This is a genomic window from Roseateles sp. P5_E4 (assembly GCF_054049255.1).
Genome location: NZ_JBFUMS010000004.1, coordinates 1 through 223,480 on the forward strand (window position 1 = coordinate 1; position 223,480 = coordinate 223,480).

Here is a 223,480-nt window from a genome sequence, read left to right on the forward strand (position 1 = left end):
ATGGCGTGCGGCGTCTGCAGGGCCTCCAGCTTGGCGTCAAAGCCGGTGAACTGCAGGATCCAGCCCGAGGCGCCCGTGCCCAGCGCGATGCCGACCTTGGAGATCCACGACTGGCAGGCCGAGAACGAGCCCTCGCGGCGCTGGCCGGTCTGCATCTCGTCGTAGTCCACCACGTCGCCCAGCGTGGCGTTGTACAGCGTCCAGAACCCTGCACCTGTGAAAGCCACGAAGCCRCAGGCCARCAGCTGCAGATARGGCCGYGCCGGGTCGTACAGCCACCAGTCGCCGATGAAGGCGCAAATGGCCAGGAACAGCACYGCCGCCAGGCCGACCCGCTTGCCSTGGCGRCGCGCGATCCACGCGAAGAAGGGGATGCCCGCGAAGCCGAAGGCCATGCCCGACARRCCCATGGCCGTGTTCCACTTCGCGCCCTCYACGACGTTGCCGCCGCAGACGTARTAGACCGTCGCGTAGTAGCCGAGCGTGCCCACCATGGCCGTGCCGGTGCCRTAGGCCAGCATCATGCCCAGCACATGGCGGAAGGGCCTGCAGCGCAGCGTGCGCCACAGCGTGTCGGCAAACGGGATGTGGGTCTGYGTGCGCGACACCAGCTTCTCGTAGTAGCGCTCGCGCACCAGCAGGAAGATGGCRATGGAAGCAGCCACCATGATGGCGCCRAGGATGGCGCAATAGGTCTGCGCGCCGCGCAGGATGTCGGGCTTGCCGTTGGCCTGGTTGAAGAGGGCCAGCGTCGTGAACTGSGCGGCGAAGAACATCGCCAGCTCSGGCCCCTTCTGGATGGCGTTGCGGATCGCCATCACCATCGTGCGCTCGTGGTAGTCCGGCGTCATCTCCGCACCCAGGCTGCTCCAGGGCATGTTGAAGCAGCTCATGATGGGCACGTAGATCACCGTGCTGACCAGCATGAAGACGAAGTACTCGGATTGGGTCCAGCCCTTGCCGACGGCGAACATCAGCGGCAGGCCGATGCCGGCCAGCACGCCGCCCACCAGGATGAAGGGACGGCGGCGCCCGTAGCGCGTGCGCGTGTTGTCCGACAGCCAGCCGAAGACGGCGTCCGAGCCGGCGTCGACGAAGATCTTGATCATCTGCACCGTCGAGATCAGGCCGGGGGCCACGCCGAGGAAGATGTTAAAGACCTGGTAGGCCAGCGACGGGTAGAGCCAGTGGCCCCACATGTCCAGGATGGAGCCCAGGCCAAAGCCGATCTTCTGCCGCATGGGCAGGCGGTCGGCAGGCGGTACGGCTTGCGCCACGTTCAGAGTCAGGGTTTGCGGATTCATTTCAGTGTCCAGAATTTGCGGACCGAGCGCCGGGCCGCTCCCAAGCCGGCCCGCGTTTGGCGATGTGCTCGCGGCTCAACGCCGCGAGCATCGCCGTCCCCGCGGGGGACCGGCCAAGGTACGCCTTGGACGAGGGGCTCCATCTCACAGGATTTTTCTCATCTTGATGACGTCGGCGTAATAGCGCGCCGACAGCTTGGGCGTGCGGACCTGCGTCTTGAAGTCGCAATGCACGATGCCGAAACGGCGCTGGTAGCCGTCTTCCCACTCGTAGTTGTCGATGAAGGACCACAGGAAGTAGCCCTTCAGCGGCACGCCGGCGGCGATGACGCGGTGAGCCTCGCGCAAGTGGCTGCGCAGGTAGTCGCGACGGTGCAGGTCCAGCACCTCGCCGTTGACCACCGGCTCCTCGTCATAGCCGCAGCCGTTCTCGGTGATGTACAGCGCCTGATGGCCATACACCTCATGGCTGAAGCGCGTGCCCCAGTAGATGGACTGCGGCACGAGGCGCAGCCAGGGGCTGTCGGCGCGCGGGTAGTTGACGGGGTGGGGCAGGGCCTCGTAGGCGGCGCCGTTCTTGCCAGCGCGCACATAGGTGCCGCTGTAGATGTTCAGGCCCAGGAAGTCGGTCGGCAGGCTGATGAGGTCGAAGTCGCCGGGCCGCACGTCGGGCGCATCGGCACCGACGTGCGCCAGGAAGTTCGCGGTGTATTTGCCGGCATGGATGGCGCCCAGTACCTGGGCGTTCCGATCGACGAACCAGGCCTTGGCCGCGGCGATGTCGGCCGGTGTTTCCGTCACGGGCACGGACACCCCGCAGTTGTCGGTCAGGCCGACGACGGCGCCCGCACCACCGAACTTGCGCACCGCGCGCACGCCATGGCCATGGCACAGCAGCGCGTGGTGATAAGTCTGGTTGACGACCTTGGCGCTTTCCTTGCGGCCCGGCGCCTTGCCACCCGTGCCGTAGCCCAGCAGCGTGAAGCAGACGATCTCGTTCAACGTGATCCAGTGCTTCACCTCACCGGCGAAGGCCTTGACGACGGTGTCTGCATATTTCGCAAAGGCGTCGACGGTCACGCGCGACGTCCAGCCGCCGCGGTCTTCCAATGCCTGGGGCAGGTCCCAGTGGAAGAGCGTCACCCACGGCTCGATGCCGTGCTTCTTCATGCTGGCGAAGAGGCGGTGATAGAAGTCCAGTCCCTTCTGGTTGAGTGCCCCGTCGCCGTTCGGGTAGATGCGTGGCCAGGCGATGGACAGGCGGTAGGTCTTGAACCCTAGCGAGGCCATCAGCGCGAAATCCTCGTCGAAGCGGTGGTAGTGGTCGCAGGCCACGTCGGGCGTGTCGCCGTTGTGGACCTTACCGGGGATTCGGCTGAAGCGGTCCCAGACGGATTCGCCCTTGCCGTCCTCGAAGGCCGCACCCTCGAGCTGCGCGGAGGCCGCGGCGACGCCGAAGACGAAGTCGGCGGGGAAGGGGCTCTCGTATGTCAGCGCTGTCGTCGCGGGCGCAGAACGGCGCGGCGGCGTGGCGGCGAGCGAGGCCGTGGTCAATGCCGGCAGCGCGGCGGCGGCGAAGAGTTGGCGGCGGCGCAGGGGGCGAAAGGATGTCATCTGAAGGGTCCTCGGTAGGCCGCTCGGAGGGTGAAAGCCCGCTGCGGCGCGAGGGAATATAGGACCTCCTTCATTTCAGAGGATTCGGCGTTCGCGCATCACGTCGGCGTAGTAGCGCGCGGACAGCTTGGGCGTGCGCACCTGCGTCTCGTAATCGCAGTGCACGATGCCGAAGCGGCGCTGATAGCCGTCTTCCCACTCATAGTTGTCGATGAAGGACCACAGGAAGTAGCCCTTCAGCGGCACGCCGTCGGCAATCGCGCGGTGGGCTTCGCGCAAGTGGCTGCGCAGGAAGTCGCGGCGGTGAAGGTCCAGCACTTCGCCGTTGACCACCGGCTCGTCGTTGTAGCCGCAGCCGTTCTCGGTGATGTAGAGGGCCTGGTGGCCGTAGCACTCGGCGGCGAAGCGCGTGGCCCAGTAGATGGACTGGGGCACGAGGCGCAGCCAGGGGCTGTCGGCGCGCGGATAGTTGACCGGGTTGGGCAGGGCCTCGAAAGCAGCGCCGTCCTTGCCGGCGCGCACATAGGTGCCGGTATAGATGTTCAGGCCAAGGTGGTCGGTCGGCAGGCTGATGAGGTCGAAGTCGCCGGGGGCCACTTGCGGCGCGTCCGGGCCGACGCGCTCAAGATAGTCCGCTGGATAGCGGCCCGCATGCATGGCGCCCAGCACATGGGCGTTCTTCTCCAGGAACCAAGCCTTGGCCGCGGCGATGTCGGCCGGCGTCTCGGTGACGGGAATGCAGACGTCCAGGTTGTCCGTCAGGCCGACGACCGCACCCGCGCCGCCGAACTCGCGCACCGCGCGCACACCGTGGCCATGGCAGAGCAGCGCGTGGTGGAAGGTCTGGTTGACGACGGCCGCGCTCTCCTGGCGGCCCGGGGCCTTGGTGCCCCAGCGATAGGCCAGCTCGGTGAAGCAGCGGATCTCGTTCATCGTGATCCAGTGCTTGACGACGCCGCCGAAGGCCTTGACGACCGTGTCGGCATAGCGGCCGAAGGCGTCCACCGTCACGCGCGACGTCCAGCCGCCGCGGTCCTCCAGCGACTGCGGCAGGTCCCAGTGGAACAGCGTCACCCACGGCTCGATGCCGTGCTTCTTCATGCTGGCGAACAAGCGGTGATAGAAGTCCAGGCCAGCTTGATTCAGCTCGCCGTCGCCGTTCGGGTAGATGCGCGGCCAGGCCAGGGACAGGCGGTAGTACTTCAGCCCCAGCGAGGCCATCAGCGCGAAGTCGTCGTCGAAGCGGTTGTAGTGGTCGCAGGCGACGTCCAGGGTGTCGCCGTCATGCACCTTGCCGGGCTGGCGGCAGAAGCGATCCCAGATGGATTCGCCCTTGCCGTCGGTGAAGGCGGCGCCCTCGATCTGCGGGGCAGCGGCAGCAACGCCGAAGACGAAGTCGGCGGGGAAAGGGCTGGAGTAGGTCAAGGTGAGCTTGTCTGTCAAGGAGCCATCCTGCGGCAATGGGGCGGTAGCGACGATGCCGCGGATGAAATCGGAGGAGCTAGAGGCAGTCATAGCGATCCAGGAGAAGAAGAGGGCTTGGCCGTCAGGGCGTCAGCCAGGGGGTCAGGGTCGCTTGCAGGCTGCGAGCCCAGATTTCATAACCTTGCGGGCTGAGGTGCAGCCAGTCGGGCAGGATGTCCTTGGACAGTGTGCCGTCCGGATTCGCGAGCGCGCGGCCGATGTCCAGGAAGACGACCTGTCGGCCATCGGCCAACGCGGGCAGCAGCGCGTTGATCCTGTCGTTGTGCTTGCGAGTCACGTCGTCGGGCTTCTCGCCGCGCGGGAACAGGGCCAGCAGCAGCACCTTGGCCTGGGGTTGGCGCTTGCGGATCTCGTCGAGGTTCTTCTGGATGCCCGCCACCGTGAAGGCCGGGTCTTCCAACCGTTCGCCGGTGTTGTTGGTGCCGATCATCACGACGACGGCCTTTGGGGCCATGCCGTCGAGCTCGCCGTGCTGTAGTCGCCACAGCAGGTTTTCAGTGCGGTCGCCGCCAAAGCCGAGTGCAACCGCGTTGTACTGCGCGAAATTCTGGGACCAGGCAGCCTTGCCCTCGTTCTCCCAACCTTGCGTGATGGAGTCGCCGAGGAAGACGAGGTCGATGTGGCGGCCGGCCTCCCGGTGCGCGCGGATCTCTGCCAGCTTGGCTTCGTGGCGCGGCAGCCACCAGTCCACGGCCCAGGACTCCTGCAGCCGTTCGGGCGTGATGGACTGGGTGTGGTAGTCGGGGCAGGCGGTTGTCGCCTTACCCTTTTTGTTGATGCGCAGGTGGGCAATCCGCAGTTCGCCGCTGCCCGTACCTTCCAGTGCGAAAGGCACGTTGACGGCGCTGAAATCGTCGCCCTCGCGCCAGAAACACTTCAACGCGAAGGACAGGTGCTTGCGACCCTTGCCGACAGCCAAGCGGCCAGCGAACAGGAAAGGGATCTTGCGCTCGCAGTCTTTGCCGCAGCCCAGCTTGAACTTCATGCCGCCGTGGGCGAGATCGAAGACGTTCAGGTCGAATTCGACGGTGCCTTCGGCCAGGTAGGGACGCAGGTCCAGCGGCGGGCCGTCCTGCCAGCGGGCCTGGGCGATCCATGAATTGCTGAACTGCAGCGTCAGCGCACCGTCATCGCCGCGGCGGGCCGCAACATGGCTGTCGGGCACGCGCGGGTTGGCGGGCTTGGGCACGGTGACATGGTCGCCGACGAGCTTGGCCTCGCCCTCGAAATCGGTGATGACGATCTGCCAACCCTTGGCGGGGCGGCCGATGTTCAGGTCCAATGACTGCGCTGTCATCGGGAGCACGGCCGCGAAAGCGAGCAGGCAGCGAATCATCATCAGAGGAGGTCTTGAGACGACAACGTGCGCGACCGGCCGGGCTTGAGCTTTAGTTCGACGACGCGCTCGCCGATGCGAACGCGGCCGCCGCCGATGCCAGCCACCGAGCGCACGGTGGCACTTGTGACGCGACCGCTTGCCCAGGCGATGTCGACCTCGAAGCCGCCGCGGGCGCGCAGGCCCTTGACCGAGCCCTCGGGCCAGCTGGCAGGCAGGGCGGGCAGCAGGTCAATGACGCCGTCCTGTGATTGCACCAGCATCTCGGCGATCGCCGCGGTCGCGCCGAAATTGCCGTCGATCTGGAAAGGCGGGTGGGTGTCGAAGAGGTTGGGGTAGGTGCCGCCCTGGTTCACCTCGCCACCGGCTCGAGCGGCCCGGGCACCCGGCGTGGCCAGCAGGCCGCGCAGCAGCGTGTGCGCATGGTCGCCGTCACGCAACCGCGCCCAATAGGCCATCTTCCACGCCATGGACCAGCCGGTGCTGACGTCGCCGCGGGCCTCCAGCGTCTTGCGCGCCGCGGCGGCCAGTTCGGGCGTGCGCGCCGGGGAAATCTGCCGTCCGGGGAAGAGCGCGAACAGGTGCGAGACGTGGCGGTGCGTGTCCCGCGGCGTGTCCAGCACCGCGTCCTTCAATTCGGCCTGCCATTCCAGCAACTGGCCCCAGCTGCCGACACGCGGACCGGCGAGGCGGTCGCGCAGCGAGGCGGCATGGACGCGCGCCGCGCGGTCGCCGAGCACGTCGGCGGCCTGGACCATGTTGTCGAAGTGGTCCCACAGGATCTGCTGGTCGTAGGCCACGCCGTCCTGGATGGGGCCGTGCTCAGGCGACCAGCCGTTGGGCGCGACGAGCTTGCTGTCAGCCGTTGCCTTCAGCCGGTCTTCCCAGAACTCGCCGACTTCCTTCAGCACCGGCCAGGCCACGTTGCGCAGGAAGGCCTTGTCCTGCGTGAAGGCGTAGTGCTCCCAGAAGTGGCGGGCGTACCAGGCATTGCCGGTCATGTTCCAGAGGTAGGTCTGGGCGCCGAAGGGGTTGGTCGCTGTGCGCAGCGCCCAGCCGCGCATGGGCTTGCCCGCGGTCGTGAGGAAGGTCTCGATGGGCGGCTGCACCGAGTTGTCCCACGGGGGCGTCTCGGGCGGCAAGGCCTTGGGATCCTTCAGTGCCAGTGCGGCGCGTTCGGCGACGGGGCGGCGCCAGGCTGGAGTCAAGTTCTGCACGAAACGGTGCAAGGGCCGCGCCGTCTCCGCCAGGTTGGTCGGCTCAGCCGGCCAGTAGTTCATCTGCAGGTTGATGTTGCTGTGGTAGTCCGCATTCCACGGCGGCGTGAGGCTGTCGTTCCACAGGCCCTGCAGGTTGGCGGGCAGGGAATCCCGCGAGCTGGAGACCAGCAGGTAGCGGCCGTACTGGAAGTACAGTGCCTCCAGCTCGGGGTCGCCGCCATCGCGGGTGTAGGCGGCCAGGCGGGCGTCGGTCGTCAGCGCGCGGCGTTCGGGCGGGCTCGTGCCGAGGTCCAGCTGCACGCGGCCGAGCAGGCCTTTGACGTCGGCTTCATGCTCCGCCTGCAGCGCCGGCCAGGATCTGGCAGCGGCCGCGGCGACCTGGGCCTGCACACGCGGCAGCGGCGCGGGGCCGTCGACCCGGCCGTCGGCATAGCTGGTGCCGGCGCCGAGGATGAAGGTCAGCGCATCGCAACCGCGGAACACCAAGGTATTGCCGTCCACCGTCACCGAGCCGCCTTCCGGCACGACGCGCAGCTGGCTCGCATAGGCCAGGCCGTTGGGCAGGCGGCCGGTGGCGGTGAGGGTGGCGGCCGCCGCGGAGAGCGCCGCACCGTGCCGGTCGGCCAGCGTGACGCGGCCGTTGTAGCGGCCAGGCTGATCGGCGCTGAGCCGCCAGGCGATGACCTGGGCTGGCTGGCTGGCCAGGGTTTCGCGCGTGAAGCCGGCGCCAGCCTGGCGGTAGCTCAGTCGGTGCCGGGCATGCTGCAGATCGAGCTGACGGTGGTAGTCGGCTACAGGCGCGTCGGCGCCGTCGAGTTCGAGCACCACGTCGCCGAAGGCCTGATAGGCGCCCAGGGCCTGGGCATCGCCGGTCCACAGCGTGATGTCGTTGAACTGCAACCGGTCGCGAGCGACCTGGCCGAACAGCATGGCGCCGATGCGGCCGTTGCCGATCGGCAGGGCCTGCTGCTCCCAGCCCTGGGCCGTGTCGGCTGCGGGGCGGTCGTAGCGCAGCACCAGCTCGCCCGCCTGCAGCGGCAGGCCGAGACAGCAGGCGAGCAGCGTTGCAACGGCCCGCATTGATCGGAGGCTCTGCTTCATGAACTCAGTTCGGGCGGCCCATCTTGACCTTGAGCATGACGGGCTCGGCGGGCAGGTTCAGACCGTAGTCGACCTGGTCGCCGTTCCACACGCGCTCCATCACCCAGCGCCCCTGGTCGTCGAAGCGGCCCTGCTCGGTGCGCAGCATGATGCCATTCTGGCCCGGCGCCGCTTCCATCCGCACGCGGGTCCGTTGGCCAATGACGAGGAATTCGTCGTCGCCGATCTGCGCGATGGCGACGCCGCCGCCGGGTTGCTCGGTGCCGGCGGGGAACTTGTCGGTCATCTTCCAGCTGGTCTCGCCGAACTGCCACTCGCGATAGCTCAGCTTGGCGACCCAGCCGGGAAACTCCAGCAGCTGCGGCTTGCGGTCATCGCCCTCGGCGGCGCCGCGCGTGCGACCGTCGAAGGCCCACTGCGCCCATTGCCGCTGGATCGGGGCGAACATCTTGAACACGCGAGCGAAGGGTTCGACCATCTCGCGGTCGGTCGACGTCGAGCCGAGCGGGAAGTTGCTGTAGTTGAAGTAGTCGATGCCGAACGGCGCCACGCCGATGGCGCCGCGCCCGAGGACGGTATAGAGGTAGCGCCCGTACGCGGCCGCGTTGCCGATCTCGGGCACCCACAGCGCGTTGTCGGCGCGCTGGAACAGGCGCAGGTTGGCGTTCACCTGCTCGGACTCGGGGCGGTAGATGTCGGGTGCGACGATGTCCAGCGCGGGTGCGGCGGCCTTGTAGATGTCGATGACGTCCCAGGTCGGGCCGCCACTGGCGAAGTCCTTGTTCCAGGGCTTGGGCGGCTGGTCCAGCGGGTTGCGCAGCGCGTTGTTGACGTACATCGGCAGCTCGTAGACGGCCTTGCCTGCCGCGGCGATCTCGCCGATGTAGCGGGCGATGGCCCAGGCGTGGAAATACTCGTCGGCGTAGTCGCCGTATACGGCGCGCCAGTTGCCGCTTGCTGCACCCGGCACGACGGCCTTCTTGCGTGCCAGCACGGCGGCGGGCACGGGCTGAGCGAAGGCCGCCTCGGCCGCATTGCCGAAGTCACGCACCAGGCCGTACGTGCCGACTTCGTTCTCGACCTGCACCATCAGCACGGTGCGCTCGGCCGAGTCGATCTTCTTGAGATGCGCCATCAGTGCGACGAAGGCGCGCTTGTCGGCCTTGAGCGTCTCGGCGCCGAAGGGACTGAGGCTGTAGTTGGGCTTGCCTTCTCGGTCGAGGTTGGCGGGAAAGCGCTTGGGGTCGAGCTTGACCCATTCGGGCGTGTACTGGGCGCTGGTGTTCTTCCAGGTGGCGAACCACAGGATCACCAGGCGCTGCTTCTGCTGGCGCGCCTCCTTGACGAGGGTGTCGACGAAGCTGAAGTCGAATTTTCCTTCTTCGGGCTCGACCTGTTCCCAGGCCACGGGCATCAGCACCGTGTTGGACTTGGCGTCCTTGGCCGCCTCCCAGACGGGCTTGAGCGCGGCGGGGTAGTTGCTGGAGTTGTGCGCCTGCGCGCCCAGCATCAGGAAGGGCTTGCCGTCCACCAGCAGTGCGTGGCGGCCGTCGCGCTCGACGAGGCGGGGCGCCTCGGCGGCACCGGCGGCTTGCAGGGAGAGCAAGCCGGCCAGCACCATCGAGAGAAGGGTGTTTTTCTTCATCGGGATTCCAGGCGCCCGGCGATCCTGCGGACCGCCGGGCGCAAATCAAGGTCAGAACGTGTAGCGCGCCGTGACCACGTAGCGAGGACCGGTGTAGAACAGACCACGGGTCATGTAGCCGACATGCTGCTGCATCAGTTGGCGCTGGCGGGCGGAATTGAGGTTCTGCGCCTCCAGGCCGATTGACATCTGATCATTGAACAGCTTGTACGACACACCGGCGTCCAGCTGGCCATAGCTCTCGGCCCACACTGGCAGGCCCCAGGCCACATTCCTCTGACCGAGGTTCGGGCTGCTCGGGTCGGTCACGAGACCGTCCGTACCTTGCGTGCCGTTCACATTGATGGCCTGCAGGTAGCGCGAGCGCCAGCTGTAGGCCAGGCGTGCGGACAGCGGGCCATGGTCATACATCAGCGCGAGGTTGTAAGCCTTGCGTGACATGCCCTGCAACGGCAGGTTGCTGAACTGGCGGCCATCGGTGTCGCAGCCGTTCAGGTTCAGGCCCAAGTTGTCGGCCGAGTTGGCGGTACCGCTGCAGTAGAGCGAGTTGACCGGGTTGTACAGCTTGCTCTTGCTGTCGACGTAGGTGTAGTTGGCCTGCACGCCGAAGCCGGAGAGCCAGCCCGGCAGCTTGTCGAAGTACGTCTGGAAGGCGAGTTCCACACCGGAGAGTTTGCCGGAGGCGCCGTTGACCGGGCTCGTCACCGAGAAGTCCTGCGGCTTGCCGGCGGCGTCGGGCAGCTGGAAGTTCGTCGTCTGGTTGATGACGACGTCCTTCAGGTCCTTGTGGAACGCTGCAACCGTCAACGAGCCCGCGCGGCTGAAGTACCACTCGCCCGTCAAGTCGCCCTGCGTCGAGCGGGTCGGCAGCAGCAACGGGTTGCCCTTGGCCGCGCCGCTCTGCGAGACGCTGGTCACCGTGGTGGCGGTGCTGTTGATGGTCTGGCTCAGCGTTGTGCTCGCCTGCAACCTGTCGAAGTCAGGCCGGGCGATGGCCTTGGCCAGCGCGAAGCGGAACTGCAGGTCGTGCGCGGCCTGGAGCTTGAGGTTCAGGCTGGGCAGCACGTCCGTGTAGCTGTTCTTGAAGGTCTCAAGCTTCTGGTACTTCGGGATGTTGGGCACCGGCACGCCGCCGAGGCCCAGCTTGCCCTGTTCGGTACCGGCGAAGGAGGTGTAGCCGAGGGCGTCGTTCTGGGTGCGCACGACCCGGATACCCACGTTGCCGTCGACCGGCAGTTTCCATTCGTCGAAACCGAAGCGCAACTGGGCGAAGGCCGCCTGGGTCTTCTCAGACTGCTTGTTGCCGCTGCCGCTCTGGATGTCCTGGGCGATGTCGCTGCCCAGGCCTTCGGGGGTGAAGGCGAATGGCCACTGGCTGCAAGGGTCGGTGCTTTGACCCGCAGCGGTCAGCTTGGCCACGCAGTTGTCGGCGCCGTATTTATGCAGCACCGCGTAGGAAGCCGGGAAGCCGGAGGCCTGCGCGACCGACGGGAACACGACCGACGGCGGCGTGGGGACGCTGCCACCGAAGAAGTTGTTGAAGGTGTTGGTCTGGGTGCCGCCCGGGTAGTCGCTCAGGTAGGCGGGGCCGCCTGCCGTCCAGGGCTGCGAGATGGCCTGCCAGTGGTAGCTCGACGGATTGGTCGAGCTCTGCGCTTCGCGCTCCGTCAGGCGCACGCCGAAGCGCAGGTCCTGCAGCACCGGGTGCTCGAAGCGGTAGCGGGCATCACCCTTCCAGCTCTTCTGGGTTCCCTTGCTGCGGTCCAGATGCTCCATCGTGAACGCCCAGTAGTAGTTCTTGGGGTCAGCGAGGTAGGCGCGGTCTGCGGCGTCGAAGGTGAGGCTGGGCGTGCTGCCGCTCAGGTCGATGACTTCCTTTTGCATGCCGACACCGGTCGCGACGGTGGAATCCAGGCCGCGCGTGGAAGCCTTCACGTACTGCAGGTCGGACGTGAAGCTCCAGCGGTCGTTCGCCTTCCAGTTCAAGCGCCAGGCGAAGTCTTCCGTCTTGGAGTCGCGGGTGGCCGTGCGGGTGTCGTCGTTGAAGTTCAGCAGCGACCCGTCGTTGTTGGTCAACGTGCCGGAGACCATCGCACCCTGGTCATTGAACTTGCCATTCGTGACGCTGATCTTGTAAGGCTCAGTGCCTGCAAAGATCGCCTGCTCGTCCCACTGCATGCGGTACTTGGAGCGGAAGTAGGTCAGCGAGCTGTCGATGTCGTCCTTCTTCCACTGCAGGGCACCGTACAGGCCGTCGCGCTTGCGCTCGAATTCCAGGGTGCGCCATTGCGCGCCCTTGGGCACCCACAGGTAGGTGCCGGCGGGCTGGCCGGCCACCGCGTCGGTACGGGGGTAGTAGGGCTCGACCTGGAAGAAGTCGGAGCGCGTTGCACTCTTGGAACTCGCAGCGTTCAGCAACACGCCGATGCGGCCAAAGTCGGTATTCCAGCTGTTGACCAGCAGGCCGCTGGCAGACGGCTTCTTCTTGCCGTTGAGCTTGTTGTAAGCCTCCTGCACCGTGACCGAACCCTTGAAGCCCTGGTAGTCAAACGGCAGCGCTGTGCGCAGGTTGACGAGGCCGCCGACAGCGCCCTCGATCTGTTCGGCCGACGGGTTCTTGTAGACGTCGATGCCGGCCATCAGCTCGGGCGGCACGTCTTCGAAGTTCAGTGCGCGACCACCGTTGGCGGAGAAAGTGTCCCGACCGTTCATTTCGGAACGCACGTAAGACAGGCCGCGGATGTTGACGCCGGAACCTTCCACCGAGTAGTGCTCGGGGTCGTTGCGGGCCATGGTGCGCTCGATCGTCACGCCGACGATGCGCTGCAGCACTTCGGTGACGGAACGGTCGGGCAGCTTGCCGATGTCGTCGGCCACGATCGAATCGACGATCTCGTCGGAATTCTGTTTGATCTTCTGTGCCGATTCGAGCGCCGCTCGGCGGCCGCTGACGACGACGGTTTCCAGGTTGGTGGTGGGTGCGGATGCGGCGGCGGCGGGGGCCGGCGCGGTCTGCGCCATCGCCATGCCGCTGCAGAGCAGGGCGGCCTGGGCGGCGGCAAGGGATACAGCGGTTCGGCGGGGATGGTGATGTGTCACTTTGTCTCCTCTCGTTGTGATTGGGCTCTGGGCCCGTGTCGTGCTGCTGGTTCGGGGGAAGGGGCGGGGGTCAACATCGCCCGGGCCGACGAGCGCATGGCGTATGAGCGAGGGTGTTCGTCATGGCAGCGTTGTCAGTCCGGGTTTGCTGGGCGGTGGCGGGGGTAAATGGGGGCGCCTGCGTTCAACCGCAGAAGCGATTGACCAGGTTCTCGAAGACTTCCTGGCGGCCGGACACGGGGGCCACGTCGGTGTTGGCGGCGAGTACCTGGTCGGCGAGTTCGGTCAGCGAGCGCCGGCCGTTGAGGATGTCCTGGCCGGCGGGTGCGTCCCAGCCGGCGTAGCGGCTGTCGACAGCGGCTTTCAAGCGTCCGTCGTTGATCATCTTCTCGGCGATCAGCAGCGCCTGGGCGCACACATCCATGCCGCCGATGTGGCCGTGGAACAGGTCCTCGGCGTCGATGGACTGGCGGCGCACCTTGGCATCAAAATTCAACCCACCCGAGCCCAGCCCGCCGGCCTGGATGACGTGGTACAGCGCGATCGCCGTCTCCGGCACGTTGTTGGGGAACTGGTCGGTGTCCCAGCCCAGCTGCGGATCACCCCGATTCATGTCCAGGCTGCCCAAGATGCCCAGCGCGCCGGCCGTGGCGATCTCATGCTCGAAGCTGTGGCCCGACAGCGTGGCGTGGTTGGCCTCGATGTTGACCTTGACTTCCTTCTCCAGGCCGTAGCGCACCAGGAAGCCGTACACGGTCGCGGTGTCGAAGTCGTACTGGTGCTTGGACGGCTCGCGCGGCTTGGGCTCGATGAGGATGGCGCCCTTGAAGCCGATCTTGTGCTTGTACTCCACGACCATGTTCAGGAAGCGACCCAGCTGGTCCAGCTCCTGCCCCAGGCGCGTGTTCAAGAGCGTCTCATAGCCCTCGCGGCCGCCCCACAGCACGTAGTTCTCGCCGTCGAGCTTCTTGGTGGCGTCCATCGCGTCGCGCACCTGCAGCGCGGCCATGGCGAACAGCTCGGGGTTGGGGTTGCTGGCCGCACCGCTCATGAAGCGGCGGTGGCTGAACAGATTGGCCGTGCCCCACAAGAGCTTGCGGCCGGTGGCCTGCTGCTTCTCGCCCAGCACGTCGACCATGCGCAGGAAGTTCTCGTGGCTCTCGCGCGGCGTGGCGCCTTCCGGGGCGACGTCGCGGTCATGGAAGCAGTAGTAGGGGGCGCCCAGCTTCTCGAAGAACTCGAAGGCCGCGTCGGCCTTGAGCTTGGCCAGCTCCATCGGGCTGCCGCCCTGGAACCAGGGGCGCTCGAAGGTGGCGCCGCCGAACGGGTCCAGGCCGGTCCAGACGAAGTTGTGCCAGTAGCACACGGCAAAGCGCAGGTGATCCTCCATGCGCTGGCCCAGGACGATGCGGTCCTTGTCGTAGTGCTTGAAGGCCAGCTCGCTCTGGCTGTCGGCGCCCTCGAAGCGGATGGGGGCGATGTGATGGAAATAGGAGGTCATGTCGAACTTCAGGAGATGCAAAAACTCAGGCGCCGCGCAAGCGGCTGTAGAGGTCACGGAAACGCGCCAGGCGGGGTGCCAGGCGGGCATGGCGTTGGGAATCGGGAGAGAACAGGGCCGCCACGGGCGGGCGGGTGCAGACGGCCTCGACGCTGCCGCCGGTGGCCAACCAGCCCAGGCGTGCCGCGCCCAGCGCACCGCCGGCTTCGCTGCCGGTGTGCAAGGCGATGTCGACCTGCAGCGCGTCGGCAATCAATTGGGCCCAGAAGTGGCTGCGCGAGCCGCCGCCCACCAGCGACAACTGGTGCACTTCGGTGCCGGCTGCCCGCAGCGCGTCCAGTCCGTCGGCCAGCCCGAAGGCCACGCCCTCGAGCACGGCATAAGTGCAGTCGGCGCGATTGGTCTGCGCCTTCAGGCCATGGAAGACGCCGACTGCAAACGGGTCGTTGTGCGGAGTGCGCTCGCCGGCGAGATAGGGCAGGAAGAGGGGTGCTTGGTCTGAGGTGATGACTGCGCTGTCATTTGATGAAAGCTCGGCCAGCAAGGTGGCTTCATCGGCACCGACGAGCTGGCAGAACCAGCGCAGGCAGCTGGCGGCCGACAGCATCACGCTCATCTGGTGCCAGCGTGCGGGAAGCGCGTGGCAGAAGGCGTGCACGGCCGAGGCGGGGTTGGGCCGGTAGCGGTCGTTGACGACGAAGAGCACGCCCGAGGTGCCCAGCGAGATGAAGCCGTCCCCCGGCTGCGTGGCACCGATGCCGATGGCGCTGGCCGCGTTGTCGCCGGCGCCACCGGCGACGACCACCTCGGGGCCCAGGCCCCAGGCCTTGGCGAGTTCGGGCTTGAGCACGCCGCCGGGCTGGCTGCTCTCGACCAGGCGTGGCATCTGCGCGCGCGTCAGGCCGCAGGCCGCCAGCAGCTCATCGGACCAGTCGCGCCGCGCCACGTCCAGCCACAGCGTGCCGGCGGCGTCCGACGGGTCGGAAACCTTGTCGCCGGTCAGCTGCAGGCGCAGCCAGTCCTTGGGCAGCAGCACGCTGGCCACGCRCTCGAACACTTCGGGCTCGTGCTTCTTGACCCACAACAGCTTCGGCGCGGTGAAGCCGGGCATGGCGAGGTTGCCGGCGATGTCGTGCAGGCGCGGCGCGGCGGCGGTCAGCTCGTCGCACTCGGCGTGGCTGCGGCCGTCGTTCCACAGGATGGCCGGGCGCAGCACGGCGTCGTCAGCGCCCAGCAGCACGGCGCCGTGCATCTGGCCGGACAGGCCGATGCCGCGCACGGCGGCAAATTCAGTCGGGTGGGTCGTGCGCAATTGGGCCACGGCGGTGCCGGTCGCACGCCACCAGTCGGATGGGTTCTGCTCGGACCACAGGGGTTCGGGTGCCGACAGCGTCAATGCGCTGCCGGCGGTACCCACAATGCCACCTCTGTCGTCAAGCAACAGCAGCTTGACTTCAGACGTGCCCAGATCAATGCCGAGAAACATCAGGCCGACTCCTCGCTGACGTTCTCGCTCACGGCCGTCACCGCGCCGGGCAGGGCAGGCCGGGTCAGGCGGTAGCGAGCCAGCGCGGCCGCGCCGACAGCGACGGCATTGGCGCCGAACAGCGAGGTGCGCACGCTCGGCGGTGGCAGGCTGGCCGCAGCGGCATATTCGAGCAGCGTGTCCAGCGCCGGCTTCAGGAAGGGCTCGCCCAGCTCGACCACAGAACCGCCCAGCACGATGCAGGCGGGGTCATAGGCGGTGGCCAGGTTCTGCAGCAGCACGCCGAGATAGCGGCCGGCGGAACTCACGGCCTTCAGCGTGTGCGCGTCCTCGTCAACGAGATGGGCGCGTACTTCGGCCAGCGAGCGCAGGGTTGTGCCATCCTCACTGCCGCCGAGCATGGCGCGCGTCGCGATCAATGCTTCGGCGCAGCCGCGCCGGCCGCAGGAGCAGCGTGGCCCGTTGAGCTGCAGCACCATGTGGCCCACCTCACCGGCGAAACCGCGGCTGCCGGTCAGCAGGCGGTCGCCGACGATGACACCCGCGCCCAGGCCCTGGTTGATGGACACATACAGCAGCGGATCGGACGCCGGCGCGGAATTGAATTCCATCTCACCCATGGCCGCCACATCGGCTTCGTTCTGTATGAAGAGGGGTGCGCCGGCGAGCGAAGTGTCTTGCAGCTTTTCGGCGAGCAGGGCGCCGAAGGGAATATCGCGCCAGCCCAGATTGGGCGCAAAGTGCAGCACGCCGCGCGCCTCGTTGACGCCACCCGGCAAGCCGACGCCGATGCCCAGGATCTGCTGGCCGGCATTCAGCTGCTTGCGCAGCTTGAGCAGCGCCGTGGCGAGGCTGGCGATGCAGGCTGTGGCTGTGCGGTTGGCGCTGTAGTGGGCGACGGTCCAGGCCAGCACATCGCCGGTCAGCGAGGTGGCGACGACGCGCAAGGATTCGATGCCGACCTCGGCGCCAAGCAGAACCAGCCGGCCCGGATCGATGAAGAGGGGGGTGGGGCGGCGGCCCAGGTCGCCGGTCGCGACGACCTCGCGTTCGGCCAGCCAGCCTTCAAGAATCAGTTCGCGCACCAGCAGGCTGACAGTGGACTTCGTCAAGCCGACGGCAACGGCCAGGTCAGCACGCGACAGCCCCGGGTTGGCACAGAGATGTCGCACCAGCGCCATGCGATTGATGACCTTGAGCAGCTGTTGGCTGCTTGCGGCTTCGGCCTGCATTTGTCTCCTAGTCCTGCCCATGCTTTCGACGGGCTTGGTGCCATATTAGTTCGGCCGTCGTACGAAGTAAATACGGTAAAAGCCCCTAGCGCGACACAGCCTGACTCGCCGAAGATCGCGCCGCCCGCCGGTCTCCTGTGGTGAGGCTCCATAAAAACTGGCCCAGAGACAGCCATGTCCGATCCCTCCATCCGCAAGATCGTCATCGTTGGCGGCGGCACCGCCGGCTGGATGGCGGCTGCGCCGCTGGCTCAGCGCTTTGCGCAGGCCGGCCAGGGCGCCTGCGAGATCGTACTGATCGAGTCGCCCGACATCGGCACGATCGGCGTCGGCGAGGCCACGCTGCCGCCCATCCGCGCGTACAACCAAACGTTGGGCTTGGACGGCGCCGAGTTCGTCAAGCGCACCCAGGGCAGCTTCAAGCTCGGCATCGAGTTCCGCGACTGGGGCCACGTCGGCCACCGCTTCTTCCATGGCTTCGGGGACTTCGGCCCGGCCATCGACGCCCGCGCGCCCTGGCAGCACTGGCTGCGCTTGCAGCGCCAGGTGGACGGGCTGCCCAGCTACGAGGACTGGTCAACCTCCACCGTCATGGCCAGGCGCAACCGCTTCACGCCCCCCGAGGGCGGGGTGCCGTCGGCGGCCAATGCCTATTCCTTCGCCTACCACTTCGACGCCGGCCTGTACGCCGCCTATCTGCGCGAGTACGCGATGGCGCGCGGTGCCCAGCGCATTGAAGGGCTGATCGTCGATGTCGAGCTGCGCCCGCAGGACGGCTTCGTTGCCGCGGTCAAGCTCAAGGACGGCCGCCGCATCGATGGCGACCTTTTCATCGACTGCTCGGGCTTTCGCGCCTTGCTGATCGGCGGCGCGATGCAGTCGCCCTTCGAGGACTGGAGCGCGCTGCTGCCCTGCAACAGCGCCCAGGCCGTGCCGAGCGAGCGTGTCGAGCCGCTGACGCCCTACACGATGTCGACCGCCAAGGCGGCGGGCTGGCAGTGGCGCATTCCGCTGCAACACCGCACCGGCAATGGCTATGTCTATTGCAGTCACTTCATCAACGATGACGAAGCGGCCAGCACGCTGCTGGCCGGGTTGGACAGCAAGGCGCTGGACACGCCGCGCCAGCTGCGCTTCACGACTGGACGACGCCAGCAGGGCTGGGTCAAGAATGTCGTCGCCATCGGCCTGGCCTCAGGCTTCCTGGAGCCGCTGGAGTCGACCAGCGTCCAGCTCATCATGGACGGCGTCGGCCGCCTCATCCAGTACTTCCCGGACAAGCAATTCAAGCCCCACTTGGCGGCCGAGTTCAATCGCCGCATGGCCCTGCAGTACGAGTCCATCCGTGACTTCATCGTGCTGCACTACAAGCTGACCGACCGACGCGACGCCGAGCTGTGGCGCTACTGCGCGGCCATGCCCATTCCGGACACGCTGGCCCACCAGATCGAGCTCTTTCGCAGCGCAGGCCGTGTCGCCATCCTCGACCCCGACGGCTTTGCCGAGCCGTCTTGGGTGTCGCTCTTCTTCGGCCTGGGCCTGCGGCCCGAGAGCTACGACCCTTTCGTCGATCACATCGACCCCGAGGCCCTGCTGCAGCACTTCGTGCGCCTGCGCCAAGCAATCACACATACCGTGGGCGGCATGCCCGAGCACGGCGACTACGTCGCGCGCCACGTCAAGGCGCCTTCAGCCTAGGAGACCCGACAAACCAGCCAAGCAAGAGGGGCCGGCACACCCGCCGGCCGACCGGAGACAACAAGGAAGATTGATTCATCATGAAGTTCACTGACGGACAGTGGATGCATCAGCCGGGCGTGGCCGCGCATTACGCGGCCGAGGCCTACGCGATCGAAGTCCACGAAGACCGCCTGGTCGTGCTCGCCACGACCCGCCCCATCAAACACCGCGGCGACACACTGCAGGGGCCCACGCTCACCGTGACGCTGAGCTCGCCGCTGCCTGGCGTCATCCGCGTCAGCGTCGAGCACTACACCGCATCCAGCGCGGCGCGCCTGCACATCCCCATGCCCGGCGCCGGCAAGCATCCCGTGCAGATCGTCAACGGCGACGCAAAAGCCACGCTCACCTCCGGCGCCCTCTCGGTTGACGTCAGACGAGGCGACGGCTGGAGCCTGACCTTCCGCGAAGGCGACCGCATCCTGACCAAGAGCGACTGGCGCGGCCTGGGCTACATCCAGTGGGCCGGCAAGGACGGCCTGGTGCGCAGCCACGTCCACGATCAGCTCTCGCTGGGCGTGGGCGAGAACGTCTACGGCCTGGGCGAGCGCTTCACGCCCTGGGTCAAGAACGGCCAGATCGTCGAGAACACCAACAAGGACGGCGGCACCGCCTGCGAGCAGGCCTACAAGAGCGTGCCCTTTTACCTGACCAACCGCGGCTACGGCGTGCTCGTCAACGAGGCCGGCCCCGTGTCCTTCGAGGTCGGCTCGGAGAAGGTCGCCCGCGTGCAGTTCAGCCGCGAAGGCGAGAGCCTGGACTACTGCGTCATTGCCGGCCCCACGCCCAAGGACGTCGTCGGCCGACTGACAGCGCTGACAGGCCGCGCCCCGCTGCCCCCGGCCTGGAGCTTCGGGCTGTGGATGACGACCTCGTTCACGACCCAATACGACGAGGCCACCGCCACCCACTTCATCGACGAGATGGCCCGCCGCGAACTGCCGCTGGCGGTGTTTCACTTCGACTGCTTCTGGATGCGCGAGTTCCAGTGGTGCGACTTCGCCTGGGACCCGCGCGGCTTCCCCGAGCCCGAGGCGATGCTCAAGCGCCTGCACGCCAAGGGCCTCAAGATCAGCCTCTGGATCAACCCGTATGTGGCGCAGAAGTCGCCGCTGTTCGCTGAAGGCGTCAAGCACGGCTACTTCATCAAGAGAACCAACGGTCTCACCTTCCAGACCGACCAGTGGCAGCCCGGCATGGCCATCGTGGACTTCACGAACCCGGCCGCCAAGGCCTGGTACCAGGGCCACCTGAAGCGCCTGATCGCCCAAGGCGCCGACTGCTTCAAGACCGACTTCGGCGAGCGAATTCCCAGCGAAGGCGTGGCCTACTTCGACGGCTCCGACCCCGTCGAGATGCACAACCTCTATGCGCTGCAATACAACCAGGCGGTCTTCGAGCTGCTGGAAGAAGTGCAGGGCAAGGACGCCATCGTCTTCGCCCGCTCCACGTATGCCTCCGGCCAGCGCTTCCCCGTGCACTGGGGCGGTGACTGCTGGAGCACCTTCGAGTCGATGGCCGAGAGCCTGCGAGGCGGCCTGTCGCTGACGAGTTGCGGCTTCGCCTTCTGGAGCCACGACATCGGCGGCTTCGAGGGCAACCCGCCGCCGGCCGTCTACAAGCGCTGGATCCAGTTCGGGCTGATGTCCTCGCACAGCCGCCTGCACGGCAGCAGCAGCTACCGGGTGCCATGGCTCGTGGACGAAGAGAGCTGCGACGTGCTGCGCGTCTTCACGCGGCTCAAGCACCAGCTCATGCCGTATCTGTACGCCAAGGCGCATGAGGCGACGCAGACGGGCGTGCCGCTGATGCGCGCCATGCTGATGGAGCATCCGCAGGACCCGGCCTGCGCGACGCTGGACCGGCAGTACCAGCTGGGCGAAGCATTGCTCGTGGCGCCGGTGTTCACCGAGAGCGGTGAGGTGGACTTCTACCTTCCCGAAGGCAAGTGGACGCGCCTGCTCAGTGGCGAGAAGCGCGAAGGCGGCCGCTGGCATCGCGAGACGCATGGCTTCCTCAGCATGCCGCTGTATGCCGCACCGAACAGCGTCATCGCCTGGGGCGCCGAGACCGAGAAACCGGACTACGACTACACCCGCGGCACGGTGCTGCGCGTGTTCGAGCTGGAGGACGGCAAGAGCGCGGCCTTCACGGTGGTCGGCTCCGACGGCAACGTCGCCGCGCGGGGTACGGTCAGCCGCCACGGCGGGCAGTACACGGCGCAGGTCAGCGAGGGTGCGCTGCGCGACTGGGCGCTGGAGGTCGGCGGTCAGCGCAGTCCCGTGTTGGGCGAAGGCGCTGTTTTGAACTGGGCCGCCTGACGGGCCGCAGCCCTCAAGCCGGTGGACGCGCCTACTCGGGCCGCCACCGGCTCATTGTTTGATGGAGTGACGATGGTTTGGTGTCGTGTTCGAGACCTGCTGCTGACGCTGCTGCTGTGTGTCTGCGGCGCCGCATCGGCGCGGCAGGTCACTGCGCTGGATGATGGTTGGCGTTTCCTGCGCGCCGATGCCGCCGGTGCGAGCGCGGCCGAGTTTGACGACTCGGCCTGGACGGCGGTGCGCCTGCCACACACGTGGAACGGCATCGACGGTGAAGCGGGCGGCGCCTACTACCGTGGCCCGGGCTGGTATCGGCGTGAGCTGCAGCTGCCCGCCACTGCGCTGGCGTCACGCCATTTCCTGCAATTCGATGGCGCCGCGCTGCGGGCCGAAGTCTGGATCAACGGCCAGCTTGCCGGCCGCCACGACGGCGGCTACGCGGCCTTTCGCATCGACATCAGCCGCTGGCTGCACGCCGGGCGCAACCAGATCGCCGTGCGCGTGGACAACGCGACCGCCCAGCACGTCGCGCCGCTGGGTGGCGACTTCACGGTCTTCGGCGGCCTCTACCGCGGTGTGAAGTTGGTGGCTGTGCCGGCGGCCCACTTTGACCTGCTGGACGACGGCGGGCCGGGTGTCTATGTATCGGCCACCGACGTCAACGCCGAGCGAGCCCACCTGACCCTGCGTGCCCGCGTGCGCAACGACGGCGACGCAGCCCGTCGCCTTGCGCTCAACCTCACCCTGCGCGACGCCGCCGGCCGCGCCGTGGCGCAAGGCCAGCAGGCAGTGCCAGCCGCGCCCGGCGCCACCGTCGTGGCCGAACAGCCCTGGACGCTGCCGAAGCCCCAGCTCTGGCAAGGCCCGGCCGACCCGCACCTCTACACGGTGACCGCCGAGCTACGCGACGGCGCCGAGGTGCTGGATACGCTGACGCTGCCGGTTGGCTTCCGCAGCGTGCAGATCGACCCGCAACGCGGCCTGCTGCTGAACGGCCGGCCGCACGCGGTGCATGGCGTCAATCTCTTCCACAGCGGCCGTCCGGGCCGTGGCCTGGCGGTCAGCGGTGCCGAGATCGATGAGGACTTCCGCATCCTGGCCGAACTGGGGGTCACCGGCCTGCGCTTCGTGCACTTCCAGCATCCGCAGCGCGCCTACGACAACGCTGATCGCGCCGGCCTGCTGGTGTGGACCGAGATCCCGCTGAACTCGGCGATGGATGAAGGCGACGAGTTCCGCGCCAACCTGGCGCAGCAACTGCGCGAGCTGGTCAAGCAGAACCAGCATCACCCGTCGGTCTTCATCTGGGGCGTCGGCAACGAGGTCTACCGCTCGGACGATGCGGTGGTGAAGCTGCTGTCGGACATGAGCCGTCTCGCGCACGATCTCGACTCGACGCGCGCTACCAGCTACGCCCACTGCTGCGCGGCGGACGATCACGCGATGGCGCGCCAAACCGACGTCATCGGCTTCAACCGCTACTACGGCTGGTATGACGGCCATTTCGGCGACATCGGCCCCTGGGCCGACCGCGTGCATGCCGGCCAACCCGACCGGGCGATGTCACTGGCCGAGTACGGCGCCGGCGCCAGCGTGAAGCACCAGCAGGATCCGCCGGAGCGCCCCAAGCCGGCCGGCCCCTGGCACCCCGACCAATACCAGGCGCTCTTCCACGAGGCCTACTGGCCGCAGATCGCCGCACGGCCTTGGCTGTGGGGCAGCTTCGTCTGGGTCGGCTTTGACCTTGCCTCCGCTGGCCGCAACGAGGGCGACCGGCCCGGCATCAACGACAAGGGCCTGGCGAGCTACGACCGGCAGGCGCGCAAGGAGGCGTTCTTCTACTACCAGGCCCAGTGGAGCGACAAGCCGATGCTCCACATCGCCAACCGGCGCGCCACGCCGCGCGCTGCAGGCCGCGCCGACGTGAAGGTCTACACCAACGCCAAAAGCGCCACACTGAATGTCAACGGCACCGACCTGCCGGCGCGGGCAGTGCAGGGCGGCATTGCCACTTGGCCTGGCGTCGTGCTGCAGCCGGGCCGCAACCGACTGCAGGCCCGCGGCGACAACGGTGCCGCTGATCACATCCACTGGATCGGCACGCCATGAGGCCCACATCTGCGCTGCCTCGTCACCGCTTGCCTGGATGGCACGGTAATCGCCAGTTTTTCCCTGGGGCGATGTGAAGGGCTTGGCATGGGTAACCCTAGCTCGGTACCGCAAGCGGCTGAGTCAAAATGACAGCGTTGTCGTTCAAACCCATGTGATGGAGCTTGCTGATGAACTGGTGGCCCGCTGGCGGGGCTTGGCCTACCGCTTGGGCCTGCAAGCCAAGGACTATGTCTGGGGCAGCAATGCCATGGCCCTCAACCAGGCCATGATGCTCATCCAGGCTTGGCGCCCGCAGCCGCGGGCCGACACGTCGGCCGCCGCCCAAGCGCTGTTCGACCATGTGCTGGGCCGCAACCCGATGGGCCAGTTCATGGAGACCGGCTTCGGCACCAAGCCGCCGCCGCATGCGAGCAACGAGGTCGCCATCAACTGGAATGCGCCGCTGGTCTATGTGTCGGCGGCGCTGCAGGCGCTGACGCCGCGGGTCCGATAAGGCAGGCCGGGAGAGCAGACGATGCACCACCGCAAATGGCTGGCGACGCTGCTGCTGGGCCTGTTGGGCTGGAGTCCCTGGGCTTGGTCCGCGTCATGGGTGCTGGCAGAGAGCCCGCATTTCCGCATGCTGGCCCAGACGTCCAAGCGCACGGCCGAGGGCAGGCTGCAGGATCTCGAACGCCTGCACGAGGCCATGCTGCTGACCCTTGGCGCCAGCCAAGGCATGGCGCGGCCGCCCTTTCCCATCGTGCTCAGCGACGACCCCGACCTCATCGCCCGGGTCCAGCCTTATCTGCGCAACCGCAGCTTGTCGGGGTTGTTCGTTTCGGGCAGCGACGGCGCCCAGGCTTTCGCGGTCAACCATCCCTGGTCGAAGGACTTCACCGGCCAGGTGCTCTTCCATGAGTACGCGCATCGCGTGATGGCTCAATACGCCCGCATGGCCTATCCCGTGTGGTTCGTCGAGGGCTATGCCGAGTACTTCGGCGCGACGCGCATCGCCCCGGACTCGATCGAGATCGGCGCGTTCAATCCCTCGGCCGCGATCCTGACCCAACGCACCTGGCTGCAGCCGGCCAGGCTGCTCAAGCCGAGCTTCCAGTCCACCGGCGACAAGGACATCGACGACAGCTTCTTCGGCGTCTTCTACGCGCAGTCCTGGCTGCTGACCCACTATGTGTTGTCCAAGACCGAGCGCGTGCAGCGCTTCAACGAGTACTTCCGCCGTGTCGCAGCCGGGGAGGACGCGCTCACTGCGCTGGAGCCAGCCACCGGCATAGCGCCCAGCCGCCTGAACAGTGAGCTGCGCAAGCATCTGGACAACCTGTATGTGGCGCAGATACCGGGCGGCGCGCCAGCCGCGGTGCGTACCACCGAGCTGCCCACCGAGCAGGCTGAAGCCGAATTCGACGGCATGGTCATCGCCTCGCGCCCTGAAGCTGAACATGGCAAGGCCGTCCTGGCCCGCCTGCAGGAGAGCGTGAAGAAAGCCGGCGGCGACCGTGCGCCCGATGCCATGCGCTGGGCGCTGGCGCATGCCGAGATCCGCTATGGCGACGCAGACAAGGCCTTGCAGATCCTTGCCCCATGGGCTCAGCAGGAATCGCCGCCCTTTGAAGCCAACCGCCTGCTCGGCTGGGCCTGGCAGGCCGTGGCCGCACAGGCGAATGGCGCCGAACGCACCCAGGCACTGGAGCAGGCCCGCGCCTGCCTGATGGCGGCCTACAAGCAGCGCCGCAACGACGCCCCCACGCTGTATCAACTGGCTCGAGTGCTCGGTGTCAGGGGCGTGAGCCCCAGCATGACCAACGCGGCGGACGCTGCCAGCGTGCTGGAGCCCCAGGTTGGCGACTACGTCTACCTCGCCGTCTGGGCGCATCTCGAATCCGGCAACCGCGACAAGGCCCTGCGCGGCCTGCAGTCGCTGGCCAGCAACCCGCACGGCGGCGAGGGCACCGACAGGGCCCGGGCCGCGCTCCAAGCCCTGCAATCCAATCAAGAGGCGTCTGACGTCCTCGCCCTGCTGAACGGCACCAAGAAGCCCACTCCACCATGACTCAATCCATTCGCCACCCGTTGACCTGGGTGCCCTCGCTCTACCTCGCCATGGGCCTGCCCAACGTGATGGTGGGGGTCGTCGCAGCCATCATCTACAAGAACCTGGGCATCTCCAACGAGGACATCGCGCTCTACACCTCGCAGATGTACCTGCCCTGGGTGCTCAAGCCCCTGTGGGCGCCCCTGCTGGAGGCCTACCGCAGCAAGCGCTTCTGGGTCATCAGCATGGAGTTCACGATGGCGGCGGCCCTGGGCCTGGTGGCGCTGTGCCTGCCGATGGAGGGTTTCTTCAAGCTCTCGCTGGCCTTCTTCTGGATCGTCGGCTTCGCGTCGGCCACGCAGGACACCTGTGCCGACGGTGTCTTCATGACGACCGTCTCCAAGACCGACCAGGCGCGCTACTCGGGCCTGCAGGGCATGTGCTGGAACATGGGCGCCGTTGTCGCCTCCGGCTTGTTCGTGTCACTGACGGGCTATCTGCACAACCACATGGGCATGAGCTGGGTGCAGTGCTGGGTCATCGTCGTGCTGATCGCCGCAGCGTCCATGGCCCTCTTCGGCCTGTGGCATGTGCGCGTGCTGCCGCCGGGCGCGCCGTCCACGCTGCATGGCCAAGGCCTGAGCGGCGGCCTGACGGCCACGGCCGAAGCCTGGGTCACCCTCTTCCAGAAGCCGCAGATCTGGATGATGCTGGCCGTCATCTTTTTCTACCGCTTCGGCGAAGGCTTCATCGAGAAGTTCGGTCCGCTCTTCCTGCTCGACAGCATCGCTGCCGGCGGCCTGGGGTTGGACAACGAGTCGCTGGGCCACATCAACGGCACGGTCGGCACGCTGTCCTTCATCGCCGGCGCCTTCCTGGGCGGCTTCTTCGTCGCCAAGCGCACGCTGCCGCGCAGCTTCTTCACACTGGCCCTGGTGCTCAACATCCCGCACCTGACCTATTTCTACCTGGCCCAGACGATGCCGACGGACACGACCACCATCGCGGCCATCGTCTGCATCGAGAAGTTCGGCTTCGGCATGGGCTCGGTCGGCCACATGCTCTACATGATGCAGCAGATCGCCCCGGGACCTTTCCGCATGGCGCACTACGCGATGGCCACCGGCGTCATGGCGCTGACCAAGTGGGGCACCGGCAGCGTCAGCGGCCTGCTGTGGAACTACGTCAATCACCAGTACGTGAGCTTCTTCGGCTGGGTGCTGATCTTCTCCATCCCGCCCGTGGTGCTGGCCTGGCTGGCGCCTTTCCCGCATGACCACGAGGAGGCGGGCGAGTTCGGCGAACACGCCGCCGTGGCCGGCCACTGATGGGCCTGCTGCTGGCCATGGCGCTGGCCGCCGCCACATCCGCCCAGCCGGCCCAGACCGCCTGTGCGGCCGATGCACTGGGCACGTCACGCACATTGACGCTCCAGCGCGACGGCGCGGCCTGGGGCACGGCTCAACATGCGGCGCTGCCGACGCTGGCACCCGGCGAAATCGTGCTGACCTTCGACGACGGCCCGCGGCCCGAGTCCACACCCCTGGTACTGAAGGCCCTGGCCGACCAGTGCGTGAAGGCCAGCTTCTTCATGAACGGCGAACCGATGCGCGCCCACGCCGCCCTGGCCCGCCAGGTGCGCGATGCCGGCCATAGCGTCGGCATGCATGGCTTCCAGCATCTGGCATTCGGTCAGTTGCCCGCAGCGGCGCAGATCACCGACCTGGATGCCATGATTGCCGCCTACCGCGAGGCGTTGGACAGCGAGCCGGCCGCCTATCGATTCCCCTTCCTGGCGGAATCGCCCGTGTTGATGGCCGCGCTGCGCGAGCGGGGCATCACCGTGATGTCCGTCGACGCTGGCGCCGAGGACTGGTTGCCCGACCAGACGCCTCAGATGTTGGCCGACAAGATGCTCGGCCAGCTCGCCAAGAGCGGCGGCGGCATCGTGCTGTTGCACGACGTGCAGGACCAGACCGCGCGGGCGCTGCCCTTCCTGCTGCAGGCGCTCAAGGCCAAGGGCTACCACGTCGTGCACCTGCGCTGGGACGACGTGCTGCGCTGACCGCTCCCGCAAAAGGAATCCCATGCCTCGCCTGCTGGCCCGACTGCTCCTCCTTCTGGCCATCGCGAGCCTGGCGCCCGCCCGCGCCGCCGACTTCGTCGCCCCACCCGGCCCCTACGCCGTCGGCAGCACGAACATGCAGGTGGCGGCGAGCGCCGCCGGCGACCGGCCGCTGGTGGACTATCTCAACGGCAAGGTCGACGGCTCGCGCAGCCTGTACGTCGATGAGCTGCTGAGCCGCCGTGACGCCCCGCTGTTGCTGAAGGTCACCGTGCCGGCCAACGAGCCCGGCGCCGGCGCGCTGGCCGGGCAGCAACTGCCGCTGCTGCTCTATGTGCTGTACCCCACGCGCGCCGACAACGTCCGGCCGAACTACACCTTTCCGTACAAGGACACCGGCGACAACGTCTTCCCGCACATGCAGGCGCCGGGCGAGCGGCCCGTCTTCGCCGATGCTGCGGCCAGGTACCCGGTCATCGTCTATTCGGGCGGCTACAACACGCACGGCCTCTGGCACCTGGCCCACTTGAAGCGGATGGCCTCGCACGGCTACATCGTCGTCGACATCTTCCACGGCGACGGCCGCGTCAGCGGCTATGCCGAAACCGTCGCCCTGCGCCGGGTCGCCTTCAAGGCGGCGCTCGACCATGTGCTCAGCCACCCTGACTTTGCCGGCGCGGTGGACACGGCCCGCATCGGCGCCTCGGGCGCCAGCGCGGGCGGCCAGACGGTGCTCGCCATGCTCGGCGGCGCCGATCCGGCTGTACCCGGGCAGTCGTTCCGCGACGCCCGCCTGAAGGCCGGCTTTGGCCTCGTGCCCTTCCTCGGCGCCAGCTTCGGCATCTGGCCCTTCCAGACCCATGCCTGGTCCTTCGGCCGCGACTTCAGCGGCCTCGCCCAGGTCAAGACGCCCTTCTTCGCCGTCTACGCCGAGAAGGACGGCTCGGTCTCGCCCGACAGCGTCAAGGCCGGTGTGCGCCGCCTCGGCGGCCCGGCCTGGGCCGTCGAAATGCCGAGTGAGGGCCACCTGCTCAGCGCACCCGCTGAACAGGAAGCCACCGCCTGGGAGCTGCTGTTCTTCGACGCATACCTGCGCGACAACGCGGCTGCCCGGGAGCGTCTCGCCAATGTCAAGCCGCTGGCCGGCGGGCGCGGCAGCGTCAACTACAGCAAGCCTCGCTGACTCGGGCGCACAGCCCGTCCCAACTGCTTCAAGCTGCGGGTTTGTCCGCGGTGCCGCAGTGCGGATAAATGCTTGACGTTTGAACTATCGATTCCTAAAGTGCTACGCAGAGGGGGCATCCCATGCGTATCACCTGTGTCGGCGGCGGGCCCGCCGGCCTGTATTTCGCGCTGCTGATGAAGAAGGCGGACCCGGTCCACCAGGTCCGGGTGCTGGAGCGCAACCGCGCCGGTGACACCTTCGGCTGGGGTGTCGTGCTGTCCGACCAGACCGTCGACGCGCTGCGCGGGGCCGACCCCGAGACGGCCGAGCAGATCAGCGAGGCCTTCAACCACTGGGACGACATCGCCGTCCACTTCAAGGGCCGCCGTATCGTCTCCAGCGGCCACGGCTTCTGCGGCATCGGCCGCAAGCGGCTGCTGAACATCCTGCAGGCGCGCTGTGAGGCGCTCGGCGTCGAGCTGGTCTACGAGACCGACGTGCTGGATGACGCCGATATCGACGCTGATCTTGTCATTGCTGCCGACGGGCTGAACAGCCGCATCCGCCAGAAGTACGCCGCCACCTACCAGCCCGACGTCGACCTGCGCCAATGCCGCTTCGTGTGGCTGGGCACGACCAAGCTCTTCGACGCCTTCACCTTCGATTTCCAGCACACCGAGTGGGGCTGGTTCCAGGCACATGCCTACCGCTTCGATGCCACGCACTCGACCTTCATCGTCGAGGCCCCCGAGGACGTCTGGCGCGCCGCCGGCCTGGAGGACATGAGCAAGGAAGACGGCATCGCCTTCTGCGAAAACCTCTTCGCCCGGGTGCTGGACGGCCATCCGCTGATCTCCAACGCCAGCCACCTGCGCGGGTCGGCGGCGTGGATCCGCTTCCCGCGCGTCGTCTGCAAGACCTGGGTGCACCGCAACGACCGCGGCATTCCCGTCGTGCTGATGGGCGACGCCGCCCACACGGCGCATTTCTCCATCGGCTCAGGCACCAAGCTCGCGCTGGAAGATGCCATCGACCTGGCCCGCGACATTGAGAAGCATGGCGACCTGGCAACGGCGCTCGACGCCTACCAGGCCACGCGCAGCATCGAGGTGCTGCGCATCCAGAACGCGGCGCGCAACTCGACCGAGTGGTTCGAAAACGTCGAGCGCCACGCAAGGCTGGCGCCGGAGCAATTCGCCTATTCGCTGCTGACGCGCTCGCAGCGCATCTCACACGAGAACCTGCGCCTGCGCGACGCGCGCTATGTCGGCGACTTCGAGCGCTGGCTGGCGGCGCAAAGCGGCGTTGATGCGCAAGTGCCACCGATGTTCACGCCCTTCAAGCTGCGCGGCGTCACGCTGAAGAACCGCGTCGTCGTGTCGCCGATGGCGCAGTACAGCTGTGAGGACGGCATCCCGGGCGACTACCACCTGGCGCACCTCGGCGCACGCGCCCTGGGCGGGGCGGGGCTGGTGTTCGCCGAGATGACCTGCGTGTCGCCCGACGCCCGCATCACACCAGGTTGCCCGGGCCTGTGGAACGACGCTCAGGGCGCGGCCTGGCAGCGCATCGTCGAGTTCGTGCACGCCAACAGCAGCGCCAGGATCGCGATGCAGCTCGGCCACGCCGGCCCCAAGGGCTCGACGCGCGTGCCCTGGGAAGGCGAGGACCTGCCGCTGCCCGACGGCAACTGGCCCCTGATCTCGGCCTCGCCGCAGCAATACCTGGCCGGCATCAGCCAGGTCGCACGGGCGATGACGCGCGCCGACATGGACCGCGTGCGGGAAGACTTCGTGAGCGCGGCCCGCCGTGCGGCGGACGCCGGCTTCGACTGGCTGGAACTGCATTGCGCCCACGGCTATCTGCTGTCCGCCTTCATCTCCCCGCTGACCAACCAGCGCGACGACGATTACGGCGGCTCGCTGGAGAACCGGCTGCGCTACCCGCTCGAAGTCTTCACCGCGCTGCGCGAGGTGTGGCCGCTGGACCGGCCCATGTCGGTGCGCATCTCAGCCCACGACTGGGCGCCCGGCGGCACGACGCCCGAAGACGCCGTGGCGATCGCCGCGGCCTTCAAGCAGGCCGGTGCCGACCTCATCGACGTGTCCTCGGGCCAGGTCAGCAAGGCGCAGAAACCGGTCTACGGCCGCATGTTCCAGACGCCGTTTGCGGAGAGCATCCGCAACCGCGTCGGCATCGCCACCATGGCGGTTGGCGCCATCTCCGAGGCCGACCACGTCAACAGCATCATCGCGTCGGGCCGCGCCGATCTGTGCGCCATCGCCCGGCCGCACCTGGCCAACCCGGCCTGGACGCTGACCGAAGCCGCGCGCATCGGCTACCGCGGGCCTGTCGGCCTGGAATGGCCCAAACAGTACCTGTCCGGCAAAAGCCAGCTGGAGCGCGAGTTCGAGCGCCAGCGCGCCGGCAATGTGGCCGCGGCCGAGCAGGCGAACAAGGCGTTGGGCGTATGAAACACGTGGTCGTAACAGGTGGAGGCAGCGGCATCGGCGCCGCCGTCGCGAAGCGGCTGCTCGCGGACGGTTTTCGAGTCACTCTGATGGGCCGCAGTGAAGACCGCTTGCGCCAGGCACGGGCGGCGCTGGGTGAGGTCGCCATCCAGGTCTGCGACGTTGGCAACGAGGACAGCGTCACCGACGCCTTCGCCGCCATCGGCGACGTGGACATCCTCGTCAACAACGCCGGCCAGGTCGAGACGGCGCCGCTGGCCCGCACCTCGCTCGAACTCTGGCAGCGGCTGCTCAACGTCAACCTCACCGGCAGCTTCCTGTGCAGCCGCGCCGTGCTGCCCGGCATGGTGACCCGCAGGCAGGGCCGCATCGTCAACGTCGCCAGCACGGCGGCGCTCAAGGGCTATGCCTACGTCGCCGCCTACTGTGCGGCCAAGCATGGCGTGCTGGGCCTGACGCGGGCGATGGCGCTGGAGGTGGCGGCCAAGGGCGTGACGGTCAACGCGGTCTGCCCGGGCTACACCGAGACGGACATCGTTGCGTCTGCCGTCGACAACATCGTCGCCAAGACCGGCCGCACGGCCGACGAGGCACGCGCCGAGCTGGCCAAGGTGAATCCGCAGGGCCGCCTGATCCAGCCCGAGGAGGTCGCGGACGCCGTGGCCTGGATCGTAGGCAACGGCGCCATCAACGGCCAGGCCATCGCCGTCTGCGGCGGGGAGACGATGTGATGTCGACCGTCGAGTCCGACCTCGAAACCCGGCTGTCAGAAGACGACCACCAGGCCCTCAAGCTGTGGCTGCGCCTGCTGTCCTGCACAACCCGCGTGGAGGACCAGATCCGCCAGCGCCTGCGGGCCGATTTCGGCACCACGCTGCCGCGCTTCGACCTGCTCGCCCAGCTGGAGCGCCACCCCGACGGCTTGACGATGCGCGAGCTTTCCAAGCGCCTGATGGTGACGGGTGGCAATGTGACCGGCATCACCGACCAGCTCGAAGCCGAAGGCCTGGTGCTGCGCGAGACGCGCGCCGACGACCGCCGCAGCTTCATCGTCAAGCTCACGCCCCAGGGGCGCCGCCAGTTCAAGCGCATGGCGGCCACGCACGAGGGCTGGATCGTCGAGCTGTTCGCCGGCTGGACGCCCGCGCAGAAGACGCAGGTCCACGAGCTGCTCGCGCAGCTGAAAACGCATTTGGCCAAGGACGCCGCATGACCCCCTACCTGACTTCCGGCAACAGCCAGAGCCTGGCCGGCTACACGCCCGAGCACTTCGTCTGGCAGCAGCAGGGCGCCGTCGGCGTCATCACGCTGAACCGGCCCGAGCGCAAGAACCCGCTGACGTTCGAGTCCTATGCCGAGCTGCGCGACTTGTTCCGCCGCCTGAGCTATGTCGACGACGTGCGCGCCATCGTCGTTCAGGGCGCCGGTGGCAACTTCTGCTCGGGCGGCGACGTGCACGAGATCATCGGCCCGCTGACCGGCATGAGCATGCCCGACCTGCTGGCCTTCACGCGCATGACGGGCGACCTCGTCAAGGCCATGCGCGCCTGCCCGCAGCCCATCGTCGCGGCCATCGACGGCGTCTGCGCCGGCGCGGGGGCCATCATGGCGATGGCATCGGACCTGCGCGTGGGCACGGCACGCAGCAAGACGGCCTTTTTGTTCACGCGTGTGGGCTTGGCCGGCTGCGACATGGGCGCCTGCGCCATGCTGCCGCGCATCGTCGGCCAGGGGCGGGCGTCGGACCTGCTGTACAGCGGCCGCAGCCTCGGCGGCGAAGAGGCGCTGGCGTGGGGTTTCCTCAATCGCCTGGTCACGCCGGAGCAGCTGTTGAACGAGGCCACGGCCTGGGCCGGCGAGATCGCCTCGGGTCCGAGCTTCGGTCATGCAATGACCAAGCGCATGCTGCACCAAGAGTGGTCCATGGGCGTGGACGAGGCTATCGAGTCCGAAGCGCAGGCCCAGGCCATCTGCATGATGACCCAGGACTTCCATCGCGCTTACGAGGCCTTCGTGGCGAAGCAGAAGCCCGTCTTCCAGGGGGACTGAATGCAACATCTCGACTGGCCCTTCTTCGACGCCAAGCACCGCGAGCTGGCGACTTCGCTCGACGCCTGGTGCGGTGAGCATCTGCAGCATGTCGACCATGATGGCGACATCGATGCGCAATGCCGCACTTTGGTCGCGCAGCTCGGCAAGGCCGGCTGGCTGAACCATGCCGTGGCCGGTGAAGGTCAGGCCATCGACACGCGCGCCCTCTGCCTGATCCGCGAGACGCTGGCCAAACACGACGGCCTGGCTGACTTCGCCTTCGCGATGCAGGGCCTCGGCTCCGGCGCCATCTCGCTGCAAGGCACGCCGGCCCAGCGCCAGCGCTATCTGCCGCTGGTGGCGCGCGGCGAGGCGCTGGCGGCATTCGCGCTGTCCGAGCCTGAAGCGGGGTCCGACGTCGCCGCCATGCAGTGCAGCGCCACCGAAGACGGCGACGGCTATCTGCTGAATGGCGAGAAGACCTGGATCTCCAACGGCGGCATCGCCGACTTCTATGTGCTGTTCGCGCGCACCGGCGAAGCGCCCGGCTCACGCGGCCTGAGTGCCTTCATCGTCGACGCTGGCATTCCCGGCTTCGAGATCGCCGAGCGCATTGACGTCATCGCGCCCCATCCGCTGGCGCGGCTGCGCTTCACGAACTGTCGCGTCGCCAAGAGCCAGATGCTCGGCGCGCCCGGCGAAGGATTCAAGCTGGCCATGCGCACGCTGGATGTGTTCCGGACGTCCGTCGCCGCCGCCGCGCTGGGCTTCGCGCGCCGCGCGCTGCAGGAAGGGTTGAACCAGGCCAGGTCGCGGCCGATGTTCGGCGCCCGGCTGGCCGACCTGCCGCTCACGCAAGCCAAGCTCGCCGACATGGCCTGCACGGTGGATTCGTCCGCGCTGATGGTCTACCGCGCCGCCTGGCTGCGCGACCAGGGAAAGACCATCACCAAGGAAGCGGCCATGGCCAAGCTGATGGCGACCGAGGGCGCCCAGCAGGTCATCGATGCGGCCGTGCAGCTCTTCGGCGGCCGCGGCGTGCGCCGGGGCGAGATCGTCGAATCCCTCTACCGTGAAATCCGCGCGCTGCGCATCTACGAGGGCGCCAGCGAAGTGCAGCAACTGATCATCGGTCGCGAACTGCTCAAGCAAGCCTGAGGACGTCATGCACCCATCGGCCCACCTGGATACCTTCGCAAGAGACCACCTCCCGCCGCAGGACCAGTGGCCGGAGCTGGTGTTCGACCTGCCCGAGCTGCAGTTCGGCCCCCGATTGAACGCGGCGACCGAGCTGCTGGACCGCTGGGTCGAGCAGGGCCAGGGCGACCGGCCCTGCGTGCAGGGCGCCAGCGTCCGCTGGACCTATGCCGAGCTTCAGGCCGAGGCCAACCGCATCGCCAACGTGCTGGTCAACGAGTTGGGCGTCGTGCCCGGCAACCGCGTGCTGCTGCGTGGCGCGAACACGCCACAGCTGGCGGCCTGCTGGTTCGCGGTCATCAAGGCCGGCGCGATTGCCGTGGCGACGATGCCGCTGCTGCGTGCAATCGAACTCGGCAAAGTCATCGCCAAGGCCGAGGTCACGCATGCGCTGTGTGACGCGGCCCTGGCCGACGAACTCGCCGCGGCGCAACTGCAAAACCCCATGCTGCGCGGCATCTGCCACTACCGCAGCGGCGAGCCCGACGGGCTGGAGGCGCGCGCTGCACGACAGCCGGCAACGTTCACCAACATCGACACCGCCAGCGACGACTGCGCGCTGATCGCCTTCACGTCGGGAACGACGGGCCAGCCCAAGGGCACGATGCACTTTCATCGCGACATCCTCGCGATCTGCCGCTGCTGGCCGGTGCACTGCCTGCGCGCGCAGGCGAGCGACGTCTTCATCGGCAGCCCGCCGCTGGCCTTCACCTTCGGCCTGGGCGGCCTGTTGCTGTTCCCGATGAGCGTGGGCGCGTCGACGGTGCTGTTGGAGAAGCCCGCACCCGAAGTGCTCCTCGCGGCGATTGCGCAGCATCGCGCGACGGTCTGCTTCACGGCGCCGACGTCCTACCGCGCGATGGCACCGCTTGTGGGGCAGCACGACATCGCCTCCCTGCGCAAATGCGTGAGCGCCGGCGAAGCGCTGCCCGCCGCCACGCGCGCGCTGTGGAAGGGCGCGACGGGCATCGAGCTGCTCGACGGCATTGGCGCGACGGAGCTGCTGCACATCTTCATCTCCCACACCGAAGAGACGGCCAAGGCCGGCGCCACGGGCAAGCCCGTGCCTGGCTACCAGGCCTGCATCCTGGACGACGGCGGCCAGCCGCTGCGCGCGGGCCAGGTCGGCCATCTCGCCGTGAAGGGCCCGACCGGCTGCCGCTACCTGGCCGATGAGCGCCAGCACCAGTATGTGCAGGACGGCTGGAACCTGACCGGCGACTCCTACCTGATCGACGACGAGGGCTACTTCGTCTACCAGGCCCGCACCGACGACATGATCATCTCCGGCGGCTACAACATCGCCGGCCCCGAGGTCGAGGCCGCGCTGCTGAGCCACCCCGCCGTCGCCGAGTGCGCCGTCATCGGCGTGCCTGATGAAGAGCGCGGCCAGCTGGTCAAGGCCTTCGTCGTGCTGCGTGCCGGCCATGCCGGCGACGTGAAGGCCTTGCAGGACCACGTCAAGGCGACCATCGCGCCCTACAAATATCCGCGCGTCATCGAGTTCCGCACCAGTTTGCCGCGTACCGAGACTGGCAAGCTGCAACGCTTCCGACTCAGAGAAACTCCCTGACCTTTTCACCGGAGAGCCTGCCCATGAAGAAGACCTTCGCCGCCGTTGCCATCGGCCTTGCCTTGCTCCCCGCGGCCCAGGCCGCCGACAAGCTCAAGGTGGGCTTCCTGAGCACCCTGTCCGGCCCCGGCGCCGGCCTGGGCGTGGACATCCGCGACGGCTTCGCGCTCGGTCTCAAACACAGCGGCGGCAAGCTCGGCGGCCTGCCGGTCGAGGTGGTCACGGCCGACGACCAGCAGAACCCCGAGGTCGCCAAGCAAAGTGCGGAGCGCCTCATCAAGCGCGACAAGGTCGACTTCATGACCGGCATCGTCTTCTCCAACGTGATGCTGGCCGTCGGCCCGTCGGTGTTCGACGCCAAGATTCCCTACATCAGCGCCAACGCCGGCCCCTCGCAGTACGCGGGCGAGCAATGCAACCCGTACTTTTTCAACGTCGCCTGGCAGAACGACAACCTGCACGAGGCCGTGGGCAAGACGGTGACGGAGAAGGGCTTCAAGAAGCTGGTTCTGCTGGCGCCCAACTACCCGGCCGGCAAGGACGCGATGACGGGCTTCAAGCGCTATTACAAGGGCGCCGTCGTCGAGGAGATCTACACCAAGCTCGGCCAGCTCGACTACGCGGCGGAGCTGGCGCAGGCCCGCGCGGCCAAGCCGGATGCGATGTACATCTTCCTGCCTGGTGGCATGGGCATCAACTTCATCAAGCAGTTCGTCGGCGCGGGGCTGTCCAAGGACGTGACGCTGTTCGGGCCGGGGTTCTCGGCGGACGAGGACGTCATCAAGGCGGTGGGCGAGCCGATGCTGGGCATGTTCAACAGCTCGCATTGGGCGCATGACATGGACAACGTGGCGAACAAGAAGTTCGTCGCTGATTTTCTGAAGGACTACGGAAGGCTGCCATCGCTGTATGCGAGCCAGGGGTATGACGCGGCGTTGTTGATGAATGCGGCGGTGAGGGATGTGAAGGGGAAGGTCGAGGACAAGCCGGCGCTGTTGAAGGCGATCAAGGCGGCGAAGTTTGAGTCGGTGCGGGGGGCGTTCAAGTTCAATCGGAATCAGTACCCGATTCAGGATTACTACTTGCGGGTGATCACGAAGGATGGGCAGGGAAGGGTGACGAACCGGACGTTGGGGAAGATCTTCACGCAGCATGAGGATGCGTATGCGGCCTCTTGCAAGATGAGCTGAGGGCTGTTTTGTCGCAGCATGGGTTGACGTACAGGCCCAGCCGGGATTTCGTCCCGGCGGCCGACCTACTTTTTGCGCCGCCAAAAAGTAGGCAAAAAGCTCTCTCCTGCAAAACCGCCCGGCGGAGCCGGGTCTCCTGCGATGCTCGAAGCCCGGGGCCGCGCCCAACTCACTTCGCTACGCTCCGTTCAAACAAAGGGGCGCGAAGTCAGAGCTTGAGGCTCGCTGCGCTCGCGCCCCGGGCTTCTGCGCTTCTCGGCGGTTTAGAAGGGGAGGCTCCCGAAACAACCGAGCAGCCGACAGCCAAGCCCGAAGGCCGTTCGCAACGAGGCATTTCTATTTCCCCCTCTGAGCCCGCCGAGAAGCGCAGGGCCTTGAGGCCGCGAGCGAAGCTCGCTTCAAGCTCTGACTCCGCGCAACTGTTTGAGCAGAGCGTAGCGGCGCGAGTTTTGCGCGGGGGCCTCAAGGACCGAGCATCGCAGGGCACCCCGCTGCGAAGCAAAGGGGCGGGCGGTTCGGGGGCGCTTTCTTTGCCTACTTTCTTGTGCGCACAAGAAAGTAGGTCGCCCGCGGGGGCGAACTCCCCGCTGGGCAGTGGCGCAAAGCCCCAGCTTGGGAAAGCACCCAACTGATGGACTGGATCCTCATCACCGAGCAACTCCTCAACGGCCTCCAATTCGGCCTGATGCTCTTCCTGCTCGCCGCCGGCCTGACCCTCGTGTTCGGCATCATGGACATGATCAATCTGGCCCATGGCTCGCTCTACATGGTCGGCGCCTACCTGACCGCGGCGGTCGCAGGCGCAACCGGCTCCTTCCTGCTCGCCGTCCTCGCCGCACTCGTAGGCACCGCCATCCTCGGCATGGCCCTCGAAGTCACACTTCTGCGACGCCTCTACGCCCGCGACCACCTCAGCCAAGTCCTCGCCACCTTCGCCTTGATCCTCATGCTCAACGAAGGCGTTCGCATCCTCTGGGGCGACCAGCCGCTGATGCTCAACACGCCGGCCGCGCTGTCCGGCCCCGTCGAACTGCTCCCGGGCCTGCACTACCCGGCCTACCGCCTGCTCATCATCGGCGTCGGCCTCGCCGTCGCCCTGCTGATGTGGCTGCTCGTCACCCGCACCCGCGCCGGCATGTGGGTGCGCGCCGGCGCGGCGAACCGCCAGATGGCCACCGCCATGGGCGTCGACATCCGCAAGCTGTTCACCGCCGTGTTCGGCCTCGGCGCCGCGCTGTGCGCGCTGGCCGGCGCGCTGCTCGGGCCGCTGCTGGCCGTGCAGGTCGGCATGGGCGAAAGCATCCTCATCCTGGCCTTTGTCGTCATCGTCGTCGGCGGCATCGGCTCGGTGCGCGGTGCTCTGGTGGGCTCGCTGCTGGTCGGCCTCGTGGACACCGCCAGCCGCACACTGCTGCCCGCCGCGCTGCGCCAGCTCGCTTCACCCGAGGTCGCGTCCAACCTCGGCCCGGCGCTGGCCTCCATCCTCATCTATGTGCTGATGGCGGCCATCTTGTTCTGGAAGCCGCGCGGCCTCTTTCCCGCCCATGGCTGAAGCGCGCAGCCTCCACCACCGCGGGCTCGGCCGTTGGATCTGGCCATTGCTGGCCTTGCTGGCAGCCCTGCCGCCGCTGTTGCAGGCCATGGGCCTGGAGTTCTACACCGTCGTCGCGACGCGCATCCTCATCTTCGCCATCGCGGCGTCCAGCCTGAACCTCATCCTCGGCTTTGGCGGGCTCGTCAGCTTTGGACACGCGGCCTACATCGGCCTGGGTGGTTACACGGTCGGTGTATTGATGGATGCGGGCATCACATCGGTCTGGGTCGCGTGGCCGGCCGCGATGCTCGTCAGTGCCGTGGCGGCCGCAGTGATCGGCGCCATCAGCCTGCGCACGCGCGGCGTCTACTTCATCATGATCACGCTGGCCTTCGCGCAGATGTTCTATTACCTCGCCGTGTCGCTGAAGGCCTATGGCGGCGACGACGGCCTGGCGCTGGCGCAGCGCTCGGCCTTTGGCTTCGGTCTGGACCTGAAGGACGACGCCAGTTTCTACTGGCTTGCGCTCGCACTCTTCGCCATCGTCATGGCCGGCCTGCAGCGCGTCGTGAACTCGCCCTTCGGCTGGCTGCTGCAGGGCGCGCGCGAGAACGAGGTGCGCGTCGCCGCCGCGGGCGGTCGCGTGTTCGCGCTGCGCTGGCAGGCCTTCGTGCTCGCGGGCGCCATCGCGGGTCTGGCGGGCGCCATGCTGGCCAACCTCAACGGCCTGGTGTCGCCGCACCTGATGCACTGGTCGCAGTCCGGCCAGTTGATGGTCATGGTCATCATCGGCGGCGCTGGAGCGCTGTGGGGCGGGCCGCTGGGTGCGTTGGCGCTGTTGCTGCTGGAGGAGCTGCTGTCGGGCTACACCCTGCATTGGCAGCTCGGTCTGGGAGCCTTGCTGCTGCTGGTCGTGCTCTATGCGCCGCGCGGGTTGGCGGGACTGAACTGGAAGACGCGCCGTGCTTGAAGTCAAACAACTAGTGAAGCGCTTTGGCGCGCTGGCCGCGACCGATGGCGCGAGCTTTGAAGTGCGGGCGGGTGAGCTGCATGCGCTGATCGGCCCCAACGGCGCCGGCAAGACGACGCTGATCCACCAGATCTCCGGCGCCCTCGCGCCCGACGCGGGCCAGATCGTCTTCGATGGTCGGGACGTCACGCGGCAAGGCATGGCCCGTCGCGTACAAGCCGGCCTGGTGCGCAGCTTCCAGATCACCAGTCTGTTTAAGCCCTGCTCGGTGCGCGACAACCTCGTGCTCGCCGTGCTGGCGCGGCGCGAGGGCGCGCCGTCGTGGTGGCGCACCGCGCGCGCCGACGCGGCCGCGCATGCAGAAGCCGACGCGCTGCTGGCACGGGTGGGGCTGACGGCTCAGGCCGGCCGCACCGCCGGCGAGCTTGCGCATGGCGAGCAACGCCAGCTTGAAGTCGGCCTTGCGCTGGCTGCCAAGCCGCGCCTGCTGCTGCTGGACGAGCCGCTGGCTGGCATGGGTCCGGACGAGTCCACCCGTATGGTCGAGCTGCTGCAGGCACTCAAGCGCGAAGGCCTGACGCTGCTGCTGGTCGAACACGACATGGACGCCGTCTTCCGCCTCGCTGACCGCATCTCGACGCTGGTGGCCGGGCGCGTCATCGCCAGCGGCACGCCGGCCGAGATTCGCGAGCATGCCGAGGTGAAGCGCGCCTACCTTGGCGACGAGCTGGAGGCGGCCGTATGACGGCCTTGCTCGAGATCAAGGACCTGCAAGCCGGCTACGGTGCCAGCCAGGTGCTGTTTGGCCTGGACCTGACCATGCAAGCCGGCGAGGTGGCCACGCTGCTGGGCCGCAATGGCATGGGCAAGAGCACGCTGCTGCGCTGCCTGTGCGGCTGGATGGCGCCCAGCGCCGGCCGCATCCGCTTCTGCGGCCAGGACGTCACCGGCTGGCCGGCCGACCGCATCGCGCGGCTGGGCCTGGCGCTGGTGCCGGAGGGGCGGCAGGTCTTCCCCAACCTCAGCGTGCACGAGCATCTGCGCGCCTTCGCGGCCAACCGCAGCGGCGCGGCCGAGCCGTGGACGGTGGAGCGCGTCTACGGCCTCTTCCCGCGCCTGGCCGAGCGCGCCGGCCACATGGGTCAGCAGCTGTCGGGCGGCGAGCAGCAGATGCTGGCCATCGGCCGCGCGCTGGTCACCAATCCGCGCCTGTTGGTGCTGGACGAAGCCACTGAAGGCCTGGCGCCGCTGGTGCGCGAGGAGATCTGGCGCTGCCTGGATTTGCTGCGGGCCGCTGGCCAGACCATCCTCGTCGTCGACAAATATGTGCAGCGGCTGATTCGCCTGGCCGACCACCACACCGTCGTCGAGCGCGGCCGTGTCGCGTGGGCCGGCCCTTCGGCGGCGCTGGCGGCCGACCCGGCGCTGTGGCAAAGGTACGTGGGAGTCTGACGGTGAGCGCTTTCGCCTTTCAACGCGAGCAACTTGTGCGCTTCGGCCACTGCGACCCCGCCGGCATCGTCTTCTACCCGCGCTACTTCGAGATGCTCAATGAGCTGATCGAGGACTGGTTCGCCCAGGGCCTGTGCCTGCCGTTCGACGTGCTCATCGGCCAGCGCGGCGTCGGCATGCCCACGGCGCAGCTCGACACGCGCTTCCTGCGCGTCAGCCGCCATGGCGACCGCCTCGTGCAAACCATCCACATCGAACGCCTGGGCGGCGGTTCGATGACGCTGCGCATCGCCTTCGACGGCGCCGACGGCACGCGCGTCGAGTTCACGCAGGTGCTGGTCTGTACTTCGCTCGCCACCCACAAGCCCCAAGCCTTTCCGGCCGATCTGCGTGCTGCGCTGGAGCGCTCGCTCGCCGCACAACAGGAGACAAACACATGAGCAACCACAAGCAAATCCTGCAGCCCGCCGGCTGGACCCAGCCGCGCGGCTATGCGAATGGCGTCGCGGCCAGCGGCCGCCAGGTCTTTGTCGCCGGCCAGATCGGCTGGAACGAGCGCTGCGAGTTCGACAGCGACGACTTCATCGCCCAGGTGCGCCAGACCCTGCTCAACATCCGCGCCGTGCTGGCCGAGGCGCAAGCACAGCCCGAGCACATCGTGCGCATGACCTGGTACCTCATCGACAAACGCGAGTACATCGCCCGCGGCCGCGAGGTGGGCCAGGCCTACCGCGACGTGCTGGGCCGCGACTACGGCATCGCGATGAGCGCCGTGCAGGTGTCGGCGCTGATGGAGGACAGGGCCAAGGTGGAGATCGAGGTGACGGCGATGGTGCCGGAGGCTGCGGGCCAGGGCGCTTGAGCCGCAATTCTGGTAATTCGGCTCACAATTTGAGCCGATAGTGCTAAATTGCGGCTCATGACCGCGAGAGCACGCCCCTGGAACTGGCTTCGCGCCGACTGGCCGGACTTCGTTTACGACAATGCGGTCGTCAGCGCCGACCTGGCCCAGGCCTACCGTTTGCATGGCGTCATGGAAGGCAAGGCTGCAGCCATCGGCTTCACCGGTACCAGCGACGTCGCGCTCGACTCGATGGCCGACGAGGTGCTGACCACGGCGGCCATTGAAGGGGAGCGGCTGTCGCTGGACGCCGTCAGGTCGTCGGTCATGCGCCGCATGGGCTTGAAGGCGCCGGGGCCCATCGACCGTGCCGTGGACGGCCTGGTCGCCGTCGTTCACGACGCGACCACCGCATCCGGCACGCCGCTCGATGAAGACCGGCTCTGCCGGTGGCAATCGGCGCTGTTCCCGGGCGGCACTTCAGGTGTTCAACGCATCGCCGTGGGCCGCTATCGGGATCACGAAGACCCGATGCAGATCATCAGCGGCCTGCCCGGCCGCGAGGTCGTCCACTACGAGGCGCCGCCATCGGCCGATGTGCCGCGGCACATGACGCGCTTCATCAACTGGTTCAACGACACCGCGCCCGGCGGCGCTTCCTCGGCGGCACGCCTGGACGGCCTTGCGCGTGCCGCTATCGCCCACCTTTGGTTTGAAAGCATCCACCCGTTCGAGGACGGCAACGGCCGCATCGGCCGCGCCCTCGTCGACATGGCCGTGGCCCAGCACCTCAGCACGCCGGTCAGGCTGTTCAGCCTGTCGCGGCAACTGCTGGAGCGCCGCTCCGATTACTACGACCAACTGAATCTCTGCCAGCGTGGCGGCATGGACGTGACGAGCTGGGTCCAATGGTTCGCGCAGCAGTGTGCTGCCGCCTACTCGGCGGCCAGCGCCACGATGGACGCCGCCCTCGTGAAGCGCCGGTTTGCGGAGCACCACGGCATCGCCGGGCTGCCTGAGCGCCAGCGCAAGGTGTTGCAGCGTTTGCTCGACGACGGTGACGGCGGTTTCCTGGGCGGGCTCAACGCCGAGAAGTACATGAAGATGACCGGTGCGTCCAAGGCCACGGCCACTCGGGATCTGGCCGAGATGGTCAAGCGTGGACAACTCTGGAGCACCGGCGCTGGCAAGGCTTTGCGCTACTACGTCAACGTGCCCGGCTGGACGCATGGCGTCGCGACCGGTGAAGGGTCGGGAGAGTCCTAACCTGGTACCTCATCGACAAGCGCGAATACATCGCCCGCGGCCGCGAGATTGGCCAGGCCTACCGCGACGTGCTGGGCCGCGACTACGGCATCGCCATGAGCGCCGTGCAGGTGTCGGCGCTGATGGAGGACCGGGCGAAGGTGGAGATTGAGGTGACGGCAGTGGTGCCGGGCTGAGATTTTGTTGGGGCTGCCTATCCGACATCGGTAGCTCGCTGCCGCCCCGGCACCCTGGGGGCTTTAATGTTTAAGCCTCTCCGGACAGCCGTCATCGCTCAGCTGACAGGTTGCTTCCGTCTGCCACTTCTTTTCCTGTTTATTGAAGCATTCGCGATTCGCAAACGTTCCTGCGGATCTGATTTGATATTCAGTGACGACGCATCCAGGAGTCGCCGTCAACGTTGGGGATGACACAAAGCGCTCACCGAGTTGGAAGTCGCGAGCTTCGGCGTCGTAGAAATAAACGTCGACCGGAATGTACGGTTCCCCAGCCTCCCACCCCGTACTCACGACGAGGTCAGTGAAGCCGTCTCCATCAATGTCTTCGAGTGAGATTCCAAACATGTCTGTGGGCATGCTCGACGTCACTCGAATCGCATGCAATCTCTTCCCAGAGATTGATCGAAAGTCCACGAGATGCGTCGGCGATGAAACGCTGTCGTAGTCTTCACAGACGGAAACTATCACCTCCGTTTTATCGACCCCGATGGTCGCCTTCATAGGCTTGATCACGGTTGCCTTGTTGACTCCGCATTCCTCAGGGGGACTTTCCGCTGCAGCGCTTGCCGCGCTAGCCACCGGAGATGCCCGAGATGCCGGCGCAGCTGAGCTGGTGAGAGTGTCTTGGGTGCTCAGCGAAAAGATGCGCCATGCCCACCCTGAGGCAAGGACGGCAGCTACTGCCGCGATGACCAAGATAACTTTCTTCGACGAACGCATGCGCTGGCTGGTGGTCCTAGGTGATGGCTGCTACCTATCGGTTGCTTCGTGGGCGTTGGGTCTATGACGGTTACGCCAACACCACCTCAATCCCCCGCCCCCTCAACTGATCTACGATGGCCTGATCGGCGCCGCTGTCGGTGATCAGCACGTCCAGCTGCTCCACCGGCGCAATGACGGACAGGTTGCGCTTCATCAGCTTGGACGCGTCCGCCACGGCCACGACCTGGCGGCTGATCTTCATCATCTGGGCGTTGAGCTGCGCTTCGAGCAGATGGGGCGTCATCAGGCCGATGTCGGGGTCGAGGCTGTCGACGCCGAGGAAGAGGCGGTCGGCATACAGGCCCTGCAACGCGGCCACGGCCTGGGGGCCGGACAGCGAGAAGGAGTTGGGCCGCAGCTGCCCACCCGGCATGATGAGGTTGATGTGCGGCACGGTCGCCAGCAACGCGGCAATGTTCAGCGCGTTGGTGATGACGTTCAACTGCGTCAGCCGCAGGCCGCGGATCTGCTTGGCGATCTCTTCGGTGGTGGAGCCGGAATCGAGCAGGATGGTCTCGCCATCGCGGATCATCTTGGCGGCCTCTGTGGCGATGCGCACCTTCTGCTCGTGGCGAAGCTTCTGCTTCACGCCGATGGGCACTTCCTCGGTGTCGCGTTGGGCCAGTGCGCCGCCGTGGGTGCGCAGCACGGCGCCGGTGGAGGCCAGCGAGTTCAGGTCGCTGCGGATGGTGACGACGGAGGTGCCGAAGCGCTCGGCCAGCTCATCCACCGTCACGCGGCCCTGGCTCTGCACCAGCTCACGGATCAGCCGGCGCCGCTCGTCGATGAGGAGCGGGCTTTCGGTTTTCGCGGGCAGTGAGAGGGAGGCGGGCATGCGGGAATAGAAGGCGGGGCCGACTTTCGAATGATATCGACGGCTTAGCTGTCCAACCTGGCCAGCGCCTCGGGCGCTAACGGCCGGCCGGCCAGGCGCGCCGCATACAGAGCCGCGCCGAGTTCGGGCCCGAAGCGCGGCGTCTTCAGCACCGACCCCGGCAGACGTCGCGCGAGCGCCGCCTGCAGCGGCCCCAGCACCAGCTCGCCGGCCGCGAACACGCCGCCGGAGTAGGACACCGGCACCGCCTGAATGGCGGTAACACCGAGACTTCGCGCCGCGCCGGCGGCGAGAGCGGCCAGCTCATCCCCCGCACGCACGAGTAGCTGGCGGGCCAGCACGTCGCCCGCGTGGGCGGCGGCTGTGGCCAGGCGGGCGACCTGGGCGAACTCGCTGCGCGCCGCGCTGCCGTTGATCTCGCCGCAAAGGTCGAGGTCGTGCTTCAGTTCGAAATGCTCGCGCACCAGGCCGAGCAGCGGGCCGGGCTCGGTGCGGCAGTCGGCCATGCGCGAGAACAGGGCCAGCACCTCGCGCGCCAGCCAATGGGCCGAGCCTTCGTCGCCGAAGACCTCGCCCCAACCGCCGCAGCGCGCGCCGCGGCCCATCCATTCGCCATAGGCGATGGAGCCAGTGCCGGCGACAAGGCTGATGCCGTCGGCGCCGGCCAGCGAGCCGGCCCAGCTGCAGATCATGTCGTTGCCGACGCGGCTGTGCGGCACCACGCCGGTGAGCAACGCGTCGAAGGTGGCGAGCAGTTCGCTGTCCTCGCCATGCGCGGGCAGGCCGGCGAAGGTGTAGCTTACGTCGCTGGCCGACACGCCCGCCTGTCGCAGCGCCGCTTGCACGCCGTCGCGCAGCAGGGCCCGCAGCGCGTCGAAGCCGATCTCGATGTAGTAGCTCGTCGTCGACTCGTGGCGGGCGAGCAGGCGGCCGATCTCGTCCACGAGGACGAAGGCGGTCTTGGTGCCGCCGCCGTCGATGCCGAGGAAAAGTCCGCTCATGGGTGCCGCTGCTGGTTCACGGGGTGGATGGTGACACCGCTGACGACGCGGGTCACGGTGCCCGAGGCGCTGGGGTTGTCGGGCGTGATGCCGAGCTGCAGCGAGGCGAGCAGGGCCAGGCATTGCGCGAACACCAGGGCCACCGGCGCCAGCGCCAGGTCGGGGGCGCTGGCCGGCAGGGCCAGGGTCACGTCGTCGGCATGCGCGGCCTCGGCACCGTTGAGCGCGCTGGTGCGCAGGGCAAGCACGCGGGCCGGGCCTTGCTGGCGCAGTTCGCGCACCAGGTCGAGGTCGTACTGGCGGGTGTATGGGTCGTTGGACAGGATGATGACGACCAGCGTCTTGTCGTTCAGGATGGTCTTGGGACCGTGGCGAAAGCCCAGCGTCGAGTCGGCCATCGCGACGAGCTTGCCGTCGGTCAGCTCCAGCATCTTCAACGCGGCCTCGCGCGCCAGGCCCAGCAGGGTGTTGCTGCCAAGGAAGACGATGCGCTCGAAGGGCACGTCCGTCAGCGCGTAGAGGCGATCGCTTTCAGAGGCCACCAAGGTGGCGGCGGCCTGCGCCAGCGCTGTCACCGGGGCCAGGGGCAGGCCGAAGGCCCAGGCGGCGGCCAGCAGCATGCCGCTGAAGCTGGACGTCATGGCGAAGGCACGGTCGTTGGTCTCGTCGGGCAGCAGCAGCACCTTGGCGCTGGCCTGGCCGGCCATGCGGCGGTTCAGCGTGCCGTCGGCGGCGCAGGTGATGACGAGGTGGTGGCAGGTCTTGACGAAGCGGTCGGCCAGCTCCACCGCAGCCAGGCTTTCCGGGCTGTTGCCGGAGCGGGCGAAGGAGACGAGCAGGGTCGGCACCTCGGGCTGCAGGCATTGCTCGGGGCTGGAGACGATGTCGGTCGTGGCCACCGCCTCGACGCGGATGCCGGGGCTCTGGCCGAGCAACTTCAGCAGGGACGGTGCGAGGCACTGGCCGATGAAGGACGAGCTGCCGGCGCCGGTCAGCACGATGCGCAGCTGGGGCAGAGCGAGCAGCGGGTTCAGGAAGGCGTCGAGCGCCGGGCGCTCGGCCTGCAGTTGATCGTGGACCGTCTGCCAGACCGCAGGCTGGTGAGCGATCTCGCGTGCCGTGTGCGCGGCGCCGCGGTGGTCGAGGTCGGTGGGGTCGAGGTGAAGCAGGGTCATGGTTCAGGCGGCGCAGGCGTGCAGATAGGGGCGCAGGGCTTGGACAGTGCCGTCGCGCAGCAGGGAATCGGTGCCGATGGTGATGCGGCCGTCGCGCACCGCCTCGTACTGGCGCGGCAGGTACTGGCTCAACAGCGTCAGCGGCGGCGGCGCAGCATCCAGGCGGGCCAGCATGGTCCGGCAGGCCTCGCGCACGGCGGGGTGGGCCCAGTAGTAGCGAATGCGGTCGCTCAGCGAGTAGGCCAAGTCGACGTTCAGCCGCGCCGGGTCCTGGTAGTAGCCGCGCCAATGCTCCGGCTCGGCGCGCATCACGTCGAGCACGGTGTTGACGAGGCCTTCGCCCTGGCCCACCCATTCGCGCTCGACGGCGGCCAGGGCCCACAGCGTCTCGCGCAACGCGAAGGTCACGCCCGGGCCGACCTTGAGGATGGCGAAGTGGTCGCGGGCCAGCTGGGCCAGGCGCTCGGGGGTCTGGTAGTCGGTCGAGTGGGCTTCGAAGACGAGGCCGGGCTGGCTCTCAATGAAGGCGCTCAAGGCCCGCGCCTTCTCGGGGCGGTAGTCGATGACCTTGTGGTGGTCAAACTCCACGCCGGGCTGCACGACCATGGCGACGACGCGTTCCCAGGCCAGGTCCAGCCCCGCGCGGGCGAAGGCGTTGCGGTGCAGTTCCAGCGTGGAGGCGGCGGCCTCAGGCGATGTGACGGCCAGTTCGCCCAGGTCTTCATGCGCGCCGCCGGGCACGGGCACTTCGGTGCCGATGACGTAGACCGGCGGATCGCCACGGTCGGGTGCGTCCCGCCACGCCTGCTCGGCGGCGCGGCACAGGCGAACGGCGCGGGCGGCGATCTCGGGTTCGGGCAGCGGCACCGGGTCGCCGGCGCAGCTCATCGAGCAATCGAGATGGATCTTGCGAAAGCCTGCGCTCACATACTGCGCCACCATGACCTCGGCCTTGGCCATGGCGGCCTCGGCGGGCAGCTTGCGCCAGGCATTGGGGCCGAGGTGATCGCCGCCCAGCAGCAGCAGCTCGGGCGCCAGGCCCTCGAGCGCGGCCATGTCCATCACGTAGCGGCGGAAGTCCAGCGGCGTCATGCCGGTGTAGCCGCCGTCCTGGTTGACCTGGTTGGACGTGGCCTCGATGAGGGCTGGCCGGCCTTGCGCGGCGCATTCGCGCAGCGTGGCGGCGATGACGACGGGATGGGCGGAGCAGACGGACGGGATGCCAATGGCGGTGTCGCCGGCGGCGGCTTGCTTGTGGCGGCGCACGAGGTCGAGCATGAGCTTCATGCGGCGTCTCCTTGAACGGGTTGGGAAGAGGAAGAAGGGGTTTCGGGTTGCAGTGCCAATAGCAGTGCAGCGAGCAGCGCCAGCGCGACGCCGGCCAGCTTGCTGCCGCTGGGTGCGGTGCCGCTGAGGGCCATGGACAGCACCGCCGTCAGCAGCGGCGCGCCGGCATTGACCAGCGGCGACACCACCATGGCCTTGCCGTAGCGGAAGGCGTAGACCAGGGTCAGCGCGCCGATGGCGTTCAGCACCTGCGTCACGGCCGCCAGGCCGGGGCCTTGCCAGCCCCAGTTGATGGGCTGGGAGAAGTCGGTCATCGCCAGCGCCACCGGCACGCAGGCCAGGGCACCGACGGTCATGTAGAAGAAGATGCTTTCGGCGCTGCTGCCCGCATTGGCCAGCTTGATGAAGTAAGCCTGCAGGCCCCAGGCCACCAGCACGATGAGGGCCAGCAGGAACCAGGTGCCGAGTCCGGCGCCACCCTGGCCGAGCTGCAGGTCGAACAGCGGCAGCGAGCACAGCGCCAGTGCGATGCCGGTCATGCCCAGGCGCCCGGTGCGCTCGCCCAGCAGGCCGAAGGACAGGGCGATCGTCAGCGCCGGCGACAGCGACACGATCGGGAAGATGAGGTAGGCCGGGCCGGACTGCACCGCGCGGAACAGCAGCATCTGGCCGCCCGCGCCCAGCAGGCCCACGGTCAGGCCGAGCACCACGGAACGGCGGTCGCGCTCGATGCGCCAGCCACTGCGTGCCAGCACGATGACGGCGGGCGGAATCATGGTCAGCGCCCACACGACGTAGATCAGGGTGTCCGGAAAGCCGTGTTCCGAAGGCAGCCCGGCGAAGGCGCCCCAGACGCCCCAGAGCAGGGTCGTGATCAGCGTGTACGTGAGCCAGTTGCTCTGCATGGGTCGTCTTTCTATGTCTGCGATGTCTTTGTGACTTTCGAGCGAAAGCATAAACGAACAAAAACGAAAACACAACGGCGAAAGCTCTTTCGTATATCAAATCCCGCATGTGAGGGGCGAAATGCCGTATAGCTCGGGCCGACTCTCTATGTCAGCTCTGCGGAAGCCTTTCGTGGCATGATTCATCGAAAGCATTCGGCATCCGTGAAAACTCTATACGAAATCAAACGAAAGAATTCGTAGACTTGCGTCAAGCCGGTTCGAGGGGCATCCGAGGAGCCGGCACACCGCACCGGGGAGAGCTGCCCCCGGCATCCAAAGCAGATGACATCGTGCTGCCCTGATGGCAGCCCCGACACACAAGATCAAAGGAACTGTTCGATGAGTCCTCGCCTGCAACCCCGTTGTTTCGCGCTGCACCCGCTGACGCTGGCTGGCCTGGTGGCCTTGACCGCCTTCGGTGCCGTCGCCCCGGCCTGGGCCCAGGAGGCCGCCAAAGCCGAGACCGACAACACGCTGGATCGCGTCGAAGTGACCGGCACCCGCGCCAGCCTGCAGAAGTCCCTCGCGCTCAAGCGCAACGCCGCCGGCGTGCAGGACAGCATCAGCGCGACCGAGCTGGGCCGCTTCCCCGACAACAACGTGGCCGATTCGCTGAGCCACATCACCGGCGTGTCCATCTCGCGCACGGCGGGTGGCGAAGGCCAGAAAGTCAGCATCCGCGGCCTGGGGCCCGAGTACACGATCACGACCTTCAATAGCCGCCTGCTGGGCACCGACAGCGCCGGCCGCTACTTTGCCTATGACGTGCTGCCGGCCGACGTCATCAGCGGCGCCGACGTCGTCAAGTCCGCGCAGGCTTCCCTCGTCGAAGGTGCCATTGGCGGCCTGGTGAACCTGCGCTCGGCCAGCCCCTTCGACCAGAAGGGCCAGCGCGGCCTGCTGCGCGTGGAGGCCGACCGCAACCAGATGAGCAGCCTGAACGGCACCAAGCTGTCGGGCACCTACAGCAACACCTTCGGCGACCAGGTGGGCGTGTTGCTCGGTGTGGTGTATGCGAAGCGCGATGTGCGCACCGACACGGCCGGCAATGATGGCGGCTGGTCGCGCAACCCGGCGCCGAACAAGCCGGAGCTTTTCTGGCCCTGGGGCAACACCTGGGGTGGCGCCATCGACCCCAACGGCAACGGGCAGCTGGACCCCGACGAGGAAGGCCTGATCGGTCCGGGCCAGTTCCGCTTCGGCACCATCATGGAGAAGAAGGAGCGCATGGCGCTCTCCGGCAAGGTCGAGTGGCGGCCCAGCAGCGACGTGAAGGTCGTCGTCGACGGCTTCAAGACGCGGCTGGACTCGCCGCAGGTCGGCTACCAGCTGTCCTTCTATCCGCTGTACGCGCCGGGCCGCTGGTCCAACATGAAGATCACCAACGGCGTGGTCACCGACTTCACGCTGGCCAACCCCGACCCGGAGATGGCGCTCAACCCCGAGCTGCTGAACAAGACCGAGTACCGCGTGGTGGACACCGCGATGTACGGTGCCAACGCGGAATGGAAGATCTCGCCCACGCTGAAAGCGACGGGTGACATCTACAAGTCCACCTCCAAGCGCCACTCCGGCGGCAACGACAGCTATGTCGTGCTGCGCATGAACCAGCCCAATGTCACGCGCATCCAGCTGACGGGGGCGGCTGTGCCCGATGTGAAGACCACTTTCACCGACGGCCGCGACCTGCAGACCGGCCTGGCGCAAGGCCTGTTCAAGGCCAGTGACTTCAACACCCACTACTTCAGCCTGGCCGGCGACAACATCGATGACAAGATCGATGGCGCCACCGGCAATCTCGAGTGGAAGCTGGACCGCTTCTACATCGACCAGCTGAAGTTCGGCCTCAGCCAGACCAACCGCAAGAAGTCGCGCGACCTCATCAACAACGCCTTCAACGCGGGCGACGGCCACTACTCGGGCGCCAACGCCATCAACGTCGGCGCGCTGGGCGGCAATGTCATCAACCAGACGTTGAGCCCGTCCGGCTTCATGGACGGCGTCAGCGGCAACTTTCCGCGCAGCTTCCTGGGCTTCGACATCAACACCTACCTGCAAGCGCTGCAGGCCTACGACGGCAAGCCCCGCCCGGGCGGCGGCACTTACGACTTCAGCAAGGCGGCGCCGGCCTGGAACCCGCTGGAGAGCTACCGCGTGACGGAGAAGACGACCACCGCCTTCGTGCAAGCAGACCTGTCGGGTGACGGCTGGAACGCGGATGTCGGCGTGCGCTTCGTGAAGACCAAGACCACCTCCCAGGCCTGGGACGCCAAGATCGTCGACATCATCGAGAACGGCGCGTTCAACTACACGGCCGTCTACGCGCCACCTTCCGTTCTGCAGCAGGAGTCGAGCTACAACTTCGCGCTGCCGTCGGTCAACTTCACCTGGCTGATCACCAACGATCTGCAACTGCGCCTGGGCGCGGCCAAGACCATGGCCCGCCCGTCGGTGGACAAGCTGGCGCCGACGAGCACGACGCAGAGCATCTCCTGGGGCGACTTCACGCAGGTGTTCGGCGGCAACGCCAACCTCAAACCCTACAGCGCCCGCCAGGCCGATGTGTCGCTGGAGTGGTACTACGCCAAGGACTCGGCCCTGAACTTCGCCGTCTACCAGAAGAACATCAAGAACCAGATCACCAGCGAGTACCTGACGGGGCAGAACATCGGCGCGCCGGGCGGCCGGCTGTTCAATGTCAGCCGCCCCATCAATGGCGACAAGGCCACCGCGCGCGGCTTCGAGATCGGCCTGCAACACCTGTTCGACAACGGCTTCGGCGTGCGAGCGCAGTACACGCGCAACAAGTCGCGCAGCTGGGTGGGCGGCGAGGAGCGTGCGCTGGAAGGCATCGCGCCGGCCACGTCGTCGCTCGGCCTGCTGTACGAGAAGGGCCCGTGGAGCATGAGCGCCACGGCCGACCACACCGACGCCTTCGTCACCGCCACCAACGTGCTGGGCGCCGGCTTCAACGAGCGCGCCAAGGCCGTGACCTGGGCGACGGCCCAGATCGCCTACGAGGTCAACAAGTGGCTGCGCCTGAGCATCGAAGGCAACAACCTGACCGATGCGACGCAGGAGTACACGCTGGGCAACGACAGCGTGAAGCTGCCTCAGGGCTATTACCGTTATGGCCGCTCGTTCACGGTCGGCGCCTCTATAAAGTTCTGATGCGACACCTTGTCTCCTCCGTTGCCGCCCTGCTTGCCGGGGCGGCTTTTTTGCCGGCGATGGCGGCCGAGCCCAGCTACACGATGGCCGACTACAGCCGTGTCGTGAAGATCGACACCCACCTGCATCTGCACAACCCCGCGCCGGCCTTCATGGCGGCGGCCAAGCGCCAGAAGTTCAAGGTGCTGACGATCAACGTCGACTACCCCGACTTCCCGCCGCTGGGCGATCAGCAGCGCGTGGCGATCGAGCTGCAGAAGCAGTTCCCCAAGGACGTGGCCTGGGCGGCCAGCTTCTCGGTGGACGGTTCGGACCAACCTGCATGGCTTCCCGCCACGCGCCAGCGCATCGCGGCGGCCATGAAGGCCGGCGCCGTCGGTGTGAAGGTGTGGAAGAACATCGGCATGGGCCTGCGGGGTGTCGACGGCAAGCTGGTGATGATCGACGACGCCCGCTTCGCGCCGCTGTTCGACGACTTCGCCAAACAGGGCATCCCGCTGCTGGGCCACCAGGGCGAGCCGCACAACTGCTGGCTGCCGCTCGAGCAGATGACGGTCAACAATGACCGCGAGTACTTCAAGGCGCACCCGCAGTACCACATGGCCCTGCGCCCCGAGATGCCCAGCTGGGAAGCCCAGATGGCCGCGCGCGACCGCATGGTGGCCGCGCATCCGGGCCTGCGTTTCGTCGGCGTGCACCTGGCCTCGCTGGAGCGCAACGTGGACGAGCTGGCCGCCTTCCTCGACCGGTTCCCCAATGCCGTGGTGGACGTCGCCGCGCGCATCGGCCAGCTGCAATACCAGAGCCAGAAGGACCGCGAGCGGGTGCGCCGCTTCTTCATCAAATACCAGGACCGCGTCATGTACGGCAGCGACATGTCGCAGGCGCCCGACCAGGACGGCACCGCGCTGGCCCGCGAGGCTGAGGGCGTGTGGCGCATGCACTGGCGCTACTTCAACACCGCTGACAGCTTCAAGGTGGCCGACCTCGACAAGCCGGTGAAGGGGCTCGCGCTGCCGCGTGAGGTCGTCGACAAGCTTTACCACCTGAACGCCGAGCGGACATTCCCCACGGCCTGGGGCGGCAAGCGATGACGGCACGACGGGCGTTTCTGCAGTGGCTGGGCGCTGCGCCACTGGCCACGCAGTTGCCGCTTGCCCGAGCTGAGGGCAAGGGCCATGTGCGCGTGCAGGACGGCGCGCTGTCGCTGCAGTTCGATGAGCAGATGCGCCGCCGCGTCGTCAGCCTGCTGGGCAAGCTGCCGGTCGAGTTGACGGGCTTTGATGCCAGTGAGCATCTGGTCGTTAAGGGCAAGGCGCTGGCACGCTTTGCGCTGAAGCAGGCCGAGCCTGGCAAGGCCACCACGCCTTTCGGCGCCGGCCAGACGCTGCGCCTTGTCGGTCGCTCTTCCGACGGCATCGAGAAGCGCGTGACCGTCACGTTGCTGGACGAGCACCCCGGCGTCGCACTGCTGGACGTCGCCTATGTCAACACGAGCGACAAGCCGCTGGCCATCGACGCCTGGGTCAACGCTGCCCACCGCCTGGCCGCCGCGCCGCGCCACGCCGGTGGCTACTGGACCTATTCGGGTGCCAGCCACGCCGACCGCCGCGACTGGGTGCAGCCTGTCAAGCGCGGCTTCGAGCAGCGCAACTTCATGGGCATGAATGCGTCGGACTACGGCGGTGGCACGCCGGTCGTCGATGTCTGGCGGCGGGATGTCGGCCTGGCCGTCGGCCATCTGGCCCTTCACCCGCAGCTCGTCGCGCTGCCCGTGAAGGCCAGCGGCGACCAGGTCGACATTTCTCTGCGCGGCGACGCACCGCAGACGTTGGCGCCCGGCGCCACGCTCACCACGCCGCCCAGCTTCATCGCCGTGCACCGCGGCGACTTCTTCGTGCCGCTGGACCGCTACCGCCGTCTCATGGCCGCGCAAGGCCTGGTGGCCCCCGAGCCGCCATCGAGCGCCTACGAGCCGCAGTGGTGCGCCTGGGGCTATGAGCGCGACTTCTCGCTCGACTATGTGCGCGCCACGTTGCCCAAGGTGCAGGAGCTGGGCTTCAGGTGGGCGGTGCTGGACGACGGCTGGCAGGTCAAGACCGGCGACTGGACACCCGACCTCGCCAAGTTCCCCAAGGGCGAGGCCGACATGAAGGCGCTCGTCGCCGACATCCACGCCCGCGGCATGAAGGCGCGCCTGTGGATTGCGCCGCTGGCCGTGGCGCCCGGCAGCGACGAGCTGCACGACCACACCGACCTGCTGCTGCTGGACAAGGACGGCGCGGTGCAGAACGTGACGTGGTGGAACAGCTTCTACCTCTGCCCGGCCTACGAGAAGACGCAGGCCCGCCTGGCCGCCACGGTGAAGAAGATCATCGGCGACTGGGGTTTCGATGGCCTCAAGGTCGACGGTCAACACCTCAACGGCGTGGCGCCTTGCTTCAACCCCGCGCACAAGCATGCGCGGCCAGAAGACGCGGTGGAAAAGCTCGCCGACTTCTACAAGGTCATGCACGCGTCGGCCCACGCGGCCAACCCGGAAGCGGTGGTGGAGGTCTGCCCCTGCGGCACCGGCTATGCCTTCCACAACATGCCCTTCATGGACCAGGTGCCGGCGTCCGACCCGCTGTCGAGTTGGCAAGTGCGCCACAAGGGCAAGACGCTGAAGGCGCTGATGGGCCCCTGGGCCGCCTACGCGGGCGACCACGTGGAGCTGAGTACGGGCGGGCATGACTTCGCATCCAGCGTCGGCATCGGTGCCGTCGTCGCCAGCAAATTCACTTGGCCGGTGGACCCCAAGCCCAAGGACTCCTTCCTGCTGACGCCCGAGCGCGAGCAGCACTGGCGCCAGTGGGTGAACCTGTACAACCGCCAGCGCCTGGCCGAAGGCCGCTACCGTGGCGAGCTGTACGACCTGGGCTTCGACAAGCCCGAGACGCATGTTGTGGAGCAGGGCGGGGCGCTGCATTACGCGTTCTATGCGGAGCGCTGGGACGGCCCGGTGACCCTGCGCGGCCTGAGTACTGGCCGCTGGACGCTGCGCGACGCGGTGACAGGCAAAGAGCTGGGCAAAGTCGCCGCCGACAGACCCACGCTGCCCGTGAGCTTCACGCACAGCCTGCTGATCGAAGCGCGGCCTGAAGTGCCCGACACGCTGCCCGTCGCCTTTGCCGGCAAGGTCACGCAAATCGGCGCCGACGGCTTCCCGCTCGCCTCGCAATGGGCCGATGCGCCGGCCACCTTCTTCCGCCACGACTGGCAGGGTAAGGCGCTCGCCGGCCCGCAGTCCACCCGCGTGCAAATGCTGCGGGCGCCAAGCCAGCTCTGTCTGCGCTTCATCTGCAAGTTCGAGGCGCTGAGCACCTTCGACCGCCCGGGCTCGGCGACGGACATCTGGCCGCTGTGGGAGCGTGACGTCGTCGAAGTCTTCCTGCAGGCGCCGGACCGCGCAGGGCTGAAGAGCTATCGCGAGGTCGAGGTGTCACCCAACGGCCTGCTGCTGGAGATCGCCGTCGAGGCCTCGGGCAAGAAGCGCATCGTTGGCGAGAGCCGGGCCAAGGCGCACATCGACGCCAAGCACAAGGTGTGGACGGCCGAGCTGGGCGTGCCAATGCAGAGTGCAGGCGGTGCCGAGGACGGCTGGCGGCTCAATCTGTTCCGCGTCGAAGGCCAGGGTAGGGGTCGTGTCTACTCCAGCTGGAGCCCGACGCACACGCCCGAGCCCGACTTCCACCTTCCCGCCGCCTTCGGCCGCCTGATGACCCGCACCGTATGAAGCATCGCCTCGCCCCGATCACCCTCGCCCTGACCCTGCTCCTTGCCACCGCCCATGCGCAGCAGCAACCCCTGGCCTCCACCGGCCGCTGGGCCCATCAGGGCGTCGGCAGCGCGCCGACGCCACCGATGGGCTGGTCGAGCTGGAATGCCTTCCACATGGACCTCACGGAGCAGAGGGTGCTTGACTCGGCCCAGGTCATCGTCGACACCGGGCTGGCCGCGGCGGGTTACAGCAACATCAACATCGACGACGGCTGGTGGCGGCAGCGCCGCGCGAGCGACGGCCGCATGCAGGTGCGCACGAATCTGTTCCCGAGCGCGGGCACCGGCGGCGCGGCCGGCACGTCGCTGCGCCCCTTCACTGACAAGATCCACGCGATGGGGCTGAAGGCCGGCCTGTACTCCGACATCGGCCGCAACGCCTGCTCGCAGGCCTACAACACCGACAGCCCCAACCTGCCCGAAGGCAGCCAGGCCGAGCGGGAGGTGGGGCTGATGGACAACGTCGAGCGCGACATCGCGCTCTACTTCGGCGACTGGAACTTCGACTTCATCAAGGTGGACGGCTGCGGGCTGTCGTCGTACGGCAAGGACCGCCCCCCGGTCACGTCGGGCCGCTTCCGCGAGTTCGGGCCGACGGTCGTCGAGGGCAATGCCAACCAGTCCGACATGGACGGCGCCCACGCCCTGTACGGTCGCGTCACGCAGGCGTTGCGCAGCGTGCGGCCGCGTGGCGACTACGTGCTGTCGGTCTGCCTCTGGGGCGCCGCCAATGTCCGCAGCTGGGGCGCCGAGGTGGGCACGATGTGGCGCACGAGCCGCGACATCGCGCCCAGCTTCTCGCAGATGGTGCACAACTTCGACACCGTGGCAACGCGCGAGTTCTACGCCGGCCCGGGCCGCTGGAATGACCCCGACATGCTGGAGATCGGCAACGGCGACTTCGACGGCAATCACCTGCTCGAAGCCCGTACCCACATGGGCTTGTGGGCCATCGCTGCCGCGCCGCTGATGATCGGCACCGACCTGTCGAAAGCCTCGCCCGCCCTCATCGACGTGCTGAAGGCACCCGAGGTCGTCGCCATCAACCAGGACCCAGCCGGCCATCAGGGCGTGCTCGCCTATGCCGACAGTGACCGGCAGATCCTCGTCAAGAGCTTGGCCGATGGACGCAAGGCCGTGCTGCTGTTCAACCGCACGGGTGCTGCCGCCAAGTTCACGCTGACCGCCGAACACCTGAAGATGGACGCGACAGCACCCGTCGCGCTGCGCGACGCCTGGGCTCGCGCCGATGCGGGCACGTTCACGGACAAGCGCGAGTTCGAGCTGAAGCCGCGCGAGGCGCTGCTGTTCACCGCCACCGGCAAGCACCTGCTGCCGCGCGGCTATTACGTGTCGGAGCGACCTGGCAACGTCTACGTGGCGCGCGACGGCATCCGAGCGCTGGAGCAGGATCCCATCGGCTACCGTGCGCTGGCGTCCTGGTCCACCACCGACAACGGCGGCACCCGCCCGGCCTACGCCGGCTGGGGCGCGCCGCGCGCCGACTCGACGCCCTATGACCAGGCACTCAGCGTGCAGCGCCAGGCCTTCCGCCATGGCGTCGGCGTGCTGGCCGATTCGCGGCTGCAGGTGCAGGTGCCCGCCGGCTCGCAACGCTTCGTTGCCCGCGTCGGCGTGGACGACTCGACGCGCGGCAAGACCGCTGCGGTCAGCTTCGAAGTCTGGGGTGATGGCCGCCGCCTCGCGGCCACCACGCCCACCAAGTTCAACCAACCGGCGCGCGAACTCAGCGCCGACCTGCGCGGCGTGAAGCTGATCGAGCTGATCGCGCGCCAACACGGGGCCGACACCACGGGCCCTGTCGTCGTGACCTGGGGCGACGCTCGCATCGAGTAGTCGCCAAGCACAACTCTCTTCCCTCGCCTTTTGGCACCGGTCGCGCCGGTGCCCCGGCTGCGCTCGCGCTGACGCAGCCCGGCCCCTCCCGTTCAGCGCTCCGTCGTTCATGAGGAGAACCCGATGCCATCCATGCGTCCCTGTCCCTTGCCCCGCGTTCGCGCGGGGTTGCAGCTCACCTTCCCGCTCGCCCTGCTCGTTGCCTGGCCCGTCGCCGCGACCGCGGCGCCCCTGGTGTCCAACCCCCTGGGTGCCTGCCTGGAAACCAAGGTCGACACCTGGGACATCCGCCTGGCAACCTGCAATGGCAGCGCCGCGCAGGACTTCAGCCTCACGCCGGTCAGCACCGGCAGCAGCACCTACACCCTCAAGAACGCGCAGGCCAATCTGTGCGTCTCCGCCACCGGCACCAGCTCCGGGTCCTTCGTGGAGCTGAACACCTGCCAGCCCAGCCAGACGGGCCAGCGCTTCTCGGTGGTGGCGCTGGCGGGCGGCTCGACCGCCCAGCTCAAGCTGGCGGCCAACAACCTGTGCCTGACCGCGCCGACTCAACTGGCCCAGGTTGGTTTCTCGGTCGCGACCTGCAAGAGTGGCGATGCGAACCAGGCGTGGCGGCTCGCAGCGCCTACGCCGGCACCCACGCCTGCGCCCACACCGGCGCCGACCCCCGCACCCACGCCCGCACCGACACCGGCACCCACGCCCGCTCCCACACCAGCCCCGACTCCAGCGCCTGCACCGGTCGAGACCAGCTTCACTGTCAGCACCGCCGAGATCGCCAACCCCGAGCGGGGCATGTACACCTGGGCCGCCGACAACCTGCTGCTGTGGACGCAGGCCGATGCGGATTCGCAGTTCCAGTCCGGCTACCGAGTCGTCTATGCCGCAGTGCGCCTGGACGCCTATGCCAACACCCCGCTGCCCGCCAGCCTGCTCACGCAGCTCTCGGACCGCTTCGCGATCGCGCGCCGCGCCGGCCTGAAGCTGGTGCCACGCTTTCTCTACAACTACCCGGCCAACGAGACCGAATACCAGAACGTGAAGGATGCGCCGCTGACGCGTGTGCTCGGCCACATCGACCAGCTCAAGCCGGTGCTGACGGCCAATGCCGATGTCATCGCCTATCTGCAGGCCGGTTTCATCGGCGCCTGGGGCGAGTGGCACACCTCGTCCAACAACCTCACCGCCGCCAGCCCGCGCACGCAGATCCGCGATGCGCTGCTGAATGCGCTGCCGGCCGACCGCTTCCTGCAGCTGCGTTACCCGCCTTACCTGATGCAGTGGGCGCCGCAGGTGCCGAGCTGGCGCGACGGATCGGCGGCCTCGCGCATCGGCGTGCACAACGACTGCTTCATGGCCTCGGCCACCGACGTCGGCACCTACAGTGAGGACGCTGCGACGCGCCAGAGCGAGCGCAACTACACGGCCTCGCTGTCACGCGTCGCCCCCTTCGGCGCGGAGACCTGCAACCCTGCAGATGAGGAAGGCGCGGTGCCGCGCACCAGCTGCACCGACATCCTGAACGAGGGCAAGCAGTTCGGCCTGACCTATCTGAACAACGACTACTACCGCGACCTCTTCCACACCAAGTGGGAGCAGCAGGGCTGCATGGCGGAGGTCAAGCGCAGCATGGGCTACCGCTTCGAACTCTCGACCTTGCGCCACAACGATGCGGTGACGGCCGGGCAGTCGGGCACCCTCCTGCTCACGGTGCGCAACAGCGGTTGGGCGCGCGCCTTCAACCCGCGTGCGGTGCAGCTGCTGCTCAAGCACAAGACCACCGGCGCCGTCGTGCGCATCGCGCTGCCAGCGGTCGACCCGCGCAGCTGGTTGCCCAACACGACGAGCACGGTGTCGGCGGGCTTCACGGTGCCGGCGGGAACGCCGACGGGCGCCTACGACGTGCTGCTCGCCCTGCCAGACGGCGCCGCATCGCTCAGTGCCGACGTGCGCTACAGCGTGCGCCCTGCCAATGCGGACAACACCGCCAAGGCCCAGGCCTGGGATGCGGCGCTGGGCGCCTTCCGTGCCGGCACGACGCTGACCGTCCGGTGAACAACCTTCTCCAGGAGAAACGAATGTCCAATTTCCAAATCAAGCTCGCCGCCGCGAGCCTGCTGACCCTAGGCGCCACGCTGGCCTGCGCCGCTCCGACCGGCTTCGGCATGGTGGCCTACTGGGGCGAGACGCCCAGCACCTATGGCGGCCAGATCCCGAGCGGCACCCAGGTCGTCATCAACCCCAACAGCGGCGCCACCGGACTCTCCGCCAGCCAGATCACCAACTGGAAGGCCGTCATCGCCAACATCCGCGCCCAGGGCGGCAAGGTGTTGGGCTATGTGGCCACCGGCTACGACTACAACACCGCCGACGAACTGGCCCGCTACAACGCGATCAACGCCAACCTGACCGCCTACAAGACGACGCTGGGCGGCGTGGATGGCTTCTTCTTCGACGAGGCCGCCTTCGACGACGCGGCGCTGACCGACACGCAGAAGTGCAGTGGCACGCCGCCGAAGTTCAGCGCCGTGCGCGCCAAGATGGCGGCCACCGGCACCAGCGGCACGGTGGTGTGGAACGCCGGCTGGCCGGGCGCCAGCAGTTGCTTCGTCAGCGCGGCCAGCTATGGCGAGCACCTCGTCATCTACGAGGCCAAGTACAGCGACTACGTGGCCGCGGCGAGCTGGCTCAACGGCGGCGTGCAGAGCCTGGCGGCATCGCTGGGCGTGAAGACCTGGCTGCTGGTGCACTCGGCCACCCAGGCCGAGATGCGCTTGACGCTCAAGGGCAGCGCGGCCAACTACGTCTACGCGACGAGCATGACCTACAACCCCAGCCTGCCCTGGGGCGGCCCGATCTGGAACTACACGCCGACCTACTGGGGCAACAACAGCCTCTCTGGCTCGGAGCGTTGGTGCCTGAACAGCCTGAAGAACGGCGGCAGCTGCTGAGGAAAGGAAGGAATATGAAGCGTTTGAAAACCCTCATCGCTGCACTAGCCCTTGCAAGCGCGGCGCCCTTCGCGTCGGCCATCGAGATCATCGTGCCGGCGTACTTCTATCCGTCCTGGATGCCGTCGCTGAACGAGTGGCACCAGCTCACCTGGGCCGCCCAGCAGGGTGCGCAGGTCACGGCCATCATGAACCCGGGCAACGGGCCGGGCCTGGCCTCCAACAGCGACTACGTGGCCTCGGTCAACGAGTTCCGCGCCGCGGGTGGCAAGGTGATCGGCTATGTCTACACCTGCTATGGCGTCAACCACTGCACCTCGGAAGTGCCGCCGACACGCTCGACGGGCGAGGTGCTGGCGGACGCCCAGAAGTATGCGAACTGGTATGGCGTGGACGGCGTCTTCCTCGACGAAATGGCGACGCAGCCGGGCGCGCTGCCGTTCTATCAGACCGTCAGCAACAGCCTGCGCGCGGCGCATCCGGGCTGGGAGATCGTCGGCAACCCGGGCGTGACGCCCTCTGCCGGTTATGTGCCGCTGGCGAACACGCTGATGAGCTTTGAAGGCTCGTACAGCGACTTCATCAACGGTTCCTTCCTGAGCGGCTTGATGAATGCGGCATCGACCGGCGCCATCGTGCATAGCGTGGCGACGGTGGCCCAGATGCAGCAGGTGATGGGCCTGGCCAGGCAGCATGGGCTGGGGGCGATCTACGTCACCGATGGGACGATGGCGAGCGGCAATCCGTATCTGCATCTGCCGAGCTATTGGTCGGCGGAGGTGGCGGCCGCGGCGGTGCCGGAGCCGGCGCAGGCGGGGATGCTGATGGCCGGGCTGGCCTTGATGGCCGGTATCGTGCGTCGGCGCCGTCGCTGAAGGAAAAAGGCGAGGCGCCTTTCGACGCCTCGCCCTCTGCTTAGGCGGCCAAGGCCGCGACGCTCTTCGGCGCCTCGGCGTAGTGGCCCAACTGCATCGTGAACTGCGCGCGACCTGAGCTGATCGCGCGCAGATGCCCGATGTAGCCGAACATCTGCTCCAGCGGCACCTCGGCGCTGAGCACGACGGCGTTGCCGCGTGCATCCTGGCTATGCACATGGCCACGCCGGCGCAGCAAGTCGCCGATGACGTCGCCGAGATAGTCGGCCGGCGTGATGACCTCGACGGCCATCACCGGCTCCAGCACCACGGGCGAAGCCTTCAGCACCGCCTCGCGCAGAGCCGCCGCCGCCGCCAGCTCGAAGGCCAGCGCCGACGAGTCGCGCACGTGGTGGCTGCCGTCTACCAGCGTCGCCTCGAAGTCCACCAGCGGATAGCCCGCGAACGGGCCAGCCTGCGCGGCGCGGCGGATGCCAGCCTCCACCGCCGGGATGAACTCGCGCGGGATCGCGCCGCCCACCACCGTGTTCTCGAAGCGAATGCCTGTACCGCGCGGCAACGGCGCCACGCGCAGCGTCAACTCGGCGAACTGGCCGGGGCCGCCGCTTTGCTTGCGGTGCAGATGGCGCACCTCGGCCGTGCCCGCGATGGTCTCGCGATAGGCGACCTGGGGTCGGCCGACCTGCACCTCGACGCCAAAGCGCGCACGCAGCTTCTCGATGGACACCTCGAGCTGAAGCTCACCCATGCCGGACAACAGCGTCTGGCCCGAATCCGGGTCCTGGCGCAGTCGCAGTGACGGGTCTTCGCGGACGAGCATGCCCAGGCCCTTGGACAGGGCCGCGGCATCGACATGCTTGCGTGGCTCGATGGCGATGTCGATGACGGCCTCGGGCACGGCGATGCTTTCCAGCACTGGGGCATCCTTGGTCGACGCCAGCGTGTGGCCGGTCAGCACCTCCTTCAGGCCCACGACGCCCGCGATGTCGCCCGCGACGAGTTCGTCGCGCTCGACGCGCCGGTCGGCATGGATCTCGTACAGGCGTGACACGCGCTCGGCCTTGCCGGTGCTGGCGTTGAACACGGTGTCGCCGCGCTTGAGACGGCCGCTGTAGACGCGCACGAACACCATCGCGCCGTGGTCATCGGCGGTCAGCTTGAAGGCGAGGGCAGACAGCGGGCCCTCGGTCGCCGCGGCGGCCGGACCTTCGCCAGGGCTGGGCAGGTAGGCGACGACGGCGTCCAGCAGCGGCTCGACACCACGGTTGCGGAAGGCCGAGCCGGCCAGCACGGGTACGAAAGCGCCCGCGATCGTGCCGCGGCGCAGGGCCGCACGCAGCGCATCCAACGGCAGCTCGTCGCCACGCAGCCAGGCGTCGAGCAGTGCGTCGTCCTGTTCGGCCGCAGCTTCCAGCAGGCGTGCACGCGCGGCCTCGGCGGCAGGCAGCAGCTCGAGCGGGAGGGCTTCGATACGCGGCGGTGCCGAGGCGTCGTCACGGTCCCAGACCAGGGCCTGCATCGTCAGCAGGTCCACCACGCCGCGGAAGTCGCCTTCCGCGCCGACGGGCAGCTGCAGCGGCAGCGCGCGCACGCCCAGGCGTTCCTGCAGGGACGCGACGACGCGCAGGAAGTCCGCGCCGACGCGGTCCAGCTTGTTGATGAAGGCCAGGCGCGGCACGCGGTACTCGTCCGCGAGGCGCCAGTTGGTTTCGGTCTGGGGTTCGACGCCGGCCACGCCGTCGAAGACGACGACGGCGCCGTCCAGCACGCGCAGGGAGCGGCGCACCTCGATGTTGAAGTCGATGTGTCCGGGCGTGTCGATCAGGTTGATCTGCGTGCCCTGCCAGTGCACGGTGGTAGCCGCGCTGTGGATGGTGATGCCGCGTGCGCGTTCCTGGGGGTCGAAGTCCATCGTCGTGTTGCCGTCGTTGACGTCGCCGATGCGATGGTTTTCGCCCGTGTAGAACAGGATGCGTTCGGTGGTCGTGGTCTTGCCAGCGTCGACGTGGGCGATGACGCCGATGTTGCGCAGGTTGCGGAAGTTGTTCGAGTTCATGGTGATTCCAGATGCGGTGACTGTTGCCAGCCCCCGGTGGAACCACCTGGCAGGGCTAGCGCAAAGGCAGGACGCCGAAGCGCACGAGCGACGAGCAGGACTCAGCCGCGCTCCGGCGCTCGGGAATCGTGGCGATCAGCTTGTCGAAGGTGCGGGTGCGCATGGTTGAACTCAGATCAGAAAAACAAAACCCCGGAGGGACGAACCTGCCGGGGTTTGGATTGACCGGAAGGCTTGGCGCCTTCCGAACACGGTCGAAGGGGCGCTCAGGTGTTGAGGCGGGCTTGGATCGTGTGGTTGAACTTCATGATGGGTGGATTGTGGGGCTCGTCGGAATGTCAGGCGTAGCGTAGGGATTTCAAGCCCGCAGCGGCGTGGCCGCCAGCTGCGCCGTCGTCGCGTTGCGATAGGGCGCGCAGAGCTGCTCGACGTAGGCCTGGTGCTGCGGCAGCCCGGCCACGGTGCGCGACACCTTGAGGTGGATGTCACCGAGGAAGGTGGCCAGCTCCTGCTTGCCCATCAGGTCGGCCACCGGGTGGTAGCGCTCGGGCGTGATGCCCTGGCCCATCATGACCTGGACCCAGGAGTTTTCGGCAAACAGCTCGTCGCTGGGTCGGAAGACGCGGCCGGTTTCGCGGAAGAGGTCGATGCGGTGGCGCAGCGTGGCGGGCAGGTCCATCTCGCGCACATGCTTCCAGAGCTTGGAGTCGGTGCGCTCGTTGACGGTGTAATGCAGCACGATGAAGTCGCGGATGTGCTCCAGCTCGCGCTTGGACTGCAGGTTGAACTCGTCGACGTCGGACTGCTGGATGCCGCCCTGCGGGAAGGTCTGCATCAGGCGGATGGCGGCGCGCTGGATGAGGTGGATGCTGGTGGACTCCAGCGGCTCGACGAAGCCGCTGGCCAGGCCCACGGCGATGCAGTTGCGATGCCAGACCTTGTCGCGCTGGCCGGGCAGGAACTTGAGCACGCGCGGCTGGATCAGCAGTTCCCCCTCGACGTTCTTCTTCAGCACTTCGGGCGCGTCGGCGTCGCTGAGTTCCTTGCTGCTGTAGACCAGGCCATTGCCGACGCGGTTCTGCAGCGGGATGCGCCATTGCCAGCCGAAGGGGTGGCAGATGGAGCGGGTGTAGGGCCAGGCCTCGCGCACGGAGGCGGTCTGCACAGCCACGGCGCGGTCGCAGGGCAGCCAGTAGGACCAGTCCTCGTAGCCCACGCCCAGGGCTTCGCCGATCAGCATGGAGCGAAAGCCCGTGCAGTCGATGAAGAGGTCACCGTCGATGCGCGTGCCGTCCTGCATCTGCAGGGCAGTGATGTCGCCATCTTTGCCCTGCGGGCCGTCCATCAGCACGGCGCCGATCTTGCCCTCGATGCGCTGCACGCCGTAGCCCTCGCTCATCGCGCGCAGGTACTTGGCGTAGCGGCCGGCGTCCATGTGGTACGCGTAGTTCAGCCCATTGCGCGGCAGGTGGGCGAAGCGGTTGGCGTAGGCGGCGACCGTCTCGGGGTTGTAGTCGGTGTAGGTCTTGGACAGGCCTTCCGCCCGGCCCTTGAGCCAGAAGTGCTGGAAGCCGGCGCTCCAATGGTCGTTGCCTGTCGAGCCGAAGGAGTGGAAGTAGTCTTGGCCGATGTCCTTCCAGCCCTCGAAGGCGATGCCGAGCTTGAAGGTGGCGTTGGTGGCGGCCATGAACTCGGCCTCGTTGATGCCGAGCAGGTTGTGATACGTGTGCAGCGCAGGAATGGTGGCCTCGCCGACGCCGACAGTGCCGATCTCCTCGGACTCGACCAGCTTGATGTCGAGCCGCTTGCCAAGCAGCTTGCCCATCAGGGCGGCCATCATCCAGCCGGCGGTGCCGCCGCCGGCGATGACGACGCGGTTGAATTCCTTCATGGTGGTGTTCATCGTTTCAACTGGGTCAGGAGTTGCGCGCGGGCCTGGCGCGAAAGGGTGTCGTCGATGGGGCCGAGCAGGCCGCGGGCGGCCTCGGGGATGTGGGCCCAGGTGGACTCGTCGGCGCCAAAGACGAAATGCTGGAAGTGGTGCTGCCAGACGCGACGCTCCTTCTCGGGCAGGTCGCGCAGCGTCATCAGCGCCAGGTGCAGGGTGCTCAGCGGCGAGTCGACGTAGTCCGGCGTCTGGCGCCACCAGGCGTTGATGAGCAGGTTGACCGGCGCCAGCCCTTCGATGTGGTGGAACCACATGCTGGGGATGAAGATGGCGTCGCCGGGTTCGAGCTCGGCCACCTCGCCGGCGTCGAGCGCACGGGCGAAGCGCGGGAAGCGCTCGAGGTCGGGCTTCTCGAAGTCGACCAGGCTGACGGGCTGACCGGCAGGTGTCGGGTCGAGCGGGCCCATGTAGAGGTTGGCTATCTGCTCGGGCGGGAAGACCGTGAAGCGGCGCCGGCCGGCGGCGACGATGGCGAGGTTGTCCGGCAGGTCGTAGTGGGCGGCGATGCGGGTGCGGTTGCCCAGCCACAGGCTGACCAGCGCGTCGCAGTTGCCCAGGCCCAGCACGTTGGCATCGAGGAAGCTCGGCAGCACGGCCTCCACGGTCGTCGAGCCGACATAGAGGGCGGGTGGCTCGGGCGTTGCAGCCAGGCCGAGCAGGCCGGTCAGCACCTGGTCCAGCGTCGCGGCGTAGCGGCTGAAGTTGAAGCTGGTCAGCGTCTCGTCGGCATAGAAGACGCGGCCACGGGCCTCGGGCGCCAGCTGGAAAAGGCCGATGCGCACGCCGTTGTAGAAGCCCATCAGATAGCGGGCCAGGGCCTCGTCGGACTGACGTGCGGCCTGAACGACGGGCCAGTGCGCGAAGCCACCACGCACGACATAGGGCCGGTCGCCGGTCAGCAGTTCGGCGGGCAGGTTGTTCGGGTCGAAAGGCCCCGTCCAGGCCGGTACTGCTTGCATGATCAGAGCTTGCTTTGTCGCTCGACAAGGTCTTGCAACTGCTGCAGCGACGCGATCTGCATATAGATGGGCAGCAGATGGCCCTCGCGGGCCAGGGCTTCCAGCGCGTCGCCCGGCAAGGCGGCGAGGCGCTCCTCGTGGATGGTGAAGAGGCCCGACAGCCGGCCCGGCTCGCCGCTCGTCGATTCGATGTCGATGACGAAGGGCTCCAGCAACTGGTGGCGGGTCAGCGCCTCGATGAAGACGGGCAGGTGCTGGGCCTGGGCGTGCAGGTGCTCCATCAGCTGCACGACATGGTCGAGGTACTCGCTGAAGCCGCCGTGCGGCATGAAGATGGCGGTGCCGACCTCGCCATCCTCGGGCCGCACGATGCGCGGGCTGTCCATGTCGATGTGCAACTGCAGGCTGTCGTCTGGAGCGCGGCCGATCATGAAGGGATCGCGCTGCAGGGCCATGGGTACGACGGGGGCATCCCAGCCCGTGTCGGTCAGGAAGAGGTTCTGGCCTTCCTCCAGGCCGAACAGGGCGACGGGCTGGAAACCGGTCCCGGCTGCGGCGCCTTCAACCAGCTGGAAGACGATGGGGAAATGAGCCTGCAACTGGCGGAACTCGGCGGGCAGGGCCAAGGCCGACTGGCGCGCATCGCCCAGGGCGGCGGAGCGCTCGGCGTGGACGCGCAGATGGCGGTGGGTGACGTTGTCGAGCAGGGTGGGGCGGGTCATGTCTCGGTCTTGTGAATATGGTCGAGCAGGCTGCGGTGGCCGGGCAGGCCGGGCACGAAGCGGCGGGCCTGGCGGGAGGCTTCGTCGAAGCAGGCCTGGGCTGCCTGGAGTTTGGCGGCGGGCAGGCTTTCAGCGTCAGGGCGGAAACCCATGCCGTAGAGCACGTACTGGTAACTGGCCGAGGGGAAGACCTCGTCGATGCGGCCAAAGTCATGCCGCGCTGGTGCGCGCAGCTGCCACTGCGGCAGCAACTCGCGCAGGCGCTCAGGCCAGCTGGCCGGGTCGCGATGGGCGCGCCAGTAGTCGCTGTCGTCGCGTTGGCTGAGCGCGTAATGCAGCTTCAGAAAGTCGATGACGCGGGCCCAGCGGTAGCTGAAGTCGTCGTTGAAGCGGCGCGCGACGGCTTCCATGGAAGCGCGCGTCATCGGCAGCTCGTCGCACAGCCGCTGGGCGGACAACTCGACCAGGGCCAGGGCCGAGGCCTCCAGCGGCTCGATGAAGCCCGAGGACAAGCCGATGGCGACGCAGTTGCGCACCCAGAACTGTTCGCGGTAGCCCGGGTCGAAGCGGATGGAGCGTGGCGTGGGCCGCTCGGCCGGCGCACCGGTGGCGTCGAGATAGGCGGTCAGCGCCGCATGGGCCTCGTCGTCGCTGGCATGGGCCCGCGAGTAGACGCAGCCGACGCCGCGGCGCGAGGGCAGGCCGATGTCCCAGATCCAGCCCTTGGCCCAGGCGGTGGCGACAGTGACCGAGGCCAGCGGCGCGTCGGGTGTGGCGTAGGGCACCTGCACGGGCAGCGCGGCGTCGTTGAAGAGCACCTCGCGCTCGCTCTTCAACGGCACGCCGAAGTGCTGGCCAATGAGGCGCGACGCAAGGCCCGAGCAGTCGATGTAGAGGTCGGCCTTGAGCTCGCCGTGCTCGCGAGTTTGCAAGGCGGCGATGTCGCCGTTCTCGAGTGAGATGACGGCCTCAACATGGTCGATGACATGGTGCACGCCCAGCTTGGCAATCGCATGCTCGCGCAGCATCTGGCCGAACAAGCCGGCATCGAAGTGATAGGCGTAGTTGGCGACGGCCGCGAACTCGGGCGTCTGCACCTGCTTGGGCGCGCGGCCGGCCTCGCAGACCTGCACCGAGGGGCTGACGACGTCGGCAAAGGGGCGCTGGCCTTGGGTGGCCAGCCAGGCCTGCACGAGGTCCGCGTCGCCGTAGCCGACGGGCAGCATGAAGGGGTGGTAGTAGCGGTCGCCATCAGCACCCGCGGCACCACGAGCCCAGCCGTCGAAGCGTGAGCCCTGCTTGAACGAGACCTGGCAGCGGCGGATGAACTCGGGCTCGGACAGGCCGATGCGACGCAGCGTGTCGCGCATCGACGGCCAGGTGCCTTCGCCGACGCCGATGGTCGGCACATCGCTGGATTCGATCAGCGTGATGCGCAGGTCGGCATGCTCGGCTGCCAACAGGCCGGCTACGAGCCAGCCGGCCGAGCCGCCGCCCAGCACCACCACCTCACGCAGCCTGTCGTTCAAGATCTGGTCCCCAGAAGTAAAAAGGGCCGCTCGCGCGGCCTCGCCAAGCGGCGAACAAGGACGGTGCCCCAGAGCGCGAGCACCGCCGAACCAGACTTTGCCTCACAAGAAAGGAAGGGAGAGTCCCGACTTTCCTTGAGGACCGACCGCAGCCGGCCCTGAGGCTCTCTCTTAGAACTTGTACCGTGCGCCGATCATGATGCGACGGCCCAATTGGGTGACAGCACCCATCTGGTTCTCGTTGCGCATGTGCGTGCGGGTGTACTCGTCGGTCAGGTTGATGGCTTCGAACTGGAAGCGCAGTTGCGGCGTGAAGTTGTAGCCCAGGCTCACATCCAGCTGGCCGAAAGGCTCCACGTACAGCGGCTGGGCACCTTCCACGCCGCCGAAGTTCGCCGCCAGGAACTTGCCGCGCCAGTTGTAGGCCAAGCGAGCCGAGTAGGTCTCGTTCTCGAAGAAGCCCACCAGGTTGCCGGAATCCCCCAGGCCGACCAGCACGTCGGTCTGCGCGCCTCGCTTGTTGTTGTCGTAGCTGAGGTTGGAGCGCACCTTGGTGAAGTTGGCCGACACGCCGAAGCCGCTGTTGCCGAAGATGTGCTGGGCGTTCAGCTCGATGCCGTTGAGCTTGCTGGTGCGGGTGTTGTTGATGTAGGTACCCAGGTTGAACATCAGCAGGGGGTCGTTGGGTTGGGCGGTGATGGTGCCCAGCGACGTGCCGGGTGCGCCGGGGCTGACGCCCGGGGCCGTCGGGAAGTTCGCGAAGATGTACTTGCGAATGCACTCGGAATCGGCGCCGCAGCCGCCAGCCGTTGAGGCCTGGTTGTACATCGCGCTGCCGACCGGCGTGTGCAGGCCGAACAGATTGGTTCTGGTGATGACGGCCTCGTTGTAGTCCTTGAGGGACTTGCGGAAGTAGCTCGCCGCGACGTAGCTGCTCTTGGCGTAGTAGTGCTCGGCCGAGAAGTCGATGTTGCTCGACTTCAGCGGCTTCAGGTCGGGGTTGCCTACCGAGCCCGAGCCGCCATCAACACGGGCCAAGGGGTCCAGCCGCTGCCCGCCCTGGATGGCATTCCAGCCCGGGCGGCCGATGGTCTGGCCGTAGCTGACGCGCAGCTTGGTGTCGGCGGTCACGTCGGCGCTCAAGTCGATGGACGGCAGGAAATAGCCGTACTTGCCTTCGCGCGACGCGGAGCGGGTGCCGCTGAAGCTGATGGGGATTTCGTTGTTGGCAACCCAGGCCACCGACACCGGGATCTTCTCCGAAGACGGTGATTTCACCTTGGTGCGCTCATAACGGGCGCCGATGGCGGCCTCCATGGGCACGCCCCACTCCCAGGCCAGGTTGTACTGGCCGAAGGCAGCTTGCGATTTTTCCGTCGTGCGGTAGTCATCCTGCCAGTCGAACGAAGCCTTGAGCAGGGCGTCCGAGCCCAGGGACTTGATGGCCGCGGCGCGCAGGTCTTCGAAGTTGAAATAGAAGAACTGGTTGAACAGGCGCGAGTCGTTGGAACCCGGAATGCGGCTGAAGTACTTGCTGATCGAGTCGGCGTGCCAGATGTCGTCCGGCATGGCGGCGGGGCCACCCGCGGCGCCGCCGCCCCAGGTGTCGCGCTGCACGTTGGCGAAGGCCGAGCGGTTCTTCACTTCGGTCAGCGACAGGCCGAAGTCCAGGCTGCTGTCTTCGTTGATCTTCCAGTTGCCCTTGGTCTGCAGCTGGCTGACCTGGTTCTTCTGGTAGCTGTTGCCAAAGACCGAGCCCTGCAGTTCCTGCTTGGTCGGGTCCAGCGTCGCGCCCGCGATGCCCAGCACCGGGAACTTGTTGCTGAAGTCGACAAAGGTGTCGCCGCGGTTCAGCGAGGCGGTGCCCAGCGTCACGCTGGTGCCCAGCGGATCGTTGGCACCCGAGGTGGCGGTGGAGCGGTGGGCGTCGAGGTCAAAGCTCAGCGCGTCGGTGGCCTTCCACTTCAGGTTCAGGCCGAGCTGCTGGTTCTTGTTCTTGGTGCTGATCCGTGAGGCACCCATGGCCAAATCGGAGTTGGTCATGTGCTCGCCGTAGATGACAGGCGAAGAGGGCGAGCCTTGCTGGAATTCGCCGAACTGACCCCCGTAGTTGAACCACGCCGAGATGTCGTTGCGGCGCTGGCGGAACTTCTGCTCCGACATGACGAAGTCCAGCGTGCCGACGAGATCCTTGACAGGCTTGAACTGCAGCACGAGCTGGCCGTTCAGGCGCTCGCGGTGCACACCGGTGAACGAGTAGTTCAGGTTCTGCGGCACGCTGTAGATGGAGCCCACGGCCGGACGGTTCTTGATCTCGGTCGACGTCTTGGGCAGGCCACCCCACACGGCGTTCGGCCCGCTCCAGTCGTTGTCCTGGATGCCGTCAAAGGTCTTCCAGCCGCTGCTGACATTGGCCTGGGAGTAGCCGGAATCTCGCACTTGGTAGGTGCCCATCAGCGCGATGCCGAACGTGCCGTCGTTGGACTGCGTGCTGTAGATGCCGCTCAGTTCGGGCGTGGCGTTCTTACCCTGCTCTTCGCCAGGCAGGCGGCGGGCAGACTGGTCGCTCACCAGCTTCACGCCAACGCTGGCGACGGTTTCCTTGATGTCGAAGGGGCGCTGGGTGCGGACATTGATGGTCGCGCCCATGCCACCGGTCGGGCTGCTGGCGCGGCTGGTCTTGTAGACCTCCAGCGCTGCAACGCCATCGGAGGCGAGGTTGGAGAAGTCGAAGGAGCGCGAGCTGGGCGCACTGCCGTCCAGGCTGGCGCCAGGCATCTGGCGGCCGTTGAGCAGCACCAGGTTGAAGTCGGGGCCCATGCCGCGCACCGTGATGCGGGTGCCTTCGCCGTTGGCGCGATCGATGGACACGCCGCTGATGCGGCTCAGCGATTCAGCGAGGTTGGTGTCGGGGAACTTGCCGATGTCCTCGGCAACGATGCCATCCACCAGGCCCGAGGACGAGCGCTTCAGATTGACCGAGGTCTCCAGCGACTTGCGGATGCCGGTCACGATCACCGTTTCAAGCTGCGTCGTGCTGGCCAGCGCCTGGGGCACCGAAGTGGATGCCGTGGGGCCGGCGTTGGGATTGGCCGGGCCCTGGCCGGGGCCGCCTTGGGCCAGCGCGGCGCCGGTGAACAGCAGGCCGCTTGCGGCAGCGAGGTTTGTGAGGCGAAGGGCAGGGCGTAGCTGTCTCATTCACTTGTCTCCAGTAGTTGTGATCTTGTCGAGTGGTGCTCGATGACGAGCTGAAAGCGCTTTCAAGAATACGCGAATGGCAGCGCTTTCAACCTAGGCAACACCCTCGGTCTGCTGCTTCGCGGCAACGCAGGACGGGAGGTTGGCGGGGCTATCCCGCGCTGGCCCGATGTGACCGCTCCCATGGGAGCGGTGTGCAAATTGGGCGGGCGCTAAGGGTAGTTCTGGGTTGAAACGCAGCGAGCTGATGAAAGCAATGAAAGCGCTTTCAAATAATGATGCGTCTCGCCTCGAGGATCGGCCACATGGTTTACCCGAGCTGAACAACAGTCAGCCCCTCGCCCGGTCGCGCCACGCTGAACGCGGGCGCGCCCAAGCGGGGACCGCGCTGCGACTGAGCCGCAGCGCTTCGGCAGGCACATTACGTCCACTGGACGTGATGTGTCCGGCCTCAGCCCCCGAGGGGACGGCGATGCTTGCCGGATTGACCGGCAAGCACATCGCCTCACGCGGACCGGCTCGGGAGCGGCCCAGCGCTCGGCCCGCAAATGCCGATGCAGCTACCTTTGCATCCGGCGCGTGCTCTCACGCACGACGAGCTCGGGAGCGGGCAGTTGGGCCCTGGGTTTACCGCCACGCAGCATTTCGAGCATGGCGGTCGCGGCTTCCACCCCGATCTCGTAGACCGACTGGCGCACGGTGGTCAGCGGCGGCATGGCGTAGCGCGCCATGATGAGGTCGTCGAAACCAACGAGCGACACGTCGTCGGGCACGCGCAGGTTGCGCCGGTGCAGGCCCAGGCAGGCGCCGATGGCCATCTGGTCGTTGGAGGCGAACAGGGCCGTGAAATGAGCATCGCGTTCCAGCAGCCGCGTCACCGACAGCATGCCGCCGGCTTCGGTGTAGTCGCTTTGCACGATGAGATCCTGGTCGACGGCGATGCCGGCCGCGGCCAGCGCATCAAAGTAGCCGTTCTGGCGCTCTACGGCATCGTCGTGCATGAGGTCGCCAGCGATGAAGGCGATCTTGCGATGCCCCTGGTCGATCAGATGCTGGGTGGCCAGGCGCGCACCCTGGCGGTTGTCGAAGCTGAAGCTGAAGAGCTGGGGCCCGGATAGTTGGCGGCCGACGACGATGACGGGCAGGCTGTCCGACACCTTGGTCAGCTCGGCGTCCGAAATGCGGCCGGCCAGCACGATGACACCGTCGACACGGCGCGACAGCAGGGTCTCGATGGCCTTGCGCTCATCGTCCTCATGCCAGTTGCCGGACACGAACAGCGGCACATAGCCGGCGCGTTCCAGCTCGCGCTCGATGCCGAGCAGGGCTTCACCGTAGAACGGGCTGGAGATGATCTGCGTGACGACGCCGACGGAGAGAGTCCGCCCGCCGGCGAGGCCCCGTGCCACCGGGTTGGGCCGAAAGCCCAGCTCCTGGATGGCGGCCTGCACGGCGTCCTTCTTGGCCTGGCTGACCGCGGCCGTGCCGTTCAGGATGCGCGACACCGTGCTCGGCGACACGCCGGCCATTTCCGCCACCTGCTCCAGCGTGACGACGCCGTCGGGGCGGCTTGAAGGCGCTTTCTTGGCGGGAGTCTTGGCGTTCATCGGCAGTGGCGAAGGGAAGCCATGAGTGTAGGTGCCATGAAAAAGGGCCGCTGCTGCGGCCCTTTGGCGTGCCTTGGTGCGAAACGCGGATCAGAGTTTGGTGAACTTGATCCAGTTCAGATTCCATCCGCCCTGCTGCGCGAACACGCCGACGTTGTAGGTGCCGGCATTGATGTTCACCGTGTGCGAGATGGTCGTCCAGTTCTGCCAGCCGCCGGTGTTGGGCACGCCCAGCTGACCGAGCTGGATGCTGCCCGCGTTGAGGTCCAGCGACAGCGTGCCGCCGGCAGCGCTCGCCGCGCGGTACTCGACGCGGTAGCTGCCGCTGGTGGGGAAGGTCACGCTGTTGTAGGCCATCCAGTCATTGGTATCGATCCAGCCCACGTTCTGGCCACCCTCCGAGCAGGCTTCAAGCTGCACGCCGGCCTGCGCGCTGAAGGCCTCGGCTTCGATCTGGCGCGACCAGGCCGGGGCGGCCTTGGAGACGATGACGGAGGTGGCCCGATCGTTGAAGCCTTGGTCCACCAGGCAGCCGGTGTCGCCGGCCCGGGTCACGCTGGCACCGGTGAAGTTGTCGCCGTCGAACAGCTGCACCTGGTAGCCGGCATTCACGCGCAGCGACGACAGGTCGTTGTCCCGCACGCCGCGGGCCTGCAACTGCGCCAGCGTGTAGCTGCCCTCGGGCAGGGCGGCCGAATAGCCGGCGTAGTTGCAGTCCTGATAGACCGTCGCCACGCCGCCGGCTGCCGGCGCGTAGACGCGCACATAGTCGACGTACATCTTGGCCGGCAGGGCGGCCGTGTTGACGTTGAAACCCGGCCAGTTGCCGCCGACGGCGAAGTTCAGCAGCAGGAAGAAGTCCTTCTGGAATTCGTCGGTGCCATTGACGCCGTTGGCGATGTTGGCCTCGTGGTACTTGGTGCCATCCACATACCAGCGGATGGCATTGGCGTCCCATTCCACGGCGTAGACATGCCAGTCGGTCACGGTGGTGGCGATGTTGCCGCCGTACTGGGCGTACTGGCCGTTGTTGTCCTGCCAGTGGATGGTGCCGTAGACCTTCTGCTCGTCGTTGACGTGCTCCATCACGTCGATCTCACCGGAGGCCGGCCAGCCGACCTGCGGCAGGTTGGCCCCCAGCATCCAGAACGCCGGCCAGGCGCCCAGGAAGGCGGGCAGCTTCATGCGCGCCTCGATGCGACCGAACTTGAAGGTCTTGAGCCCCTGCGTCTTCATGCGCGCCGAGGTGTAGGCCATGCCGCCGAAGTCCTCGCGCTTGGCGGTGATGACCAGGGCGTTGTTCTCGATGGTGGCGTTTTCGCGCCGGTAGTACTGCAGTTCGTTGTTGCCCCAGCCGCCGGCGCCGGTCTCGAAGACCCAGTTCGGGCCGATGCTGCCGTTGAACTCGTCGCTCCAGACGAGTTGCCACTGGGCGTGGGCAAGGCCGGCAGCGGCCATCAGTAGGCCGGCCAGAACAGGCCGGACGAGGGATCGAAGCAGATTCATGAATGTCTCCAACAAGTGGTTGTGGTGCCCGTCGCCTGTGTCAGCGACTTGAAAGCGCTTTCAAGATTACGCGGACGAGCGCCCTGGCGGCAACACGGGCGTGTGCCAGAACTCAGGGACGGGTGGACCCGGGGGCGTGGCCGACCAAAAGGCGAGGTGGAGCCCGCAGCGACCGCCGCGGGCTCCGGTCAATGGATCAGGGCAGCGCGTTCAACGCATTGCGCACGCCGTTGGAGAAGGACTGCCCATCCGTCTTGTCCCAGTTGATAGACCAGGTCATGACGCCCTTCAGGGTCGGGTAGGCCACCGGCGGCTTGATGGCGCCGCATTGCGTCAGCTTGGTCAGGCAGTTCAGCGCCGCCGTGATGGTGGCGAGGCTGGCCTGGCCGCTGTTGGCCGACGACGGGCCCGACGGCAGGCCGAAGGCGACCTGGTCCGGCCGGATGCCGCGGAACACATACGGCCCGCTGCCGTTGTTGGTCGTGAAGCCCTCGATCAGCATGCGGCTGGCGGCCACCAGCATGTCGGTGCTGCCCTCGGCGAGTCCCTGCGTCGCATAGGGCGTGTAGACGGCGCCGTTGTTGTAGTACTGGACATGCAGCACCGAGAGTTCGTCGCGCAGGCCGTCGATGATGGGCAGGTAGGCGCCCCAGATGCCGCTGTTGGCGACGTAGCCGCCCTGCACATAGGGATGCTCCGGCGCCATCGACAGATAGAAGCTGCTGCCGATGCGGGCCTTCAGCTGCTTCACAGCGGTGACGAGGTTGGTGATGACCGGCGCGCCCGACGTGACGCCGGCGCCGCTCTCCAGATCGATGTCGATGCCGTCAAAGCCGTATTTGCGCAGGATGGCCTCGACGCTGTTGACGAAGTTGGTCACTTGGGTGGCGTTGGTCAGCGTGACCGTGCCGTTCTGGCCGCCGAAGGACAGCACGACCTTCTTGCCCTTGGCGCGCGCTGCGGCGATGTCGGCGATGAAGCGCGCTTCGCCGCCGGAGCCCGAGTCGAGGTTGAAGGTGATGCTGCCGTTGCCGCCGTCGTCGGCGAAGGCCACGACGATGACGTCATAGGCCGCCGGCACATCGCTGATCGGGAAGGTCGGGCCCGACGGGTTGGTGAAGTTGTGCCAGTAGCCGATGAGCTGGTGCTTGGCCGAAGGCGGTGCAGGCGTGGGAGAGGGTGCTGGCGCCGGTGTGGGCGCAGGGCTGAGGGCAGGCGTGGGTGCGGGTGTTGGAGCGGGCGCCGGTGCCGGTGAAGGGGCGGGCGAGGGCGCCGGGGCGCCGCTGACGATGGTCCAGGGCTGGCCGCTGCCGGCCGGGCCGTTGTGCGTGGATGGGTTGTCGCCCTGGGTCCACCAGTTGGCCTTGTAGTTCACGCCCTGATAGGACACGACGGCGCCGGCCGAATAGGCGGTGCTGGCGCTCCAGGTGCCGGCCGGTGCGGGGGCGGGCGTGGGAGCCGGTGCTGGTGCGGGTGCGGGTGCGGGTGCGGGTGTTGGCGCCGGCGTGGGTGCCGGTGAGGGCGCTGGGCCCGAGGCCGGGCCGATGTCCGTCCACAGCGAGGCATTGGTCGGGTTCCAGCCGGTGGATGCGTAGTCGGTCTGGTTGACGTTGGCCTTGTAGATGCGGCCGTTGTAGGCCACGACCGTGCCGGCCGTGTAATAGGTGTCGGCCTGCCAGGCCGGGTAGGTCTGGGCAAAGGCGGGGTTGCTCAGCAGCAGGGCACCAGCGAGCAGCCAGGGCGTGGCCGCGCGCGGCAAAGGTGGGCGCGAGATCATGGAAAGTCTCCGAAGGGGATGGAAAAGGCCGCCGCCCGGCAGACCGGTGCGGCGGCGATTCAGCTCAGGGGAGCTGCTTACTTCCAGGGCGCGTTCTGCAACGCCGGGTCGTCGACGAGATTGAGCAGGCCCGCGGCCTTCTTGCCGATGGAGCCCGGCGAGGCCAGGGCCGCGCTGCCGCAGCTGCCGCTCGCCGTCTTCAGGGCCTGCCACAGCATGGCGCCGTCACGCGGGTTCTTGTTGGCCAGCGTGCTGGTCGTCACCGCGTTCAGATAGCGCTCCACCGAATAGGCCTGGTTGATGTTGACGCCATAGCTGTTCTGCAGGATGACGGAGCCCGTGCACTGCGCGTCGGCGTTGTTGACCACCAGCTGCGCGCCAGACCAGCCTTCGGGTGCCGTCTCGAAGCCGATGGACACGATGGTGCTGGCCGGGAACAGCTGGCGGTACTGCTTCCAGGCGGTGACGCCGTCGAAGTGCTCGAAGCGGGCGTCGTACGTCATGATGTTGACGATGTTGAACGCCGTCTTCAGCGCCGGGTAGGCGTTGACGAGCAGGCGCTCGCCGCCGGCCTTGCCGCCCCAATAGCTGGTGCCCACGCCCGAGCATTGCGGGTCGCTGCCTGTGGAAGCGGTGCAGTCCGAGCCGGACGACCAGGCGGCCACCGTCAGGATGCGTCCGCCGCCGGCCAGGTCCACCGCCTTGCGCATGGCCTTCACCGCACCGGCGTAGGCGTCGGTGGTGATGCCGTCGACCTCGTAGTCCACGTCCAGGCCGTCGAAGCCGACGTCCTTCATCAGGTTGGACAGGGCCGTGATGGTCGGGCCGCTGCCCGCATGGCCTTCAGCCGACAAGGTGCCCCAGCTGTTGTAGGTGGCGCCACCCACGGCCAGGATGACCTTGATGTTGCGGGCGTGCAGCACATCGATGGCGGCCTTGATGTCCGAGGGCCGGCCGTTGAAGTTGATGCCCGTGCCCGACCAGTTGTTGGCCGCCATGCCGCCCCACGAGAAGTTGGGCTGGGCGAAGGCCGCCACCACATGGGTGTAGTTGGCCGGGATGCGCGCGAAGTTGCTGGCCACGAAGACCTGGTTCATCGTCATGCCAGTGGCATCGAACCAGTTGTCGCTCCAGCTCGGGTAGTAGACGGTGTAGGCGCGGCCGTTCTGGGTGGCGGACTTGGCGTTCGGGTCGCTCAGGCCGGGCGCCGGGGCAGGCGAGGGGGCCGGGCTGGGCGAGGGGCTCGGGGACGGCGAAGGCGAGGGACTCGGCGACGGGCTCGGGCTAGGCGCTGGGCCGGTCGTGCAGGCGCCTTGCGACGTCCAGGGTTGGCCGCTGCCGACCGGGCCGTTGTTGGTGGCCGGGTCATTGCCCTGGGTCCACCAGTTGGCCTTGTAGTTGGTCGTGCCCTTGCTGGCGATGGCGCCGCCGCTGTAGGCCGTGGTGCTGGACCACACAGGCGCGCAGGTGCCGGTGGGTGCCGGCGCGGGGCTGGGGGCGGGCGACGGGGCCGGCGTGGGAGCAGGCGTTGGCGCCGGTGTGGGGGCAGGGGTCGGAGCCGGCGAGGGCGCCGGGCCGGACGCGGGGCCGAGGTCGGTCCACAGCGAGGCGTTGGTCGGGTTCCAGCCGGTGGATGAGTAGTCGGTCTGGTTGACCAGGGCGCGGTAGTTGTGGCCCTGGTAGGTCACGACAGTGCCAGCCGTGTAGTAGACGTCGGGGGCCCAGGCGGGATAGGTCTGGGCCAGGGCCGCGGTGGCGCTGGCGCCGAGTGCGAAGGCGGTGGCGGTGATGGCGGCAAGGCGACGCAGTTGCTGCATCGGGATGCCGGTAGAGGGCTGCTTCATGAGAGACGTTCCTGTTATGCCAAGGTCTCGTTGAAAAGGAGAGTCCCAACGGGGCTCTCCGGCGGCTGGCCTGCCTCTCCGTGCAGGCTCTTTGGAGCTGGTTCTAACTGGTATGCATCCAGTTTGCGACTGCTACCACCTCTTGAATACCACTTTGCCACCAGTGATGTCGGCGTCACCGGTGGAAACCCGGAGTTCGGGTGACAAAACGTTGCTGTCGCGGGTTGGAAGCCTTCGTCTGAAGTGGCCCTAGGGTTTGTGCTGCTGGGGCGTCGCACCAGGTCGAAGCACAATCTTGAAAGCGCTTTCAAACCATGTTCGACTCCCATTCCCTCCACCGTCGCCACCTGCTCGCGGCCGCACTTGGCGGCGCTGCCGGCCTGAGCCACGCCAAGGAGCAGTCGCCACTGACCGTGGCCGCATTCCCACTGGTCGACGTCATCGCCAAGGATGTGCTCAAGGGCTGGAACCAGCGTCACCCCGAGATCCGCACCGAGGTCATCAGCCGCCAGTACGACGACCACCACACGGCGATGACGACAGCGCTATCGACCTCCGGCCACTTGCCCGACGTCATCGCGCTGGAGACGAGCTACCTCGGTCGCTTCTCGCTGGGCGCGGGGCTGGAGGATTTGTCGGCGCCGGCCTTTGGCGCCGAGCGCTTCAAGGACCGCTTCGTGTCCTTCGCCATCGAGACGGCGCGCAACCGCGAGGGTGCCATCGTGGCGCTGCCGACCGACATCGGCCCGGGCTCGCTGTTCTACCGCACCGACCTGTTGGCCCAGGCCGGGCTGAAGGAAACCGACCTGACGCAGTCCTGGGAGGCTTATGTCGACGCCGGCATGCAGCTCAAGGCCAAGACCGGCGCCTACCTGATCGGCGACGTGCGCCTGCTCAAGGACATCATCGTGCGCGGCGGCACGCCGCCGGGCGAGGGCCAGTTCTTCGACAATCACGGCCGGGCGCAGATCACGTCGCCGCGCTTCGTGCGAGCCTTCGAGCTGGCGCAGAAGGTGCGCCGCCAGAAGCTGGACGCGCGCGTCGAGGTCTGGTTCAACGACTGGGCCGAGATGCTCAAGCGCGGCCGCCTGGCCACCGAGCTGTCGGGCGGCTGGATGGCCGGCCAGATGGCCAACTGGGTGGCGCCCAACACGGCGGGCAAATGGCGCATCGCGCAGTTGCCGGAGGACACCTACTGCTCCTACGGCGGCACCTACTACGCCATCCCGCGCCGCTCGGCGCCCGAGCGCAAGCAGCTCGCCTGGCAACTGATCCAGGAGCTGACGCTGGACCGCCAGCGCCAGCTCGAGGCCTTCAAGTCGCAAGACGCCTTCCCGGCCCTGCTGGATGCGCAGCAGGACGCCTTCTTCGACCAGCCGGTACCCTTCCTGGGCGGCCAGCACGCACGCCTGCTGTGGCGCGACGCCGCGCGGCGCATCCCCGTCGTCAAGATGCACAAGCAGCACAAGTTCGCCGACGAGGTCATCAACGCCGAGCTCGACAACGTGCTCGAGTACGGCAAGCCCATCCACCAGGCATTGGAGGATGCTCAGGCGCTGTTGGTGCACAGGGCGAATCGGTGATGGTTGCTCGTTCGAACCGGGGTGTTTTGGCCAAGCCCAGCCGGGATTTCGTCCCGGCGGCCGACCTACTTTTTGCGCCGCCAAAAAGTAGGCAAAAAGCTCTCCCCTGCGAAACCGCCCCTGTCGGGGTCCCCTGCGATGCTCGAAGCCCGGGGCCGCGCCCAACTCACTTCGCTACGCTCCGTTCAAACAAAGGGGCGCGAAGTCAGAAGTTGATGCGAGCTGCGCTCGCGCCTCGGGCTCCTGCGCTTCTCGGCGGTTTAGAAGGGGAGGCCCCGAACAGCCACAACAGCCAAACCCGAAATCGGGCTGCCACTGGGCTGTTCAATCACACCCCCTTTGAGGCCGCCGAGGAGCGCAGGACTTCAAGCCCGTTCGCGCAGCGAACCTCAAGAACTGACTCGCGACGCTTGTTTGAGCAGAGCGTAGCGGCGCGAGTTCGGCGCGCGGGCTTGAAGTCCGACGCACTGAGGCAGGACCGAGCACAGCACCTGCGTGCTGTGCGACGCCTGACGAAGGACTTGCCGCTTGCAAGCGGCAAGGCACGCAGGGCAGCCCGCTGCGAAGCTAAGGGCCGGGCGGTTCGGGGGCGACTCTTTGCCTTCTTTCTGGTCGCTCAGAAAGAAGGTCGCCCGCCGGGGCGACGTCCCGGCATGGCCATCGGCATCAACCTCCGACAGCTCGCGGAGCGCTGACCTCATGCGCATCCCTGCCTCCTGGACGCCCTACCTCCTGGTCAGCCCCTTCCTGATCCTGTTCGCCGTGTTCGGCCTGTTCCCGCTGCTGTTCTCGGCCTGGCTGGCCTTCCAGTCCTGGGAGCCGACCAGCGGCATCGACTCGATGAAGTTTGTCGGCCTCGACAACTTCATCTTCGCGTTGACCGACGGCTGGTTCTGGAAGGCGCTGCGCAACACGTTGTGGCTGGCCTTCGCCTCCGGCGCGCCGCAGCATCTTGTGGCGCTGCCGCTGGCCGTCTTCCTGCACCAGGCCTTCGGCCGCTGGCGCGGCCTGTTCTCGGGTGCCTACTTTCTGCCCTACATCACATCCACGGTCGCCATCGCGATGCTGTTCGGTTCGCTGTTCTCGAACGACTACGGGCTGATCAACCAGGCCCTGCACGCGATGTTCGGCATGGAGAACATCAACTGGATGCGCTCCCCCGAGGCCATCAAGCCAGCCATCGCCCTCGTCGTGTTCTGGCGCTACGTCGGCTTCAACCTGGTGCTGTATCTCGCCGCGCTGCAGACCATCCCGAACGACCTCTACCAGGCCGCCAAGCTCGACGGCGCCAACGCCTGGCAGCAGTTCTGGCGCATCACCCTGCCCAGCCTCAAGCCCATGATCCTGTTCGGCGTCACCCTGTCCCTGATCGGCGGGCTGCAGCTGTTCGAGGAGCCCTTCATCCTGACCAATGGCAAGGGCGGTGCCGACCAGCAGGCCATGACGGTGGCCATGTACCTCTACCGCGAGGCCTTCGACTTCAGCGACTTCGGCGGCGCCAGTGCGCTGGCCTGGATCATGTTCGGCGTCATCGCGCTGCTGACCTGGCTGACCAACAAGGCCTTTGCGGACAGGCGGGTGCAGGCATGAAGAGGGTTCCGAAGTACGCGGCCTACGCGGTTGTCGGCGCTGGTGCGCTGATCATGCTGGCGCCGTTCTATTTCATGTTCGTGTTCGCGACCCAGTCGCGCACCGACATCTTCAACGTACCGCCGCCGCTGTTCTTCAGCACCGAGCTGCTCAACAACATCGCCGTGTTGACGACGCGCCTGCCGTTCTGGAAGAACGTCGGCTGGAGCCTCTACGTCGGCCTGATGTCCACGGCGCTGACGCTGCTGTTCTGCTCCATGGCCGGCTATGCCTTCGCGATGCTGGAGTTCCGCTTCAAGAAGGCGTTGTTCGCCCTCGTCATGGGGACCATGATGGTGCCCGCCTTCATGAACATGATTCCGACCTTCATGGTCATGGACACCCTGGGCTGGATAGACACCCACCGGGCCCTGTACCTGCCGGGTGCGGCCAGCGCCTTCGGCATCTTCCTGATGCGCCAGTTCGCGGCCAGCACGGTGCCGCACGAGCTGATCAACGCCGCGCGCATCGACGGCTGCAGCGAGGTGGGCATCTACTGGCGCATCGCGCTGCCGCTGATGAAGCCGGCGCTGGGCACGCTCGGCCTCATCACCTTCATCAGTTCATGGAACAACTTCATGAACCCGCTGATCGTCATGCGCACGGCCGAGAACTACACGCTGCCGCTGGCCCTGCGCAGCCTTTTCAGCACCACGAGCACCGAATGGGGCGCCCTGATGGCCGGCTCGGCCATCGCGACGTTGCCCCTGCTCGTCCTTTTCGTCATCTCGTCGCGCCAGCTCATCGCCGGCCTCACGGCGGGCGCCGTCAAATAAGAACAGTCCATGACTCCTCTGCACCGCCCTCTGCACCAGCAATTTCCGCCCAACTTTGTGTGGGGCGTCGCCACCAGCAGCTTCCAGATCGAAGGCGCCGCCCACGCGGACGGCAAGGGCGAGTCCATCTGGGACCGCTTCTGCAGGCAGCCCGGCGCTATTGCCGACGGCAGCAATGGCGAAGTGGCATGCGACCACTTCAACCGCCTCGACGAAGACCTCGACCTGATCGCGTCGCTGGGCGTCAACTGCTACCGCTTCTCCATCGCCTGGCCGCGCGTGCAGGCCAAGGGCTACGGCGACTTCAACCCCAAGGGCCTGGACTTCTACGAGCGCCTCGTCGACGGCCTCAAGGCACGCGGCATCCAGGCCTTCGCGACGCTGAACCACTGGGACCTGCCGCAGGGCCTGCAGGACCGCGGCGGCTGGAACGACCGCGATACGGTGCACCGCTTCGTCGACTACGCCCGCCATGTGCAGGCCCGCATCGGCGACCGCGTCGACGGCATCACCACGCACAACGAGCCCTGGGTCGTCGCCGTGCTGGGCAATGAGCAGGGCAACTTCGCGCCCGGCATCAAGAGCCGCAGAACAGCCATCCAGGTCTGCCACCACCTGCTGCTCAGCCACGGCCTGGCCCTGCAGGCGCTGCGGGCCGACGGCGCCAGGAGCCAGCTCGGCATCGTGCTCAACCTGTCGTCCACCGTGCCGGCCACCGCCATGCCCGAGGACGTCGCCGCCGCGGCCATGGCCGACGCCCGCAGCCGCCGCTGGTATGCCGACCCGCTGTTCAAGGGCAGCTATCCCGAGGAGGTGATGGCCGAGCTGGGTGGAGACGCGCCTGTCGTGCATGCCGGCGACATGGCCGCGATCGCCCAGCCGATGGACTACCTTGGCGTCAACTACTACACCCGCACCGTCGTGTCGGCCAGCGGCGCGGACTGGAAGCCCGAGGAGCGCGGCCTGCCGGTGTCGGACATGGGCTGGGAGATCTATGCCGACGGCCTGACCGACCTGCTCGTGCTGCTGCACCGCGACTACCCCGGCCTGCCGCCCGTCTACGTGACCGAGAACGGCGGTGCCTTCAAGGACGAGACCCTGGTGGGCGGCCGCGTGCAGGACGACGACCGCATTGCCTACCTGCGCGATCACATCGCGGCGGTAGCCAGCGCCATGCGGCAGGGGGTGCCCATGGCCGGCTACATGGTCTGGAGCCTGATGGACAACTTCGAATGGGCCAGCGGTTACCTGAAGCGCTTCGGTATCGTGCACGTCGACTACGAGACGCAAGCCCGCACGCCCAAGGCCAGCGCCGAGTGGTACCGCGACTTCCTGCGCGATTGGCGGGGATAGGCCCACCCCCTACCGGCTGCACCGGCCCCTCAAGGGGGCGTCGCCAGCGGCCTGGCAAAGCCAGTTCCGCGGCGCCCCTTGGGAAGGCACGACGCCTGACACGACAACTACGGAGACAAACATGAAACACATCACTCCCGCTCCCAGCCCCTGGCGCCATGTGCTGCCGGCCATCGCCTTCGTGCTGACAGCCTGCGGCGGTGGTGGCGGTTCGGCCACCGCTGCGCCGGCCCCCGCGCCCACCCCCGCGCCGGCCCCAGCGCCATCCAACAGCTGGACCCTGGTCTGGAGCGACGAGTTCGACGCTGCCGCCGGCACCGTGCCCAAGGCCGCCAACTGGAACTACGACATCGGCAACGCCGAGAACAGCGGCTGGGGCAACCACGAGTTTCAGTACTACACGTCCAACGCCCGCAACGCGCAGATGGACGGCAGCGGCATGCTCGTCATCACGGCCGAGAAGGCCAGCAACGCCGGCCCCTGCTGGAACGCCAAGCCCTGTGACTACACGTCGGCGCGCATCCACACCAATGGCAAGGTCGGCTTCACCTACGGCAAGGTCGAGGCGCGCATGAAGCTGCCGTCCGGCCAAGGCATCTGGCCGGCCTTCTGGGCGCTGGGCACCGACCTCGCGACGGCCGGCTGGCCGAAGTCCGGCGAGATCGACATCATGGAATTCATCGGCAAGACGCCAAACACCACCTACGGCACTCTGCATGGCCCCGGCTACTCGGGCGCCCAGGGCATTGGCAAGCCCTACGACTTCGGCAAGCCGGTGGCGGATGACTTCCACACCTACACCATCATCAAGCGGCCCAACGAGATCGTCTGGCAGGTCGACGGCGTCGACTATCACCGCCTGACGCCTGCGCTGCTGCCGGCCGGCGGCACCTGGGTGTTCGAGAAGCCCTTCTTCGTCATCCTCAACCTCGCTGTTGGTGGCGACTGGCCCGGCGCGCCGGACGCCACGACGCCGCTGCCGGCACAAATGAAGGTGGACTGGGTCAGGATCTACAAGGAGAACTGACCATGCGTCGTCTGCTTTGCGTCCTGACCCTGACCGGCGGCCTGCTCTGCGCTACGGCTGTCGCCCATGCCGTCGAAGTGAAAACCTCCTTCGGCAGCTTCAACGCTCCCGAGGGCGTGTCAGTGGTCAATCGCGAGGAGAAGCCCGACAAGGCCGGCAAGCCCACGGGGCTGGCGGTCTATTCGCGCACCGACGATCCCAAGGCCGTCTTCATCGTCTTGTGGAACTATGCCGAGCCCGATCCGGCCAAGCCCTACGACCCGCTGGACGGCGCGGTCAAGATCGGCAACCCCTTCGACAAGAAGCTGACCCGCGATGCCGCCAAGCCGGTGCTGGTGGGCGGCGTGGAAGGCGGACGCTACGAGGGCAAGCTGCCCAACGGCCTGCGGGCCGTCAGCTATGTGGCCGTGAAGGGGGGCTACCGCCTCATCGTGCTGTTGAAGGCGCCGCCGGACAGCCCTTACAAGGAGCTGTCCGACGCCTTCGCCCGGGGCGTCGAAGGGTTTGCCTGGGCGGTACCCCTGCCCGAGCGGGCGGCCTCGGCACCGTCGCAGTGAAGCGGTCACCTGGGCGCTGACGAACCGATTCTTGCGCCAGCGCGCAGCGAAGATGCGTAGCATGTCAGCGGCTTTTAGATCGCGCTGATCGTCCGCAGCCTTGCCCAGGCGGCCACGGCGAGACAGCCGACCCAGGAGGAACCGTGGTCGCCATCCGCCTGCCGCTGCGCATGCTTTGCACCGTCCTGGCTGCGATGGCCTTGGACGCCGGCGCCGCGGGCGCGCTGCCGTCCACCCTGCGGCTGGCCAGGCTGGATGGCGTGCCCGATCAGCGCATCGGCAGCGAAATCCTCAAAGTCGCCTACGCGCGGCTGGGCATCGAGCTGCAGTTCGTCGCCGTGCCGGCCCTGCGCTCGCTGCTTGAGTCCAGCGAGGGGCGTCTGGATGGCGAGGTCCAGCGCATCCTGAACGTCGAAGCGCGGTACCCGACGCTGCTGGCGGTCCGGCCCTCGATCAACTACATCGAGCCGGCCGCCTTCGTGAAGAAGCTGGATTTCAAGGTCCAGGGCTGGCCCTCCATTGCGGCCTACCAAGTCGGTATCGTGCGGGGCGTGGGTTCCTCCGAGGCGGGAACCCAAGGCATGGCCCGCGTGACGGCAGTTCCTTCGATGGAGGCCCTCATGCGCATGGTCGCCGCGGAGCGCATCGACGTGGCCGTCAACGACCGCCTGAGCGGCATGCTCATCCTTCAACAGCTGGGGCTGCAAGGCGAAGTGCACCCGCTCGATCCGCCGCTGCAGCACATCCCGCTTTACCACTTTCTGCATGTGCGGCATGCGGAGTTGCTGCCGCGGATCGAGGAAACCCTGCGCGGCATGGTGGCCAGCGGCGAGCTGGAGCAGATTCGCTCACGCGCGGCGAAAAGGATCGCCGAGGAGTACGAAAGGCGTGCCTTGCCCTGACGCCGCGCTCGTGCCGTCGTCCGCGGCGACACTGCGGTCGGTCCAGACGCCGATCCACCGCATGCCTTTCCCGCCGTTCCACCTCCGCCCCATCCCGACGCTCTGCCTAACCCTGTGCCTGTGCGCAGGCGGCGCCGCTGCCCAACTGCCCGAGCCCACCGAGCTGCGCCGCAATGACGCGCTGCTGACGCTCGAATACCAGACCGTCAAGGTGCCAGGCGACCAGTCCATCGACCTGCTGGGCTTTCACGCCTACCGCAAGCTGCTCGACGGCGTCTATGTGGGCGGCGGCTTCTATGCGCCGCTTGTCAGGGGTGCCTATGGCGGCTTCGTGGCCGCGGACCTGGGCCTGCACTTCAGGCGCCCGTTGGCCGGGCCGGTATTCGCGATGGCGGGCCTGTCGGCCGGCGGCGGCGGCGGCGGGCGCAGCGTCGAGCACAGCAAGCTGCTGTCGGGCAGCGGCGGCTTTGCCAAGGGCTATGCGGGCCTCGGCTATGACTTCGGCGAGTTCACGCTTGGCGCCACGGTCTCGCGCCTGAAGTTCCGCCAGGCCATCATCGACGGTACCCAGGCCAGCCTGCTGCTGGAGGTGCCCTTCAGCTACCTCACGGGGCCGTTCTCCGGCCACGGCCAGCCCTTGCCGGCCGTGGACGACCACCGTGCTGGCGCGGAGATGGGCGAGAACATGTTGACGCTGTCCCTGGACAACTACCGGCAGCAGGATCCCCAGGGGTCGAACAGGAACACGGTGCGGCTGGCCGACCTGCAGTACGCGCATTTCTTCGCCGCCGACAGCTATTGGTTCGCCGCCCTGGGCATGGGCTACAGCGGCCTGCCCCTGTACAACCAGTTGTTGGGCGGTGTGGGCCAGCGTTGGCGTCTCTCGCCCGACTTCACGCTGTACGGCCAGCTCGGCCTGGGCTCGGGCGGTTATTCATCGGACGTGATCGACACCAGCTCCGGCCTGCTGGTCTATCCCAAGCTGGCCGCTGAGTATTCGCTGACGCGCGACCTGGGTCTGGCGCTCTCTGTCGGATACATGACGGCACCCAAAGGCAGCTCGCGCAACCAGACCTGGGGCCTGAGCCTGACGCACCACTTGCGTTCCGGCCGCAGCGCCGAGGCACCCGGCCCGGCCCGTTGGCAGGGCCTGCGCCTGTCGGTGCTGCACCAGACGGACCTGCACCTGAGCTACCGGGACACCGACCGCCCCTCAGTGCAGATGCTGGGCCTGCAGCTCGACGTCCCCGTCGGCCAGCGCTGGTATCTGCCGCTGCAGGCTTCGGCGGCCTACAACGCCTATCTGGGCTACCCGGGCTATGCCGAGATCCTCGGCGGCGTGGGCGTGCAGACCCTGGCGGGGCCCGATGAGCGCCTGCAGGCCTTCGGCCAGCTGATGGCCGGTGCCAATGTGCACGGCAAGTCCGCCAAGGCCAGCGCGGGTGTGCGCTGGCTGCTGGATGAGCGGCTGGCCCTGAACTTCAGCGTCGGCCGCATCGAGGCGCGTAGCGCTGGCGGTGGCCGGTTCAAGGCCGACAACCTGGCGCTGGGGCTGGACTACCGCTTCTCCATTCCGACGCGTTGAGTGGCCGCTGGCCTCGCGCGCCGATGTGCTTGCCAGGAGCTCGCTAAGCAAATCTGAGGATGTCTTGTAGATCGGGTGAAATTAGCGTCGAGCACTTCAATGAATCGCGAGGTGCTGCAATGGACGCTGGAACTCTTCTCGCCGGCTGCGGTCTATCCGCTGTGCTCGGAGCTTTCGGTCAAGGCATGCGCGCTGTTGGCGGGCTCAAGAAGCAATTTGACGAGGCCCACGAAAAGGGCAAGAAGCTGGCCGACGTCTTCGAGGGTGTCGTCTTCGCGTTCTCGCTGTTTGTCGGTGTCGTTGCAGGTGTTGCTGCCTATCTGGGCATGATCTACGGCAGCAAGGATGGCGTCGACTGGGACAAGGGGACGTCAGTCCTCGGGATCATCGCGGCCGGTTATGCCGGCGCTGATTTCATCGAAAGCTTCGCTAAGAAATACCTTCCGAAGTAGCTGCTCCAGCGGTCTCGAGCGTTTGCCGCGCTCGCGTCATTTCGTCTCTCAGCGCGCGGTCTCGATGCGCTCTCCGGCCGCATCGAACCACATCGTCCTGCCCGCATCGAAGCCGAAGCGCACCTTGGCGCCTTCCTGCACTTCAGGCTGACCCGGCAGCACGGCGGACACGGTGATGCCGGCGCAGCTCAGCCACACAACATGCTGGTTGCCCAACGGCTCGACAAGCTGGACCTCGGCCTCGAAGGACTCGCCGGCGCCGACGCGAACGTTCTCCGGCCGGATAGCCAGCGTCAGCACTTCGCCTTGCGGGCGCGCCGCGAGCACGGCGGGCAGCGGCACGCTGAAGGCGGGTGAGGCGAACACGCCGCCTTCGCCCACCTGACCCTCGATGCGGTTGATGGCCGGCGAGCCGACGAAGCCCGCCACTCGCAGGTTGTTCGGCCTCTCGTAGACCTCGGCCGGTGTGCCGATCTGCTGGATGACGCCCTGGTGCATGACGACGATGCGTGTGGCCAGCGTCATCGCCTCGACCTGGTCGTGGGTCACATAGATCATGGTGTTGCCCAGGCGGCTGTGCAGCAGCTTGAGCTCGCGGCGCAGGTCGGTGCGCAGCTTGGCATCGAGGTTGGACAGCGGCTCGTCCAGCAGCAGCACCTTGGCCTCGCGCACCACCGCGCGGCCGATGGCGACGCGCTGGCGCTGGCCGCCGGACAGCTGGCCGGGCCGGCGCTCCAGCAGCGGTGTCAGCTGCAGCATGTCGGCCGCGGCGGCGACGCGCTTTTCCAGCTCGGCCTTGGGTGTCTTGGCCATCTTCAGCGGGAAGGCGAGGTTCTCCTTCACGGTCATCGTCGGGTACAGCGCATAGCTCTGGAACACCATGCCGACGCCGCGCTGGCTGGGCTCGGCGCGGGTCATGTCCTGCTCGCCGATCTGGATGCTGCCGCCGCTGACCTGGTTCAGCCCCGCGATGGTGTGCAGCAGCGTCGACTTGCCGCAGCCCGAGGGCCCCAGCAGCACGAGGAACTCGCCGCTGTTGACGTCAAGGTCCAGCCCCTTGATGACTTCATGGTTGCCGAAGCGGATGCTGAGGTCCTGGATGTGAACGCGGGTCAAGGTTGTCTCCTGTTGTCGTCTGTGTTCTGCAAGACCCTGGCGAGGGTCTGTTGCACCGTCTGCACGGGGATGTCGCGGTTCCAATAGTCGCTGACCGCGCGTTCGAGCGCCGTCAGCTGCGCCGGTGCGAGCAGCAATTCCGTGTTGCCGACCAGCCGGCCGGCATCGCGCAGCGCCGCAGCGCCGGCCTGGGCGCAGACGTCCAGCGTGCGGGTGTCGAGGTCGGTGCGCACCGGTACCGAGCCCTTGCGGGCGCTGAAGGCGAGTTGGGTGGCGGGCGCAGTGGCGACGCGGGCCAGCAGGGCCTGGGCTGGCCGGGCGCTGCCGTCCCTGTCCTTGGGAAAGACCAGCACGTCACCGCTGACGATGTAGGTCGAGCGCGGGCTTAAGCCCGGCGTGCAGCCATAGTCGCGGCCCGGTTGCTGGCCGGCCTGGGCGAATTCGCCCTTGGCCCAGTCGCCCATGAACTGCAGCCCCGCGCGGCCGCTGACGAGCAGGGCCGTCGTGTCAGCCCAGCTGCGCCCGGGCGAGGCCGGGTCCACATAACGGCGCAGCTTCTTGTAGCTCAGCAGCACCTGGCGCAGCGCCTCGCCCTGCACGGCCGCGGCATCGCGGTCACGCAGCACGGCCAGATACAGGTCGCGTCCGCCCTGGTTGGCCAGCAGCGCGATGAAGAGGTTGAGGTCCTGCCAGGACTGCCCGCCGTGGGCCAGCGGGATCAGCCCGGCGGCTTGCAGCTTGTCCAGCGTGGCGAAGAGCTCGTCCATGCTGCGCGGCTCGGCCTTCACGCTGGCTTTGGCCAGCGCCGCCTTGGAGCTCCACAGCCACACCGGCATGTGGATGCTGACGGGGGCGGCGTAGACATGACCGTCCACCTTCACGGCGTCCAGCAGCACGGCAGGCAGCACCTCGGCCCAGCGGCCCTGGGCGGCCACGTCGTCGATGGCTTGCAACCGGCCTTCGCGCGCCAGCCGCACGAGGGCGAGGGACGGGTTGAACTGCGCCGCCATCGGCGGGTTGCCGGCGGCGACGCGCTCCTGCACGACCGCGCGCGCCTGCTCCGACGCCGTCACCGCCAGCTCGCGCCACTGGCCGCCGGCCGCGCGGTAGGCCTCGGCCAAGGCCTGCTTGGCGGCCGTCTCGCCGGGCGAGATCCACCAATGGACGACGTCCGTCGGCGTCCCGGCCTGGGCCACGGCGGCAAACAGGGACGTGACAAGAAGGACGCAGGCGCGGAGCATCACGGCATCATTACCGAGAGTTAATAAACTTAATATCGTATTAACCACTAGCGCCGACGCCATTAAAGTCTGCCAACCATGAACCTGCTGCTCGCCGAAGACGACGCCCTGCTGGCTGACGCGTTGCAGCAGCAGTTGCTTAACGCCTCGTTCAAGGTCGAGTGGGCCGAGAACGGCGCCGTGGCCGAGTACCTGTTGCGCAAGCAGGACTTCGACATCGCCATCCTCGACCTCGGCCTGCCCATGGTGGACGGCCTGACCGTGCTCAAGCGCGTTCGCGAGGCCGGCCGCACCCTGCCCATCCTCGTGCTGACGGCGCTGGACGCGCTGGAGCACCGCGTCGCCGGCCTGCAGGCCGGTGCCGACGACTACCTGACCAAGCCCTTCGACTTCCCCGAGCTGGAGGCGCGCCTGCACGCGCTGCTGCGCCGTGGCCGCCCGGCCTCGCAGACCCAGCAGCTGCGCCGCCTGAGCCTGGACCGCGCCGCGCGCCGCGCCAGCGTCGGCGGCGAGCCGCTGGAGCTGAGCCCGCGCGAATGGTCGCTGCTGGACCTGCTGCTGACCGAGCGCGACCGCGTCGTCACCAAGGCGCAGATCGTCGAGGCCTGGGGTGCCGATGAAGGCGGCTCCATCGAGGTCTACATCCACCGCCTGCGCAAGAAGCTCGAAGGCTCGGGCCTGGCCGTGCGCACGGTGCGCGGCCTGGGTTATCTGCTCGAAGCCACCGCGTCATCGTGAACTCACCGGCCGGCCGCTCGCTGCACCGGCAACTGCTGTTGTGGCTGCTGCTGCCGCAGATCGTGCTGTGGCTGGTGGCGGCTTTCGGCGCCTATCGCCTGGCCAGCAGGCATGCCGACGAGCTGGTCGACAGCAGCCTCTTGCAGGCCGCCCGGGCGCTGGCGCGCCAGATCCGGCCCACGGCCAGCGGCCTCTTTGTCGACCTGCCGCGCTCGGCCCAGGACATCCTTGCTGCCGACCCCGACGACCGCGTCATGTACATGGTCAGTTCGCCGCCGGGCCAGCTGCTGCTGGGCGACGCACGCCTGCCGCCGCCACCAGGCTCGCCAGCGCTGAACGAGCCGGTGTTCTTCGACGCCACCGTGCCTGAGCGCATGCGCGTCGTGTCGCTGGACCTGCATCTGGGCGCGGCCGGCACGGCGGATTCGACGCTGCGCGTGCAGATCGCCCGCTCCAGCGCGCCGCGCGAGCTGCTGGCGCAGCGCATGCTGCTGGACACGGCCCTGCCGCTGTCCCTGCTGATCGCATTGATGAGCATGGTGGTCTGGGCCGGCATCCGCAAGGGCCTGAAGCCGCTGGCCGAGCTGCAGCAGCAGGTGGAAGGCCGGCGCGCCGACGCGCTCGACCCGGTGCAGCTGCGCGCCGCGCCGCCCGAGGTCAGCGCGCTGGCCGGCGCCGTCAACGAGCTGCTCGGCCAGGTGCAGCAGAGCCTGGCCACGCAGCGCCGCTTCATCAGCGATGCCGCCCACCAGCTGCGCACGCCGCTGGCGGGGCTGAAGAGCCAGACCGAGTTGGCGCTGGAGGCCAACAGCGATCCGGCCCTGCGCCAGCGACTGGAGCGCGTGCACGAGAGCGCCGTGCGTGGCGCGCGGCTGGTGTCACAGCTGCTGGTGCTGGCCCGCGCCGAGCCCGAGGCCGTGGCGACCCAGGGCTGGGCGGCGGTGGACTGCGACCGCCTGGTACACGAGGTCACGGCCGAATGGGTGCCGCGTGCTCTGGCCGCCGGCTGCGACCTGGGTGTGGACATCGTCAACGCGGGCCTGAGCGTGCAGGGCGTTGAGCTGCTGCTGCGCGAGGCCCTGGTCAACCTGATTGACAACGCGGTGCGCTATGCCGGCCGTGGCGCGGCCATCACCGTCAAGCTGCGCCGCGCGGGTGACGACGTGTGGCTGGACGTCGAGGACAACGGCCCCGGCCTCACGCCCGAGCTGCGCGGGCGCGCCTTCGAGCGTTTCGTGCGCGGCTCGGCCCATGGCGAGGGCTGCGGCCTGGGACTGGCCATAGCCCGTGAGATTGCAGAGCGCCACGGCGGCAGCGCCGAGTTGCTGCCGGCGGCACCCACGGGCTGCATCGCGCGTCTGACACTGCCGGCCGCCTAGGCCAGCAGCTCGGCGACGCGGCCCAGTGCCTCGGCTATGCCATCGGGCGTGACGCGCCCAAAGCCCATTAGCAAGCCGTCCCGCCCGGCCGCAAACGCCTGCAGCGGATACAGCCCCACGTCCACGCGCCGGGCCAGCGCCGCGAGCTGCGGTGCGTCGATGGCAACGCCCGGCTTGAACAGCGCCGCCTGGTGGAAGCCAGCCTCCGCGGGCAGCAGCGTCAGCCATGGCGCCAGCGGCCCGGCAAAGCCCGCCATCAGCCGCTCGCGCCGCTGCGCATACTCGGCCACGCAGCGGCGCAGATGCTTGCGGTAGTTGCCTTCGGCCATGAAGCGGGCCAGCACGTTCTGCAGCAGGCTGGGGCCGTGCACGTCGGCCAGGTGCTTGGCGTGCAGCAGCGCGTCGCGCAAGGCCGGCGGTGCGATGACATAGCCCAGCCGCAGCGACGGCGCCAGCGTCTTGGAGAAGCTGCCGACAAAGGCCACGCGGCCGTCCGTGTCCAGCCCCTGCAGGCTGTCGCGCGGTTGGCCCTCGAAGCGGAACTCGCTGTCGTAGTCGTCCTCGATGACGACGGCGCCCGTGCGCGCCGCCCAGGCCAGCAGCGCACGCCGTCGTTCCATGCTCATCGCCACGCCGAGCGGGAACTGGTGGGCCGGCGTCGTGTAGACGAGCTTGGCGTCGGGCGGCAGCGCGTCGGTCACCAGCCCCTGTTCGTCCACCGGCACGGGGGCGATGCGCGCGCCCTGCGCCTGCAGCAGCCCGGTGATGGGCGGGTAGCCGGGCGACTCGATGGCCGCCACATCGCCGGGCCCGACCAGCACGCGGATGAGCAGGTCAAAGGCTTGTTGCGCACCCTGGGTGACGATGACGTCCGCCGCCGAGCAGCGCACGCCGCGGGCATAGGCCAGGTGTTCGGCAATCGCCTCGCGCAGCGCGGCCAGCCCGGCCGGCGGGGCATGCGCGCCGCCCTGGCCGAGCTGGCGCTGGGCCGCGTTTAGATGGCGGCGCCAGTCTTCGTGCGGGAAGAGGGCGGGCTCGGGCGAGCCGCCGATGAAATCCCAGCGCGCCAGCGGGTTGTCGGCAAAGCGCAGCAGCGGCACCGGCAGGGCCTGGAAGGCGGCGATGCGTTCGGCGCTGGCGAGGCGCACGGTGGTTGCCACGGGCCGTTCGGCCTCGGCCGCCGGTAGCGCGCGCACAAAGCTGCCGCGCCCGCGCCGCGCCTCGATGAGCTGCTCCAGCGTCAGCCGCTCATAGGCCTCGGCCACGGTCTGACGCGCCAGGCCCAGTTGCTCGGCCAGCAGCCGTGTGGGTGGCAGCTGGGCACCGGTGGCCAGCCGGCCGCTGCGGATCAGGCCGCGCAGCTGGCGCAGCAACTGCTCGCCCAGCGGCTGGTCGCGGTCGATGACGATGTGGAGATCCATCCGGTGGCCTGCTCGATTTGGTCGGGATTGGACTGCTTGGCGCGGCGCCCGGGATTCAACATTCGTGCACCCCAACCCCACCCACCGGAGCATCTCATGACCACCCCCCGCATTGACTTCTACACCGCCTCCCCCGCCGCCCTCAAGGCCATGCTGACGCTGGAAGGCAGCATCGCCAAGCTGGGCCTGGAGCCCAGCCTCATCGAGCTGGTGAAGATGCGCACCTCGCAGATCAATGGCTGCGCCTTCTGCCTGGATATGCACAGCCGCGACGCCCGCGAGGCCGGCGAGAGCGAGCGACGCCTGCACGTGCTGCCGGCCTGGCGCGAGACCACGCTGTTCACGCCGCGCGAGCGCGCCGCCCTGGCCTGGACCGAGGCGATCACGCTGATCACCCAGGGCCATGCCGGCGACGCCCACTACGCCGCCGCCACGGCCGAGTTCAACGAGGCCGAGATGGTCAACCTGACACTGGCGATCACGACCATCAATGCCTGGAACCGCTTCGCCATCGGCTTCCGCAAGGCATTGCCCGCCTGAGCGGCCGGATCAGGCGTAGCCGTCCACGCCATTGACGAGCCGCGCGCACAGCCGCGGCCCGCCGAGCTTTTCCAGCCACCAGGCTAGCGCCCGGCCGTCCCCGGCGCGCCAGCCCAGGTAAAGCGTGTTGGGCTCGCGCGGCACGCTGGCCTGCTTGGCCACCAGCTCGCCACGCTTGAGCAGCGAGGCCACGCGCACCTCCGGCAGCCAGCCCACGCCCAGCCCGGCGCGCTGGGCCGCAATCTTGGCCGTCATGCTCGGCACGGCCAGCGTGGCCTGGCCGGCGCCGTGGCCATAGGCTCGGCCATCGCCACGGCGCGAGCTGTCGGCCACGACGATGGCGCGGTGGGCCTGCATCTGCTCGGCCGTCAGCGGCCCCTTGACCTTGGCAAGCGGGTGGCGGGGTGACACCGCGTAGACCCAGCTCAGCACGCCCAGCTCACGCCACTGCACACCGGCCTGCGTGGGCGGCTCGTTCGTCGCGCCGATGACGAGGTCGGCTCGGCCCTCGGCCAGCGCCTCCCAGGTGCCCCCCAGCACCTCGTGCGTGATGCGCAGGCTCACGCCCGAAGCCAGCGCATCAAAGTCCTGGATGACCGGCATCAGGCTCTCGAAGGCGATCAGCTCGTCGGTGACGATCAACAGCCGGTCCTCCCAACCCTTGGCCACCTGCGTGACGCGCCGCGTCAGGCGCTGCATGTCGTCGCGCAGCCGCGTGGCCTCGCGCACCAGCAGGGCGCCGGCGGGCGTGAGCTGCAGCCGGTAGCGGCGACGGTCGAAGAGCAGGGCGTCGAAGCGGGTCTCGATCTGGCGCAGCGTGTACGACACGGTCGACGGCGCCTTGCCCAGGCTTGCCGCGGCGCGCGTCAGGCTGCCGCTGGCCCCGATGGCCTCCATCAACTGGATCTCGTCGTCGCTGAGCATGATGTTCGAAAGCCTTGCACGAGTCGGCCAACACGGCCGTGCGTCAAAAGGGACGCTGAATCCGAGTATCGAGTCCACGGCAGACAAGCCGCTCAACCGCAAACCCAAAGGAAACCATCATGTCTTCACGCTTCACCAACAAGACCGTCCTCGTCACCGGCGGCACCTCCGGCATCGGCCTGGCCGCCGCCCGCGCCTTCAAGGCCGAAGGCGCCCACGTCATCGTCACCGCCCGCCCGGGCAAGCAGCACGAGACCGAAGGCTTCGAGCTGGTGGCGCTGGATGCGTCTGACGTGCTCGGCGCCCGCGCGCTGGGTGCCCACCTCGCCGCCGCCGGCCGTCAGCTGGATGCCGTGTTCGTCAACGCCGGCATCGCCGAGTTCGCATCCCTGGCCGATGCCAGCGAAGACCTGTGGGACCGCACGTTCAACACCAATGCCAAGGGCGCCTTCTTCCTGATCCAGGCGCTGCGCCCGGTGCTGGCCCGCGGCGCGTCCATCGTGCTGAACGGCTCCATCAATGCCCATATCGGCATGCCCAACTCGGCCATCTACGCCGCCAGCAAGGCCGCGCTGATCTCGATGGCCAAGACGCTGTCGGCCGAGTTGCTGCCGCAGGGCGCGCGCGTCAACGTCATCAGCCCGGGCCCGGTGACCACGCCGCTGTACGGCAAGCTGGGCTTCGACGCCGACACGCTGACGCAGGTCGCCGCGCAGATCCAGAGCCAGGTGCCACTGGGTCGCTTCGGCACACCGCAGGAGATTGCGTCCACGGTGCTGCACCTGGCCGCGCCTGAGTCGGCCTTCATCGTCGGCAGCGAGATCGTTGTCGATGGGGGTATGAGCCAACTTTGAGCAGGGGGCGGTGCGGATTGCGACAATCGCGGCTCAGCCTGATTTGCGATTGCCTGATCGACATGACCACCCGTACCGTCTTCGGCGCCTGCCCCCACGACTGCCCTGACACCTGCGCGATGCAGATCACCGTCGAAAACGAACGCGTGATCAAGGTGCAGGGCCGCGCCGACCATCCCAACACGCACGGCGCGCTGTGCACCAAGGTCTCGCGCTACCCCGAGCGCACCTACCACCCCGAGCGCCTGCTGCACCCGCTGAAGAGGGTCAGCAAGAAGACCGAAGCGCCGGCCTTCGTGCGGGTGAGCTGGGCCGAGGCCATCGCCGACATCGCCGCCCGGCTCCAGGCGGTGAAGGACCCGCAGTGCATCCAGCCCTACAGCTATGCGGGCACCATGGGCCTGATCCAGGGCGAGGCCATGGCCGGCCGGCTGTGGAACGCGCTCGGCGCTGCGCGGCTGGACCGCACCATCTGCGCTTCCGCCGGCGGCGCCGGCCTGGCAGCCACCTATGGCCACAAGCTGGGCATGCACACGCGTCACTTCGCTGGCGCCAAGCTCATCATCATCTGGGGCAGCAACTCCATTGCGTCCAACCTGCATTTCTGGACCTATGCGAACCAGGCCAAGCGCGAGGGCGCCAAGCTGATCTGCATCGATCCGCGCAAGACCGAGACGGCGGACAAATGCCACCAGCACATCGCCGTGCTGCCCGGCACCGACGGTGCGCTGGCCCTGGGCCTGATGCATGAGCTGATCCAAAACGGCTGGCTGGACCAGGACTACATCGACAACCACGTCGACGGCTGGGATGAACTGCGCGGCAAGGCCCTGGACTGGCCGCCCGAGCGCGTCGCCGAGGTCTGCGGCATCAGCCCCGATGAAGTGCGAAACCTGGCCTGCGATTACGCGACCACCAAGCCCGCCGCCATCCGCATGAACTACGGCCTGCAGCGTGTGCGCGGTGGCGGCAATGCCGTGCGGCTGATCGCGCTGCTGCCCTGCCTGACCGGCGCCTGGCGCCACCCCAGCGGTGGCGTGCTGCTGTCGGCCTCGGGCTGGAATGCGCCGTACAAGAACCCGGATCTGGAACGCCCGGGCCTGCTCGCCGGGCGCACACCGCGCATGGTCAACATGAGCACCATCGGCGACGCGCTGCTGCAGGCCGATCCGCCCATCGAGGCGCTGATCGTCTACAACAGCAATCCCGTTGCCGTCGCGCCGGAGTCGCCCAAGGTGGTGAAGGGCTTTCAGCGCGAGGACCTGTTCACCGTCGTGCTCGAGCACTTCATGACCGACACGGCCGACCTGGCCGACTACGTGCTGCCCGCCACGACCCAGCTCGAACACCTGGACGTGCACACCTCCTATGGCCACACCGATGTGCTGATGAACCAGCCGGCTGTTGCGCCGCTGGGCGAAGCCAAGACCAACACGCAGATCTTCCGCGAGTTGGCCGCGGCGATGGGCCTGACGGATCCTTGCTTCAAGGACAGCGACGAGGATCTGGCCGCGCAGGCCTTCACATCGGACATCGACATGGGCCTGCTGCGCGAGCAGGGCTGGCGGCCCCTGCCCATTCCCGAAGCGCCATTTGCCGAGGGCGGCTTCCGCACCCCCAACGGTCGCGCGCAGGCCGCCGGCGCCGACTACGTGCCCAACTACGAAAGCGCGCAAAGCTCGCCCGAACTGGCCGCGCGCTACCCACTGGCCATGATTTCGCCGCCGGCGCGCAACTTCCTGAACAGCAGCTTTGTCAACGTGAAGAGCCTGCGCGACATCGAGGGCGAGCCCATCATCGAGATGCACCTCGGCGATGCCGTCGAGCGCGGCCTGGCCGATGGCGCCCTGGTGGCCGCATTCAACGACCGTGGCCGCTATGTGGCCAAGCTCAAGGTCAGCACGCGCGCGCGGCCCGGCGTCGTCAACGGCCTGGGCGTGTGGTGGCGCAAGCTCGGCGTGCAGGGCAGCAATGTCAACGAGGTCACCCACCAGCGCCTGACGGATATGGGCAATGCCCCGGCTTTCTACGACTGCCTGGTGCAGGTTGAAGCTGCCTGAACTTTCCTGACGTGATTTTTGACGTCTGAACCGGGCGGCTAACGGCGCGATGCGCCGGGACGCGTTGGCACAATCCGTGCCCGGCGCCACGCACGAGGATGCGGTGCCGAGAACACAAGGACAGGGAGAACGATGGGGGGCCTCTTCAAGGCTGGGCTGCGCCATGTGGCGGCTGCCTGTGGACTGATGCTGCTTGCCGCCTGCGGCGGCGGTGGAGGCGGTGGCGGTGTGTCGACACCGACGCCGACGCCGACGCCGCCAACGGCGCCCGCCGTGCCAGACCCGGTCGTGCGCCTCAGCGCCTCGGCCACCCAGCTCTACGCCGGCGAGTACGTGCAGTTCACCGCTGGTGATACGCAGAATGGTGTCAACTGGCGCTGGGAGTTCAGCGACGGCGCAGCGGCCGAAGGCCTCACCGTGGAGCGCCGTTTCGCCCAGGCGGGCAGCTTCACCGCCACGGCCGTAGCGCAGAACAGTGCCGGCGTGACGGCGCGCGCCAGCACCACCGTCCAGGTCGAAGCACAGCCTTCGCCGGTGGCACGTGCTGCAGGCTCACTCTTGCCAGGCTGCAGCGGCCTGCACTGTGCGGTGGCTGCGGATGGGGGCTATGCCGGCAGCGGCGTTGGTGTCTGGCGTTTGCGCAACGCCGGTGCCACGTCCCAACTGGTCGACGTGGACATCGCCAACGTGCAGCCTGGGCAGTCCGTGACGCTGGTATTCAGCAACGGCCAGGCCAGCGATGCCACCGAGCTACCGAAGAGCGGCAGCGCGGCGGTGGTCAGCCTGGGCGCGGCACCGAACGCCCGAATTCAGGCTGCCAGTGCATCAGCTGCCGACGAATCCCACCACGACGCCCTGCACGCGCGCATGCTCGGCCTGCAGCAGCAACAGTCGCTGGAGGATCTGCAGGATCAGCAACTGCCTGCTCGGCCCCTGCCGGAGAGCGCCATCGAGCCGCGCCGCCGCGCCCTGGCCGCCGCCGAGGTCGGCAGCACACGCATCTGGAACGACCTCTATGACGATCCCGCCAAGCCCGTGCCGTTCACGGCCAGCGTGCTGAGCACCTGCAGCACCGGAACCGGCCGTCGCCTCGTCTTCTGGGTGGACCAGGCGCTGACCACGGCCCGCACGGTCGAAGCGGCCCAGATCGAGCCCCTGAAGCGCAGCTTCTGCGGCGACCAGGGCGGCTTTGCTCGTGTCATCGCCATGCTCGGCGACGTCTGGGGCGGCAGCGAGGTGGCCAACCGGCCGTGGTTGATCCAGGAAAGCGCGGCGCAGCTGCAGGACGTGAACATCGTCGTCACCGACCACATGGGCGCCGACGCCTCCGCGGCCGGCTACTTCTATGGGCTGAACAACTCCTACCGCTGGCGCAACAGCCGCTACGCGAATTCCAACGAAGCGCTGGCCTTCTTCGTGAACGGCACGGGCCTGGCAAGCAACCCGACCTTCTACGCGTCCACGCTGGTGCACGAGCTCACGCACATGGTGACCTATCACCAGGGCACGATCCAGCGCGGCCTGCTGCACGACGCCTGGTTGGAAGAGACGGCTGCCATGGCCACCGAAGACCTGCTGGCCGAGACCATCACGCCGGGCGCCAACAAGATCGTCATCTTCAGGCTGCCCAGCTACCTCCGTTCTGGTGGCAGCGTGGCCATGATCGACTGGCTGGAGGACGTCGACAGCGCCAACTATGGAGCCGGCGGCAGCCTGGCCGCCTTCTTGAACCGCCGCTACGGCAGCGGCTGGTGGCGCCAGTTGGTGACTGATTGCAGCGCGACGGCCAGCAGCTACAGCTGCCTGGACACGCTGCTGCGGCGCGCCGGCAGCGAGGGCCTGGCCGACGAGTGGGAGCGCCTGGGCAGCAGCGTGTTCGGCGGCATGCCGCAGCGCCATGCGCCCTGGGGCTATGGTTTCCCGCAGGTGCAGTGGGAAGGGCTGTGGCTGATGGGCACCGACACCGCGCAGCAGGCCACCAGCCGCAAGGCTGCGCCCATCAGCGGACTGACGCGCTTCGGCCGCACCGGGCACACCTACCTGGACGATCAGGTGCCGGCCGGCGCAACGCGCTACCAGCGCCGCGGCGTGCGCGTGCCCGCGGGCACCGTGCTCACGGTGGTGCTGCGCTGACAGTTACCTGCGTGGCGAAGCGGGTGGTGACAATCGCGGCTCCGCCTGCACCGCGATCTCGCTTGATCTCTCCACGCGCCTTGCTCATTGCCGTCGCCGCGCTCTCCCTGAGCGGCTGCGGCGCCGTGGGCCATTGGGGCCAGGCCGCCGGCGGCCATCTGGGCATCGTTCGCGCGGCCAGGCCGGTCAGCGACTGGCTGGCCGACCCGGCCACCCCGCCCGAGCTGGCCGAGCGCTTGAAGCTGACGCAGCAGATGCGCGACTTCGCCACCGCGCGCCTGGCCCTGCCCGACAACAACAGCTACCGCCGCTATGCCGACCTCAAGCGGCCAGCCGTCGTCTGGAACATCGTCGCCGCGCCCGAGTTCGGCTTCCAGCTCAAGACCTGGTGCTACCCCATCATGGGCTGCGCCGGCTACCAGGGCTGGTTCGACCGCGATGCCGCGCAACGCCACGCCGACGAGCTGAAGGCCGAGGGCTGGGAGGTGCAGGTGCAGCCCATTCCCGCCTATTCGACGCTGGGCTGGAGCCGCTGGTTCGGCGGCGACCCGCTGCTGAACACCTTCATCCGCTACCCCGAGGGCGAACTGGCGGCCATGGTCTTTCACGAGCTGACCCACCAGCGCGTCTACACCAGCGACGACACCGGCTTCAACGAGGCCTATGCCACCGCCGTCGAGATGCTCGGTGCCCGCGAATGGCTGGCGGCCAAGCCCGAGGCCCTGGCTGCCTTCGAGGCCGGGCGGGCGCGGCGGGCGCGCTTCCTGGCGCTGGCGCGCGAAGGGCGGGAGAAGCTCAAAGCGGTTTACGCCGGCCCGGCCGAGGCGCGTGCCGAAGCCAAAGCCGCCGTCATGGCCGAGCTGCGCGAACGTGCCCCCAAGGAGGCGCCAGGCTACGAAGCCTGGTTCCAGCGTGCCAACAACGCCAGCTTCGCGATTCTTTCTGCCTATGACGAACTGGTGCCGGCCTTCACGCGCCTGTTCGAGCGCGAGGGGCGCGACTGGGTGAAGTTTCACGCGGCCGTCGAGCGGCTGAAGCCGCTCGCGCGCGACGAGCGTCGGGCTACATTGAAGAGCCTTGAGGGAGGGACTTATGACACTGATCCTGCGACGCGCCCGGGCCAGTGATGCCGCTGCTATTGCCGAGCATCTGGCCGAGCCGGACATCTTTCCTGGCCTGCTGCAGCTGCCCTACGCCAATGCAGAACTGTGGCAACAGCGCCTGAGCACGCCACCCGCCGCTGGCTCGCCCGAGCTGTTCCTGTTGGCCGAACGTGACGGCAAGCTGCTCGGCAGCGCCGGCCTGCACCCGGTCGGCGCCCAAGTGCGCCGCCGCCACGCAATGGCGCTGGGCATCTCGGTGTCGGCCGCGGCGCAGGGGCAGGGCATTGGCGGTGCCTTGATGACTGCGCTGCTGGACTACGCCGACAACTGGGCGCAGGTTCTGCGCGTGGAGCTGACGGTCTACCAGGACAACGAGCGCGCAATCCGGCTGTACGAGCGCCATGGTTTCGAGCACGAAGGGCGGCTCAGGGCCTATGCGCTGCGTGATGGCGTCTACGTGGATGCGCTGACGATGGCGAGGCTGCATCCGAGGCAGCCGTTGGTGCGGGCAACTGCCGCTTGATCGCTAAATAGGCGGTGTGTGCCAACGCACCGGACTGGCGACGGACAGTTCGTCGCAGGTGTGGCCCCTACGCGAAGACGTCAATCAAGTGGTGTTGAGCGGCTGGCTGCGGCGCATGTTCATGCGATGGAGGTGGGGCCGGAATCATGCGCCAGCGGGTGGCTGTTGCGCCAGCCGAACAGGCCGGCCAGGACCGCGGCGAGGCCCGCGATGATGGCCGTGGCGCTGGCGACGTGCAGCAGCCGGCGGCGCTGCCTGGCGCTCAGCATGGCTTTGCGTGCCGGAGTCTGCGCGAGCTCGTGAATCAGCATGATCTCGTGCTGGCGCTCCTCGATGGCGCGCGCAAGTTCGCCGCCGTGCTCCATGCGACGCGCGAGTTCGCGCACCGCCTCCAGCTCGCGCTCGCGGATGCGCAGGCCTGGCGCCTTCAGCCGGCTGCCCATGGCGCGGGCGCGCATGTACAGGGCCTTGGCGGCCAGCCGGTCAGGCTGGCAGCCCCATCCTGACTCCAGGCAGGCGGCCAGGTTGAAGGTGGCATCGGCATGGCCTTGGGATGCGGCGACGGTGTAAAGCGCCACGCCGCGCGGTGCATCGGGGTCGCCACCCCAGCCGGCGACGAGGATGCGGCCTAGATGGAATTTGGCAGTCAGGCTGCCCTCGCTGGAGGCGCGCTCCAGGCGCTCACGGGCCTGGACCGGGTCCCGCGGCAGGCCCAGGCCCTCAAGCTGGCAGAGCGCGAACATGGCCAGTCCCTCGGCGTCGCCCGCGTCGGCGGCGACGCGGAACCAGTAGACAGCCTGTTCATGGTCGGGCTCGGGCGCACGGAAATGCGTCAGCCCCTCCATGAGCGGGTCGAGGCAGAGCGGGTCGGGGTCGACAAGGCGCATGGATCCTCCCTGGGCTTCGGCTGGCTTTGCGCCAGGCTTTTCTGCGCCTAAGTATGGAGGCAAATGCGCCCACGGCAGTGGCACCGCCCTTCTCGCTTAGAGTGGGGTGCACGAGACAACGGAGAGCCGCTGATGGCCGAGATCCGCATTCACCGAGACCACGACCTGGGCCTGAAGAAGGCCCGCGAGATTGCCTGGAAATGGGCCGAGCAGGTCGAAGAGAAGTTCGACATGGAATGCACGGTGCATGAGGGTGACGACGGCGACACCGTGGAGTTCACGCGCTCCGGCGTCAAGGGCGAGCTGACCGTGGCGGCCGACCACTTCGACCTGGTGGCCCAGCTCGGCTTCCTGCTCGGCGCCTTCAAGAAGACGATCGAGGGCGAGATCGAGAAGGAACTCGATGCGCTGCTGGCGGCCGGGGCCAAGAAAAAGGCGCCGGCCAAAAAGAAACCGGCCTGAGCAAAGGCCCGGCCGGTTTCTTTTGAGGCGGCTGAGCCGCTTACTTCAAAGATTCGATGAGATCGATGTACTGCTGCATCGCGTCATCGTTGCTCGTGCCCTTGAGCTCGTTCCAGGCATCCCATTTGGCGCGGCCGACCATGTCGGTGAAGCCGGGGCGCTTGCCGTCGACGTCGCCGGCGCTGCCTTGCTTGTAGAGCGCATAGAGCTTCAGCAGCGTCATGTTGTCCGGCCGCTCGGCCAGGTTCTTGGAGTCGGCGACAGCGGCTTCGAATTGGTCTTTCAGGCTCACGGGGGTTCTCCAGGCTGATTGGGGCGTCGATTCTCATGACAATCGACCGACGGGCCGCCGAGTTTAGGCCCGGCCAATAACGAATCCGAGGAGACGCATGGGCCCCAGCAGCGAACGCATGTCCAAGGTGGATACCGCCTGGCTGCGCATGGACACCGAGGCCAACCTGATGATGATCGTCGGGGTCTGGTCCATCCGCCCCGGCATCACGCTGGCCGCGCTGCGCGAACGCGTGGCCGAACGGCTGCTGCAGTACCCGCGCTTCCGGCAGAAGGTCGTCGAGGACGCCTTGCTGGGTGCCCAGTGGGTGGCCGACAAGGATTTCGATATTGCCCGCCACGTCGTCGCCGAGGTGCCGCTGCCCCTGCGCGGCCAGAGCCGTGACGAGGTGCTGCGCGAGCGTGTCGCCGAGCTGTGCTCTGAGGCGCTGGACCCGGCCCACCCGCTGTGGCAGTTCCAGCTCATCGAGGACATGGGCGACGGCACGAGCGCACTGATTGCCCGCATCCACCACTGCATTGCCGATGGCATCGCACTGATCGCCGTCATGCTGTCCATCACCGATGGCGGCAAGGCGCCGCCCAAGCGCGCGGCAAAAGATGTGGAAGAGCCCGGCGAGGCCGACTGGCTGCTCGACGCTTTCCTGCGCCCGATCAGCAACCTGACCGTCAAGGCCATCGGCATGACGGGCAAGGGTGTGGCCAAGGGCGTGGACCTGGCCATGCGTGGTGACACGCCGATGGATTCGTCGCTGGAGATGGCCCGCATGGGCTACCAGGCCGTGTCCGACGTGGCCGCCTTTGCGCTGATGCCCGACGATTCGCCGACGCGCCTCAAGGGCAAGCCCGGTTCGAAGAAGACCGTGGCTTGGGATGACAGCCTGGCGCTGGACGAGGTCAAGGCGGTCGGCAAGGCCCTGGGCGCGTCCATCAACGACGTGCTGCTGGCCTGCGCGGCCGGCGCCATCGGCCGCTACCTGGCGGACAAGGGCGACGACCCGGCGGGCAAGGAGATCCGCGCCATGGTGCCGGTCAATCTGCGCCCGCTGGAGCAGGCCTGGCAACTCGGCAACCGCTTCGGCCTGGTGCCGCTGGTGCTGCCCATCGGCATCGCCAATCCCATCGAGCGGCTGTTCGCGGTACGCGCGCGCATGAGCGAGCTCAAGGGCAGCTTCCAGCCGGTGATGGCCTTCGGCCTGCTGTCTGTCGCCGGCCTGCTGATCAAGCCCGTGCAGCACGCGATGCTCAACCTCTTCGCCAAGAAGGCGACGGCGGTGATGACCAATGTGCCGGGCCCGGCCGAGGCGCTCAAGTTCTGCGGCTCGACGGTGGAGAAGGTGATGTTCTGGGTGCCGCAGTCGGGCGACATCGGCATGGGCGTCAGCATCCTGACCTACGCCGGCCGCGTGCAGTTCGGCCTCATCACCGACACCGGCCTGTGCCCCGACCCCGAGGCCATCATCGCCAACTTTGCACCGGAGTTCGAGAAGCTCTTGATGTTGTCGCTGATGATGCCGTGGGGGCAGGATGCAGCCTGAGACTGCTCTCATTTGGTCATCGCATGGTCGTCGGGCCGAGCGCCGGGCCGCTCCCAAGCCGGCCCGTTCGGCGATGTGCTTGCGGCTCAATGCCGCAAGCATCGCCGTCCCCTCGGGGGACCGATCAGGCTTGCCTGCGTTCAGCCGGGCAAGACTGAGCGAGGGGCCTGCTCACTTCGACTTGGGCACCGCCGCCGTCGTGACGGCGTTGGCCTTCTTGGACTTGGCCTTGCCGGCGGCGGTGGGATAGGCCATCGTCACCGTGGCCGGGTCGGCCTTTTCCAGATAGGACGCGAACTGCGCTTCGTCGCAGGGCTTGGCGTCGTTGTAGTACCGGTGGTCGCCCTTGGGGCGTTCGCCGGTGAAGGTCGGCGCCACCGCGCCGGCGGCGTAGTAGGTGGCGACGTGGCTGGCATAGGCCTGGGCGCAACCATCGTGCAACACGGCCTGGGCGTGGCTGGCCGGTGTGTCGGCCGCGAAGGCCGGCAGCGCGGTGACCAGAGACGCAATGGTGACTGCGAGGGTTCTCATGGCGGACCTCCTTGCTGCTCAAGGTGAGCCCAAGGCTACGCCTAAGTGCAAGCAAATGCACGCCGCACTGCACCAATCAAAAGGCGCCCGAAGGCGCCTTTGCATCGACTCAGCCCTTGGGCGCGGAAGGCGCCGTGGCCGGCTTCTTGGCCTTGGGGCGGCCGGCGGCGGAAGGGTAGGCGCGCATGACGAGGGCAGGGTCGGCCTTGTCGAGATAGGCCGCCAGCTGCTCCTCGGTGCAGGGCTTGGCGTCACCGTAGTACTGGGAGTCGCCGGGGTATTTGTCGCCGCGGTACTCAGGCGCATTGCCGGCTGGGTGATGGGCGCTGAAACTGGCGTAGCTTTGCGCGCAGCCGGTGCGCAATTCGGAACGGGCCTTGTGCACGTCAGCGTCATCTGCGAGGGCAACGGTGCCGGCCAGGCAGGTCAGGGTGGCGATGAGGATCTTCACGGCGTGGCTCCTTGGAAAGTCCAGTGACTTTCAACATTAGGTCGACCGCGCCGGAAAAACAAAAGGCGCCCCGCAGGGCGCCTCGTTGGCTGACGATTCGAAACGATCAGCGGCGAATCACAGGCGTTTCACAGACGGAAAGGCTCGGCCTTCTTCTTGGCGGCGGTCGGGCGGCCGGCGGCCGTCGGGTAGGCGGCCATCACCTTGGCCGGGTCGGCCTTGTCCAGGTAGGCGGCGTACTGCTGCTCGGTGCAGGCCAGCAGCTTGCCCGGCTTGGCTTCGCCCTTGTACTTGCCATTGGCGTAGACAAACTGGTACTCATTGGACGGGACCGGCGTTGCCACGCTGCTGGTGTCGGTGTAGCTCTTGGCGCACTCGGCGCGCAGTTCGGCCTGCTCGGGCGTGGCGTTGTTGCCGGCTTGGGCGGCAAAGACGGTGACGGCAGCGAAAGCGGGGATCAGGAACTTCATGGCGCGGTCTCGTGTGGGGGGTGGCTGGTGGGGACGAAGCTTACGCCGCGACGCGCTGACTTGCACCCCCGGAGGCACGGGAGATCGGGTCGTGAACTCCGTCACGATCTGCGATCGGTACCGTGAATTACTCCTCAAGTTCCTCTTTGGCCAGCTCGATGTCGAGCAGTTCCATCGCGTCCATCGCCTCGCAGGCAGCCGCGTCGGCGTACAGCTTTTCGGCTTCCTTCATGCGCTTGTCGCCCTCCAGCATGACGAGGCCGTTGGCACGTTCGATCATGGCGATGGCACTGGCCGGGTTGAGCTTGAGGGCCTGCTCGAACATCTTCAGGCCGGTGGCCGTGTCAGCACCTTGGGTGCGGCCCAGCAGCTTGCCGACCTTGTCGATGACTTCGGCGTGGAAGGCACCCAGCGCGATGTGGGCGTCAGCGTGCTTGGGCGCGAGTTCGATGGTGGTTTCCAGCGCGTTCTTGACCTTGCTGCCCAGGCCTTGCGCCAGCGCCTTGGCGACGCTGATGCCCTGGCCGTAGCGGCCGATCGCGTAAGCCTGCCAGTACCAGGCGTTCGGGTTCTTGGGCTCCTCGCCCTGCTGCGCCTCGGCGCGCTCCGCGATCTCCAGGAACATCTCCAGCTTCACCTTCTCCTTCTTCTCGAGGTAGTTGGCGTAGATGCCCTGGGCCTTGTTGGCGACCGTGATGCCGGCGCCACCGGCGGCGAGGCCCGCGTCGTAGGCGGCCTGGAAGTCACCGGCATGGAAATGAATCCAGGCCTGCAGCACCGCGGCGTCCTTGGGGAGGGGCTCGGCGTCACCGGCATGCAGCCGCGCCCAGTGCTTCTTCAGCGTGGCCGGCGTGTAGACGAAGGCGCTGTTGTCGTAGGGGAAGGCAGTCCACTTGGCCATCGCTTTTGTCTCCATCAGGGTTGTGATGATTGGTATTGGCCGGCGAGCTTGAAGAGGTGTTCCTTGGACGCAGGCTCAAGGTAGGGTAGCAGCAGGGAGAGCGCGTGGAAGGCGCCACGCATCAGCGCTGCGCCGGCGCGATCGGGCTCCAGCGCATGGCGCGGGTCGCGCACGTATTCGTAGCTCAGCCAGTAGCTCACCACCACGACCATCGCGTTGGCCGTCGGCGCCGCCTCGCGCAGGTCCATCTTCAGCGCGCCGCCCAGGTGCAGCCCCGACAGTACGTGGCGCATCGCCTGCTCCTTGGCGGCAAGCAGGGTCTGGAAATGGGTTTCGAGGCGGCGGTTCTTGAACAGCAGGTCGTTCAGGTCGCGGTACAGGAAGCGGTGCTTCCAGATCAGCTCGAACAGCATGTGGAAGAACAGCCAGGCGTCCTCCACATTGCGCACGTTGTCGGCCGCGGCGAGCAGCTCGTTCAGCTCGGCCTCGTAGCGGCCGAAGAGCGCGTTGACGAGTTCGTCCTTGGCCGGGTAGTGGTAGTAGAGGTTGCCCGGGCTGATCTTCAGTTCCGCCGAGATCAGCGTCGTCGATACATTCGGCTCGCCGAAGCGGTTGAAGAGGTCCAGCGTGACCTCCAGGATGCGCTCGGCGGTGCGGCGGGGGCGTTTGGGGGTGGGCATGTCAGGAGCGCGCGGCCGCCCGGAGCGGATGACGCACCCCCTCGGGGCACAGTGAATGCAATGAGCATGGGGGCGCACAGTTCATCGGGTCATTCTGGCAGTGATCGGCACCGAAATAGGGCTGACTTTTAGAATCGCGCCCCATGCCGAATTCAGCCTCCCCGCCCGCCATCTCCTTCGAGAACGTCAAGAAAACATACCGGGGAGGGCAGGTGAAGGCGTTGGACGGCGTCAGTTTCGACATCCACTGCGGTGAGTTCTTCGGCCTGCTGGGCCCCAACGGTGCCGGCAAGACGACGCTGATCAGCGTGCTGGCCGGCCTGGCCAAGGCCACCGAAGGCCGCGTGCGCGTCATGGGCCATGATGTGGTGGACGACTACGCCGCCGCCCGCAAGGCGCTGGGCGTGGTGCCGCAGGAACTGGTGTTCGACCCCTTCTTCAGCGTGCGCGAGTCGCTGCGCATCCAGAGCGGCTATTTCGGCGTGCACGGCAACGACGACTGGATCGATGAATTGCTGCACAACCTGGGCCTGACGGACAAGGCCAACGCCAATATGCGCCAGCTGTCGGGCGGCATGAAGCGCCGCGTGCTGGTCGCCCAGGCGCTGGTGCACCGCCCACCCGTCATCGTGCTGGACGAGCCCACGGCCGGCGTGGACGTGGAACTGCGCCAGACGCTGTGGCAGTTCATTGCCCGCCTCAACAAGGAAGGCCACACGGTGCTGCTGACCACGCATTACCTCGAAGAAGCCGAAGCCCTGTGCCAACGCATTGGCATGCTGAAGGCCGGCCGCATCGTGGCACTGGACCGCACCTCGCAGCTGTTGGCGGGTACGGCGTCCACGATGCTGCGTTTCAAGACCGATGCCGCGCTGCCACCTGACATCGCGGCGCGTGCGCGGGTAACGGGGCGCATCGTGCAGGTGACGGCGCATGACGCCCATGAGGTCGAGACGACGCTGGCCGAGCTGCGCGGACAGGGAGTTCCCATCGAAGACCTGGAGATCGGTCGCGCCGATCTCGAAGACGTGTTTCTTGAAATCATGCAGGGAGAGCACGCATGAATGGCGCCTCCACCCTCTTCAAGAAGGAAGTCCTGCGCTTCTGGAAGGTCGCGTTCCAGACGGTCTGCGCCCCGGTGCTGACGGCGGTGATGTACCTGCTCGTTTTCGGCCACACGCTGGAAGACCATGTGAAGGTCTACGACAGCGTCGGCTACACGCAGTTCCTGATCCCCGGTCTCGTGATGATGAGCGTGCTGCAGAACGCCTTCGCCAACAGCTCGTCCAGCCTCATCCAGAGCAAGATCACCGGCAACCTCATCTTCCTGCTGCTGACGCCGCTGTCGCCGTCGGCCTGGTTCGTCGCCTATGTCGGCGCGGCCGTCGTGCGCGGGCTGGCAGTGGGGGCGGGCGTACTGCTGGTCACCGCCTGGTTTGCGCCGCCGGGCCTGGACAACATCCTGTGGGTGCTGCTGTTCACGGTGCTGGGCGCCGGCCTGATGGGCACCCTGGGCCTGATTGCGGGCTTGTGGGCCGAGAAGTTCGACCAGCTGGCCGCCTTCCAGAACTTCATCATCATGCCGATGACGTTTCTGTCGGGCGTCTTCTACTCAGTGCACTCGCTGCCCGGTTTCTGGCAGGGCATCAGCCACCTGAACCCCTTCTTCTACATGATCGACGGCTTCCGCCGCGGCTTCTTCGGGGTCAGCGACGTGTCGCCTTGGCTCAGCCTGGGCGTTGTCGGGGTCAGCTTCGCGGTCACGGCAGGCCTCGCTTTATCGCTGCTGAAGAGCGGCTACAAGATCAGAAGCTAAGCCGTCTCTAGAATCTCGGGTTTCCACCGAGGACCCGTGATGGCCGACCCGACCCCGCAAGAAGTGCGCGATTTCATTGCCGCAGGCCTGCCCTGCGCGCATCTCGAAGTCGAGGGCGACGGCCGCCACTTCTTCGCGACCATCGTGTCGGACGAGTTCAACGGCCTCTCGCGCATCAAGCGCCACCAGCGTGTCTACGCGGCCCTGGGCGAGCGCATGCGCGAGCAGATCCATGCGCTGTCGATGAAGACGCTGAGCCCCGAAGAGTGGAGTGCCCAATGACCGGCCTGACCCTCGCTCTCTCCAAGGGCCGCATCTTCGAAGAGACGCTGCCGCTGCTGCGCGCCGCCGGCATCGAGGTGCTGGAAGACCCCGAAACCTCGCGCAAGCTGATCCTGCCGACCAACCGCGAAGGCGTTCGCGTCGTGCTGGTGCGCGCCAGCGACGTGCCGACCTATGTGCAATACGGCGGCGCCGACCTCGGCGTGGCCGGCCGCGATGTGCTGCACGAGCAGGCCCTGGCCCAGGGCGGCTCCCACGGCCTCTACCAGCCGCTGGACCTGAAGATCGCCCGCTGCCGCATGAGCGTCGCCACCCGCGCCGACTTCGACTACGCCGCCGCGGTGAAGCAGGGCTCGCGCATCCGCGTCGCCACCAAGTACACCGAGATCGCCCGCCAGCATTTCGCCGACAAGGGCGTGCACGTCGACCTCATCAAGCTCTACGGCTCCATGGAGCTGGCGCCGCTGACCGGCCTGGCCGAGGCCATCGTCGACCTGGTCTCCACCGGCGGCACGCTGAGGGCGAACAAGCTGGTCGAGGTGGAGCAGATCATGGACATCTCGTCCCGCCTCGTCGTCAACCAGGCCGCGCTCAAGCTCAAGCGCGACGCGCTGCGCCCGCTGATCGACGCCTTTGCCTCGGCCATTGCATGAAACTCGTTCGCCAACTCTCCACCGCCGCGCCCGACTTCGATACCGAGTTCGAACGCCTGCGCTACTGGTCGGCGGCGGACGATGCCGCCATCGAAGGCCGCGTCGCCGAGATCCTGGCCGATGTGCGCGAGCGTGGTGACGCTGCCGTGCTGGATTACACCGCGCGCTTCGACCGCGTGACGGCCGACAACGTCGCCGCGCTGGAGATCACGCAAGCCGAATTGCAGGCCGCGCTGGCCTCGATCACGCCGGCCCAGGCCACCGCCCTGCAGGCTGCAGCCAAGCGGGTGCGGGCCTACCACGAGCGCCAGCTGGAAGCCTGCGGCCGCAGCTGGAGCTACCGCGACGAGGACGGCAACCTGCTCGGCCAGAAGGTCACGCCGCTGGACCGCGTGGGCATCTATGTGCCGGGCGGCAAGGCGGCTTATCCCAGCAGCGTGCTGATGAACGCCATTCCCGCACAGGTCGCGGGCGTCGGCGAGATCATCATGGTCGTGCCCACGCCGGACGGCGTGCGCAACCCGCTGGTGCTGGCCGCCGCAGCGGTGGCGGGCGTGCATCGCGTGTTCACCATTGGCGGCGCACAAGCCGTGGCGGCGCTGGCATACGGCACGGCCACCATCCCGCGTGTCGACAAGATCACCGGCCCGGGCAATGCGTATGTGGCTTCGGCCAAAAAGCATGTGTTTGGCCAGGTCGGCATCGACATGATTGCCGGCCCCAGCGAGATCCTCGTCATTGCCGACGGCACGACACCGCCCGACTGGGTGGCGATGGACCTGTTCAGCCAGGCCGAGCACGACGAACTGGCGCAGAGCATCCTGCTCAGCCCGGACGCCGCCTTCCTGGATGCCGTGAGCGCCAGCATGGAGCGCCTGGTCGAGGAGATGCCGCGCGAGACCGTCATCCGCGCGTCGCTGGCGGGCCGCGGCGCGTTGATCCTGACGCGCTCGATGGAAGAGGCCTGCGAGATCAGCAACCGCATCGCGCCCGAGCATCTGGAGATCAGCGCCGCCGAGCCGCAATGCTGGGAGCCGCTGCTGCGCCACGCCGGCGCGATCTTCATGGGCGCCTACACGAGCGAGTCGCTCGGTGACTATTGCGCCGGCCCCAACCATGTACTGCCCACGGCCGGCACAGCGCGCTTCTCGTCCCCGCTGGGCGTCTACGACTTCCAGAAGCGCAGCAGCCTCATCGAAGTCAGCGCCGAGGGCGCGCAGACACTCGGCCGCATCGCCAGCGAGCTGGCCCACGGCGAAGGCCTGCAGGCCCATGCACGCGCAGCCGAACTTCGACTGAAGTGACCCACAGCTGAAAGCTAGGCCGCGTCGACAGGCGCGGCCTTGAACGGGCTGCGCTCCGGCGGCTCATCGTGCTCGGCCGTCTTGGTCAGCGCGGTGGTGATCCAGTTCAGCGCCGACACGCGGTGGCGCACCGCGCAGCTCAGCGGCTCAGGTCTACAGCCCATCTTGGCCTTGGGCTCCAGCGCCGTGCGGCCCAGGCTCAGCCGCGTCGAACCGAAGGCGATCGCGTCCTGCACAGTGGACTGCAGCAGCGTCAGGTAGATCGGTGCCTCGGCATTGGCCGCGCGGTCGTAGCCGATGTAGTAGCCCAACGTCGTGTCGCCGTCGTGCACGCTGGTGACGAAGCCCAGCCAGCGCCCGTCGGCATGCTCGGCCACACGGCAGCGGAAGCGCGGGCCCAGGGCGGCGGCCATGGCGGGCAGATAGCCTGGCGTCAGCGTTGCCAGCCGCAGGCCCTGGGCCTGGTGGACCTGGCCATAGAGAGCATGCAGCTCGTCGGCCCGCGTCAGCAGCTCCTCGGCGCTGGCCTCGCGCAGCGTCAGGCCGGCCGCGGCGCAGTCCTTCAGCAGCTTCTTGGCCGCGCTGCGATAGCCCGAGGTCATGCTGGCCAGGTAGTCGTCCCAGCTGCGCCATTCGGGGCGCACCGTCAGCACCATGTCGGGTTCGGTGTCGACGCTGCGATAGCCCAGCAGGCGCAGTGACGGTGAGACGTTCTGGGCGGCCATGCCGAGGTCCTTGATCAGCGCCAGGTCGGACTGGCCGTCGAGCTTGTCGGCGCGGCGCAGCCGGTAGATGGCTTCGCAGACGCCATGCCAGAGCTGGCCCTCATCGGCATGCGGCGCCAGGGCCATGGCGCGCGCGCCCCAGACGAGCAGGTTGCCGCAGACCAGCAGATGCTCCTTGAGCCCGGCCATCGGCGCATCGACCAGCTTCTTGCTGCCGGGCTTGCGCAGCTGGGCGCCGCCGACGGCCACGCGCTGCAGCAATAGCGCCGCGACTGGCGCACCATCGGCATAGGCCATGGCGTAGCGCGGCTCGATGTTGTCCGGCGCATGCTGCTCCAGCACGCGCAGGTAGTCGCGCGACAGGAAGAGGGTCTGCGCCGCCAGTGCATCCCAATGCAAGGGGTTCAGGAAGTCGACGCGGTCGGCCAGCACCAGTTGCAGGCCCGAGGCTGTGCGCCGCGCGACGCGCCTGGCCTTGATGTCCTGCAGGGCCTGGACGGGGTTGACCACCTGGGGCTTGAGCTTGCCGAGGGCGCGGCCGGTGCGCTTGAGCTTGGCCACGGTGGCCTGCAGGGGCTTCTTGGCGAGGGGCGATATGGGCATTGATGGTGGAGTGACAACGGGATGCAAAGGCTAACTCAATCGATTCAAGCGAGAGGTATTTGGACACGAAGTTCGTGCAACACGAACTTCGTGTGATACGCTTGATGCCATGAAGAACGTCACCGTGTCCATGGATGACGCCGTGGCCGAATGGGCCCGGTTGGAAGCCGCGCGGCGCAACACCAGCGTGTCTCGCCTGCTGGGGGAACTGCTGGGCGAGAAGATGCGCCACGACGACGCCTACGAGCGGGCGTTGCAGGACTGGTTGCACCGCGAGCGGTCCTGGGCCTCCGACGGGCAGCCCTATCCCGGCAGGCAGGTGCTTTGATGGCGGATCCCGTCTTCGTCGACACCTCCGTGCTGCTGTTCAGCGAGGACGGCGCCCGCCCCGCTGAGCGCGAGCAGGTGCTGGCCTGGCTGCGCGAGCTGTGGGCCACCCGCACCGGCCGGGTGTCGGTGCAGGTGCTGAACGACTTCTACCTGCTGGCCACGCGCCAGGTCACGCCGCCCATGCCGCAAGGCGATGCGCGTGCCGAGGTGCGCCGCTACCAGCACTGGCGTCCGTGGGCGACGGACCAGGCGACTGTCGAATCCGCCTGGTCGCTGGAAAGCCGCTTCGGCCTGCCATTCGCCGACGCCCTTGTCGTCGCCAGCGCCAAGGCGCAGGGCTGCACTCGACTGCTCAGCCTGGCCCTGCCGCACGAAGCCGTCTTCGACAGCGTGCAGGTGTTCAACCCCATCGTGACTGCCCCATGAGCCTCGACCAAGCCCTCGCCCAGATCCGCCCCGACGTGCGCGCGGCCCACGCCTACGTCGTGCAGCCCAGCACCGGCCTGCTGAAGCTGGACGCGATGGAGAACCCCTACCGCCTGCCGCCCGAGCTGCAGCAGGCCCTGGGTGAGCGCCTCGGCGCCGTGGCGCTGAACCGCTACCCGGCCGAGCGCACCGCCGAGCTGGCCCGCGCGCTGGCCCGGCATGCCGGCGTGGCCGATGACGTGGGCGTCACGCTGGGCAACGGTTCGGACGAACTCATCGGCCTGCTGACCATCGCCGTTTCCAAGCCCGGCGCCACGGTGCTGGCCCCGGTGCCGGGCTTCGTCATGTACGAGGCCCTGGCGCGCCAGCAGCAACTGGGCTTTGTCGGCGTGCCGCTGCGCGCCGACGACTTCGAGCTGGATGAGCCGGCGATGCTGGCCGCCATCGAAAGGCACCAGCCGGCGCTGATCTACCTGGCCTACCCGAACAACCCGACCGCCACGCTGTGGGACGCCGACGTCATCGAGCGGATTGCCAAAGCCGCGCCGGGCCTGGTCGTCATGGATGAGGCCTACCAGCCTTTCGCCAGCGCCGACAGCCTGGCGCTGATGGCCCGCCAGCCCAATGTGCTGGTCATGCGCACCATGAGCAAGTTCGGTTTGGCCGGCGTGCGCATCGGCTACCTGCTGGGCGCGCCAGAGCTGGTCGGCCAGATCGAGAAGTTGCGCCCGCCTTACAACATCAGCGTGCTCAACGCCGAAGCGGCGTTCTTTGCGCTGGAGCATGCCGACGTGTACGCCGCCCAGGCCGCCGAGCTGCGCCAGCAGCGTGAGCGCCTCTTCAGCGCCTTGCAGGCCATGCCCGGTGTCACACCCTGGCCAAGCCAGGGCAATATGATCCTGGCCAGGGTTCAGGACGCCGCCGCCACCTTCGCGGCGCTGAGGGCCCGGGGCGTGCTGATCAAGAACGTCTCGGCCATGCACCCGCTGCTAGCGAACTGTGTGCGCATCACGGTCGGAACGCCCGACGAAAACACCCTGCTGCTCCAAGCGATTCAAGCATGTCTGAACTGAACGCCTCCACAACCGCGCGCATCGCCGAAGTCACTCGCAACACCCGCGAGACGCGCATCACGGTGCGCGTCAACCTGGACGGCACGGGCCAGTCCAAGCTGCAGACCGGCATCGGCTTCTTCGACCACATGCTGGACCAGATCGCCCGCCACGGCCTGATGGACCTGGACATCCATTGCGAGGGTGACCTGCACATCGACGGCCACCACACCGTCGAGGACGTCGGCATCACGCTGGGCCTGGCCGTCGCCAAGGCCGTGGGCGACAAGGCCGGCCTGACGCGCTACGGCCACAGCTATGTGCCGCTGGACGAGGCCCTGTCGCGGGTCGTCATCGACCTCTCCGGCCGCCCGGGCCTGCACATGGACTGCAAGTTCACGGCCGGCAGCGTCGGCGCCTTCGACACCCAGCTGACCTTCGAGTTCTTCCAGGGCTTCGTCAACCACGCGCTGGCCACGGTCCACATCGACAACCTGAAGGGCCACAACGCCCACCACCAGGCCGAAACCATGTTCAAGGCTTTTGGCCGCGCGTTGCGCATGGCGACGACGCCGGACCCGCGCTCCGCAGGCGTGATCCCGTCGACCAAGGGCTCGCTGTGAGCCGCGCCTTGCTCCGCAGCCTCGCGGCACTGGCGTTGAGCGGCCTGTTTGCCGTGGGCGCCATGGCGCAGGAAGGGCAGCCTTGCCCGCGGCCGGGCACCCAGGAGGACATGCCCCAGACGCTGGGCCCGGGCTTTGAGCGCATGATGACCCATGGCTTCGAAGCCACCATGCCCGGCGGCGGCTGCAGCATCCGCTACAAGCATCCGAGCGGCATGTGGGCCGACGTCTACATCTACCAGGCCCAATTGGGTCGCGTCGAGGACGTTGCGCGAGATCCCCGGTTGCTGGAGGAGTTCAAGTCCGCGATGAGCGGCATCGTCAAAGGCTGGCAGCAGCGTTACCCCGACACCAAGGTGCGCGACGTCGTCGCGCAATATGAGAACCACGGCCAGAGCCGAACCGAGGTCTTGGTGGGCTGGGCCACGATCGACCGCCCCGAGAAGGAAGTTTTGCGCAGCTATGTGCAGCTGTGGAGTGGCGGTGGCTCCATCTGGAAGCTTCGCACCACCTTCCCCGGCGTCGACAAAGCCGTGTCCGAGCCCGCCGTGACGGCACTGGGCAATGCGCTGGTCGACCTGTCCCGGGGGAAGCCATGACCCGCACCGTTGCCGTCGTGGACTACGGCATGGGCAACCTCCGCTCGGTGTCCCAGGCCGTCATCCATGCCGCCGAGGGCCAGGGTTTCGACGTGGCCATCACCTGCGACCCTGAAGTGGTGCGCGCCGCCGAGCGAGTCGTGCTGCCTGGCCAGGGCGCCATGCGCGACTGCATGCGCGAGCTGGCCGACTCGGGCGTCAAGGAAGCCGTGCTTGAAGCCGCCGCCACCAAGCCGCTGCTGGGCGTGTGCGTTGGCATGCAGATGCTGCTGGATCACAGCGAGGAGCAGGACACGCCCGGCCTGGGGCTGATCCCGGGCCGCGTGCAGCGCTTCCGCCTGGAAGGCCGGCTGCAGGAAGACGGCAGCCGCTTCAAGGTGCCGCAGATGGGCTGGAACCGCGTGCACCAACCGCGGGCGCATGCTGTTTGGGATGGCATCCCGGACGAGAGCTGGTTCTACTTCGTGCACAGTTTCTACGCGACGACTGCGTTGCCGGAACACAGCGCCGGCGAGACCGACTACGGTGCTCGCTTTACCTGCGCGGTGGCCCGGGATAATATTTTTGCGACCCAATTCCACCCCGAGAAAAGTGCCGCGCTGGGCCTCGCCCTCTACCGCAATTTCCTGCACTGGAAGCCCTGAACGGGTCTGCACTTTCTTGCCTCCCGCCTTCCTTTCCCTCCAGCCCCTCAGCCCCCGGCCATGCTGCTGATCCCTGCCATCGACCTGAAAGACGGTCGCTGTGTCCGCCTCAAGCAAGGCGACATGAACGACTCCACCACCTTCGGCGAAGACCCCGCCGCGATGGCGCGCCGCTGGCTCGATGCCGGCGCGCGGCGCCTGCACCTGGTGGACCTGAACGGCGCCTTCGCGGGCAAGCCGGTCAACGAGCCGGCCATCAAGGCCATCATCAAGGAGATCGGCGACGAGATCCCCATCCAGCTCGGCGGCGGCATCCGTGACCTCGACACCATCGAGCGCTACCTGGACGATGGCCTGAGCTACGTCATCATCGGCACCGCCGCGGTCAAGAACCCCGGCTTCCTGAGGGACGCCTGCACGGCCTTCGGCGGCCACATCATCGTGGGCCTGGACGCCAAGGACGGCAAGGTTGCCACCGACGGCTGGAGCAAGCTGACCGGCCACGAGGTCATCGACCTGGCCCAGAAGTTTCAGGATTACGGCGTCGAAGGCGTCATCTACACCGACATCGGCCGCGATGGCATGCTGACCGGCATCAACATCGAGGCCACCGTCAAGCTGGCCCAGGCGCTCACCATCCCGGTGATCGCCTCGGGTGGCCTTTCGGACATCGCCGACATCGAGCGCCTGTGCGCCGTCATGGGCGACGGCGTCGAGGGCGTCATCTGCGGCCGCTCCATCTACACCGGCGCGCTGGACTTCACGGCCGCCCAGGTGCGGGCGGACGAACTCATCGCAGCGGCCGGCTGAGAGCCTCTCAGCGCCTGCGCCGGCGGGCCAGCAGGGCCAGCGCGCCCAGGCCGCCCAGCATCAGCGCGTAAGTCTCGGGCTCAGGTACCGGTGCAGCCACGAGGAAGGTCCTGATCTCGCCGCCGGTCGACAGCGTGGAGTGGATGTTCAGATAGGCCTTGCCGTCGGCCAGGCCGGTCGCGAAGGCGGCAAAGGCGCTCGACACATTGCCGCCATTGGCTGTGACGAAGGCAGGGTTCCAGCTCGATGTCTGCGTCATGTCGAAGGTCATCGAATAGGTGCCCGACATGACACCCGCGCCAGAGGGAAAGGCCGGGAAGCTCGGTACCGGCGTCGCGACGCCCGCCGAGCCCCCCCCGGCCGCCGCCGTGCAGCAGTGGATATGGCTGGCCGTGACACTGCCGGTCAGATTGCTGAAGGTCACGTTCACCTTCATCGAGAAGGTGTCGTCATCGAAGATCACACTGACCGTGCCCGTGCCGAGCGATCCGGCCGCCGCGGCAGGTTCACCGAGGTTGCTCAGCGTGCCGATATAGGTCACCGGGTGAGCCGAGGCAGCGGCGGCGCCCAGGGCGAGGGTTGCGGCGAGCAGGGCGGGGGAGGTCAGTCTCATCGTCATCTCCTGTTGTGGTGGTGGAACTTGCGAAGCTACGGATTGAGCGCCAGTTCGGTTCCGCCGCGAAGCCCCTAACCATCGAGGGAATAATTCAGCCCTCGCTTCCGTATCCCCGTCATGCTTGCCAAACGCATCATTCCCTGCCTCGACGTCACCGCCGGCCGCGTGGTCAAGGGCGTCAACTTCGTCGGCCTGCGTGATGCGGGCGATCCGGTGGATATCGCCGCGCGCTACAACGAGCAGGGCGCCGACGAGCTGACCTTCCTCGACATCACCGCCACCAGCGACGGCCGCGACCTCATCCTGCACATCATTGAGGCCGTCGCCTCGAAGGTGTTCATTCCCCTGACCGTGGGCGGCGGCGTGCGCGCGGTGGCCGACGTGCGGCGGCTGCTGAACGCCGGCGCCGACAAGGTGTCCTTCAACTCGGCGGCGGTCGCCGACCCTGAACTGATCCGCGCCGCCAGCGACAAATACGGTGCGCAGTGCATCGTCGTCGCCATCGACGCCAAGCGCCGCGCGGATGGTTCGGGCTGGGACGTCTATACCCACGGCGGCCGCAAGAACGTCGGCCTTGACGCCGTCGAATGGGCCCGCAAGATGGCCGAATTCGGCGCCGGCGAGATCCTGCTGACCAGCATGGACCGCGACGGCACCAAGAGCGGCTTCGATCTCGAATTGACCCGCGCCGTGTCCGACGCCGTGCCCGTGCCCGTCATCGCCTCCGGCGGCGTCGGCTCGCTCGAAGACCTGGCCGACGGCATCACCAAGGGCGGCGCCGACGCCGTGCTGGCCGCCAGCATTTTCCACTTCGGCGAGCACACCGTGGGCGAGGCCAAGGCCTTGATGGCGGCGCGCGGGATTCCGGTCCGCCAGTAGATGGGCGAAGTTCGCATCATCGGCGGCCAGTGGAAACGCTCCAAGCTGCCCGTGCCTGACCTGCCTGGGCTGCGCCCCACGTCGGATCGCATTCGCGAAACCCTCTTCAACTGGTTGGGGCAGACGCTCGACGGTTGGCGGGTGCTTGATGCGTTTGCCGGCAGCGGGGCCTTGGGTTTCGAGGCAGCGTCACGCGGGGCGGATGCGGTGGTGATGATCGAGCGCGAGGCGGCCTTGGTAGACGGGTTGCGGGCCAGCCAGAAGCGTCTGCAGGCCACGGCCCTCATCATCCACCGGGCCAATGCGCTGAACTGGATGCTGGCTTGCCCGGACCGCTTCGACCTCATCTTTCTCGACCCGCCCTTCGCCGACAACCTGTTCGACCGCGCGCTGGCCGCTGCCACGCAGCTGTTGGCCGAAGGGGGGCTGATCTACGTCGAATCTCCTGGTGAGGTCGCTCCCCCGGCCGGATTCATGACCTGGCGCCAGGGCCGAGCCGGCGCCGTGCACTACCAATTGCTGCGGCGCGAGGACAATCCGACCGCATGACGACCCGCACCACCATCACGGCCATCTACCCGGGCACCTTCGACCCGATCACGCTGGGCCACGAGGACCTGATGCGCCGCTCGGCCGCGATGTTCGAGCGCCTGGTGCTGGCGGTGGCGGTCGGCCATCACAAGAAGACCATGTTTTCCTTGGACGAGCGGCTGGCGATGGCCCAGGAAGTGGCGGCACCGCTGGGCAATGTCGAGGTCATCGCCTTCGACGGTCTGCTGCGCGACTTCGTGCGCACCCACGCCGGCCGCGTCGTCGTGCGTGGCCTGCGCACCGGTGGCGACTTCGAATACGAGTTCCAGATGGCCGGCATGAACCGCAAGCTCATGCCCGAGGTCGAGACCATCTTCCTGACGCCCGGCGAACACCACCAGTACACGTCCAGCACCTTCGTGCGCGAGATCGCGACGCTGGGCGGCGAGGTGGCGGAGTTTGTGTCGCCAGGGGTTCTTGAGCGGTTGAATGCGAAGTTCAAGGGGGGCTGACCATGGCTCTCATGATTACTGATGAGTGCATCAACTGCGACGTCTGCGAGCCCGCCTGCCCGAACAACGCGATCTCGATGGGCGAGGAGTTCTACAAGATCGAGCCGAGCAAGTGCACCGAGTGCGTCGGCCACTTCGACGAGCCGCAGTGCGTGATGCTCTGCCCAGTCGCGTGCATCCCGATCAACCCGGCCCATATCGAGAGCCGGGAGACCTTGATGCAGAAGTATCAACGCCTCACCGCCGCGGCTACCGCGGGAACGCTGCCTGCAGCACCCGGGCCAGCCTAGCTCCTGCGCGCGTCAGCTGCTGGCGCTTGATGGCGTCTGCCCTGGCGCCGTAGCCGCCGGGCAGTTCGATGTCCCACTGCGAGCCCTGCCTGGCCGAGAACTTCAACCCGTCGAAGACGCGTCCGGCTTGCTCCAGTGACTGCGTGCCCCAGTGGGGCGGCCAGTCGACCGCGGCGCCTGGGTCGGCACCAACCTGGCGCGCCTCGGCCAGCCAGTTGGCATCGACATGCTGGGGTCTGAATTCCTCAGGCACGTTGTCCCAGTACGAATGGAAGTTCTTCGATCCCGCCGTTATTGCCGGATCGAGCAGCAAGCTGTTGCCACCGATGGTGAAGCTGGCGCGATCGAAGCCCTGCTTGTCGGGGTCGACACGCTGCCCCTGGGCGTCGAGATAGACGCTGCCGACGTGCAGCGGCTGGTGGATGTCGCCCACCAGATGCACCAGTACCAGCAAGGCCTCGCGTTGGTTCTTGAAGTTGGGCTGACCGGGCGAGGGCTTGCCCTGCAGCACCAGGATGGCCGCACGCAGCGCGCCGACGACGTCATCCGGGCGCGTGCCGGTCACCTTCGGTAGGTAGCGGCCGCGCTGCACGGCGATGTCGGCGTAGTGGGTCTGCTTGTGGCAGCTGTCCTCGTCGAGACCCAACTGGCACTGCCGGTCGTTGCGGCGCACGTAGTCGGCCATCTCGGCGATGCGTGCGGGCGTCTCCAGCGCGGCGCACGCGGGGTACTTGCCCGGCGCGGGATAGGTATAGCCCTGGCTGGGCGCGATGCCCTTCACGCAGTCGGCCCAGATCGAGGCCAGCGAAAGCGGCATGTCGCCCAGCAGCCCGGCGACGCGGGCTTCAGCCGGGGTACCTTTGATGAGGCCGGCAGCGATGGTCGCGACGGTCTGGTGGCCGTCAGAACCCCAGGCGTGGGCGATCAGGGGCAGGGCGAGCAGGGCGGTGGCAAGGAGGCGGCGCATGCGGAAATTCGTCAGCCGATCAAGCCCGCAATCTTGCCCGGTTGAAAGTGCAGGTCGATGAAGTCCGCCAGCCCATCAAAGACGGCATCCAGCGACCGGCCAGCCTGGCCGAACAGGGCCTTGAGCACGGCCGGCTGCTCGAACAGGCCGTGGGCGTAGACGCCCAGCACCTGGCCGGCCTGCCAGCCCACCGCCTCGCCGGCGGCATTGCGCAGCGCCACGCGCGGCGGCGGCAGGCCGGCGTGAGGCTGGGTGCGGCCGTGGCGGATCTCGTAGCCACTGGCCTGCACACCGGCCAGGGCCTGCCAGCCGCCGTCCAGCGACGTGGAGAAGCTGAACTCCGCGCTGCGCAGCAGCTTCTCGGGCTCGAAGACGGTCACCAGCGGCAGCAGGCCCAGGCCCGGCGCATTGCCGTCGACGCCATGCGTGTCGATCAGGGCCTCGCCCAGCATCTGCAGGCCGCCGCAGATGCCGAGCACGCGGCCGCGGTGGCTGTTGATGGCGGCGTCGAGCTTTTGCGCGCGCAGCCAGGCGAGGTCGGCCGCGGTGGACTTGGAGCCGGGCAGGATGATCCAGTCCACGCCGGCCAGGTCCTTGGGCTCGCGCGCCCAGCTCAGGCGCACGCCGGGCAGTTGGCGCAGCGGCTGGAATTCGTCGAGGTTGGAGATGCGCGGGTAGGCGATGACGGCGATGCGCAGGCCGCTGCCGGTCGTCGTCTCATCGAAGACGCCGTCCTCCTCGGGCAGGCCGTGGCCCCGCCACATCGGCAGCGTGGCGATGGTGGGCACGCCGGTCAGGTGCTCGAGCTGCTCGGGCCCGGGCGACAGCAGGCCGGCGTCGCCGCGGAAGCGGTTCAGCACGAAGCCGCGCACCTGGGCGCGTACGTCATCGGGCATCAGCTGGTGGGTGCCGTACAGGTGGGCGAAGGCGCCACCGCGGTCGATGTCGGTGACGATCAGGCAGGCGGCGTTGGCGTCGCGCGCGGTGCCGAGGTTGACGTAGTCGCTGGGCGCCAGGTTGATCTCCGCCGGCGAGCCCGCGCCTTCGATGACGACGACATCGTTCTCCCGCATCAGCTCGTGCAGGGCCGCGCGGGCGCGGGGCTTCAGCAGCGCGCTGCGTTCGCGCCAGGGGATGTTGGCCATGGCCGGGTCCACCTCGCCGAGCACGACGACCTGGCTCTGCGTATCCGCCTCGGGTTTGAGCAGCACCGGATTCATGCGCACCTCGGGCACGCGGTTGGCGGCCAGGGCCTGGAAGTACTGGGCCGAGCCGATCTCGCCCATCAGGCCGTTCAAGCCGGGCACGACGCGCGCGTTGTTGCTCATGTTCTGGGCCTTGAAGGGCGCCACCTTGAGCCCCTGGCGGGCATACCAGCGGCACAGGGCCGTGGCCAGCCAGCTCTTGCCCGCGCCGCTCGTCGTGCCGAGCACCATCACTGCTTTACTGATCATTGATGCACCCTTCGGCCTACGGCCTGTCCCGCCGAGCGGGAGCGAGTTTGCTTGGGACGGCCCGGCGCTGCACTCATGAGTCTTCGCTTTCGATTTCAAGCAGGGCCTGCTGCAGCGCCTGCTGCGAGGCGGGAGATTGGGCTGACACGCGCACCAAACCGGGCAGGCCGAAACTGTTTGCGTCGCGCACGCGGATGCTGCGTTCGCGCAGCCGGGTCGCGATGTCAGATCGCGGTGGGCGAGCCAGCCAGAAGTGGGTGCAACTGGGTCGCTGCAGCCAGTCCAGGCCAGCCAGCATCTTGCGCTGCTGTGCCGTCCATTCACGCAGCTGATTGCGGGCCTTGGCCAGCCACGCTTGCGTGTCGTCGCTGTGCCAGTGCATCAGCATGGCCACGCCCTCGGCCGACAGCACCCAGCTCGGCGCCAGCGACAACGCACGGGACCAGACCGGGTCGGCGGCTGGCGCGATGAGATAGCCCGCGCGTACGCCGGTCAGGCCCAGGGCCTTGTTGGGGCAGATGAGCTGCCAGGCTCCGGGCGGCAGGGCAGGGCTGTCGCCGTGAAGGCGCAGCGGCTCGTAGGCGCGGTCGATCACGACAAGAGCGTCGAGCCGGGGCCATGACGCCACCGTGGCACCCGTCGGGTTGCAGGGCTCGCAGATCCAGACCAGGGCCGGTGCCGTCGGTCGGATGTCGGCGGGCGCGGCATAGGGCTTCACCGGCAGGCCCAACGCCTGGGCGGCGAGGGCGTAGTCGCCAAAGCCGGGTTGCGGCACCCAGACCTCGCGGCGACCCGTCAACATCGCCGCCAGCGTCAGCCGGCGAATGCCCTCTGCGCCACCGGCCGTGGGCAGGACCAGGTCCGCGTCACCGAGATGGCGGCGCAGCGTGCGGTAGTTCGGGTCGGGGTAGGCCTGACGGTCGGCGGCTTGCACGGCGTTCATCAGCGTCGGCGGCGGGCCCAGCGGGCTGGCATTGGTCGAGAAGTCGTGTGCTGCTGGCGGACCCTCATCCGGTCCCCCATGCTCGGGCAGCATAGGCGCGTTCATGCCCTCAACGCCCAGGCGAGCGCGGCAAGCAGCACGGCACCGGCAAAGACGGCCTGCTGGGCGACGGCGCGGGCAGCGTGCACATCGCCGGCCTGCACGGGGCTCCCTTCGGCATTCAATGCATAGACGCCGGGCTTGGACAGCCGCCGGCCCAGCCGCAACGCCATCGCCGCCATGGGCCAGCCGCTGTTGGGGGAGGGCGTGCGCCGGGCTTCGCGCGGCAGCCGGGCGAAGGAGGGCGGCATCAGTACCAGCGCTGTCAGCCGGGCCGGCAGCCATGACAGCAGGTCGTCCGCCCGCGCCGCCCATTTGCCGCACCACTCGCGCGCGTCGCGGTAGCCCCACATCGCGTCCGCCGTGTTCGCAAAGCGGTAGATGGCCGCGCCCGGCAGGCCGGCGATGGCAAACCAGAACAGCGGCGCGATGACCGAGTCATTGAGGTTCTCGGCCAGCGTCTCGATGGCCGCTTCGCGCACCTCGGTCTCGGTCAAGGCCGACGTGTCGCGACTGACCAGGCGCGACAGCCGCGCGCGTCCAGCTTCCAGCGATTCATTCAATGCAGCTTCCACGGCCAGCGCCTCCTCGGCCAGCATGCGCCAAGCCAGCAGTGGCTTGAGCAGCAGGCCGACAGCCAAGGCGGCGCCAACGAGGTGCAACGGCGAGCTCCAGGGCTGCAGCAGGATCAGCACCCAGCCCTCCAGCCACAGCGCGATGAAGGCGACCATCGCGGCGCCGACGAGCCAGGCCAGCGCGCCGGCGATGAAGCCGACGGCTGGCGGTAGCTTCGTCAGCTTGAACAGGCCAAGATAGCGCCCCATGCCGACGACAGGATGGGCCCAGCTCGGCGGCTCGCCCAGGCGATCCACCAGCAGGGCCACCATCATGGCCAGCGGCAGCAGCAGGTTCATAAGCCCAGCGGTGGCAGGCGGGCCACCAGGCCGCCCTTGAGTCGATCAGGCCGGCGGTCCCAGGCCAGCAGGCCGTCACCCGGCTCCGAATGTTGAGCGGCCACCGACAGCAGCGCGTCGACGCTGGCGGCGTCGGGCGCGAGCTGCCCGAACAGATAGCTGTGCTTGCCAGGGCCTTGCAGGGCCGCCGTGCAGCTCTGCTTGCAGGCAGCCATGCAGGCTTGTCCCCGAACGGGCAGCAACCAGTCGCGTGCCAGCGCCTCGTTTTCGACGGCTTCCAGCAGAGCCTGGCCCTGGCCATCGGCGCAGGTGGTGCAGATGATGAGGGCGCTCAATCCTCGATCCCCCGCTGCGCCGGCACGCCCGCCTTGTAGTGGTGCTTGATCATCGCCATCTCGGTGACCGTGTCGGCCAGCTCGATCAGTTCGGCCGGCGCACCGCGCCCCGTCAGCACGACGTGCACATGCGGCGGGCGCTCGCGCAGGCAGGCCAGCACCGTCTCCAGCGCCAGCCAGCCGTAGCGCAGCGGGTACATGATCTCGTCCAGCACGACGAGGAAATGGTCGCCCGCACGGATGACCGATTCGGCGCGGCCCCAGCCCTCGCGGGCGAGTTCGGCGGAGTGCTCCAGGTCCTTGCTCTTCCACGAGAAGCCGTCGCCCAGGCCCTCGATGGGCACGCCCAGTTGCTCGAACACGCGGTGCTCGCCGAAGCGGGCGCTGGGCACCTTCATGAACTGGTAGATGCGCACCGGTTTGCCGCGGCCATGCGCGCGCAGTGCGAGGCCAAAGGCGGCGGTGCTCTTGCCCTTGCCGTCGCCGGTGTGGACGATCACCAGGCCACGGCGCTCGCCGCTGGGAATAACGCGTTCGCGGTCGACGGGAGGTTTCTCGATTTCCATGCTTCAGCTCCCGAAAAAGGCGGCAATCGCCTCGGGGTTGGACGGGAAGTAGTGGTGCACATAACTCGCGCGCAGCGAACCCTGCTGGTAGAGGGCCTCGGCGGTGTTGCCGCCGTTGGGGTTGCTGGCGGTGGCGATCGGCGCCAGCGGCGTCTCCAGCGTCGAGTAGTGATAGCTGTGGCCGCGCAACGGGCCTTCGGGCCAGGCGATGGCCTGCAGGCCCAGAGCCGCGAGGCGGTGCTGCACATGGGCGCGGCCGGGCATGACGCCGACCATGCGGTGAGTATCGCCGGCCGCGTCGGTCAGTGAGTCCAGCAGGGCCAGCATGCCGCCGCATTCGGCGAGCAGCGGCTTACCTGCGGCGACATGGCCGGCCAGGGCTGCGGCCAGCGTGGGGTGGGCACCCAGCGCCTCGACATGCAACTCGGGGTAGCCGCCGGGCAGCCACAGCGCATCGCAAACCGGCAGGGCCTCATGGCGGATGGGCGAGAAGAAGGCCAGCTCGGCGCCCAGGGCGCGGAGCAGGTCGACATTGGCTGCGTAGATGAAGCCGAAGGCGGCGTCGCGGGCGATGGCAATGCGGCGGCCGTGGAGCAGCGGTGGCAGCGGCGGCTCAGTGTTCGCCTCAAAGGCCTGGGGCTTGAAGGCCAAGCCAGGCCGCAGCCCGGCTTCCCAGGCATCGGCCCAGGCATCGAGCTGTGTATCCAGCCTCGGCTGCTCAAGCGCCTGCACGAGGCCGAGATGGCGCTCAGGCAGGATGAGCTTGGGCTCGCGCGGCAGCGCGGCGATCAGCGGCAGGTCGTCCGGCAGGCCTTCGCTGAGCATGCGTCCATGCGCCGCGCTGCCGATGCGGTTGGCGATGACGCCGCAGTGGTGCAGCTCGGGCCTGAAGCGCTGCAGTCCCGTCGCCAGCGCCGCGAAGGTCTGGGCCATGGCCGAAGCGTCGATGACGCAGACGACGGGCAGCCCGAAGGCGACGGCCAGGTCGGCGCTGCTCGGGTTGCCGTCGAACAGGCCCATGACGCCTTCGACGAGGATGAGGTCAGCCTCGCGCGCGGCCTCGGCCAGCAGGGCTTGGCAGTGGGCGAAGCCGCCCATGAAGAGGTCGAGCTGGTAGACCGGGCGGCCGCTGGCGCGCTCGAGGATGCTGGGGTCAAGGAAGTCCGGCCCGGTCTTGAAGACGCGCACGCGCTTGCCGCGCCGTGCATGGCTGCGCGCAATCGCCGCAGTGACGCAGGTCTTGCCCGATCCCGAGGACGGGGCGCTGATGAAGAGGGCGGCGCAAGAGGTCATAAAGGCAGGGCGACCCAGCGGCCCTCGATCTGTGCGATGTGCAGGCGGGGGCCGAAGACGCGTTTCAAGGCTTCGTGCGTGGCCACGTCGGCGGGGGCGCCGGTGTGCACGATGCGGCCGTCGGCCATCAGCACGAGATGGTCGGCCTGCAGCGCAAGATGCAGCTCGTGCAGAACGCTGACGACGCTGTGGCCGGCGGCGACGCGCTCACGCACCAGGGCCATCCATTCGGCCTGGTGGGGCGGGTCGAGGTGGGCCAGGGGCTCGTCCATCAATGTCAGCGGCGCCTGCACCGCGAGTGCCCGGGCCAGCAGCACACGCTGGCGCTCGCCGCCCGACAGAGACCCCAGCCGGCGCTCGCGCCAGGCCCAGCTCTGCGTGGATTCCATCGCGGTCTGCACGGCGACATGGTCTGCCGCGGTGGGCGGCGCCAGCCACGGCCGGTGCGGCAGGCGGCCGAGCTGCACGACGTCCTGGGCCGTCAGGTCGTCGGCGCCGGTCTCCTGCTGGCCCATCCAGGCCAGTTGGCGGGCGCGCTCGCGGGACGGCCAGTCATTGAGCGGCTTGCCGCCGAGCAGCACATTGCCTTCACAACGCTGCAGGCCGGCGATGGCGCGCAGCAGCGTCGACTTGCCGGCGCCGTTGGGGCCGACGATGGCCGTCCAACGGCCCTGGGGCAAGGCAAGATCGATGTCGCTGATCAGGTCGCGGCCGTCGATGCGGACGCGGGCGATGCGGGCGTGCAGGGCATTCATCGCTTGGGCGCTCCGCGTCTATGCATCAGCACAAGAAGATAGACGCCGCCCAGCAGCGCGGTGACGAGACCGACGGGCAGCTCCTGCGGTCGCATCAACCCGCGCGCGATCACATCGGCCACCAGCAGCAGGGCGCCGCCGGCCGCGGCCGACATCAGGATCAGCCGGCCGTGAAGCATGGGGCAGAGGCTGCGCACGAGGTGGGGGGCGACCAGGCCGACGAAGGCGACGATGCCGGTCTGCGCGACGGCAGCACCCGTGGCCAGCGCAAAGGCCAGGATCAGCAGCAGCCGCATCAGGCCCATGCGCACGCCCAGCGACGCGGCGGTGGCCTCGCCCAGCGTCAGCGCATCCAGGGCCGGGCTGGCCAGCAGGCCGATGACGAGGGCCGCGATGCCACTGGCGGTCATCACCGTGACGCTGCTCCAGCCCAGCAGGCCGGTGTTGCCGAGCAGGAAGGCCTGCATGGCGCGCAGGATGTCGGGCGCCCACAGCGTGGCCAGGCCGGTCAGCGCGTTCAGCACGACACCGACGACGACGCCGGCCAGCAAGAGGCGCAGCGTCTGCTCGACGCCGCGCGCCAGGATCAGCGTCAGGCCCACGCCAACCAGCGTGCCGACGAAGGCGATGCCGGTCAGTCCGACATGGGCCAGCAGCGACGAGGTCTGGGGCGAGATGCCGGTCAGCGCCAGCGCGATGGCCACCGCCAGGCCGGCGCCCGAGGCGCTGCCCAGCAGATAGGGATCGGCCAGCGGGTTGCGGAACAGGCCTTGCGACATCGCACCGGCCATGCCGAGCAGGGCGCCGGCCCACCAGGCGCCCAACGAGCGCGGCAGGCGGATCTCCCACAGGATGATGCCCATGCTGTCGTCGCCGAGGTCGGCCCAGCCGGTGCTGCCGACCAGCACGCCCCCCAGCACGCCGCCGACACCAACGAGCAGCAGCAGCGTCAGCAGCAGCCCGGGGCGGATGTTCATCACGAGGCGCCCTTCTCGCGCAGGCAGCGGGCCATGATCTGCGCCGCCTCGGCCATGCGCGGCCCCGGGCGGGTGAGGATGTCGCCCTCCTCGGGCTTGAAGATGCAGATGCGGCCGCGCTTGACGGCGTCGATGCGGTCCCAGCCGGGGCGCTGGGTCAGGCCTTCGGAGCCGCGCTGGCCGATCATGATCAAGGCCGGGTTGGCCTTGACGACGAACTCGGGGTTGATCTTGGGGAAGGGGCCGAGCGACGCCGGGATGATGTTGCCGGCGCCGAGCTTGGTCAACGTCTCGCCCATGAAGGAGGACTCGCCAGCGGCCCAGATGCCGGGGGCGACCTCGAAGTAGACGCGCACGCCCCGCGCCGACGCTGGCACGCTGCTGGCCGCCGCGGCGACGCCGGCCTCGATATGGCGCCAGACGCGCTGGGCATCAGGCACGCCGAGCACCTGGCCGATGATGTTCAGCACGCGCTGAACGTCCTTGTAGCTGCGCGGCTCCAGAACGACGACCTTGAGGCCCAAGGCGCGCAGCCGCTCGGCCACGCGCGAGGACACGGCCACCAGCACGACATCGGGCTTGAGCGACGCGATCAGCTCGACATTGGTGTCTTCCATGCCGCCGACCTTGGGCAGGGCGTTCACTGAGGCGGGGAAGTTGGAATAGCGGTCGACGCCGACCAGCCGGGCGCAGGCACCGAGTTCGCAGACGGTCTCGGTCAGCGAAGGCAGCAGGCTGACGATGCGCTGCGGCGGCGTGCTGATCTGCGTCACCTGGCCGAGGTCGTCCTTGATGTCGATGGCAGCAACCGGCAGCGCAATGGCCAACAGCAGCAGGGCAAGCAATCTACGCATGGTTCGAATCCTCGACGGGTCGTGTCCAGGCCTGGCCCGCGACCATCAGTGTCAATCGGCCGCACAGGCGCGCGACGTCCTGGTTCAGGCGGCCAAGCTCGTCGATGTAGTCGCGCACCTCTCGACCCAGYGGCGACACGCCCCAGCCGACCTCGTTGGAGACGAAGACGACGGGCGACTTCAAGCGTGGCAGCAGATCCAGCAGCGCGGTGCGCTCGGCCTGCCAGCCGGCCGCATCGGGCGCGCCGCTCATCGGCATCAGCCAGTTCACCAGCCACAGCGTCAGGCAGTCGACAACGACCAGGGTGTTGGCGTCGTCGACCTGTTGAAGGGCCGCGCTCAAGGCCAGCGGGGCTTCGACAGTCTCGAAACCTGCCGGCCGTGAGGCACGGTGATGGGTGATGCGCTCACGCATCTCGTCGTCAGCCGCCAGCGCGGTGGCGATGACCACCACGCGGCCGGGCCAGCCCAGAGCCAGCTTCTCGGCCCGGCGCGACTTGCCGCTGCGCTGGCCGCCGACGATGAGTTCGTGTGTGCTCATCAGCGCGAGCTTAGAGGGTGGGGCTCCAGCGCAGGCTGATCAGCGCCGTGCGCGGCGCCGACGCATAGCCATAGGCCGTCGACGTCTCGCGGTCGAAGGCGTTGTCCAGGTTCAGCTGCAGCTTCAGATCCTTGCGGATCTTGTACTGCGCGTTGAAGTTGACGAGGCCATAGCCGCCCAGCTTGCGCGTGTTGGCGGCGTTGTCCCAGCGCGCGCCGGAGGCCTGCACGCTGCTGCCCAGCACCCAGTCGCCCAGCTCGGTGTCGGCGCCGACCGTGGCCAGGCGCTTGGCGCGGCGAGCCAGCAGCAGCCCGGTGCTGGCGTCCGTAGGCTTCTGGAAGTCCATGGTGGCGCGCAGGTTCACGCTGCCGGCCTTGGTATTGCCGGCCAGGGTCACGCCGCGCAGGCGGGCCGCCGCCACGTTCTGATAGCAGCCGAAGGCGCTCTGGCAGCTGCCGGCGGCGCCGAAGATGATGAGGTTGCTGACGCGGTTGCGGTAGGCCGTGGCCGTGAGCTCGGTGTCGCCAACGCCGTACTTCAGGCCGAATTCGACATTGCGGCCGCGCTCGGCTTCGAGCGGCTTGACGCCAGGCTTGCTGAGGTCTGGCCCGTAGACCGTGCCCTGCTGGTAGAGGGTCGGTGCGCGGAAGGCATTGCCGACGGAGCCGACGACGCGCAGGCCGGTCACGACCTCATAGCCAGCCAGCAGCGTGCCGGTGTCGACACTGCCGAACTGGCTGTCGTTGTCGTGGCGAGCGTGGGCTTGCAGGCTGAAGGCACCGGCATTGAGCAGATAGCCCGCGCCGATGGCATTGCGGTGCCGCTTGCCCACACCGGCGGTGACGAGGCCGCTGTTCTCCAGCTTGTCCTCGATGCGCTCGCCCTGGAAGTTGATCTGCTGGCCCTGGCCCAGCACATAGGAGCCGGTCAGCGCCAGGTTCTTGACCTTGGTGATGGTCAGATAGGGCGAGGGCGAGGTCTCGTAGCGGTCGCGCGACTCGCCGTAGCTGAGCTGGGTCTGCAGCGCCGAGGCCCATTGCGCCGTCCAGGCCAGACGGGTGGCGTCGGTGTCCTGCACGGTGTGGTCATCCACGAGGGGCCGGGACTTGGAGGAATCGTATTGCGCGTTCGCGTGGTTCTTGATGACGATGATTTCGGCGCGATGGCCCTCGGCCAGTTGGGCGCCGATGCGAGCCGTGCCCTGGTACTTGCGCCAGCCGTCCCGGTCAGGGATGTAGCTGAAGGAGCCGGGCACGTCGATCGTCGAGTTGAAGCCGTCGCTCTCCTCGATGGCGCCGGTGAAGGCGAAGTCGATGATGCCTTGGCTGCCGAACAGGCCGCCGTCGGCCTTCATCGTGCCCTGGGTGCCCAGGCCCACGCCGAAATCGGCGCTGATCTTGCCGCCGCCATTCCCTCCTGCTTTACGGGTGAAGATCTGCACGACGCCGCCGACGGCATCCGAGCCGTAGATGGCGCTGGCCGGTCCCTTCAGCACTTCCACGCGCTCGACCTGCGAAACCGGGATGCCCTGCCAGCTGGCGCCGCCGGTGGACTGCGAGTCCATGCGCACGCCGTCGACGAGGACCAGCGTGTGGCGCGTATCGGCGCCGCGCAGGAAGAGGCTGGTCGTGGACGCCGCACCGCCGTTGCGGACCATCTCGGCACAGCCGTTGTTGCGCAGCAGGTCGGCCACGCTGGCGGCGGCCTGGCGCTCGATGTCTGCGCGGGTGATGACGGTCAGGTCGGCCAGCACTTCCGACAGGCGCTGGGGCGTGCGCGCGGCGGTGGTGACGACGGTGTCGAGCTTGTTCTGGGCGTGGGCGGACGAAGCCAGGGCCAGCACGGCCAGGGCGAGCAGCGACCGAGGGGCCGCGAGGAAGGTGTGAGACATGAGAGGAGACGCGAACGAACACCCAGCCGCGCTGACCCCCGCAGCAAGGCTGAAAAACGGCCGCTGGCTTGTCGCTCAGCGGCCCCGTCGTTGGCCGGTATCCGGGCTGATGGACTTGAGTTCTGCTCGACGCCTTCCCGGTGCACGCACCAGTGGCTATGTGGTCGAACAGTGAGGCGCCAAGGCCTCGTCCACTTACCGTTGCGGGGACAGCTCAGGTTAGATCTGCGGCGTGACCGCTCGTCCTCCTGATTCCCGTTGAACTGCAGCCGCCGTGAAGGCGGGCGCGAGCACCAACGGCGCGGATTCTATCGATGGCCGCTGGCGGCGGTGGAGGGCTTGTGCGGTTTGGCCGTCTTCGGCGGCTTCAGATGGGTGATTTGTGGGGCGCTGGCCGCCTGGGCGGGCGGTGGCGGCGCCTGCAAGCCGACTGCCTGAGCGCGCAGGTGGCGGGCTTCAGCCTCGCTGGCGCGGCGAGACTGGGCCAGGACCGCAGCCTGCCGGGAGTCCGCGAAGTGGCGGTCGCGCGCCGCCTTGCTGTCGGCGGCGCTGGGCTGGTCGTAGTCGACGCTGCTGGCCGCGCTGCCACCGGGGCAGGGCGAGTCGCGCAGGTCGCGACCGTCGAGGCCGCAGCGGTAGACCTGGGCGCGGCGCGTCTGGGTCTGCGCCAGAACAGGCAGTGCGAGTGCGAGGGCCAGAATCAGCAGCAGAGGCTTCATGAGGCCGGAGTGTCTACTGGCGGCTGGGGTTTGGGCGGCTTGGGCCGCGGCGGTTTGGCGTGAATTTTGGCCAGCGCCTTGTCCATGTCGCCGCGCAACATCAGCTCGACGGCGCCGTAGCTCTTCTCGATGCAGTCCTCCACCGCCTGGCGCTCGGCCAGCGGCGGCTTGCGCAGCACATAGCCGGCCACCTCATCCTTGTGGCCCGGGTGGCCGATGCCCAGCCGCAGCCGCCAGAAGTCCCCGCTGCCAAGCTGAGCCCGCATGTCCTTCAGGCCGTTGTGGCCGCCGTCGCCGCCGCCCTTCTTGAACTTCATCTCGCCGGGCGACAGGTCCAGCTCGTCGTGGATGGCCAGGATCTCTTCCGGCGCGATCTTGAAGAAGCGCGCCAGCGCCGCGACCGACTTGCCGGACAAGTTCATATAGGTCATGGGCTCCAGCAGCCAGATGGGGCCGCTGGCGCCCGGCGCCTGGTTCACGCGGGCCACCAGGCCGTGATAGGCCTTGTCGGGCGCCAGGCTCACCTTGAGGCCCCGGGCCAGGCCGTCAATCCACCAGAAACCGGCGTTGTGGCGCGTGTCTTCGTACTCGGCACCTGGATTGCCCAGGCCCACCATCAGCTTGATCATGACCATGATCGTAGCTTTGAGACCCAGCAATGCTGCAGCTACATTCGGCCGGGAAACTTGGCTGCAACCAGGAGTGGACCGAATGCAGAACAAGGAATCCAAGGGCAGCAAAACCTGGATCTGGGTCGCGGTAGCCGTCGTCATCGTCATTGCGGGCGCGGCGTGGTGGTGGAAGGGCCGGGGCGGCGAAGGCGGCGCTGACGGGCCGGCAGGTGCGGCGTCCGCTGCATCCGGTGCCGGCGGGTCGGGCCGGCCCGCGGGCGGGCGCTTTGGCCGCAGCGGGCCGCAGCCGGTCACGGTGGCCGCCGTGCAGAAGCGCGACATGGCCGTCGTCGTCGACGCCATCGGCAGCATCGCCTCGGCCAACACCGCTGTGGTGCACGCCAAGGTCAGCGGCGAGCTGAAGGCTATCTATTTCCACGAGGGCCAGCCGGTGAAAGCCGGCCAGGTGCTCGCCCTCATCGATCCCAAGCCCTACGAGATCGCCCGCGACCAGGCCCAGGGCACGCTGGCGCGCGACCAGGCCCAGCTGGAGAACGCCCGCGCCGACCTTGCCCGCTACAGGGACCTCGTCGCCAAGGAGGCTGCGCCGCGCCAGCAGCTCGACACCCAGCAGGCCCTCGTGCGCCAGTTGGAAGCCACCCTGCTGTCGGACCAGGCGGCGGTGGACAACGCCAAGCTGCAGCTGTCCTACACCCGCGTCACCGCGCCCATCGCCGGCCAGGCGGGCCTGAAGCAGGCCGACCTCGGCAACAACATCACGCCCGGCGACGCCAGCGGGCTGCTGACCATCGCCCAGATCCAGCCGGCCGCGGTCGTCTTCGCCGTGCCGGACGCGCGCCTGCCTCGCATCCGCCAGCAGCTGGGCGACAAGCAGGCCTTGCCCGTGCAGGCCTGGGACCGCGAGCGCCGCACCAAGCTGGCCGAGGGCCGCGTCGCCAGCACCGACAACGCCATCGACGCGACCACCGGCACCATCAAGGTCAAGGCCCTGTTCGACAACAAGGACGGCGGTCTCTTCCCCAACCAGTTCGTCAATGTGCGCCTGCAGCTGGACACGCTGAAGGGCGTCCTCGTCGTGCCGACGGCGGCCGTGCAGCGTGGCTCGCAGGGCATCTACATCTACGTCGTGGCCGACGGCCAGGTGGCGCTGCGCAAGGTGCAGACCCTGGCCACCGACGGCGATTTCACCGCCGTGCAGGGCGATCTGAAGGAGGGCGACCAGGTTGTCACCGACGGCGCCGACCGCCTGCGTGATGGCGGCAAGGCCGAGGTCATCAAGGTGCCGGCCGCTGGGGCTTCCGGCCCGGGTGGCCGCGGTCGTGGGCGTGGTGCTGGCGCCGGTGCAGCCAGCGCAGCCAGTGGCGCGGGTGGCAATGCAACTGCGGCCAGCACCAGCGCCAGTGCCGCTGACGGCGAGCGCCCGCGCTGGGCAGACCGCGTGCCGCCCGAGATGGTGGACAAGCTCAAGGCCATGAGCGCTGAGGACCGCCGTACCTGGATCCAGCAGCACCGCGCTTCTGCTCCGGCTCAGTGAGCATGAACCCGTCACGCCTTTTCATCGCGCGGCCGGTCGCGACCTCGCTGCTGATGCTGGCCATCGTGCTGGCCGGCGCCCTGGCCTACCGGCTGCTGCCGGTGTCGGCCCTGCCCGAGGTCGACTACCCGACCATCCAGGTCACGACCCTCTACCCCGGCGCCAGCCCCGACGTGATGACGTCCTCGGTCACCGCGCCGCTTGAGCGCCAGTTCGGCCAGATGCCGGGCCTGGCGCAGATGTCGTCCACCAGCTCGGGCGGTGCCTCGGTCATCACGCTGCGCTTCGAGCTCAGCCTGGCCCTGGACGTGGCCGAGCAGGAGGTGCAGGCGGCCATCAATGCCGGCAGCAACCTGCTGCCCAGCGACCTGCCGATGCCGCCGGTCTACAGCAAGGTCAACCCGGCCGATGCGCCGGTGCTGACCATCGCTATCAGTTCCGCGACCCTGCCCATCACGCGCGTGCACGATCTCGTCGAGAGCCGCCTGGCGCAGAAGATCTCGCAAGTGCCGGGCGTGGGCCTGGTGGGCATCGCGGGCGGGCGGCGGCCGGCCGTGCGCATCCAGGCCAATCCGGGCGCGCTGGCCTCGCTCGGCCTGTCCATCGACGATGTGCGCACGGCCATCTCGGGCGCCAACGTCAACCAGTCCAAGGGAAGCTTCGACGGCCCGCTGCGCGCCTCGACGCTGGACGCCAACGATCAGCTGCGCAGCGCGTCTGAATACGCCAACCTCGTCATCGCCTACAAGAACGGCAATGCGGTGCGGCTCAAGGATGTGGCCCAGCTGGTGGACGACGCCGAGAACCTGCGCCTGGCCGCCTGGGCCGGCCAAGCGAGCAAGTCCAGCGTGTCGGCCGTCATCCTGAACGTGCAGCGCCAGCCCGGCGCCAACGTCATCGAGACCGTGGACCGCGTGCGCGCCGTGCTGCCCCAGCTGCAGGCCAGCCTGCCGGCATCGCTGGACGTGCAACTGCTCAGCGACCGCACGACCACCATCCGCGCCTCGGTGACCGATGTGCAGCATGAGCTGCTTTTCGCCATCGTGCTGGTCATCGGCGTCATCTTCGTCTTCCTGCGCAGCCTGCCGGCCACCATCATCCCGGCCGTCGCCGTGCCGGTGTCCCTGGTGGGCACCTTCGGCGTCATGTACATGGCGGGGTTCTCGATCAACAACCTGACGCTGATGGCGTTGGTGATCTCCACGGGCTTCGTGGTGGACGACGCCATCGTCATGATTGAGAACATTGCGCGGCATATGGAGGAGGGCGGTGAAGCCGTCAGCCCATACGACGCAGCCCTGACTGGCTCCAAGCAGATCGGCTTCACCATCATCTCGCTGACGGTCTCGCTGATCGCCGTGCTGATCCCGCTGCTCTTCATGGGCGACGTGGTCGGCCGCCTCTTCCACGAGTTCGCCATCACGCTGGCCGTGTCCATCCTGATCTCGGCCTTCGTGTCGCTGACGTTGACGCCCATGATGTGCGCGCGCCTGCTCAAGCACGAGCACGACGAAGACCACGGCTGGCTGTGGCGCCGCGTGGGCAAGGCCTTCGACGACATCATTGCCGGCTATGGCCGCATGTTGAACTGGGTGCTGGACCGCTCGGCGGCGACGCTGGTCGTCTTCATCGCCACGCTGGGCCTGACCGGCGTGCTCTATCTGCTGGTGCCCAAGGGCTTCTTCCCGGTGCAGGACACCGGCCAGCTGCAGGGCATCACCGAGGCGGCGCAGTCCACCTCCTTTGGCGCCATGGCCGAGCACCAGCAGCGCCTGGCCGAACGCGTGCTGAAGGACCCGGCGGTGGAGAGCGTGTCGTCCTTCATCGGCGTGGACGGTGGCAACACGACGCTGAACCAGGGCCGGCTGCAGATTTCGCTCAAGGCCAAGGAGGGCCGCGGCGCCAGCGCCGCCGAGGTGGCGCGACGCATTGCGGACGCGGCCGCCGAGGAGCCCGGCATTGCGCTGTATCTGCAGCCCGTGCAGGACCTGACCATCGAGGACCGCATCGCCAAGACGCAGTACCAGTTCACGCTGTCTTCGCCGGACTCCGCCGAGTTGAGCCGTTCGACGACGGCCGTGCTGGAGCGGCTGCGTGGCCTGAAGCAGATCGTCGATGTGGCCAGCGACCAGCAGGAAAAGGGCCTCCAAGCCTATGTCGACATCGACCGCGACGCGGCCGGCCGGCTGGGCGTCAGCGTCGCGGCCATCGACAGTGCGCTGTACAGCGCCTTCGGCCAGCGGTTGATCTCGACCATCTTCACGCAGAGCAACCAGTACCGCGTCGTGCTGGAAGTGGCGCCCGAATACCGCCAGGGCCTGGACGGCCTGAAGCGCCTCTATGTGCCCGGCGCGGGTGGCGTGCAAGTGCCGCTCAGCTCGGTGGCGCGCTTCAGCGAGAAGCTGGCGCCGCTGGCCGTCAACCATGTGGCGCAGTTCCCGTCGTCGACCCTGTCTTTCAACCTCGCGCCTGGCGCCTCGCTCGGCGAAGCGGTCAAGGCGGTCCGCGCCGAGGTCGATGCGTTGCAGCTGCCGCTCAGCGTCGAGACGCGATTCGAGGGTGCGGCCCTGGCCTTCCAGGCGTCCCTCACGAGCACGCTGCTGCTCATCCTCGCGGCCATCGTGACGATGTACATCGTGCTGGGCGTGCTCTACGAGAGCACCATCCACCCGCTGACCATCCTGTCGACGCTGCCCTCCGCCGGCCTGGGTGCGCTGCTGGCCCTGCTGGCCTTCCGCCTCGACCTGGACATCATCGCCATCATCGGCATCGTGCTCTTGATCGGCATCGTCAAGAAGAACGCGATCATGATGATCGACTTCGCCTTGGAGGCCGAACGCGATCATGGCAAGACGCCGCGCGACGCCATCTTCGAGGCCTGCCTGCTGCGTTTCCGGCCCATCCTGATGACGACGATGGCGGCCCTGCTGGGCGCCCTGCCGCTGATGCTGGGCACCGGCGTGGGCAGTGAGCTGCGCCATCCACTAGGTGTCGTCATGGTCGGCGGCCTCATCGTCAGCCAGCTGCTGACGCTGTTCACGACGCCGGTCATTTACCTGGGCTTCGCATCGGTGGCTGCGCGCCTCAAGCGACGCGGCCAGGCGAAGGAGGCCGTGGCGTGAACCTGTCGCGCGTCTTCATCGAGCGCCCCATCGGCACGGCGCTGATCACCTGCGGCCTGGCGCTGGCGGGGGCCATCGCCTACCTGCTGCTGCCGATTGCGCCGCTGCCCCAGGTCGAGTTCCCGACCATCTCGGTCAGCGCCTCCCTGCCCGGCGCCAGCCCCGACACGATGGCCGCGACCGTGGCCACGCCGCTGGAGCGCACGCTCGGCAGCATCGCCGGCGTCACCGAGATCACCTCGTCCTCGTCGCTCGGCAGCAGCCGCGTCACGCTGCAGTTCGACCTCAGCCGCGACATCGACAGCGCCGCCCGCGACGTGCAGGCCGGCATCAACGCCTCGCGCGCGCTGCTGCCCACCGGCATGCCGAGCAACCCGAGCTACCGCAAGGTCAACCCGGCCGACGCGCCCATCATGATCGTCGCGCTGACGTCGGACACGCTGACGCGCGGCCAGATGTATGACGCGGCGTCCACCGTGCTGGCGCAGCGGCTGTCGCAGGTCGAGGGCGTCGGCCAGGTCAGCGTGGGCGGCGGCGCGCTGCCGGCCGTGCGCATCGAGCTGGACCCGAACAAGCTGTCCGCCCAGGGCATCTCGCTGGACCAGGTCAGGGCGGCCATCGTCGCAACGAATGCCAACCGGCCCAAGGGTCAGCTGGAGAGCGGCGACCGCACCTGGCAGATCATCGCCAACGACCAGGCCCGCCTGGCTAGCGATTACGCACCCCTGGTGCTGAGCTACAAGAACGGCGCCGCCGTGCAGCTGCGCGACGTGGCCTCCATCGAGGACAGCGTGCAGGACCTGCGCAACGACGGCTTGGCCAATGGCCGCTCGGCCGTGCTGCTGATCCTCAACAAGGCACCCAGCGCCAACATCATCAAGACGGTGGACACCGTGCGGGCTCTGCTGCCGCAGCTGCGCGCCTCCATCTCGCCGGCCATCAATGTCGACGTCGTCATGGACCGCACGTCGACCATCCGCGGCAGCATCAAGGAGGTGCAGCGCACGCTGGCCATCTCCTTCGGCCTGGTCATCGTCGTCGTCTTCATCTTCTTGCGGCGCTTCCGTGCCGCCCTGCTGCCGGCTGTGGCCGTGCCGGTGTCGCTGGCCGGCACCTGCGGCTTCATGTATCTGCTGGGCTACAGCATCGACAACCTGTCGCTGATGGCGATGACGGTGGCCACCGGCTTCGTCGTCGACGACGCCATCGTCGTGCTCGAGAACATCTCGCGCCACATCGAGCGCGGCGTGCCGCCCCGCGAGGCGGCGCTGAAAGGCGCGCGCGAGATCGGCTTCACCGTCGTCTCCATCTCGCTGAGCCTGATTGCCGTCTTCATCCCCATCCTGGCCATGGGTGGCATCGTCGGGCGGCTGTTCCGCGAGTTCGCCGTCGTGCTGTCGGTGGCCATCCTGGTGTCCATGGTCGTGTCGCTGACCACCACGCCCATGATGGCCGCGACCTTGCTCAAGCCCCATGGCGAGGCGAAGAAGGCCGGCCGCGTCGGCCAATTTCTCGGACGCCTGCAACGCGCATTGATGCGCGGCTACCGCCGCAGTCTGCGCTGGACGCTGCGCCACCAGCCCGTCGCGCTGCTGGTGCTGGCCGGCGTCGTCGCGCTGAACGTGCATCTCTACATGACCATCCCCAAGGGCTTCTTCCCGCAGCAGGACACCGGGCTGATGACTGGCGGCGTACAGGCCGACCAGGCCTCCTCCTTCCAGTCCATGCAGCTCAAGCTGCGCACCTTCCATGACATCGTGCGCGCCGACCCGGCGGTGGCCAATGTCACCGGCTTTACCGGCGGCGGCCAGCGCAACAGCGCCAACATGTTCATCAGCCTGAAGCCCCAGGCCGAGCGCGACGAGAGCATCGACGCCGTCATCAACCGGCTGCGTGGCAAGCTGGCCAAGGTGCCGGGCGCCAATATGTTCATGGCGCCCGTGCAGGACATTCGCATCGGCGGCCGCCAGGCCAACGCCTCGCTGCAGTACACGCTGCAGTCGGACAGCCTGGAAGACCTGCGCACCTGGGAGCCGCGCATCCGCCGCGCGCTGACCGAGGTGCCGGAGATCACCGACGTCAACACCGACCAGCAGGACAAGGGCACGCAGACGTCGCTGGTCGTCGACCGTGATGCATTGGCGCGGCTCGGCATCACGATGGGCGCCTTCGACAGCACGCTGAACAACGCCTTCGGCCAGCGCCAGGTCGGCGTCATCTACAACCCGCTCAACCAGTACCGCGTCGTCATGGAGCTGGCGCCCGTCTGGCTGCAGAGCCCGCAGACCCTGGACCGCCTGATGCTGACCAGCAGCGCCGGCCAGCAGGTGCCGCTGTCGGCGGTGGCGCGCGTCGAGACGACCAACACGCCGCTGTCCGTCAACCACCAGAGCGGCACGCCGGCCAGCACCATCAGCTTCAACCTGGCCGAGGGCGTGTCGATGTCGGATGCGGTCGTCGCCATCAATGACGCCGTGGCGGGCAGCGGCGCGCCGGTGTCGGTGCGCGGCAGCTTCCAGGGCACGGCCCAGGCCTTCCAGGCGTCCCTCAAGTCCCAGCCCCTGCTCATCCTCGCGGCCATCGTGACCATCTACCTGGTGCTGGGCATGCTCTACGAGAGCCTCATCCACCCGATCACCATCCTGTCGACGCTGCCCTCGGCGGGCGTCGGCGCGCTGCTGGCGCTGATGGCCTTCAAGACCGACTTCACCATCATTGCGTTGATCGGCGTCATCCTGCTGATCGGCATCGTCAAGAAGAACGCCATCATGATGCTGGACTTCGCCATCTCGGCCCAGCATGCGGCCGAGGAGCGCGGCAGCCGGCTGTCGCCAGGTGCCGCCATCTACCGCGCGGCGCTGCTGCGGCTGCGGCCCATCCTGATGACGACGGTGGCCGCCGTCTTCGGCGCCGTGCCGCTGGCCCTGGGCCATGGCGAAGGCGCTGAGCTGCGCGTGCCGCTGGGCATCTCCATCGTCGGCGGCCTGCTGCTGAGCCAGCTGCTGACCCTCTACACCACGCCCGTCGTGTTCTGCTGCATGGACAGGCTGAGCCGCAAGAAGCGCGCGCCTGCTCGTGCAGCTGTCATCCAGACCGCGACCTAAGCCATGCTGAAGACTGCCCTTGCTCCCTTGACCATCGCCCTGCTGCTTGCCGGCTGCGCCGTGACCTCGCAGCACCCGCCTGCTGAAGCCCCGCCGCCCGAGCACTTCACGGGCTCGACCGAATGGCGGCGCGTGGCGCCCGAGGTCGCCGTGCCCGAGGCCTGGTGGACGATGTTCAAAGATCCGGTGCTGGACAGCCTGCAAGCCGACCTCGTCGTCGGCAACCAGAACCTTGCCGCGGCCCTGGCCCAGGTTGCATCGGCCCGCGCGGTGCTTGCAGCCAGCCGCTCGGCCATTTTTCCCACGTTGTCCGTTGGCGCTGGCAGCACCCGATCCGCCACGGCCGAGAACGGCAACGGCCAGCGCACCGTGTCGACCAACAACTCGCTGACGGCCAACGCGGCCTGGGAGATCGATCTCTGGGGGCGCCTCGCCGAAGGCGTCAAGGCCGCCGGCGCGAACTACCAGGCCAGCCAGGCCGATCTGGCCGCGCTGCGCCTGTCGGCGCAGGCGACGCTGACGCAAAGCTATTTCGCGTTGCGCACCGCCGAGGCGCAGCAGGCGCTGCTGGAGCGCACCGTGACCGCCAACCAGCGAGCGCTGGAGTTGACCGAGGCCCGCTATGCCGGCGGCGTCGTCGCGCAGACCGATGTGCTGCAGGCTCGCACCCAGCTGCGCAGCGTGCAGTCGCAGCTCAGCGACATGCGCACCGAGCGCGCGCAACTTGAGCATGCCATCGCCACCCAGCTTGGCAAGCTGCCGGGGCAGTTCCAGCTGCTCCGCAGTTCTCGGCTTCCTGAGTTGCCGCCGGTGCCGGACCTGGTGCCGTCGACGATGCTGGCCCAGCGCCCCGACATTGCGGCCGCACGCGCCCGCCAGACGGCGGCGTATGCGCAGATCGGCATCGCCGATGCGGCCTTCTTTCCGTCCATCGACCTGTCGGCCAGCGCCGGCTACCGCGGCTCGTCCTGGTCCAACCTGATCTCGGCGCCCAACCTGTTGTGGAGCATCGGTGCGGCCGTGGCGCAGCCGATCTTTGACGGCGGTCAGCGCAAGCTGGCATCGGCCCAGGCGCGCGCCTCGGCCGACGCCGCCACCGCCAACTACCGCCAGGCGGTGCTGACGGCGTTCCAGGAGGTCGAGGACAACCTCGTGCAGTTCGCCGAATCCGGCGCCGCGCTGGCCCTGCAGCGTGACGCTTTCGAGGCCGCCCAGCGAAACCTCGACATCGTGCTGGCCCAGTACCGCGCCGGCACGGTCAGCTTCCTGAACGTCAGTGCTGCGCAGAGTTCGCTGCTCTCGGCCGAAGCCAACCTGCTGTCTGCGCGCAACCGCCAGTTGGTGGCGGCCAATCTGCTGCTGAAGAACCTGGGCGGCCGGCTGCCGGCGCAATGAAAAAGGGCTCCTTGCGGAGCCCCTCGTCTTGGCTGGAAGCCTCGAAGAAATTACTTCTTCTTCTTCTTCTTGCCGTCGTCGACCACCGGAGCGGCGGCAACGATGACTTCTTCAGCAACCGGCGCGATCGGCGTCGCGATGACGGGGTTCGGCTTGCCGTGCGTGACGACCTTGATGCCTTCCGGCAGCTTGATGTCGTTGACGTGCAGCGAGTGACCCTGGGTCAGGCCCGACAGATCCACCTCGATGAACTCGGGCAGTTGCTTGGCCAGGCAGGTGATCAGCAGCTCGGTCACGACGTGATTGACCGTGCAGTGATCGGTCTTGACGGCCGGCGAGACATCTTCACCGATGAAGTGCAGGGGCACCTTCTTCGTGATCTTGGTCGTGGCGTCCACGCGTTGGAAGTCGCAGTGCAGGACTTGCGGCTTGTACGGGTGCATCTGGAAATCGCGCAGCAGCACTTGCGTGGTGGCGCCAGCCAGTTCCATGTCCAGCAGCGAGCTGTGGAAGGCTTCCTTCTTGAGGGCGTGGAACAGCGCGTTGTGATCGAGTTCGATCATGACGGGCTCACCGGCGCCAAAAACGATACCGGGCACTTTGCCGGCCACGCGCAGGCGGCGGCTCGCTCCGGTCCCCTGCAATTTGCGCTCAAAAGCGACGAACTTCATGGTTTTCTCCAAAAAGAGAAACGGCACCCGCGACCAGGCGCCGTTGGGAATGCGGTCTTGCGACCGCGGCGAACTCGAAACAGAAGTTGTTGTTCTGCTCCGAGAGATTGGGAGGGCCCCGCTTGCGGGAGGGACCCTACTCGGACTGGCTAGAAATTGTTGTTTTGTTCCGAGAAAAGGGAGGTGACCGACTCGCCGTCGGAAATACGGCGGATGGTCTCGGCGAACAGGAAGGCCACCGACAGTTGGCGGATCTTCTTGCAGGCCTTGGCCGCGTCGGTCAGCGGAATGGTGTTGGTGATGACGACTTCGTCCAGCTGCGAGCTGGCGATGCGCTCGATGGCCGGGCCCGACAGGATGGGATGGGTGCAATAGGCGAACACGCTCTTGGCGCCACGCGCCTTCAGCACATCGGCCGCCTTCACGAGGGTGCCGGCGGTGTCGATCATGTCGTCCATGATCACGCAGTTGCGGCCGTCGATCTCGCCGATGACGTGCATCACTTCGGACACGTTGGCGGTTGGGCGGCGCTTGTCGATGATGGCCAGGTCGCAGCCGAGCTGTTTGGCGAGGGCGCGGGCGCGCACCACGCCGCCGACGTCCGGCGACACGACGACGAGGTCGCTGTAGTTGCGGCTCTTCAGGTCCGACAGCAGGACGGGCGACGCGTAGATGTTGTCGACCGGGATGTCGAAGAAGCCCTGGATCTGGTCGGCGTGCAGGTCCATGGTCAGCACACGCTCGACGCCGACGGTTTCCAGCAGGTTGGCGACGACCTTGGCCGAGATCGGCACGCGGGTGGAGCGCGGGCGGCGGTCCTGGCGGGCATAGCCGTAATAGGGGATGACGGCGGTGATGCGGCGGGCACTGGAGCGCTTGAGCGCGTCCGCCATGATCAGCAGCTCCATCAGGTTCTCGTTCGTCGGCGCGCAGGTGGGCTGGATGACGAAGACGTCACGCGCACGCACGTTCTGCTGGATCTCGACGGCGACTTCGCCGTCCGAGAAACGCCCGACGACGGCCTTGCCCAGCTCGAGACCGAGATGGGTGGCCATTTCCTGAGAGAGGACCGGGTTCGCGTTGCCGGTGAAGAGAACCGTGTTGAGCAGCACTGGGCTTCCTTGAGTCAGTGGCCCGCTGAATGCGCAGCCGGTTCAGCGAAGTACGGAAAACATTTGGCAGGGGAGGAAGGACTCGAACCCTCGCATGTCGGAATCAAAATCCGATGCCTTGACCAACTTGGCGACTCCCCTACACAGGACCCGGCCGAGCGGCCGAACCCTATAAACCTTTGTCAGCCGGCCCAGCCCGCGAGCGGGTGTAGAGCCAGGCTGTGGCAGATTCGACCGGTCCACTCCGCAGGTCTGGCCCGCAGTAATGTCGCCAGGGACTGGTCGTCATTGCCATCTTTTCCATTCCCGGCGAGTACTGAAAACACTGCAGCGCCTGAGCCCGTCATCCGGGCGTTGCCGAATTGCTTCGACATGCACGCTACCGCGTCTTGCACTTCACTGCTGATACTTTCGGCGGCGGGCTGGAGGTCGTTGTGACCAAAGCCATTCACCAAGTTTTCTGCAGTTCCAGCCAGGGCGGGAAAGCCCGCGACTATAGCCAGGTTTTCAGACCTTGCCAAGAGTTGGCTTGAAAAGATGTCCTTGGTCGCCAGCCCCGCCGGGCCTTTGAGCACGGCGAAGCGCTGCTCGGGCAAGGTCAGCGGATGCAGGATTTCGCCGATGCCTTCGACGAAGGCCGGGCCGCCGCCGAGGAAGAAGGGCAGGTCGGCGCCGAGCTTCAGGCCGAGCGCTATCAGGCGGTCCAGCGGCAGGCGCAGATCCCAGAGCCGGTTCAGCGCCAGCAGCGTCGTCGCCGCATCCGACGAGCCGCCGCCCATGCCGGCGCCGGCGGGCAGCCGCTTTTCGAGATGGATGTCGGCGCCGAGCGTGCAGCCAGTCTCGGTTTGCAGCAGGCGAGCGGCACGCAGGCAGAGGTCATCGGCGGGCAGATCGCCTGCGAGCACATCATGGCGACGCAGCCGCCCGTCCGAGCGAATCTCCACATGCAATGTGTCCGCCCAATCGATCAGCACAAAGACTGACTGCAGCAGGTGGTAGCCATCAGGCCGCTTGCCGATCACATGCAGAAAGAGGTTGAGCTTGGCGGGCGCGGCCAGGTCGTACAGCGCCTTCATTCGCCGCTGTCCAGCCGGGCGCGCAGCGTGACGGTGGGTTCGGCCAGGCGCGTGGCGACGAGGGCGGGCAGCTTGGGTTCGATGCGCCAGCCCAGTTGCTCGAAGCCGCTCGTCGTCTTGCGGTGTGGCGCGGCGGGCCAGGGTCGGGCTTGCAGCCAGTCGAACAGCGCAGCAACCGGCACCGGCTCGCCGAGCAGCTCGCGGGTCAATGCGTCGAGGTCGTCGAAGCGGCGCTCGTCGCCGGGCGTCTGCAGCGTGACGCGGCCGGGCTGCCAGTTCGCGCGGGCTACCAGGGCGCCGAGCGGCGATGTCAGCTCCAGCCGCCCAGCCTGCGGGCCGCCGAACAGTTCGAAGCTGGCCGCACCGCCGGTGCCACGGTTGTGCGCATCGCCGGCCACCGTCACGCTGATGCGGCCACTGAGCCGGGACTCCTGGCCAGCGGGCGGCGCCTGAGGCAGCTGCGCGCAGCCGGCGACGGCGAGCGCGAGGAGCAGGGCGGCCAGCCTCATCGCGGCTTGACCTTCAGCCGGTCCAGTGCCTCGCGCAGGGCCTCGTTGCCAGGTTCGCGCTGGGCGGCCTCTGCAAAGACGCGGCGGGCTTCATCCTGGGCGCCGCTGGCCCACAGCACCTCGCCAAGATGGGCGGCGATCTCGGCGTCGGGGCGGGCGGTATGGGCCTGGCGCAGCAGCTTGGCGGCCTCGGGCAGGTTGCCCAGGCGGAATTCGACCCAGCCCAGGCTGTCGACGATGAAGGGCTCGCCCGGCGCCAGCTTCAGCGCCTGTTCGATGAGCTCCTTGGCCTCGGGCAGGCGCAGATTGCGCTCGGCCAGCGAATAGCCCAGGGCGTTGTAGGCGTGGTGATAGTCGGGTTTGATCTCGATGACCCGGCGCAAGAGGCTCTCCATTTCATCGAAGCGGCCCGCCTTCTCGGTCATCATGGCCTGTTCGTAGACGAGGTCGGCGTCGGCGGGAAAGCGGGTCGTGGCAGTCTTGAGGACGGCCAGTGAGGCCGTGTAGTCGCGTTGCTCGCGCATCAGCTGGGCTTCGGCAAGCAGCGCGGCGCGGGCGTCGGCATCGCTGGCATCGGTCGCCGGTTGCAGCAGCTTGCGGGCCTCAGGCAGCTTCCCTTGTCGAGCCAGCAGGCTGGCGCGGCGGTAGCGCAGTTCCAGTCCGTTGCCGTCCACCTTTTGCAGTGCCGCCTCGGCGGCCTTGAGGTCGCCGCGTTGCTCGGCCGCCTGGGACAGCATCAACCAGGCCTGCTGGCGGCCCTCGGCGCGGGCCTTGATCTCGGCATCGGTGCCCGAGGCCGGCGTGTCCAGCCGCTTCAGGGCTTCGCGCAGGGCGGCCTCAGCGGCGGCGGCATGCTTGAGCTCCAGCTCGGTGGCGCCCAGGGCCAGCCATGGGGCGGGGTTGTCGGGCGTCGCCTCGGTCAGCAGGCGGAACTCGCGCGCGGCATCGGCCGGGCGCTGCGCCAGGATCAGCGCCCGGGCATAGGCTTGGCGCAGCGCATGCTGCTCGGGCGTTTGCTGCAGCCTGGCGGTGATCAGCCCTTCGGCCTGGGGCTCGGTGGGCATGAGGTCGACGGCCAACTGCATCGCGTCGTCGTTGTCGGGCACGAGCTGGTTGAGTTCGCGGGTCAGCCCAAGTGCTCGCCCGTTCTCGCCGGCATTGATGGACAGGCGGGCCTCGGTGTACAGGGCGGCGGGCTTGAGCGGGCCGGCCTGGGCCTGCAGCACCGGGCGCAGGGCCATGAGCACGGCCTTGGGATCGGGCGAGCGCTGAAACAGGCGGGGCAGCGCGAGGATGAGCCCGGGGCGCTGCGGAGCGGGCGCAACGCGCAGCAAGCTCGCCAGCGGCGTGGGTACTTCGGCGGGCTTGTTCATGACGGCCAGCAGCTGCACGCAGTTCTGTAGCGCCTCGGCCGAGGTTGGCACTGTCTCGGCCCAGGCGCGTGCGGCCATCAGGGCCTGGTCGCCCGCACGAGCCTGCACGGCGATGTTGACGACGCGCTTGAACAGCTCCTCGTCGCCGGTGCGGCGCGCGGCGTCCAGCAGCACCTGGAAGGCGACGCCGGCCTGGCCACTCTGCAGCTCGAGCTCGCCGATCAGCAGTTGGTAGAACAGCGGCGCGTCCATGGCCGAGTTCGTCGGTGCCTCGGCGGGAGTGGCCGGCGCGACGGCATCCTGGGCGTGGGCTTGCAGGGCGGCGAACAGGGCGGCCGCGGCGATCACGCGGCGAGTGGGCAGGGGCATTCGAACTCCGACTGAACAGGGCCTGATTATGATTTCCGTCTCATGCCCGAGTTACCCGAAGTCGAAGTCACGCGCCGCAGCTTTGCCGGTGCCATCCAGGGGGCCCGGGTGACCGGCCTTCGCCTGGGAAAACCCTTGCGCTGGCCACTCGGCGTGGACCCCGAAACCCTGCTCGGCAGCCGCGTCGGCAGCACGCAAAGAAGGGGTAAATATTTGTGGCTGCCGCTGGAAAAAGGCGATGCCGGGCCGCCCCAAATCGCCTTGCTCCCCTCGGGGGGCGGGCTGGGCGCCGCTCAGCCCTTGGGGCCGACAAGTGCCGGGGGCTTGTTGATGCATCTGGGCATGTCGGGGTCGCTGGCCTTCCTTGACGCAACGCCGGCGCCAGGCGCGCATGACCATTTCGACCTGCATACCGACCATGGCCTGCTGCGCCTGACCGACCCGCGCCGCTTCGGCGCCGTCGTCTGGGGCGCGTCGCTGGATGCCGAACCGGTGGCCACGCTGCTCGGCAGCCTGGGCCTGGAGCCTTTCGACGAGCGATTCGACGGCCTGCACCTGCATGCGGCGCTCAGCGGCCGGCGCGTGTCCATCAAGCAGGCGCTGCTGGCAGGCGACATCGTCGTCGGCGCGGGCAATATCTACGCCTGTGAGGCGCTGTTCATGGCCGGCATCGACCCGCGTCTACCCGCCGGCAAGCTGAGCCGCCCGCGTGCCGACAAGCTCGCCGCGGCCGTGCGCACGGTGCTCGGCCAGGCGCTGGAAGCCGGTGGCACGACGCTGCGCGACTTTCGCGACGCCCATGGCGTGGCGGGCAGCTTCCAGATGCAGGCGCAGGTCTATGGCCGCGAGGGCGAGGCCTGCCGGCGTTGCAGCACCGCCATCAGGCGCATCGTGCAAGGCGCACGTTCCACCTTCTTCTGCCCCCAATGCCAGAAACGATGAGACCAGAAGCGCTGAGCGCCGACTTCGGCAAGACCGTCGTCGCCTGGCAGCGCCGCCATGGCCGTAACACGCTGCCGTGGCAGAACACGCGCGACCCCTATCGCGTCTGGCTGTCGGAAGTCATGCTGCAGCAAACCCAGGTCGCGACGGTGCTGGGCTACTACGAACGTTTCCTGGCGCGCTGGCCCAAGGTCACCGACCTGGCCGCGGCGTCGTTGGACGAAGTGCTCGCGCAATGGGCCGGCCTGGGCTACTACAGCCGGGCGCGCAATCTCCACGCCTGCGCCAGGGCCGTGGCCGATCTGCATGGCGGCGAGTTCCCAGGCACGGCTGCAGCCCTGCAGACGCTGCCCGGCATCGGGCGCTCCACTGCCGCAGCCATTGCGGCCTTCTGCTTTGGCGAGCGCGTCGCCATCCTGGACGGCAATGTCAAGCGCGTGCTGTCGCGCGTGCTGGCATTCAGCGGCGATCTCTCCAGCAGCGCCGCCGAGAAGAAGCTGTGGGACCGTGCCACCGAGCTGCTGCCCGAGCGCGACGTTGACCGCTACACCCAGGGCCTGATGGACCTCGGCGCGACGATCTGCAGCACGCGCTCGCCCGACTGCCTGCTCTGCCCCGTGCAGCCCTTGTGCCGAGGGCAGCAGGAAGGCGACCCGACGCGCTTCCCGGTCAAGACCAGGAAGCTCAAGCGCGGCCGTCGCGAGAACTGGTGGCTGTGGGTCGAGAGCGTCGAGGGCCGGGTCTTGCTGCAGCAGCGACCTGACACCGGCGTCTGGGCGGGCCTGTGGACGCTGCCAATGTTTGACGACGAGGCCAGCGCCCGAGCCGCTCTGCCGGGCGGCGAGCTGGAGACGCTGCCGCGGCTGCAGCACGCGCTGACGCATTTCGACTGGGTGCTGCACACGCTGCGAGCCGGGGCAGTTGAGGGTATGACTCCTGGCGGCACTTGGGTGGCGCGGGAGAAACTGGTGGATTACGCGCTGCCTGCGCCGCTGAAGAAGTTGATCGAGGGAGACTGAGCCATGAAACCACACATCAAGAGCGGCATCGAGTACGCGGTCATCACCCTGCTCGTCGCCGGCCTGTGCCTGTGGCAGATCATCAGCAGCACCCAGGACGGCGAACCGCCGGCGTCCAGGCTCGTCCTACTCGGGCTGGGCCTCCTCGTGGCGGGCACCATGCATTGCGTTTTCATGATGCAGCTGGTGCGCCGTACGGGCCGCGCCTTCATGCCTTGGTTCATTGCCATCGTCGTTTTCATGCCCATCGGCACCGCCGTGCTGCTCGCCTTGCTGCTGGGCGAGGCCGAGCCGTCTGAAAGTTGACAAAACAGGGGTTGCACACGCATTGCCTGCCCACGGCGAAAGGGGCACAGTCCCTCGAACAACGACAAGGGGACAGCCGTGGATGGACTGAAGAATCTTCGCGTCGGAACGCGCCTGGGATTGGCGTTCTTCGTGTTGCTGGCGCTGATGCTGGCGATGGCCTTTGTCGGCACGTTGCTGGCGAAGTCGATCAACTACTACGCCGAGTACTACCCCGAGAACATCCTGCCGTCGCTGCGCATCATTCACCAGATCGACGGAGCGATCTCCGACGCGCGGAGGTACGAGCAGCAGCACATCCTGACGGACGACGACAAGCAGAAGAAGGAACTCTCTGGCCAGATCGTCAAGGCGCGTGACGACGTCCGCCAGCGGTTGAAGGACTATGAGCTGCTGGCCGCCGACGACGAGGATCGTGGGCTGCTGAAGACGGTGCGCGAGGGCGCCGAGGCCTATTTCGCGGGCCAGGAAAAAGTCCTCAAGGCTTCAGAGGAGAGTGCCGCCGACCCGACCCAGGGCACGGCAGCCCGGGAGATGAATGGGGCCGCCCGCACCGTCTTCCTGCCGCTGCGCCAGAACGTCGGCAAATGGTGGGACTACAACGAGAAGCTGGCCGGCGTGACGACCGCTTCCGCCGAGAGTGCCTACCGCCGCGTGCTGTGGATCTTCGGCATCGCATCGCTCGTGGCCCTGGTCATCGGCGTGTTGGCGGCCCTGTCCATCACCCGTTCCATCACCGGCCCCGTGCAGCGCGCTTCCGACGCGGTCAGGGCCGTGGCGGCCGGCGACTTGACACAGCGCCTGCAGAGCAGTTCGCGCGATGAGCTCGGCCAGTTGCTGACCATGCTGGACGAGATGACGCAGAACCTGGCGCGCATGGTGTCGGGCGTGCGCCTGGGCTGCGACCAGCTCAGCGTCGCCGCGGCCGAGATCGCCCAGGGCAATGCCGACCTGTCGGCGCGCACCGAGAGCCAGGCCTCCAGCCTCGAGCAGACGGCCGCCTCCGTCGAGCAGATGGCCGCGCAGATCAAGGCCAATGCCGACAACGCCCGCCAGGCCGACCAGCTTGCCAACCATGCCTCCGAAGTGGCCGGCGCCGGCGGCACCGCGGTGGGCGAGGTCGTCACGACGATGGACGCCATCTCAACCTCCAGCCGCAAGATCTCCGACATCATCGGCACCATCGACGGCATCGCCTTCCAGACCAATATCCTCGCGCTGAACGCGGCGGTCGAGGCGGCGCGGGCGGGCGAGCAGGGCCGCGGCTTTGCCGTCGTGGCCGGCGAGGTGCGCCTGCTGGCCCAGCGCAGCGCCGAGGCGGCCAAGGAGATCAAAAGCCTCATTGGTGACAGCGTCAGCAAGGTCGAGAGCGGCAGCGCCCAGGTGCTGGCCGCGCGCGAAACCATCGGCCAGATGGTCAACGAGGTGCGCAAGGTGACCGACCTCGTCGGCGAGATCACCGTCTCCAGCCGAGAGCAGAGCGAAGGCGTGGGCCAGATCAACGCGGCCGTCAGCCAGCTCGACCAGGCCACGCAGCAGAACGCGGCTCTCGTGGAGCAGACAGCGGCCGCCGCTGAGAGCATGCGCATGCAGACGGCCAAGCTGGCCGAGGCGGTGGCGGCCTTCCGCGTGGATGCGGGCGCTGCGGCGCCAGGGCCACGCGGCACGCCCAAGCCGGCAGCGCGACCCGCCACGGCGCCCCGCGCTGCGACTCCCAAACCTGCACCGCGCCCCGCGGTTCAAGCCAGGCCCGCACCAGTCACTGCGGCGCCCAAGCCAGCCCCCGCGCCCAGCCAGGCCGAAGGCGATTGGGAGACTTTCTAGAACAGGCCGGCGAGCCGCTGCACCGCGGCCTCGCTCTGGGCCCGGTCGGGGCGCAGGTCTTCATTGCCGAAGTCGTGCTCACCCATGGCCGCGACGAGCAGGCCGTCACGGCGCGGCAGCACGACAAGGTTCTGGCCGCGATAGATCAGCGCGTAGTCCACCTCGGGCTGGGGAATGAGGCGAGCCGTCTGGCCGCGCACCGGCGTCATGCTGGAGTCGCCCAGCAGCTTGCGCGCACCGTCGCCCGTGCAGTTGACGACGACGCGCTCGGGTAGGCGGGCAAAGTCGCGCGGCTGCCGGAACTCGCGCTGCACCAGTTCGCCGCCGTCGCGGGCGAAATCGTCCAGCAGCAGGCGCTGGTAGGCCGGGATGTTGAAAATGAGTTGCGTGAAGCGGCGTGCGTGCGGTTTGCGAAAAGGATGCTCCGCGGCCGAAAGCGCCTTGCCCTGCGGGCGCAGGTCGGCGATGCGCGACGACAGCTCCGGATAGTCGGGCTCGCCGATGTGGCCGGGCAGGGCTTGGTCGAAATCCTCGTCGGCGACGACATAGCCGTCATGCCATTCGACGGGGCCGGAGGGCAGGCCGAGATAGCTCTGGTGCACCTTGAACGAGGCACGCGCCATGGCTTCCCAATCGGCCGTCCAGGCCTCGCTGGCGTGTTCGCTGGTGACGATGCGCGAGTCCGGCGTCCACAGCCCGGTGGCGGCCGAGGAGTGCACGCGGGGTGGCCGGTCCTTGGCGTAGAGCCTGACCTTGTAGCCGGCCTGCTGGGCGGTGCGCGCCGTCGTCAGGCCGATGGCGCCGCAGCCGATGACGGCGATGCGCTCACCCGGGCGAACGCCGCGCGACTGGATCAGCGCCAGTGCGCGCTGGGCCGAGCCCCAGGACAGTGACCAACCGCTGCCGCCGTGGCCGTAGTGGTGGACGACGGTCTTGCCGAGGCGGCTCTCGACCTCGATGCGCGGCCCCTGGGCGCGAAAAGGGCGGATGCCGACGGCGATGTCGACGATGCGGTCCACGCTGGCGCGCATCACAGCCGGCGCCGCTGGGGCTGCGAAGTCCAGCGCAAAGGCGGGCCAGGACAGGGCGGCGCTGCCGGCCCCAAGCAAATGACGGCGTTGCACGATCAGAAGGCCTGGCGAGCCAGCGACTTGCGGATCAGCGCCGCATCGCGCAGGCGATTGGCCGAGCCGTCGGCGTCCAGCAGCACCACGGTCACCGGGCGCTTGCCGTTCAGGATGCGCATGGCCAGGCAGCGGCCGGCTTCCTCCGTGTAGCCGGTCTTGGAGACGCGGATGTTCCAGCCCTTGGCGCCGACCAGCCGGTTGGTGTTGCGCACGTCGCGCTGGCGGCCGTCGACCGGCACCTTGGCCTTCTTGACGCTGGTGATGCGCTCGATCTCGCCGTAGCGCGCCGCCGCTGCCGTGATGGCCGCCATCTCGGTGGCGGTCGAGGTATTGGCCGGCGACAGGCCGGTCGGGTCGGTGATGGCCGTGCGCTTCAGGCCGAGCGCGCGGATCTTGGCCTGCATGGCCTTCTCGAAGCCGGCCTCCCCGCCGGGAAAGGTGCGCGCCAGCGCCGCGGCGGCGCGGTTCTCGGACTCCATCAGCGCCAGCTCCAGCGCGGCCTGCCGGCTCATCTGCGTGCCGACGCGAACCCGCGAGCGGCTGTGCTTCAGCGTGTCGACGTCGTCGCTGGTGATGCGCAGCTTCTCGTTCGGGTCCAGCTTGGCGTCGAGCACGACCATGGCCGTCAGCAGCTTGGTCAGCGAGGCGATCGGCACGACGGTGTCGGCGTCACGGGCCATCAGCACCTTGCCGGTGGCGTCGTCGATGACGACGACATGCTTGGCATTGACGGGCAGGCGCAGCTGGTGAACCGGCGGCGCCTCGGCCTCGATGGCCACGGGGCTGGGCGGCGGCTCGACCGGCTCGCGGCCCTTGGCCTGCACGACGAAGCTGGTCGCGGCGATCAGCAGCGCCGGCAGAGCCAGCTTCCAGCCCGTGGCCTGGGGGCGCGGCGCGAGCAGGCGCTCGATGCGGGCAAGCAGGTCGCCGCCGCGAGCGGCGAGCGCGGGAGAGGGAGTCATATCGGAGCAATCCATTTCAGAAAGGGCATGCAGGGCCAGGGCCAGGCGGCGTGAATCACCGAGCAGCTCGGCCGAGATCTCGTCGGCCACCAGCTCGCGCTCATGGCGCATGCGAGCCGACAGCCACCAGACGACGGGGTGAAAAAAGAGCAGGGCCTCGACGGCGCTCTGCAGCAGGTTGGCCGCGTAGTCCCAGCGCCGCACATGAGCCAGCTCGTGCGCCAGCAGGGCTTCGATCAGATCTACCGGGAGGCGGGAGAGCAGGGCGGCAGGCAGCAGCACGCAGGGCCTGAACATGCCCAGTGCGATGGGGCCGGCCAGGTCGGGCAGCAGGCGCAGCGGGACGGGTCGCTTGAGGCCCAGGCGTCGAGCGAGAGCGTCCAGCCGCGCCTGCCATTCGGCCGGTGCCGGCATACTGCGCCGCCGCGCACGGCCGACCCAGGCCAGGCCCAGGGCCAACCTCGCCAGCATCAGCGCCGTGCCCAGGGCCCAGGCGCTGACCAGGGCCGGCATCTGCTCAGCAAGCGGCGGCAGCTCGCCGATGAATTCGGCGTCGGCGGGTGCGAGGTCCAGGCACTGGGCCAGCGGCAGGCCCAGGCAAAGCCCCAGGCCGGCCGCGCAGACGGCATAGCGCCAGCGTGCCGACGCGCCACGCATCAGCGCCAGCAGCAGGGCCACGGCGGCGCCGACGACGACGCCCTGCCAGACGAAGTTCACGAGGGCCCAGCCCCAGGCAATCATGGCGATGTCCAGGCTCATCTGGCTTCATCTCCCTTTCCAGCCAGCAACTGGCGGATCTCCGCGCGCTCCTTGGCGCTGACGTGGTTCTTCAGGGCCGCCAGCACCAGCGCCTTGCCAGAGCCGGCAAAGGCCTTGCTGATGAAGTCCTTCATCAGGGACTGCTGCAGCTTGTCCTGGGCGTGCACGGGGGCGTAGAGCTGCGGGCGCTGGCTCTCGTCGCGGGTCAGCAGGCCCTTGCCGTGCATCACCTGCAGCTGGCGCAGCACGGTGGCATAGGTGGCGTCGGGCCGCTCGGGCAGCAGGGCCTCGTGCACGGCCTTGGCATCGGCGGGGCCCAGGCGCCAGAGCACGCGCAGCAGGTCCAGCTCGGCCGCCGTTGGCTTGGAGGAAGGGGTTCGACTCATGGGTTCAGAATAAACGTTCTAGAACGCGATGTCTAGAACATTTGTTCTGAACTTCCCACCGGGCCGAGCGAGGGGCTCTACCTTGCGTCCAGCTCGCGGTGGCGCTTCAGCACATGGCCGTGGTGGCTGAACTGGCGCGCCAGCATCTCGACGAGATACACGGAGCGGTGCTGGCCACCGGTGCAGCCAATGGCCACGGTCAGGTAGCTGCGCTGGTCGGCCGCGAAATTGGGCAGCCAACGCGACAGGAAGCCGGCGATCTGGCCCATCATCAGGCCGACCTCGGGCTGGGCCGCGAGATAGGCCGCTACCGGCGCATCGCGGCCGTTGAGCGGGCGCAGCTCGCGGTCGTAATAGGGGTTGGGCAGCACGCGCACGTCAAAGACGAAGTCCGCGTCGCTGGGCACGCCATGCTTGAAGGCGAAGCTCTCGAAAACCAGGGTGAGCTTGGCGCCGACGTGCGGGCCGACGAGATCACCGAGCCAGACACGCAACTGCGCCGGGCGCAGCTGGCTGGTATCGATGACGGTGGACTCGGCCTTGAGCCCGCCGAGCAGTTCGCGCTCCAGCTTGATGGCGTCCAGCAACAGGCGATGGCTGTCATCGGCCGCGCCTTCCAGCGCACCGAAGCCGGTGTCGCGGTCCTCGCGCAGCGGGTGAGGCCGGCGTGTCTCGGAGAAGCGCCGCATCAGCGCCTCGTTGTTGGCGTCCAGGAAGATGGAACGCACCGGCACGCCGGTGGCTCGCAGGTCCTTGAGCAGCGGCAGCATCAGCGGCAGCGAACTCGCCGAGCGCACGTCCACCGCGATGGCGACACGGCGTTCACCGCGTTGCTGCTCCAGGCGCAGGAAGTCCAGCAGCAGCTCCGCGGGCAGGTTGTCCACGCAGAAATAGCCGGCGTCTTCCAGCGCGTGCATGGCCACCGACTTGCCGCCGCCGGACATGCCGGTCAGCAGCACGACGTCGCCGTGCAGATCCGTGTCCATGCTCATGACCGGGCCTTGCGCGGCTTGGTCGCCGTGGACGCATCCAGCATCTCCTGCGCATGCGCCAGGCTGGTCGACGACAGGCGCTCGCCGCCCAGCATGCGGGCGATCTCGGCCACGCGGGCTTCGCCGGCCACGGGGCTGACGGAGCTGACGGTGCTCGTGCCTTGCAAGGCCTTGGCGACGACGAGATGCCGGTCTGCGCACGCGGCCACCTGGGGCAGGTGGGTGACGGCCAGCACCTGGCGCTGGCCGGTTGCCGAGTGGCCGAGCTGCTTCATCAGCCGGCCCACGGTCTCGGCGACGGCGCCACCGATGCCGACGTCGATTTCGTCAAAGATCAGCGTGCCGGGCGCGTTGTCGGTTGCGGCCTGGCTGGCGGTCACCGCAATGGCCAGCGCGATGCGCGACAGCTCGCCGCCCGAGGCCACCTTGGCCAACGGGCGCGGCGTGCTGCCGGCATGGCCTGCGACCAGGAACTCGGCGGATTCGACGCCAAAGCTCTGCGGGCCGTCGGTGGGGTTCAAGGCGATGTCGAACTGGCCGCCCGCCATGCCGAGCTGCTGCATCGCCGCCGTGACGGCGGACGCAAGCTGGGGCGCCGCCTTCTTGCGGGCGCGGCTGGCGGCCTGCGCCTCGGCGTCGAAGGCCTGGCGCGCGGCGGCCAGGGCCGCTTCGAGCAGGGTGGGGTCGCTGGCGGCGTCGAGCTGGGCCAGCTCGGTGCGCCATTGCGCGAGCAGGGCCGGTAGTTCATGAGGCTGGCGGCGGTAGCGGCGCGCCAGCGTCATCCAGGCCGACACGCGCTCGTCCAGCTCAGCCAGGCGGTTGGGGTCCAGATCGGCCTTGTGCAGATAGGCTGACAGCGTGTGGCTGGCGTCCTGCAACTGGGCCTGCACATCGCGCAGAGCCTGCACGGCGGAAAGCAGGCGGGCGTCGTGGTCGAGCACGCGCTCAAGCTGGTCCAGCGCGCCGCCGGCGAGGGACTGGGCGCTGGGCTCGGCCTCGTCCAGCGCATCCAGGGCCGACTTGGCCGCGTCGATGAGGGACTGGCCATGCGACAGGCGCCCGTGTTCGGCGTTCAGCTCCTCCCACTCGTCCTCGGCCGGCGCCAGGCCGTCCAGCTCGCCGATCTGCCAGGCCAGCCGCTCGCGCTCGCGCAGTGCGTCGGCCTGCTGGCCCTGGGCCTTTTGCAGCGCCTCGGCGGCCTGCTTCCAGGCGGCGTGAGTGCGGCCCAGCGGCACAGTGTCCAGCCCCGCAAAGCCATCCAGCAGCTCGCGCACGGCGGCGGGGCGGGTCAGGCCCTGCCAGGCATGCTGGCCGTGGATGTCGAGCAGGTGGTCGGCCAGTTCGCGCAGCTGCGTCAGCGTGGCCGCGCCGCCGTTGATCCATGCGCGGCTCTTGCCCGCGGCGTCGATGACGCGGCGCAGCAGCAGCGTGTCGTCGGTGTCGAAACCGGCCTCGTCGAGCCAGGCGCGCAGATGCACCGGCGTGTCGAATTCGGCGGTGATCTCGGCCTTGGCTGCACCTTCGCGCACCACGCCGGCGTCACCGCGGCCGCCGAGGGCCAGTTGCAGCGCGTCGATCAGGATGGACTTGCCAGCGCCGGTCTCGCCGGTCAGCACGGCAAAGCCGGGCTCGAAGTCGAGCTCCAGCGCGGGAACGATGACGAAATCCTTGAGACTCAGGTGCCGCAGCATCTAGACGTACCAACGTAACTTGCGACGGAGCGTCGCGTAATAACTCCAGCCCTTGGGGTGCAGAAAGCGCACTTGGTGCTGGCTGCGCCGCACGGTGATGGTGTCGCCGTGCAGCAGGCTCGCGAGGCTTTGCATGTCGAAATTCACCGACGCATCGCGGCCGGCGACGATCTCCAGGCGCACCTCGCCCAGGTCGGGCAGCACGATGGGCCGGTTGGACAGCGTGTGGGGCGCGATGGGCACGATCAGCCAGCCGGCGATGCTGGGGTGCAGGATGGGCCCGCCGGCGGAGAGCGCATAGGCCGTGGAGCCGGTGGGCGAGGCCACGATGAGGCCGTCGGCGCGCATGTTGGCGACGAACTGCTCGCCGACCTCGATCTTCAGCTCCACCATGCCGGAGCTGCCGCCGCGGCTCACGACCACGTCATTGAGTGCCAGGCCGGAGAAGATGGATTCGCCGTCGCGCCAGACCGCGCCTTCCAGCATCGCCCGCGGCTCGACTTCGTAGTCGCCTGCCAGTACTGGTGCCAATGACTCGCGCCAGCGTTCGATGGGAATGTCCGTGATGAAGCCCAGCCGCCCCTGGTTGATGCCCACCAGCGGAATGCCGTGGCGAGCCATGTCCCGTGCGAAGCCGAGCATCGTGCCGTCACCGCCGATGACCACCGCCAGGTCGCATTGCCGGCCCAGCTCGTCGTTGGACAGCGCTTCATAGCCCGTCAGGCCGGTGTTGAGCGCGGTGTCCGCTTCCAGCGATACGTCCAGGCCCTGGCCGCACAAAAATTGGGCAATCTCCTCCAGCACCGGCCCGATGCCAGGCGCTTGATGCTTGCCCACGATGGCGACATGTCTGAAGCGCTCGGCCATGCGGCAAATTACACCACAGGGGGTTTGCACATCCCGGGCAGAACAGCGCTGTCCATAGAATGCGGGCATGCTCGACGAGCGCTCCAAATCCCTGCTGAAAACCCTGGTCGAACGCTATATCGCGGACGGGCAGCCGGTCGGCTCGCGCACGCTGTCCAAGGCCTCGGGCCTGGAACTCAGCCCCGCGACCATCCGCAATGTGATGGCCGACCTCGAAGAACTCGGCCTCATCGCCAGCCCGCACACCAGTGCCGGCCGCATCCCCACGGCGCGTGGCTACCGCCTGTTCGTCGACACCATGCTGACGGCCCAGCCCGGCCTCATCGGCGTGGACGCTGCACGGCTGCAGCCCGACCAACCCCAGCGCGTCATCGCCAGCGCGGCGCTGATGCTGTCCAACCTGTCGAGCTTTGTGGGTGTGGTCACGTCGCCGAAGAAGGCCAGCGTCTTCCACCACATCGAATTCCTGCGCCTGGGCGAGCGCCGCGTGCTCGTCATCCTCGTTGCACCCGATGGCGACGTGCAGAACCGCGTCATCTTCACCGCACAAGACCTCAGCCAGTCCGAGCTCGCCGAAGCCAGCAACCGCCTGAATGCCAACTACGCCGGCCTCACGCTCGAAGCCGTGCGCGAACGCCTGCGTCACGAGGTCGATGAGCTGCGCGGCGAGATTGCCGGGCTGATGAGCGCGGCCGTGCAGGTCGGTACCGAGGCCATGGTGCAGGAGCAGGAGCAGGTCGTCGTCTCCGGCGAGCGCAACCTGCTGGCCGTGCAGGACTTCAGCCATGACATGGGCAGCCTGCGCCGCCTCTTCGACCTCTTCGAGCAAAAGACGCAACTGATGCGCCTGCTCGACACATCGAGCCGCGCCGAGGGCGTGCGCATCTACATCGGCGGCGAAAGCCAGGTCGTGCCCTACGAGGAGCTGTCCATCGTCAGCGCGCCCTACGAGGTCGACGGCCAGGTGGTGGGCACGCTGGGCGTCATCGGCCCGACGCGCATGGCCTACGACCGCATGATCCAGATCGTCGACATCACGTCGCGGATGGTGGGGCAGGCGCTCAGTCAGCGGTGAGCCGACCCTGACTAGAATCCGCGCCTCCTCCCCGGGGGCCGTTAGCTCAGTTGGTCAGAGCAGAGGACTCATAATCCTTTGGTCGTTGGTTCAAGTCCAACACGGCCTACCATTCCACGCGCTTTTGCGCGGTAGCGGGCACTAACTTTGTGCTCGACGTGGTGGCTTCGTTGCCGTTGCGTTGCCCTTAGTGCTCAACTCGTTGTTCTACTTCGATGGCACTTCCGTCTGCCCAGGGCGATCGTTACCAGCTTCGAATGCGCGAACTGCAGCGCGAGATCCTTCGCGGTCATGAAGTCCTGGTGGACTTCGAGCCTCCCTACCCGTCAGGTTCGTTCCGTTTCCTAGACTCGGATCTCGGGTCAGACGGAAAGGGAATCGAACTGTGGCGCGGGCTAGCGCTGTACATGCAGATCGACCCCGACTCAATCGGCCGGACCGATGACGAGGCGATGGCCTTCCTGCGCGAACTCCAACCATTGGCGGGCGCTGCATCGAATTCGGTGGCCGCCATCTACTGGCGGCGCCTATGGGAGCTGGGCCGAGATGTGGTGAGCGGGGCCTTCGAATGTGAGATACGAAGGGCGAATCCGCATTTAAGTTTGGTGGCGCGGTCCTACCTCTTTGGAACTCTTGAACAAACGCGTATTGAGCGAGTCGGCGAGAAGTTTGGTTGGCTTCCTGGTGGCGCATACCTCTTCCCGTACAGGCCCGGCGAAGTACCGCCGCTGCAGCCTTTCGGTGAGTCCTCAGTACCAGGCGAAATCGACGAGGATCCCCAGACCCGCTTTTACGGCGATGCCAGCCCGCCGTACAAGTGGCCATGGGGTTCGCACGAGACGACGCTGCTGCGCATGCTGGTGGGCGTTGCGGGTCTCTGGAAGACGATTGACCAGGGCGGCAACTACGACCCCAGCGACCCAACGACAGCTCCGACTCTTGAACAAGTTGATGCTTGGCTTCAGCGCAACGGCGTGAAGAACAGCAGCCTGAGCAAGGCCATCAACCAGATGTTGAAGCCTGACGACTTCCCGGACGGCAGGCGGGCAAAGAAAGTTGCGGCTAAGAAGAAGTGAATCCATTCACTCTTTTTTCATAGGCCGCCGGCCGGCAGCATGAAGGTTCATCRACTTTCATGTGCCCCATGACCCAGCCGCCCGCTGCATCGCTTCCCGAAGAAGGCTTCATCCGAGAAGCCCAACTCCTCAACGTACTGCCCGTCTCCTCGACGACTCTTTGGCGCATGGTGAGGACCGGCGCCTTCCCGCCGCCGGTCAAGATTTCCACTCGTGTGACCGCGTGGCGCGTCTCGGATGTGCGCGCTTGGTTCGCGTCGCGGAGGGCCGCCACATGACCCGGCAGGAGCTCTATGAATTGGTGTGGACGATGCCGGTGATCCACGCGGCCAGGAGCGTTGGGCTGTCTGACAAAGGCCTGGCCAACAAGTGCAAGGCATTGAACGTTCCGATGCCGCCACGCGGACATTGGGCGAGGGTGTCAGCGGGTGCGAGCATCCCGAGAACGCCAATGCCGGAAAGTTCAGAAGCAGACGCCCAGGCGCTCAAGGTTCTGGCCGACATCGATATAGCTGATGGGGCAGTCGGAGCATCGCTGAAGGGACGCATTGCGCAGAAAGCGCCCTCCGGAGAAGCTGGCGGGGACGGCACGCGCCTTGATGAAGGAATGTGGCTGAGCGCAAATCGAAGTGCGCCGCGGGCGTCCCCCGAAGCGGCTTGGCCTTCGACATCGGTAGTGCGAAGTAAACAGACGCCGGAACAATCGCTATCTGCGACACGCAACGCGGCCATTGATCTTGCGTTCATCCGCACGGTGGCTTCCGAACTTCAGGACATGCGTGCTATCGAGTCGTTGGTTCAGGCCGCGATAGCCCATGCAATTCATGGCCGGCAAGGTGATGCGCGGTGCGTGCTGAACTGGGCCGCCGCCGTTCGAGCGAAATTGGCCGAGCGAGACCCGATCGCTGTGCTGCTGCGCTTGGCAATGTCGCTCGATCATTAACTCCTGCCCCGCGAACGCCACTCGCACTTAGACTTCGGCTCAAAGATGAATCCGAGAGTCATATGAAGTTCGAGGTGTATTGCGATGAGGCGCATCCGGACGTGTTCACGTCCGAACACCCTCGCGTCCGGCACTTGATGATCGGCAGTCTATGGTTGCCAGCAGAATTACGAAGCGAGATTAAGGGCCGGATCTCAACGCTTCGGCAGATTCATAACGCATGGGGTGAAATCAAGTGGAGTAAAGTTTCTCYGAGCAAGCAGGATTTCTACCGCGATCTCATTGATTTGTTTGTTAGCTATGGAGAGAACGTAAGGTTCAGGTGCATTGCCGTAGATCACACCCAACTTAATCTCAATCTTCACGGTAATGATGGAGAGCTGGGCTTTTACAAGTTCTACTATCAGCTGCTGCATCATTGGATTTTAGATCGCAATGAATACTCAATATTCTGCGACGCCAAGAGCAATCGCGACCCCACCCGCCTGCCGGTATTACACAGGTGCCTGGCCTGTTCAAATCTAACCGCGCAAATTTCCGGCATTCAGTCGCTGCCATCGAGCGAAGTCGTTCTTATTCAACTATGCGATCTCTTGCTTGGCGCGGCTAGCAGCAAGATCAACGGAACGTTGCGCGACGGCTCGGCCAAAGCCTCGATAGTGAAGCGCCTTGAGGGTGCCCTAGGAAGGAAGATCGGGGCTACCAGCAAAGGTGAAGAGAAGTTCAACGTCTTCAAAATTCAGTTGCAGGGGGGCTGGTGAATGGCCCAACCCGGTTTGGTCGTCTATGCCTCTGTTGCGGAATATAGGACGCACTATCTGAATAGCTACTGTCGTGGCGTTATCCAGACTGCAGATGGGATGCGGGTCTATTTCAAGCCAGCTTCTTTTGACCATGCGTTTTACGAAAGCACCAAAAGAGATGGCGCTAAAGATGCGTTCTCTCAGGTGCGAGCTCAGCGCATCGACTGGATCCAAGCTACGCTCGCGTCACCGGACGCAGATTTGTTTGCAGGGTATGACAAAGCTTCGAACACGCATTCGCACGCTCGCCGCGTTGCAGTTGTGTACGAAGATTTTGTGGTGGTCATCTCGATCAGCGCGGCTAAAGATGGGGCGCTGAAAGGAGGCTTCGTCACCTGCTACCAGGCCGACAACAGCATTGGCAAAATCCGCCTCGCGCCACAATGGTCTCGCGCAGATTGCCTGCACGACCTTGGCATTTAGATAGCAAATCCACAAATAAAATGGCCGCTGATTCGCTACGCGGGTTCAGCGGCCGAGACCTCGATAGGTTCAAAGCCGATAGGCAGTGAACTCGCCCATATAGTGCCCGCATCACAGCTGTGAGTCAAGGAATTCCGTACCGTCAAGTAGGGATGTGGCGACTCTTTCGAGCAGCACTCTATCGGCAGTGGATGGCTGCGTAGAGCGGGTTCACACGGGCCGGTCAAAACGGAACAGGCGAAGGCTCAGCCTTCAGAGCGCCCAGCACCCGACGCACGGTGGCTAGGTCGTAGGCATCAACGATATGGACCAGCAGCCGCCGATGCGGCTCGCCAGCGGACCCCGACAGCGACGGATAGACGTTGAACAGGCACCGCGGCTTTCGGCCCGAGTCGTCCACCAGGTGCGCGACCGCGTAGTCGGCGACATCCAAGCCAGCAAGGTCTGCCACAGTGGCACAGGTAGTGGTGATCTTCATAGAGTTTTCTCTGGCAAGCCGCGCTCCTCGGCGGAGCGCTTGGCCCGGCCCACCGTCGGCGGGAACTTCGCCTTGGCCCTGGCCTCGGCTTCATCGAAAGGGGCGCGGACCGGATCGCACCACCACACTTGGGGCACTAGCTTTGAGCTCTTGGGGCTGAAGCCGTGATCCTCGTAGCCTAGAACCATGATCTGGCCGTCGCGGATCTTGACCCTCGCATGGTCAAGTTGGCGCCAGCGCAGTTCGGGGCCACCTCTGATGCCAAGAAGGGAGGCCGTCATTGGCCGCCTTGAGCCGTCGTCTGCCCACCCTCGCATCACCGTCACCCAGAGCCTGCCGCGCGCTGGCACCAGCGCTTCAAGATGCTCCTGCGGCAGCCTGCGGCCCCGCTGCCTCGTACAAATCACGTCTACCCACATACTGTACATTTATACAGCTTCAACGCGCCGCACTCCGTTTCATCGCATCTCTGAATGAGGCTCTTTACACACCTGATCCTGCTCTGCGGACTCACCGCTCCTCTGAGTGCTTCAGCCTGGGGCGCTGACGGCCATCGCCTGATCGCTGAACTGGCCGAGTCGCAGCTATCGCCTGCCGCCACCGCGGAGGTTGGCCGACTGCTGAAACAGGAGCCGGGGGCCACGATGGCGTCGGTCTCGACCTGGGCCGACGAGAAGCGCTCCGGCTCAACGGCACCGCTGCACTACGTCAATCTGCCGGAGGATGACTGCAACTACAGCCGCCAGCGTGACTGCCCGGATGGTCGCTGCGTCGTCGAAGCGATCAAAGCAAAGGTCGCCATCCTGAAGTCGCACGCGTCGGAAACCGAGCGCCTGATCGCGCTGAAGTACGTCATTCACCTGGTCGGCGACATCCACCAGCCACTGCATGTGGGCCTGGCCAGCGACAAGGGCGGCAACCTCTTCCAGGTCAGGATGGGTCGGCGGGGAAGCAACTTGCATGCGGTCTGGGACGCCGAACTCATCAAGCGGCGTCCAGGTGGCCTCGCACGGCTGTTCAATGAGGCTGCCCTGGCCGTCAAATCTGCATCCGCGTCCATGGAGGCTGCCGGCTGGGCGGCTGAGAGCTGTGAGGCGCGACGGCGCGATGGCTTCTATCCGGGGAATAGACAGATCAACGCTGAGTACGCCGCAGACTGGGATAGTGAGTTGGTGCGCCGCCTGTCGCTTGCCGGGGCGCGGCTGGCCAATGTGTTGAATGAGACGCTGGACGCTACGCGATGACGACCCCGACAACCCCAGAAATTAGCAACGATTTGCTGTCTGCAGTTCAGCCGCTTGTCTTTGAGACCGGATACGAAGTATTCCCCTACATGATCGGTGGCACGGCTTTCCTCGCTGGCTATGAAGGTCGCTGGTACGTTTGCACGACCCGGCACGGCCTCCATCCAGAGTCGCCACCAGCTATCTGCGTTTTCCCACACGACCATTCACGCAAATTCTTCAAGCTCGGCCGCGTGTTTTTTGTGCCGCGGGAACACGAGCCTGAGGACTTCGTTGATCTCGCGGTCATAGACATCAACATGAGCTGCTTGGACGATCCGGAGCTTGCGGTGGCCAAGCCGCTGGATCTTGAAGCCATGTTCGATCCGGACTGGGAGCACGTTGCTTTGCAGGGCAGCACGCTCATCATGGCCGGGTATCCAAAGGAGCGATCGGAAATCGGGCTGGAAGACCAACTGCTTCGAACGGACAGAACCCTTCTAAGCGGCACCTATCAAGGCGCCTCGGGGCTAGAGCACCTGCATCTCATGCAGATTGACGATGCCCAGGAACTCGCCTCTTTCGATGGATTCAGTGGAAGCCCTGTTTTGGCGGTAAAGGGCTGCGCAGGCGGGGAGACATCAGTCGTTCTCTGCGGCATGGCCATCAGGGGCACGCGCGGCAGTCGCCTCGTTCACTTTCTGCCAATCGAAATCTTGATTGAGGCGATGCGTATCAAGCGGTCTCAGGATCAGAGGATGGGGTAAAGCCCGTTTCTTAAGAACCGCTGCCAAGCCTCAGGACGCCACCGACGAAGTCCTTGAACCCAAGCGCAAGATGCGCGTACTTCTCTGCCTTCAGGCAGCCATCGCCAATCTTTTGTACTGTGCCCCACATGGAAACCAGGCGACCGAAGGCGGGGACGTCGTTGTAGGCGGCAAGCTGAGGTTCAGCGCGGGCAAGACTTGTCGCCGCGGCATCAAATGCCACCTGAAGTTTGATGACGCCGCGCACCCTACAGGCCTGCAAAGCGTCTTCGATAAGTTCAAGATGGAAGCGGATCAGATCGCGCAGCCCTGCTGGCAGTCCTTCATCAGCGAGAGCCGCGCGAAGTTCGTCTACCTTGGTGCGAAGATCGTTCCAGAGGTCGGCGTCAATTTCGGCCTGATCGTCGGGCAATAGGTGGACACAGAAATCCAACGTCGTCACGACGTGAGGCGGGAAGTGCTGCATCACTAGCTCCCAGCGCTGGTTGAGAAGCCTAGGACTGATCGCATTGATGAACGCAGCTGTAGCGTTGACCGTCAGGTGCGCTGGCACTCTGCCACTCAGATCTCGTGACATCTGCTCGGCCTCAAGCTTGATGTCCAGCAGGTGTCGAACCGCACGCAGCTCTCCCTCTGGTCCATCGTCGGTGACCAGTTGGAACACTGACTTCCAGCCTTCAATAACGCCTTGGTTCGTGGCCTCCGCTTGCATTCGCCCGAGCAGGGCGCGCAACCTTGATGCGGCGTTGCTGTTTTCCATAGATCTCCCTCTACGCAATTGTTTGTCGCTGAGCAGTTGCTTCAGCCCGCCTATCTCGGCGGTTCAACGGTTCACTTCTTGACGGAAACGCGAGCTAGTAGCTCTCGGTACAGCTTGTTGCCGCCCTCTTGGGTATTGCTCAGTGGATTTGCCTGGCAGTAGTTGTTCATCCACAAGGCGGCTTGATCAAAGGAGCCAAGTTGGCTCAACGGATCTGATCCACCAGACCCTATTGCCGCATTCAGGCCGGAGAGGTATCCGGCGAGCCAAGGCTTGTCCGGATTCGACATCCATCTTCCGCAGTCTTGGACGCCGAAGGTAGATATTGCCCCGCCCTGACAGGTCAGCGCAAGAGCCAAGAGTAGGAGAGCTGAACAGGGGCGTTTCATTTGCGCTCCAAGGTCATGGCAGCGCTTGCATCGTCATCCTGCCCAACATCATGTGACGGCGGTTCATAACTTCGCCCGAGCCCGGTGTTCGCCTTCGGGCCGCGCTCTTCGAGGAATGCGGCGAGCGCTTTACGCGCCGCCTTCGCCTCGCCTGGGTAGCGCCCCGTCAGAACCAGGCAGGCGAAGGAAAAGGCGAGCGAGGCGAGCCAGAAGAAAACTGAGGCGGCGGGAGCCATCCACATGACGACGGCGCTGTCGTGGCCCTGGGAGTACATCGCCCAGAAGACTCCAACAACGATACAGAGCTGAACAAGGTTGCCAAGCCAGCCCCAGCCTGTGCGAAGCGCGCCCGCCAAGTCAGAAAGCCGGTTGCGCAATAGCTCGGCGCTACAGCGACGGGAAGCGTATTCGAGGAGCTTGGGGGCAAGGCGTTCGTCTTCCAGGTCTGCGACGGGCACGCCCAACGCAATCGAAGCGTCTTGCCGGCGGCGGCGTTCAATGCGCTGCTCTTCCCACGCCACGATAAACAGAACCAGAACGCCGAAAGCGCAAGAGGCCACTAGCGCCCCGACGACGTGAACGATTGCCATACCCATGCGCCGCTCCCTCAGCCGCTGGTGCGACTCGGCTCGGCAATCTTAGGCATAGCCCGGCGGCCAATCGAGCCAGACTAACCCGCTCCATTTCCGGGCCCTCGGGCGCCCGATTGACTCTGTCAGCCGATCAGGCCGCGCCCGCGCGCCATGAGCGCCTTCATGCGGTCGTCGTTGCCGAGCAAGCCACCAGGGCCGCCCGCTTGCGCCATGGGCTGCTGTTGCTGGTTGAGGAGCCCGCCGGGCATCTGTTGCGGCTGCGCCGGCATGGCCTGGCCACCGCCGAACAACTGCTCATAGCTCGGGGTCGTGCTTTGGCGCTGCATGGCTTGCTGGCCCCAGTTCAAGAGGCCAGGTAGAGCGGAGCGCGATTGGTCGAGGCCTGCGTACGCAGTGCTGTAGGCCTGGGTTTGCTGTGGGGTGAACGGGTTCTGACGCAGGCTCGTCAACATGCTGCCTGCGTCGCCAAGCACGTTCGTCAGGAACGGCTGCGCAGCGGCCCAGGGTTCGCTAGTTTTCGTGCTCGTCCCGCCGCCAGACGCGGCACCCAGGCCCGCGCCGAGCAGCGCCGAGATCGCCCCGCCCATTGGATTCGGCTTGGTGCCGCCACTTCCATTCGGGACCGCAGTGAACCAGCCTTTCAGCGTGTCGAGCCAATCGCTGCCGCCTGAGTTCACAGGCGAATTGGTGACGGGATCAAGCCCGCCCCACCCGCTGTAGTTGAGCCCTTCGTGCGAGTAGTCGCCACCGTCCACACCAGACAGATCCCACTGAAAGCCAGGGTCGCCGAAGCTGCCAAGGTCGAGTGTTCCGTCGCCCCCGCCAAGGGAACCCAGGCCCGAGAGCCAATCAGTCCAGCCCATATCGCCGCCTATGTTGACGGCAGGCCCAGAGAAGCCGCCGACGTTGTTGAGAATGCTGTTCGTGTCGGTCGGGACATCGAAGCCATCGAATCCGCCCGGGATCAGGTCGCCGCCACCGTTGTCCAGCGACATGGCCTGGCCGGCCGAGCCGTCGCCGATGCTGCCGATGCCACCGCCGATGGCTCCACCAACTGCGCCAGTCAACGCGCCCTTGAGCGGGTTGTCGCCCTTGATGGCACTGGTAAGTCCGCCCTTCGCCGCGCCCTTCAAGGCGCCGTCCTTCACCTTCTGCCAAGGGTCAACCTTGTTTTGGACAAGGTTTGATCCCTCGGGAGGCGGGCTGTATGACGGCTGGAGGGCCGAGCCTGCTGCGGCGCTAGCGGTCAGCGCAGCCGGAAGGAGCGATCCACCAGCTGCCGCGCCCGTCGTCACCACGGTGGGCAGGACGTTTGCAGCAGTGCCGCCAAGCGCCGCACCACCACCTCCAAGGAAGGAGGCTGCGGCATCGCTGCCAACGGAGCTGAGCGAGGTAAGCCCGTAGTCGGCCACGGTGGGCAAAGTGGCCTCCAGGCCGCTGGCCGCGCCGGAGAGAGCCCCCGCGCCCTCTCCAGCCGCGCCAATGGCGCCCGCGAATGGTCCAGCCAGCATGGCGAACATCGCGATCTGATCCATCAGCGTGTCGCTGTTGGTCATCGTCGGGTCGCTCTGGCCGTTGACGAACTTGCCGTCTTGACCGGTGAGGCCAAAATACTCCGGCCGGCCTCCAGGGGTCGTGCCAGGGTCATGCGCAACGCCGAGGTTGAAGCCGTTGTTCGCCAGCCAAGTGCGGGCGTCGTCGCTCCACACCGGTTGTGCGCCGAAACCGTAATCCGAGCCTGGGAGATCCGTCAGGCCCTGTCCACCGTAGCCAAGAGCCTGGAGCAGGGCCAGGTTCTGAGCCGTGGGGGCGAACTTGGACTCCGCGCCCTGACCTGCGTCGGCCATCGAAGACCGGGCAAGTTGGAAGTCGGTGGGCAGCGCGAAGGACTGGGTGGGCGCCCAGTGCATCGAAGTCCAATCACGAGAGGTCATGCGTCGCTTTCAATGTTGTGCAAACAGCGATGAGGGGTCCACGGCAGCGCGAGTGAAGGCGTCTTCCAACTTCTGCAGGAGGCGGTCAGCCATGCGGTCCTCGCCCATCGCTCGCGCGATGCACATCGCCCGGAAGAGGTCGCGTGGGCCGATCTGGTCTGCCGGGCCGTCGTCGAGCCGCAGGAGCTGCGATGCAGCGAGCGGTTGTTCCAGGTCCTTCATGCTGCAAGGGTGACTTGTGCGAAGCCTTCGACTTCGTCGCGACGGAACATCTGCCGTCCGTCGATGCGGACGGGACGGAGGCCTGTCGCGCCGCCGGTCTGAATGGCAGCCCGAGTGGCCGCCTCCAGAAGCCATTGGGCGGCCTCGCGCGGAGTGAGGAGGTCAAAGCTCATCGGTGTAGAAAGTTGGTCGTTCATCGTTGCCAGCTCCTTTGATGTTCAGTAGGCCACCGTGCGCGGCTATGCGTGGCGGATCCCGGGAAAGTGGTCACAAATCAGGCCTAGTCGCCGCCGTTTCCCGGCTTCCGCTTCATCGCCACGTCGGCCGGCAGCGTCCATCGATGGCGCGATCCGCATGGAAACGCGGGCGGGCGCCAGGGCTGCGCCAAGATTGCCGAGACCGCCGTGATGATGAGCAGGTCGATGACGTCCTGGCGATTCCGCGACGGGAACAGGTCTTCGCCAACCTGCAGCGCATCGAAAGCAGCTTGGCCAGGAACCCAATCGACGCGCGGCTGGGCGGAGTTGCTGGGCATCAGGGGGACTCCCCGCTTTCTGAGCTCGCGGGGATCAGGGCCACGGCAACCAGTTGACCGGGCTGCCGTGTTGCCCGCGCGTGCTGGTGCACCCGCTCCATGAACGCGTCCTCGGTCTCATCGGCCGCTCGGACAAACCGCCCGGGCTGGCCGAGCAAGGTGCAGGAGTGGATCTCGCCGGGCTCATTGGCGCCGACGAAGATCACACGCTTGATGATGAAGTCCTCGGGCTTGGCAGTTACCGATTCGATCGCGCTGACACGCTTGTGCAGGGTGCTGTTCATCGGTGGACCTCCGTGTCGTCCTCGATGTCATAGATGGCGGCGGCCAACTTGGCCGGTGATGAGCCGAATCCGGCGGCCCAAGCTGAGGCTCGGTTCCGGAAGTCGGCGGGACTCTCGCCGTCATGGCGGATCAGCTTCAAGCCGCTGGACAGCTTGATCGCGCGGACCTCTTCTTCGTCGCGACCGAGTGCGGTCAGGACAATCAGCGAAGGGCCGGCTTCCGAGCCGACGCAAGCGTCGTGTTCCAGGCGCTCAAGTCGGCAGTTAACGCTTGGCATGGTGCTCCTCCAAAGCCGCGATGCGGCGTTCAAGTTCATCGGCTTCGGTCAGCTTCGCGAGCGTCCCGAGAGATGCCAGCAGCGCCGCGCCTTGACTCGGCGCAAGGTCGCCGGTGGCCACGGCAGCCACGACGGCCCGACCTTGTTCGGTCAACGAGCCGTCGGGCAGTGCGAGCGGGCTTGCCTCTTCTGAGGCCTTGACCGGCGGGATAACGCGCTCCAGCAGCAGCCTGGCCGCGCCCACGTCGCCTTCGAGGGCGGCGTCTTTGAGGTTGTTGATGATGGCGGGCACATGCACCGCGATGGCGGCGCGGAGCTTGGCGATCTCACCGGTCCCGGAAGGCCGCCCAGCTGGGTTGCCGCTTTCGCCTGGCTTCCATGCATGGGGCGGCGGTTTGCGTTTCTTCGTGTCTGTCGGCACTGTGATTCCTTTCTGCTCAATCAAAGGCGTTGTCATTTCTGTCGTAGCTAGGCCGGCGCATCTCTGCGCGTGCCAAGATGCACCTACCGATACACAAGGGCGGAGGCTCCATGAACCCCTGGGACGCGGTTATTCGTGACGCCATAGCAAAGCGCTCGATCCTGGTCATCCGGTACGACTCATGGGCTGCTGAACGCGCCGTAGAGCCGCATGCGTACGGCGCCGGCGACAACGGCAATGACCTTCTTCGGGCGTGGCAGGAGGCCGGCGCCAGCAGCTCTGGCGAACACTCTGGCTGGAAGCTGTTTACGGTTTCCAAGATCGTCTCCATGAGAGCGACCGGAGGCACGTTCCCAGGCGCACGACCCGGTTACGCGCGGCCAGACACAGCCATGCGACGTGCCTACGCTCAGCTCTAAGGTGGGCGCCACATGTGCAAGTTGTGGCGGGCATTGCTGGCTCCGAGTGCAAGCCGCAGTCAGACAAGTGAATGAAAACTGGGGCTTCCCCCCGCGGGTCGATATTTGTCATGTGCTCCTCCGGGACACGTTGCCGACGCTTTCGGTCCAGCGCTGGGTACGGCCGTCAAAGCTCAGCCCCATGCGCCCTCTCCGACCAGCTCTGTTTTTGGCGACCTTCAGCAGGACTAGCATGGAGCCGTCGGCCTCGTTGCCCATGGGGTGCAACAGCAGCACGGTGTCGGCGTCCTCCTCGATGGCGCCGCTTTCCTTCAGGTGGTGAAGTTCGGGCTCGTCGCCCTCGCTGGCTCGGTTCAGTTGGGACAGCAGCAGCACGGTGACGCCCAGTTCCTTGGCGAGCACCTTGAGGCCGCGGCTGATCTCCTCGATCTGGTGATGCCGGTGGCGCTTGTCCCCGCCAGGGTTCGCGCACAGTTGCAGGTAGTCCACAACGATCAAGGAGAGCGAGCCACGCCGTAGGACCTGGCGAGCCTTCGCCCGAATGTCGAGCAGGCTCAGGGCGCCCTGGTCGTCGATGCTCACGGGCATGCGCCGGGCACGTTCCGCCGCCTCGACGATGCGGGTCCAGTCCTCTTGCTCCAGCTGGCCGGATGCGAGCCGGTCCATTCGAACGGCTCCGAGGTGGGCGGCGGCCCGGTCCGTCAGCTCGCCGGCCGTCATCTCCTGACTGAGCATCAACGCTCGGCGGCCCTGACCGGCGACATGCAGCAGGATCTGCGTCGCAAGGCTCGTTTTGCCGACGCTGGGGCGGGCCGCGAGGACGATCACCTTGCCCGGCTTGATGCCGCCACCCAATGCTTCGTCGAGCGCCGCGAGACCGGTCGGTATACCCGGCTCGGTATCACCGGCCTGTAGCCCTTCCCAGTACGCGGTGCGCTCGATGAGCAGATCACCCAGCTCGCGGGGCTCTTTGCTGCCGTTGACGCGCTTCAGCGCCGCGAACTTGGTCTGGACGCGGTCCAGCACCTCGTCAGCTGAAACGGCTTCACCGACAACCTCGACAGTGTCATCTGCCGCAGACAGGATGTCGCGACGAAGGGCCTTGTCGGCGACTACCTGGCTGTAGCGCTGGCAGTTGGCTGCGCTGGGCACGCACTGAGCAAGGGAGTTCAGGTAAGCAAGGCCGCCGACCGTCTCTGCCAGCCCGGATGCCTCAAGTTCGTCGAAAACAAGCACGGTGTCTGCCGGCTTGCCGATGCTGATCAGGCGCTGGATTGCTTCGAAGATCATCCGGTGTGGCGGGTGCCAGAAGCTGGCCGGAGTGAGGAGGCCGTTCACGATGCCGAAGGCCTCGTTGTCGATGAGCAAGGCCCCCAGGACACTCTGCTCCGCCACCTCAGACCAAGGCAGGAGATCGAACTTGAGTAGGCTTGGAATGAGGTTCATGCGGACGCCCCCGTGAAGACTTCGTCCGCGGCGAGCACAGGCCTGCCAGCTGCACGCTCCGTCCTACCAACCGCCTTGTTCGGCGCGAATAGGCCCTGGTAGCCGCCGGCAATGCAGTGGTCGATGACGGCAACAGGGTCATGCCCTTCGTCCCGAAGGGTTTCGAGCTTCTTGAGCTGCTGAGTGGCGGCACGGGAACTGATCGGCTTGCGGCGTTCACGACGGTCAGCAACCCAGTCGGCCCAGGTCGCGCGAGGCAGCCAGTCCGGCAGATCAATCGAAGTCGCATCGAACTTGGCAGCGCGCTTGCGCGCAACCTTTGGTGGTTCTTGATGGTTCATTGATGGTTCGGGTGCAAGCCGTTGCAGGGGGTTCGCGCAAGCCTTTGCACCCCTCCGCGCATTCCCTTGCACCCCTGCAAGCCTTTGCACCCCTGCAAGCCTTTGCACCCCTGCATTGCCTTGCGCCCCTTGAACGAGGGTGATGCGGTACAGGTTCGTGCCGCGAGGCCCTTCGTTGTCACGCACGTCCAGCTCGCCAGAAGTCCGCAGCGCGGCCAGGATGACCTGCGCATTCCTAGCCTGCATGCGGCACTTCGTAGCCAGCGTGCCGACGGCGGGATAGGCATTGCCGTCGTCATCGGCAAAGTCGGCGATAGCCAGCAGCATCAGGAGATGCGAGCCTGCGTGGCGCGAACTCTCCCAGACCTTGGCCATGACGCGGACGCTCATCGCTTGCCCTCCACTCGGTCAAGCCAGAGCTCAACCTCGGCCAGACTCAAGAAGGCCTTGACCATGGCGTTCCAGGAGGCGATCCATTCCGGACGCCCGCGCTCGTCGGTGGACTCGATCAAGACGATGCCTCGCAAAGCTGCGCGAGCGGCAGCCGTGGCGAATGGCTTGGTGTCTACCTCGCTCATTGCCCCTCCGCGACCATGTTCAGGAACCGGCGAGCGGCGGCGACGCCAACCAATGTCCTCGTCATGCCCCAGCGGCACGCAATCAGCGTCTCGTCGTGCAACGGGTGCAGAGCGAATCCAGCCGCTTCGAAGCGACGCTGGAGGTCGCTGAACTCACGCGCGCCCAGCTCATCGGCCGCTTGCAGTCCTTCGTTGACTGACTGAGAATTGAGGCTGTTGAGAGCCGCGCGATTTGCGCCGATGGAGCCCGGTTGCCGCCGGGCTTCGTCACATTTGGGCGTGACGTTCCCCAGCGCCGCGGCGCTGATGTGAGACGGGCGACCCATCGATCAAGCCGCCTCGACTTGTTCGGCGGCGCGATGCTGCCGGAGATCGCCGACACGCCAGACAGTAACGTTCGGGCCGGCCTTGCGCGGAGCGGGGAAGCGACCCGCGCGCACCCAGCGCCACAACGTGGACACGCTGACCCCACTCAGGGCGGCGACGACCGGCAGACGGACGTTCGCCGAGTCCGGCAGGGAATCAAATTGGGCGAGGGCGAAGGGGATGCTCGGCTGAGACCTGACTTCGGAGTTCGACATGTTGCACCTTGCTTAGACGCGGGGGATCGGCCCCGCTTCCGCTGCCATGCGTTGGCATGGCGTGGGTGCACTGTCGATTTCTAGGGCTTCAATTGCTGGGGCAGAAACGTCGGGAGTTTTTCCCCCAAAGGACCCGCCAGATGCAGAAGCATGTCGTCGTCGAGCTCGCGCATTGGCATGTAGTCCTTGAGCAGTTGCCCTGCGTCTCGGCGATCCCACCCGTGACCCGGCCCCTCAAGTTGCTGGCGGACTTCGTCCATGGCGGCCTTGACGCGCTCGGGGCCGAGTCCGGCCTTCAGCAGCAGCGTGCCGAAAGCAGCGTAAGGCCGTTTCCAAGCTGGGAACGGGTCTTTCGGCCGGCCGGTTTTCTGCCGGTTCAGGCCCAGCGCCTCGACAACCGCAGCATCGCGCGATGACTGAATTGCGCCCGACGAGGTCTTGATCTCGCGAAGCTTCTCGGCATCGGTCAGCGCTTGATCGATCGCCCACAGACGGTCGGAAAGATACCCGGCCAGGCCCTTGGACATGGTCCCCGCGTCGAGCGCGGAGCGGCACAGGTCGAGCGCAACCCGAGCGGAGTCGGCGTCACCGTCAAGCGCGCGGCGGATCGTCTCGGCTTCGAACTCATCGGGTGTCATCGGCTGCAACTGTAGTGCTCACTCGTCAGGCCACGAGCCAGCGCGTGCGTTAGATCCTGCTTTGTTGCACCAGGCACATCACCGCCTCGACTTGATAGTCCTGGAGTGGCGCAAACGAACGATCGAGTGCCGCCGCTTCCTGGCCGTTGCGACCTCGCCGGAGGTAGCGAACCAGATGCTGATCATCATGGCGGACGACGACTACTGAGAAGTCATCGGCGTGCGACGCCGGCTTGAAGAATGCTCTGGTGCCGCGAGGGTAGTGAGGCGCGAGGGCGTCATCGGGAAACTCGACGCAGTACAGCGAGTTCAAGTCCACGGCTTATCCCTCGCCGACCACGACGCCGCCCGACAGCATCTTGATTGCGTACTCGATTGCTGTGCGATCACGCTTCGCCAAGTTGCAGGGGGCACAAGAAGCTACGAGGTTGACGAGGTCGCCGGTTCCGCCGAGTGCTTCCGGCAATTGGTGCTCGACGTGCCAGGCCCCCGCAAGCTTCAAGGGGCGCTTGCAGTAGGCGCAGATGCCGTGCGACTTGGCGAAGACCTCCCGGCGTCGCCTCGACACTGGACGTGGCTCATTGGCGGCCTCTCGCGTGAGCAGCTCCGACGACGCCCACAACGTGTCCTGACGCCACTGCGGCTCGACGGAAACGCCCTCGTCGGCGAGTTGCCTACGCGCCTGCGACAGCGCTTCAGCCTTCGTGTTGGCGATGCTCAGCACCCGACCCGCTGATGGCTCGATGACCATGAACCTGACGCCGTGCAGGCCTTTGTAGATCACCGGCTTGGTGACCAGCTCGAAGCGGCCAGTGCCAAACAGTCCTCCCATGATCGGGAGGCGGAGTTGGCAAGAGGTCATTGCAGCGTCCGGCTACTGTCATGCCCCGTAGCGGCGTTAGCACGCGTCGTGTTGGCTTGCGTCGGCAGGCCCTCTGTATGGCTCTGCCGACGCTTTGCTGCTTTGATCTCGCGAAGCTCGCGCATGCGATCGACTGTCTCCTGACGTGCCCTCTCAGCCTGGTCCTCCTCCGCCTTCATCCAATACTCATCCCTCTCTACGCAACCATCCAGGTAGGCCGGATTCGCCGTCGCTGCACCAGCAGCGAAGTAGCTAGCCACGATCTCGCAAAACCGATTCGCAGCATGTGCAGCGGATCGCTTGCCGGAGTTGCGAGGCATACCCGTCAGCGCAAACGCCTGTGCCAGGCACTGCTGGACATGCCCCCCGAGCTTCCAGTGACCGCCCTTCTCGGGACGGGCCGGCTCGTATTCGCGCAAGAAGAGGATCAACTCTCGGGCGGCCATCGCACCTGTCAGCGACCCCTTGGCCCAGGCCTCTTCGGGCAAGTCGAAGTAATTGCCTTCGAGATGCCGGCCCCTTGCAGTCGTCCGCGTTGTCCAGAACCACATGGGGCCGTCTTGGATTGCTCTGGTGCCGTCAGCAAGCACGCGGCGAGGTGCGACATGATCTTGGAGTCGCTGAAATTCGCGGCGTTGCAACGTGCAGAACAACTCGTGCCAGATGTTTTTGCAATCCACGTCCACGTTCCGCAGAAATCCACCCTCGAATTCCAGCATTACGGTTTTGCCATGCGGGCCATCTCCAAGTTCCACGGTCCGAACAGCCTTGAGGCCACTGGCCTTCTCATGATCGTGCGGCGTGTATTTGGGAACCTCCGCCGCTTCGGGCGCGCTCGCGCTCGGCGCTTCGGGGGTGTCGACCGGGACAATGTCGTTTGCCATGTTTCAATCTCCTACTGATCGTGGCTGGGGCGGTGCTTGCTGCAGTCCAGCAGCTGCGGAATGCGGGCGGGCGCTTAATCTATCCGTCAGTTGTATGACGGGAGGGCTGTGCGCGGCGCACTAGCGCGCGGATGGACTGGCGCCACGCGCACCAGCTCCATCAAGCGCGAGCAAAGAGCCGAAATTTCGTCTCGCGTCCTCGGCTCGTAGCAAAACGGCGCCGGCCCGCTGGCGTCCACACCGGTAGCTGCCGAGGCAAAGAGCCCTAAGCCCACATGCGCCGCGAGAACACACTTCGCACGGTAGTCGTCGGCGCTCATCGCCTCGGCGTTCGGTTGGAAGAAGTTCGCCTGCGGCGACGCCTTCCCGGCGTCGGCTGCGATGAATGAACGGCTCGCGAGAGCACTGCCGTGCGGCACCAGTTGGCCGCGTACAGTTGCGTCAGATTCCATTTCGATCCTCCAGATCGGTTGGGGTTTAGGGCTTGCTCGGTGTTCCACCACCTTGCAGGCCCGCTTTGTCTCAGGACCGCTGAGACGCCGGGTTATTCCTTCGGCTCGGTTGCCTTGTCGATCTGTGCCCGGATCCACTTCGGGCCGCCAAGACGCTTGAGCTTTTCCTTCTGCGTATCGGTCATCCTGATCGCCACGGGGACTGTGTCCTCGTCCGGTGCAAGCGGCTTGCGCCCCTGTCCGCGTCCTGCGCCCCCATGCTTGGGTTTGGGTGCTGGCATTTTGATAATGTATTCGTTTTTCAAGAAAGTTCAAGAGGTGCCAACGTGTGGCATGCCGCGTCGGCCTTTTATCCTCAACTATGCGGATGGCTGACCGGCCAGAAGGCTAGCAAGCTAGCAACTTGGTGCGGCAAGCCAGAGCGTGACGCAGACTGCCCTGAAGAGTCGCGCCCTCATCATCACGCAGGTAGGGAGGTGCTCATGTCGAAGCTCGGTGCTCTGTATTACCCCTACCACCCGGAAGATGGCGCGTGGCTACGGCATGCGCTGCTGTACTACGACTTCATCGGTACTACTGTGCCTGCCGTGCTTGAAGAGGACATCGATGCTTGCAGGTTGCCCGGCCACCTTGAGATTCTTCGGGATCAAGGCGTCTACGTGTCGGGCACCGACTCGGTAGGCATGAGCCCGGTTGCGAACTGGTTGAGCCGACTTGATCCCGCCTTTCAGTTCGCAGCGGTGCAAGGGGCCGAGGATTTCGCGATATCAACCTTCTTGGATCCAAACTTCATTGCCGAGGATATGAAGACCGGCCAAGAGGTGAAGTTGGCGGACTTCCTTGCGGAAGCAGTAGCGAGTCTTTCCTCAGACGCACTAGTGCCCTCCACGGATAGTGGAACGGCGTTCGAGCACCTTTATGGAACAGAGATTCCAGAGTCTGCAAGCGCTGCGCAGTCCGCATACATTGCCTACCAAGCGCTCCTGCCGGAGCCCGCACCGACGATGGGCATCCCAGCGCTGCTTGCGTTTAGAGAGAAATACGCCGACGAACGTCTGCGGCTTCGGACCGCGATGGCGAAAACTCGGGAGAAAGTCGCTGACGCCATGAAGGATCCCCAGGGGCTAAAGATGACATTGGCAGAAATGGCGACTGAAATCAGTTCTGCATGCGCCGATCTTCAACGAGCCCTGGGCGCCAACCGAGTCGATTCAGCCCTTGGTCTTGTGCGTGAGTTGGTTGCGATCAAGCCGTCTACTGCCCTCGTGGGCGCCGCGATCGGCGTTGGCGCTTCCAGCGGAATGTCTACGAGTTTTGACCCCTCGAAGTTGACGGTTGAACAGGCAGTAGTCGGCTTAGGGGCAGCAGCAGCAGTTGCCGTGTCGTCGGCTGTTGTGTCGCTGGTGTCAAGCCGACAACACAAGTTGATGCAGTCGCCGTATGCCTATCTCTATCGCGCCAGGCGTAGCGGGATCGTCGGCTAGCCACAGGTGACGTAGACAACTCTTCTGCTGACTCCGAGTCTGGGCCTATGCGGCTGGCCGCAGCTGTTTAACGTTGCCCCCAGTCTCCCCAGTCAGCAGTGACTTAAGGAAGGTCTCCCATGTGCGGAGGGCCTTGCGCTTCTCATCGACGTACTTCCATTTGTCGTAGTGGCGCTTCTGCACGCCGCTCAGGCCGTGTGACATCACCTGAGCTCGCACCGACTCTTCTACCTTGAGCGGAACCATAAGCGTCTCGGCCGTCCGACGCAGGTCGCTGAACTGGAAAGGCGTAAGGCTAAGCCTCTCCGCCACCATCTCTTTGGACAGTTCCGTGACCCAGTTAGACATGGCGCCGGAGTCCAACTTCCCTTCGCGGCTTGCAAACAACCACGGCGTTTCGAACACGCTCGCCCGGTCAAGCAGCGCCTTCACTTCGGTCAGCACCCATTTGTTGAGTGGCAGAAGATGCTCTCGGGCCACTGGGCGACGCCCCTTGCCGTCAAGCAGTCGGATTACGTTCTTCTCCAGATCCACATCAGCCTTCTGCACGCGCAGAAGCTGCAGGGCCCGCTGTCCACCAAGTAGAAGCCCGACGCGCAGAGCCCTTACGGCGAGTTCCGGCTCATCGCTTTCGAACAATCGCCGAAGTACGTGCGTCAGCTCTGCCTGGCCAAGCGCGCGTTCGCGAGCACGATTGAACTTGGTCAGGGCTGCTGTTGATGCAATCGGGTTGGATTCGATCCCGAACGCGATGAGCGCCACGGGCGCCGTGGCATCCATCTCGGCGGCTGTCGCCAGCTGATAGGCTGCACGAAGCGAGGTACGGACCTTGCCGGCTGTGCGGCCCTTCCCAGCCTCCACCACCAGACGGAGCAGCATCGCTGCCTGCTTGGCGGTGAACTGGTTGGCCGGTTGATCAGCGTGGACACTCGGGTACACATGGCACCTGAACTGCGACTCAACGTCGTTGGCGGACTGCTTCCCCTGCGTCTGCAGATGCTTGACGTAGGTTTCGCACAGCGCGCGCAGCGTGTACTTCGAACTTGCCTTGGCCGCCTCTTGGTGTGCCTGAACTCTGCGCTCCTCCTCCAGGCGAGCGGCCTCGGCCTCTTGTTTCAGGCCATGCAGGTAGGCGCCAACGTCACGAGTCTCCGGATTGCGGTGGATTGCCGCGTACCGACGCGCCTGATCGCGGGCCTCTTCAAGGGTCACACGGCCTGGAGCTGACTCTTTGGAATAGGGAAGCATCGGAAGCTGCTTCCGACTGCCGTCGATCGAGTACCGGAAATAGAACAACTTGGATCCACCCGGGCTGATCCGAAGCACCAGGCGACCACCGCCGCGAGTCCCTTCGTCATCACTGAGCCAAACGTCCGCGTCGCCTGCCTTCTTCCGTTCGATGCCCTTTGGGGTTAGCCGGGTTCCGTTTGCCACTGTCCCAAACCTCCGTTGCCGTTACGTTGCCGTTGTGCGCCGCGATTCGGCGGCACGGCGTGACACTACGTGGAGCATAAGTCGTTGTCAATCAACGGAAGTTTTGAACCCTTGGCGCGCCATGCGACACGGCATGACACTTCCTGAAAGAATTCAAGACCGGCCTCATAATCCTTTGGTCATTGGTTCAAGTCCAATACGGCCTACCAATAAAATCAAGGACTTATGTCACTTGTTTTAAAAGGTTCTTCCCTTCGGAAGAGTTTGTCTAGCCACTGTGTAGCCAAGCGTGCGGCGGATACAACATTGGGCTAGCGTGTGAGCGCACGGACTGAGCGTGATCGGGAGATCGTGCTGCCTGTCGAAGTTCTTTACGAATGATCGGGCTTGTGAGCGCAACGCATTCATAAGTCCTTGATCCGTAAGAAATTTTTGCCTAGGAGTGAAACTTGCTTGCAAGCTCGAACGCAGACGTCTGGCGGAGCAGGCGACCTAATCGGCTAGCTGGCGGGCAACCGTAGGCGCGCCGAGCTTGACCTTCCGTCGGATTGAGGTTGAGCGGCTAGAGGGGGCTGCTGTACATTCGCGCGCTTGATACGACTTGATACGTGTGATAGGGATGGTGCCATGTGCTAGGCACGGGTCAGATACAACAACAGAAGACGCTAATGACAACGAATGTGTTTTGCGAACATGGCCGAATGTTGGCGAGCGACTCACGCTGGTCGGTCCTGTCAGCCAACAACCTGCTGTTTTTCGTTGATGACACCGGCTTCGACAAGATCGAAGTCTTGACTCAGTGGGCGTTCGTTTTTGCCGGCGAAGGTATGGGCATCCAACGTTGGAAGGATTGGATTCGTTCCGCGCCTACCAGCGCTGCCGCAATGCCTGCTGTTGATGGTGTGGCAGTGTGTATCGTCGATACGGCGACAAACACGGTCCGCTTTGCGTTGAAGCAAGAGATCGTCCGAGATGGCGGGTATTTTGCGGGCTCGGGTGCTCTTCCGGCCTATTTGTGTTGGAGTACAAACAAGGACGCTCGTCGTGCTGTGGACAGCGCGAAAGGTGCAGATCGCTGCACGGGCGGAGAAGTCAAGTACTTCGATTGTGTTTTGAAAAATCACAACCTCTCAAATGCTGTTGTGACTATCGCGGAAGTAAATGAAGTGTTGCTTACCAGGGGATATGTTATGGACTTGAACAAGGGAACCCCTCCAGTTAAATTGGCGGAGTTCGCAGCGAACGAAAGCCACGTTAACGATATCAAAGCCAAGATCGCTTCTGGCGAGGTGAGCGTGCAGGCTCCCTGCGATCAAATGTACAATCGTTGGACAGAAGAAGAAACTGCAGAGTTGCAGTCGGTTCTGGCTGATGTATTCGGCTGGCAGTAGCCTAATGCAAACGAAAAAAAGCCCGCGTTTGCGGGCTTTTTTGTTTCTTCATGATGCTTGGGTTGACATCTTTTTGCTGAATTGGCGGCGAGTTTCGAATAATTCAATCCCCGGGGCTTCGTCAATTATTCCAAGCACTAAAGCCTCTTTGCACGAAAGAGTATGTTCACCATTAAAAAGTTCCCGCGCGACTAAGACGCACAACAGCCAAACTGCTTTAACAATAGGGGCTGCTGCCGACATCAATTCTTGCCTTTTTTCATCGCCCATATTTTCCCAAGAGTTAACAATATCTGGGGCAAAAAAGGTGTGCTTATGTCGCAGCATTAGCCGAAAGGCTGCAAACTGGTGAGAGGGGTCTTCGATGGTCTTTAGAACGGCAAAGTCCTTCATTGCAGCTTGAAAGTTGTTTCTTCCAATATTCTCGGTGGGCTGCAGGTGCCCGATCACGAGCAGGACTAAGAGGTCCAGGTCGTCTTCATTGGCCTTGGACCCGAACGGGTGTTCTGGCGGTGTTGAAGATATTTCGCCAAATATTTTTGAAAGCCCGTCAAGCCGCCCGAGTGTGCCAGACGCCAAATCACCGAATCGATCCATCTTTGTCCTGTGCATGATGGCCCCCCACATGTGCAACTTATTCATTGCATTCACAATGAGGCATTCGTTCTTCGGGTGCAAATAAGAAAATATGGTGGTGGCTAGACCGGCCAAGTCAAATTTGAAATCATCTGATTGGGGAAGTCTGCAGGCGTCGACGATTTCCCGAAAGGCATTTGCCTCCGATGGATTTCTTTTGACGGCTTCTTCTATTTTGAATTTGAGATCGATATACGCCCACATCCATCTATGAAACATGCTGTGAGCAATTTTCGTTGAGGCAATGTCGTTGCTGCGCTGTAGTTCCTGGGCGGCGGCAAGCGCTGTGGTTGGGGTTACGTCATCGAGAAGGCCGTATCTCACGTCATGGTAAAGCAGCTTTGATTCTTCCAAGCCAACAGCATAATTGCCTAAACACAGTAGCATCGCTGCTGCGCTAGAGACTCGATTGGTCGCTACCGTAATGGCGTCACATACATTTCCGTCTTGGTCTGGCCCTGTAATTAACCGCAAGATGGCTTCCATCGCTGCAACCGAACCACCATGGCTGTTTATGGCCACGGTGATCGGCTCATTGCTTTCTTTGCGCAATTGGAAAATATGCGGCAGCAGTTCATTTAAAAGGTCATCGTCAATTCTCTTGTTGATATAGACGCAGCGCGACCAATTTACGGTAAATGAGACTTCTGACATAAATTTTCCCTGGAAGGATTTGCCTTCGTTTGCATATTCTGACGCAAACAACCCACTAAGTCACTTGGGTTGTCGCTGGTGGCCTTCGATGTGTTGAAGGGGCATGCATCCCCGGTTTGCGATGTGCTTTCCCGACCTCTGGAACGCACAGGACGTACAGTTATTGACACGAGTTCGAGGCTGCGCCCGCTTCGCCGACCCAGCATCCTCAGCCAGTCCACGCGGCGGACGGGCGCCCGCTCAATCGTCCAGATGCGGCGCTCTGACTCGATCTGCCAGCGCCGCGCCTGCTGCGCAAGTCCGTCTGAATCGAAGTCATGAAGTCCCCTGGTTTCAACGCCGACGGGGCGCGGCTGCGCCGCGTCGGTGTAGCGGCCTAGCGTTCCCGTCTCACGCATCGTGAGCTTGATAGCCGCGCCGCGACCGCAGTCGGTGCCGCCTTGCGCGCGGCAGTTGGTCGCCGTTTCGTCGCCGTCGTGCTGAATCTGCTTGTTGGCCGCGCAGTGCAGGTGTGCCGGCGCATTGCCTGGAAGACTCTTGATGCGCCGCAGTTCGCGTCACACGCTCACAGGCGGGCCGCCGATCTGCTGGAACTGGCGGATGCGCCATGTGCTGCGCCAGGGCATCGACGCCCTGGCTCTTTCGGTCGCCGGGCGACCTTTCTAGATGCGCCGCCACCAACAGAAGTGATGAAGACCCGTGTGGGCACTCGCGCAATGATGACGCCGCATGGGCATTGCAACCTGCCCGCAGCCCCGCATTGGTTGCATACGGGAGACTTCCATGAAGCGCGCTTCCTTCGCGGCTCTTTGTCTGATCGCCTTCTTCTCTGGCCCATCTGCTGCCTGGGACCCGATTGGCGACATCACCCACCCTGAGCGCATCGTTCGCAATGTTGGGCGCGAACTTGACAACGCGGGGCGCGAGGTCGATCGCATTCGACTTGAGGCCCAAGCACAAGCTGGGGCACCTGCTTTTGAGCAATGGCTCAATCAATCAAGGAGCAATGCCAGCAACGGTGCAGCGCCGGTCCCGGCGCATATCCGCCAACAGCTGCAAGGCTTCTACGACAACGACATTCTGAATCGTGCTCGATTCAAGATTGGGGACGGAGGCGTCTTCAACCTAGCCAATTTGTCGATTCAGTACGGAGGCGCGGCGGCCGTCACACTTGTCGATGTGATCGTCTTTCAGAACGCGGGGGACGCATACAACAACGCAGCACTTTGGGCCCACGAACTCAAGCACGTACAGCAGTTCCGAGACTGGGGCGTTCGTGACTTCGCGATTCGATACCTGCGGAGCTGGAATGGTGTTGAGGGCGAAGCCTATGCGGCGGAAAACTCCTATCAAAGCTGGAGTAGCCAGATGGCACAAAGGAGCGCTCCTCAGTCGACACCGACTGCAATGGCGCAATCCGCCGTGGCGCGCGTGTGCGCGACGAATTTGGGCGTTTGTGGAATGGGGGTCGCTATACCTGTCGGCTCACAGTGCTATTGCCCGACGTTCAACGGACCAATTTGGGGCGTTGCACGGTAGGCGATGCTGGGTCCGGCCACCAAGGTGGCAATGTTTGTATGTGCGAAGCGGTGGGCCAGTAGGTGGTTCTGCCAAGCCCGATGAACTTAGGTGTTATTGCCCCGACTGCACGAAGCTGACCCTCAGCTTCCCATTCACCACCTTCACATCCCGCACGGCCATCTTCGCCAGCGCGCCCTTCGCCGTGCTCGCATCGATGGTGTAGACCGGACGAGCCTGCAGCTGTGCGTTGATCATCCCCGGTCCTTGCAACTTCACGATCGCGGCGTACTCCTCGGGCAAGCCGGCGAACTCCAGCGTCGTGATCCGCACGTCATCCAGGAAGAGCTGGCCCTCGGCCGGCACATAGCGCGGCCGGCCGGAGAAGCCGACGCGGCCGGTGCGCTCGCGGGTGCCCAGCACGACCTTGGCGTCGGCGGTGAGGCCGATGCGGTCCTCGCCCTCGGTCAGCACGACGACGGGGTTGGACAGGTCCAGGCAGGCGATGAGGAGCTTGCAGTGATGCGTCGGGAAGCGTGGCGCGATGCGGGCCTGCAGCTCGGCCTGTTCGATGTCGAGATGGCCGTCGGAGATGCGGCTCAAGACGGCACAGGTGGCCAGCGGCAGGACTGCGAGCAGGGTGACGGTGAGGGCAAGAAGGCGGCGGTTCATGACGTCAAAGGCTTCGAGGCGCCGCCGAGTTTGCCCTCGTCCGCCCAGAGGGAGCGTAAGTCGGTGTTCGCTCAAACGCGAATGCAAATGATTCGCATTTGAGTGCTAGCATGGCCGCTTATGCGTGCGTTACTGGTTCTCCTGCACCGCTGGTTCGGCCTGGCGGCGGCGGTTTTTCTGTTCATTGCCGGGCTGACCGGGGCGGTCATCGCCTTTGACCATGAGCTGGACGCCGCGCTGAATCCGCAGTTCTTCGAAGCCAATACCGCGGGGCCAGCCCGCCCGGCGCTGGAGCTTGCCGATGCGCTGGAGGCGGCCGACCCGCGACTGCGGGTGCGCTACCTCCCGTTGCAGGCGGAGGCCGGCCACTCGCTGCTGGCCATGGTCGACCCACTTGATCCTGAAAAACCGCTGGGCTTCAACCAGCTCGCCGTCGACCCCGCCACCGGCGCCGTGCAGGCCCGGCGGCAGTGGGGCGCCTTGTCGCTGTCGCGCGAGAACCTGCTGCCCTTCCTGTACGCGCTGCACTACAGCCTGCACCTGCCGGAGTCCGGCGGCATCGCCTGGGGCATCTGGCTGATGGGGCTGATCGGCCTGGTCTGGGTGTTGGACTGCTTTGTCGCGATCTACTTGTCATTTCCTAGCCGGCGCCAGTGGCGCAAGTCCTTCGCCTTCCGCTGGGCCAAGGGCGGCCATGCGCTGACTTTCGACCTGCATCGCAGCGGCGGCGTGTGGCTGTGGCTGCTGGTGCTGGTTGTGGCGCTGACTTCGGTGGCGATGAATCTGCGCCAGCAGGTCGTCGTGCCGCTGGTGTCGGCGGTGTCGCGCATCACGCCCAGTGCCTTCGAGACCCGCCAGCCGAGCGCCAAGCCCATCGCGCCGACGCTGACCCGCGCCCAGGCCCTGGCGGCCGCCCAGGGCCAAGCGCGCGAACGCGGGCTGAAGGCGCCGGCGGGCGGCATCTTCTACGCCGCGGAATACGGCGTCTACGGCGTCGGCTTCTTCCAGCCCGGCAATGACCACGGCGACGGCGGCCTCGGCAACCCCTGGATCTACATCGACGGCCGCGACGCCAGCCCGGCCGGCGCGCTGATCCCCGGCGAGGGCACGGCGGGCGACCTCTATCTGCAGGCCCAGTTCCCGATCCACTCCGGCCGAATCCTGGGCCTGCCCGGCCGCATCCTCGTTTCCGCATTGGGGCTGGCCATCGCCGTGCTTTCCGTCACCGGCGTGCTGATCTGGCTGCGCAAGGCACGCGCCCGCCGCCACGCACCCCAAGCGCCTTCCGCTCCCGCCCTGCGTCCTTCAGAAGCATGAAATCAAAGACCGTCCTGATCCTCTCCCCGCTGGCCCTGGCCACCGGCGCCGCCCTGGCCCAGCAGACCCCGGTGGAGGCCGCCGGCGCGACCCTGCCCACCGTGCGCGTGCAGGCCAAGGCCGCGGACGACGAGAAGAGCAGCAGCGGCGCCACCCGGCTGGAGATGACACTGCGCGAGACGCCGCAGTCCGTCACCGTCATCGGCCAGCAGCAGATCCGCGATTTCGGCCTCACCGACGTCAACAAGCTGCTGGACCTGACCCCGGGCGTGCTGGTCGAACGCGTCGAAACCGACCGCACCTATTTCAGCGCGCGCGGCTTCGACATTCAGAACTTCCAGGTCGACGGCCTCGGCCTGCCCTTTGCCAACGGCGCGCAATGGGGCGCGCTGGACACCGCCGCCTTCGAGCGCGTGGAGGTGTTGCGCGGCGCCACCGGCCTGCTCGCCGGCACGGGCAACCCGTCGGCCACCGTCAACTTCATCCGCAAGCGCGCCGACAGCAAGGCCTTCGCCGCCAGCGCCGCGCTGACGCTGGGTTCGTGGAACCAGCATCGCGTCGAAGCCGATGTGAGCGGCAGCCTGAATGCCGACGGCTCCCTGCGCGGCCGCTTCGTGCTCGCCGACGAAGACAAGGACAGCTGGCTTGACCGCTACAGCCAGCACCGCAGCCTCGGCTATGGCGTGCTGGAGCTGGACATCGGCCGCAACACGCTGCTGACCGTCGGCCTCAACGCCCAGCGCAGCAAGGCCGACAGCCCCATGTGGGGCGCGCTGCCGATGGTGGACAGCACCGGCAAACGCATCGACTACTCGCGCAACACCAGCTCGGCCGCCGACTGGGCCTGGTGGACCAACCGCGACACCGAAGCCTTTGCCGAACTGAGCCACGACCTCGGCGGCGGCTGGCAGACGCGCGCCACCGTCTCGCGGCGCAGCCGCAGCACGCCCAGCGAGCTCTTCTACGTCTACGGCACGCCCAACCCCGGCGGCGTGCCGGACAGCGGCCTGTACGCCTACCCATCGGCCTTCGACGGCAAATACGTGGACAGCGTCGCCGACGTCTACGTCTCCGGCCCGTTCAGCCTGTTCGGCCGTGAGCACCAGCTGATGCTTGGCCTCAACGGCGGCCGCCAGACGCTCAGCGAGCTCTCGCTCTATGCCGGCAACATCGGCGCGGCCGTGCCCGGCCTGCAGGGCTGGAACGGCGCCTTCCCCAAACCGGGCTTCGGCGCGTCGACCGACGGCTCCGACGTGTCGCGCCGCCGCGAGAGCGCCTACGCCGCCGCCCAGTTCAGCGTCAGCGACTCGCTCAAACTGGTCACTGGCTTCAATGCCACCCCCGTGCGCAACAGCGGCATTAGCTACGGCGTCGAGCAAGCCTACAGCCACAGCGCCGTCAAACCCTATCTCGGCGCCGTGCTGGACCTGGGCGCCAGCATCAGCGCCTACGCGAGCTATGCCGAGGTCTTCAACCCGCAGCTTGAAGCCGACATCAACCGCAAGCCGCTGGGCCCGCTGGAGGGCAGCAACCTCGAGGCCGGCATCAAGTCCGAATGGCTCGATGGCCAGCTCAACGCCAGCGCCGCCGTCTTTCGCACCCGCCAGCAGAACGTGCCGGTGCAGGCTGGCACCCGCCCCGACTTCAGCGCCTATTACGAGGGCATCACCGCCACCAGCACCGGCTATGAGCTGGAGCTGTCCGGCAAGCTGACGCCCGACTGGGGCATTGCCGGTGGCTGGACCCAGCTGCGCCTGAAGGGCAGCAGCGGCGACGACGTCAACCGCTACATCCCGCGCCGCGTGCTGCGCCTGAGTTCCACCTACCAACTGCTGCCCGAGCTCAAGCTCGGCGCCGCCGTGCGCTGGCAGAGCGAGATCAGCGACCCCGCCCAGGTCGTCAGGCAGAAGGCCTATGCCGTCGTCGACCTGAACGCCGGCTGGGAGTTCAACAAGCAGTGGAGCGCCGGCGTCGCCGTCAACAACGTGGCCGACACCACCTACCTCGGCAGCCTGAAATGGGACCAGGCCTACTACGCCGCACCGCGCAGCGTCAGCGCCACCTTGAGCTGGAAGTACTGACGATGTAGGGGGGGGGCCGCGCTGAGCGCATATCCATCTGCGCAAAGCGGCGTTCCCTCTTTGGCGTGCGGTGCCTAGAGTGCCGGGCAATGACACGCCTGCTCACCTTCCCCGACTCCCAGCACCAGGTGCTGTCGATCCGCGCCAAGGCGTTGGTGTTCGACGACCCGGCCTCGCGTGCGCTGCTGGCCCAGGCCGAGCGCGTGGCGGCGAGCGACGCCACCGTGCTGATCATTGGCGAGACCGGCACCGGCAAGGAGCTGATCGCCCGCCACATCCACAACAGCAGCGGCCGCCGCGGCCCCTTCCTGGCCGTGAACTGCGGCGCCTTCACCGAGCAGCTGGTCGAAGCCGAGCTCTTTGGCCATGAGGCCGGTGCCTACACGGGCGCCACCAGCGCGCGCGCCGGCTGGTTCGAGGCCGCCGCCGATGGCACGCTGTTCCTCGACGAGGTGGGCGACCTGCCGCCGTCCGTGCAGGTCAAGCTGCTGCGCGTGCTGCAGGAGCGCCAGGTCGTGCGCATCGGCTCGCGCAAGCCCATCGACGTGCGCGTGCGCCTCGTGGCCGCCACCAATGTGCGGCTGGAGCAGGCCGTGGCGGCCGGCCACTTTCGCGCCGACCTCTACTACCGCCTCAGCGTCGCCACGCTGCAACTCGCACCGCTGGCCCAGCGGCCGGGCGACATCCTGGCGCTGGCCGAGCACTTCATCGAGGTCTACAGCCGCCGCCTCGGGCTCACGCAGGTGCGCCTCAGCGCGGACGCGCGCGACGCACTGCTCGGCTACGCCTGGCCCGGCAATATCCGCGAGCTGGAAAACGTCATCCACTACGCGCTGATCATCTGCCGCGACCGCAGCATCGCCCGCGAGGACCTGCAATTGCATGCGGTTGCGCGGCCCGGGCCGGCGGTCGTTGCGCCGCCGGCGGAAGCGGTGGCCGAGGAGGTGCTGGAGCGCGTTTTCGATCGGCTCTTCGACGAGGCGCCCCAGGCGCTGCACGCGCGCGTCGAGTCCGCATTGGTCCGCGCCGCCTACCGCCACTGCCACCACAACCAGGTGCATACCGCGGCGCTGCTGGGCATCACGCGCAATGTGCTGCGCACGCACCTGAAGCGCCTGGGCCTGCTGGCGCCCGCGCGTAACGCCGCGCCGCAGCTCGCTCATGAGGCCATGCCCGCGCGCCTTCACGCCGCTGCATGAGCTAACGCGAAAAGCTTAGTTCGCGCCTCGCAGGGCGCTGCGCACACTGCCCCGGTCCCTCTGCTTTACTCCACACACGCCGATGAACGCCTCCATCTTTGCCCGTCGCGCCCTCGCCCCGCTCGCCCTGCTCCTCATCGCCAGCGCCGCCCATGCCCAGGGCGACAACCCCTATGGCGTCGGCGCCGTCTGGGAGAAGAGCGACGCGGTCACCAAGGTCGTGCTGTTCACGCTCGTCGCGATGAGCGCGGGCAGCTGGTACGTCATCATCACCAAGCTGCTGCAGCAGGCTCGCCTGGGCGTGCAGTCGCGTGCTGCGCAGCGGGATTTCTGGAGCGCCGGCACCGTCAAGGCGGGCGCCGAGAAGCTGTCGCCCAAGAGCCCGTACCGCTACATCGCCGAGGCGAGCCTGGAGGCCACGCAGCGCCACCACGGCCTGCGCGCCAAGGTCGACTTCGCTGACTGGGTGGACCTCTCCCTGCACCGCGCCACCGAGCGCGTGCAGCGCCAGCTCTCCACGGGCCTGAGCCTGCTGGCCACCGTCGGCTCCACCTCGCCCTTCGTCGGCCTGCTGGGCACGGTCTGGGGCATCTATCACGCGCTCACCGCCATCGGCGTGGCCGGCCAGGCCTCCATCGACAAGGTGGCCGGCCCGGTGGGCGAGGCGTTGATCATGACGGCCATCGGCTTGTTCGTCGCCGTGCCTGCGGTGCTGGGCTACAACGCGCTGCTGCGCCGCAATGCCCTGGTGCTGGACGACGTGCGCGACTTCTCCGGCGAGTTGCACTCGGTGCTGCTGGGTTCGGCCCACGAAGAGCCCGCCTCTGCCGAGCAGCCTGCCGGCCTGAGCCCCGCCCTGGCCTGAGCACTGCGCCATGGCCATCCAGATTGCGCAGGGTGCCGACGAGGCGGTCTCGTCCATCAACACGACGCCGCTCGTCGACGTCATGCTGGTGCTGCTCATCATCTTCCTCATCACCATCCCGGTCGTGAACTTTTCGGTGCCGGTGGAGCTGCCCAAGCAGCGCAACGAGGTGCGCGAGAGCGAGCCCAAGGACGTGGTCATCACCGTCTCACGCGATGGCAAGCTCTACTGGTTCGATGCACCCGTGGCCAGCAAGGACGCGCTGTTCGAGCGGCTCAAGGGCATCGCCCAGCAGCAGCCCCAGCCCGAGGTGCATGTGCGCGGTGACGCCGGCAGCGACTACGCCCCCGTGGGCCGAGTGCTGCTGGCCGCCCAGCGCGCCGGCATCGCCAAGGTGGGCTTCATCACCGAGCCGCCAGCGAGGGCGCTATGAGTGCGGGACCTCTGCGCAAGGCGGCCCGCGCGCGCCGCCAGGTCACGTCGGCGCTGCCGGTGCCCGACATCAACACCACGCCACTGATCGACGTGATGCTGGTGCTGCTGGTGATGCTCATCATCACCATCCCGGTACAGCTGCACAGCGTCAAGCTCAACCTGCCGATCGCGCCGCCCAGCGCGCCGCCGCCCACGCCGCCCGAGGTCGTGCGGCTGGACATCACGCCGGATGCCGTGCTGTGGAACGGCGAGGCCATCGCCGACCAGGTCTCGCTGCGCGAGCGCCTGGACGCCGCCGGCAAGCAGGCCACGCAGCCCGAGGTTCACGTGCGCCCGCAGCCCGGTGCCAAGTACGACAACTTCGCTGCCGTCATGACGGCGGCCCACCAGGCCGGGCTGACCAAGCTCGGCGTGACCGGCAGCGAGCAGTTTCTCGACGACTCGCAGTAGGAGAGATTCATGAGTGCAGTTCTTTCACCGGGTATCTCCGGCGGCCTGACGCTGGACGACACCCGCCCCGCGCCGCGCCGGCTCGTTGCGCCAGCGCCTTTGGCCACCACGGCACCGCTGCGCTCGCAGCTGAAGCCGCCGGCCGGCGCCAACCGCGGCACCGGCATCGCCCTGGTCGTCGGCCTGCACATCGTGCTGGGCTGGGGGCTGACGACGGGCCTGGCGTCCAAGGCCGTCGATGCGATCAAGAAGCCCATCGAGATGGCCCTGCTGCCCGAGGTGCTGCCGCCGCCACCACCCCCACCGCCGCCGCCCAAGGTCGTCAAGATCGAGCCGGTGCAGAAGGTCGCTCCGCCGCCGGCCTATGTGCCGCCGCCCGAGGTCGTGCCCGCCGTCGCGCCACCGCCCGCGCCCATCCAGGTCGTGCAGGCGCAGCCGCCGAAGGAAACGGTTGTCGTGGCGGCAGCACCCGCGCCTGTGCCCGCACCACCGCCGCCAGCAGCGCCCGCCGTCATCAAGCGCGAGATCAGCCTGGCCTGCCCAGGCTACGAGGCCGTGCTGGCCTCCGCGCTGGAAGAGGCCATCGACCGCGTCGGCCTCAAGGGCACGGTGCAGACGTTGATCAAGATCCGCGGCAACCAGGTCGTGGACGTGCTGCCGCAATCAGGCCCCAAGGAGTACCACAAGTACGTTCAGGCCGCCGTCAAGCGCATGCGCTGCACGGCCGGTGGTGCCGATGAGGTGCAGGTGTCCCTGCCCGTCATATTTTCCTGACACGACGGGCATGCAGTGCAACGCGGCGGCGCGCCAATGGGGCGCCGGCAGCCCAGCTAAAGAGGCTCAGTGGCGGTCTGCGCGCGCCGGCAGGGCGTCCATGCTGCCGGTATTCCCGGATGGAGTGGCGACAGCGTTTGCGTCGCTGGGCTCGAGGTCGCCGGCGCGCCGGTCACGCAGCACGGAGCGGGCCTCGTAGAGGCAGTCGGAACGCGACTGGATGGTGTTGCCGGACAGGCAATTGGCGCGTTCCTGTTGGTAGATTTCCGTGGCGCTCTGCGTTTGCGCGGTGATGGGCAACACGATCGCGACCACGGCCGCTGCGGCAACAACCGTGCGGACCGGCGTCTGCCATGAAGTGAATCGGCGGATGCTCATGACGTACTCCTGGTGGATCAGGCACTGATCGGGCTTCGCCAGCCCGGCAGTGCCGGTACCGTTGCTGGCTGGGAAGCGGGGCAATCCAAGTGCCGGCTGCGTCTGGCGCCGGGCAGATCTGGTGCTTTCCGGTTACTCGCGATGACTTGTTGACGCCTTTTGCCGCGGAGCCGCCTGACGACGTTGTTGACGTTCCAGGTCGCGACCCGCACGGCGTTACCGCTTGCTGGCTTTCAAGTGAGCCTCAACAGCCGCGGCGTCGTTGCCAACTGCCTTCACGGCCGCCTTGAGCTCGTCCGGCGTCACGCCGAACTTCGTGGCCCAGTCGCGCACCTCGTAGTCCTCGCTGAGGCTGATGCGGCTGCGGTCCTGGCCGCCGGTCTTGGTCTTGTCGTCTGACATGGAAGTCTCCTGGAATGCCCATGAAACCGCCATCGTGGTGCCGTTGGAGCGGGGCGCATGAAGGACAAGTACCCGCCGTGCTGCAAGCGTCGGCCTACGCCATGCAGAGTCCGCAGATTAGGGATGCGGCGGCGGGATGAGCCAGCGTCCTACAAGCCAGCTTGGATGGGGCGCCCAGGATGGCATTCGCTGCGACTGCCGGAGCGTGCCATGACCCAGAGTTTTGATCGGTCCCGGCTGGCCGAAATTGCCGAAGCGCCGCCGATGCCTCGGGTGGCTTTCCCAGGCCGGGAGGAGATCGCCGTCATGCGGCGAAGCCTGCGGCGGATACGGGAACTGTTGAAACGCAAAGGCCGTGAGTCGCGAGCGTCCCGCCGCGAGCGGGAGCCGGCCGCAGCGGCGCGCCGCCTGGTCTCGGTGGGCTGAAGCTTCGCGTTACCAGCGTTCGGCGGGAAACGTCGGCGCTTTCGGTGTGGTGCGGTCCTTGGCCAAACGTTCCAGGGTGCCGGGCTCCAGGCGGTCCCATCGAACCGCGTCTTCACCGCGCCGCGGCTCGGCCGTTTGAGCCGGGTTGCCCGGTATCGAGGCCGGCGCAACCGGCTGGGTTCGCGCGGGTGCACCCGCGACGGCGCTCGTTGCGACCGCGCAGCCTGCGAGCAGGCCAAGGGCAGAACCTGGGAGATCGAACTTCATTGCGGGCTCCTTCGCTGGGTGCGGGACAGGACACCAAAGCCGGGGAATGCGCGCGCCCAGAACGCCAGCTCGAAGATACCGCCGAGGGCCAGCAGGGCGGTGGCGCCGCTATCCAGCCCAATGCCATAGCAGGCCAGGGCGGCCAGCAAGAGGGCGGCGGTCACGAGGCGGTGTTTCATGGCATCCCGATGCAACGCTTGAGATGGCCATGCTAACGCGACGCCGCCTGCATGGCCGTCATCCAGCGTGAGTTGGCTGCCCACGACCAAGCGGGTAGAGTCAGCGGCGATTGCGGGAATCCAAGGGGCTTGCATGTTCCGTGGGCTCCCACTGATATCTGGCGCCAGGGAGGCGAACAGTTAGCCATGCAATATCTGCCCTCCAGCTACGCCCCGTGGGTGGTCGCTGCGTCGCTGCTGATCGCCAGCTTTGCGTCCTATGTTGCGCTTGATCTGGCCAAGCGGGTCCGCACCCGTGACCGCGGCGTCGCCGTGAATTGGTGGGTCGGCGGCTCGCTGGCGATGGGCACCGGCATCTGGTGCATGCACTTCGTGGGCATGCTTGCCTTCTCTCTGCCGATTCCGCTTGGCTATACCGTGGTGCTGACGGTGGCATCGTGGGTCGCCGGGGTCGCCGTGTCGGCCATCGCCCTGTTTGTCGCGAGCCAAGGCGAGCTCACCTGGCGCCGCCTGGCCGGTGGTGCCATCGCGATGGGGCTGGGCATCTGCGCGATGCACTACACCGGCATGGCGGCGCTCGACATGTCGCCCGGCATCGTCTGGAATCTGCTGCTGGTCGCGGCATCGGCGCTGATCGCGATCGCTGCGTCGGCGGCGGCGTTGTTGATCTTCTTCTGGCTGCGCAAGATGGGGGAGAGGCGCGGCATGGTCTTCCAGCCCCTGGCCGCGCTGGTGATGGGCATCGCCATTTGCGGCATGCACTACACGGGCATGGCGGCGGCTAGTTTTCCGGCCGGCACCGTCTGCCTGAGCGCTGACGCGTTGGCAGGCCCGCAGCTCGGGATGATGGTGTCGGTGTCATCCGTCGCGTTGCTGGCGATGACCTTGTTCACTTCGACCCTCGACGCCCGCATGCGCAGCTCGCTGAAGGTCGCGAACGTGAAGCTGGAAACGGCCAACGAGGAGCTGCGCCGGCGTGCCTTCCAGGATCCGCTCACCGGCCTGCCCAATCGCATGCTGTTCGAGGACCGCCTGACCCACGCGCTGCAGCGCCATGCGCGCAACGGCGAGCAGATCTCGGAGCGCAATGCCGGCAAGGTGGCCGTGCTGTTTGTCGACCTGGACGGCTTCAAGCCGGTCAACGACTCGCTCGGCCATGCCGCCGGCGATGCGGTGCTGAGGGAGGTTGCCGTGCGCCTGCGTTCAGCGGCCCGCGACGCCGACACGGTGGCGCGCATCGGTGGCGACGAGTTCGTTCTGCTGATGGAGGACGTCAGCAGCCTGGTGGACTGCGTCAGCCTCGCCCGCCGCCTGATCGAGGCACTGGCGGCACCTCTGGAGATCGGCGGCCGCCGGGTCGCCTTGTCTGGATCGGTTGGCATCGCCGCCTACCCTGATCACGGTGACGGCGACAAGCTGGTCATGCATGCGGACGCCGCGATGTACACCGCCAAACGCGCCGGGGGCAGCACCTATGCGCTGTACGAGGCGCATATGGACGAAGGTGCGCAGGAGCAGCTCAATCTGCTGAACGACCTTCGCCATGCCATCGAGCATGAGCAACTGCAGCTCTATTACCAACCCAAGATCGATGGCCAGCATGGCCAGATCCGCGGTGTCGAAGCCCTGCTGCGCTGGAATCATCCGGAGCGCGGCCTGCTGGCCCCGGGTCTGTTCATCCCTCTCGCAGAGCGCTTCGGCCTCATCAACGGCCTTGGCAGCTGGGTCATCGAAGAGGCCTGCCGGCAGATGCGCGCCTGGGCCGAGATCGGGCTGCACATGCGCGTGGCGATCAACCTGTCGGTGCATCAACTGCGCGAGGAAGACCTGGCGGCGCGGATCGAAGCGGCCCTTTCCAGGAACTTGGTCGAACCCTCCCAACTGCTTTGCGAAATCACCGAGTCCGTCGCGATGGAGGATCTCAAAAGCACGCAGCGCGCGTTCGAGGAGTTGGCCCGGATCGGCGTGTTTCTCTCCATCGACGATTTCGGGACCGGCTATTCCAGCCTCAGCTATCTGCGCCAGCTGCCCGCCCGCCAGCTCAAGATCGATCGCAGCTTCGTTGCCGACGTTGAGACCAGCAGCGACGCCAAGGCCATCGTCAGCGCCGTCATCCAGTTGGCCCATGAGCTGGGGTTGCGCGTCGTCGCCGAGGGTGTGGAGACCAAGGGGCAACGCGACATCCTGCTGGCGCTGCACTGCGACGAACTGCAGGGCTATTTCCTGGCGCGGCCCATGGCGGCCGAGACGCTGCAGGCCTGGACCGAAGGGCAAAAGCCCGCTGGCACGGCTGATTTCTCACCCTCTGTATTGGGTGGTCATCTCATGATGGAGGCCGGGGCCCTGGGCGCGATGGGCTTGCAGGACAACACGGCGACGCCGTTCTGACGGCAACCGGGCAGTGCGGCCTCAGGCGTCGAGCAGCGTGTTCAAGATCTCCAGGCAGGCCTGGGCGGTCCGGTTGTCGGCGTCCTGTTCCTCATGCCATGCAGAGACGGAGACGGCGACGATGTTGTACGCGCGCAGGGCGCCAAAGAAGTCGGCCATGTCCGCGGCGCTGGGACCGCGCTGGACGTGGTATTTGAGCGCAGGCATATGGGCCGGGTCGTCGATGATGTCGGTGTCCCAGTGCAGGTAGATGCGCTCCTGCGGTTGCAGGTGTGCCAGCACTTCGTCGAGCGGGCAGCGCAGGATCTGGGAGCCGAGCAGGGCTTCGCGCTCGCCGGGGTCGAGATCGCGGGCATCGGCGAGAACGATTTGCTGTTGTGGGTAAGCCTGCACGCCGATGGTGGCCAGGCAGGCGCGTGCCGCCTGGCTGCGCGGGTCGAGATCGTGGTCGACCCGTCCGACGAACAGGGCCAGGGGCATGCCGCCGATGTACTGGGTCTGGCTGCTGGACCAGGTGTGGAAGTCGCCATGGGCATCCAGCCAGAGCACACGCTCGGGCGGCTGGCCGGCTTGCTGCAGCCCGGCCAGTAGCCCCAAGCTGGAGACACAGTCGCCGGCGAGGCTGACTGGCCGGCAGCCACTGCGGGCCAGCGTGGCGACACGCGCAGCCAGCAGGGCGTAGAGGTGCCCCAAGCTGTCCAGCTTGGCGATGGGATCGTCGATCCGCGTCGCATGCTGCCGTGCCGGTGCCAGCACTTCCCAGGGATGGCGGTCGATGTCAAGCACGCGGCGCAGGCCGTCGCGGCGCTGGCCCATCAGGTAGGGCAGCAGAAGCCTTGCATTCACAGCCATCTGTCGGGCTCCATGGGATAGCCAAGCCTGTCCATCATCTCGCGCACCTCGGTCCGCTGAGCCAGGTCCAGCAGCAAGGCGCTTCTTTTGTGCCAGCGTTTGGAGCTCGGTGGTTCGGTGGCCATCTTGATGGGCAGCGCATCTGGCGGGGCCATGGCGGGCAGGCCCAGATGGTCGGTGATCAACCGCAGCGTTGCGATGGGGTTGTCGACGAAGTCTTCAAAAGACACGCGCAGGGTGCAGACGCCGCTTTGCAGGATGGCTTCGTGGATGGAGTACCACTGGTTCAGGCACACCTCTTCCAGCTTCGCCCGGGTGAACTGGCGCCAGTTGGGTGGCAGGTCGAACTTCCACCACTTGCGGCCGAAAGCCACGGTGTCGGAATAGCCGGGGATGGCGAGTTCGCAGCCGATCTTGCTGAGGTCGTGGGAGAAGAATCCCAGCGGGTAGAGCCAGCCGTCCATCAGGCCGTTGATGGACTGCGCGAAACCCCGGGTCAGATGGATGTAGCTCACCTCGGCGTTGGGGAACAACTGCTCGTACATGCCGATGCGGTAGGCGTCGGACGGCGCCTTGAACAGCAGCACCGATTCCCGCACATCGGCCGAGCCGAAGGGCCGCCGCTTGAGCGTGGGTACCACGAAGGGAGGCTCCTCGATTTTCAAGGGTTCGTCGAAGTGCCGGCCGTCGCCGCGGTTGGCCTTGCCGTCGTAGTAGCTGATCCGCCAAGGCTCGTCGCTGAACACGGTGGAGAGCACAAGTTCCTGGAGCTCGGTTTCGCTGCGACGCTCGCCGCCTTCGAACTGGCCCAAGGCCGCCTCCAGCGACTGTTCCAGGCGCCGCTCGGCAGCGGTGTCCAGGAAACGCGACGGGAACTGCAGCAGGAGCCGGTTCTTCCACTTCCTGAGCAGCAGCTCGGTATCGAGGAGGTCCGCCGAGGCAAAGGAAACCTCGTCCAGAATGTTGCTGCTCAATTCCTCGACATTGGCCACCCGCTCGATGCCATCGCTGTCGGAGTTCTGATTGAAGCCGTTGCCCGACAAGGCCAGCAACGGGTCCAGTTCCCCATCCAGTGAAGCGATGCTCGGATGCAGGGCCAGGGCCTCCTTGAAGAGGCTGGATCCGCCGCGCGAGCCGCACAGGATGACGGCCACCCTGCGGACCCCCGTTCTCAGGCCTGAGCGCGGGACGGCGCGGCGCGCCTTGATGGCCAGTAGCAGGCTGTCCATGGGGGGGGCGATGCGTCAGGTTCCTGGAATCGATCAGGCCCAGGTCATCTCGTAGACGAAGAACTGCTGGCGCCCGGTTTCGTCCGTGGCTTCGCTGGCCAGCTCCCTGGTCTGCAGGCCCGCTGTTTGCGCCAGGCGCTTCATGGCCTCGATTTCGCCGAAGTTGGACTGTACGAAATAGATGCGCCCCTTGGGCTTCAAATGCCGGCCCACGCCTTCGAAGAAGCGCGTGTTGGTCTTGAAATCGGTGTCCCACTGGGACATGGCCACCACATCGTGCGCCGGCTTGTTTCGAAACGGCAGGTTGGCGGTGATGACATCGAACTGCTCGTCGCCCAGCGCCTCGAACAAATTGGACTGCAGCACCGTCATGATCCCGGCAAAGCCGTGCGTCTGGGCGTTGTGGGTGGCGCTTTGGATGGCCGCCGGGTTGATGTCCACGCCCACCACCCGCCCGGCGCCCTGATAGCAGGCAAAGATGCCGATGACGCCCGAGCCGGTACCCACGTCCAGCACGGTTTCGCCTGGCGCGACCGTGAAATTCCTGACCAGCGGCAGGCTGTCGGCGAAGGGCCAGAAGGTGTCGGGGTAGACCAGGAACTCCTTGTCCAGATAGCGGACTTTGCGGCCTTCCGGCGGCACGGATTTGAAGAGTTGCTGCCGCTGTGCCTGCCACTGGTCTGTGTAGCTCGTCAGGTCCATCTGCCACCTCCAGGGCCAAAGCATTGCCAGATTTGCTTGAACTGGCAACGGAGAAATCTCCTATGCCGCAGTTTGGACAAGTTAGGTCATACGTCACGCAACAGGCCTTGCAAGACGCTAGCCGTGCCCGTACTCTTCGTTCAAACGAGCTTAGACAACACACTTAACCCGTTATCCATGTGGCCTACATGGCCTTGGCGTGGTGGGTGCGGGAGGACCAAATGAGCGCTCCGACCCCGGCGGGTCGCGGTCTGAACCGCCGTCTGAATCGCCGTCATCTGGCAGGCCTGGCCTCACTCGCCGTGCTTGCCACGGCGTTTGGCCTGAGCCGGCGCCGGTCCGGCCCGCCCTTGGCGCCCGAGCGGCTCTCGATTGCGCTTCCCCAGGCGCCGCATGCCGGTCTTATTCACATCGCCGCGGCACGGGGCTTCTTCGATGAACGCGGCTTGGCGGTGACGGTGCTGCCGCAAACCCATGGCAAAGCTGCGCTGGCCGAGCTCCTGCGAGGCGGCGCGGACCTCGCCGCCGCGGCCGACGTGCCCATCGTCATCGAGGTGCTCAAAGGTGCGCCGCTGAGCATGGCGGCGGCGGTGGCGAGCGCCTCCAACGAACTGGCCGTGCTGGCGCGTCGCGACCGCGAAATCAGCTCACCGGCCGGCCTGCAGGGGCGCCGGGTGGGCGTCACCCTCGGTACCAGCGGCGAATACTTCCTGTGGGCCTTCATGGTGCGCCATCGCCTGGCCCCGCAGTCGCTGATCCTCGTGGACCTGCCGCCAACCCGCCTGATCGCCGCGCTGCGCGACGGCAGCGTGGACGCCATCGCCGCCTGGCAGCCGGTCCGGCATGAAGCCGAACTGGCCCTGGGCAGCGCCATCATCTCGTTCAGTGCCCCCGATGCCTATGCCCAGAACTACGTGCTTGTCGGCCGCAGTGAATTCATGTCTACCCGCGGCGAGGCTTTGCGCCGACTGCTGCTGGCCCTGCTGGATGCCGAGCGTTTCGTGCAGCTCGACCCCCAGCAGGCGAAGACGCTGCTGGCGGCACGCCTGAAGCTCGACCCCGAGGCGCTCGAGCCGGCCTGGCAGGCCCTGGATCTGGAGGTCGATCAGCAGCAGGCCCAGTTGGTCACGCTTGAAGACGTGGCGGGCTGGGCGATGGCGCGCGGTTATGCGCCCACGCAGCCGATGCCGAACTTCCTGTCCCATCTGAGCCTCGACGCCTTGCTGGCCGCGAGCCCGGGGCGGGTGACGGTGGTGCGATGAAGATCAGCAGCAAGGCCCGGATCGCCGCAGCGCTGATGTTCGGCGCCATGGTGCTGATCGCCGCCAGCATCGGCTGGGCGAACACCCAGGTCAGTGCCGCTGTCAAGCAGCGCCGCCACAGCGCCGCGATCGCCAGCGCGCTCAACGACATCCGCATGGTCACCTTCGAATACCTGCTCAACCGTCGCGAACGCGCCCGATTGCAGGAACAGGCGGTCTGGCAGCGTCTTGAAGGCCTGCTTGCATTGCCGACCGGCCTTGACGATGCCGCAGCCAGGACACTGGCCGAGCTGCGCGCCAACGGCGAGGCCAGCCACCGCTTGTTCGGCGAAGTTGTGCCCACGCGAGCCGCCGGTGGCGTCGCCGACGAGGTCCAGCAGCGCTTCGAGGTCCAGATCTCCAGCCGGCTGCTGATCCTGCAGCAAAGAAGCCTCGTCGACGCGGCCAAGCTGATTGACGATGCGGGCGTTCGTATCGACGAGACGCAACAGCGAGTGGTCCTCGTGACGGCCGCGGGACTGGTGTTGATGGCGCTGATCACGGGGGCTGCCGTCTGGATGTTCCGGCGCGACGTGCTCCGCCCGATCGCGCGGCTCGAGCAGGCCACACGCGAGGTGGCCGCCGGCAACTGGTCGTTCGAGCTCGATGTCGGCAGCGCCGATGAACTCGGCGAGATGGCGCGCCACTTTGACGCGATGACGCGCGCGCTGCGGGATTCCTTTGGCCAGCTCGAGCTCAGCAATCGGGAACTCGTCTCGCTGAACAATGAGCTCGAGTCATTCAGCTACTCGGTCTCGCACGACCTGCGCAGCCCCCTTCGCAGCATGGATGGCTTCTCGCTGGCTTTGATCGAGGACTATGGCGATCAGCTCGACGACGAGGCCCGTGACAGCCTGCAGCGCATCCGCGCCGCCAGCCAGCGCATGGGTCGCCTGATCGACGAGCTGCTGGGCCTGGCGCGGGTGACGCGAGCCGAGCTGCGCATTCAGGAGGTGGACATCAGCACCATGGTCCACGAGATGGCGGCCACACTGGCCCGGAGTCAACCCGAGCGCCAGGTGCGCTGGGAGATCGACGAGGGCATCAGGGTGCAGGCCGACCGGGAGCTGATCCACATCGCGCTGCAGAACCTCCTCGAAAACGCCTGGAAATTCACGGGCAAGACCGCCGACGCCGTCATTCGCGTGGGTATGCGCCATGAAGGCAGGGACCGGATCTGTTTTGTTGCCGACAACGGTGCAGGCTTCGACATGGCCTACGCCGATCGCCTGTTCGGCGCCTTCCAGCGCCTTCACCACGAAAGCGATTTCCCGGGCACCGGCGTCGGCCTGGCGATTGTTCAGCGTGTGCTGCGCCGCCATGGCTGGCCGTTATGGGCCCAGGCCAGCCTCGGCAGTGGCGCCACATTCTTCTTCCGTATCCTGGAGCAAACCGATGAGCGACGAGAGCAAGGTCATCCTGCTGGTTGAAGACAACCCGGACGATGTCGCGCTGACGCTGCGCGCATTCAAGCGCAGCCATCTGATGAATCCGCTGGTTGTCGCCCGTGACGGCGTGGAAGCGCTCGATTTCCTGTTTGCGCGTGGTGCCCATGCCCATCGTGCTGAGGCGGCGCTGCCAACACTGATCATCCTCGACTTGAAGCTGCCCCGACTGGATGGGCTTGGCGTGCTCAAGGCGATGCGCGCCGACTCCCGCACGGCGTTGCTTCCGGCAGTGATCCTGACCTCGTCGAAGGAGGAGCAGGACATCGTTTCGGGCTACAAGCTGGGCGCCAACAGCTATGTGCGCAAGCCCGTCGACTTCACCGAGTTTCTCGAGGCGGTCAAGGTGCTCGGTATCTACTGGCTCGCACTCAACCAATTGCCGCCGCGGCCGGCGTCGTCATGAATCAACGGCCGATCAGGGTTCTTGCCGTCGAGGACTCGGAAAACGACGCCCGCCTGGCGATGCGCCTGCTGCGCCGCGCAGGCTTCGCGCCTGATTTCCACCGGGTCCAGGATCTGGCGGCGCTGCAGTCAGCCCTTGTCCAGGGCCCGTGGGATGCGGTGATCTCCGACTTCAGCATGCCGGGCTTCAGCGGCCTGGAAGCGCTCACCACCTTCCGCGCGAGCGGTCTGGACATCCCCTTCATCTTTGTCTCCGGCACCATCGGCGAGGAAACGGCCGTGGTCGCGATGAAGGCCGGTGCCAACGACTATGTGATGAAGGACAACATGAGTCGGCTTGCGCCGGTGCTCGAGCGCGAGCTCGTCCAGGCCGCTCGCCGGGCCGCGCATCGAGAGGCGGAGGCCGAGTTGAGACGCTTCGAGGCACAGCTCGGCGAGGCGCAAAAGATGGAATCCCTCGGGACGCTCGCAGGCGGCATCGCCCACGACTTCAACAACATCCTTGGCGCGATCCTCGGCAATGTCGAACTCGCGCGAGGTGAACTCGAGGCCGACCATCCCGCGCTGACGATGTTGGGCGAGATCCAGAAGGCCGGCCTGCGCGCACGCGACCTTGTTCGTCAGATCCTGACCTTCAGCCGCCGCCAGCCGCAGCAATTGCGCAACGTCGCGCTGCGGCCGATCGTCGATGAGACCTACGGCTTGCTGCGCGTGACGCTGCCAGCTGGCGCTGAACTCGAATTGAGCCTGAGCGATGAGCCTCTGCATGTCGATGGCGACGCCACTCAGCTGCAGCAGGTGCTGATGAATCTGAGCACGAATGCCTGGCATGCGTTGCGTGGTGAGGTCGGCAAGATCGTCATCGGCCTTGAGGCGGTGCATCTGGACGCAGCCACAGCCCGGGCATTGTCGGGGCTGGTTGCCGGTCCCTATGCCCATCTATGGGTGAGCGATACGGGCATGGGCATGGACGCCGCAACACGCGAGCGGATCTTCGAGCCCTTCTTCACGACCAAGCCGACGGGTCAGGGCACGGGCCTGGGCTTGTCGGTCGTCCATGGCATCGTCGTTGCGCACCAGGGCAGCATTGCCGTGGACAGCGCCCCCGGCCAGGGCTGCACCTTCCACCTCTACCTGCCTGCCGTCAATCCGCCGCTGCCGTCGATGAGCATCGAGCGCATGTCGGATGCGCCGTCCCTCGGGCATGGCGAACACGTGATCTACCTGGACGACGATGAGACCGTCGTGCTGGTCGTCGTGCGCCTGCTGGAGCGTGCCGGCTACCGCTGCAGCGGCTTCACCGAGGCAGCCGCTGCGCTTGCGGCCCTCGGCGACGCACCCGATGCAGTGGACTTGTTCGTGACCGACTACAACATGCCTGTCCGTTCAGGCCTCGACGTCGCACGCGAGATCGCCTCCCTCCGCCCTGGGTTGCCTGTGGTGATCAGCTCAGGCCTGATCACCGACGAATTGCGCGAACAAGCGACGGCCGCGGGTGTGCGCGCCGTGCTTGAAAAGGAAGACACCTTCCGCGACCTGACCGCACTGGTTGGGAGGCTCCTGGCCGCGGCCAGGTGAGATTTTGCGCAGAACGCATGGATGTCCCGGTGATGACCCTAGGCGGGGCCGGGGCAAGTTCTTCAGCGGCCTGAGGGCTCCGCCTTTTCCGCGGGTTGGATGTGTAGACCCGAAAGCGCAGGCAATGCCAGCAGGAGTTCGCGCTGCTCATTGCCAACGCCATACAGCAGGCGCAAGCGCTGCGGCGCCGGTGTGACGGGGAAGAACGCGCTGCGCCGCAGTTCGGCGCCAGGGGCGAGGTCGGCTGGCAACTGGAAGCCGCGCCGCTTGATCTCATACTCGATCACCAGGGATTCGGCGTTGACCTTGCTCTGGGTTCGGTAGGCCGAGATGCCGCCCACCAGCAGGGCCAGAGGCAGGATCGGCGCCATCACGGTGTAGCCGGCCGCACTTGCCAGCACCAGCACACCGGCCACTGCCCCGCTGGAGCCAATCACCACGATGCGCCCGGCCGTTTTCATGGCGTCGACGTTGCGCGTCGTCTCGCTCTTGAGCTGATCGGGTGCGGTGGTGTGGTTGACGTTGTCGAGGACGTCGTTGGCGAGCGAGATCGAGTGCAGCCGGACCGGTGTGCGGCTGTCGTTGCGCACGACCAGCGCGTACTCATCCCAGTCGGCTTCGCGCACCCAGCTGGCAGCATCGTTGCGGACGATGACTTGCTGCACATCGAGCTTGATGCCGTCGCCCGTTTCGGCGCGCCAGCCAAGTGCCGTCGTGGCGTCGAGGGCAGGGGGGTGCAGCAGCCGTGATTGGCCGGCACAGCCACCGAGCAGCAGCGCCGTGGTGGCGACGAAAACGGCGCATGCGGCGACCCTGAGGATTCCTGCGACGAAGCTTGCGGGTGGCTGCATGTGCACCTTCGAACGGAATCCATCGGGCCGCATGCACTATAGGCGTGGGCGGCCGCCCTCGCGGTGGCGACGCTTGCGGTAGATTCGCTTCGCCCCCCAACGCCCATCGACATGAACCGCCTGCATTCCGAGTTGCATCGCTTGTACCTTTTGACCTCGCCGGATCTGGGCGGGCATTTGATCGATGGTGCGGGCCAGGTACGGGCAATGGTCATGGAGCTGACTGGCCCTGCCGACTGGGATGTGCTGTCCAAGGTCTGGCGCGGCGTGCAGGCCGATCTTGAGCTGCCCGCCCCCGCCATCGCTGTGTCAGGCAGCGACGGGCTGCAGCTGTGGTTTTCGCTGCAGGAGCCGATCAGCGCATTGCGTGCGGCGGCGTTTCTCGCCCATCTGCAGGCACGCTACCTGGCCAGCGTCGCGCCGGCACGCCTGCGGTTGAGTCCATCGGCAGCCGGCCAGACCTTCGACGCAGCGCTCGTGCCGGCGCAGCAGGACGCCACGGAAAACTGGTCCGCCTTCGTCGCGCCCGACCTCGCCCCGGTGTTTGCCGACACACCCTGGCTGGACATCCCGCCGGGCATCGAAGGGCAGGCTGACCTGCTCGCGCGGCTGGAGAGCATCAAGCCGGCCGCTCTGGCCGCCGCGATGCAACGGCTGCAGCCCGTGGTCTCGACCGGCTCATCGCCCGCAGCTCAACCGTCGAGCGCAGATGTGGAGCCCAAGCGCTTCCTGCAGCAGGTGCTGAACGACGAGACGGCCGCGTTGGCCTTGCGGGTCGAGGCGGCAAAGGCGTTGTTGCGCTATGCCGAGCAGCCAGGCTCCCGGCAGAGCGACTGAGCCGCCAGCAACACCATCGCCGCGGCCCTTTCATCCCGGCCATGCACAACGGGCCGCTGCAGATAGAAGTCCAGCGTCGGCCCGGCCGGCGTGCCGGCGCAGACATCGCGGAAGCCGCCGTGTGCGTCGATGCGCGATTGCACGCCCGCCCAGGCGCGGGTGATGGCCGCATCCACGGCTTCGGCTGGCAGCCAACCGTGGCGGCGCGCCAGGGCAAGTGCCGCCAGGCTCATCGCCGTCACGGTCAGCTCGGGCTGAGCGTCGGGGTGGTCCAGCACCTGCCGCCACAGGCCATCGGCGCCTTGCAGCGGCAGCAGCGCGCGCAGATGGCTTTGCAGGCGGGCGAGCAAGGGCGGTGCGGCGCTTGAGCCTTGCAGCGGGCCGGTGAGCACCTTAGCGAGGGCGAGTGACGCGAAGCCATCGCCGCGGCCCCATGCGACCGGCGAGCCCTCGGCATGATTGAAGAGGCCACCCGGCCGTTGCAGTCGCTCCGACAGATCCAGCAGGGCGGCACCCAACGCGTCGGACGCGCGGGCGCGCTCCGGCGCAGGCAGCAGCGGCGCGGTGCAGTCCAGCAGCAGCGTGGCCAGGAACATGTCGTCGGTCCATGGGCGCAGGCCGGTGAGCTTGGTGTCGGCCAGCACAGAGCGAAGGGCCTGCAGGGCCAAAGCGCCGGCCGCCGTGTCGCCGTCCAGCGTTGCTGCTTCCGCCAGTGCCGCATAGCCGGCCAGGCGCGGCCAGTCGGTCGGCAGGACGTAACCCGGCGCGCTGACGGCCTCGCGCAGGGCTGCCGTGGCGGTGCGCGCCATCTCGGGCCGGCCAAGATGCCTCTGTGCCGAGACCAGCAGGGCGTTGACGTAATGGGGCGTTGGCGAGGCGACGTACTGTGAGGCGATGGATAGCGCCAGGCGCCGTGCGTCGCTCGCTGGCGGCTGGGCCGCCGGGCGCGCGTTGGTGGCGACGGCGCCCAAGGCAATGCAGGCCTGGCGCCGCCTCACAGCAGCGTGGTGGCCAGGCCGATCGCCGCGCACAGGCCCAGCAGCGGCATGATGCCCAGCTTGAAGCGAAACAGCGCGATGCCAGCGCCCGCGGCGATGAGGGCCGAGACCGCGTCGAAGCGCCCGCCAAAGCCCTGGGGCCACAGCACGTGATACGCGAAGAACACGGCCAGGTTGAGGATGACGCCGACGACTGCCGCCGTGATGGCCGTCAGCGGCGCCGTGAACTGCAGCTTGCCGTGCGTGGACTCGATGACCGGGCCGCCGGCCAGGATGAAGACAAAGGACGGCAGGAAGGTGAAGAAGGTGACGACGCTCGCCGCCGCGGCGCCGGCCACGAAGAGCGAGTCCGGCCCGAAGAGCTGCTTCACCCAGCCGCCGACGAAGCCGACGAAGGCGACCACCATGATCAGCGGCCCCGGCGTCGTCTCGCCCAGGGCCAGGCCGTCGATCATCTGCGTGCCGGTCAGCCACTGGTGCTGCTCGACGGCGCCCTGGTAGACATAGGGCAGCACCGCATAGGCGCCGCCAAAGGTCAGCAGCGCGGCCTTGGTGAAGAACCAGCCCATCTGCGTCAGCGCGCCTTGAAAACCGTGGGCGGCGACCAGGCCGGCCATGGCGGCCAGCCACAGCCCGAGGCCGATGGCGAGCACGCGGGCCAGGCGGCTGCGGCTGAAGCGGGCATGGGGTGGCGTCGGCGTGTCGTCGTCGATGAGGGCCGGGCCGTAGCCCTGCTTGGCAGCACCGTGGCCGCCGCCGAGGGCGAAAACCTGCGGCGCCAACCGGCCGCCGATGTGGCCGATGAGGGCAGCGGCCAGCACGATCAGCGGGAAGGGTGCGTCCAGCGCAAAGATGGCGACAAAGGCGGCGGCAGCGATGCCCCACAGCCAGCCGTTCTTCAGCGCCCGCGTGCCGATGCGGTGGGCCGCATGCACGACCAGCGCCGTCACCGCGGGCTTGAGGCCATAGAAGAGGCCGGCCACGACGGGCAGCTTGCCCCAGGCCATGTAGACCCAGGCCAGCGCGATGAGGATGAAGAGGGACGGCAGCACGAACAGCGCGCCGGCGACGATGCCGCCCCAGCTGCGATGCATCAGCCAGCCGATGTAGGTGGCGAGCTGCTGGGCCTCGGGGCCGGGCAGGACCATGCAGTAGTTCAGCGCATGCAGGAAGCGCTTCTCGCTGATCCAGCGGCGGCGCTCGACCAGCTCGGTGTGCATGATGGCGATCTGCCCGGCAGGACCGCCGAAGCTGATGAAGCCGAGCTTGAGCCAGAAGCGGAAGGCTTCCCAGAAGCTGACGGGGCGGGGCGGCGAGTCGATGGCGGGGCTCCGGGCTGAAGACGGTCAGCCGCAATGTAGGGCCTGTTCAACGGGCCTGCGCCTTCGCGATGCTGTCGCGCAGCGAGGCGGCGATGTCGCTGTCGGCCGGCACCTCGGCCAGCACGCGGCGCCAGTAGCCCACAGCCGCCGCCGTGTCGCCGCGCTCATGAGCGGCGCTGCCGAGCAAGGCCAGCGTGGGCACATGGCGCGGGTTGAGCTTGAGGGCGCGCTGCAGCAGCGCCTCGGGCTCGCCAGCGAGGCCCTGGCCTTGCACCAGGGCGAGGGTGACGGCGTGCTGGCTCAAGGGCTGCGGGTCGGCGGGGCGCAGCCGTTCGAGCTGCGCGTAGGCGGGCAGGGCGTCCTGCGGGCGGCCCAGCTGCTCGTAGGCGCGGGCCAGCAGGGCCCAGCCTTCGGCGTCGTCGGGCGTGCGCTGCAGGCGGTCGGCCAGGCGCTGCACCATCTGCTGAACGGGGTTGGCGGGCAGCGCAGGCGGCGGGTTGATGGCGTCGGGTCGGCCGAGTTGGACGTAGAGCAGGCTGGCAGCGAGCGGCAGGGCCAGTCCCAGGACTGCCGCGGTGCGCCATGCGCGTGGGCTGTTGGGGCCCAGCAGGGCCGGCGCGAGAGGCAGCAGCGAGGCCAGCGTCAACACGACGGCGGCGAGGATGAATAGGCTCACCGCGGCTCCTCGCGCCGCCGACCGTGGCGCAGATAGACACCGGCACCGATGGCCAGCAGTGCCAGCGGCCCGAACCAGAGCGGCGCCGTGCCGGCGTGCAGGGCGGGGCGGTAGAGCACCTGCTCGCCATAGCGCTGCACCAGCTCCTCACGCAGCTCGGCCTCGCTGCGGCCGGCGGCCAGGCCTTCGCGCAGCTGGCGCTTCATGTCGACGGCCAGCGGCGCGTTGGATTCGGCCACGCTCTGGCTCTGGCAGACGACGCAGCGCAGCTCCTGGGCCAGGCGCTCGACGCGGGTGTCGAGATCCTCGGCCTGCGCGACGAGCGCGGCGGTCAGCAGAACGATCGCGATGAGGCTACGCACTTTGCAGCCTCTTGATGAACGGCAGCAAGCGCTTGTTCAAGTCTTCCGCCGTGACCGGCCCGGTGTGCCGCAGCCGCACGATGCCGCGACGGTCGATGACAAAGGTTTCGGGCACGCCGGTGATGCCCCAGGCCAGGCTGCCCTTGCCTTGCGGGTCCAGCCAGGTCAGCGCATACGGGTTGCCGTGGCGCTTCAGGAAGCCCAGGCCCAGCTCGGGCGTGTCGCGGTAGTCCAGGCCGACGACGCGCACGCCGCTCTGTTCGGCCAGCTGACCCAGCACCGGCAGCTCGGCACGGCAAGGCGCGCACCAGGAGGCGAACACATTCAGCACCCAGACCTGGCCTTGCAAGGCCAGGCTTTCGCCATGCAGGCGCTCCAGGTCCAGCACGGGCGCGGGTTTGCCGACCAGCGGCGAAGTGGGTTCCGCTTGGGCATCTCGGTTCAGGCCGCGTGCGAGCAGCGTAACGAGGGCTGCGCTGGCCAGCAGCGGAACGAGGGTGGCGAGCTTGGGTTTCATGGCGTCGAGAGCGCGGGGACGAAGTTGGGCTGCAACTCGGCGCGCGGGCTGCGTCCCCGAGCGAGTGCGCCCCAGAGGCCGCCGACGGCCATCAGCAGCGCGCCGATCCACACCCAGCTCATGAAGGGCTTGATCTGCAGGCGCAGCGCCCAGCGCCCGTCGACATCGGCATCGCCCAGGCTGACGTAGACGTCGCGCCACGGGCCGCGCGAGATGGCCGCCTCGGTCATCGCAGACTGCCGACGGGTATAGACGCGCTTCTCCGGCGACAGCGTGATGACCTCACCGCCGTGTTGCCACACCAGCTTGGCCCGGGCGGCGCGGTAGTTGGCGCCGTCCACGGCCTCCAGCCTTTCGAAGCGCAGCAGATGGCCTGCCACGCGCACCTGCTCGCCAGGCGCGAGTTGCAGGTCATGCGCCTGCTCCAGGCTGCGCACCAGCGTCACGCCCAGCACGAAGACGGCGATGCCGGCATGCGCCAGCCACAGCGGCAGGCTGTGCCGCCAGGCGGCGCGCTGGTGCCAGGCGAGTGACAGCGTGCCGCCGAGCGCCCACAGGCCGGTGGCGATGCCGGCAGCCAGCCACAGCGAGCCTTGCAGCGCGAACGCCAGCATCGCAGCACTCGCGAGCGCGGCAAGGGCCAGCGGCAGCAGCGGCTTGACGGCGCCGAGTGCCGCCACCCGCCAGCGCGCCAGCGGCCCGATGACGAGGAGGGCGACGAGGGGCAGCATGATGGGCGGGAAGACGGTATCGAAGTAGGGGGCGCCGACCGACAGCTTGGTGCCCGAGATAACTTCGGCCGCCAGCGGGTAGAGCGTGCCCAGCAGCACGGTGCCCGTGGCCGTGGCCAGCAGCAGGTTGTTCAGCAGCAGCAGCGATTCGCGCGAGCCGAAAGCGTAGCCCTCGGCCGCGGGCAGGCGGCCCACGCGCAGCGCGTACAGCGTCAGCGACCCGCCCACGGCCAGCGCCAGCAGCGCCAGGATGAAGAGGCCGCGCGACGGGTCGCTCGCGAACGCGTGGACCGAGCTGACCACGCCCGAGCGCACGAGGAAGGTGCCCAGCAACGACAGCGCAAAAGCCAGCAGGGCCAGCAGCAGGCTCCAGCGCAGGAAGCCCGGCCGTTTGTCGGCCACGGCCAGCGAGTGGATCAGCGCCGTGCCCAGCAGCCAGGGCATGAAGGCCGCGTTCTCGACCGCGTCCCAGAACCAGAAGCCGCCCCAGCCCAGCTCGTAATAGGCCCAGAAACTGCCGAGCAGGATGCCGCCCGTCAGCGCCGACCACGCGGCCAGCACCCAGGGCCGGGCCCAGCGCGTCCAGCGCGCGTCGGGCGCGTCGTCCAGCAGGGCCGCCACCGCGAAGGCGAAGCCGACCGCGAAGCCGACATAGCCCATGTAGAGCAGCGGCGGGTGGGCCGCCATGCCGGGGTCCTGCAGCAGCGGGTTCAGGTCGCGGCCCTCCAGCGGCGCGGGCAGCAGCCGAGCAAAGGGGTTGGACGTGAAGGCGATGAAGGCGAGGAAGCCAGCCGCCACGGCGCCAAGCACGCCCTGCACGCGCGCCGCGAAGGCGGGCGGTAGCTTGCGGCTGCGGGCGGCCACCAGCGCGCCCCAGGCCGCCAGCATCCACACCCACAGCAGCAGCGAGCCCTCGTGCCCGCCCCAGCTCGCCGTGATGCGATAGCCCAGCGGCAGCTCGTGGCTGGCGTTGGCGGCGACGTAGGCGACCGAGGTGTCGAGCTGGATGAAGCTGGCGACCAGCGTGGCGAAGGCGGTGCTGACGAGGCCGAAGCCGACGGTGGCCAGGGGCCGCGCAAGAGCCATCCAGCGCGTGCGGCCGGACTGTGCGCCCCACAGCGGCAGTAGCGCCTGCGCGAGTGCGACCGCCAACGCCAGCAGCAGTGCGAACTGGCCGAGTTCGGGCGTCATCTTGCGCTCGCTTGTTTGAGCGCCGCGGCAGCCTCGGGCGGCATGTAGCTCTCGTCATGCTTGGCCAGCACCTCGTCGGCGACGAAGCCCAGGCCGGCCAGCTTGCCCTGCGCGACCACGCCCTTGCCTTCGCGAAACAGGTCGGGCAGCGGGCCGCGGTAGCTCACGGCGACGTCGCGTGCACCGTCGGTGACCGTGAAGCTCATCAGGCCGTCGGCGCCGCGCTGCACTGAACCAGGCGCCACCATGCCGCCGAGCCGAAAGCGCGTGCCGGCCGGCGCTTCACCGCGCACGATCTCGCTGGGCGTGACGAAGAAGACGAGGTTCTGGCGGAAGGCCTTCAGCACCAGGCCTCCGGCCATTGCGAGCAGGGCCAGCATGGCGAGCAGGCCGAGGAGGCGGATGTGGCGGGGTTTCATCGGCGGAGGGACCACAGCTCGACGGCGATGCCTAGGGCCACGGCCGTGAGTGAAGCCCAGACATAGAACGCGTGGGCGCCGAAGAGCTCGCTCATGTCAGGCTCCCAAGCGCACGTGGCCAGCGCGCCTCGGACTCGACCCGGGCCTGCAGCAGCCGCCTCGCCCGCGCCAGCACGACAGCGCCGGCATAGGCCCAGAACCCCAGCGTCGACAGCAGCAGCGCCGCCAGCATCTCCGGCGCGATCGCGCTGCCGCGCGCTGTGATGGAGGCGCCCTGGTGCAGGGTGTTCCACCAGCTGACTGAGAAATACAGCACTGGCAGGTTCAGCGCGCCAACCAGCGCCAGCAGCGCGCCGGCCTGGTCGCCGCGACGCGGGTCGTCGGGCGTGTCGACCGCCGAGGTCAGTGCGATGAAGCCGACATAGAGCAGGGCCAGCAGCAGGGCCGAGGTGAGGCGCGCGTCCCAGACCCACCAGGTGCCCCAGGTCGGCCGGCCCCAGAGCGAGCCGGTCAGCAGCGTCAGCACGGCGAACAGGGCGCCGGTGGGCGCCAGCGCGCGCATCAGCACGAAGGCCAGGCGCGTCTTCCAGGCCAGGCCCCACAGCGCCCAGAAGGCCATGGCGCCGTAGCAGACCATGGCGGTCCAGGCCGCCGGCACGTGCAGGTAGAGGATGCGGTAGGCCTCGCCCTGCTGGGCGTCGGTGGGCGCGATGAAGAGGCCGAGCGTGAGGCCTCCGGCGATGCCCAGCGCAGTCAGCAGCCACAGCGCGGGCAGCAGCCGGCCGGTCAGCGGCAGGAAGTGGGCGGGGCTGGCATAGCGCCAGAGCGGGTGCGGGGTGGTCATTCAATCCAACATCAGTGAGAGGGCGGCCGAGGTGGCCCAGGGCGCTAGCGCCAGCAGCACGGCCAGCCAGGCGCCGAGCAGCAGCAGGGCGGTGTCTGCATTCGCACCGCCTTGGGCCGCCGCAGTGCCGAAGACGAGCACCGGCACCTCCAACGGCAGCAGCAGCAGGGCCAGCAAGCCGGCGCCGGCGCGCGCATGCAGCACCAGCGCCGCGCCCAGGCCGCCGAGCAGAGCCAGCGCGGGTGTGCCTAGCAGCAGGCTCAGCGCGAGTGGCGTCGGGTTTTCGATGCCGAAGGCCAGCGCCAGCAGCGGCGTGACGAGCACCAGCGGCAGGCTGCTTAAGGCCCAGTGCACGGCCAGCTTCAACGCCACGGCAAAAGGGCGTGGCAGCGGCGCCAGCCACCATTGCTCCAGGCTGCCGTCGGCCAGGTCGGGTGCGAACAGGCGGGGCAGAGCGAGCAGGCTGGCCAGCAGAGCGGCAATCCACAGGAGGCCCGGCGCCAGCTCGCGCAGCCTAGCCGGCTCGGGCCCCAGGCCCAGGGGAAACATGGCGGCCACGCCGACGACGAAGCCCAGAGGCGTCAGCCATTCGGCCGGCTGGCGCCAGGTGCTGGACCACTCCCGCCGGGCGAGCGCCGCGGCGGCTTGGGCTGCGGCGCCCATCAGGGCCTCCCGAGTTGCAGGCTGCGGACGCTGCGCTTGAGCGGCAGGGCCTGGTGGCTGGTGAACACGACGCTGCCGCCTTCATCCGCATGCCGGTCCATGCGTTGGGCGATGCGATCGGCCATCGCGGCGTCCAGCGCGGCGAGCGGCTCGTCCAGCACCCACAGCGGTGCAACCCGGGGAAGCCACAACTGCGCCAGGGCGACGCGGCGGCGCTGGCCCTCGGACAGCTGGGCCAGGCGCAGCCCGGCGGCGTCGTCCAGGCCGACCGGCGCGAGTGCCGCCAGAGCCTGTCCTTCAGTGCAAGGACGCCCGGCCAGCGCGGCGCTGCTGCGCAGCTGTTCGATGACCGACAGCACGTCCTTGAGCCCGGGCCGGTGGCCGATGTAGAGCAACTCGCGCTCCACATGCACCCGCCCCGCGCGCGGCGCGCTGAGGCCGCAGATCAGCCGCAGCAGGCTGGTCTTGCCGCTGCCGTTGGCGCCCTGCACCCACAGCAGCTGGCCGGGATGCAGGGCCAGGTCCACCTCTTCGAACAGCGGCCGCGCCCCACGCGACTGGCCCACGCGCTGCAGGATGAGCACGGGTGGCGCAGAAAGGGAAGCGAGGGCGAGAGACATGCCCGCCACTCTAGGCAGCGGGCCATGCCGCGCCAACGAAGCAAAACGACTGAGCTATTTCAGTTGGCGCTGCTTTTCGCGCTCAAGCCGTCAGGCTTCGGGGCGCGGGATCAAAGTCCAGCGCGCCGCAGCCACGCCTCGGCGTCGGTCGGGTGAATCTCGTTCGCAGACCGCAGGTTGCGCAGCACGCGGTAGCGGCTTTCGATGCCCACCAGCATCAGCACCCGTTTGCCGGCATGCGCGTGCACGGCGTCGCGCAGCCGATCGGCGTGGTGCTGATCCCACTGGGCCTGCACCTGGGCAGCCTCCTGGCCCACCAGGCCCTCCTCGATCTCCCGCAGCGCAGCTACCAGCCGGTCCGTCTTCTCGCTGTTCACGTCGGCAGCAGAGCTCCACCCGCTGGCCAGCGCCCGGTAGGTGGCCTGCTTCAGCTCGTCGAGCGCCTTGGCGCCGGCCGGGTTCCGCTCACCGAAGGCCTTGTAGGCCTGGCCCACCGAGCCCGTCAGCTGATTGAACAAGGCTTCGTCCGGTTCCGATCCCAGAGCCGGGATGCCGGTGGCGTCGAGGTAGGGAAAGATGACGTCGAGGTACTCGACCTTGCCGGGCCAGACCTTGCGGGTGCGCAGTTCCTTGGGCGTGACGTCCAACACCAGCACATCGGGCTTCACGGCCTCGATGACCTGGCGGAGCACGGGAAGGCCGTAGGCCGGCACCAGCTTGTGCCGCGAGTACAGGGTGGAGACAACGAACACCTCGCCTTGGGTCGCCAGCGCCGCCCTGGCGGCAGCCGGCGCAGCCGCCAGCACGCCGAGCAAGACCCGTCTCGACCAGTCACGCCTCATGGGGTTCATGCAGATCCTGTGCCATTGAAGGCCTGCAATCTAGGTCGACGCGCGCAGGAGGTCGGGCTCATGCGACGAAACGGGCTGGGGCGCGATGAGGTCGACTTATCCGCCTACAAACCCGCTGCCCGCGCCGCCAACGTGCCCAGCTCGCCATACAGCGGCAGCACATTGGTGCCTGCGGCTGGATGCACGCGGTTGGACAGCAGCACGAAAAAGCTGCGGCTTGTCGGGTCCAGCCAGAAGGCGCAGCCGGTGAAGCCGGTGTGGCCAAAACTGGTGGGCGGATAGAGGCTGCCGCGCGGGCGCGCATAGGGCGAGGCGATGTCCCAGCCCATGCCGCGCTGCTCGGCAAGGTCGGGCGAGGACTGCGGCGTCGTCAGCAGGGCCACGCTTTGCTCGGACAGCAGGCGTCGGCCGTTCTCGCCCACGCCGCCGGCCAGCAGCATGCGCGCGAAGCGGGCCAGGTCCGCCGTCGTCGTGAACAGGCCTGCATGGCCAGCCACACCGCCCATCTTGCGGGCGGTCGGGTCATGCACCTCGCCGCGCAGCACCTGGCCATCGGGCAGCTTTTCGGTCGGTGCGACGCGTGAGGCGTCCATGCGGCGCAGCGGCAGATAGCTGCTGTCCTTCATGCCCAGGGGCTGGAACAGGGCCTGCTCGGCCAGGCGTTCCAGCGCCACACCACTGGTGCGTTCGACGATCAGGCCGAGCAGGATGTAATTGACGTCCGAGTAGCGGAACTGAGTGCCCGGCGCGGCGGCCAGGGGCAGGCCGCAGGCGATGCGCAGGGCGTCGTCCTTGCCCGCCCAGTCGCCGGCGCCATTGCGGGGCAGGCCGGAGGGCAGGCCCGAGCTGTGCGTCAGCAGCAGGCGCAGCGTGATGCCGGCCTTGTCGGCGCCGCCGCAGCCGGGCAGGTAGCGCTGCAGCGGCGCTTCGAGGTCAAGCTGGCCGCGCTCGCGCAGCAGCTGCACCAGCGTGGCGGTGACGACCGGCTTGGTCAGCGAGGCGGCGTCGAAGACGGTGGCTTCGTCCAGTGGCTCGGGCGCCGGCTCGACGGCACGCTGGCCGTAGGCGCGGTGGTGGCTGCCGTGGCCGACGCGCTCGACCCACAGCGCGGCGCCTGGCAGCTGGCCCTGGGCGATGAAGCGCTCGACGGCCGCGTCGGCTTCGGCGAGCGGTTGGGGTGCGAGGCTGGGGTGGTGGGCGCAACTGACCAGCAGGGCGGCGGCCAGCAGCCCTGCGATGGTGAGGGCAGGTCTCATGGCCGGGATTCTCAGGGCCCGGCGGGCCCGCTCAACCGCGTCGTGCGGCCTCGATCTTGGCGATGTCGATCTTCTGCATCTCCATCATGGCCTCGAAGGCCCGCTTGGCAGCGGCGGGATCGGGGTCGCTGATGGCATCGATGAGCGCGCGCGGCGTGATCTGCCACGACAGCCCCCAGCGGTCCTTGCACCAACCGCACTGGCTTTCCTGCCCACCATTGCCGACGATGGCTTTCCACAGGCGGTCGGTCTCGGCCTGGTTGTCGGTGGCGATCTGGAAGGAGAAGGCTTCGCTGTGCTTGAACATCGGGCCACCGTTCAAGCCGATGCACGGGATGCCGGCGACGGTGAACTCCACGGTCAGCACGTTGCCCTGCTTGCCGTCGGGGTAGTCGCCCGGCGCGCGGTGGACAGCGCCGACGCGGCTGTCGGGGAAGGTCTCGGCATAGAAGCGGGCGGCGGCTTCGGCGTCACCGTCGTACCAGAGGCAGATCGTGTTCTTGGCGGCCATGGGGGTCTCCTGAGTGAGTGGCCAGCCTAGGGCCGGCCTGGCCGAATGTTGATCCCTAGCAGAGGCCTTGGTGGTTACGTTATGTTGGGGGTCATGAAGCTCCGCCGTTCACTGCTGGCCAGTTCGGCCCTCCTGACCCTGCTTGCCGTCATGCCGAAGCTGCACGCCCAGGTGCCGGCCCCCGCGCAGGCAGCCCGACAGCTCGCGCAGGCCACGCCGGCGTCGCAGCGCGGCGAGCTGCTGCACCCCTTCACCGACGCCGCCCGCAGTGACTGGCACTACACGCCGCGCCGCCGTGACGGCATCGCCTGGAAGGCCATGTCGCCCGCGCAGCGCGAGGCGACGACGGCCCTGCTGCGCACCGCGCTGAACGAGGGCGGGCTGGGCAAGGTCAGGGCGCTGATGGCGCTGGAGATCGCGCTGCGCCAGATCGAGGGCTCGGGCAGCTTTCGCGATCCCGACAACTACGCCATCGCGATCTACGGCGAGCCGGGCGCGACTGGCTGGGGCTGGCGCATCGAAGGACATCACCTGTCGTTGCACTTCAGCCTGGACGGCGACCGCTATGTGTCGACGCTGCCGCAATTCTTTGGCGCCAACCCGGCCGTCGTGCCTGCCGGGCCGCAGCAGGGCTTTCGCCTGCTGGGTAGCGAGGAAGACCTGGCCCGCCAATGGCTGGCCGGTCTGGCGCCGGCACAGCGTTCGCGCGCCATCTTCAGCACCCGCCCCTTTGGCGACATCGTCAGCGGCAATGCCGCGCGTGCCAGGCCGCTGGACGCCATGGGCCTGCCCTTCGCGGACATGGACGCCGGCCAGCAGGCCCAGGTGCTGAAGCTGATCACCGCCTTGGCCGACCACCTTCAACCCGATCTGGCCCAGGCTCGCCTGGGCCGCGTGCGCGCCGCGCCGCTCGACGGCATCCGCATGGGCTGGGCCGGATCAACGCAGGCTGGCCAGCCGTTTTACTTCCGCATCCAGGGCGCCAGCTTCCTCATCGAGTTTGACAACTCGGGTGGCAACCACATCCATTCGGTGTGGCGCGACTTCGACGGCGACTTCGGCCGCGATGTCCTGGGCGAGCACTACCGCAAGGCCGAGGGCAGCGCGCATCGCCACCGGTCGTCTACTTCACCTTGACCACCACCTTGCCCTTGGCCCGGCCTGTTTCGACATAGGCCAGCGCTTCGTTCGTCGATTCGAACGCAAAGACGCGATCCACGACCGGGCGTATCGCGCCGGCGTCGACCAGGCGAGTGATCTCGCGCAGCTGTTGCCCGCTGGCGCGCATGAAGAGGAATGAGTAGTTCAAGCCCAGGCGCGCTGCCGCCCGCCTGACGCCGGCGCTCAACAGGCGCACGACGAGGCGCACGAACCAGGGCGCGCCCAGGCCCTTTGCGAAGGCGGGATCGGGCGGGCCGGAGATCGAGATGAGGGTGCCGCCGGGTTTGAGTACGCGCAGGGACTTGTGCAATGCCGCGGTGTCCTGGCTGTGCAGCACGACGTCGTAGTCCTGCAGCACGCGCTCGAAGTCATCGTTGCGGTAGTCGATGACGACATCGGCGCCCAGGCGCTTCACGAGCTCGATGTTGGCGCTGCTGGTCGTGGTGGCGACGGTGGCCCCCACATGCTTGGCCAGCTGGATGGCGAAGCTGCCGACGCCACCGGAGCCGGCCTGGATGAAGACTTTCTGCCCCTTCTTCAGCTTTGCCCTCTCGATGAGGGCCTGCCAGGCGGTCAGGCCCACCAGCGGCAGCGACGCGGCCTCTTCCATGCTGAGCGCCTTGGGCTTGAGCGCCAGGGACGCTTCCTTGACCGCAACGAACTCGGCGAAGCTGCCGATGCGGAAGTCATCAGGCCGGGCATAGACCTCGTCGCCCGGCTTGAAACCTTGCACGCGCGGCCCGACTTCGGTGACGACGCCGGCCACGTCATGGCCCAGCACCAGGGGCAGTTGGTAAGGCAGGATGAGCTTGAATTCGCCGCTCCTGATCTTGGCGTCCAGCAGGTTCACGCCGGCGGCGTGGACCTGGACCAGCACCTCGTCATCGCGCAGCGTCGGAGCCGGCACCTCTGCCGACCGCAATGTGCGGTTCTTGCCGTAGCGGTCGAGGAGAAAGGCTTTCATGATGCGCTCGCCGACGATACCGCGTCGAGCTGCAGATCGCGCCGGATGCCGGCGTCCACCAGGCCAGCGGGCGCGAATCGGCGCAGCAGTCGCAGGCGGCTCGCGAGCCCGCCGGCCGTGTAGCGGAGTTGCGGCTGAGCTGCGCTGGCGGCTTTCAGTACGACCTCGGCGACGACGCCTGGCTGGTCTGCGGTCGTCATCACTTGCCTCACCCTCTCGCTCACCGCCACACGGGCCTCGCGGTACGCATCGAGCTTGGCATCGGGCTCCAGGAAGTTGGCGTCGAACGGCGTCTTCGTGTAGGCGGGCTCGACGACCGAGACGCGGATGCCCCGGGTGCGCAGCTCATGGTCAAGCGACTCGGAATAGCCTTCGATCGCGTGCTTGGTCGCGGCGTAGAGCGCGCCGTAGGGCATGGGCAGGAAGCCCAGCACGGAGCCGATGTTGATGATGCGGCCGCTGCCCTGGCGCCGCATGTGCGGCAGGACGGCCCGCGTCATGCGGACGATGCCGAAGAAGTTGGTGTCGAAGATGGCCTGCGCCTGCTCGATGGAGCTTTCCTCCGCGCCGGCCGGCGCGACGCCAAAGCCGGCGTTGTTGACGAGCAGGTCGATGCGGCCGTGCAGCGCCACCACCTGCTCCACCGCGGCCTGGACCGAGTCGTCCAGCGTCACGTCCAGGGCCAGCATCTTGAATCCGCGCTGCCCCGCCTGCCGCCCTTGCCGGCTCGTGCCGTACACGGTGTAGCCGGCTTTCGCGAGCCGCTCGGCGGTGGCCTGGCCTATGCCTGAGGAGGCGCCCGTCACGAGGGCGATCTTGTTGTTCGTGTTCATGGTGTTCTTTCGTCCGCGTGTGGAGGTCAGGAGCTCGCCGGCGTACGCGGTGCGCGGCGGGTCAGGAAGGTTTGAATCTTTACTCGCATGATGTTCGTCATACTTAAGTGCGAACAAAAGGCCGACTGCATCGGTGAGGGTTCAGGGATGGGTGGGAGCCAGGCGCTTCAGCGCCGCGTCGAGCATGCTGCTCGACAGTGCAGGTTCGTCAACGGCGCGTGCCAGCAGCAGGGCGCCGACCATGGTCGCCAGGGTCACCAATGCGTGTTCATGCGCTGCGGGTTGCCCCCAATCAGGCGACTGGCGCGCAATCAGGTCCACCATCGCCTTGATGTGGCGGGTGGTCACCCGGCGCACCTCGGGAGCCTGGCGGGATGTCTCCGAGCCCAGGGCCGCCAGTGGGCAGCCGAGCTCCACCTGCTCGACGTGGGCCTTGGAGAGGTAGGCGTGCAGCATGGTCTCCAGGGTCTTGTCGGGCGGCGTGTGGGCGACGGCGTCGGCCACGGCGGCGGCTGCCTGGGCACAGGCCAGCCCGGCCGCTTCCGCCAGCATGGCCTCCCGGGACGGGAAGTGGGCGTAGAAGGCACCATGGGTCAGGCCCGCCTCCTTCATGATGTCGGCCACACCCGTGCCGTCGTAGCCGCTGCGGCGGATGGCTCGCGCCGCGGCCGACACGATGCGCTCGTGCGAGGCCTCCTTGGCCGCGGCTCTGGCGTTGCTTGCTGTATTTCGCATGACGCTCATCATACGTCATGCGATCCGGAGCTGTCGTGATTTTTCTGGCGCTTGCCTCAGGCCGGGACCGTTCGCCGGCCCCGCAGTGCCACGCCGACCCCCATCAAGCCGGCCACCAGCATCGCCCAGCTGCCCGGCTCGGGCACCGAGGTGACGGTGAAGTTGTCGAAGCTCGCGTCCATGCCCTGGCCGAACAGGCGTTCCGACACGGGGACGGAGACGGCCAGGTCCGGCCTGTCGGGATGCTGGAAGGGGAAGGCGTCGAGCAGGCTGAAGAGGCCGTGGCCGATGGTCAGGTTGTGGATCTTGCCGCCCAGGGCCTCGCCCGGGCCATAGGACGGATAGACGCCGGACCAGTTGGCGCCCTGCTGGTCGAGCGGGATGCCGACGTTGTCGACCTGGGACACCAGTGCACCGTCGAGAAAGTAGCTGACGCTGCCGGCATCGCTGTAGCTGATGGAAGCCGTGTGCGGCCCGGGGCCGATGTCGATCTGCTTGATGATCTGCGTGTACATCTTGTCGATGCCGACGTAGCCCGGATCGCCCGGCAACAGCGCCGGGTTGGTGACCGACGACGGCAGGCGCTCGATCAGTGTGAAGGCGGTCGAGCCTGAGATGAACCAGTCGAACAGCTGACCGGTGGAGAAGTCGATCATGTTCATGACCGCACCAGCCTGCTGGCCTTCGAGGGCCGTGGCCGAATAGGGCAGGCCGCTCTGGATGTAGCTGCCGCTGATGACGCGGCCCGCCGCCTGGGTGTTGTGAGCCGTGGCGCTGATGGTGGAGGAGAAGGTCAGCGAGCCGCCGGTGGGCACGGCGAAGGCCTGGCTGCTGGTGGCGATGTACTTGAGGTGGTCGTAGACGCTGAAGTCATAGCCTGTCTGGAAGACCGGGGCCTTGATGGCGAAGCTGCCGCCCGAGAAGTCGCGCGTGTCGCCGAGGGCCATTTCGCCCAGGCCATAGGGGTTGACCCATTTGGCGCCATAGCTGGCCAGGGAATAGCCGGGCGTGTCGAAGCTGTCGTAGACGACGGTACCCGCCGTAGCTGGCGTTGCGGCCAGCGCCAACCCCGCAGCCAACACCAAGGTCGTGCGCTGCATGGCCGCGCGGGTCCAGTGAGTCTGGCTTGAGTTCATGAGTGCCCCTTGAATGAAGCTGCGTTGCTTCGCGGCTGACGATCAGGCCATGGAGTGGCGATCGGTCCACAGGGTTTCCCAGGTCAAGGGCGGTTGCTCATCAAGATTGGGGATGCCAGGGCGATGATCCGATGGTGGATCGGGCGGCTGGGCGGCTGAAGACTTAACCGCAGCTCATACCTCATGGCGGTTTGGTCATTCAATCAGTCGCCAAGTTGACTGCCACGCCCGCCGCTCTGGCGTTACGGTTGAGACTTCCTTGTTTGTCTCCTCCTCCCGCAAGGGTGGATTCAGCCCTTCGAACCGCTGCGCCGGTCGAAGGGCTTTTTCTTTGCCTGAGGGCCTTGCGTGCAAACCGCATAACTGTTCGCGTTTTGCTTCGTTTGCCGAAGAAGCCCTGAACCCTAGCCTTGCTCGGTTTTCGCATGAGAGCCGACATGAGCACCGTTGCTTTTGAAGAACCCGAAGTCCTGGCCCGCGCCCGTGAGGCTGCCCAGGCCGCTGTGCTGCCCTTCGCAGGCAGCGTCGCACCGCGCGATGCCTGGGCCCTGGTCCAGGCGGGCCGCGCCGTCCTCGTCGACGTGCGCAGCGCCGAGGAGCGCCATTTCGTCGGTCATGTGCCGGGCAGCCTGCACGTGGCCTGGGCCACCGGCACCTCGCTGAACCGCAACCCGCGTTTCGCCAAGGAGCTGGACGCCAAGGTGGGCGGCAAATCCGGCAACGAGCTGCCGGTGCTGCTGCTGTGCCGCAGCGGCAAGCGCTCGGCGCTGGCTGCCGAGGCGGCGACCAAGGCCGGGCTGGCCAATGTCTTCAATGTGCAGGAAGGCTTTGAAGGCGACAGCGACGATCACCAGCAGCGCGGCCATTTCAATGGCTGGCGTTTCCACAGCCTGCCCTGGGTGCAGGACTGATGGATACGGTCGACGAGCTGTCGAGCATCGTCTCGGCGCTGCGTGGCGCGCGCCGACGCTGGCGCGAGGAGCACCGTCGCTGGGACGCCGGTGGCCGCGAGCTGCCGTCGCGCGAGCTGCTGGCGGTCGTCGTGCAGCAACTGGCCGGCGCGCTGTTCCCGATGCGCCTGGGGCCGCCCGACCTGCAGCCCGAGGGCGAGGACTACTACGTCGGCCACACGCTGGGCGCGGCGCTCTCCAGGCTGCGCCAGCAGGTGGCGCTGGAGCTGGGCCACGACGCGCGGCTGCGCGGTACCGAGGTGCCGACCTTCAACG

Annotated in this window: 214 protein-coding genes, 2 tRNA genes, 2 pseudogenes and 1 riboswitch (1 of these 219 cut by a window edge); of the genes and pseudogenes, 102 read left to right on the plus strand and 116 right to left on the minus strand. The window is 67.2% G+C overall.

What is annotated here, in order from left to right; translation table 11 throughout:
• The 10 genes from ACXJLH_RS09110 to ACXJLH_RS09155 all read right to left on the minus strand — a co-directional run.
• A partial coding sequence (locus tag ACXJLH_RS09110; RefSeq protein ID WP_457443568.1) for an MFS transporter occupies positions 1–1,304 on the minus strand: 1,304 nt, incomplete at its 3' end.
• 144 nt (positions 1,305–1,448) lie between these two features.
• Positions 1,449–2,918, minus strand: a complete 1,470-nt coding sequence (locus tag ACXJLH_RS09115; protein WP_457443570.1) for a GH1 family beta-glucosidase — start codon at positions 2,916–2,918, stop codon at positions 1,449–1,451.
• A gap of 75 nt (positions 2,919–2,993) precedes the next feature.
• The gene (locus ACXJLH_RS09120; RefSeq protein ID WP_457443572.1) at positions 2,994–4,361 is read right to left on the minus strand and encodes a GH1 family beta-glucosidase; all 1,368 of its coding nucleotides are present in this window, start codon (positions 4,359–4,361) and stop codon (positions 2,994–2,996) included.
• A 103-nt stretch (positions 4,362–4,464) separates the two neighbouring features.
• Positions 4,465–5,742, minus strand: coding sequence for a GDSL-type esterase/lipase family protein (locus tag ACXJLH_RS09125; RefSeq protein WP_457443574.1), 1,278 nt, complete (start codon positions 5,740–5,742; stop codon positions 4,465–4,467).
• Positions 5,742–8,039 (minus strand): glycoside hydrolase family 95 protein, encoded by a 2,298-nt coding sequence (locus ACXJLH_RS09130; protein WP_457443576.1) that lies wholly within the window; start codon positions 8,037–8,039, stop codon positions 5,742–5,744. The genes ACXJLH_RS09125 and ACXJLH_RS09130 overlap by 1 nt, the downstream gene beginning before the upstream one ends.
• Before the next feature lie 25 nt (positions 8,040–8,064).
• Entirely contained in the window at positions 8,065–9,705 is a 1,641-nt protein-coding gene (locus ACXJLH_RS09135) for a DUF5597 domain-containing protein (protein WP_457443577.1), read from the minus strand.
• A gap of 51 nt (positions 9,706–9,756) precedes the next feature.
• Entirely contained in the window at positions 9,757–12,804 is a 3,048-nt protein-coding gene (locus tag ACXJLH_RS09140) for a TonB-dependent receptor (protein ID WP_457443579.1), read from the minus strand.
• A 184-nt stretch (positions 12,805–12,988) separates the two neighbouring features.
• The gene (gene xylA / locus ACXJLH_RS09145; RefSeq protein ID WP_457443581.1) at positions 12,989–14,305 is read right to left on the minus strand and encodes a xylose isomerase; all 1,317 of its coding nucleotides are present in this window, start codon (positions 14,303–14,305) and stop codon (positions 12,989–12,991) included.
• A 25-nt stretch (positions 14,306–14,330) separates the two neighbouring features.
• Entirely contained in the window at positions 14,331–15,791 is a 1,461-nt protein-coding gene (gene xylB, locus ACXJLH_RS09150) for a xylulokinase (protein WP_457443583.1), read from the minus strand.
• Positions 15,791–17,023, minus strand: coding sequence for an ROK family protein (locus ACXJLH_RS09155; RefSeq protein WP_457443585.1), 1,233 nt, complete (start codon positions 17,021–17,023; stop codon positions 15,791–15,793). Before ACXJLH_RS09155 ends, xylB begins: the two co-directional genes overlap by 1 nt.
• A gap of 174 nt (positions 17,024–17,197) precedes the next feature.
• Here ACXJLH_RS09155 and ACXJLH_RS09160 point away from each other — a divergent pair, with 174 nt between their 5' ends.
• The 23 genes and pseudogenes from ACXJLH_RS09160 to ACXJLH_RS09270 form a co-directional block, all read left to right on the plus strand.
• Complete coding sequence (locus ACXJLH_RS09160) at positions 17,198–18,721, plus strand: tryptophan halogenase family protein (RefSeq protein WP_457443586.1); 1,524 nt, start codon at positions 17,198–17,200, stop codon at positions 18,719–18,721.
• Between the two features lie 80 nt (positions 18,722–18,801).
• Positions 18,802–21,084, plus strand: a complete 2,283-nt coding sequence (yicI, locus tag ACXJLH_RS09165; protein ID WP_457443588.1) for an alpha-xylosidase — start codon at positions 18,802–18,804, stop codon at positions 21,082–21,084.
• A gap of 72 nt (positions 21,085–21,156) precedes the next feature.
• Complete coding sequence (locus tag ACXJLH_RS09170; protein ID WP_457443590.1) at positions 21,157–23,193, plus strand: glycoside hydrolase family 2 protein; 2,037 nt, start codon at positions 21,157–21,159, stop codon at positions 23,191–23,193.
• Between the two features lie 70 nt (positions 23,194–23,263).
• A pseudogene (locus tag ACXJLH_RS09175) lies at positions 23,264–23,689 on the plus strand (glycoside hydrolase family 9 protein); the annotation flags it as partial.
• Between the two features lie 21 nt (positions 23,690–23,710).
• Positions 23,711–25,246, plus strand: a complete 1,536-nt coding sequence (locus ACXJLH_RS09180; RefSeq protein WP_457443592.1) for a hypothetical protein — start codon at positions 23,711–23,713, stop codon at positions 25,244–25,246.
• Entirely contained in the window at positions 25,243–26,556 is a 1,314-nt protein-coding gene (locus ACXJLH_RS09185; protein WP_457443594.1) for an MFS transporter, read from the plus strand. The genes ACXJLH_RS09180 and ACXJLH_RS09185 overlap by 4 nt, the downstream gene beginning before the upstream one ends.
• Positions 26,556–27,293 carry a polysaccharide deacetylase family protein gene (locus ACXJLH_RS09190; RefSeq protein ID WP_457443596.1) on the plus strand — a complete coding sequence of 246 codons (738 nt, stop codon included), beginning with the start codon at positions 26,556–26,558 and terminating at the stop codon, positions 27,291–27,293. Before ACXJLH_RS09185 ends, ACXJLH_RS09190 begins: the two co-directional genes overlap by 1 nt.
• Before the next feature lie 22 nt (positions 27,294–27,315).
• Positions 27,316–28,476: an alpha/beta hydrolase family protein gene (locus ACXJLH_RS09195; RefSeq protein WP_457443598.1), complete on the plus strand. Its 1,161-nt coding sequence runs from the start codon at positions 27,316–27,318 to the stop codon at positions 28,474–28,476.
• 122 nt (positions 28,477–28,598) lie between these two features.
• Entirely contained in the window at positions 28,599–30,932 is a 2,334-nt protein-coding gene (locus ACXJLH_RS09200; RefSeq protein WP_457443600.1) for a bifunctional salicylyl-CoA 5-hydroxylase/oxidoreductase, read from the plus strand.
• On the plus strand, positions 30,929–31,660 hold the full coding sequence (locus ACXJLH_RS09205) for an SDR family NAD(P)-dependent oxidoreductase (protein WP_457443602.1): 732 nt from the start codon (positions 30,929–30,931) through the stop codon (positions 31,658–31,660). The genes ACXJLH_RS09200 and ACXJLH_RS09205 overlap by 4 nt, the downstream gene beginning before the upstream one ends.
• A complete protein-coding gene (locus ACXJLH_RS09210; RefSeq protein ID WP_457443604.1) occupies positions 31,660–32,142 on the plus strand; it encodes a MarR family winged helix-turn-helix transcriptional regulator in 483 nt (160 codons plus the stop codon). Before ACXJLH_RS09205 ends, ACXJLH_RS09210 begins: the two co-directional genes overlap by 1 nt.
• Complete coding sequence (locus tag ACXJLH_RS09215) at positions 32,139–32,978, plus strand: enoyl-CoA hydratase family protein (RefSeq protein ID WP_457443605.1); 840 nt, start codon at positions 32,139–32,141, stop codon at positions 32,976–32,978. Before ACXJLH_RS09210 ends, ACXJLH_RS09215 begins: the two co-directional genes overlap by 4 nt.
• Positions 32,979–34,118, plus strand: coding sequence for an acyl-CoA dehydrogenase family protein (locus ACXJLH_RS09220; protein ID WP_457443607.1), 1,140 nt, complete (start codon positions 32,979–32,981; stop codon positions 34,116–34,118).
• 7 nt (positions 34,119–34,125) lie between these two features.
• A complete protein-coding gene (locus ACXJLH_RS09225; protein ID WP_457443609.1) occupies positions 34,126–35,730 on the plus strand; it encodes a benzoate-CoA ligase family protein in 1,605 nt (534 codons plus the stop codon).
• 23 nt (positions 35,731–35,753) lie between these two features.
• Entirely contained in the window at positions 35,754–36,920 is a 1,167-nt protein-coding gene (locus ACXJLH_RS09230) for an ABC transporter substrate-binding protein (RefSeq protein ID WP_457443611.1), read from the plus strand.
• A 631-nt stretch (positions 36,921–37,551) separates the two neighbouring features.
• Positions 37,552–38,472 carry a branched-chain amino acid ABC transporter permease gene (locus ACXJLH_RS09235; RefSeq protein ID WP_457443613.1) on the plus strand — a complete coding sequence of 307 codons (921 nt, stop codon included), beginning with the start codon at positions 37,552–37,554 and terminating at the stop codon, positions 38,470–38,472.
• Positions 38,465–39,424, plus strand: a complete 960-nt coding sequence (locus ACXJLH_RS09240) for a branched-chain amino acid ABC transporter permease (protein ID WP_457443615.1) — start codon at positions 38,465–38,467, stop codon at positions 39,422–39,424. The genes ACXJLH_RS09235 and ACXJLH_RS09240 overlap by 8 nt, the downstream gene beginning before the upstream one ends.
• Positions 39,417–40,169 carry an ABC transporter ATP-binding protein gene (locus tag ACXJLH_RS09245; RefSeq protein WP_457443617.1) on the plus strand — a complete coding sequence of 251 codons (753 nt, stop codon included), beginning with the start codon at positions 39,417–39,419 and terminating at the stop codon, positions 40,167–40,169. Before ACXJLH_RS09240 ends, ACXJLH_RS09245 begins: the two co-directional genes overlap by 8 nt.
• The gene (locus tag ACXJLH_RS09250; protein ID WP_457443619.1) at positions 40,166–40,876 is read left to right on the plus strand and encodes an ABC transporter ATP-binding protein; all 711 of its coding nucleotides are present in this window, start codon (positions 40,166–40,168) and stop codon (positions 40,874–40,876) included. Before ACXJLH_RS09245 ends, ACXJLH_RS09250 begins: the two co-directional genes overlap by 4 nt.
• Before the next feature lie 2 nt (positions 40,877–40,878).
• Complete coding sequence (locus ACXJLH_RS09255) at positions 40,879–41,316, plus strand: acyl-CoA thioesterase (RefSeq protein ID WP_457443621.1); 438 nt, start codon at positions 40,879–40,881, stop codon at positions 41,314–41,316.
• Positions 41,313–41,738 carry a RidA family protein gene (locus ACXJLH_RS09260; protein WP_056193539.1) on the plus strand — a complete coding sequence of 142 codons (426 nt, stop codon included), beginning with the start codon at positions 41,313–41,315 and terminating at the stop codon, positions 41,736–41,738. Before ACXJLH_RS09255 ends, ACXJLH_RS09260 begins: the two co-directional genes overlap by 4 nt.
• Positions 41,739–41,795: 57 nt before the next feature.
• The gene (locus tag ACXJLH_RS09265; protein WP_457443623.1) at positions 41,796–42,983 is read left to right on the plus strand and encodes a DUF4172 domain-containing protein; all 1,188 of its coding nucleotides are present in this window, start codon (positions 41,796–41,798) and stop codon (positions 42,981–42,983) included.
• Positions 42,980–43,159 (plus strand): annotated as a pseudogene (locus ACXJLH_RS09270) (RidA family protein); the annotation flags it as partial. The gene ACXJLH_RS09265 and the pseudogene ACXJLH_RS09270, both read left to right, overlap by 4 nt.
• A gap of 63 nt (positions 43,160–43,222) precedes the next feature.
• Here ACXJLH_RS09270 and ACXJLH_RS09275 read toward each other — a convergent pair.
• The 6 genes from ACXJLH_RS09275 to ACXJLH_RS09300 form a co-directional block, all read right to left on the minus strand.
• The gene (locus ACXJLH_RS09275; protein WP_457443625.1) at positions 43,223–43,921 is read right to left on the minus strand and encodes an integrin alpha; all 699 of its coding nucleotides are present in this window, start codon (positions 43,919–43,921) and stop codon (positions 43,223–43,225) included.
• A 70-nt stretch (positions 43,922–43,991) separates the two neighbouring features.
• Positions 43,992–44,798 (minus strand): DeoR/GlpR family DNA-binding transcription regulator, encoded by an 807-nt coding sequence (locus tag ACXJLH_RS09280; protein ID WP_457443627.1) that lies wholly within the window; start codon positions 44,796–44,798, stop codon positions 43,992–43,994.
• A gap of 44 nt (positions 44,799–44,842) precedes the next feature.
• Positions 44,843–45,799 (minus strand): N-acetylglucosamine kinase, encoded by a 957-nt coding sequence (locus tag ACXJLH_RS09285; RefSeq protein ID WP_457443629.1) that lies wholly within the window; start codon positions 45,797–45,799, stop codon positions 44,843–44,845.
• Positions 45,796–46,974 (minus strand): SIS domain-containing protein, encoded by a 1,179-nt coding sequence (locus tag ACXJLH_RS09290; RefSeq protein ID WP_457443631.1) that lies wholly within the window; start codon positions 46,972–46,974, stop codon positions 45,796–45,798. Before ACXJLH_RS09290 ends, ACXJLH_RS09285 begins: the two co-directional genes overlap by 4 nt.
• Positions 46,975–46,977: 3 nt before the next feature.
• Complete coding sequence (locus ACXJLH_RS09295; RefSeq protein WP_457443633.1) at positions 46,978–48,261, minus strand: D-tagatose-bisphosphate aldolase, class II, non-catalytic subunit; 1,284 nt, start codon at positions 48,259–48,261, stop codon at positions 46,978–46,980.
• A complete protein-coding gene (locus ACXJLH_RS09300; protein ID WP_457443635.1) occupies positions 48,258–49,166 on the minus strand; it encodes an EamA family transporter in 909 nt (302 codons plus the stop codon). The genes ACXJLH_RS09295 and ACXJLH_RS09300 overlap by 4 nt, the downstream gene beginning before the upstream one ends.
• A 381-nt stretch (positions 49,167–49,547) precedes the next feature.
• On the opposite strand from ACXJLH_RS09300, the gene ACXJLH_RS09305 reads away from it, so the two are divergent.
• The 7 genes from ACXJLH_RS09305 to ACXJLH_RS09335 all read left to right on the plus strand — a co-directional run bounded on the left by ACXJLH_RS09305 (position 49,548) and on the right by ACXJLH_RS09335 (position 61,881).
• Complete coding sequence (locus ACXJLH_RS09305; RefSeq protein ID WP_457443637.1) at positions 49,548–52,379, plus strand: TonB-dependent receptor; 2,832 nt, start codon at positions 49,548–49,550, stop codon at positions 52,377–52,379.
• Positions 52,379–53,473 carry an amidohydrolase family protein gene (locus ACXJLH_RS09310; RefSeq protein ID WP_457443638.1) on the plus strand — a complete coding sequence of 365 codons (1,095 nt, stop codon included), beginning with the start codon at positions 52,379–52,381 and terminating at the stop codon, positions 53,471–53,473. The genes ACXJLH_RS09305 and ACXJLH_RS09310 overlap by 1 nt, the downstream gene beginning before the upstream one ends.
• On the plus strand, positions 53,470–56,154 hold the full coding sequence (locus ACXJLH_RS09315; protein WP_457443640.1) for an alpha-galactosidase: 2,685 nt from the start codon (positions 53,470–53,472) through the stop codon (positions 56,152–56,154). Before ACXJLH_RS09310 ends, ACXJLH_RS09315 begins: the two co-directional genes overlap by 4 nt.
• Positions 56,151–58,055 (plus strand): NPCBM/NEW2 domain-containing protein, encoded by a 1,905-nt coding sequence (locus ACXJLH_RS09320; protein WP_457443642.1) that lies wholly within the window; start codon positions 56,151–56,153, stop codon positions 58,053–58,055. The genes ACXJLH_RS09315 and ACXJLH_RS09320 overlap by 4 nt, the downstream gene beginning before the upstream one ends.
• A gap of 123 nt (positions 58,056–58,178) precedes the next feature.
• On the plus strand, positions 58,179–60,110 hold the full coding sequence (locus ACXJLH_RS09325) for a DUF4832 domain-containing protein (protein ID WP_457443644.1): 1,932 nt from the start codon (positions 58,179–58,181) through the stop codon (positions 60,108–60,110).
• 23 nt (positions 60,111–60,133) lie between these two features.
• The gene (locus tag ACXJLH_RS09330) at positions 60,134–61,006 is read left to right on the plus strand and encodes a spherulation-specific family 4 protein (protein ID WP_457443646.1); all 873 of its coding nucleotides are present in this window, start codon (positions 60,134–60,136) and stop codon (positions 61,004–61,006) included.
• A 14-nt stretch (positions 61,007–61,020) separates the two neighbouring features.
• Positions 61,021–61,881 carry a spherulation-specific family 4 protein gene (locus ACXJLH_RS09335; RefSeq protein ID WP_457443648.1) on the plus strand — a complete coding sequence of 287 codons (861 nt, stop codon included), beginning with the start codon at positions 61,021–61,023 and terminating at the stop codon, positions 61,879–61,881.
• Between the two features lie 40 nt (positions 61,882–61,921).
• Here the strand turns inward: ACXJLH_RS09335 and fusA are convergent, their stop codons facing one another.
• The 10 genes from fusA to ACXJLH_RS09385 all read right to left on the minus strand — a co-directional run bounded on the left by fusA (position 61,922) and on the right by ACXJLH_RS09385 (position 79,027).
• Positions 61,922–63,937 (minus strand): elongation factor G, encoded by a 2,016-nt coding sequence (gene fusA, locus ACXJLH_RS09340; protein WP_457443650.1) that lies wholly within the window; start codon positions 63,935–63,937, stop codon positions 61,922–61,924.
• Positions 63,938–64,295: 358 nt separating this feature from the next.
• Positions 64,296–65,840, minus strand: a complete 1,545-nt coding sequence (locus ACXJLH_RS09345; protein WP_457390400.1) for a tryptophan halogenase family protein — start codon at positions 65,838–65,840, stop codon at positions 64,296–64,298.
• Complete coding sequence (locus ACXJLH_RS09350) at positions 65,837–66,844, minus strand: cupin-like domain-containing protein (RefSeq protein ID WP_457443652.1); 1,008 nt, start codon at positions 66,842–66,844, stop codon at positions 65,837–65,839. The genes ACXJLH_RS09345 and ACXJLH_RS09350 overlap by 4 nt, the downstream gene beginning before the upstream one ends.
• Before the next feature lie 2 nt (positions 66,845–66,846).
• Positions 66,847–67,566, minus strand: a complete 720-nt coding sequence (locus ACXJLH_RS09355) for a SapC family protein (RefSeq protein ID WP_457321309.1) — start codon at positions 67,564–67,566, stop codon at positions 66,847–66,849.
• Positions 67,563–69,095 (minus strand): tryptophan halogenase family protein, encoded by a 1,533-nt coding sequence (locus ACXJLH_RS09360; protein ID WP_457443654.1) that lies wholly within the window; start codon positions 69,093–69,095, stop codon positions 67,563–67,565. The genes ACXJLH_RS09355 and ACXJLH_RS09360 overlap by 4 nt, the downstream gene beginning before the upstream one ends.
• 171 nt (positions 69,096–69,266) lie before the next feature.
• Positions 69,267–72,293 (minus strand): TonB-dependent receptor, encoded by a 3,027-nt coding sequence (locus ACXJLH_RS09365; protein ID WP_457443656.1) that lies wholly within the window; start codon positions 72,291–72,293, stop codon positions 69,267–69,269.
• Positions 72,294–72,853: 560 nt separating this feature from the next.
• Entirely contained in the window at positions 72,854–73,900 is a 1,047-nt protein-coding gene (locus ACXJLH_RS09370) for a LacI family DNA-binding transcriptional regulator (protein WP_056193606.1), read from the minus strand.
• 90 nt (positions 73,901–73,990) lie between these two features.
• Positions 73,991–75,406, minus strand: coding sequence for a carbohydrate-binding protein (locus ACXJLH_RS09375; RefSeq protein WP_457443658.1), 1,416 nt, complete (start codon positions 75,404–75,406; stop codon positions 73,991–73,993).
• A 196-nt stretch (positions 75,407–75,602) separates the two neighbouring features.
• Positions 75,603–77,183, minus strand: coding sequence for a chitinase (locus tag ACXJLH_RS09380; protein WP_457443660.1), 1,581 nt, complete (start codon positions 77,181–77,183; stop codon positions 75,603–75,605).
• A gap of 77 nt (positions 77,184–77,260) precedes the next feature.
• Positions 77,261–79,027: a glycosyl hydrolase family 18 protein gene (locus ACXJLH_RS09385; protein WP_457443662.1), complete on the minus strand. Its 1,767-nt coding sequence runs from the start codon at positions 79,025–79,027 to the stop codon at positions 77,261–77,263.
• Positions 79,028–79,341: 314 nt separating this feature from the next.
• Between ACXJLH_RS09385 and ACXJLH_RS09390 the strand changes: the two genes are divergently transcribed.
• The 9 genes from ACXJLH_RS09390 to ACXJLH_RS09430 all read left to right on the plus strand — a co-directional run bounded on the left by ACXJLH_RS09390 (position 79,342) and on the right by ACXJLH_RS09430 (position 88,891).
• Positions 79,342–80,610, plus strand: coding sequence for an ABC transporter substrate-binding protein (locus tag ACXJLH_RS09390; protein ID WP_457443664.1), 1,269 nt, complete (start codon positions 79,342–79,344; stop codon positions 80,608–80,610).
• 699 nt (positions 80,611–81,309) lie between these two features.
• A complete protein-coding gene (locus tag ACXJLH_RS09395; RefSeq protein ID WP_457321295.1) occupies positions 81,310–82,200 on the plus strand; it encodes a carbohydrate ABC transporter permease in 891 nt (296 codons plus the stop codon).
• Positions 82,197–83,015, plus strand: a complete 819-nt coding sequence (locus ACXJLH_RS09400) for a carbohydrate ABC transporter permease (RefSeq protein ID WP_457321293.1) — start codon at positions 82,197–82,199, stop codon at positions 83,013–83,015. Before ACXJLH_RS09395 ends, ACXJLH_RS09400 begins: the two co-directional genes overlap by 4 nt.
• A gap of 9 nt (positions 83,016–83,024) precedes the next feature.
• The gene (locus tag ACXJLH_RS09405; protein ID WP_457443666.1) at positions 83,025–84,368 is read left to right on the plus strand and encodes a GH1 family beta-glucosidase; all 1,344 of its coding nucleotides are present in this window, start codon (positions 83,025–83,027) and stop codon (positions 84,366–84,368) included.
• A 121-nt stretch (positions 84,369–84,489) separates the two neighbouring features.
• Entirely contained in the window at positions 84,490–85,395 is a 906-nt protein-coding gene (locus ACXJLH_RS09410) for a glycoside hydrolase family 16 protein (protein ID WP_457351787.1), read from the plus strand.
• 2 nt (positions 85,396–85,397) lie between these two features.
• Entirely contained in the window at positions 85,398–85,952 is a 555-nt protein-coding gene (locus ACXJLH_RS09415) for a hypothetical protein (protein ID WP_457443668.1), read from the plus strand.
• Positions 85,953–86,152: 200 nt separating this feature from the next.
• Positions 86,153–86,854: a substrate-binding periplasmic protein gene (locus ACXJLH_RS09420; protein WP_457443670.1), complete on the plus strand. Its 702-nt coding sequence runs from the start codon at positions 86,153–86,155 to the stop codon at positions 86,852–86,854.
• A gap of 61 nt (positions 86,855–86,915) precedes the next feature.
• Positions 86,916–88,439 (plus strand): hypothetical protein, encoded by a 1,524-nt coding sequence (locus tag ACXJLH_RS09425; protein ID WP_457443672.1) that lies wholly within the window; start codon positions 86,916–86,918, stop codon positions 88,437–88,439.
• A gap of 119 nt (positions 88,440–88,558) precedes the next feature.
• Positions 88,559–88,891: a hypothetical protein gene (locus ACXJLH_RS09430; protein ID WP_457324472.1), complete on the plus strand. Its 333-nt coding sequence runs from the start codon at positions 88,559–88,561 to the stop codon at positions 88,889–88,891.
• 48 nt (positions 88,892–88,939) lie between these two features.
• On the opposite strand, the gene ACXJLH_RS09435 is transcribed toward ACXJLH_RS09430, so the two are convergent.
• Together ACXJLH_RS09435 and ACXJLH_RS09440 are read right to left on the minus strand one after the other, a co-directional pair.
• Entirely contained in the window at positions 88,940–90,007 is a 1,068-nt protein-coding gene (locus ACXJLH_RS09435; protein ID WP_457324473.1) for an ABC transporter ATP-binding protein, read from the minus strand.
• Positions 90,004–91,248 (minus strand): ABC transporter substrate-binding protein, encoded by a 1,245-nt coding sequence (locus ACXJLH_RS09440; RefSeq protein WP_457443674.1) that lies wholly within the window; start codon positions 91,246–91,248, stop codon positions 90,004–90,006. Before ACXJLH_RS09440 ends, ACXJLH_RS09435 begins: the two co-directional genes overlap by 4 nt.
• Before the next feature lie 78 nt (positions 91,249–91,326).
• Between ACXJLH_RS09440 and ACXJLH_RS09445 the strand changes: the two genes are divergently transcribed.
• Both ACXJLH_RS09445 and ACXJLH_RS09450 read left to right on the plus strand, forming a co-directional pair.
• The gene (locus ACXJLH_RS09445; protein ID WP_056193638.1) at positions 91,327–91,986 is read left to right on the plus strand and encodes a response regulator transcription factor; all 660 of its coding nucleotides are present in this window, start codon (positions 91,327–91,329) and stop codon (positions 91,984–91,986) included.
• Positions 91,983–93,365 carry a sensor histidine kinase gene (locus tag ACXJLH_RS09450; protein ID WP_457443676.1) on the plus strand — a complete coding sequence of 461 codons (1,383 nt, stop codon included), beginning with the start codon at positions 91,983–91,985 and terminating at the stop codon, positions 93,363–93,365. Before ACXJLH_RS09445 ends, ACXJLH_RS09450 begins: the two co-directional genes overlap by 4 nt.
• On the opposite strand, the gene pdxR is transcribed toward ACXJLH_RS09450, so the two are convergent.
• Positions 93,362–94,786, minus strand: coding sequence for a MocR-like pyridoxine biosynthesis transcription factor PdxR (gene pdxR / locus ACXJLH_RS09455; RefSeq protein ID WP_457443678.1), 1,425 nt, complete (start codon positions 94,784–94,786; stop codon positions 93,362–93,364). The two genes, ACXJLH_RS09450 and pdxR, sit on opposite strands and share 4 nt — an antisense overlap.
• 96 nt (positions 94,787–94,882) lie before the next feature.
• Between pdxR and ACXJLH_RS09460 the strand changes: the two genes are divergently transcribed.
• Positions 94,883–95,326, plus strand: coding sequence for a carboxymuconolactone decarboxylase family protein (locus ACXJLH_RS09460; protein ID WP_457443680.1), 444 nt, complete (start codon positions 94,883–94,885; stop codon positions 95,324–95,326).
• 9 nt (positions 95,327–95,335) lie between these two features.
• On the opposite strand, the gene ACXJLH_RS09465 is transcribed toward ACXJLH_RS09460, so the two are convergent.
• Positions 95,336–96,250 carry a LysR family transcriptional regulator gene (locus ACXJLH_RS09465; protein ID WP_457443681.1) on the minus strand — a complete coding sequence of 305 codons (915 nt, stop codon included), beginning with the start codon at positions 96,248–96,250 and terminating at the stop codon, positions 95,336–95,338.
• A gap of 119 nt (positions 96,251–96,369) precedes the next feature.
• Between ACXJLH_RS09465 and ACXJLH_RS09470 the strand changes: the two genes are divergently transcribed.
• From ACXJLH_RS09470 to ACXJLH_RS09490, 5 genes are all read left to right on the plus strand, one after another.
• On the plus strand, positions 96,370–97,104 hold the full coding sequence (locus ACXJLH_RS09470) for an SDR family oxidoreductase (RefSeq protein ID WP_457323358.1): 735 nt from the start codon (positions 96,370–96,372) through the stop codon (positions 97,102–97,104).
• A gap of 62 nt (positions 97,105–97,166) precedes the next feature.
• A complete protein-coding gene (locus ACXJLH_RS09475; protein WP_457443683.1) occupies positions 97,167–99,164 on the plus strand; it encodes a molybdopterin-containing oxidoreductase family protein in 1,998 nt (665 codons plus the stop codon).
• Between the two features lie 132 nt (positions 99,165–99,296).
• The gene (locus ACXJLH_RS09480) at positions 99,297–101,297 is read left to right on the plus strand and encodes a M30 family zinc metallopeptidase (protein ID WP_457443685.1); all 2,001 of its coding nucleotides are present in this window, start codon (positions 99,297–99,299) and stop codon (positions 101,295–101,297) included.
• Positions 101,298–101,359: 62 nt separating this feature from the next.
• Entirely contained in the window at positions 101,360–102,424 is a 1,065-nt protein-coding gene (locus ACXJLH_RS09485) for an aminopeptidase (RefSeq protein WP_457443687.1), read from the plus strand.
• A complete protein-coding gene (locus ACXJLH_RS09490) occupies positions 102,390–102,923 on the plus strand; it encodes a GNAT family N-acetyltransferase (protein ID WP_457390376.1) in 534 nt (177 codons plus the stop codon). Before ACXJLH_RS09485 ends, ACXJLH_RS09490 begins: the two co-directional genes overlap by 35 nt.
• A 119-nt stretch (positions 102,924–103,042) precedes the next feature.
• Here ACXJLH_RS09490 and ACXJLH_RS09495 read toward each other — a convergent pair whose 3' ends face one another.
• Positions 103,043–103,810, minus strand: coding sequence for a tetratricopeptide repeat protein (locus tag ACXJLH_RS09495; protein WP_457443689.1), 768 nt, complete (start codon positions 103,808–103,810; stop codon positions 103,043–103,045).
• A gap of 132 nt (positions 103,811–103,942) precedes the next feature.
• Between ACXJLH_RS09495 and ACXJLH_RS09500 the strand changes: the two genes are divergently transcribed.
• On the plus strand, positions 103,943–104,272 hold the full coding sequence (locus ACXJLH_RS09500; RefSeq protein WP_457390374.1) for a polyhydroxyalkanoic acid system family protein: 330 nt from the start codon (positions 103,943–103,945) through the stop codon (positions 104,270–104,272).
• 40 nt (positions 104,273–104,312) lie between these two features.
• Here the strand turns inward: ACXJLH_RS09500 and ACXJLH_RS09505 are convergent, their stop codons facing one another.
• On the minus strand, positions 104,313–104,564 hold the full coding sequence (locus ACXJLH_RS09505; protein ID WP_057300694.1) for an acyl-CoA-binding protein: 252 nt from the start codon (positions 104,562–104,564) through the stop codon (positions 104,313–104,315).
• 97 nt (positions 104,565–104,661) lie between these two features.
• Here ACXJLH_RS09505 and ACXJLH_RS09510 point away from each other — a divergent pair, with 97 nt between their 5' ends.
• Positions 104,662–106,101: a wax ester/triacylglycerol synthase family O-acyltransferase gene (locus ACXJLH_RS09510; RefSeq protein WP_457443691.1), complete on the plus strand. Its 1,440-nt coding sequence runs from the start codon at positions 104,662–104,664 to the stop codon at positions 106,099–106,101.
• A 171-nt stretch (positions 106,102–106,272) separates the two neighbouring features.
• Here ACXJLH_RS09510 and ACXJLH_RS09515 read toward each other — a convergent pair whose 3' ends face one another.
• From ACXJLH_RS09515 to ACXJLH_RS09535, 5 genes are all read right to left on the minus strand, one after another.
• Entirely contained in the window at positions 106,273–106,632 is a 360-nt protein-coding gene (locus tag ACXJLH_RS09515) for a hypothetical protein (protein WP_056193676.1), read from the minus strand.
• Positions 106,633–106,741: 109 nt separating this feature from the next.
• On the minus strand, positions 106,742–107,083 hold the full coding sequence (locus ACXJLH_RS09520) for a hypothetical protein (protein WP_056193679.1): 342 nt from the start codon (positions 107,081–107,083) through the stop codon (positions 106,742–106,744).
• A gap of 128 nt (positions 107,084–107,211) precedes the next feature.
• A complete protein-coding gene (locus ACXJLH_RS09525; protein ID WP_056193682.1) occupies positions 107,212–107,553 on the minus strand; it encodes a hypothetical protein in 342 nt (113 codons plus the stop codon).
• A gap of 127 nt (positions 107,554–107,680) precedes the next feature.
• Positions 107,681–108,454 carry a hypothetical protein gene (locus ACXJLH_RS09530; protein ID WP_457390371.1) on the minus strand — a complete coding sequence of 258 codons (774 nt, stop codon included), beginning with the start codon at positions 108,452–108,454 and terminating at the stop codon, positions 107,681–107,683.
• Positions 108,455–108,468: 14 nt separating this feature from the next.
• Positions 108,469–109,134, minus strand: coding sequence for a TetR/AcrR family transcriptional regulator (locus tag ACXJLH_RS09535; protein ID WP_457351746.1), 666 nt, complete (start codon positions 109,132–109,134; stop codon positions 108,469–108,471).
• Positions 109,135–109,277: 143 nt separating this feature from the next.
• Between ACXJLH_RS09535 and ACXJLH_RS09540 the strand changes: the two genes are divergently transcribed.
• From ACXJLH_RS09540 to hisD, 5 genes are read left to right on the plus strand one after another with little or no spacing between them, the layout of a single operon-like run.
• Positions 109,278–110,198 (plus strand): ABC transporter ATP-binding protein, encoded by a 921-nt coding sequence (locus tag ACXJLH_RS09540; protein ID WP_056193688.1) that lies wholly within the window; start codon positions 109,278–109,280, stop codon positions 110,196–110,198.
• A complete protein-coding gene (locus ACXJLH_RS09545) occupies positions 110,195–110,950 on the plus strand; it encodes an ABC transporter permease (protein WP_457323447.1) in 756 nt (251 codons plus the stop codon). The genes ACXJLH_RS09540 and ACXJLH_RS09545 overlap by 4 nt, the downstream gene beginning before the upstream one ends.
• A gap of 39 nt (positions 110,951–110,989) precedes the next feature.
• Positions 110,990–111,232 carry a BolA family protein gene (locus tag ACXJLH_RS09550; protein WP_056193694.1) on the plus strand — a complete coding sequence of 81 codons (243 nt, stop codon included), beginning with the start codon at positions 110,990–110,992 and terminating at the stop codon, positions 111,230–111,232.
• Positions 111,229–111,885, plus strand: a complete 657-nt coding sequence (gene hisG / locus ACXJLH_RS09555) for an ATP phosphoribosyltransferase (RefSeq protein WP_056193697.1) — start codon at positions 111,229–111,231, stop codon at positions 111,883–111,885. Before ACXJLH_RS09550 ends, hisG begins: the two co-directional genes overlap by 4 nt.
• The gene (hisD, locus tag ACXJLH_RS09560; protein WP_457443693.1) at positions 111,882–113,189 is read left to right on the plus strand and encodes a histidinol dehydrogenase; all 1,308 of its coding nucleotides are present in this window, start codon (positions 111,882–111,884) and stop codon (positions 113,187–113,189) included. The genes hisG and hisD overlap by 4 nt, the downstream gene beginning before the upstream one ends.
• 14 nt (positions 113,190–113,203) lie before the next feature.
• Here the strand turns inward: hisD and ACXJLH_RS09565 are convergent, their stop codons facing one another.
• Complete coding sequence (locus ACXJLH_RS09565) at positions 113,204–114,517, minus strand: GNAT family N-acetyltransferase (RefSeq protein ID WP_457443695.1); 1,314 nt, start codon at positions 114,515–114,517, stop codon at positions 113,204–113,206.
• Positions 114,518–114,626: 109 nt separating this feature from the next.
• Between ACXJLH_RS09565 and ACXJLH_RS09570 the strand changes: the two genes are divergently transcribed.
• From ACXJLH_RS09570 to hisA, 7 genes are read left to right on the plus strand one after another with little or no spacing between them, the layout of a single operon-like run.
• Positions 114,627–114,845, plus strand: a complete 219-nt coding sequence (locus ACXJLH_RS09570) for a hypothetical protein (RefSeq protein WP_056193705.1) — start codon at positions 114,627–114,629, stop codon at positions 114,843–114,845.
• The gene (locus ACXJLH_RS09575; RefSeq protein WP_457351738.1) at positions 114,845–115,273 is read left to right on the plus strand and encodes a PIN domain-containing protein; all 429 of its coding nucleotides are present in this window, start codon (positions 114,845–114,847) and stop codon (positions 115,271–115,273) included. The genes ACXJLH_RS09570 and ACXJLH_RS09575 overlap by 1 nt, the downstream gene beginning before the upstream one ends.
• Positions 115,270–116,346, plus strand: coding sequence for a histidinol-phosphate transaminase (gene hisC, locus ACXJLH_RS09580; protein ID WP_457351736.1), 1,077 nt, complete (start codon positions 115,270–115,272; stop codon positions 116,344–116,346). The genes ACXJLH_RS09575 and hisC overlap by 4 nt, the downstream gene beginning before the upstream one ends.
• Positions 116,334–116,948 (plus strand): imidazoleglycerol-phosphate dehydratase HisB, encoded by a 615-nt coding sequence (gene hisB / locus ACXJLH_RS09585; protein ID WP_056193714.1) that lies wholly within the window; start codon positions 116,334–116,336, stop codon positions 116,946–116,948. Before hisC ends, hisB begins: the two co-directional genes overlap by 13 nt.
• 8 nt (positions 116,949–116,956) lie before the next feature.
• Complete coding sequence (locus ACXJLH_RS09590) at positions 116,957–117,547, plus strand: hypothetical protein (protein ID WP_157281203.1); 591 nt, start codon at positions 116,957–116,959, stop codon at positions 117,545–117,547.
• Entirely contained in the window at positions 117,544–118,191 is a 648-nt protein-coding gene (hisH, locus tag ACXJLH_RS09595; RefSeq protein WP_457351732.1) for an imidazole glycerol phosphate synthase subunit HisH, read from the plus strand. Before ACXJLH_RS09590 ends, hisH begins: the two co-directional genes overlap by 4 nt.
• Before the next feature lie 60 nt (positions 118,192–118,251).
• A complete protein-coding gene (hisA, locus tag ACXJLH_RS09600) occupies positions 118,252–119,001 on the plus strand; it encodes a 1-(5-phosphoribosyl)-5-[(5-phosphoribosylamino)methylideneamino]imidazole-4-carboxamide isomerase (RefSeq protein ID WP_056193723.1) in 750 nt (249 codons plus the stop codon).
• Between the two features lie 7 nt (positions 119,002–119,008).
• Here hisA and ACXJLH_RS09605 read toward each other — a convergent pair whose 3' ends face one another.
• Entirely contained in the window at positions 119,009–119,614 is a 606-nt protein-coding gene (locus tag ACXJLH_RS09605; protein WP_235531862.1) for a CHRD domain-containing protein, read from the minus strand.
• 120 nt (positions 119,615–119,734) lie between these two features.
• On the opposite strand from ACXJLH_RS09605, the gene hisF reads away from it, so the two are divergent.
• Genes hisF through ACXJLH_RS09625 form a run of 4 tightly spaced genes read left to right on the plus strand, consistent with a single transcriptional unit; the run spans position 119,735 to position 121,829 of the window.
• The gene (gene hisF, locus ACXJLH_RS09610; RefSeq protein WP_457443697.1) at positions 119,735–120,496 is read left to right on the plus strand and encodes an imidazole glycerol phosphate synthase subunit HisF; all 762 of its coding nucleotides are present in this window, start codon (positions 119,735–119,737) and stop codon (positions 120,494–120,496) included.
• Positions 120,497–121,045, plus strand: a complete 549-nt coding sequence (gene rsmD / locus ACXJLH_RS09615; RefSeq protein ID WP_457443699.1) for a 16S rRNA (guanine(966)-N(2))-methyltransferase RsmD — start codon at positions 120,497–120,499, stop codon at positions 121,043–121,045.
• On the plus strand, positions 121,042–121,539 hold the full coding sequence (coaD, locus tag ACXJLH_RS09620) for a pantetheine-phosphate adenylyltransferase (RefSeq protein WP_457443701.1): 498 nt from the start codon (positions 121,042–121,044) through the stop codon (positions 121,537–121,539). Before rsmD ends, coaD begins: the two co-directional genes overlap by 4 nt.
• Before the next feature lie 2 nt (positions 121,540–121,541).
• Positions 121,542–121,829: a YfhL family 4Fe-4S dicluster ferredoxin gene (locus tag ACXJLH_RS09625; protein ID WP_056193738.1), complete on the plus strand. Its 288-nt coding sequence runs from the start codon at positions 121,542–121,544 to the stop codon at positions 121,827–121,829.
• Here ACXJLH_RS09625 and ACXJLH_RS09630 read toward each other — a convergent pair.
• From ACXJLH_RS09630 to pth, 14 genes are all read right to left on the minus strand, one after another.
• Positions 121,789–122,796 carry a S1/P1 nuclease gene (locus tag ACXJLH_RS09630; RefSeq protein ID WP_457443703.1) on the minus strand — a complete coding sequence of 336 codons (1,008 nt, stop codon included), beginning with the start codon at positions 122,794–122,796 and terminating at the stop codon, positions 121,789–121,791. The genes ACXJLH_RS09625 and ACXJLH_RS09630 overlap by 41 nt on opposite strands.
• A gap of 11 nt (positions 122,797–122,807) precedes the next feature.
• The gene (locus tag ACXJLH_RS09635) at positions 122,808–124,250 is read right to left on the minus strand and encodes a cobyric acid synthase (RefSeq protein ID WP_457443705.1); all 1,443 of its coding nucleotides are present in this window, start codon (positions 124,248–124,250) and stop codon (positions 122,808–122,810) included.
• 73 nt (positions 124,251–124,323) lie between these two features.
• The gene (locus tag ACXJLH_RS09640) at positions 124,324–125,298 is read right to left on the minus strand and encodes an aminotransferase class I/II-fold pyridoxal phosphate-dependent enzyme (RefSeq protein WP_457443707.1); all 975 of its coding nucleotides are present in this window, start codon (positions 125,296–125,298) and stop codon (positions 124,324–124,326) included.
• On the minus strand, positions 125,295–126,206 hold the full coding sequence (gene cbiB, locus ACXJLH_RS09645; RefSeq protein WP_457443709.1) for an adenosylcobinamide-phosphate synthase CbiB: 912 nt from the start codon (positions 126,204–126,206) through the stop codon (positions 125,295–125,297). Before cbiB ends, ACXJLH_RS09640 begins: the two co-directional genes overlap by 4 nt.
• The gene (locus ACXJLH_RS09650) at positions 126,203–126,541 is read right to left on the minus strand and encodes a DUF1636 family protein (RefSeq protein ID WP_056193753.1); all 339 of its coding nucleotides are present in this window, start codon (positions 126,539–126,541) and stop codon (positions 126,203–126,205) included. The genes cbiB and ACXJLH_RS09650 overlap by 4 nt, the downstream gene beginning before the upstream one ends.
• Complete coding sequence (cobO, locus tag ACXJLH_RS09655) at positions 126,538–127,107, minus strand: cob(I)yrinic acid a,c-diamide adenosyltransferase (RefSeq protein WP_457443711.1); 570 nt, start codon at positions 127,105–127,107, stop codon at positions 126,538–126,540. The genes ACXJLH_RS09650 and cobO overlap by 4 nt, the downstream gene beginning before the upstream one ends.
• A 3-nt stretch (positions 127,108–127,110) precedes the next feature.
• Positions 127,111–128,400, minus strand: coding sequence for a cobyrinate a,c-diamide synthase (locus ACXJLH_RS09660; RefSeq protein ID WP_457443713.1), 1,290 nt, complete (start codon positions 128,398–128,400; stop codon positions 127,111–127,113).
• Positions 128,397–129,155 carry an ABC transporter ATP-binding protein gene (locus ACXJLH_RS09665; protein ID WP_457443715.1) on the minus strand — a complete coding sequence of 253 codons (759 nt, stop codon included), beginning with the start codon at positions 129,153–129,155 and terminating at the stop codon, positions 128,397–128,399. The genes ACXJLH_RS09660 and ACXJLH_RS09665 overlap by 4 nt, the downstream gene beginning before the upstream one ends.
• A complete protein-coding gene (locus ACXJLH_RS09670; protein ID WP_457443717.1) occupies positions 129,152–130,132 on the minus strand; it encodes a FecCD family ABC transporter permease in 981 nt (326 codons plus the stop codon). The genes ACXJLH_RS09665 and ACXJLH_RS09670 overlap by 4 nt, the downstream gene beginning before the upstream one ends.
• Positions 130,132–130,986 (minus strand): ABC transporter substrate-binding protein, encoded by an 855-nt coding sequence (locus tag ACXJLH_RS09675; RefSeq protein WP_056193767.1) that lies wholly within the window; start codon positions 130,984–130,986, stop codon positions 130,132–130,134. The genes ACXJLH_RS09670 and ACXJLH_RS09675 overlap by 1 nt, the downstream gene beginning before the upstream one ends.
• A complete protein-coding gene (cobU, locus tag ACXJLH_RS09680; RefSeq protein ID WP_457443719.1) occupies positions 130,979–131,527 on the minus strand; it encodes a bifunctional adenosylcobinamide kinase/adenosylcobinamide-phosphate guanylyltransferase in 549 nt (182 codons plus the stop codon). The genes ACXJLH_RS09675 and cobU overlap by 8 nt, the downstream gene beginning before the upstream one ends.
• Positions 131,528–131,537: 10 nt before the next feature.
• Entirely contained in the window at positions 131,538–133,418 is a 1,881-nt protein-coding gene (locus tag ACXJLH_RS09685; protein ID WP_457443721.1) for a TonB-dependent receptor domain-containing protein, read from the minus strand.
• Positions 133,419–133,493: 75 nt separating this feature from the next.
• Positions 133,494–133,731, minus strand: a riboswitch (cobalamin riboswitch).
• Positions 133,727–134,137, minus strand: a complete 411-nt coding sequence (locus tag ACXJLH_RS09690) for a hypothetical protein (protein WP_457443723.1) — start codon at positions 134,135–134,137, stop codon at positions 133,727–133,729. Its footprint overlaps the riboswitch before it by 5 nt.
• Positions 134,134–134,766: an aminoacyl-tRNA hydrolase gene (pth, locus tag ACXJLH_RS09695; protein ID WP_056193984.1), complete on the minus strand. Its 633-nt coding sequence runs from the start codon at positions 134,764–134,766 to the stop codon at positions 134,134–134,136. The genes ACXJLH_RS09690 and pth overlap by 4 nt, the downstream gene beginning before the upstream one ends.
• Before the next feature lie 82 nt (positions 134,767–134,848).
• Between pth and ACXJLH_RS09700 the strand changes: the two genes are divergently transcribed.
• The 4 genes from ACXJLH_RS09700 to ACXJLH_RS09715 are packed head-to-tail and all read left to right on the plus strand — an operon-like array spanning position 134,849 to position 143,924.
• Positions 134,849–136,303 (plus strand): MdtA/MuxA family multidrug efflux RND transporter periplasmic adaptor subunit, encoded by a 1,455-nt coding sequence (locus ACXJLH_RS09700; protein ID WP_457443725.1) that lies wholly within the window; start codon positions 134,849–134,851, stop codon positions 136,301–136,303.
• 2 nt (positions 136,304–136,305) lie between these two features.
• Positions 136,306–139,425 (plus strand): MdtB/MuxB family multidrug efflux RND transporter permease subunit, encoded by a 3,120-nt coding sequence (locus ACXJLH_RS09705; protein ID WP_457443727.1) that lies wholly within the window; start codon positions 136,306–136,308, stop codon positions 139,423–139,425.
• Positions 139,422–142,529: a multidrug efflux RND transporter permease subunit gene (locus ACXJLH_RS09710; RefSeq protein WP_457443729.1), complete on the plus strand. Its 3,108-nt coding sequence runs from the start codon at positions 139,422–139,424 to the stop codon at positions 142,527–142,529. The genes ACXJLH_RS09705 and ACXJLH_RS09710 overlap by 4 nt, the downstream gene beginning before the upstream one ends.
• Positions 142,530–142,532: 3 nt before the next feature.
• Positions 142,533–143,924: an efflux transporter outer membrane subunit gene (locus ACXJLH_RS09715; protein WP_457443731.1), complete on the plus strand. Its 1,392-nt coding sequence runs from the start codon at positions 142,533–142,535 to the stop codon at positions 143,922–143,924.
• Positions 143,925–143,974: 50 nt separating this feature from the next.
• Here the strand turns inward: ACXJLH_RS09715 and ACXJLH_RS09720 are convergent, their stop codons facing one another.
• The 6 genes from ACXJLH_RS09720 to ACXJLH_RS09745 form a co-directional block, all read right to left on the minus strand.
• Positions 143,975–144,595 carry a 50S ribosomal protein L25/general stress protein Ctc gene (locus tag ACXJLH_RS09720; protein ID WP_457443733.1) on the minus strand — a complete coding sequence of 207 codons (621 nt, stop codon included), beginning with the start codon at positions 144,593–144,595 and terminating at the stop codon, positions 143,975–143,977.
• 149 nt (positions 144,596–144,744) lie between these two features.
• Positions 144,745–145,707 carry a ribose-phosphate pyrophosphokinase gene (locus tag ACXJLH_RS09725; protein WP_056193791.1) on the minus strand — a complete coding sequence of 321 codons (963 nt, stop codon included), beginning with the start codon at positions 145,705–145,707 and terminating at the stop codon, positions 144,745–144,747.
• A gap of 64 nt (positions 145,708–145,771) precedes the next feature.
• Positions 145,772–145,848: transfer RNA gene (locus ACXJLH_RS09730), tRNA-Gln, on the minus strand.
• Between the two features lie 41 nt (positions 145,849–145,889).
• Positions 145,890–146,783, minus strand: a complete 894-nt coding sequence (gene ispE / locus ACXJLH_RS09735) for a 4-(cytidine 5'-diphospho)-2-C-methyl-D-erythritol kinase (RefSeq protein ID WP_457443735.1) — start codon at positions 146,781–146,783, stop codon at positions 145,890–145,892.
• Complete coding sequence (locus tag ACXJLH_RS09740; RefSeq protein WP_457390864.1) at positions 146,780–147,292, minus strand: outer membrane lipoprotein LolB; 513 nt, start codon at positions 147,290–147,292, stop codon at positions 146,780–146,782. Before ACXJLH_RS09740 ends, ispE begins: the two co-directional genes overlap by 4 nt.
• Positions 147,289–149,034 carry a tetratricopeptide repeat protein gene (locus ACXJLH_RS09745; protein ID WP_457443737.1) on the minus strand — a complete coding sequence of 582 codons (1,746 nt, stop codon included), beginning with the start codon at positions 149,032–149,034 and terminating at the stop codon, positions 147,289–147,291. Before ACXJLH_RS09745 ends, ACXJLH_RS09740 begins: the two co-directional genes overlap by 4 nt.
• A gap of 42 nt (positions 149,035–149,076) precedes the next feature.
• On the opposite strand from ACXJLH_RS09745, the gene mutM reads away from it, so the two are divergent.
• The 4 genes from mutM (at position 149,077) to ACXJLH_RS09765 (ending at position 153,125) form a co-directional block, all read left to right on the plus strand.
• Positions 149,077–149,976 (plus strand): bifunctional DNA-formamidopyrimidine glycosylase/DNA-(apurinic or apyrimidinic site) lyase, encoded by a 900-nt coding sequence (gene mutM / locus ACXJLH_RS09750; protein WP_457443738.1) that lies wholly within the window; start codon positions 149,077–149,079, stop codon positions 149,974–149,976.
• On the plus strand, positions 149,973–150,995 hold the full coding sequence (gene mutY / locus ACXJLH_RS09755; protein WP_457443740.1) for an A/G-specific adenine glycosylase: 1,023 nt from the start codon (positions 149,973–149,975) through the stop codon (positions 150,993–150,995). The genes mutM and mutY overlap by 4 nt, the downstream gene beginning before the upstream one ends.
• A gap of 3 nt (positions 150,996–150,998) precedes the next feature.
• Complete coding sequence (locus ACXJLH_RS09760) at positions 150,999–151,301, plus strand: hypothetical protein (protein ID WP_457443742.1); 303 nt, start codon at positions 150,999–151,001, stop codon at positions 151,299–151,301.
• Positions 151,302–151,379: 78 nt separating this feature from the next.
• Positions 151,380–153,125, plus strand: a complete 1,746-nt coding sequence (locus ACXJLH_RS09765; protein ID WP_457443744.1) for a methyl-accepting chemotaxis protein — start codon at positions 151,380–151,382, stop codon at positions 153,123–153,125.
• Here ACXJLH_RS09765 and ACXJLH_RS09770 read toward each other — a convergent pair.
• From ACXJLH_RS09770 to ACXJLH_RS09795, 6 genes are all read right to left on the minus strand, one after another.
• The gene (locus ACXJLH_RS09770) at positions 153,122–154,249 is read right to left on the minus strand and encodes an FAD-dependent oxidoreductase (protein WP_457443746.1); all 1,128 of its coding nucleotides are present in this window, start codon (positions 154,247–154,249) and stop codon (positions 153,122–153,124) included. The two genes, ACXJLH_RS09765 and ACXJLH_RS09770, sit on opposite strands and share 4 nt — an antisense overlap.
• Positions 154,250–154,251: 2 nt before the next feature.
• On the minus strand, positions 154,252–155,973 hold the full coding sequence (locus ACXJLH_RS09775; RefSeq protein ID WP_457443747.1) for a M56 family metallopeptidase: 1,722 nt from the start codon (positions 155,971–155,973) through the stop codon (positions 154,252–154,254).
• Entirely contained in the window at positions 155,970–156,359 is a 390-nt protein-coding gene (locus ACXJLH_RS09780) for a BlaI/MecI/CopY family transcriptional regulator (RefSeq protein WP_457351673.1), read from the minus strand. The genes ACXJLH_RS09775 and ACXJLH_RS09780 overlap by 4 nt, the downstream gene beginning before the upstream one ends.
• Positions 156,360–156,436: 77 nt before the next feature.
• Positions 156,437–157,351 carry an RNase adapter RapZ gene (gene rapZ, locus ACXJLH_RS09785; protein WP_457443749.1) on the minus strand — a complete coding sequence of 305 codons (915 nt, stop codon included), beginning with the start codon at positions 157,349–157,351 and terminating at the stop codon, positions 156,437–156,439.
• Complete coding sequence (gene recN, locus ACXJLH_RS09790; protein ID WP_457443751.1) at positions 157,348–159,042, minus strand: DNA repair protein RecN; 1,695 nt, start codon at positions 159,040–159,042, stop codon at positions 157,348–157,350. Before recN ends, rapZ begins: the two co-directional genes overlap by 4 nt.
• Positions 159,043–159,909, minus strand: a complete 867-nt coding sequence (locus tag ACXJLH_RS09795; RefSeq protein WP_457443753.1) for an NAD kinase — start codon at positions 159,907–159,909, stop codon at positions 159,043–159,045.
• A 67-nt stretch (positions 159,910–159,976) separates the two neighbouring features.
• Here ACXJLH_RS09795 and hrcA point away from each other — a divergent pair, with 67 nt between their 5' ends.
• The 7 genes from hrcA (at position 159,977) to ACXJLH_RS09830 (ending at position 164,229) form a co-directional block, all read left to right on the plus strand.
• Positions 159,977–160,984, plus strand: coding sequence for a heat-inducible transcriptional repressor HrcA (hrcA, locus tag ACXJLH_RS09800; RefSeq protein ID WP_457351667.1), 1,008 nt, complete (start codon positions 159,977–159,979; stop codon positions 160,982–160,984).
• Positions 160,985–161,019: 35 nt separating this feature from the next.
• A tRNA-Ile gene (locus ACXJLH_RS09805) sits at positions 161,020–161,096 on the plus strand.
• 145 nt (positions 161,097–161,241) lie between these two features.
• Positions 161,242–162,060, plus strand: a complete 819-nt coding sequence (locus tag ACXJLH_RS09810) for a hypothetical protein (RefSeq protein ID WP_457443755.1) — start codon at positions 161,242–161,244, stop codon at positions 162,058–162,060.
• A gap of 68 nt (positions 162,061–162,128) precedes the next feature.
• Positions 162,129–162,338 (plus strand): helix-turn-helix transcriptional regulator, encoded by a 210-nt coding sequence (locus tag ACXJLH_RS09815; protein ID WP_457443756.1) that lies wholly within the window; start codon positions 162,129–162,131, stop codon positions 162,336–162,338.
• Positions 162,335–163,003 carry a hypothetical protein gene (locus tag ACXJLH_RS09820; protein WP_457443757.1) on the plus strand — a complete coding sequence of 223 codons (669 nt, stop codon included), beginning with the start codon at positions 162,335–162,337 and terminating at the stop codon, positions 163,001–163,003. The genes ACXJLH_RS09815 and ACXJLH_RS09820 overlap by 4 nt, the downstream gene beginning before the upstream one ends.
• Positions 163,004–163,065: 62 nt before the next feature.
• Positions 163,066–163,764 carry a DUF3800 domain-containing protein gene (locus tag ACXJLH_RS09825; RefSeq protein ID WP_457443759.1) on the plus strand — a complete coding sequence of 233 codons (699 nt, stop codon included), beginning with the start codon at positions 163,066–163,068 and terminating at the stop codon, positions 163,762–163,764.
• Complete coding sequence (locus ACXJLH_RS09830) at positions 163,765–164,229, plus strand: hypothetical protein (protein WP_457443761.1); 465 nt, start codon at positions 163,765–163,767, stop codon at positions 164,227–164,229.
• A 223-nt stretch (positions 164,230–164,452) separates the two neighbouring features.
• Here the strand turns inward: ACXJLH_RS09830 and ACXJLH_RS09835 are convergent, their stop codons facing one another.
• Together ACXJLH_RS09835 and ACXJLH_RS09840 are read right to left on the minus strand one after the other, a co-directional pair.
• Positions 164,453–164,707, minus strand: coding sequence for a hypothetical protein (locus tag ACXJLH_RS09835; RefSeq protein WP_457443763.1), 255 nt, complete (start codon positions 164,705–164,707; stop codon positions 164,453–164,455).
• Positions 164,704–164,988, minus strand: a complete 285-nt coding sequence (locus ACXJLH_RS09840; protein WP_457443765.1) for a hypothetical protein — start codon at positions 164,986–164,988, stop codon at positions 164,704–164,706. The genes ACXJLH_RS09835 and ACXJLH_RS09840 overlap by 4 nt, the downstream gene beginning before the upstream one ends.
• Positions 164,989–165,180: 192 nt before the next feature.
• Here ACXJLH_RS09840 and ACXJLH_RS09845 point away from each other — a divergent pair, with 192 nt between their 5' ends.
• Positions 165,181–165,951, plus strand: a complete 771-nt coding sequence (locus tag ACXJLH_RS09845) for a S1/P1 nuclease (protein ID WP_457443767.1) — start codon at positions 165,181–165,183, stop codon at positions 165,949–165,951.
• Positions 165,948–166,697, plus strand: a complete 750-nt coding sequence (locus ACXJLH_RS09850) for a hypothetical protein (protein ID WP_457443769.1) — start codon at positions 165,948–165,950, stop codon at positions 166,695–166,697. The genes ACXJLH_RS09845 and ACXJLH_RS09850 overlap by 4 nt, the downstream gene beginning before the upstream one ends.
• Positions 166,698–166,707: 10 nt before the next feature.
• Here the strand turns inward: ACXJLH_RS09850 and ACXJLH_RS09855 are convergent, their stop codons facing one another.
• The 21 genes from ACXJLH_RS09855 to ACXJLH_RS09955 form a co-directional block, all read right to left on the minus strand.
• Positions 166,708–167,457 carry a hypothetical protein gene (locus ACXJLH_RS09855; RefSeq protein WP_457443770.1) on the minus strand — a complete coding sequence of 250 codons (750 nt, stop codon included), beginning with the start codon at positions 167,455–167,457 and terminating at the stop codon, positions 166,708–166,710.
• A gap of 71 nt (positions 167,458–167,528) precedes the next feature.
• Positions 167,529–167,846 carry a hypothetical protein gene (locus ACXJLH_RS09860; RefSeq protein WP_457443771.1) on the minus strand — a complete coding sequence of 106 codons (318 nt, stop codon included), beginning with the start codon at positions 167,844–167,846 and terminating at the stop codon, positions 167,529–167,531.
• Positions 167,843–168,442, minus strand: a complete 600-nt coding sequence (locus ACXJLH_RS09865) for a hypothetical protein (RefSeq protein ID WP_457443772.1) — start codon at positions 168,440–168,442, stop codon at positions 167,843–167,845. Before ACXJLH_RS09865 ends, ACXJLH_RS09860 begins: the two co-directional genes overlap by 4 nt.
• Before the next feature lie 119 nt (positions 168,443–168,561).
• Positions 168,562–170,373 carry a hypothetical protein gene (locus ACXJLH_RS09870; RefSeq protein ID WP_457443773.1) on the minus strand — a complete coding sequence of 604 codons (1,812 nt, stop codon included), beginning with the start codon at positions 170,371–170,373 and terminating at the stop codon, positions 168,562–168,564.
• A gap of 9 nt (positions 170,374–170,382) precedes the next feature.
• Positions 170,383–170,595, minus strand: coding sequence for a hypothetical protein (locus tag ACXJLH_RS09875; protein WP_457443774.1), 213 nt, complete (start codon positions 170,593–170,595; stop codon positions 170,383–170,385).
• Positions 170,592–170,792: a hypothetical protein gene (locus tag ACXJLH_RS09880; protein WP_457443775.1), complete on the minus strand. Its 201-nt coding sequence runs from the start codon at positions 170,790–170,792 to the stop codon at positions 170,592–170,594. Before ACXJLH_RS09880 ends, ACXJLH_RS09875 begins: the two co-directional genes overlap by 4 nt.
• A gap of 83 nt (positions 170,793–170,875) precedes the next feature.
• On the minus strand, positions 170,876–171,130 hold the full coding sequence (locus ACXJLH_RS09885) for a hypothetical protein (protein ID WP_457443776.1): 255 nt from the start codon (positions 171,128–171,130) through the stop codon (positions 170,876–170,878).
• Complete coding sequence (locus ACXJLH_RS09890) at positions 171,130–171,414, minus strand: hypothetical protein (RefSeq protein ID WP_457443778.1); 285 nt, start codon at positions 171,412–171,414, stop codon at positions 171,130–171,132. The genes ACXJLH_RS09885 and ACXJLH_RS09890 overlap by 1 nt, the downstream gene beginning before the upstream one ends.
• Positions 171,411–171,692: a hypothetical protein gene (locus ACXJLH_RS09895; RefSeq protein ID WP_457443780.1), complete on the minus strand. Its 282-nt coding sequence runs from the start codon at positions 171,690–171,692 to the stop codon at positions 171,411–171,413. Before ACXJLH_RS09895 ends, ACXJLH_RS09890 begins: the two co-directional genes overlap by 4 nt.
• The gene (locus ACXJLH_RS09900; protein ID WP_457443782.1) at positions 171,679–172,149 is read right to left on the minus strand and encodes a DUF5681 domain-containing protein; all 471 of its coding nucleotides are present in this window, start codon (positions 172,147–172,149) and stop codon (positions 171,679–171,681) included. The genes ACXJLH_RS09895 and ACXJLH_RS09900 overlap by 14 nt, the downstream gene beginning before the upstream one ends.
• 491 nt (positions 172,150–172,640) lie before the next feature.
• The gene (locus ACXJLH_RS09905) at positions 172,641–173,978 is read right to left on the minus strand and encodes a replicative DNA helicase (RefSeq protein WP_457443784.1); all 1,338 of its coding nucleotides are present in this window, start codon (positions 173,976–173,978) and stop codon (positions 172,641–172,643) included.
• The gene (locus ACXJLH_RS09910; protein ID WP_457443786.1) at positions 173,975–174,709 is read right to left on the minus strand and encodes a hypothetical protein; all 735 of its coding nucleotides are present in this window, start codon (positions 174,707–174,709) and stop codon (positions 173,975–173,977) included. The genes ACXJLH_RS09905 and ACXJLH_RS09910 overlap by 4 nt, the downstream gene beginning before the upstream one ends.
• The gene (locus tag ACXJLH_RS09915; protein ID WP_457443788.1) at positions 174,706–174,897 is read right to left on the minus strand and encodes a hypothetical protein; all 192 of its coding nucleotides are present in this window, start codon (positions 174,895–174,897) and stop codon (positions 174,706–174,708) included. Before ACXJLH_RS09915 ends, ACXJLH_RS09910 begins: the two co-directional genes overlap by 4 nt.
• Positions 174,894–175,223 (minus strand): hypothetical protein, encoded by a 330-nt coding sequence (locus tag ACXJLH_RS09920; RefSeq protein WP_457443789.1) that lies wholly within the window; start codon positions 175,221–175,223, stop codon positions 174,894–174,896. The genes ACXJLH_RS09915 and ACXJLH_RS09920 overlap by 4 nt, the downstream gene beginning before the upstream one ends.
• 3 nt (positions 175,224–175,226) lie before the next feature.
• Entirely contained in the window at positions 175,227–175,478 is a 252-nt protein-coding gene (locus tag ACXJLH_RS09925) for a helix-turn-helix transcriptional regulator (RefSeq protein ID WP_457443791.1), read from the minus strand.
• An 80-nt stretch (positions 175,479–175,558) separates the two neighbouring features.
• Entirely contained in the window at positions 175,559–176,116 is a 558-nt protein-coding gene (locus tag ACXJLH_RS09930) for a hypothetical protein (protein WP_457443793.1), read from the minus strand.
• A 49-nt stretch (positions 176,117–176,165) separates the two neighbouring features.
• A complete protein-coding gene (locus ACXJLH_RS09935) occupies positions 176,166–176,429 on the minus strand; it encodes a S24 family peptidase (RefSeq protein ID WP_457443795.1) in 264 nt (87 codons plus the stop codon).
• A gap of 9 nt (positions 176,430–176,438) precedes the next feature.
• Positions 176,439–176,948, minus strand: coding sequence for an HNH endonuclease (locus ACXJLH_RS09940; RefSeq protein ID WP_457443797.1), 510 nt, complete (start codon positions 176,946–176,948; stop codon positions 176,439–176,441).
• Between the two features lie 26 nt (positions 176,949–176,974).
• A complete protein-coding gene (locus tag ACXJLH_RS09945; protein ID WP_457443799.1) occupies positions 176,975–177,862 on the minus strand; it encodes a hypothetical protein in 888 nt (295 codons plus the stop codon).
• An 86-nt stretch (positions 177,863–177,948) separates the two neighbouring features.
• The gene (locus ACXJLH_RS09950; protein ID WP_457443801.1) at positions 177,949–178,314 is read right to left on the minus strand and encodes a hypothetical protein; all 366 of its coding nucleotides are present in this window, start codon (positions 178,312–178,314) and stop codon (positions 177,949–177,951) included.
• 92 nt (positions 178,315–178,406) lie between these two features.
• A complete protein-coding gene (locus tag ACXJLH_RS09955) occupies positions 178,407–178,619 on the minus strand; it encodes a hypothetical protein (protein ID WP_457443802.1) in 213 nt (70 codons plus the stop codon).
• 177 nt (positions 178,620–178,796) lie between these two features.
• Between ACXJLH_RS09955 and ACXJLH_RS09960 the strand changes: the two genes are divergently transcribed.
• Positions 178,797–179,798 (plus strand): DUF6236 family protein, encoded by a 1,002-nt coding sequence (locus tag ACXJLH_RS09960; protein ID WP_457443804.1) that lies wholly within the window; start codon positions 178,797–178,799, stop codon positions 179,796–179,798.
• A gap of 45 nt (positions 179,799–179,843) precedes the next feature.
• On the opposite strand, the gene ACXJLH_RS09965 is transcribed toward ACXJLH_RS09960, so the two are convergent.
• Complete coding sequence (locus tag ACXJLH_RS09965; RefSeq protein WP_457443806.1) at positions 179,844–181,232, minus strand: tyrosine-type recombinase/integrase; 1,389 nt, start codon at positions 181,230–181,232, stop codon at positions 179,844–179,846.
• A gap of 668 nt (positions 181,233–181,900) precedes the next feature.
• Between ACXJLH_RS09965 and ACXJLH_RS09970 the strand changes: the two genes are divergently transcribed.
• The gene (locus tag ACXJLH_RS09970) at positions 181,901–182,623 is read left to right on the plus strand and encodes a hypothetical protein (protein ID WP_457443808.1); all 723 of its coding nucleotides are present in this window, start codon (positions 181,901–181,903) and stop codon (positions 182,621–182,623) included.
• 48 nt (positions 182,624–182,671) lie between these two features.
• Here the strand turns inward: ACXJLH_RS09970 and ACXJLH_RS09975 are convergent, their stop codons facing one another.
• Positions 182,672–183,913 carry an ATP-dependent Clp protease proteolytic subunit gene (locus ACXJLH_RS09975; RefSeq protein WP_457443810.1) on the minus strand — a complete coding sequence of 414 codons (1,242 nt, stop codon included), beginning with the start codon at positions 183,911–183,913 and terminating at the stop codon, positions 182,672–182,674.
• A gap of 783 nt (positions 183,914–184,696) precedes the next feature.
• On the opposite strand from ACXJLH_RS09975, the gene ACXJLH_RS09980 reads away from it, so the two are divergent.
• Positions 184,697–185,452, plus strand: a complete 756-nt coding sequence (locus ACXJLH_RS09980) for an eCIS core domain-containing protein (RefSeq protein WP_457443812.1) — start codon at positions 184,697–184,699, stop codon at positions 185,450–185,452.
• 93 nt (positions 185,453–185,545) lie between these two features.
• Here the strand turns inward: ACXJLH_RS09980 and ACXJLH_RS09985 are convergent, their stop codons facing one another.
• Positions 185,546–186,103 (minus strand): DUF1439 domain-containing protein, encoded by a 558-nt coding sequence (locus tag ACXJLH_RS09985; RefSeq protein ID WP_457443814.1) that lies wholly within the window; start codon positions 186,101–186,103, stop codon positions 185,546–185,548.
• Between the two features lie 120 nt (positions 186,104–186,223).
• Between ACXJLH_RS09985 and ACXJLH_RS09990 the strand changes: the two genes are divergently transcribed.
• The 7 genes from ACXJLH_RS09990 to ACXJLH_RS10020 all read left to right on the plus strand — a co-directional run bounded on the left by ACXJLH_RS09990 (position 186,224) and on the right by ACXJLH_RS10020 (position 193,224).
• Positions 186,224–187,420 (plus strand): PepSY-associated TM helix domain-containing protein, encoded by a 1,197-nt coding sequence (locus ACXJLH_RS09990; RefSeq protein ID WP_457443816.1) that lies wholly within the window; start codon positions 186,224–186,226, stop codon positions 187,418–187,420.
• Positions 187,417–189,501, plus strand: coding sequence for a TonB-dependent siderophore receptor (locus ACXJLH_RS09995; protein WP_457443818.1), 2,085 nt, complete (start codon positions 187,417–187,419; stop codon positions 189,499–189,501). Before ACXJLH_RS09990 ends, ACXJLH_RS09995 begins: the two co-directional genes overlap by 4 nt.
• Positions 189,502–189,590: 89 nt before the next feature.
• Positions 189,591–190,700: a sigma-54 interaction domain-containing protein gene (locus ACXJLH_RS10000; protein WP_457443820.1), complete on the plus strand. Its 1,110-nt coding sequence runs from the start codon at positions 189,591–189,593 to the stop codon at positions 190,698–190,700.
• An 82-nt stretch (positions 190,701–190,782) separates the two neighbouring features.
• Positions 190,783–191,565 (plus strand): MotA/TolQ/ExbB proton channel family protein, encoded by a 783-nt coding sequence (locus ACXJLH_RS10005; protein WP_457443822.1) that lies wholly within the window; start codon positions 190,783–190,785, stop codon positions 191,563–191,565.
• A 10-nt stretch (positions 191,566–191,575) separates the two neighbouring features.
• On the plus strand, positions 191,576–191,998 hold the full coding sequence (locus ACXJLH_RS10010) for an ExbD/TolR family protein (RefSeq protein WP_056193856.1): 423 nt from the start codon (positions 191,576–191,578) through the stop codon (positions 191,996–191,998).
• Positions 191,995–192,450, plus strand: a complete 456-nt coding sequence (locus ACXJLH_RS10015; RefSeq protein WP_457390825.1) for an ExbD/TolR family protein — start codon at positions 191,995–191,997, stop codon at positions 192,448–192,450. Before ACXJLH_RS10010 ends, ACXJLH_RS10015 begins: the two co-directional genes overlap by 4 nt.
• Before the next feature lie 9 nt (positions 192,451–192,459).
• The gene (locus tag ACXJLH_RS10020) at positions 192,460–193,224 is read left to right on the plus strand and encodes an energy transducer TonB (RefSeq protein ID WP_457443824.1); all 765 of its coding nucleotides are present in this window, start codon (positions 192,460–192,462) and stop codon (positions 193,222–193,224) included.
• Positions 193,225–193,290: 66 nt separating this feature from the next.
• Here the strand turns inward: ACXJLH_RS10020 and ACXJLH_RS10025 are convergent, their stop codons facing one another.
• Together ACXJLH_RS10025 and ACXJLH_RS10030 are read right to left on the minus strand one after the other, a co-directional pair.
• Positions 193,291–193,602: a hypothetical protein gene (locus tag ACXJLH_RS10025; RefSeq protein WP_457443825.1), complete on the minus strand. Its 312-nt coding sequence runs from the start codon at positions 193,600–193,602 to the stop codon at positions 193,291–193,293.
• Between the two features lie 216 nt (positions 193,603–193,818).
• Positions 193,819–194,004 (minus strand): DUF3606 domain-containing protein, encoded by a 186-nt coding sequence (locus tag ACXJLH_RS10030; RefSeq protein WP_457325052.1) that lies wholly within the window; start codon positions 194,002–194,004, stop codon positions 193,819–193,821.
• A gap of 210 nt (positions 194,005–194,214) precedes the next feature.
• Between ACXJLH_RS10030 and ACXJLH_RS10035 the strand changes: the two genes are divergently transcribed.
• Positions 194,215–194,430, plus strand: a complete 216-nt coding sequence (locus ACXJLH_RS10035) for a hypothetical protein (RefSeq protein WP_157281209.1) — start codon at positions 194,215–194,217, stop codon at positions 194,428–194,430.
• 9 nt (positions 194,431–194,439) lie between these two features.
• Here the strand turns inward: ACXJLH_RS10035 and ACXJLH_RS10040 are convergent, their stop codons facing one another.
• Positions 194,440–194,697 (minus strand): hypothetical protein, encoded by a 258-nt coding sequence (locus ACXJLH_RS10040; protein ID WP_457390818.1) that lies wholly within the window; start codon positions 194,695–194,697, stop codon positions 194,440–194,442.
• Entirely contained in the window at positions 194,694–194,876 is a 183-nt protein-coding gene (locus tag ACXJLH_RS10045) for a hypothetical protein (protein ID WP_056193870.1), read from the minus strand. The genes ACXJLH_RS10040 and ACXJLH_RS10045 overlap by 4 nt, the downstream gene beginning before the upstream one ends.
• A 186-nt stretch (positions 194,877–195,062) precedes the next feature.
• On the opposite strand from ACXJLH_RS10045, the gene ACXJLH_RS10050 reads away from it, so the two are divergent.
• Positions 195,063–197,264 carry a putative bifunctional diguanylate cyclase/phosphodiesterase gene (locus ACXJLH_RS10050; protein ID WP_457443827.1) on the plus strand — a complete coding sequence of 734 codons (2,202 nt, stop codon included), beginning with the start codon at positions 195,063–195,065 and terminating at the stop codon, positions 197,262–197,264.
• A 21-nt stretch (positions 197,265–197,285) separates the two neighbouring features.
• Here the strand turns inward: ACXJLH_RS10050 and ACXJLH_RS10055 are convergent, their stop codons facing one another.
• Genes ACXJLH_RS10055 through ACXJLH_RS10065 form a run of 3 tightly spaced genes read right to left on the minus strand, consistent with a single transcriptional unit; the run spans position 197,286 to position 200,047 of the window.
• Positions 197,286–198,116 (minus strand): arginase family protein, encoded by an 831-nt coding sequence (locus ACXJLH_RS10055; protein ID WP_457443829.1) that lies wholly within the window; start codon positions 198,114–198,116, stop codon positions 197,286–197,288.
• On the minus strand, positions 198,107–199,345 hold the full coding sequence (locus tag ACXJLH_RS10060) for a hypothetical protein (RefSeq protein WP_457443831.1): 1,239 nt from the start codon (positions 199,343–199,345) through the stop codon (positions 198,107–198,109). Before ACXJLH_RS10060 ends, ACXJLH_RS10055 begins: the two co-directional genes overlap by 10 nt.
• Before the next feature lie 33 nt (positions 199,346–199,378).
• Entirely contained in the window at positions 199,379–200,047 is a 669-nt protein-coding gene (locus tag ACXJLH_RS10065) for a methyltransferase (protein ID WP_457443833.1), read from the minus strand.
• 221 nt (positions 200,048–200,268) lie between these two features.
• Between ACXJLH_RS10065 and ACXJLH_RS10070 the strand changes: the two genes are divergently transcribed.
• From ACXJLH_RS10070 to ACXJLH_RS10085, 4 genes are read left to right on the plus strand one after another with little or no spacing between them, the layout of a single operon-like run.
• Entirely contained in the window at positions 200,269–201,309 is a 1,041-nt protein-coding gene (locus ACXJLH_RS10070; protein ID WP_457324601.1) for an ABC transporter substrate-binding protein, read from the plus strand.
• Between the two features lie 47 nt (positions 201,310–201,356).
• Positions 201,357–202,778, plus strand: coding sequence for a sensor histidine kinase (locus ACXJLH_RS10075; RefSeq protein WP_457443834.1), 1,422 nt, complete (start codon positions 201,357–201,359; stop codon positions 202,776–202,778).
• Entirely contained in the window at positions 202,744–203,199 is a 456-nt protein-coding gene (locus tag ACXJLH_RS10080; RefSeq protein ID WP_457443836.1) for a response regulator, read from the plus strand. Before ACXJLH_RS10075 ends, ACXJLH_RS10080 begins: the two co-directional genes overlap by 35 nt.
• Positions 203,196–204,776: a hybrid sensor histidine kinase/response regulator gene (locus ACXJLH_RS10085; RefSeq protein ID WP_056193889.1), complete on the plus strand. Its 1,581-nt coding sequence runs from the start codon at positions 203,196–203,198 to the stop codon at positions 204,774–204,776. Before ACXJLH_RS10080 ends, ACXJLH_RS10085 begins: the two co-directional genes overlap by 4 nt.
• 62 nt (positions 204,777–204,838) lie before the next feature.
• On the opposite strand, the gene ACXJLH_RS10090 is transcribed toward ACXJLH_RS10085, so the two are convergent.
• On the minus strand, positions 204,839–205,660 hold the full coding sequence (locus tag ACXJLH_RS10090; protein WP_457443837.1) for a hypothetical protein: 822 nt from the start codon (positions 205,658–205,660) through the stop codon (positions 204,839–204,841).
• Between the two features lie 78 nt (positions 205,661–205,738).
• On the opposite strand from ACXJLH_RS10090, the gene ACXJLH_RS10095 reads away from it, so the two are divergent.
• Positions 205,739–206,464, plus strand: a complete 726-nt coding sequence (locus ACXJLH_RS10095) for a hypothetical protein (RefSeq protein WP_457443839.1) — start codon at positions 205,739–205,741, stop codon at positions 206,462–206,464.
• Here ACXJLH_RS10095 and ACXJLH_RS10100 read toward each other — a convergent pair.
• The 13 genes from ACXJLH_RS10100 to ACXJLH_RS10160 all read right to left on the minus strand — a co-directional run bounded on the left by ACXJLH_RS10100 (position 206,428) and on the right by ACXJLH_RS10160 (position 217,425).
• Entirely contained in the window at positions 206,428–207,435 is a 1,008-nt protein-coding gene (locus ACXJLH_RS10100; RefSeq protein ID WP_457443841.1) for a glycoside hydrolase family 88 protein, read from the minus strand. The genes ACXJLH_RS10095 and ACXJLH_RS10100 overlap by 37 nt on opposite strands.
• A 23-nt stretch (positions 207,436–207,458) precedes the next feature.
• Positions 207,459–208,784 (minus strand): chromate efflux transporter, encoded by a 1,326-nt coding sequence (gene chrA / locus ACXJLH_RS10105; RefSeq protein WP_457444059.1) that lies wholly within the window; start codon positions 208,782–208,784, stop codon positions 207,459–207,461.
• Positions 208,785–208,830: 46 nt separating this feature from the next.
• A complete protein-coding gene (locus ACXJLH_RS10110; RefSeq protein ID WP_457443843.1) occupies positions 208,831–209,460 on the minus strand; it encodes a tetratricopeptide repeat protein in 630 nt (209 codons plus the stop codon).
• Positions 209,457–209,822 (minus strand): cytochrome c-type biogenesis protein, encoded by a 366-nt coding sequence (locus tag ACXJLH_RS10115; RefSeq protein ID WP_457443845.1) that lies wholly within the window; start codon positions 209,820–209,822, stop codon positions 209,457–209,459. The genes ACXJLH_RS10110 and ACXJLH_RS10115 overlap by 4 nt, the downstream gene beginning before the upstream one ends.
• On the minus strand, positions 209,815–210,339 hold the full coding sequence (locus tag ACXJLH_RS10120; RefSeq protein ID WP_457443847.1) for a DsbE family thiol:disulfide interchange protein: 525 nt from the start codon (positions 210,337–210,339) through the stop codon (positions 209,815–209,817). Before ACXJLH_RS10120 ends, ACXJLH_RS10115 begins: the two co-directional genes overlap by 8 nt.
• Positions 210,336–212,261: a heme lyase CcmF/NrfE family subunit gene (locus tag ACXJLH_RS10125; RefSeq protein WP_457443849.1), complete on the minus strand. Its 1,926-nt coding sequence runs from the start codon at positions 212,259–212,261 to the stop codon at positions 210,336–210,338. The genes ACXJLH_RS10120 and ACXJLH_RS10125 overlap by 4 nt, the downstream gene beginning before the upstream one ends.
• Positions 212,258–212,680: a cytochrome c maturation protein CcmE gene (ccmE, locus tag ACXJLH_RS10130; protein WP_056193920.1), complete on the minus strand. Its 423-nt coding sequence runs from the start codon at positions 212,678–212,680 to the stop codon at positions 212,258–212,260. Before ccmE ends, ACXJLH_RS10125 begins: the two co-directional genes overlap by 4 nt.
• A 91-nt stretch (positions 212,681–212,771) precedes the next feature.
• Positions 212,772–213,524, minus strand: coding sequence for a heme ABC transporter permease CcmC (gene ccmC / locus ACXJLH_RS10135; protein ID WP_457443851.1), 753 nt, complete (start codon positions 213,522–213,524; stop codon positions 212,772–212,774).
• On the minus strand, positions 213,525–214,187 hold the full coding sequence (gene ccmB, locus ACXJLH_RS10140) for a heme exporter protein CcmB (protein WP_457443853.1): 663 nt from the start codon (positions 214,185–214,187) through the stop codon (positions 213,525–213,527). It abuts the gene before it with no gap.
• Positions 214,187–214,807, minus strand: a complete 621-nt coding sequence (gene ccmA, locus ACXJLH_RS10145; RefSeq protein ID WP_457443855.1) for a heme ABC exporter ATP-binding protein CcmA — start codon at positions 214,805–214,807, stop codon at positions 214,187–214,189. The genes ccmB and ccmA overlap by 1 nt, the downstream gene beginning before the upstream one ends.
• A 110-nt stretch (positions 214,808–214,917) precedes the next feature.
• Positions 214,918–215,649, minus strand: a complete 732-nt coding sequence (locus ACXJLH_RS10150) for a hypothetical protein (RefSeq protein WP_457443857.1) — start codon at positions 215,647–215,649, stop codon at positions 214,918–214,920.
• 113 nt (positions 215,650–215,762) lie between these two features.
• Positions 215,763–216,914, minus strand: coding sequence for a serine hydrolase domain-containing protein (locus tag ACXJLH_RS10155; protein WP_457443859.1), 1,152 nt, complete (start codon positions 216,912–216,914; stop codon positions 215,763–215,765).
• Between the two features lie 31 nt (positions 216,915–216,945).
• Positions 216,946–217,425, minus strand: a complete 480-nt coding sequence (locus tag ACXJLH_RS10160) for a VOC family protein (RefSeq protein WP_056193933.1) — start codon at positions 217,423–217,425, stop codon at positions 216,946–216,948.
• Between the two features lie 93 nt (positions 217,426–217,518).
• Between ACXJLH_RS10160 and ACXJLH_RS10165 the strand changes: the two genes are divergently transcribed.
• Positions 217,519–218,562, plus strand: coding sequence for a DUF3500 domain-containing protein (locus ACXJLH_RS10165; protein WP_457443861.1), 1,044 nt, complete (start codon positions 217,519–217,521; stop codon positions 218,560–218,562).
• On the opposite strand, the gene ACXJLH_RS10170 is transcribed toward ACXJLH_RS10165, so the two are convergent.
• The 4 genes from ACXJLH_RS10170 to ACXJLH_RS10185 form a co-directional block, all read right to left on the minus strand.
• Positions 218,549–219,550 carry an NADP-dependent oxidoreductase gene (locus ACXJLH_RS10170; protein WP_457443862.1) on the minus strand — a complete coding sequence of 334 codons (1,002 nt, stop codon included), beginning with the start codon at positions 219,548–219,550 and terminating at the stop codon, positions 218,549–218,551. The genes ACXJLH_RS10165 and ACXJLH_RS10170 overlap by 14 nt on opposite strands.
• Positions 219,547–220,383, minus strand: coding sequence for an oxidoreductase (locus ACXJLH_RS10175; RefSeq protein WP_457443864.1), 837 nt, complete (start codon positions 220,381–220,383; stop codon positions 219,547–219,549). Before ACXJLH_RS10175 ends, ACXJLH_RS10170 begins: the two co-directional genes overlap by 4 nt.
• A gap of 141 nt (positions 220,384–220,524) precedes the next feature.
• A complete protein-coding gene (locus ACXJLH_RS10180) occupies positions 220,525–221,130 on the minus strand; it encodes a TetR/AcrR family transcriptional regulator (RefSeq protein WP_457443866.1) in 606 nt (201 codons plus the stop codon).
• 44 nt (positions 221,131–221,174) lie between these two features.
• Positions 221,175–222,254: a DUF6081 family protein gene (locus ACXJLH_RS10185; RefSeq protein WP_457390787.1), complete on the minus strand. Its 1,080-nt coding sequence runs from the start codon at positions 222,252–222,254 to the stop codon at positions 221,175–221,177.
• Between the two features lie 437 nt (positions 222,255–222,691).
• Between ACXJLH_RS10185 and ACXJLH_RS10190 the strand changes: the two genes are divergently transcribed.
• Together ACXJLH_RS10190 and epsC are read left to right on the plus strand one after the other, a co-directional pair.
• Positions 222,692–223,165 carry a rhodanese-like domain-containing protein gene (locus ACXJLH_RS10190; protein WP_056193954.1) on the plus strand — a complete coding sequence of 158 codons (474 nt, stop codon included), beginning with the start codon at positions 222,692–222,694 and terminating at the stop codon, positions 223,163–223,165.
• Positions 223,165–223,480 carry the 5' end (the start) of a serine O-acetyltransferase EpsC gene (epsC, locus tag ACXJLH_RS10195; RefSeq protein WP_457390786.1) on the plus strand. It continues 608 nt past the right edge of the window, so the window shows 316 of its 924 coding nt (coding positions 1–316); its start codon is at positions 223,165–223,167; its stop codon lies off the right edge, out of view. Before ACXJLH_RS10190 ends, epsC begins: the two co-directional genes overlap by 1 nt.

Bases quoted from the DNA above. Each gene is read 5' to 3' on its own strand.
- ACXJLH_RS09115 (WP_457443570.1), bottom strand. From the start codon at position 2,918: ATGACATCCTTTCGCCCCCTGCGCCGCCGCCAACTCTTCGCCGCCGCC.
- ACXJLH_RS09125 (WP_457443574.1), bottom strand. From the start codon at position 5,742: ATGATGATTCGCTGCCTGCTCGCTTTCGCGGCCGTGCTCCCGATGACA.
- ACXJLH_RS09130 (WP_457443576.1), bottom strand. From the start codon at position 8,039: ATGCGGGCCGTTGCAACGCTGCTCGCCTGCTGTCTCGGCCTGCCGCTG.
- ACXJLH_RS09135 (WP_457443577.1), bottom strand. From the start codon at position 9,705: ATGAAGAAAAACACCCTTCTCTCGATGGTGCTGGCCGGCTTGCTCTCC.
- xylA (WP_457443581.1), bottom strand. From the start codon at position 14,305: ATGACCTCCTATTTCCATCACATCGCCCCCATCCGCTTCGAGGGCGCC.
- ACXJLH_RS09155 (WP_457443585.1), bottom strand. From the start codon at position 17,023: ATGCAGGCCGAAGCCGCAAGCAGCCAACAGCTGCTCAAGGTCATCAAT.
- ACXJLH_RS09160 (WP_457443586.1), top strand. From the start codon at position 17,198: ATGTCCGATCCCTCCATCCGCAAGATCGTCATCGTTGGCGGCGGCACC.
- yicI (WP_457443588.1), top strand. From the start codon at position 18,802: ATGAAGTTCACTGACGGACAGTGGATGCATCAGCCGGGCGTGGCCGCG.
- ACXJLH_RS09170 (WP_457443590.1), top strand. From the start codon at position 21,157: ATGGTTTGGTGTCGTGTTCGAGACCTGCTGCTGACGCTGCTGCTGTGT.
- ACXJLH_RS09180 (WP_457443592.1), top strand. From the start codon at position 23,711: ATGCACCACCGCAAATGGCTGGCGACGCTGCTGCTGGGCCTGTTGGGC.
- ACXJLH_RS09185 (WP_457443594.1), top strand. From the start codon at position 25,243: ATGACTCAATCCATTCGCCACCCGTTGACCTGGGTGCCCTCGCTCTAC.
- ACXJLH_RS09190 (WP_457443596.1), top strand. From the start codon at position 26,556: ATGGGCCTGCTGCTGGCCATGGCGCTGGCCGCCGCCACATCCGCCCAG.
- ACXJLH_RS09195 (WP_457443598.1), top strand. From the start codon at position 27,316: ATGCCTCGCCTGCTGGCCCGACTGCTCCTCCTTCTGGCCATCGCGAGC.
- ACXJLH_RS09200 (WP_457443600.1), top strand. From the start codon at position 28,599: ATGCGTATCACCTGTGTCGGCGGCGGGCCCGCCGGCCTGTATTTCGCG.
- ACXJLH_RS09205 (WP_457443602.1), top strand. From the start codon at position 30,929: ATGAAACACGTGGTCGTAACAGGTGGAGGCAGCGGCATCGGCGCCGCC.
- ACXJLH_RS09210 (WP_457443604.1), top strand. From the start codon at position 31,660: ATGTCGACCGTCGAGTCCGACCTCGAAACCCGGCTGTCAGAAGACGAC.
- ACXJLH_RS09215 (WP_457443605.1), top strand. From the start codon at position 32,139: ATGACCCCCTACCTGACTTCCGGCAACAGCCAGAGCCTGGCCGGCTAC.
- ACXJLH_RS09220 (WP_457443607.1), top strand. From the start codon at position 32,979: ATGCAACATCTCGACTGGCCCTTCTTCGACGCCAAGCACCGCGAGCTG.
- ACXJLH_RS09225 (WP_457443609.1), top strand. From the start codon at position 34,126: ATGCACCCATCGGCCCACCTGGATACCTTCGCAAGAGACCACCTCCCG.
- ACXJLH_RS09230 (WP_457443611.1), top strand. From the start codon at position 35,754: ATGAAGAAGACCTTCGCCGCCGTTGCCATCGGCCTTGCCTTGCTCCCC.
- ACXJLH_RS09235 (WP_457443613.1), top strand. From the start codon at position 37,552: ATGGACTGGATCCTCATCACCGAGCAACTCCTCAACGGCCTCCAATTC.
- ACXJLH_RS09240 (WP_457443615.1), top strand. From the start codon at position 38,465: ATGGCTGAAGCGCGCAGCCTCCACCACCGCGGGCTCGGCCGTTGGATC.
- ACXJLH_RS09250 (WP_457443619.1), top strand. From the start codon at position 40,166: ATGACGGCCTTGCTCGAGATCAAGGACCTGCAAGCCGGCTACGGTGCC.
- ACXJLH_RS09260 (WP_056193539.1), top strand. From the start codon at position 41,313: ATGAGCAACCACAAGCAAATCCTGCAGCCCGCCGGCTGGACCCAGCCG.
- ACXJLH_RS09265 (WP_457443623.1), top strand. From the start codon at position 41,796: ATGACCGCGAGAGCACGCCCCTGGAACTGGCTTCGCGCCGACTGGCCG.
- ACXJLH_RS09275 (WP_457443625.1), bottom strand. From the start codon at position 43,921: ATGCGTTCGTCGAAGAAAGTTATCTTGGTCATCGCGGCAGTAGCTGCC.
- ACXJLH_RS09280 (WP_457443627.1), bottom strand. From the start codon at position 44,798: ATGCCCGCCTCCCTCTCACTGCCCGCGAAAACCGAAAGCCCGCTCCTC.
- ACXJLH_RS09285 (WP_457443629.1), bottom strand. From the start codon at position 45,799: ATGAGCGGACTTTTCCTCGGCATCGACGGCGGCGGCACCAAGACCGCC.
- ACXJLH_RS09290 (WP_457443631.1), bottom strand. From the start codon at position 46,974: ATGACCCTGCTTCACCTCGACCCCACCGACCTCGACCACCGCGGCGCC.
- ACXJLH_RS09295 (WP_457443633.1), bottom strand. From the start codon at position 48,261: ATGAAGCTCATGCTCGACCTCGTGCGCCGCCACAAGCAAGCCGCCGCC.
- ACXJLH_RS09300 (WP_457443635.1), bottom strand. From the start codon at position 49,166: ATGCAGAGCAACTGGCTCACGTACACGCTGATCACGACCCTGCTCTGG.
- ACXJLH_RS09305 (WP_457443637.1), top strand. From the start codon at position 49,548: ATGAGTCCTCGCCTGCAACCCCGTTGTTTCGCGCTGCACCCGCTGACG.
- ACXJLH_RS09310 (WP_457443638.1), top strand. From the start codon at position 52,379: ATGCGACACCTTGTCTCCTCCGTTGCCGCCCTGCTTGCCGGGGCGGCT.
- ACXJLH_RS09315 (WP_457443640.1), top strand. From the start codon at position 53,470: ATGACGGCACGACGGGCGTTTCTGCAGTGGCTGGGCGCTGCGCCACTG.
- ACXJLH_RS09320 (WP_457443642.1), top strand. From the start codon at position 56,151: ATGAAGCATCGCCTCGCCCCGATCACCCTCGCCCTGACCCTGCTCCTT.
- ACXJLH_RS09325 (WP_457443644.1), top strand. From the start codon at position 58,179: ATGCCATCCATGCGTCCCTGTCCCTTGCCCCGCGTTCGCGCGGGGTTG.
- ACXJLH_RS09330 (WP_457443646.1), top strand. From the start codon at position 60,134: ATGTCCAATTTCCAAATCAAGCTCGCCGCCGCGAGCCTGCTGACCCTA.
- ACXJLH_RS09335 (WP_457443648.1), top strand. From the start codon at position 61,021: ATGAAGCGTTTGAAAACCCTCATCGCTGCACTAGCCCTTGCAAGCGCG.
- fusA (WP_457443650.1), bottom strand. From the start codon at position 63,937: ATGAACTCGAACAACTTCCGCAACCTGCGCAACATCGGCGTCATCGCC.
- ACXJLH_RS09345 (WP_457390400.1), bottom strand. From the start codon at position 65,840: ATGAACACCACCATGAAGGAATTCAACCGCGTCGTCATCGCCGGCGGC.
- ACXJLH_RS09350 (WP_457443652.1), bottom strand. From the start codon at position 66,844: ATGCAAGCAGTACCGGCCTGGACGGGGCCTTTCGACCCGAACAACCTG.
- ACXJLH_RS09355 (WP_457321309.1), bottom strand. From the start codon at position 67,566: ATGACCCGCCCCACCCTGCTCGACAACGTCACCCACCGCCATCTGCGC.
- ACXJLH_RS09365 (WP_457443656.1), bottom strand. From the start codon at position 72,293: ATGAGACAGCTACGCCCTGCCCTTCGCCTCACAAACCTCGCTGCCGCA.
- ACXJLH_RS09370 (WP_056193606.1), bottom strand. From the start codon at position 73,900: ATGAACGCCAAGACTCCCGCCAAGAAAGCGCCTTCAAGCCGCCCCGAC.
- ACXJLH_RS09375 (WP_457443658.1), bottom strand. From the start codon at position 75,406: ATGAATCTGCTTCGATCCCTCGTCCGGCCTGTTCTGGCCGGCCTACTG.
- ACXJLH_RS09380 (WP_457443660.1), bottom strand. From the start codon at position 77,183: ATGATCTCGCGCCCACCTTTGCCGCGCGCGGCCACGCCCTGGCTGCTC.
- ACXJLH_RS09385 (WP_457443662.1), bottom strand. From the start codon at position 79,027: ATGAAGCAGCCCTCTACCGGCATCCCGATGCAGCAACTGCGTCGCCTT.
- ACXJLH_RS09390 (WP_457443664.1), top strand. From the start codon at position 79,342: ATGTTCGACTCCCATTCCCTCCACCGTCGCCACCTGCTCGCGGCCGCA.
- ACXJLH_RS09395 (WP_457321295.1), top strand. From the start codon at position 81,310: ATGCGCATCCCTGCCTCCTGGACGCCCTACCTCCTGGTCAGCCCCTTC.
- ACXJLH_RS09400 (WP_457321293.1), top strand. From the start codon at position 82,197: ATGAAGAGGGTTCCGAAGTACGCGGCCTACGCGGTTGTCGGCGCTGGT.
- ACXJLH_RS09405 (WP_457443666.1), top strand. From the start codon at position 83,025: ATGACTCCTCTGCACCGCCCTCTGCACCAGCAATTTCCGCCCAACTTT.
- ACXJLH_RS09410 (WP_457351787.1), top strand. From the start codon at position 84,490: ATGAAACACATCACTCCCGCTCCCAGCCCCTGGCGCCATGTGCTGCCG.
- ACXJLH_RS09415 (WP_457443668.1), top strand. From the start codon at position 85,398: ATGCGTCGTCTGCTTTGCGTCCTGACCCTGACCGGCGGCCTGCTCTGC.
- ACXJLH_RS09425 (WP_457443672.1), top strand. From the start codon at position 86,916: ATGCCTTTCCCGCCGTTCCACCTCCGCCCCATCCCGACGCTCTGCCTA.
- ACXJLH_RS09430 (WP_457324472.1), top strand. From the start codon at position 88,559: ATGGACGCTGGAACTCTTCTCGCCGGCTGCGGTCTATCCGCTGTGCTC.
- ACXJLH_RS09440 (WP_457443674.1), bottom strand. From the start codon at position 91,248: ATGCTCCGCGCCTGCGTCCTTCTTGTCACGTCCCTGTTTGCCGCCGTG.
- ACXJLH_RS09445 (WP_056193638.1), top strand. From the start codon at position 91,327: ATGAACCTGCTGCTCGCCGAAGACGACGCCCTGCTGGCTGACGCGTTG.
- pdxR (WP_457443678.1), bottom strand. From the start codon at position 94,786: ATGGATCTCCACATCGTCATCGACCGCGACCAGCCGCTGGGCGAGCAG.
- ACXJLH_RS09460 (WP_457443680.1), top strand. From the start codon at position 94,883: ATGACCACCCCCCGCATTGACTTCTACACCGCCTCCCCCGCCGCCCTC.
- ACXJLH_RS09465 (WP_457443681.1), bottom strand. From the start codon at position 96,250: ATGCTCAGCGACGACGAGATCCAGTTGATGGAGGCCATCGGGGCCAGC.
- ACXJLH_RS09470 (WP_457323358.1), top strand. From the start codon at position 96,370: ATGTCTTCACGCTTCACCAACAAGACCGTCCTCGTCACCGGCGGCACC.
- ACXJLH_RS09475 (WP_457443683.1), top strand. From the start codon at position 97,167: ATGACCACCCGTACCGTCTTCGGCGCCTGCCCCCACGACTGCCCTGAC.
- ACXJLH_RS09480 (WP_457443685.1), top strand. From the start codon at position 99,297: ATGGGGGGCCTCTTCAAGGCTGGGCTGCGCCATGTGGCGGCTGCCTGT.
- ACXJLH_RS09490 (WP_457390376.1), top strand. From the start codon at position 102,390: ATGACACTGATCCTGCGACGCGCCCGGGCCAGTGATGCCGCTGCTATT.
- ACXJLH_RS09495 (WP_457443689.1), bottom strand. From the start codon at position 103,810: ATGCGCCTTGTCGACCCCGACCCGCTCTGCCTCGACCCGCTCATGGAG.
- ACXJLH_RS09500 (WP_457390374.1), top strand. From the start codon at position 103,943: ATGGCCGAGATCCGCATTCACCGAGACCACGACCTGGGCCTGAAGAAG.
- ACXJLH_RS09510 (WP_457443691.1), top strand. From the start codon at position 104,662: ATGGGCCCCAGCAGCGAACGCATGTCCAAGGTGGATACCGCCTGGCTG.
- ACXJLH_RS09515 (WP_056193676.1), bottom strand. From the start codon at position 106,632: ATGAGAACCCTCGCAGTCACCATTGCGTCTCTGGTCACCGCGCTGCCG.
- ACXJLH_RS09525 (WP_056193682.1), bottom strand. From the start codon at position 107,553: ATGAAGTTCCTGATCCCCGCTTTCGCTGCCGTCACCGTCTTTGCCGCC.
- ACXJLH_RS09530 (WP_457390371.1), bottom strand. From the start codon at position 108,454: ATGGCCAAGTGGACTGCCTTCCCCTACGACAACAGCGCCTTCGTCTAC.
- ACXJLH_RS09535 (WP_457351746.1), bottom strand. From the start codon at position 109,134: ATGCCCACCCCCAAACGCCCCCGCCGCACCGCCGAGCGCATCCTGGAG.
- ACXJLH_RS09540 (WP_056193688.1), top strand. From the start codon at position 109,278: ATGCCGAATTCAGCCTCCCCGCCCGCCATCTCCTTCGAGAACGTCAAG.
- ACXJLH_RS09545 (WP_457323447.1), top strand. From the start codon at position 110,195: ATGAATGGCGCCTCCACCCTCTTCAAGAAGGAAGTCCTGCGCTTCTGG.
- ACXJLH_RS09550 (WP_056193694.1), top strand. From the start codon at position 110,990: ATGGCCGACCCGACCCCGCAAGAAGTGCGCGATTTCATTGCCGCAGGC.
- hisG (WP_056193697.1), top strand. From the start codon at position 111,229: ATGACCGGCCTGACCCTCGCTCTCTCCAAGGGCCGCATCTTCGAAGAG.
- hisD (WP_457443693.1), top strand. From the start codon at position 111,882: ATGAAACTCGTTCGCCAACTCTCCACCGCCGCGCCCGACTTCGATACC.
- ACXJLH_RS09565 (WP_457443695.1), bottom strand. From the start codon at position 114,517: ATGCCCATATCGCCCCTCGCCAAGAAGCCCCTGCAGGCCACCGTGGCC.
- ACXJLH_RS09570 (WP_056193705.1), top strand. From the start codon at position 114,627: ATGAAGAACGTCACCGTGTCCATGGATGACGCCGTGGCCGAATGGGCC.
- ACXJLH_RS09575 (WP_457351738.1), top strand. From the start codon at position 114,845: ATGGCGGATCCCGTCTTCGTCGACACCTCCGTGCTGCTGTTCAGCGAG.
- hisC (WP_457351736.1), top strand. From the start codon at position 115,270: ATGAGCCTCGACCAAGCCCTCGCCCAGATCCGCCCCGACGTGCGCGCG.
- hisB (WP_056193714.1), top strand. From the start codon at position 116,334: ATGTCTGAACTGAACGCCTCCACAACCGCGCGCATCGCCGAAGTCACT.
- hisH (WP_457351732.1), top strand. From the start codon at position 117,544: ATGACCCGCACCGTTGCCGTCGTGGACTACGGCATGGGCAACCTCCGC.
- hisA (WP_056193723.1), top strand. From the start codon at position 118,252: ATGCTGCTGATCCCTGCCATCGACCTGAAAGACGGTCGCTGTGTCCGC.
- ACXJLH_RS09605 (WP_235531862.1), bottom strand. From the start codon at position 119,614: ATGAGACTGACCTCCCCCGCCCTGCTCGCCGCAACCCTCGCCCTGGGC.
- hisF (WP_457443697.1), top strand. From the start codon at position 119,735: ATGCTTGCCAAACGCATCATTCCCTGCCTCGACGTCACCGCCGGCCGC.
- rsmD (WP_457443699.1), top strand. From the start codon at position 120,497: ATGGGCGAAGTTCGCATCATCGGCGGCCAGTGGAAACGCTCCAAGCTG.
- coaD (WP_457443701.1), top strand. From the start codon at position 121,042: ATGACGACCCGCACCACCATCACGGCCATCTACCCGGGCACCTTCGAC.
- ACXJLH_RS09625 (WP_056193738.1), top strand. From the start codon at position 121,542: ATGGCTCTCATGATTACTGATGAGTGCATCAACTGCGACGTCTGCGAG.
- ACXJLH_RS09630 (WP_457443703.1), bottom strand. From the start codon at position 122,796: ATGCGCCGCCTCCTTGCCACCGCCCTGCTCGCCCTGCCCCTGATCGCC.
- ACXJLH_RS09635 (WP_457443705.1), bottom strand. From the start codon at position 124,250: ATGATCAGTAAAGCAGTGATGGTGCTCGGCACGACGAGCGGCGCGGGC.
- ACXJLH_RS09640 (WP_457443707.1), bottom strand. From the start codon at position 125,298: ATGAACGCGCCTATGCTGCCCGAGCATGGGGGACCGGATGAGGGTCCG.
- cbiB (WP_457443709.1), bottom strand. From the start codon at position 126,206: ATGAACCTGCTGCTGCCGCTGGCCATGATGGTGGCCCTGCTGGTGGAT.
- cobO (WP_457443711.1), bottom strand. From the start codon at position 127,107: ATGGAAATCGAGAAACCTCCCGTCGACCGCGAACGCGTTATTCCCAGC.
- ACXJLH_RS09660 (WP_457443713.1), bottom strand. From the start codon at position 128,400: ATGACCTCTTGCGCCGCCCTCTTCATCAGCGCCCCGTCCTCGGGATCG.
- ACXJLH_RS09665 (WP_457443715.1), bottom strand. From the start codon at position 129,155: ATGAATGCCCTGCACGCCCGCATCGCCCGCGTCCGCATCGACGGCCGC.
- ACXJLH_RS09670 (WP_457443717.1), bottom strand. From the start codon at position 130,132: ATGAACATCCGCCCCGGGCTGCTGCTGACGCTGCTGCTGCTCGTTGGT.
- ACXJLH_RS09675 (WP_056193767.1), bottom strand. From the start codon at position 130,986: ATGCGTAGATTGCTTGCCCTGCTGCTGTTGGCCATTGCGCTGCCGGTT.
- ACXJLH_RS09685 (WP_457443721.1), bottom strand. From the start codon at position 133,418: ATGTCTCACACCTTCCTCGCGGCCCCTCGGTCGCTGCTCGCCCTGGCC.
- ACXJLH_RS09690 (WP_457443723.1), bottom strand. From the start codon at position 134,137: ATGAAGCCTCTGCTGCTGATTCTGGCCCTCGCACTCGCACTGCCTGTT.
- pth (WP_056193984.1), bottom strand. From the start codon at position 134,766: ATGATCAAGCTGATGGTGGGCCTGGGCAATCCAGGTGCCGAGTACGAA.
- ACXJLH_RS09700 (WP_457443725.1), top strand. From the start codon at position 134,849: ATGCAGAACAAGGAATCCAAGGGCAGCAAAACCTGGATCTGGGTCGCG.
- ACXJLH_RS09705 (WP_457443727.1), top strand. From the start codon at position 136,306: ATGAACCCGTCACGCCTTTTCATCGCGCGGCCGGTCGCGACCTCGCTG.
- ACXJLH_RS09715 (WP_457443731.1), top strand. From the start codon at position 142,533: ATGCTGAAGACTGCCCTTGCTCCCTTGACCATCGCCCTGCTGCTTGCC.
- ACXJLH_RS09720 (WP_457443733.1), bottom strand. From the start codon at position 144,595: ATGAAGTTCGTCGCTTTTGAGCGCAAATTGCAGGGGACCGGAGCGAGC.
- ispE (WP_457443735.1), bottom strand. From the start codon at position 146,783: ATGAAGGCGCTGTACGACCTGGCCGCGCCCGCCAAGCTCAACCTCTTT.
- ACXJLH_RS09740 (WP_457390864.1), bottom strand. From the start codon at position 147,292: ATGAGGCTGGCCGCCCTGCTCCTCGCGCTCGCCGTCGCCGGCTGCGCG.
- ACXJLH_RS09745 (WP_457443737.1), bottom strand. From the start codon at position 149,034: ATGCCCCTGCCCACTCGCCGCGTGATCGCCGCGGCCGCCCTGTTCGCC.
- mutM (WP_457443738.1), top strand. From the start codon at position 149,077: ATGCCCGAGTTACCCGAAGTCGAAGTCACGCGCCGCAGCTTTGCCGGT.
- mutY (WP_457443740.1), top strand. From the start codon at position 149,973: ATGAGACCAGAAGCGCTGAGCGCCGACTTCGGCAAGACCGTCGTCGCC.
- ACXJLH_RS09760 (WP_457443742.1), top strand. From the start codon at position 150,999: ATGAAACCACACATCAAGAGCGGCATCGAGTACGCGGTCATCACCCTG.
- ACXJLH_RS09775 (WP_457443747.1), bottom strand. From the start codon at position 155,973: ATGAGCCTGGACATCGCCATGATTGCCTGGGGCTGGGCCCTCGTGAAC.
- ACXJLH_RS09780 (WP_457351673.1), bottom strand. From the start codon at position 156,359: ATGAGTCGAACCCCTTCCTCCAAGCCAACGGCGGCCGAGCTGGACCTG.
- rapZ (WP_457443749.1), bottom strand. From the start codon at position 157,351: ATGAGCATGGACACGGATCTGCACGGCGACGTCGTGCTGCTGACCGGC.
- recN (WP_457443751.1), bottom strand. From the start codon at position 159,042: ATGCTGCGGCACCTGAGTCTCAAGGATTTCGTCATCGTTCCCGCGCTG.
- ACXJLH_RS09795 (WP_457443753.1), bottom strand. From the start codon at position 159,909: ATGGCCGAGCGCTTCAGACATGTCGCCATCGTGGGCAAGCATCAAGCG.
- hrcA (WP_457351667.1), top strand. From the start codon at position 159,977: ATGCTCGACGAGCGCTCCAAATCCCTGCTGAAAACCCTGGTCGAACGC.
- ACXJLH_RS09810 (WP_457443755.1), top strand. From the start codon at position 161,242: ATGCGCGAACTGCAGCGCGAGATCCTTCGCGGTCATGAAGTCCTGGTG.
- ACXJLH_RS09815 (WP_457443756.1), top strand. From the start codon at position 162,129: ATGACCCAGCCGCCCGCTGCATCGCTTCCCGAAGAAGGCTTCATCCGA.
- ACXJLH_RS09820 (WP_457443757.1), top strand. From the start codon at position 162,335: ATGACCCGGCAGGAGCTCTATGAATTGGTGTGGACGATGCCGGTGATC.
- ACXJLH_RS09830 (WP_457443761.1), top strand. From the start codon at position 163,765: ATGGCCCAACCCGGTTTGGTCGTCTATGCCTCTGTTGCGGAATATAGG.
- ACXJLH_RS09835 (WP_457443763.1), bottom strand. From the start codon at position 164,707: ATGAAGATCACCACTACCTGTGCCACTGTGGCAGACCTTGCTGGCTTG.
- ACXJLH_RS09840 (WP_457443765.1), bottom strand. From the start codon at position 164,988: ATGACGGCCTCCCTTCTTGGCATCAGAGGTGGCCCCGAACTGCGCTGG.
- ACXJLH_RS09845 (WP_457443767.1), top strand. From the start codon at position 165,181: ATGAGGCTCTTTACACACCTGATCCTGCTCTGCGGACTCACCGCTCCT.
- ACXJLH_RS09850 (WP_457443769.1), top strand. From the start codon at position 165,948: ATGACGACCCCGACAACCCCAGAAATTAGCAACGATTTGCTGTCTGCA.
- ACXJLH_RS09855 (WP_457443770.1), bottom strand. From the start codon at position 167,457: ATGGAAAACAGCAACGCCGCATCAAGGTTGCGCGCCCTGCTCGGGCGA.
- ACXJLH_RS09860 (WP_457443771.1), bottom strand. From the start codon at position 167,846: ATGAAACGCCCCTGTTCAGCTCTCCTACTCTTGGCTCTTGCGCTGACC.
- ACXJLH_RS09865 (WP_457443772.1), bottom strand. From the start codon at position 168,442: ATGGGTATGGCAATCGTTCACGTCGTCGGGGCGCTAGTGGCCTCTTGC.
- ACXJLH_RS09870 (WP_457443773.1), bottom strand. From the start codon at position 170,373: ATGACCTCTCGTGATTGGACTTCGATGCACTGGGCGCCCACCCAGTCC.
- ACXJLH_RS09875 (WP_457443774.1), bottom strand. From the start codon at position 170,595: ATGAAGGACCTGGAACAACCGCTCGCTGCATCGCAGCTCCTGCGGCTC.
- ACXJLH_RS09880 (WP_457443775.1), bottom strand. From the start codon at position 170,792: ATGAACGACCAACTTTCTACACCGATGAGCTTTGACCTCCTCACTCCG.
- ACXJLH_RS09885 (WP_457443776.1), bottom strand. From the start codon at position 171,130: ATGCCCAGCAACTCCGCCCAGCCGCGCGTCGATTGGGTTCCTGGCCAA.
- ACXJLH_RS09890 (WP_457443778.1), bottom strand. From the start codon at position 171,414: ATGAACAGCACCCTGCACAAGCGTGTCAGCGCGATCGAATCGGTAACT.
- ACXJLH_RS09895 (WP_457443780.1), bottom strand. From the start codon at position 171,692: ATGCCAAGCGTTAACTGCCGACTTGAGCGCCTGGAACACGACGCTTGC.
- ACXJLH_RS09900 (WP_457443782.1), bottom strand. From the start codon at position 172,149: ATGACAACGCCTTTGATTGAGCAGAAAGGAATCACAGTGCCGACAGAC.
- ACXJLH_RS09905 (WP_457443784.1), bottom strand. From the start codon at position 173,978: ATGAACCTCATTCCAAGCCTACTCAAGTTCGATCTCCTGCCTTGGTCT.
- ACXJLH_RS09910 (WP_457443786.1), bottom strand. From the start codon at position 174,709: ATGAGCGTCCGCGTCATGGCCAAGGTCTGGGAGAGTTCGCGCCACGCA.
- ACXJLH_RS09915 (WP_457443788.1), bottom strand. From the start codon at position 174,897: ATGAGCGAGGTAGACACCAAGCCATTCGCCACGGCTGCCGCTCGCGCA.
- ACXJLH_RS09920 (WP_457443789.1), bottom strand. From the start codon at position 175,223: ATGGGTCGCCCGTCTCACATCAGCGCCGCGGCGCTGGGGAACGTCACG.
- ACXJLH_RS09925 (WP_457443791.1), bottom strand. From the start codon at position 175,478: ATGTCGAACTCCGAAGTCAGGTCTCAGCCGAGCATCCCCTTCGCCCTC.
- ACXJLH_RS09930 (WP_457443793.1), bottom strand. From the start codon at position 176,116: ATGACACCCGATGAGTTCGAAGCCGAGACGATCCGCCGCGCGCTTGAC.
- ACXJLH_RS09940 (WP_457443797.1), bottom strand. From the start codon at position 176,948: ATGGGAGGACTGTTTGGCACTGGCCGCTTCGAGCTGGTCACCAAGCCG.
- ACXJLH_RS09945 (WP_457443799.1), bottom strand. From the start codon at position 177,862: ATGGCAAACGACATTGTCCCGGTCGACACCCCCGAAGCGCCGAGCGCG.
- ACXJLH_RS09950 (WP_457443801.1), bottom strand. From the start codon at position 178,314: ATGGAATCTGACGCAACTGTACGCGGCCAACTGGTGCCGCACGGCAGT.
- ACXJLH_RS09960 (WP_457443804.1), top strand. From the start codon at position 178,797: ATGTCGAAGCTCGGTGCTCTGTATTACCCCTACCACCCGGAAGATGGC.
- ACXJLH_RS09970 (WP_457443808.1), top strand. From the start codon at position 181,901: ATGACAACGAATGTGTTTTGCGAACATGGCCGAATGTTGGCGAGCGAC.
- ACXJLH_RS09975 (WP_457443810.1), bottom strand. From the start codon at position 183,913: ATGTCAGAAGTCTCATTTACCGTAAATTGGTCGCGCTGCGTCTATATC.
- ACXJLH_RS09980 (WP_457443812.1), top strand. From the start codon at position 184,697: ATGAAGCGCGCTTCCTTCGCGGCTCTTTGTCTGATCGCCTTCTTCTCT.
- ACXJLH_RS09985 (WP_457443814.1), bottom strand. From the start codon at position 186,103: ATGAACCGCCGCCTTCTTGCCCTCACCGTCACCCTGCTCGCAGTCCTG.
- ACXJLH_RS09990 (WP_457443816.1), top strand. From the start codon at position 186,224: ATGCGTGCGTTACTGGTTCTCCTGCACCGCTGGTTCGGCCTGGCGGCG.
- ACXJLH_RS09995 (WP_457443818.1), top strand. From the start codon at position 187,417: ATGAAATCAAAGACCGTCCTGATCCTCTCCCCGCTGGCCCTGGCCACC.
- ACXJLH_RS10000 (WP_457443820.1), top strand. From the start codon at position 189,591: ATGACACGCCTGCTCACCTTCCCCGACTCCCAGCACCAGGTGCTGTCG.
- ACXJLH_RS10005 (WP_457443822.1), top strand. From the start codon at position 190,783: ATGAACGCCTCCATCTTTGCCCGTCGCGCCCTCGCCCCGCTCGCCCTG.
- ACXJLH_RS10010 (WP_056193856.1), top strand. From the start codon at position 191,576: ATGGCCATCCAGATTGCGCAGGGTGCCGACGAGGCGGTCTCGTCCATC.
- ACXJLH_RS10015 (WP_457390825.1), top strand. From the start codon at position 191,995: ATGAGTGCGGGACCTCTGCGCAAGGCGGCCCGCGCGCGCCGCCAGGTC.
- ACXJLH_RS10020 (WP_457443824.1), top strand. From the start codon at position 192,460: ATGAGTGCAGTTCTTTCACCGGGTATCTCCGGCGGCCTGACGCTGGAC.
- ACXJLH_RS10025 (WP_457443825.1), bottom strand. From the start codon at position 193,602: ATGAGCATCCGCCGATTCACTTCATGGCAGACGCCGGTCCGCACGGTT.
- ACXJLH_RS10030 (WP_457325052.1), bottom strand. From the start codon at position 194,004: ATGTCAGACGACAAGACCAAGACCGGCGGCCAGGACCGCAGCCGCATC.
- ACXJLH_RS10035 (WP_157281209.1), top strand. From the start codon at position 194,215: ATGACCCAGAGTTTTGATCGGTCCCGGCTGGCCGAAATTGCCGAAGCG.
- ACXJLH_RS10040 (WP_457390818.1), bottom strand. From the start codon at position 194,697: ATGAAGTTCGATCTCCCAGGTTCTGCCCTTGGCCTGCTCGCAGGCTGC.
- ACXJLH_RS10045 (WP_056193870.1), bottom strand. From the start codon at position 194,876: ATGAAACACCGCCTCGTGACCGCCGCCCTCTTGCTGGCCGCCCTGGCC.
- ACXJLH_RS10050 (WP_457443827.1), top strand. From the start codon at position 195,063: ATGCAATATCTGCCCTCCAGCTACGCCCCGTGGGTGGTCGCTGCGTCG.
- ACXJLH_RS10055 (WP_457443829.1), bottom strand. From the start codon at position 198,116: ATGGCTGTGAATGCAAGGCTTCTGCTGCCCTACCTGATGGGCCAGCGC.
- ACXJLH_RS10060 (WP_457443831.1), bottom strand. From the start codon at position 199,345: ATGGACAGCCTGCTACTGGCCATCAAGGCGCGCCGCGCCGTCCCGCGC.
- ACXJLH_RS10065 (WP_457443833.1), bottom strand. From the start codon at position 200,047: ATGGACCTGACGAGCTACACAGACCAGTGGCAGGCACAGCGGCAGCAA.
- ACXJLH_RS10070 (WP_457324601.1), top strand. From the start codon at position 200,269: ATGAGCGCTCCGACCCCGGCGGGTCGCGGTCTGAACCGCCGTCTGAAT.
- ACXJLH_RS10075 (WP_457443834.1), top strand. From the start codon at position 201,357: ATGGTGCTGATCGCCGCCAGCATCGGCTGGGCGAACACCCAGGTCAGT.
- ACXJLH_RS10080 (WP_457443836.1), top strand. From the start codon at position 202,744: ATGAGCGACGAGAGCAAGGTCATCCTGCTGGTTGAAGACAACCCGGAC.
- ACXJLH_RS10085 (WP_056193889.1), top strand. From the start codon at position 203,196: ATGAATCAACGGCCGATCAGGGTTCTTGCCGTCGAGGACTCGGAAAAC.
- ACXJLH_RS10090 (WP_457443837.1), bottom strand. From the start codon at position 205,660: ATGCGGCCCGATGGATTCCGTTCGAAGGTGCACATGCAGCCACCCGCA.
- ACXJLH_RS10095 (WP_457443839.1), top strand. From the start codon at position 205,739: ATGAACCGCCTGCATTCCGAGTTGCATCGCTTGTACCTTTTGACCTCG.
- ACXJLH_RS10120 (WP_457443847.1), bottom strand. From the start codon at position 210,339: ATGAAACCCAAGCTCGCCACCCTCGTTCCGCTGCTGGCCAGCGCAGCC.
- ACXJLH_RS10125 (WP_457443849.1), bottom strand. From the start codon at position 212,261: ATGACGCCCGAACTCGGCCAGTTCGCACTGCTGCTGGCGTTGGCGGTC.
- ccmE (WP_056193920.1), bottom strand. From the start codon at position 212,680: ATGAAACCCCGCCACATCCGCCTCCTCGGCCTGCTCGCCATGCTGGCC.
- ccmC (WP_457443851.1), bottom strand. From the start codon at position 213,524: ATGACCACCCCGCACCCGCTCTGGCGCTATGCCAGCCCCGCCCACTTC.
- ccmB (WP_457443853.1), bottom strand. From the start codon at position 214,187: ATGGGCGCCGCAGCCCAAGCCGCCGCGGCGCTCGCCCGGCGGGAGTGG.
- ccmA (WP_457443855.1), bottom strand. From the start codon at position 214,807: ATGTCTCTCGCCCTCGCTTCCCTTTCTGCGCCACCCGTGCTCATCCTG.
- ACXJLH_RS10150 (WP_457443857.1), bottom strand. From the start codon at position 215,649: ATGAGGCGTGACTGGTCGAGACGGGTCTTGCTCGGCGTGCTGGCGGCT.
- ACXJLH_RS10155 (WP_457443859.1), bottom strand. From the start codon at position 216,914: ATGAGACCTGCCCTCACCATCGCAGGGCTGCTGGCCGCCGCCCTGCTG.
- ACXJLH_RS10160 (WP_056193933.1), bottom strand. From the start codon at position 217,425: ATGGCCGCCAAGAACACGATCTGCCTCTGGTACGACGGTGACGCCGAA.
- ACXJLH_RS10165 (WP_457443861.1), top strand. From the start codon at position 217,519: ATGAAGCTCCGCCGTTCACTGCTGGCCAGTTCGGCCCTCCTGACCCTG.
- ACXJLH_RS10170 (WP_457443862.1), bottom strand. From the start codon at position 219,550: ATGAAAGCCTTTCTCCTCGACCGCTACGGCAAGAACCGCACATTGCGG.
- ACXJLH_RS10175 (WP_457443864.1), bottom strand. From the start codon at position 220,383: ATGAACACGAACAACAAGATCGCCCTCGTGACGGGCGCCTCCTCAGGC.
- ACXJLH_RS10180 (WP_457443866.1), bottom strand. From the start codon at position 221,130: ATGATGAGCGTCATGCGAAATACAGCAAGCAACGCCAGAGCCGCGGCC.
- ACXJLH_RS10185 (WP_457390787.1), bottom strand. From the start codon at position 222,254: ATGAACTCAAGCCAGACTCACTGGACCCGCGCGGCCATGCAGCGCACG.
- ACXJLH_RS10190 (WP_056193954.1), top strand. From the start codon at position 222,692: ATGAGCACCGTTGCTTTTGAAGAACCCGAAGTCCTGGCCCGCGCCCGT.